The sequence below is a fragment of the Allocellulophaga tsushimaensis genome (assembly GCF_055383085.1).
The window spans coordinates 1,672,471-1,903,156 of sequence record NZ_AP039451.1 but is presented as its reverse complement, the minus strand read 5'-3'; the positions used below and the strand labels follow the sequence as shown (position 1 = coordinate 1,903,156).

The 230,686-nt window shown below is 33.8% G+C and carries 160 protein-coding genes and 2 tRNA genes (2 of these 162 running past the window's edge); 81 read left to right on the top strand and 81 right to left on the bottom strand.

From position 1 onward, the window contains the following. The 3 genes from ACZ451_RS08090 to ACZ451_RS08080 form a co-directional block, all read left to right on the top strand. Nucleotides 1-698, top strand: the 3' portion of a protein-coding gene (locus tag ACZ451_RS08090; RefSeq protein ID WP_464216612.1) for a M56 family metallopeptidase. It extends 1,687 nt beyond the left edge of the window; the window shows 698 of its 2,385 coding nt (coding positions 1,688-2,385); the start codon falls outside the window, past its left edge; its stop codon occupies nucleotides 696-698. Nucleotides 699-1,183: 485 nt separating this feature from the next. Then, complete coding sequence (locus ACZ451_RS08085) at nucleotides 1,184-2,311, top strand: hypothetical protein (protein WP_464216611.1); 1,128 nt, start codon at nucleotides 1,184-1,186, stop codon at nucleotides 2,309-2,311. Nucleotides 2,312-2,643: 332 nt separating this feature from the next. After that, nucleotides 2,644-3,747 carry a DUF4407 domain-containing protein gene (locus tag ACZ451_RS08080; protein WP_464216610.1) on the top strand — a complete coding sequence of 368 codons (1,104 nt, stop codon included), beginning with the start codon at nucleotides 2,644-2,646 and terminating at the stop codon, nucleotides 3,745-3,747. Between the two features lie 377 nt (nucleotides 3,748-4,124). On the opposite strand, the gene ACZ451_RS08075 is transcribed toward ACZ451_RS08080, so the two are convergent. From ACZ451_RS08075 to ACZ451_RS07995, 17 genes are all read right to left on the bottom strand, one after another. After that, complete coding sequence (locus ACZ451_RS08075) at nucleotides 4,125-4,685, bottom strand: hypothetical protein (RefSeq protein ID WP_464216609.1); 561 nt, start codon at nucleotides 4,683-4,685, stop codon at nucleotides 4,125-4,127. Beyond that, nucleotides 4,672-5,133, bottom strand: a complete 462-nt coding sequence (locus ACZ451_RS08070; RefSeq protein WP_464216608.1) for an HAD domain-containing protein — start codon at nucleotides 5,131-5,133, stop codon at nucleotides 4,672-4,674. The genes ACZ451_RS08075 and ACZ451_RS08070 overlap by 14 nt, the downstream gene beginning before the upstream one ends. Before the next feature lie 131 nt (nucleotides 5,134-5,264). Continuing rightward, nucleotides 5,265-6,266, bottom strand: coding sequence for a metal-dependent hydrolase (locus tag ACZ451_RS08065; protein WP_464216607.1), 1,002 nt, complete (start codon nucleotides 6,264-6,266; stop codon nucleotides 5,265-5,267). A 115-nt stretch (nucleotides 6,267-6,381) separates the two neighbouring features. Further along, complete coding sequence (locus ACZ451_RS08060) at nucleotides 6,382-8,154, bottom strand: MutS-related protein (RefSeq protein ID WP_464216606.1); 1,773 nt, start codon at nucleotides 8,152-8,154, stop codon at nucleotides 6,382-6,384. Between the two features lie 52 nt (nucleotides 8,155-8,206). Further along, on the bottom strand, nucleotides 8,207-8,686 hold the full coding sequence (locus ACZ451_RS08055; RefSeq protein WP_464216605.1) for a DinB family protein: 480 nt from the start codon (nucleotides 8,684-8,686) through the stop codon (nucleotides 8,207-8,209). Continuing rightward, a complete protein-coding gene (locus ACZ451_RS08050) occupies nucleotides 8,686-9,051 on the bottom strand; it encodes an MmcQ/YjbR family DNA-binding protein (RefSeq protein ID WP_464216604.1) in 366 nt (121 codons plus the stop codon). The genes ACZ451_RS08055 and ACZ451_RS08050 overlap by 1 nt, the downstream gene beginning before the upstream one ends. A 100-nt stretch (nucleotides 9,052-9,151) precedes the next feature. After that, nucleotides 9,152-9,478, bottom strand: coding sequence for a Dabb family protein (locus ACZ451_RS08045; protein ID WP_464216603.1), 327 nt, complete (start codon nucleotides 9,476-9,478; stop codon nucleotides 9,152-9,154). After that, on the bottom strand, nucleotides 9,465-10,109 hold the full coding sequence (locus ACZ451_RS08040) for a DUF4230 domain-containing protein (protein ID WP_464216602.1): 645 nt from the start codon (nucleotides 10,107-10,109) through the stop codon (nucleotides 9,465-9,467). Before ACZ451_RS08040 ends, ACZ451_RS08045 begins: the two co-directional genes overlap by 14 nt. A gap of 2 nt (nucleotides 10,110-10,111) precedes the next feature. Continuing rightward, nucleotides 10,112-10,864 carry a cyclase family protein gene (locus tag ACZ451_RS08035; protein ID WP_464216912.1) on the bottom strand — a complete coding sequence of 251 codons (753 nt, stop codon included), beginning with the start codon at nucleotides 10,862-10,864 and terminating at the stop codon, nucleotides 10,112-10,114. A 54-nt stretch (nucleotides 10,865-10,918) separates the two neighbouring features. Then, nucleotides 10,919-11,179, bottom strand: coding sequence for a GIY-YIG nuclease family protein (locus ACZ451_RS08030; RefSeq protein ID WP_464216601.1), 261 nt, complete (start codon nucleotides 11,177-11,179; stop codon nucleotides 10,919-10,921). 66 nt (nucleotides 11,180-11,245) lie between these two features. Continuing rightward, the gene (hemW, locus tag ACZ451_RS08025) at nucleotides 11,246-12,406 is read right to left on the bottom strand and encodes a radical SAM family heme chaperone HemW (protein WP_464216600.1); all 1,161 of its coding nucleotides are present in this window, start codon (nucleotides 12,404-12,406) and stop codon (nucleotides 11,246-11,248) included. Between the two features lie 19 nt (nucleotides 12,407-12,425). Further along, a complete protein-coding gene (gene ruvC, locus ACZ451_RS08020; protein ID WP_464216599.1) occupies nucleotides 12,426-13,028 on the bottom strand; it encodes a crossover junction endodeoxyribonuclease RuvC in 603 nt (200 codons plus the stop codon). A gap of 11 nt (nucleotides 13,029-13,039) precedes the next feature. Continuing rightward, nucleotides 13,040-13,441 (bottom strand): hypothetical protein, encoded by a 402-nt coding sequence (locus tag ACZ451_RS08015; protein WP_464216598.1) that lies wholly within the window; start codon nucleotides 13,439-13,441, stop codon nucleotides 13,040-13,042. Nucleotides 13,442-13,620: 179 nt separating this feature from the next. Further along, on the bottom strand, nucleotides 13,621-14,499 hold the full coding sequence (locus tag ACZ451_RS08010) for an energy transducer TonB (RefSeq protein WP_464216597.1): 879 nt from the start codon (nucleotides 14,497-14,499) through the stop codon (nucleotides 13,621-13,623). Nucleotides 14,500-14,615: 116 nt separating this feature from the next. Then, nucleotides 14,616-15,755 carry a tetratricopeptide repeat protein gene (locus tag ACZ451_RS08005; protein WP_464216596.1) on the bottom strand — a complete coding sequence of 380 codons (1,140 nt, stop codon included), beginning with the start codon at nucleotides 15,753-15,755 and terminating at the stop codon, nucleotides 14,616-14,618. 38 nt (nucleotides 15,756-15,793) lie between these two features. Next, complete coding sequence (locus tag ACZ451_RS08000) at nucleotides 15,794-17,794, bottom strand: TonB family protein (protein WP_464216595.1); 2,001 nt, start codon at nucleotides 17,792-17,794, stop codon at nucleotides 15,794-15,796. Nucleotides 17,795-17,810: 16 nt separating this feature from the next. Then, nucleotides 17,811-18,170: a BlaI/MecI/CopY family transcriptional regulator gene (locus ACZ451_RS07995; protein ID WP_464216594.1), complete on the bottom strand. Its 360-nt coding sequence runs from the start codon at nucleotides 18,168-18,170 to the stop codon at nucleotides 17,811-17,813. 131 nt (nucleotides 18,171-18,301) lie between these two features. Here ACZ451_RS07995 and ACZ451_RS07990 point away from each other — a divergent pair, with 131 nt between their 5' ends. After that, a complete protein-coding gene (locus ACZ451_RS07990) occupies nucleotides 18,302-18,817 on the top strand; it encodes a DUF456 domain-containing protein (protein ID WP_464216593.1) in 516 nt (171 codons plus the stop codon). A 14-nt stretch (nucleotides 18,818-18,831) separates the two neighbouring features. Here ACZ451_RS07990 and ACZ451_RS07985 read toward each other — a convergent pair whose 3' ends face one another. After that, on the bottom strand, nucleotides 18,832-22,536 hold the full coding sequence (locus tag ACZ451_RS07985; RefSeq protein WP_464216592.1) for a metallophosphoesterase: 3,705 nt from the start codon (nucleotides 22,534-22,536) through the stop codon (nucleotides 18,832-18,834). Between the two features lie 57 nt (nucleotides 22,537-22,593). Here ACZ451_RS07985 and ACZ451_RS07980 point away from each other — a divergent pair, with 57 nt between their 5' ends. The 3 genes from ACZ451_RS07980 to ACZ451_RS07970 are packed head-to-tail and all read left to right on the top strand — an operon-like array spanning nucleotide 22,594 to nucleotide 25,376. Then, a complete protein-coding gene (locus ACZ451_RS07980) occupies nucleotides 22,594-23,784 on the top strand; it encodes a Pycsar system effector family protein (protein WP_464216591.1) in 1,191 nt (396 codons plus the stop codon). Nucleotides 23,785-23,799: 15 nt separating this feature from the next. Continuing rightward, entirely contained in the window at nucleotides 23,800-24,624 is an 825-nt protein-coding gene (locus tag ACZ451_RS07975; RefSeq protein ID WP_464216590.1) for a ThuA domain-containing protein, read from the top strand. Between the two features lie 11 nt (nucleotides 24,625-24,635). After that, entirely contained in the window at nucleotides 24,636-25,376 is a 741-nt protein-coding gene (locus ACZ451_RS07970) for a ThuA domain-containing protein (protein ID WP_464216589.1), read from the top strand. A 7-nt stretch (nucleotides 25,377-25,383) separates the two neighbouring features. Here ACZ451_RS07970 and ACZ451_RS07965 read toward each other — a convergent pair whose 3' ends face one another. Beyond that, nucleotides 25,384-27,741: a GAF domain-containing protein gene (locus tag ACZ451_RS07965; RefSeq protein ID WP_464216911.1), complete on the bottom strand. Its 2,358-nt coding sequence runs from the start codon at nucleotides 27,739-27,741 to the stop codon at nucleotides 25,384-25,386. 136 nt (nucleotides 27,742-27,877) lie between these two features. On the opposite strand from ACZ451_RS07965, the gene ACZ451_RS07960 reads away from it, so the two are divergent. The 7 genes from ACZ451_RS07960 (at nucleotide 27,878) to ACZ451_RS07930 (ending at nucleotide 36,166) form a co-directional block, all read left to right on the top strand. Continuing rightward, entirely contained in the window at nucleotides 27,878-28,774 is an 897-nt protein-coding gene (locus tag ACZ451_RS07960; protein ID WP_464216588.1) for a metallophosphoesterase family protein, read from the top strand. Nucleotides 28,775-29,088: 314 nt separating this feature from the next. Beyond that, the gene (locus tag ACZ451_RS07955; RefSeq protein WP_464216587.1) at nucleotides 29,089-31,113 is read left to right on the top strand and encodes a PKD domain-containing protein; all 2,025 of its coding nucleotides are present in this window, start codon (nucleotides 29,089-29,091) and stop codon (nucleotides 31,111-31,113) included. A 213-nt stretch (nucleotides 31,114-31,326) separates the two neighbouring features. Beyond that, entirely contained in the window at nucleotides 31,327-32,448 is a 1,122-nt protein-coding gene (locus tag ACZ451_RS07950) for a Zn-dependent alcohol dehydrogenase (protein WP_464216586.1), read from the top strand. 39 nt (nucleotides 32,449-32,487) lie between these two features. Next, nucleotides 32,488-33,312, top strand: a complete 825-nt coding sequence (locus tag ACZ451_RS07945; protein WP_464216585.1) for an alpha/beta hydrolase — start codon at nucleotides 32,488-32,490, stop codon at nucleotides 33,310-33,312. A gap of 99 nt (nucleotides 33,313-33,411) precedes the next feature. Continuing rightward, nucleotides 33,412-34,566 (top strand): cytochrome P450, encoded by a 1,155-nt coding sequence (locus ACZ451_RS07940; RefSeq protein ID WP_464216584.1) that lies wholly within the window; start codon nucleotides 33,412-33,414, stop codon nucleotides 34,564-34,566. A gap of 19 nt (nucleotides 34,567-34,585) precedes the next feature. Next, nucleotides 34,586-34,900, top strand: coding sequence for a 2Fe-2S iron-sulfur cluster-binding protein (locus tag ACZ451_RS07935; protein WP_464216583.1), 315 nt, complete (start codon nucleotides 34,586-34,588; stop codon nucleotides 34,898-34,900). Nucleotides 34,901-34,909: 9 nt separating this feature from the next. Beyond that, complete coding sequence (locus ACZ451_RS07930) at nucleotides 34,910-36,166, top strand: NAD(P)/FAD-dependent oxidoreductase (protein WP_464216582.1); 1,257 nt, start codon at nucleotides 34,910-34,912, stop codon at nucleotides 36,164-36,166. 1 nt (nucleotide 36,167) lies between these two features. Here the strand turns inward: ACZ451_RS07930 and ACZ451_RS07925 are convergent, their stop codons facing one another. Continuing rightward, nucleotides 36,168-37,064 (bottom strand): AraC family transcriptional regulator, encoded by an 897-nt coding sequence (locus ACZ451_RS07925; RefSeq protein ID WP_464216581.1) that lies wholly within the window; start codon nucleotides 37,062-37,064, stop codon nucleotides 36,168-36,170. A 95-nt stretch (nucleotides 37,065-37,159) separates the two neighbouring features. Here ACZ451_RS07925 and ACZ451_RS07920 point away from each other — a divergent pair, with 95 nt between their 5' ends. From ACZ451_RS07920 to arsM, 6 genes are all read left to right on the top strand, one after another. Further along, nucleotides 37,160-39,784, top strand: a complete 2,625-nt coding sequence (locus ACZ451_RS07920) for a glycoside hydrolase family 2 TIM barrel-domain containing protein (RefSeq protein WP_464216580.1) — start codon at nucleotides 37,160-37,162, stop codon at nucleotides 39,782-39,784. A 368-nt stretch (nucleotides 39,785-40,152) separates the two neighbouring features. After that, nucleotides 40,153-41,076 (top strand): hypothetical protein, encoded by a 924-nt coding sequence (locus tag ACZ451_RS07915; RefSeq protein ID WP_464216579.1) that lies wholly within the window; start codon nucleotides 40,153-40,155, stop codon nucleotides 41,074-41,076. A gap of 46 nt (nucleotides 41,077-41,122) precedes the next feature. Continuing rightward, nucleotides 41,123-42,238 (top strand): DUF6688 domain-containing protein, encoded by a 1,116-nt coding sequence (locus tag ACZ451_RS07910; RefSeq protein WP_464216578.1) that lies wholly within the window; start codon nucleotides 41,123-41,125, stop codon nucleotides 42,236-42,238. A 283-nt stretch (nucleotides 42,239-42,521) separates the two neighbouring features. Then, the gene (locus tag ACZ451_RS07905; protein WP_464216577.1) at nucleotides 42,522-43,142 is read left to right on the top strand and encodes a TIGR04282 family arsenosugar biosynthesis glycosyltransferase; all 621 of its coding nucleotides are present in this window, start codon (nucleotides 42,522-42,524) and stop codon (nucleotides 43,140-43,142) included. Beyond that, nucleotides 43,139-43,954, top strand: a complete 816-nt coding sequence (locus ACZ451_RS07900; protein WP_464216576.1) for a purine-nucleoside phosphorylase — start codon at nucleotides 43,139-43,141, stop codon at nucleotides 43,952-43,954. The genes ACZ451_RS07905 and ACZ451_RS07900 overlap by 4 nt, the downstream gene beginning before the upstream one ends. 10 nt (nucleotides 43,955-43,964) lie before the next feature. Next, entirely contained in the window at nucleotides 43,965-44,930 is a 966-nt protein-coding gene (gene arsM / locus ACZ451_RS07895; RefSeq protein WP_464216574.1) for an arsenosugar biosynthesis arsenite methyltransferase ArsM, read from the top strand. 625 nt (nucleotides 44,931-45,555) lie between these two features. On the opposite strand, the gene ACZ451_RS07890 is transcribed toward arsM, so the two are convergent. From ACZ451_RS07890 to ACZ451_RS07880, 3 genes are read right to left on the bottom strand one after another with little or no spacing between them, the layout of a single operon-like run. Beyond that, nucleotides 45,556-47,067, bottom strand: a complete 1,512-nt coding sequence (locus ACZ451_RS07890) for a hypothetical protein (protein ID WP_464216573.1) — start codon at nucleotides 47,065-47,067, stop codon at nucleotides 45,556-45,558. 16 nt (nucleotides 47,068-47,083) lie between these two features. Then, nucleotides 47,084-48,946, bottom strand: coding sequence for a RagB/SusD family nutrient uptake outer membrane protein (locus ACZ451_RS07885; RefSeq protein ID WP_464216572.1), 1,863 nt, complete (start codon nucleotides 48,944-48,946; stop codon nucleotides 47,084-47,086). Between the two features lie 10 nt (nucleotides 48,947-48,956). Continuing rightward, entirely contained in the window at nucleotides 48,957-52,133 is a 3,177-nt protein-coding gene (locus ACZ451_RS07880) for a SusC/RagA family TonB-linked outer membrane protein (RefSeq protein WP_464216571.1), read from the bottom strand. 557 nt (nucleotides 52,134-52,690) lie between these two features. Here ACZ451_RS07880 and ACZ451_RS07875 point away from each other — a divergent pair. Continuing rightward, nucleotides 52,691-52,912 carry a hypothetical protein gene (locus ACZ451_RS07875; protein WP_464216570.1) on the top strand — a complete coding sequence of 74 codons (222 nt, stop codon included), beginning with the start codon at nucleotides 52,691-52,693 and terminating at the stop codon, nucleotides 52,910-52,912. A 468-nt stretch (nucleotides 52,913-53,380) separates the two neighbouring features. Here ACZ451_RS07875 and ACZ451_RS07870 read toward each other — a convergent pair. Further along, nucleotides 53,381-53,460 (bottom strand) — tRNA-Leu (locus ACZ451_RS07870). Nucleotides 53,461-53,603: 143 nt separating this feature from the next. On the opposite strand from ACZ451_RS07870, the gene ACZ451_RS07865 reads away from it, so the two are divergent. From ACZ451_RS07865 to pth, 3 genes are all read left to right on the top strand, one after another. Further along, nucleotides 53,604-54,545 (top strand): ribose-phosphate pyrophosphokinase, encoded by a 942-nt coding sequence (locus tag ACZ451_RS07865; RefSeq protein ID WP_464216569.1) that lies wholly within the window; start codon nucleotides 53,604-53,606, stop codon nucleotides 54,543-54,545. A 24-nt stretch (nucleotides 54,546-54,569) separates the two neighbouring features. Beyond that, nucleotides 54,570-55,196 carry a 50S ribosomal protein L25/general stress protein Ctc gene (locus ACZ451_RS07860; protein ID WP_464216568.1) on the top strand — a complete coding sequence of 209 codons (627 nt, stop codon included), beginning with the start codon at nucleotides 54,570-54,572 and terminating at the stop codon, nucleotides 55,194-55,196. A 76-nt stretch (nucleotides 55,197-55,272) separates the two neighbouring features. Then, complete coding sequence (gene pth, locus ACZ451_RS07855) at nucleotides 55,273-55,902, top strand: aminoacyl-tRNA hydrolase (protein WP_464216567.1); 630 nt, start codon at nucleotides 55,273-55,275, stop codon at nucleotides 55,900-55,902. A gap of 17 nt (nucleotides 55,903-55,919) precedes the next feature. Here the strand turns inward: pth and ACZ451_RS07850 are convergent, their stop codons facing one another. Next, complete coding sequence (locus ACZ451_RS07850) at nucleotides 55,920-59,693, bottom strand: reprolysin-like metallopeptidase (RefSeq protein WP_464216566.1); 3,774 nt, start codon at nucleotides 59,691-59,693, stop codon at nucleotides 55,920-55,922. A 46-nt stretch (nucleotides 59,694-59,739) separates the two neighbouring features. Between ACZ451_RS07850 and ACZ451_RS07845 the strand changes: the two genes are divergently transcribed. From ACZ451_RS07845 to ACZ451_RS07750, 20 genes are all read left to right on the top strand, one after another. Further along, entirely contained in the window at nucleotides 59,740-60,666 is a 927-nt protein-coding gene (locus tag ACZ451_RS07845) for a bifunctional riboflavin kinase/FAD synthetase (protein ID WP_464216565.1), read from the top strand. Between the two features lie 60 nt (nucleotides 60,667-60,726). Next, nucleotides 60,727-61,998, top strand: coding sequence for a serine--tRNA ligase (serS, locus tag ACZ451_RS07840; protein ID WP_464216564.1), 1,272 nt, complete (start codon nucleotides 60,727-60,729; stop codon nucleotides 61,996-61,998). A gap of 378 nt (nucleotides 61,999-62,376) precedes the next feature. Continuing rightward, nucleotides 62,377-64,161, top strand: a complete 1,785-nt coding sequence (locus ACZ451_RS07835) for a tetratricopeptide repeat protein (RefSeq protein ID WP_464216563.1) — start codon at nucleotides 62,377-62,379, stop codon at nucleotides 64,159-64,161. Nucleotides 64,162-64,205: 44 nt separating this feature from the next. After that, complete coding sequence (locus ACZ451_RS07830; protein ID WP_464216562.1) at nucleotides 64,206-64,517, top strand: DUF4286 family protein; 312 nt, start codon at nucleotides 64,206-64,208, stop codon at nucleotides 64,515-64,517. A gap of 80 nt (nucleotides 64,518-64,597) precedes the next feature. Next, on the top strand, nucleotides 64,598-65,464 hold the full coding sequence (rsmA, locus tag ACZ451_RS07825; RefSeq protein ID WP_464216561.1) for a 16S rRNA (adenine(1518)-N(6)/adenine(1519)-N(6))-dimethyltransferase RsmA: 867 nt from the start codon (nucleotides 64,598-64,600) through the stop codon (nucleotides 65,462-65,464). Continuing rightward, nucleotides 65,451-66,809, top strand: a complete 1,359-nt coding sequence (mgtE, locus tag ACZ451_RS07820; protein ID WP_464216560.1) for a magnesium transporter — start codon at nucleotides 65,451-65,453, stop codon at nucleotides 66,807-66,809. Before rsmA ends, mgtE begins: the two co-directional genes overlap by 14 nt. A 141-nt stretch (nucleotides 66,810-66,950) precedes the next feature. After that, complete coding sequence (locus ACZ451_RS07815) at nucleotides 66,951-67,316, top strand: cupin domain-containing protein (protein ID WP_464216559.1); 366 nt, start codon at nucleotides 66,951-66,953, stop codon at nucleotides 67,314-67,316. A gap of 87 nt (nucleotides 67,317-67,403) precedes the next feature. Beyond that, a complete protein-coding gene (locus ACZ451_RS07810; protein ID WP_464216558.1) occupies nucleotides 67,404-68,042 on the top strand; it encodes an SMI1/KNR4 family protein in 639 nt (212 codons plus the stop codon). Between the two features lie 832 nt (nucleotides 68,043-68,874). Further along, nucleotides 68,875-69,273: a hypothetical protein gene (locus ACZ451_RS07805; RefSeq protein ID WP_464216557.1), complete on the top strand. Its 399-nt coding sequence runs from the start codon at nucleotides 68,875-68,877 to the stop codon at nucleotides 69,271-69,273. 37 nt (nucleotides 69,274-69,310) lie between these two features. Beyond that, the gene (locus ACZ451_RS07800; protein WP_464216556.1) at nucleotides 69,311-70,117 is read left to right on the top strand and encodes a hypothetical protein; all 807 of its coding nucleotides are present in this window, start codon (nucleotides 69,311-69,313) and stop codon (nucleotides 70,115-70,117) included. A 508-nt stretch (nucleotides 70,118-70,625) separates the two neighbouring features. After that, nucleotides 70,626-71,189: a sigma-70 family RNA polymerase sigma factor gene (locus ACZ451_RS07795; RefSeq protein WP_464216555.1), complete on the top strand. Its 564-nt coding sequence runs from the start codon at nucleotides 70,626-70,628 to the stop codon at nucleotides 71,187-71,189. A 19-nt stretch (nucleotides 71,190-71,208) separates the two neighbouring features. Beyond that, complete coding sequence (locus ACZ451_RS07790; protein WP_464216554.1) at nucleotides 71,209-72,021, top strand: TauD/TfdA family dioxygenase; 813 nt, start codon at nucleotides 71,209-71,211, stop codon at nucleotides 72,019-72,021. A gap of 518 nt (nucleotides 72,022-72,539) precedes the next feature. After that, nucleotides 72,540-73,946: a sigma-54-dependent transcriptional regulator gene (locus ACZ451_RS07785; RefSeq protein ID WP_464216553.1), complete on the top strand. Its 1,407-nt coding sequence runs from the start codon at nucleotides 72,540-72,542 to the stop codon at nucleotides 73,944-73,946. Between the two features lie 65 nt (nucleotides 73,947-74,011). Beyond that, a complete protein-coding gene (locus ACZ451_RS07780; RefSeq protein ID WP_464216552.1) occupies nucleotides 74,012-76,108 on the top strand; it encodes a tetratricopeptide repeat-containing sensor histidine kinase in 2,097 nt (698 codons plus the stop codon). A 36-nt stretch (nucleotides 76,109-76,144) separates the two neighbouring features. Continuing rightward, nucleotides 76,145-78,238 (top strand): histidine kinase dimerization/phosphoacceptor domain -containing protein, encoded by a 2,094-nt coding sequence (locus tag ACZ451_RS07775; protein ID WP_464216551.1) that lies wholly within the window; start codon nucleotides 76,145-76,147, stop codon nucleotides 78,236-78,238. Between the two features lie 31 nt (nucleotides 78,239-78,269). Continuing rightward, nucleotides 78,270-80,375 carry a histidine kinase dimerization/phosphoacceptor domain -containing protein gene (locus ACZ451_RS07770; protein ID WP_464216550.1) on the top strand — a complete coding sequence of 702 codons (2,106 nt, stop codon included), beginning with the start codon at nucleotides 78,270-78,272 and terminating at the stop codon, nucleotides 80,373-80,375. Nucleotides 80,376-80,513: 138 nt separating this feature from the next. Then, nucleotides 80,514-81,455: a 2-hydroxyacid dehydrogenase gene (locus ACZ451_RS07765; protein WP_464216549.1), complete on the top strand. Its 942-nt coding sequence runs from the start codon at nucleotides 80,514-80,516 to the stop codon at nucleotides 81,453-81,455. Nucleotides 81,456-81,622: 167 nt separating this feature from the next. After that, nucleotides 81,623-82,078 carry a DUF1801 domain-containing protein gene (locus ACZ451_RS07760; RefSeq protein ID WP_464216548.1) on the top strand — a complete coding sequence of 152 codons (456 nt, stop codon included), beginning with the start codon at nucleotides 81,623-81,625 and terminating at the stop codon, nucleotides 82,076-82,078. Nucleotides 82,079-82,109: 31 nt separating this feature from the next. Then, entirely contained in the window at nucleotides 82,110-82,496 is a 387-nt protein-coding gene (locus tag ACZ451_RS07755; RefSeq protein ID WP_464216547.1) for a VOC family protein, read from the top strand. 52 nt (nucleotides 82,497-82,548) lie between these two features. Beyond that, on the top strand, nucleotides 82,549-82,989 hold the full coding sequence (locus ACZ451_RS07750; RefSeq protein ID WP_464216546.1) for an NINE protein: 441 nt from the start codon (nucleotides 82,549-82,551) through the stop codon (nucleotides 82,987-82,989). Between the two features lie 59 nt (nucleotides 82,990-83,048). Here ACZ451_RS07750 and ACZ451_RS07745 read toward each other — a convergent pair whose 3' ends face one another. The 4 genes from ACZ451_RS07745 to ACZ451_RS07730 all read right to left on the bottom strand — a co-directional run bounded on the left by ACZ451_RS07745 (nucleotide 83,049) and on the right by ACZ451_RS07730 (nucleotide 87,265). Further along, nucleotides 83,049-84,857, bottom strand: a complete 1,809-nt coding sequence (locus tag ACZ451_RS07745) for a GNAT family N-acyltransferase (RefSeq protein WP_464216545.1) — start codon at nucleotides 84,855-84,857, stop codon at nucleotides 83,049-83,051. Between the two features lie 190 nt (nucleotides 84,858-85,047). Beyond that, nucleotides 85,048-86,298: an aspartate kinase gene (locus ACZ451_RS07740; protein WP_464216544.1), complete on the bottom strand. Its 1,251-nt coding sequence runs from the start codon at nucleotides 86,296-86,298 to the stop codon at nucleotides 85,048-85,050. A 136-nt stretch (nucleotides 86,299-86,434) separates the two neighbouring features. Beyond that, entirely contained in the window at nucleotides 86,435-86,773 is a 339-nt protein-coding gene (locus tag ACZ451_RS07735) for a n-acetylglutamate synthase (protein WP_464216543.1), read from the bottom strand. 12 nt (nucleotides 86,774-86,785) lie between these two features. Further along, the gene (locus tag ACZ451_RS07730) at nucleotides 86,786-87,265 is read right to left on the bottom strand and encodes an N-acetyltransferase family protein (protein WP_464216542.1); all 480 of its coding nucleotides are present in this window, start codon (nucleotides 87,263-87,265) and stop codon (nucleotides 86,786-86,788) included. A gap of 114 nt (nucleotides 87,266-87,379) precedes the next feature. Here ACZ451_RS07730 and fbp point away from each other — a divergent pair, with 114 nt between their 5' ends. Then, nucleotides 87,380-88,378 (top strand): class 1 fructose-bisphosphatase, encoded by a 999-nt coding sequence (gene fbp, locus ACZ451_RS07725; protein ID WP_464216541.1) that lies wholly within the window; start codon nucleotides 87,380-87,382, stop codon nucleotides 88,376-88,378. Nucleotides 88,379-88,390: 12 nt separating this feature from the next. Continuing rightward, the gene (locus ACZ451_RS07720; RefSeq protein ID WP_464216540.1) at nucleotides 88,391-88,993 is read left to right on the top strand and encodes a hypothetical protein; all 603 of its coding nucleotides are present in this window, start codon (nucleotides 88,391-88,393) and stop codon (nucleotides 88,991-88,993) included. Between the two features lie 117 nt (nucleotides 88,994-89,110). On the opposite strand, the gene ACZ451_RS07715 is transcribed toward ACZ451_RS07720, so the two are convergent. Then, entirely contained in the window at nucleotides 89,111-92,389 is a 3,279-nt protein-coding gene (locus ACZ451_RS07715; protein ID WP_464216539.1) for a VIT domain-containing protein, read from the bottom strand. Between the two features lie 276 nt (nucleotides 92,390-92,665). Beyond that, nucleotides 92,666-93,088 (bottom strand): tellurite resistance TerB family protein, encoded by a 423-nt coding sequence (locus ACZ451_RS07710; protein ID WP_464216910.1) that lies wholly within the window; start codon nucleotides 93,086-93,088, stop codon nucleotides 92,666-92,668. Nucleotides 93,089-93,345: 257 nt separating this feature from the next. On the opposite strand from ACZ451_RS07710, the gene ACZ451_RS07705 reads away from it, so the two are divergent. The 4 genes from ACZ451_RS07705 to ACZ451_RS07690 all read left to right on the top strand — a co-directional run bounded on the left by ACZ451_RS07705 (nucleotide 93,346) and on the right by ACZ451_RS07690 (nucleotide 100,434). Then, a complete protein-coding gene (locus ACZ451_RS07705; RefSeq protein WP_464216538.1) occupies nucleotides 93,346-94,488 on the top strand; it encodes an aminotransferase class V-fold PLP-dependent enzyme in 1,143 nt (380 codons plus the stop codon). Nucleotides 94,489-94,610: 122 nt separating this feature from the next. After that, the gene (mfd, locus tag ACZ451_RS07700) at nucleotides 94,611-97,955 is read left to right on the top strand and encodes a transcription-repair coupling factor (protein WP_464216537.1); all 3,345 of its coding nucleotides are present in this window, start codon (nucleotides 94,611-94,613) and stop codon (nucleotides 97,953-97,955) included. A 181-nt stretch (nucleotides 97,956-98,136) separates the two neighbouring features. Next, nucleotides 98,137-98,940, top strand: a complete 804-nt coding sequence (locus ACZ451_RS07695) for a helix-turn-helix domain-containing protein (RefSeq protein WP_464216536.1) — start codon at nucleotides 98,137-98,139, stop codon at nucleotides 98,938-98,940. Nucleotides 98,941-99,108: 168 nt separating this feature from the next. Continuing rightward, a complete protein-coding gene (locus ACZ451_RS07690) occupies nucleotides 99,109-100,434 on the top strand; it encodes a redoxin family protein (RefSeq protein ID WP_464216535.1) in 1,326 nt (441 codons plus the stop codon). A 64-nt stretch (nucleotides 100,435-100,498) separates the two neighbouring features. On the opposite strand, the gene ACZ451_RS07685 is transcribed toward ACZ451_RS07690, so the two are convergent. Beyond that, a complete protein-coding gene (locus ACZ451_RS07685) occupies nucleotides 100,499-101,158 on the bottom strand; it encodes an aspartate kinase (protein WP_464216534.1) in 660 nt (219 codons plus the stop codon). Nucleotides 101,159-101,246: 88 nt separating this feature from the next. Then, nucleotides 101,247-101,606 (bottom strand): YraN family protein, encoded by a 360-nt coding sequence (locus ACZ451_RS07680; protein WP_464216533.1) that lies wholly within the window; start codon nucleotides 101,604-101,606, stop codon nucleotides 101,247-101,249. 191 nt (nucleotides 101,607-101,797) lie between these two features. Between ACZ451_RS07680 and ACZ451_RS07675 the strand changes: the two genes are divergently transcribed. The 8 genes from ACZ451_RS07675 to ACZ451_RS07640 all read left to right on the top strand — a co-directional run bounded on the left by ACZ451_RS07675 (nucleotide 101,798) and on the right by ACZ451_RS07640 (nucleotide 113,474). Continuing rightward, nucleotides 101,798-103,279 (top strand): DUF1800 domain-containing protein, encoded by a 1,482-nt coding sequence (locus ACZ451_RS07675; RefSeq protein ID WP_464216532.1) that lies wholly within the window; start codon nucleotides 101,798-101,800, stop codon nucleotides 103,277-103,279. A 10-nt stretch (nucleotides 103,280-103,289) separates the two neighbouring features. Then, a complete protein-coding gene (locus ACZ451_RS07670; protein WP_464216531.1) occupies nucleotides 103,290-105,014 on the top strand; it encodes a DUF1501 domain-containing protein in 1,725 nt (574 codons plus the stop codon). Nucleotides 105,015-105,199: 185 nt separating this feature from the next. Next, on the top strand, nucleotides 105,200-107,269 hold the full coding sequence (metG, locus tag ACZ451_RS07665; RefSeq protein WP_464216530.1) for a methionine--tRNA ligase: 2,070 nt from the start codon (nucleotides 105,200-105,202) through the stop codon (nucleotides 107,267-107,269). A 4-nt stretch (nucleotides 107,270-107,273) separates the two neighbouring features. Then, nucleotides 107,274-108,755, top strand: coding sequence for a hypothetical protein (locus ACZ451_RS07660; RefSeq protein WP_464216529.1), 1,482 nt, complete (start codon nucleotides 107,274-107,276; stop codon nucleotides 108,753-108,755). Nucleotides 108,756-108,940: 185 nt separating this feature from the next. Further along, nucleotides 108,941-109,414, top strand: a complete 474-nt coding sequence (locus tag ACZ451_RS07655) for a lipocalin family protein (RefSeq protein WP_464216528.1) — start codon at nucleotides 108,941-108,943, stop codon at nucleotides 109,412-109,414. Between the two features lie 23 nt (nucleotides 109,415-109,437). After that, nucleotides 109,438-110,139 carry a YiaD family glycine zipper/OmpA-like lipoprotein gene (locus ACZ451_RS07650; RefSeq protein WP_464216527.1) on the top strand — a complete coding sequence of 234 codons (702 nt, stop codon included), beginning with the start codon at nucleotides 109,438-109,440 and terminating at the stop codon, nucleotides 110,137-110,139. A gap of 179 nt (nucleotides 110,140-110,318) precedes the next feature. After that, nucleotides 110,319-112,463: a Tex family protein gene (locus ACZ451_RS07645; RefSeq protein WP_464216526.1), complete on the top strand. Its 2,145-nt coding sequence runs from the start codon at nucleotides 110,319-110,321 to the stop codon at nucleotides 112,461-112,463. 108 nt (nucleotides 112,464-112,571) lie between these two features. Beyond that, nucleotides 112,572-113,474, top strand: coding sequence for a histone deacetylase family protein (locus ACZ451_RS07640; RefSeq protein WP_464216525.1), 903 nt, complete (start codon nucleotides 112,572-112,574; stop codon nucleotides 113,472-113,474). 819 nt (nucleotides 113,475-114,293) lie between these two features. On the opposite strand, the gene ACZ451_RS07635 is transcribed toward ACZ451_RS07640, so the two are convergent. The 4 genes from ACZ451_RS07635 to ACZ451_RS07620 all read right to left on the bottom strand — a co-directional run bounded on the left by ACZ451_RS07635 (nucleotide 114,294) and on the right by ACZ451_RS07620 (nucleotide 116,453). Then, complete coding sequence (locus ACZ451_RS07635) at nucleotides 114,294-114,626, bottom strand: single-stranded DNA-binding protein (RefSeq protein ID WP_464216524.1); 333 nt, start codon at nucleotides 114,624-114,626, stop codon at nucleotides 114,294-114,296. Between the two features lie 308 nt (nucleotides 114,627-114,934). Further along, nucleotides 114,935-115,357 carry a BLUF domain-containing protein gene (locus tag ACZ451_RS07630; protein WP_464216523.1) on the bottom strand — a complete coding sequence of 141 codons (423 nt, stop codon included), beginning with the start codon at nucleotides 115,355-115,357 and terminating at the stop codon, nucleotides 114,935-114,937. Nucleotides 115,358-115,468: 111 nt separating this feature from the next. After that, entirely contained in the window at nucleotides 115,469-115,882 is a 414-nt protein-coding gene (locus tag ACZ451_RS07625) for a hypothetical protein (protein WP_464216522.1), read from the bottom strand. Continuing rightward, the gene (locus ACZ451_RS07620; protein WP_464216521.1) at nucleotides 115,872-116,453 is read right to left on the bottom strand and encodes an RNA polymerase sigma factor; all 582 of its coding nucleotides are present in this window, start codon (nucleotides 116,451-116,453) and stop codon (nucleotides 115,872-115,874) included. Before ACZ451_RS07620 ends, ACZ451_RS07625 begins: the two co-directional genes overlap by 11 nt. Nucleotides 116,454-116,596: 143 nt before the next feature. Between ACZ451_RS07620 and ACZ451_RS07615 the strand changes: the two genes are divergently transcribed. The 4 genes from ACZ451_RS07615 (at nucleotide 116,597) to ACZ451_RS07600 (ending at nucleotide 119,073) form a co-directional block, all read left to right on the top strand. Next, on the top strand, nucleotides 116,597-116,941 hold the full coding sequence (locus tag ACZ451_RS07615) for a DUF6249 domain-containing protein (RefSeq protein ID WP_464216520.1): 345 nt from the start codon (nucleotides 116,597-116,599) through the stop codon (nucleotides 116,939-116,941). Between the two features lie 160 nt (nucleotides 116,942-117,101). Continuing rightward, nucleotides 117,102-117,677, top strand: coding sequence for a pentapeptide repeat-containing protein (locus ACZ451_RS07610; RefSeq protein ID WP_464216519.1), 576 nt, complete (start codon nucleotides 117,102-117,104; stop codon nucleotides 117,675-117,677). Nucleotides 117,678-117,680: 3 nt separating this feature from the next. Further along, on the top strand, nucleotides 117,681-118,031 hold the full coding sequence (locus ACZ451_RS07605; protein WP_464216518.1) for a hypothetical protein: 351 nt from the start codon (nucleotides 117,681-117,683) through the stop codon (nucleotides 118,029-118,031). A gap of 4 nt (nucleotides 118,032-118,035) precedes the next feature. Further along, nucleotides 118,036-119,073 (top strand): hypothetical protein, encoded by a 1,038-nt coding sequence (locus ACZ451_RS07600; protein WP_464216517.1) that lies wholly within the window; start codon nucleotides 118,036-118,038, stop codon nucleotides 119,071-119,073. 97 nt (nucleotides 119,074-119,170) lie between these two features. Here the strand turns inward: ACZ451_RS07600 and ACZ451_RS07595 are convergent, their stop codons facing one another. Next, nucleotides 119,171-119,632 (bottom strand): CBS domain-containing protein, encoded by a 462-nt coding sequence (locus tag ACZ451_RS07595; RefSeq protein ID WP_464216516.1) that lies wholly within the window; start codon nucleotides 119,630-119,632, stop codon nucleotides 119,171-119,173. A 218-nt stretch (nucleotides 119,633-119,850) separates the two neighbouring features. Between ACZ451_RS07595 and ACZ451_RS07590 the strand changes: the two genes are divergently transcribed. From ACZ451_RS07590 to ACZ451_RS07575, 4 genes are all read left to right on the top strand, one after another. Then, entirely contained in the window at nucleotides 119,851-122,148 is a 2,298-nt protein-coding gene (locus ACZ451_RS07590) for a M28 family peptidase (RefSeq protein WP_464216515.1), read from the top strand. Next, nucleotides 122,145-122,957 carry an NAD(P)-binding domain-containing protein gene (locus ACZ451_RS07585; RefSeq protein WP_464216514.1) on the top strand — a complete coding sequence of 271 codons (813 nt, stop codon included), beginning with the start codon at nucleotides 122,145-122,147 and terminating at the stop codon, nucleotides 122,955-122,957. The genes ACZ451_RS07590 and ACZ451_RS07585 overlap by 4 nt, the downstream gene beginning before the upstream one ends. A 109-nt stretch (nucleotides 122,958-123,066) precedes the next feature. Then, nucleotides 123,067-123,441, top strand: a complete 375-nt coding sequence (locus ACZ451_RS07580; protein WP_464216513.1) for a hypothetical protein — start codon at nucleotides 123,067-123,069, stop codon at nucleotides 123,439-123,441. Between the two features lie 161 nt (nucleotides 123,442-123,602). After that, a complete protein-coding gene (locus ACZ451_RS07575) occupies nucleotides 123,603-124,301 on the top strand; it encodes a hypothetical protein (protein WP_464216512.1) in 699 nt (232 codons plus the stop codon). A gap of 30 nt (nucleotides 124,302-124,331) precedes the next feature. Here the strand turns inward: ACZ451_RS07575 and ACZ451_RS07570 are convergent, their stop codons facing one another. From ACZ451_RS07570 to ACZ451_RS07515, 12 genes are all read right to left on the bottom strand, one after another. Further along, a complete protein-coding gene (locus ACZ451_RS07570; protein WP_464216510.1) occupies nucleotides 124,332-124,832 on the bottom strand; it encodes a nuclear transport factor 2 family protein in 501 nt (166 codons plus the stop codon). Next, nucleotides 124,825-125,322 (bottom strand): hypothetical protein, encoded by a 498-nt coding sequence (locus ACZ451_RS07565; RefSeq protein ID WP_464216509.1) that lies wholly within the window; start codon nucleotides 125,320-125,322, stop codon nucleotides 124,825-124,827. Before ACZ451_RS07565 ends, ACZ451_RS07570 begins: the two co-directional genes overlap by 8 nt. Before the next feature lie 61 nt (nucleotides 125,323-125,383). Next, nucleotides 125,384-126,358 (bottom strand): deoxyhypusine synthase family protein, encoded by a 975-nt coding sequence (locus ACZ451_RS07560; protein ID WP_464216508.1) that lies wholly within the window; start codon nucleotides 126,356-126,358, stop codon nucleotides 125,384-125,386. Between the two features lie 41 nt (nucleotides 126,359-126,399). Continuing rightward, entirely contained in the window at nucleotides 126,400-127,290 is an 891-nt protein-coding gene (gene speB, locus ACZ451_RS07555) for an agmatinase (RefSeq protein WP_464216507.1), read from the bottom strand. Continuing rightward, nucleotides 127,277-128,677, bottom strand: coding sequence for a type III PLP-dependent enzyme domain-containing protein (locus tag ACZ451_RS07550; RefSeq protein WP_464216506.1), 1,401 nt, complete (start codon nucleotides 128,675-128,677; stop codon nucleotides 127,277-127,279). The genes speB and ACZ451_RS07550 overlap by 14 nt, the downstream gene beginning before the upstream one ends. 368 nt (nucleotides 128,678-129,045) lie before the next feature. Continuing rightward, on the bottom strand, nucleotides 129,046-130,236 hold the full coding sequence (locus ACZ451_RS07545; protein ID WP_464216505.1) for a DUF6786 family protein: 1,191 nt from the start codon (nucleotides 130,234-130,236) through the stop codon (nucleotides 129,046-129,048). Nucleotides 130,237-130,581: 345 nt separating this feature from the next. Next, nucleotides 130,582-130,758 (bottom strand): hypothetical protein, encoded by a 177-nt coding sequence (locus ACZ451_RS07540; protein ID WP_464216504.1) that lies wholly within the window; start codon nucleotides 130,756-130,758, stop codon nucleotides 130,582-130,584. A gap of 214 nt (nucleotides 130,759-130,972) precedes the next feature. Beyond that, nucleotides 130,973-132,496 (bottom strand): ATP-binding response regulator, encoded by a 1,524-nt coding sequence (locus ACZ451_RS07535; RefSeq protein WP_464216503.1) that lies wholly within the window; start codon nucleotides 132,494-132,496, stop codon nucleotides 130,973-130,975. Then, nucleotides 132,489-132,989 carry a Rab family GTPase gene (locus ACZ451_RS07530; RefSeq protein ID WP_464216502.1) on the bottom strand — a complete coding sequence of 167 codons (501 nt, stop codon included), beginning with the start codon at nucleotides 132,987-132,989 and terminating at the stop codon, nucleotides 132,489-132,491. Before ACZ451_RS07530 ends, ACZ451_RS07535 begins: the two co-directional genes overlap by 8 nt. Continuing rightward, nucleotides 132,973-133,797, bottom strand: coding sequence for a roadblock/LC7 domain-containing protein (locus ACZ451_RS07525; RefSeq protein WP_464216501.1), 825 nt, complete (start codon nucleotides 133,795-133,797; stop codon nucleotides 132,973-132,975). Before ACZ451_RS07525 ends, ACZ451_RS07530 begins: the two co-directional genes overlap by 17 nt. A 24-nt stretch (nucleotides 133,798-133,821) precedes the next feature. After that, a complete protein-coding gene (locus ACZ451_RS07520) occupies nucleotides 133,822-134,181 on the bottom strand; it encodes a fructose 1,6-bisphosphatase (protein ID WP_464216500.1) in 360 nt (119 codons plus the stop codon). 84 nt (nucleotides 134,182-134,265) lie between these two features. Further along, nucleotides 134,266-134,727, bottom strand: coding sequence for an Lrp/AsnC family transcriptional regulator (locus tag ACZ451_RS07515; RefSeq protein ID WP_464216499.1), 462 nt, complete (start codon nucleotides 134,725-134,727; stop codon nucleotides 134,266-134,268). Nucleotides 134,728-134,896: 169 nt separating this feature from the next. On the opposite strand from ACZ451_RS07515, the gene ACZ451_RS07510 reads away from it, so the two are divergent. Further along, nucleotides 134,897-135,853, top strand: coding sequence for an NAD-dependent epimerase/dehydratase family protein (locus ACZ451_RS07510; RefSeq protein WP_464216498.1), 957 nt, complete (start codon nucleotides 134,897-134,899; stop codon nucleotides 135,851-135,853). Between the two features lie 11 nt (nucleotides 135,854-135,864). Next, on the top strand, nucleotides 135,865-137,052 hold the full coding sequence (kbl, locus tag ACZ451_RS07505; protein ID WP_464216497.1) for a glycine C-acetyltransferase: 1,188 nt from the start codon (nucleotides 135,865-135,867) through the stop codon (nucleotides 137,050-137,052). Nucleotides 137,053-137,123: 71 nt separating this feature from the next. On the opposite strand, the gene ACZ451_RS07500 is transcribed toward kbl, so the two are convergent. The 16 genes from ACZ451_RS07500 to ACZ451_RS07425 all read right to left on the bottom strand — a co-directional run bounded on the left by ACZ451_RS07500 (nucleotide 137,124) and on the right by ACZ451_RS07425 (nucleotide 158,959). After that, nucleotides 137,124-137,888, bottom strand: coding sequence for an SDR family NAD(P)-dependent oxidoreductase (locus ACZ451_RS07500; RefSeq protein ID WP_464216496.1), 765 nt, complete (start codon nucleotides 137,886-137,888; stop codon nucleotides 137,124-137,126). A gap of 32 nt (nucleotides 137,889-137,920) precedes the next feature. Continuing rightward, nucleotides 137,921-139,183, bottom strand: a complete 1,263-nt coding sequence (locus ACZ451_RS07495) for an MFS transporter (protein WP_464216495.1) — start codon at nucleotides 139,181-139,183, stop codon at nucleotides 137,921-137,923. Nucleotides 139,184-139,401: 218 nt separating this feature from the next. Continuing rightward, a complete protein-coding gene (locus ACZ451_RS07490; RefSeq protein WP_464216494.1) occupies nucleotides 139,402-140,109 on the bottom strand; it encodes a FadR/GntR family transcriptional regulator in 708 nt (235 codons plus the stop codon). 174 nt (nucleotides 140,110-140,283) lie between these two features. Next, nucleotides 140,284-141,270: a polysaccharide lyase family 7 protein gene (locus tag ACZ451_RS07485; RefSeq protein ID WP_464216493.1), complete on the bottom strand. Its 987-nt coding sequence runs from the start codon at nucleotides 141,268-141,270 to the stop codon at nucleotides 140,284-140,286. 31 nt (nucleotides 141,271-141,301) lie between these two features. Then, the gene (locus tag ACZ451_RS07480; protein ID WP_464216492.1) at nucleotides 141,302-142,213 is read right to left on the bottom strand and encodes a polysaccharide lyase family 7 protein; all 912 of its coding nucleotides are present in this window, start codon (nucleotides 142,211-142,213) and stop codon (nucleotides 141,302-141,304) included. Between the two features lie 15 nt (nucleotides 142,214-142,228). Continuing rightward, nucleotides 142,229-143,236: a PKD domain-containing protein gene (locus tag ACZ451_RS07475; RefSeq protein ID WP_464216491.1), complete on the bottom strand. Its 1,008-nt coding sequence runs from the start codon at nucleotides 143,234-143,236 to the stop codon at nucleotides 142,229-142,231. Nucleotides 143,237-143,255: 19 nt separating this feature from the next. Next, nucleotides 143,256-144,689, bottom strand: a complete 1,434-nt coding sequence (locus ACZ451_RS07470) for a RagB/SusD family nutrient uptake outer membrane protein (protein ID WP_464216490.1) — start codon at nucleotides 144,687-144,689, stop codon at nucleotides 143,256-143,258. Between the two features lie 19 nt (nucleotides 144,690-144,708). After that, nucleotides 144,709-147,831: a SusC/RagA family TonB-linked outer membrane protein gene (locus ACZ451_RS07465; protein WP_464216489.1), complete on the bottom strand. Its 3,123-nt coding sequence runs from the start codon at nucleotides 147,829-147,831 to the stop codon at nucleotides 144,709-144,711. A gap of 131 nt (nucleotides 147,832-147,962) precedes the next feature. Continuing rightward, the gene (locus tag ACZ451_RS07460; protein WP_464216488.1) at nucleotides 147,963-149,534 is read right to left on the bottom strand and encodes a PKD domain-containing protein; all 1,572 of its coding nucleotides are present in this window, start codon (nucleotides 149,532-149,534) and stop codon (nucleotides 147,963-147,965) included. A 183-nt stretch (nucleotides 149,535-149,717) separates the two neighbouring features. Beyond that, complete coding sequence (locus ACZ451_RS07455) at nucleotides 149,718-150,077, bottom strand: cupin domain-containing protein (protein WP_464216487.1); 360 nt, start codon at nucleotides 150,075-150,077, stop codon at nucleotides 149,718-149,720. A 6-nt stretch (nucleotides 150,078-150,083) separates the two neighbouring features. After that, on the bottom strand, nucleotides 150,084-152,363 hold the full coding sequence (locus ACZ451_RS07450) for an alginate lyase family protein (RefSeq protein ID WP_464216486.1): 2,280 nt from the start codon (nucleotides 152,361-152,363) through the stop codon (nucleotides 150,084-150,086). Nucleotides 152,364-152,439: 76 nt separating this feature from the next. Next, complete coding sequence (locus tag ACZ451_RS07445) at nucleotides 152,440-153,207, bottom strand: SDR family NAD(P)-dependent oxidoreductase (protein ID WP_464216485.1); 768 nt, start codon at nucleotides 153,205-153,207, stop codon at nucleotides 152,440-152,442. A gap of 21 nt (nucleotides 153,208-153,228) precedes the next feature. Further along, nucleotides 153,229-154,317: a polysaccharide lyase family 7 protein gene (locus ACZ451_RS07440; RefSeq protein ID WP_464216484.1), complete on the bottom strand. Its 1,089-nt coding sequence runs from the start codon at nucleotides 154,315-154,317 to the stop codon at nucleotides 153,229-153,231. A 9-nt stretch (nucleotides 154,318-154,326) separates the two neighbouring features. Continuing rightward, nucleotides 154,327-155,601, bottom strand: a complete 1,275-nt coding sequence (locus tag ACZ451_RS07435) for an Nramp family divalent metal transporter (RefSeq protein WP_464216483.1) — start codon at nucleotides 155,599-155,601, stop codon at nucleotides 154,327-154,329. 5 nt (nucleotides 155,602-155,606) lie between these two features. Then, nucleotides 155,607-156,629, bottom strand: coding sequence for a polysaccharide lyase family 7 protein (locus ACZ451_RS07430; protein WP_464216482.1), 1,023 nt, complete (start codon nucleotides 156,627-156,629; stop codon nucleotides 155,607-155,609). Nucleotides 156,630-156,640: 11 nt separating this feature from the next. Continuing rightward, nucleotides 156,641-158,959: a chondroitinase-B domain-containing protein gene (locus ACZ451_RS07425; RefSeq protein ID WP_464216481.1), complete on the bottom strand. Its 2,319-nt coding sequence runs from the start codon at nucleotides 158,957-158,959 to the stop codon at nucleotides 156,641-156,643. 308 nt (nucleotides 158,960-159,267) lie between these two features. On the opposite strand from ACZ451_RS07425, the gene ACZ451_RS07420 reads away from it, so the two are divergent. Then, complete coding sequence (locus tag ACZ451_RS07420; RefSeq protein WP_464216480.1) at nucleotides 159,268-160,164, top strand: LamG-like jellyroll fold domain-containing protein; 897 nt, start codon at nucleotides 159,268-159,270, stop codon at nucleotides 160,162-160,164. A 144-nt stretch (nucleotides 160,165-160,308) separates the two neighbouring features. Here the strand turns inward: ACZ451_RS07420 and ACZ451_RS07415 are convergent, their stop codons facing one another. Continuing rightward, entirely contained in the window at nucleotides 160,309-161,688 is a 1,380-nt protein-coding gene (locus ACZ451_RS07415; protein ID WP_464216479.1) for a sigma 54-interacting transcriptional regulator, read from the bottom strand. 180 nt (nucleotides 161,689-161,868) lie between these two features. Between ACZ451_RS07415 and ACZ451_RS07410 the strand changes: the two genes are divergently transcribed. The 8 genes from ACZ451_RS07410 to ACZ451_RS07375 all read left to right on the top strand — a co-directional run bounded on the left by ACZ451_RS07410 (nucleotide 161,869) and on the right by ACZ451_RS07375 (nucleotide 171,562). Next, complete coding sequence (locus ACZ451_RS07410) at nucleotides 161,869-162,999, top strand: enolase C-terminal domain-like protein (RefSeq protein ID WP_464216478.1); 1,131 nt, start codon at nucleotides 161,869-161,871, stop codon at nucleotides 162,997-162,999. A 36-nt stretch (nucleotides 163,000-163,035) separates the two neighbouring features. After that, on the top strand, nucleotides 163,036-163,797 hold the full coding sequence (locus ACZ451_RS07405; RefSeq protein ID WP_464216477.1) for a dioxygenase family protein: 762 nt from the start codon (nucleotides 163,036-163,038) through the stop codon (nucleotides 163,795-163,797). Between the two features lie 14 nt (nucleotides 163,798-163,811). Beyond that, nucleotides 163,812-164,687, top strand: coding sequence for an MBL fold metallo-hydrolase (locus ACZ451_RS07400; protein ID WP_464216476.1), 876 nt, complete (start codon nucleotides 163,812-163,814; stop codon nucleotides 164,685-164,687). Between the two features lie 40 nt (nucleotides 164,688-164,727). Continuing rightward, on the top strand, nucleotides 164,728-166,500 hold the full coding sequence (locus tag ACZ451_RS07395) for an FAD-dependent oxidoreductase (protein ID WP_464216475.1): 1,773 nt from the start codon (nucleotides 164,728-164,730) through the stop codon (nucleotides 166,498-166,500). A gap of 10 nt (nucleotides 166,501-166,510) precedes the next feature. Next, on the top strand, nucleotides 166,511-167,596 hold the full coding sequence (locus tag ACZ451_RS07390) for a maleylacetate reductase (protein WP_464216474.1): 1,086 nt from the start codon (nucleotides 166,511-166,513) through the stop codon (nucleotides 167,594-167,596). A gap of 76 nt (nucleotides 167,597-167,672) precedes the next feature. Further along, the gene (locus tag ACZ451_RS07385) at nucleotides 167,673-168,983 is read left to right on the top strand and encodes an OmpP1/FadL family transporter (RefSeq protein ID WP_464216473.1); all 1,311 of its coding nucleotides are present in this window, start codon (nucleotides 167,673-167,675) and stop codon (nucleotides 168,981-168,983) included. Nucleotides 168,984-168,986: 3 nt separating this feature from the next. Continuing rightward, nucleotides 168,987-170,357 (top strand): 3-oxoacid CoA-transferase, encoded by a 1,371-nt coding sequence (locus ACZ451_RS07380; RefSeq protein WP_464216472.1) that lies wholly within the window; start codon nucleotides 168,987-168,989, stop codon nucleotides 170,355-170,357. Nucleotides 170,358-170,362: 5 nt separating this feature from the next. Further along, entirely contained in the window at nucleotides 170,363-171,562 is a 1,200-nt protein-coding gene (locus ACZ451_RS07375; RefSeq protein ID WP_464216909.1) for an acetyl-CoA C-acyltransferase, read from the top strand. 267 nt (nucleotides 171,563-171,829) lie between these two features. Here ACZ451_RS07375 and ACZ451_RS07370 read toward each other — a convergent pair whose 3' ends face one another. The 11 genes from ACZ451_RS07370 to ACZ451_RS07320 form a co-directional block, all read right to left on the bottom strand. Beyond that, nucleotides 171,830-173,551, bottom strand: coding sequence for an OmpA family protein (locus ACZ451_RS07370; protein ID WP_464216471.1), 1,722 nt, complete (start codon nucleotides 173,549-173,551; stop codon nucleotides 171,830-171,832). Nucleotides 173,552-173,564: 13 nt separating this feature from the next. Next, the gene (locus ACZ451_RS07365; protein WP_464216468.1) at nucleotides 173,565-174,497 is read right to left on the bottom strand and encodes a PorP/SprF family type IX secretion system membrane protein; all 933 of its coding nucleotides are present in this window, start codon (nucleotides 174,495-174,497) and stop codon (nucleotides 173,565-173,567) included. A 20-nt stretch (nucleotides 174,498-174,517) separates the two neighbouring features. Beyond that, a complete protein-coding gene (locus ACZ451_RS07360; protein ID WP_464216470.1) occupies nucleotides 174,518-184,666 on the bottom strand; it encodes a T9SS type B sorting domain-containing protein in 10,149 nt (3,382 codons plus the stop codon). 702 nt (nucleotides 184,667-185,368) lie between these two features. Further along, the gene (locus tag ACZ451_RS07355; RefSeq protein WP_464216469.1) at nucleotides 185,369-187,090 is read right to left on the bottom strand and encodes an OmpA family protein; all 1,722 of its coding nucleotides are present in this window, start codon (nucleotides 187,088-187,090) and stop codon (nucleotides 185,369-185,371) included. A 12-nt stretch (nucleotides 187,091-187,102) separates the two neighbouring features. Next, complete coding sequence (locus tag ACZ451_RS07350; protein WP_464216468.1) at nucleotides 187,103-188,035, bottom strand: PorP/SprF family type IX secretion system membrane protein; 933 nt, start codon at nucleotides 188,033-188,035, stop codon at nucleotides 187,103-187,105. A gap of 20 nt (nucleotides 188,036-188,055) precedes the next feature. Continuing rightward, nucleotides 188,056-198,645 (bottom strand): gliding motility-associated C-terminal domain-containing protein, encoded by a 10,590-nt coding sequence (locus ACZ451_RS07345; RefSeq protein ID WP_464216467.1) that lies wholly within the window; start codon nucleotides 198,643-198,645, stop codon nucleotides 188,056-188,058. A 225-nt stretch (nucleotides 198,646-198,870) separates the two neighbouring features. Next, nucleotides 198,871-201,153 (bottom strand): LruC domain-containing protein, encoded by a 2,283-nt coding sequence (locus ACZ451_RS07340; protein ID WP_464216466.1) that lies wholly within the window; start codon nucleotides 201,151-201,153, stop codon nucleotides 198,871-198,873. Between the two features lie 31 nt (nucleotides 201,154-201,184). Beyond that, entirely contained in the window at nucleotides 201,185-201,637 is a 453-nt protein-coding gene (locus ACZ451_RS07335; protein ID WP_464216465.1) for a hypothetical protein, read from the bottom strand. A gap of 375 nt (nucleotides 201,638-202,012) precedes the next feature. After that, nucleotides 202,013-203,734 (bottom strand): LruC domain-containing protein, encoded by a 1,722-nt coding sequence (locus ACZ451_RS07330; protein ID WP_464216464.1) that lies wholly within the window; start codon nucleotides 203,732-203,734, stop codon nucleotides 202,013-202,015. 27 nt (nucleotides 203,735-203,761) lie between these two features. Then, nucleotides 203,762-204,214, bottom strand: coding sequence for a hypothetical protein (locus ACZ451_RS07325; RefSeq protein WP_464216463.1), 453 nt, complete (start codon nucleotides 204,212-204,214; stop codon nucleotides 203,762-203,764). 587 nt (nucleotides 204,215-204,801) lie between these two features. Further along, nucleotides 204,802-217,818: a T9SS type B sorting domain-containing protein gene (locus ACZ451_RS07320; RefSeq protein WP_464216462.1), complete on the bottom strand. Its 13,017-nt coding sequence runs from the start codon at nucleotides 217,816-217,818 to the stop codon at nucleotides 204,802-204,804. Between the two features lie 2,259 nt (nucleotides 217,819-220,077). Here ACZ451_RS07320 and ACZ451_RS07315 point away from each other — a divergent pair. Beyond that, nucleotides 220,078-225,312: an ATP-binding protein gene (locus tag ACZ451_RS07315; RefSeq protein WP_464216461.1), complete on the top strand. Its 5,235-nt coding sequence runs from the start codon at nucleotides 220,078-220,080 to the stop codon at nucleotides 225,310-225,312. 170 nt (nucleotides 225,313-225,482) lie between these two features. Here the strand turns inward: ACZ451_RS07315 and ACZ451_RS07310 are convergent. From ACZ451_RS07310 to rseP, 3 genes are all read right to left on the bottom strand, one after another. After that, a tRNA-Asn gene (locus ACZ451_RS07310) sits at nucleotides 225,483-225,556 on the bottom strand. A gap of 8 nt (nucleotides 225,557-225,564) precedes the next feature. Beyond that, nucleotides 225,565-225,849, bottom strand: coding sequence for a GIY-YIG nuclease family protein (locus tag ACZ451_RS07305; RefSeq protein WP_464216460.1), 285 nt, complete (start codon nucleotides 225,847-225,849; stop codon nucleotides 225,565-225,567). 151 nt (nucleotides 225,850-226,000) lie between these two features. Then, nucleotides 226,001-227,317, bottom strand: coding sequence for an RIP metalloprotease RseP (rseP, locus tag ACZ451_RS07300; protein ID WP_464216459.1), 1,317 nt, complete (start codon nucleotides 227,315-227,317; stop codon nucleotides 226,001-226,003). Between the two features lie 163 nt (nucleotides 227,318-227,480). Between rseP and ACZ451_RS07295 the strand changes: the two genes are divergently transcribed. From ACZ451_RS07295 to feoB, 3 genes are all read left to right on the top strand, one after another. After that, on the top strand, nucleotides 227,481-228,152 hold the full coding sequence (locus tag ACZ451_RS07295; protein WP_464216458.1) for an SCO family protein: 672 nt from the start codon (nucleotides 227,481-227,483) through the stop codon (nucleotides 228,150-228,152). A gap of 164 nt (nucleotides 228,153-228,316) precedes the next feature. Further along, nucleotides 228,317-228,562 (top strand): FeoA family protein, encoded by a 246-nt coding sequence (locus ACZ451_RS07290; protein WP_464216457.1) that lies wholly within the window; start codon nucleotides 228,317-228,319, stop codon nucleotides 228,560-228,562. Beyond that, nucleotides 228,559-230,686 carry the 5' portion of a ferrous iron transport protein B gene (gene feoB, locus ACZ451_RS07285; protein WP_464216456.1) on the top strand. Its footprint extends 110 nt past the window's final position, so only the first 2,128 of its 2,238 coding nucleotides appear in the window; it begins with the start codon at nucleotides 228,559-228,561; the stop codon falls past the right edge of the window. Before ACZ451_RS07290 ends, feoB begins: the two co-directional genes overlap by 4 nt.

The window sequence follows — 230,686 nt, the reverse complement described above, 5'->3', positions numbered from 1 at the left end:
GCATGTTTTTTAGATTGTCTAAAACAGATAAGAAAAAAACAAAACGACCTATATCTCCAAAACATCCATATGTATCTTTAATAAAAAATGGAAAAACTATCTATAAAAAAAGGAGTGAATTAACCGAAACGGACAAAGCCTCATTACCTCCTCCTCCTCCTCCTCCAGCTCAGGTAAAAGAGCAAATTATTGAAGAAGAGATAGAACTAATAGAGGAACAAGTTGAAATCGTAGAAAAGCAAGCTATAGAAATTGAAGAAGAAATAGAACTTATAGAAGAGCGAGCTGAACTACTGGAAGAACAAGCCCAAGCATTAAAAAAGCAGTCAGAAAATCTACAAAAAGAAGAAGTAAAAATTTTAAAGGAACAGACAAAAGAACTAGCAAAAGAGTCTGTTAAGATGAAGGTAAAAGCAAAAAAAATGGCTGAAAAATCTGCAAAAATGAAGTTGAAAGCAAAAGAATTGCAAAAAAATATGCGTCCACCAACTCCTCCGAAACCAATAGCCCCTCTAGATTATATCATAAATATGGCTAAAAAAGAATCTGTTTTTTATTTTGAGGGCAAAAAAATATCATCAGACAAAGCAATTGCTATTGTAAAGAAAAATAAGCATATTAATATAGATGCTAGGAGTACAGACAGAAATCCATATACCGTAAAACTTTCTGTTGAACCGATAATAATTGATAAGTAGGAAGCTACTAGAAAGATGTATCTAAAAACTATTAAATTAAGTGTTAGAGCCCTCATTAAGAGGGCTTTTTTATAACTCATTATTAGTAAAGTCCATTCTATTATTTTATCATAAATTGATGCACAAAAAATCTAATATATTGTAGCTAAAAATACTTCCTGTTTTATTTCTAGCACACTTAAAAGTAAGAATTTTACTATTCTTCATAATTGTATTTTATTTGATGATGAAGAGATGTTCATATACTGTAAATTACTTCAAGATTGTTTATAAAAAAGCATATTCCTAGATATTTTTATGTCAGATTTATGTAATTTAAGCTCTTCCATTGCATTCAACAAAAGCCAAAAATCATTTTTTTTATCGTTAAAATAAAGGGTAATACTCTGATTATAAGTCTATAAAAAAATTTAACATTTTATGCAGTAATGTACGCAAATACTCACGACTTAATTGTCAACTTATTAATTCTAAAAAAAAATATTATGAAAAAGATGATTAAATTTACGATGGTAATTGCATTACTATCTTTAACATTTGCTTCCTGTAGTAGGGAAGAAATTGATGAATCTGTTATCTCAACAGAAAGAGCTGCATTAACAGAAGATCTTGGTGAAAGAAGTTCTTTAACTACCGATTTTGAAGGAAAAGTTGTTTTTTCAAGAACAGAAGCAGCTAGAGGTGAAAACCCATTAGATCTTTCTGGAGATGTACCAACAAGCATCCGTGATTTACGTAGAGAGCAAATTACTGTATCTGGTGAATTAGCTAGATTTGTACGCAGCTTCCGCAGATTAATTAGAGCAGCTGAGCTTTCAGAAACTAACCCTAATAGATTACGCAGATTAGGATTCTTTGAATCTGAAATTGTAGAATTAAGAAGAATTAATAGCGAGTTCACTGAGCTAGAAAACTTTTTAGTAAACTTTAACCCTAATAACTTTACTGCAGTGCCTACTTCAATTGAAGAAGCAAGAGCAGCAGGAATCCGTATTTCTACTCAAGCAGAAAGATTAGGAGACTTAGAAACATTACTTACTAGATCTTTAACAAGAACTGGATTTTTAGATACTTTAAATAGTAGAGATCGTGCTGAATTACGTAGATTAAGAGATGTATTTGCTGCAATTGAAGCTGTTGTTGGTGTTGTAGTTGATCCAGACCCAACTCCAGATCCTGAGCCAACTCCTGATCCTGAGCCAACTCCAGATCCTACTCCTGACCCAGAACCAACTCCAGATCCAGGTGTTGATGGAGATCTTAGTGAAGCACAACAAGCATTTGTAAATCAATTTAGCATTCCTCAAGATGTATTAGATGAATTAATTGCAAGAAACTCTCTTGATCGTGTTATTGGTAGAGTACAGACACAACTTTCAAACCCAGGTAACATAGTTCCTTTAGGTAATGATTTATTTGAAGTGAACCTTACTGTTGATCAAGGAACTCGTATTACAAGAGTACAAAGAACAAGATCTCAATTAGAAAGTAACTTTGCATTTGGGTACTTATTAGAATCTCTTTTTGATACTAGATTCCAAACTCCAAATACAAATGAAACTTTTGCTCGTATGGGAAGAGAAGTATTTGCACAATTATTAGCTACGCTATAAATATTATAACTCTCAATAAGAGATCATAATTTTTGCCCTGTTATTCTAATAACAGGGCATTTTTTTGCGCAATAATCATATGGTATTTAGAATAACTTTTTAAACCTTAATCTAAATTCACATCTTACCTAAAATCTAAAGAGCAAAACACGGGCTAATAGCTGATAGTTACATATTCATCTCTTTTCTTCTCGTAAAAAACTACAAAACTACCACCTGTAATCATTAATAATGGTTAAAGCCTTATTTTTAATGACTTTTTTGTAACAAATCATCATAAATTACGTTCTAATAGTCTATATGAAATTCATCAATCAAAAAACTAACGTATCATGTTACAAAAATTCTTCATTTTATGCTCTGGAGCAGACACTGCAATCTTAAAAACATGCTCTCCTGGGGAGCGGAATAAATATGCTGGTATAGGCGCTACTGTTTTCTTTACTGCAGTTATGGCCTTCATTGCAAGTGCATATGCATTATATACTGTTTTCGATAATGTATATACTGCTACCTTCTTTGGACTTATCTGGGGTTTACTTATTTTTAATTTAGATCGTTTTATTGTCTCTACCATTAAAAAAAGAGATAGCTTTAAAAGTGAATTACTACAGGCTGCACCACGTATTGTGCTGGCAATCATAATTGCTATAGTAATTTCTAAACCTTTGGAAATGAAAATTTTTGAGAAGGAAATTAATCAGGTTTTGTTAACGCAAAAGAATGAACTTACTTTAGCTAACAAAGACCAAATTGCATTGCAATACACGCCTACTATTGAAAAATTAAATGAAGATATTGCGGCTTTAAAAACAGAAATAATAGACAAGGAAGCTGAAACCAATGCACTTTATGACACTTATATTTCCGAAGCAGAAGGTACAGCTGGCACTAAACTTTTAGGCAAAGGACCTGTTTACAAAGAAAAAAGAGAAAAACATGATGCTGCGCTTACAGAATTAAGATTATTAAAAGAAATAAATGCTAAAAAAATAGCGGGTGTAGAAACACAAATTACGGCTTTAGATAGTGAGTATAAAACAGCAGTTAATGGTTCGCAACCTATCATTGATGGTTTTGATGGTTTAATGGCCCGTATAAATGCCTTAAATGAATTGCCTTGGCTACCTTCTTTCTTTATATTCTTGCTTTTTTTAGCCATTGAAACTTCGCCTATTATTGCAAAATTATTAGCGCCTAAAGGCGCATACGATTATAAATTAGAAGAAGAAGAAAGTGTGCTAAAAACTTGGGTAACACAAAAAGTAAAACAAAGAGAACAACTTCTTGAAACAGATCAAAGTTTAAACCAGAAAATATATAATGAGATTGCAGAAGAAGAAGCTGTTTATGCACACAAAAAGAAAAAAGCAGAAGAGTTATTAAAATTACAAGCAGATGCTTTTCATGATTTGCAAGTTAAGGGGCTTAGTTGATATAAAAATATTTGTTTTAATTTTAGAAATGCATTTAGTCAAGGAACTGACTTAAATATTAGTGGACAATCAACATGTCCCAAGTGTGGCACATTAATGACACAAGTAACGCATAGGCTTAGACCTCCAAAACAAAATAATAGTAAAAAATGGGAAGTTACACGTTTTCTAATGGAAAATGGTTTTTTGTATGAACACGTTTATAAGTGTATAGCCAAATATATGAATCTAGCAAGGCAAGTCAGCCAGAACCAATCGATTTATTTGCATATTTCCATTTCTTATTTAATTTGTAAAAATTAGCGCCGCTTCAAAACGGAAATGATCTTTCAATAGTTGCCAAATATTGATCTGATTTCATATATAATGTTAGGTAGCTACAGTTTATTTTTTACAAATACTTGGTCTAATTCCATATACATTTTTAACGATTTTTCTCCTTCTGATTTGATATTGTCGTATAAAGAATTCGCGATTACTCTTATTGCATTTTTTTCGGTTTCATTCAAGTTGGGATATTTAAATTCTCCCTCATTCATATGATTGAGTATTTTATTTCGTTTAGATTTGAAAGTATCCAATGTGTCATTTTCCCGACATATTTGTAATAAGTGGCTTTCCCAATCTAAATATTCTTTCTTTTCATTTTTTCTTCTTTTGTTACAATCATTACATACTGGAACAATATTACCTGGATGATGTAAACCAAATTGAGTTCTATTAAACATTATTAAATGTTCAATTTGAAGCTTTGAATTTTTATCTCTACAATAAGCACATTCTCCGTTAAAAATCTCATCTCTTATTCTTTCCCATATTCTTTTAGACTTCCCAGAACCAGTATTAAAAGATTTTCCTAAATAATATTCTCCAATTTTTGTTAATAGAGCTCTTACTGCTGTGTTAGAAGAATCAGATACTGTATTATATATTGCCATTGATGATTATTTTTATTTTTTCAGTCGCTTCTTTTAATTTTTCCAAATTAAACCCCTTTGTTAATTCTGTCAAAATCAGACTCTCTTTTATTCCGCTTTCTAGTCCGTTTAATGATTTGTCATCATCGATAATCAAAAAGTCAGACACTTTAAATTCCGTTACAAATTTCATAATTTCCTCTTTTCGATTTCTACAATCAGTGTATTCTGGCAAAAATCCAACGATTTCTTTTTTTATTCCACGATTTTTGAAAATCAGATTGAATTCTATGAGATTTTTCACAGTCCGTCGAGTCGAACTCAACCAAATATCAAATTCAACAAGAGTGAGAAGTTGGTTTAAGTTTTCTACACAAGATTTATTAAATTCAGAATATCCATCCGAGTGAATTCGGTCGGCTTTCCAAGATGGATTTGTTATTAATACACCATCTAAATCTAATATCAAAAATTTCTTGTTTTTCAAATTGTAGTTAACTATAAAATTAAAGGACTTAACGTATTAGAAAACTTTACCACTTATCCAGAAAACATAGGAAATGCAAAAGCCTTTGCTAAAAAATATAAAGCATAGATAATTTAGTTTCCTAAAACCCTTCCCCAAAGTGCACCTAGTAGTTTTTCGGCATCTTCTCTATACTTGGGCGTTTCTGTAATACTAATAATGCCATTTTTTTCTTTTATTTCATAAGCAAAGGCAAATCGTTTTTCATTTGTTTCAAAACTCATTAATCCAAATCTAAGATCATTAAAAAAAAGTTGATCGTCTTTTTTACTGATGGTATACCAATGCTCCGCTATTGTTTTAAGTCGGTTTATTTTATCGTTGTCTTTTAGTTTTCCCAATAAATGATGATTTTTAGGATAACTCGTAAAAATAATTGGGTTAGAGTCAAAAAAAGAATAATTGGCTAATAAGTAATGATCTCCTGCATCTATATTTGCGGACCATAAAATAGAATTAAATGGTGCTGGCCTTGTATCTATTTCTTTATATGCAATTCCTTGCTCTTCTAGAGCGGTTACGAATTTTTGATAAGAGATTCCTTTTAAAACTAATGTAAGTAGCAAATAAGAAGTGCTTAACAATAAGCCTAAATTATTATAACGCCTTCGTTTTGCTGCTGTTCGTTTTTGAAACATGGCTAAGATTACAAAAACTAAAAATGGTAAAGTATATAGCGGATCTATTACAAATATATTTTGGAATGCTAAACGTGTTTTAAAAGGCCAAAAAAGCTGTGTACCCCATGTTGTAAAAGCATCTAAAACAGGATGTGTAAATAAGCCCCAGGAAAATAACCAAATCCATCCTTTAAGATCTGCTTCTTTTTTACGTTGTATTTTGTAGACAAGCCAGCCAAAAACTGGAGCAAATAAAATAGAAAAAAGAATAGAATGACTAAATCCTCTATGCCATTCTGTTGCCGTAATAGTATCTGTAAAATAACGTGCTAAAACATCTAAATCTGGTATTGTACCAGCAATAGCACCATAAAGCATGGCTTTATTCCCTACTTTTTTACCCAAAACAGCTTCGCCAACTGCTGCTCCTAAAACAATCTGTGTTAATGAATCCATAAGTCCCCAGCCCCCAAAGGGGGCATAATTTAAAATACAATTATTATTTCCAAATTAAACTTAATATTAGTATTATTTACTGACTACTTCATACTACATACTCAATACTATTCCCTTAATCTACAATTTCCATTTTCTTTAGTAAAAAAGAGGCATTCATATTCTGGCAAATTCCATCTTTAAACTTATAATCAAAATGCAATTCATCATCAATAATTTCTGCATCAAAATAATGATTTTGCACTTGTGGTAATTCATCTGCAACTTCGCATAAACTAAGATCATGTGTAGCAATAATACCTGTAGACTTAGACCTCACTAGTTTTTCAACAAATTTCCTGGAGCCTTTTGCTTTATCTGTACTATTAGTGCCTTTTAAAATTTCATCTAAAACAATAAAATAGCGATCGTTTTGAATTTCATCTACTACAAATTTCAAGCGTTTTAATTCTGAAAAGAAATACGATTCATCATCTGTAAGTGAATCTGTTGTTCGCATACTGGTAATGAGTTTTATGGGCGAGTAAGTTACTGAAGTTGCACAAAGTGGTAACCCTGTATTTGCCATTACGATTTGTAAGGAAACGGTTCTTAAAAAAGTACTTTTCCCCGCCATATTAGCGCCTGTAATAATAAAAAATTGTTCTTTACTTACTTTAAAATCATTTAAAACACTTTTCTTAGGGTCTAATAATGGATGACCAGCTCCTATAGATTCTAAAGTAATACCATCATCATTTAAAACAGGGTAGGTATATTTTGGATGATTAAAGGCAAAATTCCCTAAACTATTATAGGCATCAAAAAAAGCGATCGTTTCGAACCAATTAGCAACACTTGCTCCATTTTTTTCTATCCAACGTTCTATTTTATACGATTGTCTAATATCCCATAGCACAAAACCATTGGCGATAAAACCAAATAGCATATTGTTTCTTTGGTCTAAAGCACTTAAAATTTTTGAGAATTCTTTTAAAATTTCTGAGGTAGTAATACCATCTTTTACAACTTGTGCCCTCTTCTGTTTTAACAGTTCTGAGCTAAACTCAATATTTTCTATTTCTAAAATTAACTTTTGGTACTGATGAAAGGTACTTTGTATTCTACCGGTATCAGAAGACAGTTTCCCTATACTTTTTACATAAATACCAGTGATCCCTAGTCCGACTAAAAAAACTACTAACAAGGTCATAATAGAAAGTGGCACTATAAAAAACCCAATAATAGCTAGTAACGATATGATGGAAAATACAATGGGCAAATATTTCATTGGTCTAGGTAAAAAAGCCTTGTATTGCGCTAACCAATCTAGAATAGCAACATAATGTGTTTCTGTTTTTACTAAAGAGGCTACCGCTGAAAATTCTTGTCGCCATTCCGGAAGTGCTGCTAATTCTGCTATTGCTTTTTGCTTGGCATCAATATGGTCTATTTTGTTTTCCATAAATATGTTAGCTAGGGTTTCGCTTCCCTGTGGCAGTACTGTTCTATTTAAATATTGATAAAAAGAACCTTTTCCAAACAAATCGATATCCTGACTAAAAAAATGTAATGAGTCTTTAAATTCATCTCCATCTGGCAAGCCGTGGAAATCTCTTTTCAAAACAGCAATTTCTGTCTCATTTGCTTTTTTTAAAGCTATAATTTTATCTCTCCTATACTGTAAATTTGTGTGTCGGGAAACTAAAAATAAAAAACAGACAATAGTACCTAAAATCACTGCAATCATATATTGTGCATTGCCATATACTAGATATAAGCCAACTGCAGCTAAAACAAAAACCACAAGCCTTGCCATACTAGACGCAAATAATTGTTGTTTTACTTTACTTAATTGGGTATTGTATACCGTTAATTTATCAGTGTAAAAAGAGATAAGATCTTGCATTACATCCAAGCTAAAAAATTAAAAAAGCAAAGATATCATTGTTCTGCATATTCTAAGCCTTTTTTAAGATGGAATACAGTATCGCTATCTGACCTAAATGATACGTGTCATGCTGAACCATGCCAGTAAGCAGATCGTAATAATTATAATTTTTAGAGGGGACCTTCTTTTTTAAAAAATCATCAGAATACTTTTTAAGTTCCTCTAAAATTAAAGTCTGCGTACTTTTTAATTCTCTCAGTAAATTATCCCATTCTTCTGCTGTTTTAATTTCAATTTTAGTCCAATCAGCAGTGCTATTCATTTCTACGGCATATGTCTTATCTCCTTCTAGTTTTTTTAAGACAAAAATCCTCCAATTTATGATATGTTTTACTAGTACTGCTATAGATTTAGAAAAATATTTTGGAGTAGCATTCACATAAGTATATGTAATAGTTTCTAGTTTTTCTATAACAGAAATTCCATACCAAGGCTCACCATTAAAAGAATCTTGGATTGTTTTTTCTAATTCAATTATTCTCGTATTCATTATGAATTTGATAGTGCCTCTAAAGCAGCTTTCAATTTTTTAGTGAATTTAGAAACTACTAAATCATATGAATGATCTACTAATTCTAAAATTAATTTTGGTGGCAATTCTCCTAAGTATAGTGTATTCCAATGTACTTTACTCATATGATATCCTGGTATAATGACACCATCATATTCTTCTCTTAAACTTATTGCCCTTTCTGGATTGCATTTAAGGTTTACCTGAGAAGGCTGCCTTTCTAAAGCGCATAATGCAAACATTTTACCCATTACTTTAAATACTAAGGTATGTTCATCAAAAGGGAACTCTTCTGTAACTCCTTTTTTTAAAAGACAATAATCTCTAAATTCTTCTATGTTCATGGTTCTTAAATTTCAGATAATACCAAACGGGTTTTGGAAACTAATACCAGGCAAATTTTAAATAGCTAATACCTGACAGGTTTCAAAAACCAGTCAGGTGTTAATTTATACCAATAGAATCATACACAATTACCTTATTCCATAATTCTTTACATTCTTCTATAAATAATAAATGTGCTTCTTCTGTTTGATAGGCTTCTTGAGCGTCTGCAGACTCAAAGGTTACAATTAAAGAATAGGTAAACGAGCCATCTACCACATCTCTACTAGCTTTTGGTGCTTTACCTATAAAATTAGTTTCAGCGTATAACGAAGCATCTAAAAACTTTTGTAGTGATTTTTCAAATTGGCTACAATCTGCTTTGTTTTCAGGATTCTTAAGCCAAAAATAAACGGTGTGTGCAAAATTAGGATCAAATTTTTTCATCTGTATTTTTTTCAATAAGTTTTGTTTCTTTATTAGTTTGTAAATCAATAGCACTGTAATCTAATTTCCAACCTATAGTTTCCGCAATAGAGGTCACCATCTGTATGGCATCTAAAGCATCTCGCTTTGCGGTATCTATTAAACCACTTTGAGGAATTTTAGTTCTTATATGTTGTTTTGCTTCTTGATTTACTGCATTTAAATCATCTGGAGAAAAAGAATTAAACATTCCATTTTTAATATCATAGAATTCTAATTCTGGCTGAATTGACACGATTTCTGGTTGTGGGAAATGCGTAATAAAAATAGTTTTTTGTGCATCATCAGTGCGTAGGCTTACCTTTTTTAAATCATAACCTATAAATACTTTTGCATTAATTACGATAAGTGCTTTCTTTTTACTGCTTACCATACTTAAAAAACGTTCTTTGGTATTTTCGTACTTATAGATTTCAGCAAAATCTCCTTCAACAGAGATTAATTTGCATACACTTTTTATCTTTTCTAGTAACACATGAGATTGATGGGTGGTAAGCTCTTTTCGTTGTTTTTTACGAAAAAAAGAATACACCCAATAGGTAGTGATAGCGCCTAAAATTAATCCTAATATCGTATCTAAAATATCACCCATTTTTATTCTTTACTAATTGCATATAAAACTGGCCTGCTAGGGCTTGCATCATTCTCAAAAGGGGCTACTTGCAAGTTTAAAAAGTAGGTTCCGTCTTTTATGGTGTTTGCCACATAAATAAATTCTGTTATAGTAGCGTTTGTTCTTCTTTCTCCGTCAAAATTCCAAAAAGCTTTATGCGCTACTAAAGCGCCATCATCTTTTTCTTTATCTACAGAAGGTAAATCTATTAATAAATGTGTTATTCCTTTTTGCACTAAAAGTAATGCTGCATCTTTAGTTAAATAGGGAGGGTTTGTATTGGAATACTGTTTTGATTTTTTGTCTGAAAGGTTTGGAATTGTTCTGATCACAATAGCTTCTCTCTTTTTATTACCAATAGCATATTGTAATTGTTTTTTTGAAATGATAAAATCTTCTCCTAATTTTTCTGGAGCTATTGTAATGACCTCAGCTAAAAAGAAAAATTGTTTTAAATGCTGATTTACAGAATAAAACTCCTTTGTAATATGTCCAACACATTCTGTATGGGTACCATGTGCATGTGGGTTAAACCAAATATCATTAAAATTAGTTGAACTTCCTTCCGATACTTTTCCTATAAAATCACCTTCCGTATGCGGTGTTATTTTAGGTGCTTTTATATACCATGCATTTACATTTTTAGCATCCGCTGTTAGCGTCATTGAAATATCTAAAGGTTTTGATAAATCTATACTATAGTTTTTACTATTTTTTTTGATTGTTGCTTGCATTTCATTCATTCTGAATTTATTTCAGAATCTATATTAATTTATCTTCAAGATTTATTAAATCTGGATTATGTTTTTAATTAGATTCCATTTCCATTCTTTGTGCCAATTTTTAATTTGCTTTTCTCTCTTAAAAGCATTTTTAACATCTTCAAATTCTTCATAATAAACTAAGAATTTCATATGGTATTTTCTGGTAAAAGCAGCTCCTTTACCTATTTTATGAAGCTCAATTCTTTTCAAAATATCTTTTGTAGCTCCAATATATAATAAAGTTCTTGTTGAATTACTTAAAATATAAAAATAACCTTTTTGCATAGTTTATATTAAAAATACAACGAATTGTAACAAATACTACAATCTATTCAAACTTAGATACTGAAACTAGTTCAGTATAAATAAATCTGATGCGATACCGTCTGCTAAAAACTTTCCTTTTTTACTTGTTATCAATTTTTTGTCATCAATAAAAAGCAACTGCTCATCTCTATATTTTTCTGATTGTTTTAAGAGATAATCGTAATAATGAGTACCGAACTCTTCTTTGATTTTTTCTAAAGAAACGCCCCAAATAGTTCGTAAACCAGTCATTACATATTCATTATAGCGATCTGTTTTTGATAATTTTTCTATTTCAGAGGGTAATATTCCTTTTTCAATCGCTTTTATATACTTAGCATTGTTATTGATGTTCCAGCCTCTAGAAAGCCCGTTATAAGAATGCGCAGAAGGTCCAATTCCTATATATTTTTTGCCTAACCAATATGCGGTATTGTTTTTAGAAAAGAAACCAGGTTTTCCAAAATTAGAAATTTCGTAGCTATCAAAACCTGCTTTCTCTAGCGTTTCAGATAAAATATAAAAATGTTCTTGTGCCACTTCATCATCTACAGGTGTAATAAGTCCTTTTTTTATAAAAGTAGCTAAAGCTGTTTTGGGCTCTACAGTAAGCGCATAACTAGAAATATGCGGAATATTAAAAGATAAGGCTTTTTCTATATTTTGTTTCCAACGCTCATTACTCATATTAGGCATTCCATAAATAAGATCTATAGAAATATTACTAAAGAGGCGCGTTGCAATTTTTAAAGAAGTTATTGCTTCTTTAGCAGAATGCGCACGGTTCATTAACTTTAAATCTTCATCAAAAAAAGATTGAATTCCGATACTCAATCTATTGACCTTACTTTCTGCTAATTGTTTTATTTTTTCTTCAGATAAATCATCTGGATTTGCTTCTAAAGTTATTTCTGGATTGGGTATAACTTTATAATGTTTGTAAACAGTGGTTATAATTCGATTGATTTCTGCTGTGGTTAAAACAGATGGCGTACCTCCACCAAAATAAATGGTTTCTACAGCATTATTTTTATACTCCTCTTTCCGAAGCTGCAATTCTTTTTGCAAAGCCAAGATCATTGCTTCTTTCTTACCCATGGATGTAGAGAAGTGAAAATCACAATAGTGACAAGCCTGTTTGCAAAATGGAATGTGGATGTAAATTCCCCCTACACCCCCAAAGGGAGAATTTTTATTACTATTCATAATTAAGTATTACCAAAATCTAATTTTTCTTTTTTCTTAGGTTTATTTGTAATGTACTTTTAGCTCCCCCTTTGGGGGCAGGGGGACTATTCTGTTTCACAAAAGCATCCCAACCCGTATAACTTTTCCCTATTTCTACCCTTCCGCTATTATAAAAATGACAAACGGCAGCGGCTAATCCATCTGTACTATCCAAGTTTTTAGGCAGTGTTTTTAAGCCTAGCATGCTTTGCAACATTTTTGCTACTTGTTCTTTACTAGCATTACCATTACCCGTAATGGCCATTTTTATTTTTTTTGGAAGGTATTCTGTAATGGGTATTTCTCTAGAAAGTCCAGCAGCCATAGCAACCCCTTGTGCTCTTCCTAATTTTAACATCGACTGAACATTTTTTCCAAAAAACGGAGCCTCTATTGCTATTTCATCTGGGTTATAGGTATCTATAAGTTCTATGGTGCGTTCAAAAATGAGTTTTAGTTTTAGATAAGGGTCTGTATATTTGGTTAAAAGCAACTCATTCATTTGCACAAATTGCATTTTTTTATTGACCACTTTTATTAAGCCAAAACCCATAATAGTAGTTCCAGGATCTATACCTAAAATTATTTTTTCGTTTGCCAAAAGAACAGAGTTTATTGTGTATTTAATATAATAGGTATTCTAAATTTTGCGGTAACAGGCATTCCTCTTTTTAAAGCTGGTTTAACTTTTGGTAATACCGAAAGGCTTTGTGTAATAATGGCATCAAATTCTGGTATTTGATCTTTTAGAATTTGGTTATTTTCTATATCTAATACCCAAATTTCTCCTTCCTTATTCATTACAAAATCTACATAAATGGTATCATTTAAACTTTCTTTTAAAACAAACTCATACTCTTGCACTGTCATTTCAAAGTGTGTTAAAAGCGTTTCTTCAAAGCATTTTCGGTTGATTTCTTTTGAATTAGATTCATCACAATTATCAAAAAGGGGATATTGATCTATAGCATTAAAATCTATTTGCTGCATTTCTTCTTCCACTAATTTCCGCATCTTTTGTTCCTTAGTGGAAAAAAAATCACATGAAAAAAGCAATAAAAACAGACTAAAAAGATAGAAATATCGCATTACACTTAAATATGAGGGGAAATTACGATTTTTTGCTTTTATACTAATACATAAAGCCGAAGATTATACTTCAGCTTTAAAATAAAATAAGTTCTATATTTATATTACTCCTTAATTATTTTTTCTGTATCTAATTTAAAAGTAATAGGTACAGAAAAAGGAACTTTTACTACTTTACCCCTTTGTTTTCCTGGTTTCATTTTAGGTAATTTAGACAAGATCCGTTTTGCTTCTTCTTCCAGAATTTTGTGAGGACCACGCATCCTTATATTATCTATAGTTCCATCTTTTTGTACAATAAACATTGTATTAACCCTACCTTGGAATCCTTTTTTTTGAGCTTCTTCCGGATAACTAAAGTTTTTCCTAATATGCATTAATATTTTCTCCTGAAAACATGCTCTTTTATTAGTGGCTTCTTCACAACCTGGGAACACAGGAACATCTTCTATTATAGCAAAAGGGACATTCATATCCTTGTTATCTTCTGAAGTATCTACATCTTCAATTTCAGTTATTTCTGTTTTTGGTGGAAGTTTAAATACAATAGGCAAGCTGTAAGTAACTGGCAGTACTTTTCCTGTTTGTTTCCCTGGCTGCATTTTAGGCAACTTTGATAAAATACGCAATGCTTCGGCTTCTAATATTTTGTGAGAACCACGCATCCTTATATAATCAATAGTTCCATCTTTTTGCACAATAAACATTGCATATACCCTACCCTCAATATTTTCTTTTTTGGCTTTTTCAGGATATTTAAGATTTGTAGCAATATGCTCATCTATCTTTTCCTTAAAACATGCTATTTTATTAGTTACTGTTTCGCAACCTGGGAAAACAGGAACCTCTTCTATAACTGAAAACGGCAGAGGTGCATCATCATTTATACTCTCCTCAACTGCAATATCATCTATTATGATTTCTTCTTGAGAAAAAGCTAAGTTCGTTATTAAAAAAACAAGTGAAAGGGCAATTCTTTTCATTATTTAGTTTTTAAAGATTAGGAAAATATAACTATTTTAAAAATCAGATTATAAATATAAACGAAGAGTACTTTGCTAAAAAATTTATCAGATTAAAAATCATATTATATTTATTTCTAATTTTTCTGACTAAAATGTATTTCCTCCTTTAATTCTGAAATACGTTTTTTAGCAAAAGTTAAAAAATAATCTTCCTCTCTATTAAATTGGCTTAGCATATTTTCATAACACTTTAATTTCTGTTTTGGATCTTTATAATATTGATCCCCAACAATACAAACTTGATAAAAATTTATTATGTTCCCTTTATCTTCTTTTAGTGCTTTTTTGTAATATGTTAAAGCGCCTTTATAGTCTTTTTTTTGAGACGCTATATTTCCTAAGGTTCTGTACTCTTTATCGAGTATTACAATATTTTCAGAAATAGATTTTTTAATATAATAAGCAGCACTATCTAGTTCTTTATTCTTTAAATATACTTTGGCAAGATCATATAAAATTTTTGGATCTTGATTTAATGGATTCAACATTAACTTATAGGTGTTCTTAGCCTTTTCAAACTCCCAATTTTTAAAATAAGCATAAGCGAGCCTTTGGTAGATGTATGGTTTTTCTTCATTTAGAGCAATTAATTTTTTAAAGTAAGGGATTGCTTTTTCATACTGCCCATTATTAAATAGTGCTAAGGCTTTTAAATTTAATAATCCAGCATTATGATCGTCATAGCTTAGGCCAAGGTCTAAATATGCTAATGCTTCATTACTTTCTCGTTGTTCTACATAATACTTAGCTACTTTGTAAATACTTCTCAAATGTGTACTATCTGTTATTATTGCCTTTTTATATGTTTCTAAGGCAAGGTCTAAAGAATCCAAATCTGTGAATGCGTTTCCTAGATAATAGTAATATGCGGGATTATCAATGTTCTCTAATGTTAATCTTTTAAAAACTGCTAAAGCTTTTTGAGGTTTTTTAACTTTTAAATATAATTTCCCTAATTCATAATTAGCAACTTGTAAGGTGGTATTATTACGAATAAGGTACTCGTATTGAAGTATAGATTTACTATAATTACCATTGCTATTATAGGCTCTAGCAATTTGTAATTTAGCGTTTATGGAGTTAACTTTTGAATAATAATTAATGGCTTTGCTATAGTTCTCAATAGTATATAAGCTATCTGCAATAGCCAAAGCCGAAGACTGTGCTTCGGCTTTTGATAGAATTATAAATAGTATAAATGCTATTTTTTTCAAGCTCAACGTAAACTAGTTACACAATTTAATTTTTCTAATTACTCTTCTTCAATCTTCTTTTCTAAAGCCTTAATTTGCTTATCCAAATTTAGTATTATAGGATTTGTTTCGTCTACTTTTTCTAGCAATCGTTTCCTTTCATTCAGTAGTGCTATATATCTACTTGTAGGTGGGTAATATTCATTCTTTTCATTATGAAGTTTAAAAGTAATTGGAATTGAAAAAGACATATTAACCTTTTTACCTTTATGCTTACCTGGTTTCATCAAAGGTAGTTTTTCTATAATACGCCTTGCCTCTTCTTCTAATAGAGGGTTTGGACCTCTTAAACGCAGATTTCTTACTTCTCCATTTTGAGCAATACTAAACATTAAATTTACTCTACCTTCTATTCTTTTTTTCTGAGCCGCTTCAGGATAACGGAAATTTTTTCTAATATGAGCTTGTATTTTTTCTTTAAAACAAGCCCTTTTATCTTCAACATCTTCACAGCCAGGGAATATTGGAACCTCATCTATTACGGCAAATGGAATATCTAACCCATCCTGAACCGAGACTTGCTCTATATTAGTGTTTTTTAAGTTGTGGGGTTTTTCTAAAATCTTAGCTTCTTCATCAGCTTTAATTTTTTCTAAATAGGCTTTTTCTAAATCTCTTTGAGTTCTATGCGCTTCGTCTTTCTGCTTTTCCTGATCAGCATGTAATTTAAATGTAATCGGAATAGAATACGGCACATTAACTCTTTTACCTTTATGCTTACCTGGTTTCATTTTTGGTAAGCTTTTTATAATCCGATTGGCTTCTGATTCTAAGATTGAATCTGGTCCTCTTTGGCGGATATTCTTTATTTCTCCGTTTTTTGCAATCACAAACAATACAGTTACTCTCCCTTCAATTTTCTTTTCTTGCGCTACTTCTGGATAACGAAAGTTTTTCCTAATATGTTTTTTTACTTTTTCCTGAAAACAATTTCTTTTATCACCAGCATCTTCACAACCTGGAAATACAGGCACTTGATCTACTTTAGTGAATGGGATATCTTTTTCTTCTTGTAGTGTAGTTTTTTGTTTTTCAATTTGTTCTAAGGCTTTTGTTTCTTTATTTCTTTCTCCTCTTATATTTTTATTTAAATCTGTATTATTTGCATTTTGATTAAATTCTACTCCTACAGGTTTATTTGACTCTTCTTCAATAGCAGTATAAGCCAACATCGCAAATACTATTGGTAATAGTAATACGTATTTTAATTGATAGATTTTTTTTGATTTTGATTTTTGTAACATGACGATTCGTTTTTTGATTAATGATTTTGATGCAAATTGATTGATGAATGATATATCTTGAGTCTGAAAGACTTTTGCTAATAAAAATTGATACTGTTCCTTTTTGTTTGTTTTGGCTACCTCAGCATCCGCAATAAACTCATGCAGTTCTGAAATACGTTTTTGATATACATAAACCAATGGATTAAACCAACCTACAATGCGCATGAACTCAAAAAACAATAGGTCATAAGAATGCTTTTGCTTGATATGTATAAGTTCGTGTTGAATGATATTTTCATACTCATTTTCTAAAATTTTATCCCCTAAAAAAATCGATTTAAAAAAAGAAAAAGCTAAACTACTATCCTTAATAATAATACGAGTAAAATAGCTGAAGGAGCGCACATCTCCCTTTTGTCTTAATTTATATAATTGTAATAGTTTATAGCCAAAATATAGCAGTGCTAAAAACATTCCTCCAAATAAAATAATATACTCCCATGGCATTGAAAAACTAGTAGCTTTGACGTCTTCTAGCGTAATACCTTCTAAATTGTTTGTATTCCATAAAAATTCAGGATAATCATAAAAATCAGTTGAAACTTCTGTTTTTAGGGCTTCAATCTTTATCCATGGTAATAGCATAGATAATAGATATGTCCCTATTAAGTAACTTCTATTCCATTGAAAAAAAGTTTCTCGCTTTAAAAAAAAATCATAAATAAGTAAGAATACCAATTGAAAAGCAATGCATTCTAATATATATTGTAGCATTTATGTTTGTTTTTAATTATTCTTCTTTTTTAATATCATTTAAAATAGATTCTAATTCCGATAAGCTCATATCATTCTTTTTCATAAAAAAAGAAACCATACTTTTAAAAGAACCTTGGAAATAACCATCCACCAATTTAGTTATAGACTGATTGCTGTAATCTGCTTTTTTTAAAATTGGAAAATATAAATATCCTTTCCCCTCCTGTTCATGGGCTACAAAACCTTTACTCTCTAGAATACGGACAATGGTAGACACCGTATTATATGCTGGTTTTGGTTCTGGCAATTCTTTTATGATGGCTGCAACATTGCATTTTTCTAATTGCCATAATAACTGCATTACCTCTTCTTCTGCTTTTGTTAATTGTTTCATTCAACTAATTTTATAGTTCAAATATAACTAAAATTTTAGTTTAAACTAATTTTATAGTTTAAAAATTAATTTGAATCTTCTTTTCTGTAACAAAAACACCCTATCTTAGTCTTATAAGAAAAATACTGTAGATGGATATTGCTTTACTTTTACTAGGCTTACTTTTAATGTTTTTAGGCATTATTGGGAGCTTTTTACCTGTTTTGCCTGGACCTCCTATTAGTTGGCTTGGGCTTTTACTCCTTTTTTTAACCAAAGCTGTACCCAACGATTGGTGGTTTCTAGGTATTACGCTTGCAATTGCACTACTCGTTTTTGCTATAGATTATGTGATCCCAGCAATAGGAACTAAAAAATTTGGTGGTAGTAAAGCTGGAATGTTTGGAACAGTTGTTGGCTTATTAGTCGCTTTGTTTTTTCCTGTTTTAGGAATTTTTGGAATAATTATTTGGCCATTTTTAGGGGCTTTTGTTGGAGAAATATTGAATAATAAAGACCAAAAAACAGCCTTAAAAGCTGCTTTTGGTTCTCTAATTGGTTTTTTAACGGGTACTTTTTTAAAGTTCTTTACCACTATTGTATACCTAGGTTTATTCTTTTCTAAAGCATGGCAGTACAGAGAAGATTTGTTTTCGTTTTTTTATTAAATCCACCTTATAAATTAAAACCCAAAACCTACTCCAAAAGTAAAACGCGGACCATCCTCACTATTAAAAAGTGCTAAATTTATAGATAGTAAATCTGCACCATTTAAGAAAAAACCTCCTCCATAAGAGGTATGCCAAACACTAGAACTTACATTAGCTTGCCATACTCTACCATAATCAAAACCACCATAAATACCTAATGAGGTAGGCAAAATACTAGTTTTAAACCTTTTTAAACTATACCTAAGATCTGTATTTTGATAGAAGGATTTTTTACCTGTAAAACGCTGATTTCTAAAACCACGTAAACCATCTACTCCACCAATACTTGCCGCTTGGTAGAATTCAAAATCATCTCCTATATTAAAATGTGCTTTGGCTAAAGTAGCCAAAACCAAACGCCCATCTGAGCTAATTTTATAGTCAAAACCCAAACTAGGAATTACATATCCAAAATCGCCTTGTGTTGTTTCTCTTTTATACCCCAAATGTAATGCCGTAGACATCCCCAACGTAGGGAAAGCTTCATTATCCTTATTTTTATAGGTGTATTCTGCATCTACACCCACAAATTGCTGTTTTGTTTCTGCACCGTTTTGCTGAAAAAAGGTATTTATAAACCGATCTGTTGTTGCTTCTACTCCTACAGATTCAAAAGATACTCCAGCTCTAAATTTTGCTCCAAGTTCTCCCCTCCAAACTAAAGAGGGTGCTATTTTTATAGTTTCTAAACGTACTCTATTAAAATCTAAACCTAAATCATCATCCAAATTCTCTGTATCGTTACCAAATCCAAAGAAATTCATAGCAAAATTAGGACTTGTAAAACGGGTTGCGATTTCTAAATTCCAATTTTCAAAAACATGGGCAAATTCTCCTTTATAAGCAAGTTCAAAACCACTAGTAGCAAAATAAAAGGCTCCATTAATATGGTGTTGCTGTGTAAAGGGGTTTTGCCTAAAACCATTAAACGTATACGCATTAGCAAATCCTATTTTTAACCCATCATCTGGATTAAAACCTATTGTTGGTAAAAACTGATTTACACTCTTTTTTATTCGTAATGGAGCATAGGTATTTACACTATAATCATCTGTTAATTTTACTCTTGCTCCTTTAACATTTTTAAGGTTATTTTTTTTGCTTTTGTAATCATATAAGGTAATCCCGCTTCCTTTTTCAATATCATAGATATCATCATTGAGCCCTCCAATTAATCTTACTTTAATTTTATTCTTTTCCCCTTTTACCTCAAAAGTGTCATCATCATCTAAACCGTATACCCAAATTTCTTTAGTAGTATTGCTTGTAAATTTTTTAGAGAAAAAGTTTCTTTCTTTTTTCCCTTTCATGTTTCTAAAAACTGTTACTTGGGTTTCATTTTTATTGAGTTGCGATATCTCAAACCAATCATCCTTATCTGTACCAACTACGACAGCATATTTATTAAGTATTTCAAAATACTCTTGTGCAGTAGCATCAATCGTTTTTACTCTAGCTAATAATATTCTTTTAATTTCTGCAATGGTTTCATCTCTTACTTCTTCTGGAAAATTAAGAAAAGCATTATCAATAACTTCTTCTGTAATATTTTCTTGTATAATCTTAGCTTGTTCTAACCATTGTGCTCTTGTTGTTTTTGCCAAAATAATATTGTCTAACACATAGGTTTTTGGGGAAGAATTTAAGCCTTTAACACTTCTAATTTCTTCTTTAAAACCTTCCATTAAACGTAAGCCTGGTATGGCTCTACTTGCAAATGACATTAATAAACCATCTCCCATTATAGAAAAAGCCTGATCTCTATCTCTTGGCAGCGGTTTATAGACTACCTTTTTACTGTCTTTTTCTTTAAACTCTGCCCAACGCCATTGGTCTACATGCCTATCCCAATCACCAATTGCCATATCAAAAAGTCTTGCTCTTATATACATTTCAGCATCAACAGAGTATTTTTCATCCATCCGAAGTCTTTTCAGCATGTCATCTGTACTTTTTAACTCATTAGCATATCCAAAGCTTTTTAAATCTCCATGATTATCCCCCGCATGTTCTTCTATCATATACAATTCATCGCCATAATCACTATTATAACCTCCTAAACTATTTTGCTTAGGCACATAATACAGCACAGGATTGGTATGGTAAATACCTACTGCATCAGATAAATCTCCAATAGTAAAAGGAGCATAAGGGTGGCCACCGGTATAAAAATCTTGGAGTATATTTTTGGTAAATGTATCGTCTAAATCATCAATAATATAATTGTCTTGAAAAGCAATAGATTGCAAATACAAGCCTGCACTTTTCCGTAACGCTCGCATCACATACTCTTTTCCATTTTTATCTCTTAATCGCAATGATTTAGATTGATGTCCTCCCCCTTTTTTTACAGGTACTAATCCTCCAAATAATGTATCTAAAGTAACTGTAGGCGCAGCAACTTTTACTCCATAATACTTTCTATAGCGTTCTCCCCAAATGGTTTTAAAAAAATTTGTTTTGGTGATTTCTTCTTCTGTATAAATGGATGCTTTTACTTTTTTAGGGAAAACTGTGGTATAATTTTTCTTATTTTTTACTTGGTCTGAAGCCAACACCTCCGTTCCAAATAAAAACTGTTCTTTATCATCTTCATCAATACCAAAATACCTAACTTTAGAGGAACCATCTACATAAACCTCTAATACTGCATAACCCATTTTACCAGTAGAGAACTTGCTTCCATTAAGCAAACGCGTATATCCTTTTTTTGCTCCAGCACCACTCACAATTTGTGGTGTGTTTTTTTCTACAATGTATTGTAATGAATGCTCATGCCCAGATGCGAAAATGACATTTTTAGAAAACTGTGCTAAAGTAGTGAGCCTATTTACAAGTGTTGTGTATCTTTTATTGTTTAAATCTTCAGTAGAAGCTCCAGAAGTTTTACGCAATACGTTTACAAAACTTCCTAATATTGGCAAAGGTACTTTAGCATGCCCAATATAAAACTGTTCTTTAAATGAAGATTGCCCACCGTGTATGCCATAGGAGGTCATAGGGTGATGCATTGCAATAATGGTAGTTTTTCCTCTGTTGCCTTTAATTTCGTCTTCTAATTCTACAAAAAACTTTTCTCTGCTTTTTATCTCACAGTTATCATTCATCCCAGGGTGTTTATCCCAATCGGTTAAATACCACTCTGTATCAATAACTATCACAACAATTTCATCTGTAATAGTTATGGTTTTTATAGGGCAGCCATCTTCTGGAAAGAATACATTTTTACTATTTAATGCTTTTTGAATGTATTTTTGTTCTCGTTTTAAACCTTTTAAACCATTGTTATACCAATCGTGATTTCCTGGAATAAAAAAGGTATTGCCTTTAAAATTTTCTAAAGTATTTAGCTGTGCATCTATGTGATTGATAGCGTCGACTCTATCTGAACCCGAAGCAGATTTACTGGGTAAACCCTTCGGATATATATTATCACCTAAAAAAATTGCCGTACTATTCTTATCAGCTTTATTTAATATTGTTTTAAAGCTTTTTAATGCTGGGTTTAGCCCACCTTTTGGAGATAATCCTGCATCACCAATTAAATAAAATGTATGGGAAATTTCCTTAGTAGTTGCAATATCTATAGCTTTCGTTTTATCTATATACTTAGCTTTATAGGTAGCACAGCTGCTACATAGAAAAATAAAAAAGCTTATGAAATAATATTTTTTCATTCTGATGCTCTTAGTACTATTTTTTTGTAATTTGGAAAACTTAATAATAGTTCATCTATGTTAGATATTATAGCTAAAACAGAATCTTTTGCAACGAATCTTTTAACAAATTCGTTAGATACAAAATATTTATATCATAACTTACGTCATACCCAACGTGTAGTCAAAAGTACCAAAGAATTATTAGATTTCTATGCCTTGGATGACAAAGAAAATGAAATATTACTTTTAGCCGCATGGTTGCATGATACAGGTTATACCAAAGGTTCTCAAAACCATGAAGAAACAAGTACTCTCATTGCAGATGATTTTTTAAAAGAATTAGATTATGATTCCGCTGCCATAGAAAAAGTAAAATCTTTAATACTGGCCACAAAAAGGTATTATGAGCCAAAAAATTTGTCTGAAGAAATTATTAGAGATGCTGATTCGTCTCATTTTGGAAAAAAAAGTTATTCAGAAACTTGCGAACAACTTCGCAAAGAGCTAAAAAATTTAAACATTGCTAATTATTCTGCTAGAGAATGGATGAAACTTAATGTTGTAATGTTTAAAGAGGAACATCAATTTTATACAGATTACGCAAAAAATAATTGGCAAGCTGGCAAAGAAAAAAATTTAAAAAGACTTACTAAAAATTTAAATTTAGAAAAAGAGATTTCTAAAAAAGAAGCCATTAAAGCAAAATACAAAAATGAAAGCCCGGACAGAGGTATACAAACCTTATTTAGAGTTACATTAAGAAACCATTTAACTTTAAGTAATATTGCTGATACTAAGGCAAATATTTTACTTTCTGTAAATGCCATCATTATATCACTTGCACTTTCTAACTTAATTCCAAAATTAGATAATCCGTCTAATGATTATCTTATTTACCCAACTGTGATCTTTGTTTTCTTTAGCGTTATCTCTATGGTTTTGGCCGTTTTAGCAACAAGACCAAATGTTACTAGCGGTCAGTTTACTAAAGATGATGTGAAAAATAAAAAAGTAAACCTCTTATTTTTTGGAAATTTTCATAAAATGAGCCTTAGAGATTATGAATGGGCTATAGATGAACTTACAAAAGATAAGGAATACATTTATAGTAGTTTAACCAAAGATCTTTATTTTTTGGGTCTAGTTTTAAATAGGAAATACACTATTTTAAGATGGACCTATACTATTTTCATGATCGGCATGGTGGCTTCTGTAATCGCTTTTGCAATTGCATTTCGATTTTTTGGTCCAGATAGGGTTTTGTAAGAATAGTACAGATCAATGAAATTATTAAAACTATTTAATATAAAAGCTTATAACATTGCTAGCGCCACGATACTATGCTTTGTTCTTTCTAATTATTGTACAATACATGCCCAAATTAAACCTAAAGTTTTAATTTTTTCTAAAATGACAGGGTATGTGCATCCAACAACACCTGGTAAAGTAGCAAATTTTACAAAGCTCTTAGAACAACATAATTTTAGTGTTACTCATACAGATAGCACTTCTGTTTTCACAATTAACGCCTTAAAAGAATATGCTACGCTCATCTTTATAGATAATAGTGGTGATTTATTTACTGATCAACAACGAGCTGCTCTAGTAAAATATATAAATAATGGTGGGGGTTGGGTTGGCATCCATGCTACATCAACTGCTGAATTAGATTGGGAATGGTTTGATGGTTTAGTAGGAGCGCGTTTTAAAGGGCATCCTTGGTTCCAAAATGGAACTGTTACAATAAAAAACACAAAACATCCTATTGTTAAAAAATTACCTAAATCATGGCATCGCGAAGATGAATGGTATTATTGGACAAAACCTATAAAAAAAGTAACTGTACTTTTAGAAATTGGAGAAACGCGTTGGTATGGAGATGATATTATACAAGAACATAGATCTGGTATTATCCCTAAGAAACATATTCCTAAAAAGAACACTCCAGAAAGTGTTATTCCACCTCATCCCATAGCATGGTGTCATAAATACGATGGCGGAAGAGCATTTTATACTGCAATGTGCCATTTTGAAGAAACAATGATAGAACCCGAGATAGCGCAACTACTTTTAAATGCTATTAGATGGACAGCAAAACTAAAATAAGAACACTTTTTATGAAACCATTATACCTTACTTGTTTCATTGTTTTCTTTTGTTTATTTGTTACACAACCAATTGAAGCCAAAGTAAAAACAGCAACAAAAGTGCTTATTTTTACTAAAACGTATAAAGCATACAGGCATACTTCTATAGAAAAATCTGTAATTTCTTTAACCAAGCTATTACAGAAAAATAAAATTATTGCAGATACTACAGAAGATGCTACCTTATTTAATGCTGAAAACCTAAAGCAATACGATGCTGTTATTTTTATGAATACTGGTGGCGCCATTTTAAATGATGCTCAAAAAGTAGCTTTTGTAACTTATATTAATAATGGTGGTGGTTTTTTAGGAATGCATGCCGCTTCACATACTTTACGAGACTGGCCATGGTTTACTGGTTTGTTAGGCGCTGTATTAAAATATGATGAGGATCCATTACCAGGAACGCTAACGGTAGTCAACAAAAAACATTTAGCTACAAAGAAACTTCCAAAATCTTGGGTACGGACAGACCAATGGATGCAATTTATAAAGCCTCCAAAAAATGTAACTATTTTACTTAGTATTGATGGTACAGCTTTAGGCAAATACACTATGGAGAGCAGTAACTACCCTGTATCATGGTACCATGAATATGATGGAGGACGCTCCTTTTACACTACATTTGGGCATGACGATTATTACAACGAACCAGAATTTTCTAATCACATTCTAGGAGCTGTTAAGTGGGTTGCAGGATTAAAACGATAAATCTAAATTAATTCTTTAGCGCTTCCATTAAATCATCATAGGTATATGTTTTCTTTGTTTTATTTGCTTCAATGGTATACTGTATATCTGCTCTAATAGCTTTTAAACCTGCTACGCCTTGCAAACCTTGTAATTCTACAATCTCTACTTTACCCGTAAAGTATCCTTTAGATTTTAAAAATTTAATATAACGCAAATACTCTAATTCATCTTTTTTCTGAGAATACACAATCACCATTTTACCTGCTTGTGTAAGGCGCTCATTTGTACCTTTTATATAGGATTTGTCAATACGTTTTTTAATAATTTCATAGCGGGCATTGTAGGTTCCGTCTACATCAAAACGTTTTTCATCCATCCTAAACCGAATCGATAGAGAAGCATTGTGTACTAATATTAGTGATGCCACATCTAAAGGCACCATAAGTTTTGGTTTTAAAGAGTAATGCACATTTTCCATTTCACACATCACCTGTAATTGCCATAACCTTAAGTTATTTAAATAAATAGGATCATAATTTTTGGTCTCAGAAATACTATTGCCAACATACATATTGTGCTCTATTCCGTCTGTTTTATAACGTTCAAAATAGTGCGGAAACATTTCTTGGGCTTCTTCTTGTTTTTGATCAATAACAGCAACTAATTTCTTATTAATTTCCATGACACTCTCATCATAATTTTTTCTATGGTCATAATAAGAATTACTTTCTCCATCAATTAAATTTTCATAGGCCGTAATTGAAACCAACATGTTTTTGTCTTTCTTTAAATGTTTAAAAACAGGTTTTATTTCATGTTGCATAAAATCAGAAATAGTTTGCTCACTATTTGTGTGTAATGCTTCTTTTATAGATCCTATGTGGTTATTTATTCTAAATATCAGTTCTTCATAAAAAGGTAATTTATACTGTTCTAAGGCTTCTAATAATATCTTTTTTACTTCTGCAAGTTGAATTGATAAATCTCTTTGAATAGCAATGTTTCTAGATTTTGAAGAATCTTTGATATCTATTTGTCCATATAGTGGATGTACATCTTTAAAAGTAATTTCTTTAAATGATGTTTGTTTATCTTCTAATCCATTCTTAATAAACTTTTTTGCTTCATCTCTAAAACGCCAGTATACAGAGTTATGTATAGAAGTACATTCGTTTTGAATAACAGCATCTATTAAATTTTCTTCTTCAATTTTAGAACGTAAAACCGCAGATACAATATATGGCATTATATCTTCTAGCTTATGTGCATTAACACTATTCAGTGCATTTATTTTTGTAGATACTAATTCTAAAACACCTAACAGCTTACCATTATCAGCTATAGGCGCTAAAATAGCACTTTTTATGCCTTGTTCTTTTAAATTTTTATAGGGTGCTGTACCTCCAGATAAATCATAATATTTATCTACATTGGCAATAGCAAAATAATCGTTCTGATTTAAAAGCTTCTCATAAGAACCTTGGCATAATGCATCTTCACAAGATTCTTTTTCTCTTTTATTTAATATAAAACTTTGCATTCCTTTCCCCGGAACTTTTTCAAATTTATTTTCTTTTGGATCATAAGTAGCAAAGCCAACTTTGATATTTGGCAGATTAAAAAATGATTTAAATGTCTCTTGTAAATCATCCATAAAATTATCGTTACCCCTTTTATCACTTGCGATAAGATTAGATTTTATTTCAGAAATAGAATGTTCCGCAGTAACATCAAACAGATTAGAGATTACAAAACCCTTAGTAATAAAGCTATTTGGCGGTATTTTTTCTTTCCATAACGCTATATTATCAAAATTCTCTAATAATTCATCAAAATCTTCATTCGTAAGTTTTTTAGCGTGTTCTGTTGGCAAAATTTCCATAAAATCTGCATTATACAGAATTCTATAATGACGCATTACACCATTAGCATCTGGTATATCGTAGAAAAAAGGCCTTCTAAAATCGATAGGGAACCCATAATGAAAATTTAAAATAACGCTACATGCTGCCATATACATATGGTCTTCTGGCATATTACGCATTTCCGGAACAAAGCCTTCTTTATCTGTATTCTCAATTATTTTTTGAAAGCGTTTAGATTCATTAAAAGTAGTATTATTGTATGGTAATGATGCTACTTTAATTTCGTTATTGGTCAATACTTCAGAAAATACGTCATCTAAGATCACCTTAATAATATCCTGATACTTTTCTAATAATAAAGGATCTGAAAAACCTTCTCTAAGCTCAGGATAAGGTGCTTGTACTTCTAAAACATGCTTTGCTTTAGCAGCTAAATATGTATTGTCGCTTTTTGCCATATCATCATAGCGTTGCAACAATTTATTAAAACTAATTAAGTGTATGATGGGTGACTCCATTTGTTTGTTTGCTTCGGTTACCTTAATTACCTTAGTCTGTATTACTTGCTTAAAGTTACAAAAGTTATTGCATAATTTTTTTATAAATATTGTATCCATTCATTGCTTTTTTAGATATTTATAAAAAATTACATTTATGTCATCATATCATAGGCTATCCAGGGCATATAAAAATGCTAAAGTTATTTCTTTTGATGACACTTCTAAGTTTATTCTATTTAGTGATTGCCATAGAGGTGACAATAGTTTTGCTGATGATTTTGCAAATAATAGAAATATCTATTTCCACGCTTTACAACATTACTTTAGTAGAGGCTTTCAATATTGTGAATTAGGTGATGGTAATGAGTTGTGGGAAAATTTACATTTCGATTCTATTTTTAAGGCACATAAAAATGTTTTTATGCTATTGCGAGAATATCATTTGCAAAACAGATTGCATATGATATGGGGAAATCATGATATGCTATACAGGCAACAAAAATATGTAGACAAACATTTTGCCACCTATTTTGATCCTGTAGATGGTGTAGAAAAAGATTTTTTAAAAGAATTAACCTATAGCGAGGGTATTGTTTTAAAACACGCAAATACAAACCAAGAATTATTTTTAGCACACGGGCATCAGGCAGATTGGTGGAATTATAATTTTTGGAAATGGGGTAGATTTTTAGTTCGTGTTTTATGGAAACCATTACAAGTTTGGGGTATTGCAGATCCAACTAGCCCTGCTAAAAATTACACCGAATTAATTAAAGTAGAACGCCGTATTAAAAAATGGATTGTAACGCATCAAAAATGCATTACTATTGTAGGACATACACATAGGCCACGTTTCCCTAAACCTGGGGATATTCCATTTTTCAATGATGGGAGTTGCGTACATCCAAGAAGCATCACAGGAATAGAAATTGAACAGGGAACTATATCACTTATAAAATGGCATATAGCCACTTCTAAAGACGGTACATTAAAAGTAAATAGGGTTATTTTAGAAGGTCCACAAAAACTATCAAATTATAAATTATCATAAAAAGAGTTTGTTAAATCAATATCTGTTTCAAAATTTTGATCTACTTTAGAACATACTTACTTGTGTTAAGTAAGGTTATTTTTATTACAAATAGGATTCAAAAAAATTAGACTTCTTTAATTATTCAAAAAAATGATAAGAATTTTAAACCAAATTAATTTAAAATTTAAAATTTCTTCATTTAAAGTAAAAAATATGAGAAACGTTAATAAAATTAACAAATCACACATATGTTCTATTTAAAAAAACATTTGTTTTGGTATTTTACTCTAATAAGTTACATATTTGCTACACTAACTCAAAATCAATTTTTTATGAAAAGAATGACAATACGAAATGTAAGGTTTATGGCAGTTGCCGTAATCCTATCTTTATTTATGTTAAACTCATGTGATGAAGAAGATGAAGGGGGTGTTCCTGGCGATATTTCAGAAATAAATGGAGTAATATCTGTTAACCAAGATCTTGCTTTTACAGGAGAGTCTTTAACATACAATCTTAGTGCTGAAAATATATCTTCATACGCATGGACGTTCACAGGTGGAAGTCCAGAATCATCAGTAGAGGCTAATCCACTAGTTTCTTATGCTGCAGCTGGCACTTACGAAACTAGTGTAACAGTTGTAACAACAGATAATAGAGAATTTATAGGAAGAATTAATGTTAGAGTCTTTGATAGAACCGAAGCAGCATTTATGTCTGACACTACTACAGTTGAAGAAGGCGCTCAGGTAGTTTTTAGAAGTACAAGTTCTTCAAATGAAAACATATTTTGGACTTTTGAAGGTGGTTCACCTGCAACATCCAGAGAGCCTGAAGTAACAGTTACTTATAATACTCCGGGAACTTATGATGTTTCGCTTAGATCTACATTAAATGATCAACAAGCAACTACTACGGAAATTGATTTTATTGAAGTACTTCCCCTAGCAGTTCCTACATTTACAGCAAGTGCAACTTTAATAAGCCAGACAGAGTCTGTTACTTACACAAATACAACTCCAACAGCAGACGCAACTCTACTTTGGACCTTTACAGGTGGTGATATTAGTTCATCAACTGAAAATGAAGTTATTGTTACATACCCAGATTCAGGAGAATTTGATGTTACTTTGGAAGTAACTAAAAATGGTATTACTAGAACATTGGAACAAACAGATTTTGTAACAGTCGTTGATATTGCAATTTTAGAATCTGCTGAATCTACTCCAGATGGAACACAAGTTATATTAACTTATAATTTACCATTAAATGATCCTTCTGGGGAAACAATAACTGTAGCAGTAGATGGGGTAAATTCTCCTATAACATCTATAGCAGCTGATCCAACTGATGCATCAATAATTGTTCTTACTTTAGAAACTCCAATAGATTCTGATACAGCAACAATCACAGCAACGTATGCGAATCCAGTAATCACTACTGTAGACGGTGGTACAGTTCCTGCATTTACAGATCAAGCAGTTGTAAATAATTTTATCCCTCCAGTTATTCCTCAGCTTTTAACTGCAGAATCTTCTGTAGGAGGTAGTCAAATAATTTTAACATATGATCAGTTGTTAAATGATCCATCTGGAGAAACAATAACTGTTGCAGTAGATGGAATGGATACACCAGTAGCTTCAATAGCGCTTGATCCTAATGATGCTTCAATAATTATTATCACTTTAACAAATCGAATAAATTCAAGTACTCCAGTAATTACGGCAACTTATGCTAATCCTGGAATTACTAGTCAAGCTGGTGTAGCAGTACCTCCGTTCATGGGACAAGCTGTGAACAATAATTACATTCCTCCAGTAGACATATTCCTTCCAAGTGCTAATCCTACATTTGAAGATCCAAATGTTGTATGGGGAATATTCCAAGGTGGACAACCTGGTGGAATAACTCCAGGAACATCAGTTGCTAATGCAGCTCCTCTTGGAATGGGTAATCCAAGTAGTTTGGCATTAACAGTTACCACACCAGAACTAGCATCAGGTGAACGTAGATTTGAGATTTTTGCCCCAGGTGGTGGTAATCGCCCAACAATACCAGGCGGTGCTCAACTTATGATCAGCTTTGATTATAACGTACCAGCAGCTTGGACTGGTCTTGAAATGAATTACAGAATAGTTGGTGGTGGTAATGCATTCAATTTTTTCAGAGCGTTTATTGGTCCAAATCAATTAACTAGAGATGGAAATTGGCACACATTTACAGCAGTTATAGGTCCTGATGGAGGCGCACCTGCAGATTTTCCAGGGCGTTTACAATTCCAAATTAATACTTCAGCTGGAATAGATTCTCAAACAATTCAGTTTGATAATTTCCAGATATTACCCATATTACCTTAATTAAAATTAGATAATTAAAATAATTAAAATAAAGGCTGCAACATTTTGTTGCAGCCTTTTCTATGTTATTTGCATTTTATATTACTAAAGAAATTGTTTTAAAAATGTATAGTATTATTAATAAGCTCTTGAGAAAAAGTTAAAAAATAATATAATTTATTTATAAAAAAATCATTCAATATATTATATTGTCACACCAAACAAACGCAACATATGTTAGCAAAAGCAGCAATTACTGATGGTAAAGGAAATTTTACCATAGAAGACATTACAATACATACTCCTAGTAAAGATGAAGTTCTTGTAAAGATTATGGCTTCGGGTCTATGCCATACCGATCATGATTCTTTAACATGGGGAAGGCCTGTAATTTTAGGACATGAGGGAGCTGGTATCGTAGAAGAAGTAGGTCCAGAGGTTACTAGTGTTAAAAAAGGAGATAAAGTAATTTTAAACTGGGCTATACCCTGCGGAAGGTGCTTTCAATGTCAAGAACAAAATCAACACATTTGTGAAAACAACTCACCAGTAGTCGCTGGAGATGCATTACCAGATGGTGAGGTTTCTACAGGGCATGCCCATTTAGAAAGCACTATATGGAATGGAAAAGGAATAGAACGTTCTTTTAATATTGGAACACTTTCTACGCATACCGTTGTTAAAGAACAAGCTGTAGTAAAATACGAACATGCAATACCACATAGCTCCGCATCAATTATTGGTTGCGGTGTAATGACGGGTTATGGTTCTGCCGTAAATACTGCCAAAGTTACTGCCGGTTCTACAGTGGCTGTCATTGGAAATGGCGGCGTTGGATTAAATGTAATTCAAGGAGCACGCATTTCTGGTGCAAGAAAAATTATTGCCATAGATATCAATGAAAACCGTTTAGAAATGGCAAAGAAATTTGGAGCTACGCATACTGTTTTAGCTGACAGAAATGACAAAGGTTTAGTAGAAGCCACCAAAAAAGTAAAAGAAATTGCTGGAAATAACGGTACTGATTTTGCCTTTGAATGTACTGCTATCCCCGCATTAGGTGCTGCACCATTAGCTATGATTCGTAATGCAGGTACTGCGGTTCAAGTAAGTGGTATTGAAGAAGAAGTAACTATAGATATGCAATTATTTGAATGGGATAAAATTTACATCAATCCATTATACGGTAAATGTCGTCCACAAATTGATTTTCCTAAAATATTAGATCTATATGAAAAAGGAGATTTATTACTAGATGAAATGGTAACTACAACATATAAGTTTAATGATTTAGAGCAGGCTTTTAAAGACATGCTTTCGGGAAAAAATGCGAAAGGCGTCATTGTTTTTGAATAGGGTTTCTCCTTTTTAGTTTATTATTTAGCATCCAAAAAAATGGAAGAAAAAAAATCAAGATTCAGAACTACTGAGCTATCCGATTCAAAATTCGAATCAAATAATTTAAGATATATAACAGTTAAAAGTAAAAACTTAAATGGTAGAGGAGATATTTCGGTTTATGTACCAAAAACAGAACAACAAATTAAAGACTTACCTATTGTAGTTTTGCTTCATGGAGTTTACGGAAGTCATTGGATTTGGTCTCAAAAAACTGGTATTCACCTAAAAATGCAACAATGGATTGAAAATGGAGAAATAGAACCAATGCTCATTGCAATGCCATCTGATGGTTTATGGGGTGACGGAAGTGGCTATGTACCTCATACAACTCAAGATTTTGAAAAATGGATTGCATATACTGTTCCTAACGCTGTTAAAGAATTAATACCACAAGCAAGTGAAAATTCTAAACTCTTTATTGCAGGACTCTCTATGGGCGGATTTGGCGCCTTACGAATTGGTTTAAAACACCACAATAAATTCTCAGGTGTTTCTGGTTTGTCTTCTATAACTGTATTAGATGAAATGAAACTGTTTGTAGAAGAACCTCTTGCACTTTATAATCAAACAGAAAAGGAGAATGAATCTGTATACGCAACAGCTATGAAATACAAAGATAATTTACCACCTTTTAGGTTTGACTGCGGCTCAGAAGACCTATTGATTGAAGGAAATAGAACCCTACATAAAAAATTAAATGATGTGGGGATTTCTCATATTTACAAGGAAAACCCTGGAAAACACGAATGGATATATTGGGAAACATATATAAAAGAAACCATGTTGTTTTTTAATGAAATAGTAAAAAAATCAAATTAAAGTAAAGATATTATAGTTAAATAAATAGACAAAATAGTATAATTTATAATATAACAATCAACCTTACTTTGTATTAATTGTATTAACTTAGGAGTACTTATGAAAAATAGCGCATTACCAGACCCATTTAAAAAGGTAAGAGAAGAAAAAGGAATAGGTCATATGGATGACCAAAATGATCCTGTACAAATGGTTTTAGGTCATAAAGATGTTCGTAAATGTGCACACAACTTTAAAACATTTCAATCTGGAGCAAAACCTGGTCGTATTGTAATACCTTCAGAAGTGGCTATACGAGAAACTCGTCAGATTCCCTTTGAGTTAGATCCACCAGAGCATAAGGGCTTTAGAGATTTATTAGACCCCTGGTTTAAACGCCCTTTAGAAGAGAATTATCAAACACAATTAAAAGAACAAATAAGCACTTTAATTGATCGTGTTTTAGCTAAAGACTCTTTTGAAGTGATGGAAGACTTTGCATTGCGCTTACAATCTAACGCTTTAACGCTTCTTTTAAATACCCCTAAAGAGGAAGCTAAAGTTTGGATTGGTTGGGGTGGTCATGTCTTCCGTAGTGAAACTTCTGCGTTAGATGCTGACAAAGCCAATATCTTATATGATTATATCGATAAAGAAATAGATAAAGCAATTGCTAATCCAGGAAAAGATTTATACTCTGTTTTATTACATTCTGAAGTAGATGGCAAAAAGCTAACAAAAGAAGAAGTAAAAGGAGTGATGATTTTAACCTTTGCTGGAGGCAGAGACACTGTTATGAATGCCATAACCAATGCTATTGCTTATTTTTCTGAACATCCTGAAGCTTTAAAACAAATAAAAGAAAACCCAGAAATAACAGGTAATGCTGTAGAAGAACTTATCCGTTATTTTGCTCCACTAACCCAAATGGGTCGTGTAGCAACAGCAGATACACATGTTTGTGAACATGCCGTAAAAGCAGATACTAGAATTTCTTTATGCTGGGCCTCTGCAAATAGAGATGAGCGCGTTTTTGAAAATCCAAATGAAATTGTATTAGACCGTAAACTAAACCCTCATGTTAGTTTTGGTTTTGGAAAGCATAATTGTTTAGGAGCGACACACGCAAGACAGATTATGCAAATTTTATTGAATACTCTTTCAGAGAAAGTTGGTAGTATTGATCTGATTAAAGCAAAAGAAAATATAGAAGAATTGGGAGAATTTAAACGTAAAGTAGGTTATGATTCCTTAACCGTAAAATTTAACCGCTAACACATTAAAAAATTACATAATGGCAAAAATAACTTTTATAACCACAGAAAATGAAAGCATAACAGTTGAAGGTACTTCTGGTTCTGTAATGCAACTTGCAGTAGATAATGATATTGCTGGAATTGATGGCGATTGCGGAGGCGTATGCTCTTGTGCAACTTGCCATGTTCACGTAGCTGCTGAACATACTGAAAAGACTGGTGAAGCAAGTGAAATTGAAAAAGACATGCTAGAACTGGATGATTATGCAAATGAATATAGCCGATTATGCTGCCAAATAGAAATTAGTGATGCGCTAGACGGTGTTGTTTTGCAAGTAGCACAAAAAGACTAAAAAAGACTAATGACTGAAAATTTTTCAAAAGATAAAACTTGTGTTATTATTGGGGCAAGTCATGGAGGTGTAAATTTTGCATTCTCTTTACGAAAAGAAGGTTGGGAAGGAGATATTATACTCTATGATAAAGATCCTGTATTACCCTATCACCGCCCTCCCTTATCTAAAGCATATTTAACCAGTGATGATGCTATTGAAAAAAATCTTTTAAAATCTTCAGAAAGTTATGAGAAACAGAATATAACGCTAAAGCTTGGAGTTACCGTTACAGCCATCAATCGTATTGAAAAGACGATTACAATAGCTGAAAATAGCACTCAAGCCTACGATAAATTAGTAATTGCTTCTGGTGCTCGCCCTATTATCCCCCCAATAAAAGGAATTGATACTGCACATCATATATTTCCATTACGTACAGCTGGAGACGTTGAAAACATTCGTAAAGCAATAGAAGATAGCACACACAAACGTGTTGTTGTTATCGGTGGCGGTTATATTGGTTTAGAAACTGCCGCTTCGTTAAAAAAATTAGGCGCTTCAGTTACCGTCCTAGAGCGAGAAGAGCGTATTTTAGCTAGAGTTACAGCTCCAGAAATGTCAGCATTTTTTCAAAAAATACATGCTAAGAATAATGTTTCTGTATTAACAAATAAAAATGTAGTTTCAATTCATACCGCCAATGGACTAAATACGGTAAGCTGTTCTGATCATTCTAGTTATGAGGCAGATATCATTATTATTGGTGTTGGTATTCATGTTAATTCAGAACTAGCAAAAGAAGCCGGAATAGAAATTGAAAATGGTATTAAAGTAGATGAAACCGCTAGAACAAATGATGAAAACATCTACGCAATTGGTGATTGCACATTTCATTACAACCCACATTACAACCGTTATATAAGATTAGAATCTGTACAAAATGCAGTAGATCAAGCAAAAGTAGCTGCTTCTGCAATTTGTAATAAAAAACCTATTTACAATACAATTCCATGGTTTTGGTCAGACCAATATGATATTAAATTACAAATGGTAGGGCTATCAAATGGATACAACAAAGTATTAAGAAGAGATGAAGAAAGTGAACAAACTAAATTCTCTATTTGGTATTTTAAAGATGATACTTTATTAGCTGTAGATGCTATAAATAATGCTAAAGCATATGTTATAGGCACAAAATTTATAAAAGAAGGAAAGTTAATAGATCAATCTAAATTAATAGATTCCACTATAGATTTTAAACCTGTTCATTTACTGAAGGAGTAATTTATCTATTGCTCCCCTCAGACTTTCGGTAAGCAAATGGTGCAATTCCTACAATTTTTTTAAATTGTTTATTAAAATAAGGAACAGAATTATAACCACATTCAAAACTAATTTCTTTAATAGGAAAATCGGTATTTGCTAATAGCTTTTTAGCAAAGTCAACACGTACTTTATTTAAATAATTGGTAAAAGTATATTGTGTTTCATTTTTAAAATACCTACAAAAGGAAGATACCGTCATATTTGTCATTTTAGCACAAACATCAGCTGAAATATCTTCCTTATAATGCTCCATAATATACTCATGTATATTTAAAATACGACTGGATTTAAAATAAAAACTATCTTTAAAATATTCTTCAGATACTAATAATTCATAATCGGAGAGGTGGATTAAATCTAAAATTTTAATCAATTTTAATAATTGATCTATAGGTGATAGATTCGGTATTTGTTTTATTAATTCAATAATCTGTGTTTTATACTCACCTATAACTTTAATTCCTCTTTCTGCATTTCTAAATACTTTTCGTATTCCTTTTAATTCAGGAATATCAGCAAAATGAGACCCAAAAATATCTTTTTTAAACTGTAAGTATATGGATTCACAAAAAGCAGTTGAATCTTCCTCTAAATATTTTGGATCTGGAATCCAAGCATGTGGTAAGTATCCTCCCAACAACACCAAATCGTTTACTTCAAAATCTTCTCCGTGGTCACCTACCAAACGACGTCCGTTTCCACTTGTAATTAATAATAACTCAAACTCAGGATGATAATGCCAAGCTCCATTAAAATAAGGTTTATGATATACTCCTGTGTGAAAAGAAGAATCTTTAGTGTTTTCAATTTTTTCTAACGAAACCGCAATTTTATGATCTGTAGGTATTTGTTCCATAATATAAAAAGGGGTAATTTTATGCTAAAATAGTGTAATTTAAATCAATTTTAAGAACATACTTTTACAAGTATTCATTCCTAATTTACAGCATCATGAAATATTTATATCAACTATTCGGAATTTTATTATTGATTTCTTCGTGTTCTCAAGAACCAAAAATGGTTAGAAGCACTGAAGATTTTAATTATGATTGGAAATTTAATCTCGGAGATAGTGATACAGCACATGAAGTTGTTTTTGATGATTCTAGTTGGGAAACTTTAAATGTTCCTCATGATTGGAGTATAGAAAAAGGCTATCAAAAAGAAGGAGACGTAGCAAGTAGTACTGGTTTTGTTCCAGGAGGAATTGGTTGGTATAGAAAAGCGTTTGCTTTAAATGAAATAGATAAAGGAAAACAAATTAGTATTCTTTTTGATGGTGTTTACAATAATTCTACAGTATGGATTAACGGACATTTATTAGGCACACGCCCTAACGGCTATATTTCTTTTGTTTATAACCTTAGCAATTATTTAAAATACGATGGCTCACCAAATATTGTAGCGGTAAAAGTAGATCATTCTGCATATGTAGACTCTAGATGGTACACTGGCTCTGGAATATACAGAAATGTAAGATTAATAAAAAAAGACCCATTACATATTGCGCAATGGGGTGTACAGATTACAACACCAAAGGTTAGTAAAACATCGGCAGCTATTCAAATAAAAACACAATTAGAAGATAGTAATCCTGCTGACGGAAAAAAAATTACGATTCAATATTCAGTTTTAGATAGTAAAAAAGAAGTATTACTAACAGAAACTAAAAAAGTAACTCAATTAGTAGCTACTGCAACATTAACCTTAAACGACCCAAAATTATGGTCTATTGAGACTCCAAACCGTTATCAGTTAGAAGTAAAGGTATTTGAAAATGATAAACTTGTTGATAACAGCACTGAAACTTTTGGGATTAGAACTTTTAATTTTGATGCTAATACTGGTTTTTCTTTAAATGGAAAACAGATGAAAATTAAAGGCGTTAATCTTCATCATGATGCGGGTGCTGTAGGAGCAGCGGCACCAAAAGCTATTTGGGAATATCGCATGAAAAAATTAAAATCTATTGGTACAAATGCAGTTCGGTTTGCACATAACCCCCATGCCCCAGAGCTATTAGAAGTTTGTGATGAGATTGGGCTTTTAGTAATGAATGAAGCTTTTGATGAATGGTCTAATCCCAAAGGAAAAAGTAAAGTTTATTTGGGTGATAATGCTGCGTCTGGAGTATCTAAAAAAAATACAATCATAACAGATCCAAGTCAAACATCACAAGATAATAACTTAAAAAAACCAGCTATAGATCCATCTCTAGGCTATCCTGAAGTTTTTAATGAATGGGCAGAGCGCGATTTAAAAGATTTAATCCGAAGAGATTTTAACCATCCATCAGTATTTATGTGGAGTATAGGAAATGAAATAGAATGGACTTACCCACATTATTCTAAAACGTATAATGACGTTAATACAGATTCTGATGCGGGTAGTTATGAATACATCCCAATTTATGATGCTAAAAAAATTAAAACTGCTTTTGAAAAAAATATAGATGGTGTAGATCCATTAGTTGCCACGGCAAGAAAATTAGTAAAATGGGTGAAAGAAGAAGATACCACTAGACCTACTATCTGTGGTAGTGTTTTGCCATCTATAGGCATGGTTAGTGGCTACGGAAATGCCGTAGATGTATATGGTTTTAATTACAGGCAAGCAGATTATGATATTGCACATAAAACCTATCCAGATTTAAAGATTTTAGGCTCTGAGAACTGGGGAGATTATGGGGAATGGAAAAGTGTAAACGAGCGCGATTTTGTTGCTGGTGTTTTCTCTTGGACCGGATTTGCCTACCTAGGAGAAGCAGGACCATGGCCTAGAAAAGGCTTAAACATTTCGTTTTTTGACTATGCAGGTTTTAAAACTCCAAGAGGGCATTTTTACGAAACTTTATGGAAAAAAGCTCCTAAAGTATATGCTGTGACTACACCAGCAAGCACATCAGAATTTTCTTTTTCGGAAAAAGAAGGTTGGAAATTTAATATGCAATTAACGCCTCCTCCTGTTTGGAATAAGTTGCGTTTATGGGAATGGTACAAAGTAAACGAAAAATGGAATTATAAAGATAATGAAGCTATTGTTGTACAAACCTACACAAATTGCGAAGAGGCAGAGTTATTCTTAAACGGAAAGTCTTTAGGAAAACAACAATTAAAATCTGTTTTAGAAACAGATCATATTATAAAATGGCTCGTTCCTTATACTAAAGGAGAATTAAAAGTAGTAGGCTATAACAAAGGAATTAAAGCCGATGAGTACATTTTAAAATCTCAAGAAAAAATTTCTGAAATAAAAATGTCAGCTAATAAAAATACTATAAGTGCTGATGGTTACGATGTTTCAGTGATTACTATAAACCTTTTAGATCAAAATGGAACACTAGTTACGGATAAGGATACTAAAATTGCTTTCTCAATTACTGGTGAAGGAAAAAATATTGGAGTTGATAATGGCTGGGAAATGAATGTACAAGCCCATAAAAGCAATGAAATTATTACGCATAATGGAAAAGCAATCTTATTACTGCAATCTACTAAAAACAAAGGAGATATTACTGTAGAAGCAGCGTTAGAAGGTGCTAGTATTACAAATACAATAGCAGTGTCTTCCAATTAAAATAACCTGAATTTAGGTTTTAGAGAGTATTCTGTGCTTTAATATCCAGAAAACAATATGTTTTATTTACCTGAAAACAGTGATTACATAAGCCTCAAATCTTGACTATTTTTACAAAAAAATATGAAAGACAATGGTTTTATGATCAACTAAACGGATTATATAAAAGATGGTAAAAAGTGAGGTTCAATAATAATTAGGATTTCTCTTATTAAGAAACAAGTTTTTAAACTCTATTACTAAATTAATCAGTGAAATAAATATTCCTAGGATAAACTGCTTGTAGATAATAGCTATAATTATTACCGATGATTATATCATTTGAAGTTTAGTTTAATTTCCCTAATTTTTAAAAAAACATTAAACAAATGATCTTAAAAAAGATATTGTTAGTAGTTTTAACACTTAGCACAACAGTTTTGTTTTCTCAAAATAAATCTAATTTAAGAAGTCTATTGTTAGAAAGTATACATCCTTGCTATTCTAATTTACTTGAAGGATACGATGAAGGAGAAAAAACAAGCGTTTTTGATGGAAAAGTCAATATTGATGATACGGCCAACGGATATATAAGTGTTTCTGGAGAATACCCAACTTGTGGTTGTTATTGTTCTAATATTGCTGGAGGGTTTAAACAGGCAGATGGCAATTATACTATTTTAGTGAATGAAGAATGGGGATGTGAAACAAAGTCTGTTTTTCGTTCTAACAGAAACTTAGTTGATATCTTTCCTGAAGAATTTGGTATTTATGATTTTATTCCACAGCAATCCTTATCAAATTTTACATTAAACACTGAGGTTTTTAAATTAAAAGTTGAAATACCCAGAAAAGGAACAGATATAAAAGTGTCATTAGAACTCATCCCTTTTGGGATAAATAAAGCTTCAAAAAATATTTTAACAAATCAATATGAAGAGAACATATCTGAGAACAAATATATTTATGGCTTAAGAACAATTATTGAAAATATTAATAATGAAGATACTATTGGTTTTTTACTCAACAAGCAATTTGAAAAAATAAATACCATAGACTTAAAAATTATTGAAAAAGAAATTAAATTAAAAGACTCTTATAAATTTAATGATATTATTGAGGTTTCAGCAGAATTAAAGAAATTAAAAACCATCTATAATTTATATAAAACAATTAAATATCAGTACATTATATTAAGTTGGAATAGAACTAAAAGCAAATTTTACAGTAAAGAAAAAGTTGATGCTATTAACAAAGTTTCTTTTAAAGCTTTTATCTTAAATAGTCCATTTTGGACTGGTCCTAAATGCTAATAATTTCATTGCAATTAGATAACAATGATCAATTAAAATAATGGAAATGATTATATTCTTACTTTTAGGTCTCCCCTCTATTTTACTTGTACTAGATTTTGTGCGGTATTTAATTACAGGAAAAAGGCTTTACCACATTGTAATATATCGCATTATAGAGCTTGTAGCAATTATAGCTTTTCCTTTATGTTATCTAATAATAGTAGATGAAAAAACAAATAATTGTTGTAGTGATAGTGCCACTTTCTCTCCACAACATAAACTCACCATATATGCTCTAATTGGAATAGTAACGCTAGCTTATATTATTTCAACCTTTAAAAAAAATATTATTAGCCCTTTAGTAGAAACAACAATCAATTCTTTGTTACTAGGTGGCATTATTTTAAATATAAGTATCGCTATACAAGTTACACAACCGCTGTGGTTAATAGGAAACCTACCTATTATCTTATTATTTGTTTTTGAATTGATTAAAAATCAGAAAAAAATAGCAGCATATAGTTTGGCTTTTGACTATAATACTTTAAACCAAATAGAGCGATTTTCATGGGATTTATTAAACTCTAAATTAATTTATAAAATACCCATCTTATGCATTTTGTGCCTCCCTTTACTCATTATAGTATCCAGTTTTTTAATGCTTTTTGGTCAAAAACCTGATTCCATTATTAGGGTTTTTACAGACACATATAAGCATGGTTTTTCTCAATTAGACCACTTATGTGATAATGTACACTGTGGCGGCCATTTTCTGTGCTCTGTTGGGGCAAATGGACATAAGAAAATTGTAAAACCCCTTAGGTACGGAGAAAGAAGAGGGCATAAAATTATTTGTACTAGACAGCTTTTAATTTCTAATGCATTTGAAGAGCTTATAGAGGAAAAGCTACCTAAAACACATAAGCTCATCAGAAAAAACTACAATAAAGTAGGCAACCAAATACATCGTTATTATAGCATTTTTAATTTAAAAATTGTTTCAGACTTTATATATATCGTTATGAAACCTTTAGAATGGCTCTTCCTTATTACACTTTATACTTTTGATCAAAAGCCAGAAAATAGAATAGCCAGACAGTACCTAAATGCTTCCGAACGTAAACAAATAGATGCTGAATTTACAGTACATCATACTACCTCTATTTTATCTCAAAAATAATAGTCTATCTGTTTATCAGGTATATTTTAAAAACAGTTTTAAGATACTATAGATTTTCTAATACAGCATTTGGATTAAAACATATTCTAAAATCATTGTATTAAAAATTGTAATGCAAAAAATTAAAAATTACTACAAACATCAATTTTTAACAGATATAAGAGTATTCTATATATTTGCATCTTAAAAAAACTTTAAAAAAAGGCTTATAAAAGTAAGTTATCAACTTATAAAATGACAAATACTAAACAATTCATAAACTATAATTTTAAAACATTAGCATTTGAATTCTAAAAACCTTCTTCTCATTTTTACGAGAAACCCAGAACTAGGTAAATGTAAGACTAGACTAGCATCAAAAGTTGGTGATGGCATAGCCTTAGATATCTATAAGTTTTTACTAAACCATACCGTTACCATAACAGAAAATTTATCGGTTAAAAAGGAGGTTTACTATTCTGAACAAATCTGGCAAGATGATATTTGGGATAATACCATATATCAGAAAAAAATACAAGAAGGAAACGATTTAGGAGAGCGAATAGATAATGCATTTAAAAAAGGATTTGCCGCTGGTTTTGAAAAAATTATAGTAATTGGTAGTGATATGTTTGATTTGTCTGAAGCAGCTATAGAAAATGCATTTGAGCAACTTCATCATTCTGATGCGGTTGTAGGGCCTGCAGAAGATGGTGGCTATTACCTTTTAGGAATGAATGTTTATGAGCCAACTATCTTTAAAAATAAAGCATGGGGAACAGCAAGTGTGCTTAAAGACACTTTAAATGATTTAAAAAAGTATAACGTTGCACTTTTAGAAACTAAGAATGATATTGATTTATATGAAGATATAAAGGATATAGAAGCTTTTTCTCCTTTTTTAAAAAACATTGAAATAATATGACAAACAAACAGCTACAAGAATCTACAGATTATTTAATTAGCAAAGGTTTTGATGCTCCAGAAATAGGAATTGTTTTAGGAACTGGTTTAGGGAAATTAGCGCAAGAAATTGAAAACCCCATAGAAGCACATTACAATCATATTCCGTTTTTTCCTCTTGCTACTGTTGAATTTCATTCTGGAAAATTAATTTACGGTTCTTTTGAAGGCAAAAAAGTTGTAGTAATGCAAGGGCGCTTCCACATCTATGAAGGTTATGATTTAATGGATGTTACCTACCCTATTCGTGTAATGCACCAATTAGGAATTAAAAAATTATTTGTTTCTAATGCTGCTGGCGCTATTAATTTAGATTATAAAAAAGGGGATATCATGCTTATTGAAGATCATATAAACCTCCAGGGAGGATCTCCATTAGCCTTTAAAAATGTAAGTGAATTTGGGAGCAGGTTTACAGACATGAGCGAGCCATATGACCTTGATATGCGTCAAAAATTAATTACTATAGCCAAAAAAGAGAATATCTCTTTACAAAAAGGAGTTTATGCCTCTGTAGTTGGTCCTCAATTGGAAACCAAAGCAGAGTATAGAATGTTAAAAATTATAGGTGCAGATGCGGTAGGTATGAGTACTGTACCAGAAATTATTGTTGCCAATCACCTAGATTTGCCAGTGGTTGCCGTATCTGTTTTAACAGATGAATGTGACCCCGATCATCTAGAACCTGTAAATATTCAAGAAATTATAGAAATTGCGGGTACTACAGAACCAAAAATGGTAAAATTATTTAGAGAATTAATAAAACAGTTATAAAGAAAAAGTTATGAGTTATTTAGAAGCTACAAACGATTTATATAAAGAAGCGGCATTAACCCCCGATGTAGGATTGTGTTGTACAACCAATCCTGTTTGGCAATTTCCAGGGCTTTCTATCCCTACCATAATGCAAGAAATGAACTATGGTTGCGGAAGTACTGTTTCTGCGCAAGATTTGATAAACAACCCTAAAGTATTGTACGTAGGTGTTGGTGGTGGTATGGAATTACTTCAATTCTCTTACTTTTCTAGACAAAAAGGTGGTGTTACAGGAGTAGATGTTGTGGATGAAATGCTTGAAGCCTCAAAACAAAATTTTAAAATTGCAGAAGAAGAAAACGATTGGTTTAAAAGTGATTTTGTAAACCTAGTTAAAGGTGATGCTTTAAATCTTCCCGTTGAAGACAATAGTATTGATGTGGCTGCACAAAACTGTCTTTTTAATATCTTTAAAGCAGAAGATTTAAAAAAAGCAGTATCAGAAATGTACCGCGTTTTAAAACCGCATGGGCGTTTGGTAATGAGCGACCCAACTTGTGAGCAACCTATGAATGACGAGTTGCGAAATGATGACAGACTCAGAGCATTGTGTTTAAGTGGTAGTATTTCTATTGCTGATTATGTAAAAGCATTAACAGATGCTGGTTTTGGAACCATAGAAATTAGAGCTAGGAAATCGTACCGAGTACTCTCTCCCAACCATTACCCAACAGATGAATTAATCTTTATAGAATCAATAGAAATAGCAGCAATTAAAGATCCTATGCCAGAAGATGGGCCTTGTATTTTTACAGGAAAAACAGCCATATATTATGGCGATGAGGATTATTTTGATGATAAAAAAGGTCATGTATTAATGCAAAACCAACCTTTAGCTGTTTGCGATAAAACTGCTGCTGCGTTAGCAAAAGCAAATGATCAAATTCATATTAGTGAGAGTACTTGGCATTATAACGGTGGAGGTTGTTGTTAAAAATAGCACAAAAATTTAAGTATTTAGTTGCTAGAGCCTGTTGATTGATTATGATGGCTAAAAAGATTTAATACTCACTAGAGAATAGATACCTACATGTGTTTTAAAAATATTAAAAGGAGTTCTTTTTAAAAAGGTTACTAAAGATATAAATTTAAATGAAACAGATGGATGATGGTATACTTTAGCTAAGATTAACTACTATGGTGATTTAGATCGTTTAGCTGGATGTTTTTTAATAAAATGAAATACAGCACTTTAATTTAGTAAATGTCTTGTTTTTTTAAATAAAGAAACTTGAATTCTTAACTCAATTTTACATTAAATAACTATATTATTAAATCTTAATCATAACACTTTAAACCTTTAATTTAAAGTACGAGTAACATACACATTATTAAATTGTATCGTCTAGAATAAAATTTACTTGGTAAAGATATGACACCCCTTTGTTATAAACATCAAATCTAATTTTAACCCAGAACTATTATCTGCCAAATAAAAAATACACTTATTTTAAGCAATTAATAGCTGAAAAAAAATATTTTTCTCTACATAATTAAATATAAAAAGGGCTGTTTAAGTAAAAAATAAACAGCCCTTTTAAATTCAAAATGTATTTTTACTATTCTTCTATTCGCTCTATCACAAAATTATCTAAACGAATTAGTAAAGGATCAATACCTGCAGCTGTAATAATTTGGAATTGTATACGTCCAGAATAATCATCTGGAGTTACAGTTCCTCCATTAGCACCTAAAACTGGTATTGTAAATGTATGCCATTGACCATCTCTCATTAAAGCGTTTGGACCGATAAACTGTCTAAAGGCGTCAAATGGTTGACCAGATCCAGTTAATCTAATATTCATTTCAGCTCCAGTCCATTCAGGAGGGATATTATAATCGAACTGCATACTTAATCTAGTACCAGGACCAGCAGCAACAACCGAACCTGCTGGTGAGAATAGTTCAAAACGACTAGAAGCAGGACCAGGAGTTGTAATACCCATAGCAAAATCACTTTCATTGTCAGCATCTACAGATTCCACTATAAGCCCCGCAGGTACAGGAAAGGGTCCCCAAACAGATCCATCCTCAAAAGTAGGGTCTGTATTTACAATTAAATTAGGGCTAAATGGAACAACAACTAAATCAGTAAAAGAAGGCGCATCAGTAAGGTCCGATGATATTAAATTTACTCTAGTATAGGTTAATGAAGCCGTTTGTGTATTTTTAATGTTCTCTGCTGGTATAACGATAATATTAGAAGCGTTATTAGGATCTAACATTATTGAATTAATCACAGCAGGGGCACCATCAACTGATAATTCAAAGGCAGAAATATCATCTAATGATGCTGGATCTAAATCTCTAGAAAAGGCTACAGTCAATTCACCGTTTTCATTTTCAATAATTTCATTTTCTACAAGTACAGGAAGTGATGAAGGAACCACTGTAAATACCCTTGCTATAGTATCTTCAGAAAAAGGTGCATTAGTGAAAGCACGTAAGGTAACACCAAAAGTTCCTATTGAACCAAATCTAGTTATAACACTTTCTGCCTCTGTAGATGTTTCTATAACTACAGGTTCGCCTGATGATAAATTTACAAAAGTCCATTCAGCACTTTCTATTTCACTACTAATATTTGTAAAAATTACTTCTTGACCAGCTTCTATAATTAAATCCTCACCTGTTAATGGAATATTAACTACAAAATTAGCCACAACCTCAGGCAGGACATTAAAATTCATAGTATCAATTGCAACTGCCGCTGGATCTAAAGGATTATTAAAATTTGGAATCAATGTAACTTCTACTTCGCCTATTTGTTTAAAAATTGCTGAAAAAGATTCTCTTGTACTAGAAACATCATTACCACTCCCTAAAATATCAACTGTACTACCAGTAAAAGACCATGTTCTTCCACTTGCATCCAAAGAAATATCATTAAACGCAACAGTATCATTAATTCTTACACGAGTTACTTCGTCTCTTAAACCAAGGTTTAGACTATTAAGTGCACTAGCAATTCCCGAACCTGTATTTGGTTCTTCATACTCAAAAGTTGTACATGAAAACACTAGAGTTATCATTACAACTAATGTGAGGATATATTTATATATTATTTTCATAGTATTAAATTTAAAATTAGTTTCCTCCTAATGAAGGGTTTTGTATTACTTCTGCTGAAGGGATAGGATAAAAGAAGTCATCTTCAGTAAAATTCATAGTTCTATCATTAAAATCTCCTAAAGCATCTTCTATAGCCTCAGGCAGCATTTCAAAATTTTGCACGCCTACACTAACCTCTCCATATGTATAACCTGCTAATTCTGCAATTCTATCTACAGTCCCCCCTATGGAAGCTGGTCTTCTTCTAAGATCTTGCCAATTAATATCTCTACCCTCGCCTGCAAACTCAGCTGGGCGTTCTTTATTAAATAAATGACGTATTATGTTAGTTGCTGTTAAAGCTTGAGGCTCTATTAAAAGTCCTGGGGCATCTTCTTCTAAAGCCTCAATTATTTCCATAGACTCCATTTCTGTGGCATCAGGAAATGTATTCTTTATAATAGGTGGCACATCTACTCCAGCAAATAACCTTTCTAAAGTTACTAATCCTGATCTCTGTCTTACTTGATTTATATAAATTAATGCTTCTGCTACACCTGCATCACTTTCATCTCTTAAGACTGCTTCTGCGTACATTAGAAGCACATCTGCATAACGTATAACCCTTTCATTAATTCCTGAGTTAAATGTTTCTGCATCCCTATCAAAATTTGTAAACTTTTTAACTAAACCTCTAGCATTTACTCTAACTAAGTTTTGTGTAGGTCTTTGATAATATAAAGTACCATCACCTTCGTATACTAGAGAAGCTTCACTCCTTAGAGAATTTCTTCTTGTTGGCAACACATCAATAAATGCAGCATTAACATCATCAGTTTCTGCGATGTCGTAATCTTCTCCAAAAATAATTTGAGGATTCGTAAGATTTATGTTTAAAGTAGTATCGACAACTTCATTACGATATAGACTAGTGATGAAATGTGTAGCAAAGATATTACCTACACCTCCATTACCTCTATTCCAACTTCTACTTCTTAAAGTAGATTCATCAGGATTTCCTCCTTCACCATCACCAAAAGCTCCATCATCTATTATATTAGCAAAAAACTGAGCTTCAAAAATAGATTCAGAATTAAATTCTCCTGCTTCTGTAAAATTATCAGCAATATTTTCCACTAAACTATACTCACCAGAATTGATAACTTTTAAAAATTCAATTTTAGCATTTTCAAAATCTTCTTCATACAAGTATACTTTACCTAGCATGGCTGTTGCAGCACCCCATGTTACTCTTCCTTCTGAATTTTCAGCACTCCAATTTAATCTTCCTTCTAAATTGGTTTGTGCTATTGTAAAATCTTCAAAAATCTGCGCATATACTGTAGCCCTATCTGAAAGACCTAATCTTGACTCCTCCAAACCTGCAGCAGCTGTAGTAGGCAAAATTATACTTCCTTCATTATAAGATGTTGCTAACCAAAAGAAAGCCAAACCACGCAGAAAACGTGCTTCTCCTAAAATTTCTCTTTTTGCTGTCTCATCCATATCAATATCTGGAACGTTTTCTAAAACTTGGTTAGCTCTAAAAATTAATTGATAAGCATCTTCCCATATTGCCTGAATAGTTGGATTTGTTGCATCAACAAGAGCAAAATCTACTTGGATATTTGCAGCTTCTCTATTTACATTACCTACTTTACCAATTTCTGAACGTAATCCAAAATTAGTAACGGATGCCTCTCCCATATTTCCATTAAACTGTAAGGCACTATATACCGAAAAAATACCTGCTTCTGCATCTCGCTGATTTTGCCAAAAATTATCAGCATTTAAAGCGTTTCTATTTTCAACCTCTAAAAAATCTGTATCATCATCACTACAACTTAAAAGACTTATAATGAATGTGAATAACGTTATGTATATTATTTTTTGTTTCATAATTTAACTATTAAAATCCTATTTGTAAACCAATTCTACCAGAGCCTGTAATAGGTGTAAAACCTCTATCTAAACCTTTTGAAAACAAACCATCTCCACCAACTTCTGGATCAAAACCAGAATAATCTGTAATGGTAAGTAGGTTAGATGCCGCAATATATATTCTAAATTTAGAAAAACCTATCCTATCTAATGCATCTTTAGGAATATTATATCCTAATTGTATGTTTCTTAATCTAATATAGTCGCCGTCTTCCAAGAAAAAATCTGAAAAAGGTATTGATTCTCCCGTAAGTTGTCTCTGAATAGGAATATCTGAAGTTGTGTTAGATGGAGTAAAAGCAAACAATTGATCTCTATGGTTACTTGAATCAAAAGCTAAAGCTTTAGGTCCGTTATAAACTTTGCTTCCAAAAGATCCAAACCAACTCATGTTAAAGTCAAAATTTTTGTAAGATGTGTTAAAATTTAAACCTATTTCAAAATCTGGTGTATTGTTACCAGCAAACTGCCTGTCATTGGTTAAATCTATATCTCCATCTCCATTAGCATCTACAAATCTAAGATCTCCAACTTCTGCACCCTCAACAATTGAACCACCAAAATTTTCTTGATAAGCTTGTAACTCTTCATCAGTACGTATAATACCAGCTGTAGGCACTAGGAAAAAAGCACCTGCTTGGAAACCTTCTCTTGCAAAATTAACAGGATCATTTGGCAATCTGTTGTTACCTGGGGTAATTCTTTCTCCTGTAATTTGTGATGATGAACCAAATAACTCAGTCACTTCGTTTCTGTTTGTAGTAAATACACCATTAAGTCCCCATTTAAAATCTCCTTTACGATCTCTATAACCTGCAGAAATTTCAACACCTTTATTAGTAAGCTCACCCACGTTAGTCGCGATAGTAGCTGGATTTCCACCATTAGGAGGTAAAACCCCTGAAGAACTTGGTACTGGCAACAATAGTAACAAATTTTCTTTTTTTACATCATAATATTCTGCGGTAACTGTAAAGGCAGAATCAAACAATGATAAATCTACACCAAAATTGCTATTTACACTTGTTTCCCATTGCAAATTTTGATTAAATATTGCTGTTTGGTTAAGTCCGTTTACGACATTACCATTTGTTCCTAATGGAACATTAAGATTATTATTAATTAATCTTGATGTTCTAAAAGCACCAATATTTTGATTACCTACTTCACCATAACTGGCTCTTAGTTTAAAATCATTAATGAAAGACAAAGCCTCAGAATTTTTAAAGAAACCTTCTCTTGTTATTGACCAAGCTGCAGAAATTCCACCAAAAGTTTCAAATCTAAACTCTGGTTGAAAATTACTAGAACCGTCTCTACGAATATTAGCTCTTATTAAATATCTTCCATCAAAATCGTAACCTACAGAACCAAGTAAACTAAAAAGATTACTTGGAGCTACATTTCCTTGTACTGTAATGTTTTCAGCGTCTATTGCCTGATCAATTGTTGGTATAGGATCGTTAGATCTAAACTCTCTTACATCTGTTCTAGTCGTATTAAATGTACGCTGTTCTGCTGTAACACCCCCTAATAAAGATAGGTTATGTTTTCCAAATTTTTTCTTATAATCAAGAATACCCTCTAAGGTTCCTTGCTCAAACAAACTTGTCCTTTCTGTTAATTGAGAAATGGCTTGGATAGCTCTATTAGGGATAAGCTCACCTGTATCTTCATCTACAAAACGAAAACCAGGTCTAAAAAAAGTACTCTCACTATCATTTCTACTACCACTTAAATTTACTCTTGCATTTAAACCGTCTAAAATTTCGTATCTAAATTGCAACGCTATACTTGCCGTGTTAGAACGTCTTGTACTCGTTTCTTGTAATTTTCTAAGAATATTTCCTAAAATATTAAATTGGTCTCGACCACCTGTTACTGAATTACCATTTTCAATTCTATCTGGACCAGCTTCAGTAGCAGGAGAAGTTATAGCATCATATAGTATTGCCCATGGCTCTCTATTTGAAAAATCTCTACTTAAAAATACACTTGTAAATAATGAAAATTTCCCTTTTTTGAAGTTGTTATTCAAACGAATATTTGTACGTCTAAAATCACTATTTGCAAAAACACCATCTTGATTTATATGATCTAAAACTAAACTAAAATTAGCATTATCAGCTCCACCGGAAAGTCTAGCATTATAATTTCGGGTTAAAGCATTATTATTCACAACAAAACTTTGCCAATCTGTGTTATTATCTAAAGCATTTGGATTTGTTACAAATACACCAGTAGCTGCAAAAGACTGCCTGTTATTTTCAACAATCTGTCTATTTAATGCAATATACTCTGGAGTTGTTAACGTTGGTACACTAGATGTAATTCTATTAACTGAAGTAAATGTACTAAACTCTGCTCTTAAAGGACCAGACTTAGCTCTTTTGGTAGTAATAATAATAACACCATTACCAGCACGAACTCCATAAATTGCAGTTGTAGCTGCATCTTTTAAAACCTCAATAGATTCAACTTCATTAGGACTTATGCTAGGCGGTTCAGGAAAAGGTACTCCGTCTACTATATACAGTGGACCTAAAGCATTATCATTAGGATTAATTTGTCCCGCAAGCGGATCCAAATCAGCAGTACCTGTACTTGTTAATGAATTTGTCCCCCTAATCTGAACGTTTATACGAGCTCCTGGCGCACCACTAACAGCTTGTACATTCACCCCAGCTATTTGGCCTTGTAACGCTTCAGCAAAATTAGTTACCGACTGTCTTTCTAACACTTCTTGTTTTACAGAACTAATAGCTCCGGAAATTTCTCTTTTCCTTTGTGTTTGGTATCCTACAACTACAACTTCATCTAATTCACTAGCCGCTTCTACCAAAGTAGCATTAACAACTTTTTGTTCTGCCACTGCAATTTCTTTACTAGCAAAACCCACGTAAGTAAATACCAAAATATCAGTTGTTTTAGCATCTATAGTGTAGTTACCATCAAAATCTGACACCGCACCATTAGCAGTACCTTTAACAATTATTGTTACACCCGGCAGAGGATCTCCGTCCTCCGTGACCACTGTACCTGTAACTGGCGATGTTTGTGCTTGCACAAATCCAAATGACATGGTACAAAGCATTAATAAAATATAAGCACTCTGCTTGTATTTAAACTTTAAACTAATTTTCATAAATATTGATTTTGAGTTAGTCCAACAAATATTTGATTTAAAAGAACAATAACATGATACAAATGTTTTTTTTAATAGAACATATGTGTGAATTGTTAATTTTATTAACGTTTCCGTGGTTTCCTATCTAAAAAGACATAATTTAATATACGCTATCTCTTAGCAAAGTATAACGTTGGTTTGTGCTAAAACTACAATAAAAAAGTTTAAATACAACATAACAAAGAGCAAAATAAATTTATCTCTTTTTAGATTTTTTAACACATACAATTTGTAAGGAATACTAGTTCCTTACAAATTCATCTATAAACACAAAATGAGCCAGTAGCATTACTACACTTAACTTGATTTTCTTTCAAGATTTTATATTTAAAGTATAAATAATTTACGCATTTCAAAGATCAGTTTTCATTTCACAAGTTAAATTTGCTATTGTTTCTTTCAATATTGAAATTTCACTATGGCTTTAGGAAGAATATTAATGTTCTGTTCTGGCAAAATTTGAAAAATTAGCACTATCTTAAAATAGTGGAACTTGTCCTTAAATTATATATATTATGAAAAATATTTTTGCTATTCTAATTATGATTTCCTTTGTAAGTTGCTCTTCGCAAGATGAAAAGAGATCAGGTATTGACGATTTTTTAACTAATTTAAAAAATAGAGAAATAGACGATAAAATTATTATAAATAATAATTTGTATCAAAATCCCGAAGTACAATTAGATTCCGAAAAAATTGCATTTAGAGACAGCCTTTTTTCATCTAATTTATTTTAGAGACTTAATCGATAATTGTGATCAAAATATTGAAGTCCAGAGTTATGATACTCTTATAAAAGATAAAAGCATTAACATTTCCTATCAGATTGTAACAGATAACTCCTCAAACATCTTCTTTGTATTGTGCGATAAGAAAATCTTATTCCCTTTAAAAATGGAAGGAAATAAAATTAGAGGATATATGACATATACAAAGGGAAACAAGCATAAAAGACACTTCTTTAGTATGTAAGTATTGCTGTGATAATAGAAAGTAAAAGGAGTTGCCAAAGATTCTAAGGAACTTGTTAAGGCTAAAAGATTGTCAGGGTATAAATCCTCACTTTTTTATATGATTATAGCATATAATTTCAAATACAACTATGCTATATTTAAATGTTCTTATCAGTCAAAGTTGCACATTTTCGCCACCTATGTTTTACCCAACAACAAAGCCGACTCGTAAAAGTCGGCTTTTTATTTCCGTACTCGAGGTGGGAATCGAACCCACACTCCTAAGAACCGGATTTTGAATCCGGCGCGTCTACCAATTCCGCCACTCGAGCAATAAAAAAGCAAAATTATAAAATAAATATATCTTTTAACTAAAAAATTAAACATTTATACTTTAGCAAGAACATATAAATTTCTATTTTTGCACTCCAAATAATTTTCAAGATTTAAGAATCTAAAAAACAATACATTAACGATGTCATATCAATTGCCAAAACCTAAAATATTTGCTTGTACGCAAAGTGCAGTCTTAGCAGAAAAGATTGCTAAATCTTATGGCGTTGGTTTAGGCAAAGTAAGTTTTTCTAGATATAGCGATGGAGAGTTTCAACCTTCTTTTGAAGAATCGGTTAGAGGAAGACGTGTATTTATTATTGGCTCTACCAATCCTAGTTCTGAAAATTTAATGGAAATGTTATTGATGTTAGATGCCGCTAAACGTGCATCTGCTAGACATATAACAGCAGTAATGCCCTATTTTGGTTGGGCAAGGCAAGATAGAAAGGATAAACCTAGAGTTCCTATAGCAGCAAAACTTGTGGCTAAAACGTTAGAAGTTGCTGGAGCTACTAGAATTATTACAATGGATTTACACGCAGATCAAATACAAGGTTTTTTTGAAAAACCTGTTGATCATTTGTTTGCTTCTACTTTATTTTTACCTTATTTAAAAAGTTTAAATTTAGACAACTTAACCATAGCATCTCCAGATATGGGTGGTTCTAAAAGAGCTTACGCATACTCAAAAGCTTTAGAATGCGATGTTGTTATTTGCTACAAACAAAGAGCTAAAGCCAACGTAATATCACATATGGAACTTATTGGTGATGTTGAAGGAAAAAATGTAGTTTTAGTAGATGATATGGTAGATACCGCTGGAACATTAGCAAAAGCTGCTGATTTAATGATACAGAGGGGAGCTATAAGCGTTAGAGCTATAACCACACACGGTCTTTTATCTGGTGGAGCTTATGAGAAAATTCAAAATTCAAAATTATCAGAATTAATCATTACGGACTCTATTCCATCAAGAAAAGATAGTAAAAAAGTAAAAGTACTGAGTTGTGCAGATTTATTTGCAGATGTTATGAGCCGTGTGCATAACAATACATCTATTAGCTCAAAATTTTTAATGTAAATAATTAATATTTAAATATAAATAATGAAGTCAATTTCAATTACAGGATCTCAAAGAGAAAGCGTAGGCAAGAAAGCAACAAAAGCCTTACGTAATGCTGGAAAGGTTCCTTGCGTAATTTACGGAGGGGAAAAACCATTACACTTTTCAGCGGATGAATTAGCATTCAAAAAATTAGTGTATACTCCAAACGCGCACACTGTTGTGATTGATTTGGGAGATATAAAAGTAGATGCGGTTTTACAAGATATTCAATTTCACCCAGTAACTGACAAAATTTTACATATTGATTTTTATCAATTATTCAAGGACAAAGTGGTTACTATGGATATTCCGGTACAATTAGTAGGAAGCTCTCCTGGTGTAAGAAATGGTGGTCGTTTACTATTTAGAAAGCGCAAACTTGCTATAAAAGCTTTACCAGATAACTTACCTGATTTCTTTGATGTTGATATTTCAAAATTAAAAATTGGAGGAAAAGTACAAGTAGCATCTTTATTAAAAGATGAATATACTATCTTACACCCATATACTACTGTTGTTGTACAAGTTAAAGCTTCTCGTAATGCGGTTGAAGAAGACGATGAAGATGAAGTAGAAGGTGAAGAAGGTGCAGAAGCTGCTGCTCCTGAAGCTGCTGCTGCAGAGTAAAATGTTTAAAAATCATAAAAGCATCCCTTTACTACTATTGGGATGCTTTTTGTTTTTATAACTATATTACAATAATATGATATCTTTTATAAAATCAATATTTAAAACTAATAAGACCTATTTAGAGAAAACTGATACTATGAAAAAATTTTTAATTGTAGGCTTAGGTAATATAGGAGTTGAGTACGCAGAAACCAGGCATAATATTGGCTTTAAAATTCTTGATGCCTTTGCCAAAAAAGAAGATATCTCTTTTGAAACTGTAAAACTTGGTGCTATAACAAGCTTAAAATTAAAAGGAAGAAGTATTTTATTACTAAAACCATCAACCTACATGAATTTAAGTGGAAAAGCACTTAATTATTGGATGGAAAAAGAAAAAATTCCTTTAGATAATATTTTAGTAATTACTGATGATATTAATCTAGAGTTTGGAACCATTAGACTAAAAACAAAAGGAAGTAGTGGCGGACACAACGGACTAAAAGATATTCAAAACGTATTAAATACTACTAATTATAATAGGTTTAGATTTGGCGTAGGTGCTAATTTTGGAAAAGGAAGACAAGTAGATTACGTATTAGGAAAATGGAATAAAGAAGAAGAAATTGCACTAACTGAGCGTTTAGAAAAAGCAATAACGCTAATCAAATCTTTTGTTTTAGCTGGTGTTCCTACTACTATGAATACATTTAATGGCAATTAATAATATACAGCAGTATATTACCTCTTAATCACTTTATATTTTCGTTTTATATTTTCAATTTCCAGCTCTAAAATATATAAGCCAGATGAAATAGCACTTACATCCATTTCTAATTCTCTGTTAGGGCTAATATAGTTCTCTTGTATAATTAATTTACCATTTAAATTATAAATTCTAAGCATTGCATTAGGTTGGTTTGACCCTATAACTATATTTACAACATCACCCATTGGATTAGAGAAAACGATTGGGTCTGTTAGGACAGACAAAATATCTTCAAATACACCTTGACAAGCTAAACTTGTATTAACGCTAAGCGTATTTATACCTGCATTTAACTCTAAAGTAATAGTATTATCACTTGTTTGCATTTCAACACCATTAAGCGTAATAAAATAATTATCAGAACCACCTAATACTAAAGTTGCCTGATTTTCATCATCCAATACAGTTGTGCTTACCGTTAACATTTCTGGAGTCATTACTGCCACATCAAAACAAATTTGTTCAAAAACTATCGATCCGTCCATACCAATAATACAAATATTATAAGTCCCAACATCTAAATTATTTAAAGTGTAATTATCGGTAAAATTATCTATTACGTCAATGCCATTACCTGTAATTATAAGCTCATAATCCAAAACCCTAGTTGCATCTATTTGGATCACTCCATCTCCATTATCTGTACATGATTCTGTAGTTGTATTTACTGAAAAATCATCTCTTTTTAATCTAAAAATAGGACAACCAGTTGCATCTACTTCTTGGCCTACAGGAGTTCCTAAACAAAGGTCATCATCATCAAAAACACCATCTCGGTCTTCATCAGGATTAAAAGTACCTTCCCCACAAATTTCTATTAAAAAACTATTAAGTGTACCACCATCTCCTGCAAATTCATCATTTATTACAAGCATCCAATCTCCAAAAGAAGATTCTCCTTTAAAAACATCTAGATTTCCTAAAGGTTTTACAATACCGGATATCGCTGGATTATTACTACAAATAAAACTATCAGCATCTGCATCAAATGTTGCATTAATATTTGACGAATCGCCACACGAATTATCAACCAATACTACAGATGTACCTTCTGGAGAAATTAGTGTAATATTTAAATCTGAAACAAAAGTGTGAGAAATATCCAAAGTAACCTTCACTTCTTCAATAGGTAAGTCTTGTGTAAAAGCAATTGTAGAATTAATCATAGGTGACCCTCTAGGAGAAATTTCTTTGGGTAAATCTACCGCGGAAACAGTAATACAGTCAATAGCAGTCGTTGTGAAACTAGATGGACTAGAAAAGGTACCCTCTCCACAACTATTTTTAGGTCTTACTCGCCAAAAGTACGTTGTTTCAGGCATTAAGTCTGTTACATCATATGTATTCAGCACTACTGTTGCAGCTTCAATAGGAGAAGAAAAAGTATTCTCGGTAGCTATCTCAATATCATACATAGTACTAATTGCATCCGCATCCCACTGAAAGTTTTGAGATATTCCTACATTTATCATCTCATTTACAGGTGTCAATAAATTAATTGTACTAAAATTAGTATCAGATACGGTTATATCTAAAACCACTTCTTTTGTAATACCACTGGAGCCAGTTGCAATAATTGTAATAGGATATACACCATTAGCTATCACTCCAATATTTGAAAATGTAAGATCTAAAGCTGTATTATTTGTAGCAACTGTTGCTGGCGAAAACGAACTCGTTAGGCCTGCTGGTAAACCTGTTGCGGTTAAGCTTACTGTTTCAGCAAAACCTAAGTAAGACTCATATACAAATGGTACAAGTAAATTATTTGGTTTGCAGGCTGTATATTCTAAGTTCGGAAAGTTTAAAACAATTTCATTTGAATTAATAGTAAAGTTCCCTGTATTTACTGCAAAAAAGATATTATCATGAGCCTTCACCATTATTCTAGCCTCATTAGTTGCAGTACCAGGCAAAATAATCCTATGAGAACCATCATTTAGTACATTTTCAGCAAGAACTGTAGCAAATGATAATCCACCATCAAAAGAAATCATAATATCTACAAAGGCTTCATTGATAGGAAATTGGTTTGTTCCTGCTACATCCCAAGTAATTTCTTGAGAACTACCAGCACTATATACTTCATTTGCTGCTTGCGAAGTAACTCTAAATGAACCTCCATTATCAACTACACTTACTTTTACTAAATCAGAAGCCACTTGGCCTCCTCCTGCAGCATTATCCCTAACGGTAAGTGCAAAATTAAAATCTCGCTCTATAGTAGATACCGTTTCCCAAGCAGAATCTAAAGTAGGGTTTGTCTGCGTCAAATTTCCCAATAATACACTTGATAGTTTTGGAAAGTATCTTACAGGATCGGCACTCGGTTTTTGAGATCTAAAATTAGCTCCACTAATATTTTCCGGACCAAAATTATTAAAAGTTACTATCCCATCGTCTATCTGCTCCCAAGCATATGTTAAAGCATCTTCTACATCACTATCTGTGGCAGTAGCTTCAAGAAAAAAAGCAGTTCCTTGCGGTATTATATAATCTGGATTTGGCGTTATAATAGGCGGATTATTTAGCAATGGAATATCCTCTGCACAATTAGTAGTTGCTACATAATCAGTAATCTGTAGGATACTATTATAATGAAAATAATCATCTCCTTGTAAAGCAATATTATTTTCCCTAGCAATACCAGCATAGCCCATAATGGTAGTTCCACTACCTGGTTCTGCTTGCACTTGCGTGCCTTCAGGCTCAAAAGACCATGTATGGTTTGCCCCAAATTGGTGACCTATCTCATGTGCCACAAAATCCAAATCGAACTTATCACCTTCTGGAGTAACTCCAGATGTAAATCCACTTCCTTTCTGCGAATCTATACACACAGCACCTATAAAACCTGCATTACCATTATCACCATCATTATGTAATAAATGGCCAATATCATAATTTGCAGCTCCAATAATACTATTTATTGTATTTTGCGTTTGCGCATTTAAGTTACCATTATATGGATCTGTAGCCGCATTCGTATAGATAATCTGATCTGTAGTAGCAATTACTTCTAGTGTAACACCTAAATCTGTTTCAAAAACCTCATTTATTCTTGTAATAGTAGCATTAATTGCCGCTAATGCATCTGCAACAGTACCTCCATGAAATGCTGTGTATTCTCCTGTAGCTGATACTGCTAATCGGTATTTTTTTAATGTTTGGTTTGTAACTATGCTTGGTGTTATATCTATTTTTTTTGCAGTAATATTTTCTTTAGTTTCGCAAATAAATTCATTTTCAGAAGTATTATAATCTGCCCTTGAATACAAAAAGTATAGGTTACTTGTTTTAGATTTTTGCATAAAAAGAGCCTTATTCATGGAAGTGCCCAATACCATACTTTGTACCCCATTCTGCGATATACTAAATCGAATTTTCTTCTTGGGGTCTGCCAAGCCCACACCACTGTAAGACTTTATTTGCGGGTATTTAGCTTGCAATTCTGGTGAAAAAACAGATTTTTCAACTACTGAAAAGGGAATCATCGACCCAGTTTCATCAGGAAAATAAACTACGTTATTTGCTTTTACTACCCCCAAAGAAGTACTTAAACTTTTTGCAAGCATTTTTTCATCTAGAGTAAAAAACATTGCTTTTTCTATAGCGAATGCCTTCATAGCTTTAGAGGTATTACCACTTTTTACTTTAGTTTGCTTCCAATAATTAGTTTGTGAAAAACTAGAAAAACAAAGAAAAAATATGGTAATTGTAAAAACTAGACGTAATTTTACCTTCATTTACTTTTTTTATTTATAAAAATACACTTTTTATTATTTTATACTAGTGATAACCTTTAAAAGTATTTCCAAATTCGACAAATTACAGAATACTGTCATTACTATTGGCACTTTTGATGGTGTCCATATTGGTCATCAACAGTTGTTGAAAAGACTCACAAATGATGCCAAAGCATTAAATTTAAAAGCTACTGTGCTTACTTTTTTTCCGCACCCTAGAATGGTATTACAACAGGATGCTGATATTAAATTATTAAATACTATTGAAGAGAAAATTAAAATCCTTGAAAATACTGGTTTAGATTATTTAATGATTCATAAATTTTCAAAAGAATTTTCAAGACTCTCAGCTACTGAGTTTGTGGAAGAAATTTTGGTAAAAGGACTCCATAGTAAAAAAGTGATTATTGGTTACGATCATAGGTTTGGAAGAAACCGAAATGCAGATATTAATGATTTGGTAAAGTATGGAAAAAAATTAGATTTTGAAGTTGAAGAAATTTCAGCTCAAGAAATCAATGAAGTTTCTGTTAGCTCTACAAAAATTAGAAAAGCACTCGTTAATGGAGATATTAAAACTGCAAACAGTTATTTAGGTTATCATTATATGCTTACTGGAACAGTGGTTAAAGGTAAAGGCTTAGGGAGGCAATTAGATTTCCCAACGGCAAATATTACTATTGCTGAACATTATAAGCTAATCCCTGCAAATGGTGTTTATATTGTAAAAAGTATCATTCATAAGCAAACTGTTTACGGAATGATGAATATAGGCTTTAACCCTACTGTAAATGGAACAACACAAACCATTGAAGTTCATTTTTTTGATTTTAATGCTGATTTATATGATCAAAAAATTCAGATCGATATTTTAGATCGAATTCGAGATGAACAGAAATTTAACTCTATTGCAGCACTCAAAGAGCAATTGAAAAAAGATAAAGAAACTTCGCTTAAGTTAATTGACCAATAACACATTGTTTTTTTACTTCAGAAATAACTCTAAATTTGTTGCCTTAAATATTTAGACTTCATGTTACAGCTTACTGCTATTAAAGAAAATAAAGATACTATTATCAATGCGCTTAAAAAACGTAATATTGATGCAGCCTCACTCATATCAAATGTATTAGATATTGATGAAAAGCGCAAAGCAACGCAAACAAAACTAGACGTTACCTTAGCAGAATCAAATCGTTTGTCTAAAGAAATTGGCACACTATACAAAAATGGTAAAGCGCAAGAAGCTAATACCTTAAAAGAAAAAACAGCTGGTTTAAAAGAAATCTCTAAAACCCTTAATGATGATTTAAATACAACTGCTACTGAACTTCAAAATCTATTGTATCAGATTCCTAATGTACCGCATACTTCTGTACCTGCAGGGTCTAGCGAAGAGGATAATGAAGAAGTTTTTAAAGAGGGTGCTATTCCCAAACTTATGGATGGCGCTTTACCACATTGGGAACTTGCCAAAAAGTATGATATTATTGACTTTGAATTAGGGGTTAAAATTGCTGGAGCTGGTTTTCCAGTATATAAAGGCAAAGGTGCCCGTTTGCAACGCGCATTAATTTCTTATTTCTTAGACAAGAATGCAGCTGCTGGTTATACTGAAGTGCAAGTGCCGCATGTTGCCAACGAAGCATCTGGCTATGGCACAGGGCAATTACCAGATAAAGAAGGACAAATGTATTATATGCCTGCAGATGATCTTTATATGATTCCTACAGGAGAAGTTCCCGTAACTAATATTTTTAGAGATGTTATTGTTAATGAGAAAGAGTTCCCTATTACCTATACCACCCACACACCCTGTTTTAGAAGGGAAGCAGGGAGTTATGGCGCACATGTTAGAGGCTTAAATAGGCTGCACCAGTTTGATAAAGTAGAAATAGTACGTGTTGAACATCCAGAAAAATCATATGTTGCACTTGATGACATGGTAGAACATGTAAAAACAATACTTAGAGAATTAAAATTACCTTACCGTATTCTGCGCCTTTGTGGTGGCGATTTAGGGTTTACAGCTGCTTTAACATTTGATTTTGAAGTATTTTCTACCGCACAAGACCGTTGGTTAGAAATAAGTTCTGTTTCTAATTTTGAAACCTACCAAGCTAACCGATTAAAATTACGCTATAAGGATGCGAATGGAAAAAGTCAATTAGCGCATACTTTAAACGGTAGTTCTTTAGCCTTACCAAGAGTTTTAGCAGGTATTTTAGAGAACTATCAAACAGCAGATGGTATTAAAATACCTGAGGTTTTAATTCCTTATTGTGGTTTTGATAGGATTGATTAATTGAATAATGCTTGTTAGCAAAATCTTTCAACACATAAATTAATTTGGATTTTAAAACGAAAATAATTGTTTCTGTAATTTTAATAATAGTTACTCCTGTTTGGTTGAAATTAGGGAAGTTAAATGATCAGAATTTTATGAACAGACTTCATAAAGTAAATCCACAGTTAGCAAAAAAAATTTCATGGTTTTTCTCTAAAGAAAAGAGTTCATTTTCAAAATATTTAGTTGTGATTTATATAATTATAATCCTTCTAGCAATATGGATAGATTTTAGATAAGTAAAATCAATAAGAATAATTACTTTTTACACTTTTCTTAAGAGCTTAGATTCATCAGCTGTGCAACTTTCTATGTATATTTGGTAAAAAAGCAAGTTTGAAAATAATAATATCCTTTATTCTTCTTTGTTTAATGCAAACTACCTTTGCTCAGGATGATTTTCTAGCAAAGCAGTATTTAAATACGGGAGAATTTGAAAAAGCAGTTGTTTTTTACGAAAAGTTAGTAAAAAAAGCCCCCAGAAGGTCAGATTATGTAGAGGGTCTTGTAACTTGTTATCAGCAATTAGAACGCTATCTAGAGGCCGAAGAACTACTATTTAAACGATTAAAAAAACAACGCCCTCACCCCACTACACTCATAGAATTAGGGCATAATTACACCCTACAAAACAAAGAACAAGAAGCAAATGAGTATTATGAGCAAGCCATAGCAGTTGTTTCTAAAAGTCCAAATTTTGGCTATAGTATTGGCGAGCGTTTTCGCAAATACTCTTTATTAGACAATGCTGCAAAAGCATATAGTATAGCAATGGAATTAGATAGTCAGTACGATTTTAATTTTCAACTTGCAGAAATTTATGGAGAACAAGGTAAAATAGATGAAATGTATACCGCTTACTTAGATCTTGTAAGCGCCAGAAAATCTTCAAAACAAAATATCCTTAGAAGAATAGAAGCCTTTATCTCTGATGATCCAAATAATGAGAACAACATTAAACTAAAAAGAATTTTATTGCAAAATGCACAAAAAGACCCAAATGTACTTTGGAACGAGCTTTTAAGTTGGCTTTTTGTACAACAAAAACAATACAAAAGTGCTTTTAATCAAGAAAAAGCAGCATACAAAAGATCAGACCAAGTTTCATTAGCCAGAATAGAAGATTTAGGAAAAATAGCCTTAGCAAATAAAGATTTGGAAATTGCAACAACTATTTATCAATACATCATTAAAAACACTTATAACGATGTTTTTAAGCTAGATGCCCAATTACAACTTATTGAAATAGAATTACTTTCTACTGATAAAAATAAACTAAAGAACATTGAAGACAAGTTTAAAGAATTAGTAGAGACGCATGGTTATAAAAGTAATACTTTACAGCTGCAAATTGCTTATGCAAAGTTTCTAACCTTTGATTTAGAAAAACCAGAACCAGCAATTGAAATGTTAAAAAAGAGCCTTAAAATTCCTTTAAACACTAAAGGCAAGGCCTATTTAAAAATGACATTGGGTGATATTTTAGTATTCAACCAGAAATTTAATCAGGCACTAATATATTTCTCTCAAATTCAAAAAAGCTTAAAGAATGATATTTTAAGCCAAAATGCTCGCTATAAAGTAGCTCAAACTAGTTTCTACAAAGGCGATTTTGATTGGGCCTTAACACAACTAAAAGTATTGCGGAGTTCTACCTCTCAACTTATTGCAAACGATGCAATGCAATTGAGTTTACTAATTTCTGACAATTCCTTGGAAGACTCCACACAAACAGCACTAAAAAAATATGCAAAAGCAGATTTATTAGCTTATCAAAATAAAACAAAAGAGGCTATTACAATTCTAGATGATATTCTTGAAAATCATAAAGGTGAAAAAATTGAAGATGAAGCGCTTTTAAAACAAAGTGAATTGCTCATAAAACGTAAAGAATACACAAAAGCAGAGTATAATTATGAAAAAATAATAGCATTTTACGCTGATGGAATTCTTGCTGATGATGCATACTTTAATTTAGCGGAACTTTATAAAAATATCTTAAATAAGCCAGAGAAGGCCAAAGACAATTATGAAAGGATTATTTATAACTACCAAGACAGTTATTTTTTTCCTCAAGCAAGAAAAAAATATAGAGAACTCCGAGGTGATGTTATTAATTGATCTTAACAATAGACCTTTCTAAAATAAGAATTGAAACCAAAGCTATGTACATATATAATGTAACTACCAATATAGATGAGTCTGTTCATGAAAAATGGCTAATCTGGATGAAAGAAACTCATATCCCTGAAATGTTAGCCACAGGTAAATTTAGCGCAGCAAAAATGTGCAAAGTATTAGTAGAAGAAGAAATGGGTGGTTACACCTATTCTGTACAATATACAACGCCTAATAAAGAAACATTACAAAAGTATTATCAGGAAGATGCCACACGGTTACGTCAACAGGGTTTACAGCTTTTTGCAGATAAAATGCTTGCATTTAGAACAGAACTAGAAGTTATTAATGAGTATTAAAAAAATAGGAACACTATTAAAATAGCAATAAAAATACGCTCAATACCTTTTCCTGATAACTTCTTAAAGTTTGCAACCTGATGTCAAAAAAAGAATATCAACATAAAAAGAATAAAAAATTTAAGCAAAATTGGAAAGAAGAAACTCCAGTTAAAGCTAAAAAGCATTTAGGTCAGCATTTTTTAAAAGACGAAAAAATTGCACAAGATATCTCTAACACGCTAACTTTAAAAAATTATAGAAATGTAATTGAAATTGGCCCTGGTACAGGTGTACTCACCAAATACATACTACTGAAAGATTTAGATGTAGTTGCTATGGATTTAGATACAGAATCTATTCACTATTTAAATCATAATTTTCAATTAGAACACCCAAAACTAATAGGCAGAAAAGGGACTTTTAAAGTTTTAGAAGCTGATTTTCTAAAATATGATGTGCTTTCGCTTTTTAAAGACGAACAATTCGCAATTACTGGAAATTTCCCCTATAACATCTCTACACAAATTGTTTTTAAACTATTAGAAATAAAAGAATGGGTGCCAGAGTTTACTGGAATGTTCCAAAAAGAAGTAGCGCAGCGCATTTGCGAAAAAGAAGGTAGTAAAGCGTATGGCATACTATCTGTTTTAGTACAAGCGTATTATAAGGCAGAATATTTATTTACTGTACACCCACAAGTATTTAATCCACCACCTAAAGTGCAATCTGGAGTATTACGGCTAACCAGAAAAGAAAACACAAGCATAGCTTGTGACGAAAAAATGCTTTTTAAAGTTGTAAAAGCTGCTTTTAACCAACGTAGAAAAACAATACGCAACAGTTTAAAAACATTTAATCTTTCAGATAATCTTAAAGAAGATGCTATCTTTGGGCTTAGACCAGAGCAATTATCAGTTGCAGATTTCATTGGTCTAACCAAGAAAATAGAAGATGACACCATTTAAACTCTCAGATGAACTTATAGCTGAAATAGAACAGCTTATTGAGAACCAAAAGGACAAAACTTTGGCTAGCCTTTTGGAAGAAGTGCATTATGCAGATGTTGCTGAGATTATTAATGAGCTAAACAAAGACCAAGCTACCTATCTTATTAAACTTTTAGATAGTGATAAAACCTCTGACACACTTACAGAGTTAGATGAAGATGTTAGAGAACAAATTCTTAGTAATTTATCGGCAAAAGAAATTGCGCATGAGCTAGATGAACTAGATACAGATGATGCGGCAGATATTGTTGCCGAACTTCCTAAAGAAATTGTAAAAGAAGTAATTTCTGAGCTAGAAGATAAAGAACACGCAAAAGATATTGTAGAACTGCTGCGCTACGATGAAAACTCTGCTGGTGGTTTGATGGCAAAAGAGCTTGTAAAAGTAAACGAGAATTGGAATGTACTTACTTGTGTTAAAGAAATGCGCGCACAGGCAGAAAATGTTACACGTGTACATTCTATATATGTGGTAGATGATGATGAAAAATTAAAAGGACGTTTATCACTAAAAGATTTACTCACTACCTCTACAAAAACAGCTATTAAAGATGTTTATATTACTAAAGTAGATTTTGTTAATGTAAATGAAAAGCCAGAAGAGGTAGCTAAAATTATGTCTAAATACGATTTAGAAGCCATACCTGTTACCGATGAAATTGGTAGACTAGTTGGCCGTATTACGATAGATGATATTGTAGATGTTATAAAAGAAGAAGCAGAGAAAGATTATCAAATGGCTGCTGGTATCTCACAAGATGTAGAGGCAGATGATAGTATCTGGGAGCTTACTAGAGCACGCTTACCTTGGCTCATCTTAGGGCTTTTAGGAGGCTTAGGCGCCGCTGCTATTATGGGAAATTTTGAGACCTTGATAGAAGAACATGCTATACTTTTCTTTTTTACCCCTCTAATTGCAGCAATGGCAGGTAATGTTGGGGTACAATCTAGTGCTATTATAGTGCAAGGTTTAGCAAATGACGATTTAAAAGGTAGCATAGGCAACAGACTTATTAAAGAAATGCTTTTAGCACTTTTAAATGGTCTTATTCTTGCGCTTATACTTTTTCTAATTACTTGGGCATGGCAAGGACAAAATGGCTTTCTTACAGCCATAGCAGTTTCTCTCTCCCTAGTTGCGGTAATTATAGTAGCAGGTTTAATTGGTACATTTGTTCCTTTATTTTTAAATAAAAGAGGAATAGACCCCGCTATAGCAACGGGTCCTTTTATTACTACTAGTAATGATATTTTTGGACTTTTAATTTACTTCTTAATAGCTAAGTTAATTTTAGGCATTTAGGGCACTCCGCCAGAAAAAGGCGTCGGGCTTTCCGCGCTACGTGGTAGCTTGCTGCAATCCCTAGTGCAAAAAGTTAACATTTCTTTTAGCCAAAACCCTTTTCTATTTTCCCTACCTTTATGATTTAAAAATTCTATCAGCATGAAACCCATAAACCTAAAAGAAAAACACGCCGCATTTAGCAAACAATGGCATCCACACCAAATTGCAGTTGTAGACGATATGCAAGTAATTTTGGCTAAGATTCAGGGCGAATTTGTTTGGCATTCTCACGATAATGAAGATGAGCTTTTTCAAGTCTTAAAAGGCACATTACATATGAAGTTCAGAGATCGTATAGAAATTGTGAACGAGGGTGAAATTATAGTAGTACCCAAAGGTGTAGAGCATTGCCCCTCAACAGTAAACGGTGAAGAAGTACAACTTTTATTATTTGAAAAACTCAATACTGCGCATACAGGTAATGTACAGCACGAAATGACACAAACAGAGTACCCTAAGATCTAAAACACAAAATTATTGAATGGTTTTTAGAACAACTGTCTTTATAGATATACACATCAATACTTTTTCTTAGCTAAAAAATAAAAGGAGATGAAAGAAATTTGGGGGATTTTAAAAATTGAAATGGATAGGTTAAATGTTAATTTTAGTTCTAGATTTGGTCCTGCTGCAGCTTTTGCTGAAATCAAATCTTTAGAAAAACTTATTTGCAAAAAATTACCTCAAGATTTTATTGATTTATACCTAGAAAACAATGGTCAAAACCCAGAAACTTTCGGCTTTTTTGAGAATTACCGATTATTAACTATAGCAGAAATTATTTTGCATTGGAAGTTTATGAAAAATAAGCTAGATGATGGTTTTTTTGATAAGCATGAAGCAAGACTTATTGAACAGAAGAGGAGCTATCAGGAAAAACAAATAGATAAAATGCCATTAAAAGGTAGGCTAGATGAAGTATTCTCGGAAAAAGTGAAAGATAATATATGGAATACCTTGTGGATTCCTTTAGCCATAGATAATGGAGGTAATCTTATTTATATAGACTTAGATCCTACCAAAAAAGGACTATTTGGTCAATTAATTAAAGTATGGCACGACTCTTTTGAGAACCCCATAATTGCAAACTCTTTAAAAAACTGGTTTAAAATGATATTAGATGAAATAAATACAAAAAAAGTAATCTATTCATTAGAACTTGACAGCATAGCTCCAAATACTTGGCAATAGCATTCTTCTCATAAATTAAATACAGTTTAATTTGTAAAAAACTAAACATAGTGCTATACAAGTAATGCAATCTACAAAATGACACAAACGGAGTATCCTAAAATTTAAATCACATACCTATAATAACTTCAGATTTCTTATTTTTAAAAAATTTGAATCATTTTAATGGGTTATTGAAAAAGTATTAATTTAACATAAATTAATGTTTTTTTCTGTAATAGAATTACCTCCCACATTACATATTTCACCACACACAACATATATAACATGTTGTAAAACTACCGTATGTAGTATATTTTTTTGCTACAAAAAAAACATTTTAAATATAAGCATCTGTAAATCAGTAGTTTAATTTTAAAAAAGGTTTTGGCATGACTTTAGGTTGTTAATATGTGTTAATAATAAAAATAAAAGGACATGTTATATTTAATATTTAATTCACAATCTAGGGCTATCGTAAATTATGTACTCATTACATTTCTTTTTTCATCTATGTTTTACAATTTTTTATCACCACTGATGATAAAGTTTAATTTATTTCTTGCCATATTATTTTTATTATTAACAGTAATTACAACATTCAAATACAGCATATTTAAAGTATTATCCATGCAAACCTATGGAAATATTGAATTAAGCTTTGCAATAAGCCTAATTGCACTCCCTATCTTTTTCTTTAACTATCTAGAAATTTTTGATATCGCTTTTTGTGTCAGTTTGGGAGTAATTCTAATACTATTTAACATCATTACAGATAAAACCAATAAATACAATTATTCAATCTCATAAAATCAATCACCTAATATATATACATCTATAAAATTAAAACCTTATGGAAAAAATTATACAATTTGCTATGCAATATTTAATCGCTGCCGAAGCAAGTTTTACAAACTCAAACAGCAACAAAAGAAGTCTTTCATTACATCACTCTATGGAAGAGCATTGTTTACACACTAAAAAACTTACATCAAGCGGAGACATGCTTGTTTTTAATCATGATTTTTTTACACTAGAATGGAAATCAGATCACGGCTTAATAGCTAAAATAGTATTACATGAATATCAACATTTTGAAATTGTTAGATGGATTGAAACTATGGCTATAGAAGCTGGTATTAAAAAAGCATTCAATTTTGATAAATATGGATATTATTCAGCTAATAATGAATTAAAGCTTCTTAGTGACATATTGATTACACCTTCAAGGCATACAGAAATGTCTGCTTAAATTAAAAATAGAAGTTTATTAATTATAATAAAGCAAAATGGAAAACAAAACAATTAATATGGATGGTATGATGCATCTAGCTGCTCAATATTTAGCAAATGCAGGGAATAGCTTTTTGCAACACAGACCCATTGGAAGTAAAAATACTATGCATTTTTGCGAAGATGGAAGTTGTTTACAAACCACTCCTTTAAACTTGGCTGGTGACCAATTATGCTTAAATTATGATGACTTTTCTTTACAATGGAAAACGCAACATAGCGCCAATAAAAAAATATATTTAGATCATAAAACCCACAAAGACATTTTAAAATGGTTAAAAAGTACAGCAAAAGAATTAAACTTTGCAAATGAATATACTTTTAAACACAATCATAAAATGCCTTATGAAGAAATTACAGCTAATTTTGAATTCAAAATTATTGATAAGGATAGGCTACTCTTATTATCTAAATTTAGAATGCTAGTACAAGAAGTATTACAAGAAATTATTAAAAAGCATCAAATAAATGTAGATATCGCCATTTGGCCAAGTGACTTTAACACTTCAGCATTTTTTCTTTTGAATTCTAATATAGATATCACTCTAAGTTTTGGAATGACAATTCCTGAACCCCAGAAAAAAAATACTGAGCATTGTTTATTTATAACAGCATGGCATGGCATGGAAAATTTAGCTACCACAAATTTTCCAGATTTAAGTATCGGGAAATGGCATTCAGATAAAAATAGCAACAAAGCTATTGTACCTCTAACAAGCATAAATAAGCAGGATATGATAGATTTCTTTGAAGAAACTATTAACTTTTATAAAAACCAATATTACCCTTTAGAAGCAGTATAAAATTAAGTATGAAAAATAATTGAGTTTTGTTAGACTAATTCATGAATAGACAAGGGTGTTTACAATTATGTAACATCCTTGTTTTAGTTTAAATATATTGTTCTTGTTATAAATAAGGCAGAAATAACTTCACTTTTTTACCCATATCATTATGCTTCTTTTCCCATAAAAAACTAAAAGCATCAAACCATTTATGCTGTAAATAATAATCCATTTACAATTATTTATTTCAACAATAAGTCACAAATTACAATTACCCGTAGTCTTTACAAAAAAGCCAAAATAATGGATATTTTATTTTATCATACCACATATGGTATAATTCCTAAATACAGTATAATTCCTACAAATAAATTTTATGATAATTTAAATTAACTTATTGATTTTCAATTATTTATAATAAAAAAAGTATTTGGCACGATAATTACAATAAGGTTTACAAGAATTATTATAATTCAAAAAAAATAGACAACCGTACATCTAAATTAGAATATTAAAAATTATTGAAATGCAAAATGTAAACAACAGAACACTTAACCCCGATAACTGGATATCTCAATACTATAATTTCTTTTTAAGATATACCAGAAGCAGAGTTTCTAGTACTCATGATGCCGAAGAACTTATTCAAGAAACATTTTTATCAGCTTTAAAAGCAGCAGAAAAATTTCAAGGGAAAGCCTCAGAAAAAACATGGCTAATGTCTATTCTAAATCATAAAATTATAGATTATTACAGAAAAGGAAATACTGCAAATGGTATTGCAGAAAAATATATGATATCACATGAAGATTATCAAGAGTTGTATCATACAGAATCTGGAGAGCATTCTTTTTATAAGAAGGAATATAGTGATAAAGAAGGTTATACCGAATTAAAAAATAAGGTATTACTAAATTTAAAAAGATTACCACAGAAACAAGCAGAAGTTTTTAAAATGAAAGTTTTTAATGAATTTGAAACAGAAACCATTTGCGAAAAGTTAAACATCTCAAGAGATTATGCGTGGGTACTTATGTGTAGAGCAAAAAGAACCTTATCTATGTCTTTAAGTAACGAATTAGCATATTAATTAGGAAGAAACCAAGTATATGGATTTGTTTAAAAAATTAATTCAGAGAAAGCATACCAAGAAAACTCTGGTTACTAAAGAAATCAATCCATATTTTGGCACACAAATCTTTAACCTTACTGATATCAATAAAATTACCCAAGATCAGTTTAATGAAATTAAAAAAATTATTAAATTATCTTATATGGTTATTATTAAAGGTAAAAGAAAATGGACAGAACAAGAGCAAATTAATTTTACAACAAATTTACAGTCAGAAAAGGATTTAACACAAAATATAAATATCGATAAGCGCAATGTTATAATTAGTAAAGAAAATTACGCTGATGAATCTAACTTTTTGTGGCGCTCTGATGGAGCTCGAACAAAAAAACCTCCATACTTAAGTGTTTTTCAAATGACTGGAATTTCTGATCATAGTACAAAAACTTCTTTTATTTCACTTACTGAAATATATGCTAGTATTAATACTGAATTAAAGAAAGAATTAAAGCAATACCATATAAAGTATAGTAATGATGTATCTCACCCTATTATATGGAAACATCCTTACAGTGGTAAAAAAACATTATTTTTTGATTTCGGTTTTACTTCTATGGTCAATAATACATGTAACAAAGAACCTTTGTCACATAAAACTACAAATCAGATCTTATTTGGTTTAAACAAGCTTTTTTCTAATGAAACGTTTACGCATGTACATCAATGGGATACAGGAGATCTTGTTATTGTAGATAATTATGCTGTAGCACATAAATCTAAAATTTCTGCCCAAAACCCATTTCAATCTTCAGTATTACTTAAAACAGCAACTCAAGGCATCTATTTTTAAAAAATAATTCAACAAAAAATACTATTTAAAATGTATTTCTATCTAATTGCTATTTAGCTATTTTTAATTATGATTCCATTAAAAATATATAAATCCACTATTTTTTTGATAAAAAATTAATGTATGACACTTCAACATGCTCAAATTATAAAACGAATTTTTATATATTTTGTTTAACTTTTAAATATAAACAAAACTTTTTGTTTAACTTTTTGTAAAAAAATCGAATAAAAAATTGATTTTATTATAAAAAAACCTTATTTAGTCATCAAATAAAGACTTTCTTAATTTAAAAAATATTATTTTTACAGTATAAATTGCTATTACGATATTGATAATTTAATTAATATTTAATTTTATTATTTAATTCGTAAACTTAAACAAAAATAGAATGTTTTTATTTCTAAAAATTTTAGATCAAAAAAATTTACGGAATATTTCATTTCTATTATGATTTAGAACAGATATAAAGTGTTTTAAAAAGATTGTACTAGAAAATAACCACAAAAAAAATTATTTTGACACAGAAAAAAAAACAAATATTAGGCAAAGTTCTTATTGTAGAAGATGAATTTGTTATTGCTCAAGATTTAAGGCGTATTGTTACAAGTCTAGGCTATGTTGTTATGGGTATGGCAAAATCTGGTAAAGAAGCTATAGAAAAGATAGAAAATGAAGAGGTAGATATTGCCTTATTAGACATTAATATTTTAGGTGATCAAAATGGTATTGAACTAGCAAAAGTTATCCAAAAACGTTTTAATCTTCCACATTTATATATCACATCATATTCAGATACAAATACATTAAAAGAAATGAATACCACTGATCCTTGTGGTTATATTCTAAAACCTTTTGATGAAAGAGATCTTAGGGTAGCATTAGAGCTAGCGTTTACCAAAATGGATAAAGGTAGAACACCGCAAGAAACCTTTAAAAAAATCAATACTTTAAGTCAAGAATCTTCATTAATTTTAGGAGAAAGTCCTTCTATTAAAAAAGCATTAAAAAAAGTAAGTCAAGTTGGCTATACGGATGTAACTGTTCTTTTAAACGGAGAAACTGGCACAGGAAAAGAACTGTTTATGCAGGCTATTCATGAGGCATCTCCACGAAAAGCTAAAGCACTTGTTAAAATAAATTGCGCTGCATTGCCAAGTGAGTTAATTGAATCTGTTCTTTTTGGTCATGAAAAAGGAAGTTTTACTGGAGCAACAGAAAAAAGGATTGGAAAGTTTGAATTAGCGGATGGAGGCACTATATTTTTAGATGAAATTGGCGAGCTTCCTTTATCAAGTCAATCTAAATTACTGAGATGTTTACAAGAAAAAGAAATAGAAACTATTGGAGGGCAACAAACTAAAAAAATAGATGTCCGTATTATAGCAGCAACAAATAGAGATCTTGCAGAAGAAGTAGAAAAAGGAACTTTTAGAGCAGACTTATATTTTAGGTTAAATATTTTCCCCATTCGAATCCCTCCGCTGCGAGAGCGTGAAAACGATGTGGTAATACTTGCTAATCACTTTTTAAAAGTTACAACATCGCATATAAACAAGCCCATAGACTCTATTTCCAAGAAAACTTTAAATGATTTTTGCAACTACTCTTGGCCAGGAAATGTAAGAGAATTACAACATTGTATTGAGAGAGGAGTAATTTTATCAGAGGGTACACAGTTAAGTATTAATTTGGATTTGGATGCACACCCAAATCATAAAGAAGCGCAACATCAAACAGAATTTCAATTGAAATCGATGGAGGAAATTGAAAGAGAACAAATTATCAATACGCTCCAATATTGTAATGGTAAAATAAGAGGGAAAGGTGGTGCTGCCGAAATTTTAAAACTTCACCCAAATACATTGGATTTTAGAATTAAAAAATTAGGGATCACTAAAACAAAGAATTACAAAATGATGTAAATCCAGTTCATTTTTACTCATAGCCTTAACCCAATTTAAGGAAAATCATTATTAAGTCATTAAGAATGAAAGCTCTACTGTTTCTTATTTTTACATTTACACTTCAATATATTCTAATTGGGCAATCTCCTTCTAGTAGTTTAAAAAAAGTAAACCACATTAATATACTTCTGGAACAAGCAGTACATGAAGATAAAATTGATTTTTTAATTCAACTTAGCGAGCAATATTTACAAGGTGAAAATAAAGATTTAGATCATGCGCTACATTATGCAGAAGAGGCATTACAACTCAGTAAATTATACAAAAAACCTAAAAAAGCCATAGAAGCTGAGTACAAACTATATTTAGCAAAAATACTATCTGAAAATTTTGATGCTGCTATTGCCCATATAGAGCATATGCTGAAAGAATCTGAAAAAATAAATTATATCAATGGCCAAATAAAAAGTAATTATACTATGGGCTTAATTCTTGATAGCAAGAATAAAAAAGCTAAAGCAATACCATATTATGAAAAAGCGCATGTTTTAATTAATGGCAATAAAACAGCAGATCCTGAAGTAATTGATATTATGCTAGACATGAGTCAAGAATATGCATCTATGGGAGAAACTAGTGCTGCTTTTGAAATGCTTTTGGGGAATTATAAAATAATAGAAAATCCAAACATAACAGAAACTATAAAAGGAAAATTTTATTATTGCTTAGGTCAGGTTAATGCTATTAGCGCTAATTACAGAGACGCATTAGATTATTACACAAAAGCAGCCCAAATTTTTAAAGAAAATAAAAACACTAAGCTGGTATATACACTATACGAAATTGGTGAAATGAACAGAGCATTAGAAAAGTATGAACAAGCTAAAAACAGTTATTTAAAATCTTTAGAAATAGCGCATAGTACGCCAAGTGCATATGGCCCTATTAATAGAGGCTTAGCATTAACCTATTTAAAATCAGAAGATACAGAAAAAGCTAAGTTTTATTTAAAAAAATCATTAGTAGACCATACTAATAGAAATGACTTGTTAGAATTGGGTAAGTCTCATATGTATTTAGGCTTTATACATAAAAAAGAAAAAAATAGTGTAAATGCTGAAACACATATAAAAAAAGCAATAGCCTATATCTCTAAAAGTCTTAGCAATCATATAAAAAAAGGGAATACTCTTATGATTTCTGAATGCCATCTATATCTTTCAAAAATATATGATAACAAACAAGATTATCTTAAATATTACTCACATTATAAAAGCCATATCACCTATAGTGATAGTGTAAAAAACAATTTAACTTTAAGAGCAACGGAACGTTTTGAGCTTACGAAAAAATCTATAAAAAGAGATCTTGAAATTGCGCAACTTACCCATAAAAACGATATTAACAGTTATGAAGCTAAACAAGAAAACACCGTACAAGCTATACTATTTGTTACGGTATGTTTGGTATTCTTAATCTTAATGATTCTCATAAATCAATTTATACTTAAAAAGAAATCTTTAAGGGTTATTACTGAGAAAAATAAAGAAAATAAATTATTAATGCGAGAAGTGCACCATCGCGTAAAAAACAATCTTCAAATTATTCTTAGCCTTTTTAACGCCCAAAGAGAACGTTATAAAGGAGATAAAACCCTCGAAGATGCTTTGGTTGAAAGCCAAAATAAAATACAATCTATGGCTATTCTCCATAAAAATCTATACCAAGGAGAAAAATTCACTAAGGTTCCTGTAAATTCCTATTTACACGAATTAATTAACAATATCAGAGAATCATTTAAAAGTAAAAATAAAAAAATACATTTTGAGATAGATATTATTTCTCAAGAAATAAAAATAGGTCTTGCCATACCACTAGGGCTAATCCTAAATGAATTGATAACCAATTGCTACAAATATGCTTTTATTGATTACGAAAATCAAAAAAACATTATAAAAATTTCCTTTAAGCAAATTAAAGGCACTCAAAGATTTCGCCTCTTAATCCAAGATAATGGAAAAGGAATTCCTAATCATGCAAATATTAATAGTCAAGAGACATCTTCTTTTGGTTTACAGTTAGTAAATGGCTTAGTAGAACAATTAAATGGGAAAATAGAAATTATACAAGAAAAGGGCACCAAATTTGAAATTTACTTAGAGGAACCTATAGCTGCTTAAAAAGTAGCTAATCGTTTTTTGCACAAAAAGAATATAATGGAATGTAGCATAAAAAAAACTTTTTTTCTCTTATTTCTTTTTCACTATGCATTGTTGTACACACAAAATATTTCATCTATAGATGATCTAAAAAGTGTAATTAAAAACAGTAATGAAATAGAGAAAATAGATTTTTTCCTTTTATTAGGAGAAAAATATAGTGCTATACAAAATAGAAACTTAGATAGTGCTATGCATTATGCAAAACGCTCTTTAAAGCTTAGTCAAAAATATAAAAAGCATAAAAAAAGTATTATAGCTAAATATAAAATAGGCTACATAGCTTATTTAAACAAAAAATATGAAATTGCTACTACATATGCTCAAGAAGTTATAGCAGAATCTAAAAAAAACGCTTATAGCTTTACATTAAGTAAAGGGTATAATTTACTGGGAAACGCTCTTCTAGATCAAAAAGAATATACAGAAGGAATTTTCTATTTAAAAAAAGCATATGTTATAGCTAAAGAAGCGGATGAATCTAAAGAAACCATTATTGAAATGGCACTCTCTTTGTCTAATAAATATATGAGTATTGAATACTACGATGAAGCTATAAAAGTACTTAACGAAAATATAAAAATATTAAATCATCCATCAATATCATTAAATAATAAAGCACAATTTTACGACTACCTAGCTTATGTTAATGGAATAACGAATAGTAATAATAAAGCACTAAAAAATTATCAAAAATCTATCTTATTATTTCAACAAACTGGGTTCTTAAATAAACAATTAACTCCCTTAATAAATACAGGAAATATATATTTAGCTTTAAATAAGACAGAGAAAGCAAAAGAATATTTTCTAAAAGCTTTAGAACTTGCAGATACTAACCCTCAAAGTTGCACTTTCATCTATAGAGGCTTGGGAAATTGTTATCAAATATTAAACGAACCTAAAAAAGCATTAAACTATTTTAAAAAGGCTTTAGCATTAGATATAGCATCAGAAAACAGGTTTAGACAAGGCTTAACTTTACAACATATGGGTGTAATAAGTTTAAACCTTAAACGCTATGATAACACTAGAAATTATTTTAAAGAAGCAAAAAAACAATTTTATACAAGCATTGCTGAAAATAAAAAAAATAATATAAATACTAGTCAAACAGCAGAAGCTTATCTGCAATTAGCCACTATTGATTCTACCCTAGGAGATATAAAAAGTAGCATAAACAATTATAAATTACATATCAAATACAGGGATAAAGCAGAAGAAAGTATTACGTTAAAAATGGCAGAAAAATTAGACTTAGTGAAAGAATCTGCAGTAAAAAAATCTAAAATAGCAAAGCTAGAGCATAAAAATAAAATTCAGAAATACAAAGCACAGAAAAGGCAGAGTTTAAAAACAAAACTTTATACTGTTATAGGACTTCTTATCATATTTCTAGTAGTAGTTTACAATCAGTTTTCTTTAAATAATAAGACGGCAAAAATCATAGAGGCAAAAAATAAAAAAAACACTTTGTTAATGCAAGAAATACATCATAGAGTAAAAAATAATTTACAAATGATTCTGAGTTTACTAAGTGCGCAACAAGAGAACAGTAATGGTAATAAATTATTAGAAGAAGTTTTAAAAGGAAGTAAAAGTAAAATACAATCTATGGCAATTATACATAGAAACTTATACCACGGCAATCGATTTTTAAAAGTAAATGCTGGTATTTACATTCCTGAGTTGATAGGCAACATAAAACAATCATTTGAAAAAATTGATAATAAAATACATTTTGAAATGGATTTAGACCCAAAAGAAATAAGGATGGGGTTGGCTGTTCCTTTAGGTCTTATTTTAAATGAGTTGGTAACTAATTGTTACAAATATGCTTTTACACCTCCACTAGATATTAAAGAAGAAGTAAAAATTAATTTTAATAAAATTGAAGGAACCAACACTTTTTATCTATATGTAGAAGATAATGGAAAAGGCTTACCTAGTAATTTTAATCTAAACAACAAATCATCTTTTGGTCTACAATTAGTTCATGGACTAGTAGCTCAATTAAATGGAAGAATAGAGATTATCCAGAACAAAGGAACTCAATTTAAAATATATTTAGAAGAACCGATAGCAGCATAATATAAAACATGCTTAAATTTATAATTGGGAAATGAAATTTTTAAAAAAAATATGCTGTAGTTGTTTTTTGTTCTGCTCTATTCTTAGTGCCCAAAACCTTACACCTATAGATAGCCTACATCGTTTAATAAAAAAAAACGAGTCAAAAAATAATATTGATCACTTCTTAACGCTTAGTAAAATTTATTTCCAAGATAAAAATTATAATATCGATTCTTCTTTTTATTATGCACAAAAAGCGATAAACCTAAGCAAACAATATAACAAACCAAAAAAGGAAATTGACGCGCTATTTCGTTTAGCTATGGCAGAAATTAACCAAGAAAAATTAGATATTGCCATGGAGCATATGGAGCAAGTACTGGCTAATTCTAAAAAATTATCGTATGGAAATGGTTTGCAAAAAGGCAACCATGGTATTGGCAGAGTATACTCCTGGAGAGAAGAAGAATTTAAAAGTTTACTTTATTTTAATAGAGCATATGAATTGGCTAAAAAATATGAAGAAGATAAAAATATCATCTTAGCATTAATAACAGCTATAAGTTCAGTAGGAAACGATGGAATAGGTGATTATAATTCTGCATCAAAAATTATAGTTGAAGGCTTCAAGTATATCGATGACCCTTCTGTATCCTTAAATAAAAAATCACAATTTTACCTTTCGGTAGGTCTTAATAATTATGATATTAAAGAATATGATAAGGCTAGTGAATATTTTAAAAAAGCTTTTCAATTTGCAGAAAAAGACAATAATGCCATAGACATGTTTTTTGCTTTAATTAATACCGCAACACTTTACGCAACACATCATAAAGACTACGAAAAAGCAATTGCATATGATTTAAGGGCCTTAGAAATCTTGAAGAAAAACCCAGCAGGAAGTTATAATTATGATGGCGAATGCCATACAGATTTAGGCTTTTTTTATTACAAGATAGGGGATCATAAAAATGCCATTTATTACTTAGAAAAAGCTATAGAAACCTATAAGATGGAACCTTTTTCTTATGACTATGGAAAAACACTTTATTATCTTGGTTTAGTTTACAACAGTGATAACAAAGTGTACAAAGCAAATAGGTATTTTAATAAAGCTTCTCAAAAATTTATTGAAAATATTAATTATAATAAAAAAAGCAACAAGAATAATATACTCATAAGTAATGCATACCAAAGTTTAGCAATAATTGACTCTATACAAGGTAATTTTAAAGAAAGTTTAAAACACTACAAGTTATATTCTGCATATGAAAACAAAATTAACGAGGACACAAATTTAAAAATAAGCGAACGCTTGGAGTTTGTAAAAAAAAGTGCAAAAAAAAATGAAGAAATCAGCAAACTTAGCAATGAAAATAATACACAACGTTTTAAAGCTAAACAACAACAATATATACAAGCAGGTCTAATTTTAGGACTCTTTATTGTGATTTCTTTTTTAGCGGTAGTTCTCAATCAATTTAGAATAAAAAAGAAAGCCCTAGCAATTATCAATGAAAAAAATGAAGATAATAAACTGTTAATGCGTGAAATACATCATCGCGTAAAAAATAACCTTCAAATTATTTTAAGTCTTTTAAATATGCAACTAGACACGAATAAGGATAATTCTGAAATAGGAAAAATATTAATAGAAAGTCAGAACAGAATCCAATCTATGGCACTTATTCACCAAGACTTATACCAGGGTAATGATTTTGTAAAAGTTCCTGTAGACACTTACTTAAAAAAACTGCTCAAAAATATTAGTACAAGTTATGAGAAAAGTATCAAAAACACACAGTTCGAGATTGATATTGACCCTGTAGAAATACCTATGTCATTAGGTGTTCCCTTAGGCCTTATTGTTAATGAATTAATTACCAATTGTTACAAATACGCTTTCGTTAACCCTGAAAATCAGAAAAATATTATTAAAATTACCTTTAAGCAAATTGAAGGTTCTAAAAAATTTCGCCTTCTAATAGAAGATAATGGGCATGGGATTTCTGAAAACTTTAATATAGATAACGCCACTTCTTTTGGCTTACAATTAGTACATGGATTAGTGGCACAGTTAAACGGGAAAATAGAAATTTTTAGTACACATGGTACGGCATTTGAAATTTATATAGAAGAACCAATTGCTGCTTAACAAAATATTTCTTAACTCCTTGCTCCAAAACATAAAGTGTTTATTAGGATATGACATGCTACTACATTTAAGCATATTGAAATAATATTAGAATTATATTTTTAAAGAAAATGTAACTTTGTATGAAGTAAACATATTATGAAAATACTGCATTTAGATACCAATCATCCTTTAATTATTGAAGAATTCAAGAATATGGGGTGGAAAAATGATGAAGATTACACCTCCTCTAAAAAAGAAATTGAAGCTAAAATTCATTTATACGACGGAATTATTATTAGAAGTAGATTTACAATTGATGCGGAATTTTTAGATAAAGCTATTCAGTTAAAATTTATTGGCAGATTAGGGGCTGGACTAGAAAATATAGATGTTGCCTATGCCAAATTAAAAGGCATTTTCTTAGCTGCTGCACCAGAAGGAAATAGAAATGCTGTAGGAGAACATACCCTTGGAATGGTATTAAGTCTTTTTAATAAGCTAAATAAAGCAGATAAAGAGGTTAAAAATGGTAAATGGGACAGAGAAGGGAACCGCGGAGTAGAATTAGATGGTAAAACAGTAGGGATTATTGGTTATGGCAATATGGGTAAGGCATTTGCTAAAAAACTACGTGGTTTTGATGTAGATATTATTTGTTATGATATTAAAGGAGGTGTAGGTGATGAAAATGCTAGACAAGTGGGCATTTTAGAATTCAAACAAAAAACAGAAGTGCTTAGTTTGCATACGCCACAAACTCCAGAAACGATTGGAATGATAGATGAAGCATTTATAGATAGTTTTCAAAAAAATATTTGGGTTTTTAATACGGCAAGAGGCAAATGTATTGTGACTAAAGATTTAGTGAACGCTATAAAATCTGGAAAAGTATTAGGTGCTGGTTTAGATGTTTTAGAATATGAGAAAACTTCTTTTGAAAATATGTTTACGGATAGTGCGTTTCCTGAAGCTTTTAACTATCTAATTAATTCAGATAAAGTACTCTTAACACCACATATTGGTGGCTGGACAGTTGAAAGTAAAATAAAATTAGCACAAACAGTGGTAGATAAAATAAAAGCTAAAAATAGTCAGTAGTCAGTAGTCAGTAGTCAGTAGTCAGTAGTCAGTAGTCAAAATATATTATCTCAATAACTTACTCCTAATTAAAAAACACTTTAGTTAACAATTATTAAGATGCAATAGCTTCCTATTTTTTTAAGTAAATACTTTGTATTTTTAATAAATTTATAAATAGCATAAAGATGACATCTAATGCAAAAACTCCAGAAGCATATATAAAAGAGCTGCCAAGTGAAAGGCAAGAAGCTGTTTTAAAATTACAACAAACTATAATTAAAAACCTGCCTAAAGGTTTTGAATCTGGTATAGGATATGGCATGTTGGCCTTTAGTGTTCCTAAAAGTATTTATCCTGATGGTTATCATTGTAACACAGAATTAAACTTACCCTTCATAAATTTAGCCTCACAAAAAAACTTTATTGCATTATATCATATGGGTTTGTATGCAAAAAAAGAATTACTAGATTGGTTTATTGCAGAATATCCCAAACATTCTAAATATAAATTAGATATGGGAAAAAGTTGTGTTCGTTTTAAAAAAATTGAAGCCATCCCTTATCAACTTATTGGAGAGCTTTGCACAAAAATGACTCCAAAAGAATGGATTAGTATTTATGAAAATGCTATAAAAAAATAATACTGTAAAAATTTTATATACGTATCTTAATATGAAAAATAGAGTTACCGGATTAGGAGGCTTCTTCTTTAAAACAGATGATCCAGATGCCACAAAAGAATGGTATAAAAACCATTTAGGTTTAAATACAGATCGATATGGCTGTACTTTTTGGTGGAAAGATAAAGAAGGTAATGATTGTTCTACGCAGTGGAGCCCTATGAACAAAGACACCCAATATTTTAAACCTAGCACTTCTTCATTTATGATGAATTTTAGAGTAGAAAATTTGGTGGAGTTATTAGCTGTTTTAAAACAAGAAGGAGTTACCGTTGTTGGTGATATTGAGGAATATGAATATGGAAAGTTTGGATGGATTCTAGACCCAGAAGGGAACAAAATAGAACTTTGGGAACCTATTGACAAAGCATTTCTTTGATCTAAAAATTATGTTTATTTTTAACCCATACAACAACTAAATAACAAACAAAATGTCAGACGAGAACAAAGATTTAGGAGACAAAGCAGAAGATGCTTTAAAAAATGCCAAAGAGCAAGCAAAAGAGTTTGCTGAAGAAATTAAGGAAGAAACTAAAGATTTCGCTAACGAAGCAAAAGAAACTGCAAAAGAATTTACCGATGGTTTAAATGAAGCTGTTGGAGGAGAAGAGAACAAAAAAATGTTAGCTGGAATTCTAGCTATTGTTTTTGGCTCCTTAGGAGTTCATAAATTCATTTTAGGTTATCAAAAAGAGGGCATTATTTTATTAGTTATAACAATTATCGGATGGGCTACTATGTGTTTTGTTATAGGATGGTTTGCAGTTATGGCTACTTTTGCAATAGGAATTATAGAAGGCATTATTTATTTAACAAAATCTGACGAAGAATTTTACAATACCTACCAAGTTGGTCAAAAACCATGGTTCTAAAAAATACTTTTTTATAGAAAAATAGAGAACCCTAAACATAAGTTTGGGGTTTCTTTTTTTTAACTATTAGAATCATTGGCTAATTTACGCTCTAATTCTGCCTGAAATTCTTCCATAACAGGTTTAACAGTACTTTCTGGTAAGTCAGAAATTTTAATATACATTAAACCATCTACCGAGTTATTAAAAAGTGGATCTACATTAAAAGCAACAACTTTTGCATTTTGTTTAATGTATTTTTTAATGAGTACAGGCAATCGTAAACTACCAGGTTCTACCTCATCAATAATTTTATCGAACTTATTTAAATCTGCCTGAGTTTCATCAAAAACAAACTCTTTATCAGCATCTTTTAGTTTTACTTTAAACTCTTTTTTTGGCCTAATATATTGTGCTACATAAGGATCCCAATAATTAGATTTCATAAACTCTATCATTAAAGATTTAGAGAAATTAGAAAACTGATTGCTTATACTAACCCCTCCAATTAAATATTTATGATCTGGAAATCGTAATGTAGTATGTACTATTCCTTTCCATAATAGAAATAAAGGCATTGGTTTTTGCTGATATTCCTTAACAATATAGGCTCTACCCATTTCTATAGATTCTTTCATCATAGCATACAACTCTGGCTCTACTCTAAACAAATCTTGTATGTAAAAACCATCTATACCGTATTTTTCAAAGATTTGCGCTCCTACCCCCATTCTATAAGCACCTACAATAGCTTTATGTGTATTATCCCAAAGAAATAAATGATGGTAGTAATCATCAAACTGATCTAAATCTATCGCATTATTAGTGCCTTCTCCTATTTCTCTAAAAGTAACTTCACGCTGTCTTCCGATCTCCTTTAAAATAAAAGGCATATCTTTTTTAATCGCTAGAAAAACCTCATAATTTTTACTTTCTAAGAGTCTACAATTTTTTTCTCTAAGTTTTGCAATTTCCTCATCCATAACCTCAGCCGGTATTGCCGATGCAATTTTTCTTGGAGCTTTAGGAATCTTTAAAGTAGATGGAAGCTGATCTATTAAACGTTCTTTTTTATACGGATTAGATAATATATAGGTCTTTTTTCGTAATAATTCCGTAAAATCCTCTAAGGTTTCCTGTTCTTTCTGAATGCTCACCGGAATTGGTTTTCCTATTCTAACCTTTATATGCCTGTTTCTTTGTGTAGTAACTTCCGAAGGTAATTTTGCCGTTCTAAACACATCACTAATTTTTGATAAACGATAAAACAAGCGGCTATTTTTAGCATGAAAGTATATAGGAACTACAGGAACTTGTGCTTTTCTAATAAGTTTAAGCGCAGCTTCTTCCCAAGGTTTATCTACAATTAATTTACCATCTTTATAGGTTGATACTTCTCCCGCAGGAAAAATACCTAGTGGATGACCATCTCTAATATGCCCAATAGCATTTTTAAACCCCGCTATACTACTTTTTACATCCTTATGATTTTCAAAAGGATTTACCGGCATAATATAAGGAGCCATTGGTTTTATTCTATGTAATAAAAAATTGGCTATAATTTTAAAATCAGAACGTTGCGCTAGCATTAGCTTTAACAACAAAATACCATCTACACCACCTAATGGGTGATTAGAAATGGTAATGTATGCCCCGTCTTTAGGAAGTCGCTTAAAATCTTCCTCAGGTATTTCAAAATTTATCTCATAGTATTGAAGTATTGCATCTAAAAACGCTGAACCTTCTAAGTGTTTATGCTGATCGTAAAAAGAGTTAATACTAGATATTTTAGTTACTTTCATCAGGATCCATCCTATAAAAGTCCCTAAAACTCCATATTTATGAAGGTTTATTGCTTTTGCTACCTCTTTTGCGGTTACTAAACCCATATTTCCAAAATGCTTACGTAATTGCTAATATAGAAAAAGACCTATTCATTTTAACTTTTTTTATACGATAATCGAGATTTAAATACTCCAGAGCTTACCTTAAATTCAAATTGTTTTTTCAACAAAAAGACTTTGTGAGCTATCACAAGGTTATTTACTTATTATGCTATTGGTAAATATGTAATTATTTTTACTTCACTACTAATTGTACTGTTTTATTGCTCCGTTGTTCTAATAAAATTTCCTTGCCTTTTTGCAATCCTGTAATAGCATCATTATCAAAATGTCGGATAGTATATAAAGCTACATCTTCGTAATGTGTAATTTTAAATTTCCCTTTTAAAACTTCTAATAATTCGGGTAATCTACCCAATTTATTATCTACACAAACAGAAAAACTAATGGCTGAATTTTGTATTAAATCAACTTTCATTTTATAATCGTGAAGTAATTTAAAAAGTGCACTAATACTATCTTCAACAATAAATGAAAAGTCTAAGGAAGAAAGTCGCATTAAAACTTGGTTTTTCTTTACAATAAAACAAGGCACTTTTGGTTCTATTCCATTTCCTTTGCCTACGGTGGTACCCTTATCTTTAGGGTTAATAAATGATTTTACATGTAAAGGAATTTCTTTACGCTGTAAAGGTTGCAAGGTTTTAGGGTGTATTACAGAGGCACCATAAAAAGCAAGTTCTATAGCTTCTCTGTATGATATTTGATTTAATAGTTGTGCGTTTTCAAAATACCTTGGGTCTGCATTTAAAACCCCAGGAACATCTTTCCATATCGTTACTGCGCTTGCATTTAAACAATAAGCTAAAATTGCAGCAGAATAATCAGAACCTTCTCTACCTAAAGTAGTGGTAAAATTATGGTCATCACTTCCTAAAAAACCTTGAGTTATATTCAACTCATTTTTATCAATGCCATTCTGTATTTCTAATTGTGTATGTTCCCAATTTACAGTAGCATCTCTGTAATTACCATCGGTTTTAATAAAATCTCTAACATCTAACCAGGTATTTTTAATGCCTATTTCGTTTAAATAAGCACTTAGGATAGTAGTAGAAATTAATTCTCCATAACCAATAACTTGGTCATAAATAAAATTATATTTAGGTGATTTATTCCATGACATAAATCCTTTTACCTCATCAAATAATGACTTTACCTTTTCAAAAATTGGATGCTTATCATTCTCAAATAAATCTAATAAAATATCATTATGGTATTTTACAACTTCTTGTATGGTTGCAGTAAGCGTATTTTTATCTGCAACATAACTATCAATTACGGCTTCCATGGCATTGGTTGTTTTCCCCATTGCAGATACTACTAACAAGGTATTATCATAACCTACCTCTTGTAACACGCGTACTACATTTTTTACGCCATCAGCATTTTTTACTGATGCTCCACCAAATTTAAAAATTCTCATTACTCTATATTATTTATGTTCCTTAGCAGGAAAATTTACTCGATAATCGAGATTTAAATATTCCGAGGCTTGCCTCGATATTTTTAAGTTTTCCTTACAAATAACCTCATGGGATTACCCAGAGCTAGTTTATTTTTTATATTTCTTCTAAAATGGACGCTCCACTCATTTCTGTGCCACAGGTCCACTGCCATGTTTCATGCAATCTTATTTTACCATTATTCATTATTTCTGGAATTGATGTACAGATACCAGTCATTAAAGCACCTTCTGTATTCACTTGGTGATATCTCATATCTATAGCTCCATTTTCAGCAACCAAACCTATTAAGTGACCTTTTTGTATTTTTCCTCCTTTATAAACAGCGCTTAAAATAGGGCCCTCTTGCTTGTAATGAAAAATCGTCTCTTCTGATGTTTCTCCATGGTCAGCGTTTAGTACTGGTCTAAATTTCTTATTGTTGTAATTTATCATCCCTACAAGAAATTAATTATTTGCCATAAAATTTTGGATCGCTTTTTCATCTAAGTGTACCACATCCCAATCTCTCATTACATTTGCACCTTTACTTTCATAAAACGTAATAGCAGGATCGTTCCAATCTAAAACTTCCCAACAAATACGTTTTACGCCTAATTTGCTGCCATATTTTACTACTTCAGTTAACAAAGCGGTTCCTAAACCACTACCCCGCATCGTTTCAGTAACAATTAAGTCTTCTAAATGAATTACAGGGCCTTTCCAAGTAGAATACCGTGGGTATATTAATGCCATACCTATAATTTGCCCATGAGACACGCCTACAAAACAATGAAATAATTTTTTTGCTCCAAAACCATCTGTTATTAAATCGTTTACGGTTACTTCAACTGCGTCATCTTCTTTTTCAAATACCGCTAACTCTCTAATGAGTTCTAGCACTTGAGTCATATCTTCTGCCTTAGCTTCTCTAATTGTATAATTCATAATTGTTACAAATATAACACTAAGTTATAAATACAAGAAACTAATAAATTGTTATGATGAAAACATTTCACAAAATACACGATATTTGTGCTCTCTTTAACTAACCTCTCAACAATGAGTAGAAAAAATAAAACCCTTGGCGAATTTATTATAGAAAATCAAAGTTCTTTTAAATATTCCTCAGGTGAGCTCTCTAGACTTTTAAACGGATTACGATTAGCGGCTAAAGTAGTGAACCATGAGGTAAACAAAGCAGGCTTAGTAGATATTCTTGGAGAATTTGGAGACACTAATATACAGGGTGAAAACCAACAAAAATTAGATGTTCTTGCAAACGAAAAGTTTATACAAACGCTCACAAAACGAGAAATTGTTTGTGGTATTGCTTCAGAAGAAGAGGACAGTTTTATTAGTATTAATAGTTTTGATGAGCAACATCAAAATAAATATATTGTATTAATAGATCCTTTAGACGGTTCTTCTAATATAGATGTTAATGTATCTGTGGGTACTATTTTTTCTATTTACAGAAGAGTAACGCCTGTTGGTACCCCAGTTACCTTAGAAGATTTTTTACAACCGGGTATCAAGCAAATAGCAGCTGGTTATATTATTTATGGTACAAGTACAATGTTAGTTTATACCACTGGTGACGGTGTAAATGGTTTTACCTTAAACCCTGCGCTTGGTACATTTTACCTATCGCATCCAGACATGAAATTTCCTGAAACTGGAAAAATATATTCCATAAATGAGGGGAATTATACACACTTTCCACAAGGGGTAAAAAATTATATTAAATATTGCCAAACAGAAGAAGGAGACAGGCCTTATACTTCTAGATATATAGGTTCTTTAGTATCAGATTTTCATAGAAATATGATTAAAGGCGGTATTTATATGTATCCTAAAAGCAGTGTGGCTTCTGAGGGAAAATTACGTTTGTTGTACGAATGTAACCCAATGGCCTATATTGCAGAACAAGCTAATGGTAAGGCTAGTGATGGTAAAAACCGTATTATGGAAATTAAACCTACAGAATTACATCAGCGTGTACCGTTTTTCTGCGGAAGTACAAAAATGGTAGAAAAAGCAGAGGAGTTTATGAAATAAAAATAGTATCCTATGAAATTCATCCTTTTAGTATATGTTATAATATTATCTTCAGCAGGATACAGTCAGGCAAATATTGAATGGTCTTCTGATTCTAAATTAACCATACACCATTTTCTGTCGCCCCAAACAGAAATCAACAAAGCATTAAAATCGTATTCTTTTTATTCGGGATCAAATATAAATTTTAGCTTTCAAATGAGTAAAGTAGAATTTATGTTTACAAAAAACTTTAATAATAAAGTAAAAACCATATTTAACATGGATTCAGCCGCTATTATAGCTACAGATTCTACCATGGCAAAACAGCTTGTAAACTATGGCCAATATAACTTTGATCTTACTGAGCTCTATACTCGTAAATTTAGAAAAGAAATGCATGAGCAAAAAGGAGCTTTCTCTAATATTAACTTTTTTAAACCCATTTTTGATAAATTACAAGCACAATTAAATGCTGAAAATGCAAGAGTATCTAAACTTACCCAAATTGGCAGAGATGAAACCCTTTTAAAAGTAGAACATCAAAAAGTACTTATGCAAATAGAAGAACTCGCTAGTTTTTGCTTTGAATGTAAACCACCTAAAAAGGAAAAAAGAAAGACTTCTAAATTTTAAAACTAAAAAAGGAGCTTAATTAGCTCCTTTTTATTTATTTCTAAAATCTATTTTCTTAATTCTTCAATAAATAACTATAATATTCAAAATAGACAAGTGTAATTAGTATTAAATAGTTTAAAAACTCAATTTAGCTATTATTTCTGTATCATCTTTTTTTGTGAGTCTAATAATTTTAATTTCTTTAGATTCTTTTTCAGATCCATAATTTTTATACATAGTAACTTTCATAAAAGTAGGGTTCCCCTCCTTTTGATAGCGATCACCATAATATTTAACTTTTATAAAATAATTTCCTTTAATAGCTTTATTTAAAATAAATTCTTCTGGACCAAAGCCTTGAGTCATATCTGGTGACATTTCACCTCCAATTTCGGTTTTAGAATGACTATAATAACACTCTTCTAAATTAGGGTCTATAATATGTAAATCAATATCAGTATCATTATGATTCCAATCTATAACTACTCTAATATCAAAATATATTTCATCTAGTATTTTCTTATCTATTTTACTTAAATCTAAATCTTCTTTATAATTTTGAATAAGATACTTAATTTCATTTTGAGCAATTAGTGTAAGCCCTTTAAAAATACGTCTATTACTATTTTTATAAATATCTCCTGTAATAATACTATTGTATAGTTCTAATGCTTTTTGGCATTTACCTACGTTTTGATATGCTAATGCTAAATCTCTATAAGATTGTGCATCTTCTGACCTTAACTCAAGTATTCTTTTAAAAACAAATAACGCTAAATTACCTTGATGATTAGCTTGTAATTGATATGCAAATACCTTTAATAATTCATAATTATCAAAATCTGTTTCGGCTATATTAGACAGTATTCTAAATGAATATATAAAATCGTTATATGTTTCTTTAAAGTAATTAGAAACATCAATATAATAAGCTGGTGTTTTTATATACGCCTTACGCTGTTTTAAATAGAACTGATATGCTTTTTCTTTATTTTTTATTTTTCTTAGGGCATCCATATAATCTGTATGGACTAAACGCTCATTAACAATTAATTCACCTGTATATTTCTTATATTTTGGAATTTCAATATCTTGTTCTGTAAGTTGTACAGCTGTTGTTTCTAAATTATTCCCAGCTATATAAGTGATTGGGAGCGTATAGCTTACAGCAACATTTTTCCCTCTTTGCTTGCCTGGTATCATTTTTGGCAACAAGTTAAGCACTCTTTTTGCTTCTCTTTCTAATTGATTATGAGATGTTCTCACCCTTACATGAGTTATGTTACCTTCTGAACTTATAGTAAACATTGTAAAAATCCTATGACGACCAGAAGACAAGCCTAAATTATTTATAAGCTCTAAATTAAAATGATCAGAAATATGACGATTTAATTTATTTAAAAAACATTCTTTTTTTTCTTGATTATTACCCTCACAACCTAGAAATGCTGGAGGAGTTTCTATAATTGAAAAAGGGATGCTACCATCATCTCCTCCTAATGCATCCATATCGGATTCTTCTATGAATTCAGCACTTACTTCTACCACATCATCATTTACATCAACTATTGCAGAAGGAACACTAAAAGCATGTCTAGGTACATCTCTTACTACTTCTGTTTCATTAACATTCGGTATCATTATTCTATCCAATTGAGAATTTTGGCGCGTTGTTATAACTTCACTTGATAGTCCAACACTATCATTAATTTCGCCAGAAGGTGTAGCATCTATAGAGAAACGCATTATCTCATTATCAACATTTTTTTTAGAGTCTATCATTGTCAACATTTTAGTATACTCTTCCAATAACTCTTCTGGAGGAGTTATTTTATACCGTATATAATCCCTAACATCCTCTAAAACAATTAACGAGGTATAATCAGTAACTAAACTATAATCAATACCTAATTGAGTTATTTGCACTTTATTTTCTTTAGAGAAGATTTCTAAATCATCCAATTTTTTTTGTGCCCAAATTCTTTTAATGTTATTATTAGATGCACCAGAAGCATTTACTGTTATCGTTAATGTATTTAATATTTCATCTTTATAGCCAAAATCTAACAACACTTTATCTCCATCATTAACATTCTTTCCTGATATGGAAAAATCATTTGATATGCTAGTGAGTCCCTGCGGATAAATCTCCATGTTTTTTGATTCTGATCTAAAACCAAGAAATTTATACGATTCAAACTTTAAACTAGAGAAACCTTCTAGCCCTGACTTAATATTTAAATTTATATATGCCCCATTTGACGATTCTGCCAAATGATTTAAGGTAACGTGATTTGACTTCGTTATACTATTAATTATAAAAATGGGCTTTTCTTTATTTAAGCCTGTACTACTGAGAGAGGCAATTCCATCAGAGAATAATAGTTTCACATCTGCATCATTATTCTCATTAGTTAAAATATCATAAGCAGTTCCACCATCATATATTGTTTGTGCTATTTTATTTTTTATAGCATTCCAATTACCTCCAATAACTTTAAATTTTTCGTTAGAAATAATTGTGTTACTAAAAGAAATAAAAGATACATTTACATTTTTTAAATACTTAAAGTATTCATCTAGCAAACGAAATTCTTTTTCTAAATTTCTTTCTTTCATCGATAGAGAAGCATCCCAAAAAATTGAAACTTTTTCAGGTTTTTTTCTCACTCTTTTTTCAGCAGATATTGTCTTATAAGCATAAAAATAATTATCACCTGTAAGTACTTTTTCAGTGTTTATTGGCACTGGTATTTTAATCAATATACTTTTATTAGGAACATAATTTTTCTTTAAAACACTAGTTTTATAATTTTCATTCCAATTAGAAAAATCTAAACCCGAAATTTCTCCTTTTTCAATGACTGGCTTACTTCTTTGATTAAAAACTACCATATCCAATTTAAAAACGTCAAGTTTGTTTTTAAAATTTAAAGGCAAATTATAATATAGATCATCATTATTTAAAATCAATTCTTGTTCATAAGCCAAAAGCACTCTTTTGTATCCATTAGCGGGTATAGGGTAAATTCTAGCTTTATAATTGTTTCCTGTTCCTTTTTCTAGCAAAGCAGGATCTACACCCCTTCTAACAACTTGTTCAAAAGCAATTCTACCAAGTTCTTTATCAACAACTACGGCTTCTCTTAATTTTCCATTTACATCCAGAGCAAAACGTGATACGTTATGCCCTTCTCCAAGAGGAAATGACAATTCTCCTTCTAAAATTTGATTAGTAGGGTTATAAAAGAGCATATCGTAAGTTGTAGTAGCTATATTACCAACTACATCAACTTTTATTTCTAATGAAGACAGCCCTATTTCTTTTCCTGACGACTTTAAAGATGGAGGGGTTTGCGCATAAACATTCCCTATAATTAATAACATTAAAATAATAAAGTACTTTTTTTCCATGAGAAGTAAATGGTTTTAGAATAATGTATAGATGATAAGTACTATTAACAATTTTTATACCAATTTAAATCCCTCTATTTTATGATGTAGAATTGTTTTATGTATTGTGGTTCTTTTTTTTGTGTAAAATAAGTGCTAGATTTTAAACCAAAAGATTAATCTTAATATCATTTAAAATTATAATAGTACTACATATTAATTAATCTCTTTTAATTATTAAAAACTAAAAAAGGAGCTTAATTAGCTCCTTTTTATTTATTTCTAACATCTATTTTCTTAATTATTCAATAAATAACTATAATCTTCAAAATCTATTTTACCACTAAATATGGCTACTGATTTTGAAATCACCTGATCTGCTTTTTCATCTGAAAAACCTAATCCAATAGCGTATTTTTTTAATAATATCATTTCTTGCGCATCAATAACATGGTCAACAAAAATTATTTTAAAAAGATCAAATAAACGTTCTAATCTTTTCTCTGCGCTTGTTGGCGGATCAATAGGATATTTATTTTCTTTTTTCATTACTTCTACATATTCTGCATCTGTAATATTTAATTTCTGAGCAAAACGATCTAATAATTGTTTTTCCTCTGGGCTTACATCTCCATCTACAGCAGCTAAAGAAGCTATTGTTGCAAAATGTGCTAAATTTCTTCTATGCTCACCACTGGTATATAAATCTTTAAAAGACATTTGTTTCATTTTTATTTGCCGCAAATATAATTTTTTTAAAGATCATATTTTTCAGTATTTAAAAATATTTTCAAGCATTTTCTATCAGAAGAACTCATACTTTCAAATAACTAGAAAAATAGATCAACCATATTAAAAAATCTGATCTATTTTTCATAACTATTGTTAATCTTCTATTTCTAATAGAAAACATTTTGCTGTAATTCTTTAACTTCACAGCATTAATTAAATGGCTTCTTAAAAAGAGAAATTATAACATGTTATCACATCAAAAAGAATTATTTAGCTTACCCGATCATATTACCTATTTAAACGGAGCCTATATGGCTCCCCAATTAAAAAGTGTAGAACAGGTTGGTATAGAAAACCTAAAACGAAAAGGATTACCCTATGAGATAGGTCCTGAAGATTTTTTTACCAAACAAAAAATATTAAAACAGCGTTTTGCCAAACTTATTGATGCGGAAGATTATCAAAATACAGCAATAATACCTTCTGTTTCTTACGGAATTTCTACTGTTGCCCATAATATTAGGTTAAATGCTGGTGATGAGATTATTTTAGTGGAAGAACAGTTTCCTAGTAATGTATACCCTTGGCAGCAAATTGCTGAAAAATATAAGGCTAAAATAACTATCGTAGCTCCGCCTAAAACATTAGAAAATAGAGGAAAATTATGGAATCAAGCTATATTAAACGCCATAAATACTAAAACAGCTGTAGTTGCAATGGCGCATGTACATTGGGCAGATGGCACTCTTTTTAACTTAAAAGAAATTCGTAAAAAAACAAATGAAGTAAATGCACTTTTAGTAATTGATGGTACGCAAAGTGTGGGAGCACTCCCCTTCTCCGTTAAAGAAATACAACCAGACGCCTTAATTTGTGGAGGTTACAAGTGGTTAATGGGACCTTATTCTTTAGGAATGGCTTATTATAGTGATACATTCAATGACGGAATACCTTTAGAACACAATTGGATGAACCGCAGCAATAGTGAAGATTTTAGTCAGTTAACCAAATACCCAGAAACCTACCAGCCTAAAGCAGGCCGTTACTCCGTTGGAGAATCTAGTAATTTTGTACTTACTCCTATGCTGATTAAAGCGATAGATCAATTGCTCATATGGCAACCAAAGCAAATTCAAGAGTATTGTGCAGCCATATCTAAAGATGCTATAAGACAATTACGAGCTAAAGGTTGTTTTATAGAAGATGAAAATTATAGTGCAATGCATCTATTTGGTATTTATTTAAATGGAGCGTATGAGTTGGAAGTTATTAAAGAAAAACTGATCCAAGAAAATATTTATGTCTCATATCGCGGTGGTGCTATTAGAGTATCTCCGCATGTCTACAATACTTCGGCAGATTTTGAGAAACTACTATCTTGTTTTTAGGGATAATTTCATATAAGAAATGGTATAACAACCTATATTTGCAGAAATTTTAAGCTTTGGGGTTCAATAAAATTAAAGCACTTTTTACTCAGTCTCTGCAAAAGCAGAAACTAGGAGAAGTTATGCCTCATCATCTGCATTTAAAAGGTTTAGTAGGTTCTTCCTTATCTTTTGTTTTAGCAGAACTATTTAAAAGCACAGAAAGCCCATTCCTTTTAGTTTTTAATGATAAAGAAGAAGCTGCCTATCATTTAAATGATTTAGAACTGCTTGTTGGTGAAAAAGAGGTGCTTTTTTACCCAGGTAGTTATAGAAGACCATACCAAATAGAAGAGACAGACAATGCCAATGTGCTACTCCGTGCAGAAGTTTTAAACAGAATAAATTCAAGAAAAAAACCTGCTATCATAGTTACCTATCCTGACGCTTTATTTGAAAAAGTAGTTACCCGAAAAGAACTAGACAAAAACACTTTAAAAATAAAGTTAGAAGATTCTTTATCCTTAGACTTTTTAAATGAAGTGCTTTTTGAGTATCAATTTAAACGCGTAGATTTTGTAACAGAACCTGGAGAATTTTCTGTGCGTGGCGGTATTGTTGATGTATTCTCTTTTTCGCATGACGAGCCCTACCGTTTAGAGTTTTTCGGTGATGAAGTAGATAGTATTAGAACTTTTGATGTGGAAACACAACTCTCAAAAGAAAAAGTCACAAAAATTACAATTGTCCCTAATGTAGAGAATAAACTTTTAAATGAAACTAGAGAGAGTTTTCTAAAATATATTGCTCCTAATACCATTGTTTTTAGTAACGATTTAGAAACACTTTTTGCTCGTTTAAATTCTTTTTTTGAAAAAGCAAAAGAAGCCTTTTCAAAATTAGCTACGGATGTAAAACATGTGGAACCAGCAGCGCTTTTTGCAGATGCTACTTTATTAAAAACCCAACTAGAAGCTTTTAAATTAATTACTAGTAGCACTGGAGAGGCAAAGCAAAAAGAGACACAGATTACATTTACTACCAGACCCCAACCCTCTTTTAATAAAAAGTTTGATTTACTAATAGAAAACCTCAACCAAAATCATGAGGAAGGCTACACCAACTATATTTTCTGTGCTACAGACCAGCAAGCACAACGTTTTCATGATATTTTTGATGAAGTTGCTTCGACTACCCTCAGCAACCAAAATGGAAGTGCTAGCACTGAGCGCAGCCAAAGTGTACACTACAAAACAGTAGTTTTTCCATTACACAAAGGTTTTATTCATGATGATTTAAAACTAGTATGCTATACCGATCATCAGATTTTTGAGCGCTACCATAAATTTCAACTTAAAAATGGTTACGCTAAAAAACAGGCCATTACGTTAAAAGAATTAAATAGATTAGAAATTGGCGATTATGTTACCCATATAGACCATGGTGTTGGAAAATTTGGTGGACTTCAAAAAATAGATGTCAACGGAAAAAAGCAAGAAGCAATAAAATTAGCATACGGAGAGCGAGATGTTTTGTATGTCAGCATTCACTCCCTACATAAAATATCTAAATTTAATGGAAAAGACGGTGCTCCACCAAAAATATACAAATTAGGTTCTGGGGCTTGGAAAAAAGTAAAAGACAAAGCAAAATCTAGAGTTAAGAAAATTGCTTTTAACCTTATTAAAATATATGCAAAAAGAAGGCTAGAAAAAGGCTTTCAGTACGAACCCGACGGGTATTTACAGCATGAGTTAGAAGCTTCTTTTATCTATGAAGATACTCCAGACCAAAGTACCGCCACAGCAGATATTAAAAGAGATATGGAAAGCGAGCGTCCTATGGACAGGCTTATTTGTGGAGATGTAGGCTTTGGAAAAACAGAAGTAGCCATAAGAGCTGCCTTTAAAGCTGTAGCAAATAACAAACAAGTTGCTATTTTAGTTCCTACCACCATATTAGCGTTTCAGCATGCTAGAACCTTTACAGAACGTTTAAAAGATATGCCAGTAACGGTAGATTATTTAAACCGATTTAGAACAGCTAAGGAGAAAAAAGAAACTTTAGAAAAATTAGCAGCAGGGACAGTTGATATTATTATTGGAACGCATCAATTGGTAAATAAAAAGGTACAGTTTAAAGATCTTGGTTTACTGATTGTAGACGAAGAGCAAAAATTTGGCGTGGCCGTAAAAGACAAACTAAAATCTATTAAAGAAAATATAGATGTATTAACCTTAACCGCAACTCCAATTCCCAGAACTTTACAATTTAGCTTAATGGCCGCTAGAGATTTATCGGTTATTAAAACTCCACCACCAAACCGGTATCCTATAGAAAGTCAGGTAATTCGGTTTTCTGAAGAAACCATACGAGATGCTGTTAGCTATGAGATTCAACGTGGCGGACAGGTATTTTTTATTCATAACCGTATTGAAAATATTAAAGAAGTAGCTGGGATGTTACAGCGTTTAGTTCCGGATGCTAAAATTGGTATTGGCCATGGGCAAATGGAAGGTAAAAAACTAGAAACGCTGATGCTATCCTTTATAAATGGTGAGTTTGATGTTTTGGTTTCTACCACCATTGTAGAAAGTGGTTTAGACGTTACCAATGCCAATACTATTTTTATTAATAATGCCAATAATTTTGGATTGAGTGATCTACACCAAATGCGGGGAAGAGTGGGTAGAAGTAATAAAAAAGCATTCTGTTATTTTATTACACCGCCACATGATGTAATGACTACAGATGCCAGAAAACGCATCCAGGCCTTAGAACAATTTACAGAATTAGGGAGTGGTTTTAATATTGCCATGAAAGATCTAGAAATCCGTGGCGCTGGTGATATTTTAGGAGGCGAGCAAAGTGGCTTTATCAATGAAATAGGTTTTGATACCTATCAGAAAATATTAGCAGAAGCGATTGAAGAATTAAAAGAAAATGAGTTTAAAGATTTATATGAAGAAGTAGAAGGCAAAGTTGAAAAAATCTTCGTAAAAGAAACACAAATAGATTCTGATTTTGAGCTATTATTCCCAGATGATTATATCAATAATATTACAGAAAGGCTTAATCTGTATACAGCACTTAACCAGATAAAAGAAGAAGAGAAACTTAAAGTTTTTGAAAAGCAATTAATAGATCGGTTTGGAGAGTTACCACCTGAGGTGGAAGATTTATTAAATTCGGTCCGTATTAAATGGATTGCAAATGCAATAGGTTTAGAAAAAATTGTCATGAAACAAGGTAAAATGATAGGTTATTTTATTGCGGACCAACAATCAGATTTTTACCAAAGCAGTACGTTTACAAATATTCTACAATTTGTACAAAGCAATACCAAGCACTGTAAAATAAAAGAAAAACAAACACGTAGCGGATTGCGTTTGCTACTGGTTTTTGAGAATATAAAAAGTCCTGATAGTGCATACTTAGCCTTACAAGCTTTTAATTCTATTATTCCAAAAAAGGAAACAATCGTATAAAACTACTTTTTTAAATACCCTTTTACATTACTTTTTATAAAACAAATAATTCAGTAAAACTCCATAAATTACTGTGTTATATAAATATGTCGTGCTAATGTCGGGTCAAATTTTAGAAAGTTCGTTGGTTTGGTTTTATCTTGAACGTAATATTGCTGAAGAACTTTAAAAAATCACAATGATGAAACAACCAGCATTAGGTCATAAGATCACTGAATTACGAAAACAAAAAGGCTTTACACAAGAAGAACTTGTAGAACGTTGTAATATAAATGTAAGAACACTACAACGCATAGAGAGTGGAGAAGTATCACCAAGAAGTTATACGATTAAAACAATTCTATCTGCGCTAGATCATGATTTTGAAGAACTCTATACAAAAAATGACGAGGGTACAAATGAATTATTTGTAGCATCGCAAACAGCATATAAATCTATTTCATTTTTACTTAGCTTGGCTGGTATTTCGGGGATAATATATCTACTTACAGGACCTTTTGAAGGTATTGCAGATTATTACAGGTATAGTAATGATAGGTTATTCTTTGGCATTACAGCACATTTTTTTATTAAAATAATTGCATATTTAGGATATGCTTGTCTTCTTTATGGCTTTTTAATTTTAGGCAAATTGCTCAAAAATTATTTAATGAAAATAGCATCTGTACTACTCATATTTACCTTATTTATTTTTTATGTATACGACATTAGCACTTTATTCTTTGATACTAATTTCCCTATTGAAGCTATCTTAATAGCGGTATCTATAGGCTCAGGAACGCTGGGTATTCTATTTGGTATCGCTATTCTTAAATCTGCAAAAAAAATAGGAACTATAGCCTATATAGCTGGGAGTTTTGAAATTGCTACTGCGTTTTGTTTCCTAACAGTAGTCTTAACACCTGTTGGGCTTTTTATACAATTTATAGCAGTATTATTAGAAATTGTATTACTATTTAAAATAAGGCAAATGCTAAAAGTATAAATCGCTTAAATAATTTTAATATATAAGTAAATTACCACAAGGTAAGACCGTGAGATATTAGATTGAAAAATAATGCGGGTTAGAAGTCTCAGAGCAATTACATATCTATTATTGAGGAAATACAATTAGAAATATTATTTTTGGTCTGATTATTGACTTATACTTTTTATGAAACTATTTTCTTTTTTAGTAGTGGTAGTAACCACAATCACGCTTAACGCACAAAAAACAATTTCTGGAACTTTTTCTCCAGCAAAAGATTACAAATGGGTTATTGCCTATCAATTAAAACCAGGAACACAAGTTTATGTTGTAGACAGTGCCGTTAAAGATGGGGAATTTACCTTAAACCTTCCTGAAAATGCTACTCCAGGAAATTATAGAATAGTATATGCTGTACCACAAGAAGAATATAATTTTGATATCATTTATAACGGAAAAGAGTCTATTCAATTAAATTTTGATACAGATGATGGCCTTTCTTTTGTAGCTTCAGAAGAAAATATAATTTTTAACGACTATTTTAATGTTATAAATACAGCAGAACAAGCGCTTATTAACTTCTATGCTAAACAAAAAACAGATCGTTCTGAATTTACTAGGCTAGTAGAAAAAATAGAAGAAATTCAACTTTCATACGCTAAAAAATCTGAAGGACTTTTGGTAAATCATTTTATCACTTCTAACAAAACATATACGCCTAAGCAATATGAAACGGTGCAGGACTATATTAAAAATAGAAAAGAAGCTTATTTTAATGCTATTGATTTAAAAGATCCTGTACTACAAAGTTCAGCTTTTTTAACCAGTAAAATATCAAATTATGCATTTACGGCACTTCCTCTTGAAGAAATGAGTGCGGAAGATACCGAAAAAGAAGTGATCAAAAACATTGCTATTGTAGCTAAGCAACTTACAACAACAGAAGAATCTTTTAAACTTAATATTTACAACGATTTATGGAACAATGCTGTAGCCATAGGTTACAATACAGTTTCAGATTTCATTTACGATAATTATTTATATGATTTAATTGTAAAAACCAATAATGACGATTTAAAAAATACCATTGAAACGCATAATAGATTGCGAGTAGGAGCCACAGCTCCAGAAATTGTATGGAAAAAAGATGACGATTTAAAAAAGTTGAGCGATTTAACAGGTGCAGAAAATTATGTGCTTGTTTTTTGGAGTAGTACTTGTGGGCATTGCTTAAGAGAATTACCAGAATTACACAAAAAACTCAAAAAAGAAACAAGCATAAAAGTAGTTGCTGTTGGCCTTGAGGATGATGCAGAAAACTGGGAGTTCGAAGCTGGGAAGCTAGAAAACTTTGAACATGCTATTTCTTTAGGCAGATGGCAGAGCGAGTATGCTAAATTATACGATATCCATGCTACCCCAACCTATTTTGTATTAAATAAGAATAAAGAAATTATTGCTAAACCAGATTCCGATAGAGCTGTGATTATTTTTCTAAATGAGCTTAAGTAAGTAACCTCAGGGCAAGCATTAGATCATTTACTATTATAGGATCTAGTAAAATAAACAAAAACTACTACAGCGTTTTTAAATCTTTTATGGTTTTAAAAGCAATATCTACCTGAGCATCATCTACTAAAATGGTAAATTCATTAGTTGTAGAAATCACCTCATATAATACGATACCTTCCCATGCCAATCTTTGAAATATAAAGTAATAAAGCCCTGGGACAGAAACATTTTCTGATGGTAATTTTACCGTAATAGAAGACAGCTCTTCTGCCTTTTGGGTACATATTTGTGTTTCAAATAAAGATTCTACAACTTTATCTAAACTATTACTTACCACAATATTAAGCTCATTTACACCTCTAGAAGAAGTATAAAACACATCTTTATCTTTATTTACTTCTTTTAACAAAGCACCTTGATTGTCTAATATAGAATCTGATAATAAAAAGGTAAAGTCTGTTAAAGAAGAACGCACTGTAATTTCCCCAATATTCTTGAGCACTTTAATAATTTTATGCGTTGCCCTAAATTCTAAATCATCAGACAGTCTTTTTAATGCCATTACAATGGCACCGTTTCTAACATCTTTTCCTAGTTCTGATTCTATTTCGGGTTTTACAATTCTAGAAAGCGATGTTAAATTAATAATTCCTTGGGCTAAAGCACTCTGAAGGAATGGTTTTTTCTTAATGTACTGTTCTACTACAGAAGAAATTGTTTTCATTACAAAAATTTGGTTAGCTGCAAAAATAACAATTTGTTATAAATAAAACAAATTGTGAACAATAAAAGTCTACTAATTTTATAGTGTATTAAAAATGATAAAAAGCATCTTCTAAATGTGTTATTTCTATTTTATTTGCTTTCTTTAAAATAGTAATGATATCAAAACGTACCTCAACATCTAAGTCATTATCTAGTACATAATAATCTGCCGCAGATAATAATAATTGTATCTTTTTTTGAGTCACCGTATCTTCAATATGCTCAATAAAGTTAGTAGTTCTAGATTTTACCTCAACAATAGCCAAAGTATCTGCCTTTTTAGCAATAATATCAATTTCAGCCTTTAAATAACGGTAGTTTTTATAACAAATCTGATAGCCCTTTTTCTGCAAAAAATCTACTGCTATTTGTTCCCCTTCTTTCCCAAATTCGTTATGTTTTCCCATCTATAAAGTAACAATTTTTATGCATTTCATCGAAAAAATGAGGTTTTAAACGTCTAAAATACCAACAGCTACGTATTTTTTAAGTAGAATATGTGAGGTATTCATCAAGCATATCGCACTAAAATACAGATTATTACGTTTTAATAATCACGAACATAATTAAACTTTAGAACAAAACGACCTCAAACACTATGGAATATTTCATTAATTGTAATGAAGCGCCTATAGCTCCTCTTAACATGGCTCTTTCTAAAGACCAAGCTGAGCATTTATATAGAAGGCTTGGGTTTAGTGCATCTGTAGCCACTATTGATAGTGTAAATCTTCAAAATTCTAGTACAATTGTAGATCAATTAATAGATGAGGCATTAAATTTAGCTCCAATACCTGCACCGGAATGGGCTACTTGGACACGAGCAGAATATCCAGAGGATGGCGACCTTAGGCGTCCTATTGTTAGAGCACAAATAGAAGAAATGCAAGGAGCATTGGCAAACTCTTTTTTTGAAAATAATCTCAGAGACCGCCTTAGCTTTTTTTGGAGCAACCATTTTGTTACTGAACTAAGAGTTTATGATGCACCTCCATTTTTGTACGAATATATAAATTGCCTGCAACGTAATGCTTTAGGTAATTTCAAAACTTTTCTTAGTGAAATTGGTTTAACAAGTGCTATGTTGTACTATTTAGATGGCGCATTTAACAATAACAATAGTCCAAACGAGAATTATGCTCGTGAAATTTATGAGCTTTTTTGTTTAGGAGAAGGTAATGAATATACAGAAGATGATATTGTAGAAACTGCAAAAGCTTTAACGGGTTATGTAGAAAGAGGTGAAGTACAATGGACTCCTGTAACTTTTAGAGCAGACAGGCACGATACTGGCGAAAAAACAATTTTAGGGCAAACAGGTAACTGGGGTTATGATGATGTAATAAGAATTCTTTTTGAGCAAAGACCCAATGAAATTTCTACTTTTATTTGCACCAAATTATATGAATTTTTTGTGCATCCAGATACTAGTGATGCTCCTGGTAATGCAGAAACCATAATAAGTGAAATGGCACAAACCTTTAGAACTAATGATTTTGAAATTGCCCCAGTACTACGGCAGTTATTTAAAAGTCAACATTTTTTTAATGAATATGCTATGGGTGTTATTATTAAAAGCCCTTTTGATGTTTTTGTAAACCTTATTAAAGAAACTAGTTTTACGATCAATGAAAGTATTGTTTCTGGAGTTGTAGAATCTTCTAGATTAGTAGGTCAAGAATTATTTAATCCCATAGATGTAGCGGGTTGGCAAAGAGATAGAACTTGGATTAACACCAACTTTCTTATTGGCAGATGGTTAACCGCAGAAATGACAATAGAACTCTTTTGGAGAAATGACCCTGAAGAATTTAGAAACTTTGGTATTGCAGCAACAGGTGCTCAAGGAACAACTATAGGTGACCCTAATGTAGTTGCGGCACGCATTATAAATAAAATATTACCTAAAGGCTTATTAGCAGATCAAATAGATACGGCTATTCAAATATTTAGAGAACCTTTTGAAGATACAAATGCCTATGAAGATGGTACATGGAGTATGCTTCGTGATGGAGCGGAACAACAAGTTTACCTTTTATTAAAACACCTGGTTAGACAACCAGAATTTCAATTAAAATAAACCTAGTATTATGTGCGATACTCACGACACACCTCATAAAGGAATAGAACACGAAGGGCATGACCAAGAGCATAAAAAATGGAGTAGACGTTCCTTTATACAAGCATTAGGAATAGCGGGTTCTGGCACTATGATGTTAGGGAGTAATTTTGTTTCCGCATCCGCCCCATCACCATTAACGATGGCATTAGCAAACGCAGAAACAGAAAATATCTTAATATTAATTCGCTTATCTGGGGGTAATGATGGTCTAAGCACCGTAATTCCTCTAGAACAATTTGATGATTATGTTTCCGTACGTCCTAATATTCATATCCCAGAAAGTAAAATAGTAAAATTAACTGATGAGTTTGGTATTCCAAGCTATATGAAATCTTTAGAGAAATTATGGGATAATGACCAATTTAAAGCGGTACATGGAGTAGGGTATGAAAATCAGAGGTTATCCCATTTTACGGGTTCAGATATTTTTGCAAATACCGATATCAATACAACTGGTTTTTCTGGCTTAGATACTGGTTGGATGGGCAGACATTTTGAAGAGTGTTATCCAGATTATTTAACTGAAGCTGGCCGGCCAGAAGCCCCTGCAGCCATACAAATAGGTAATTTTGGAAGTTTGGTTTTTGAAGGCGAAGAAACCAATTATGCTTTTGTCACTAATAATATAGACCAATTAGAAAATATTGCTGATACAGGATCGCAATACGGTTTAACAGAAACGTTATTTGATGATTGTATGTACGGCGATCAGTTGCGTTTTTTACGTGGGGTAACCAATACTACATTAGAATATGCTGGTAAAATATATGATGCAGCACAAAGAGGACAAAATGATGTTAATTACCAAGACAATAATTTTGCCAGACAGCTAAAAATAATAGCTAGATTGATAAAAGGAAATTTAGGTACCAAAGTATATATGATTTCTATGGGTGGTTTTGACACACATGGCAATCAGCCTTTAGCACATGAGCGTTTAATGACTAATTTATCCATAGCAGTAACTAATTTTTATGATGATCTTGCCGTGCCAGCTACAGGACTAGAAGAAAAAGTTTTAAGTATGACTTTTTCTGAATTTGGAAGGCGTATTTTTGAAAATGGCTCTAATGGAACAGATCATGGAAAAGCTGCGCCTACCCTATTTTTTGGATCTGGTTTAAATGGAAGTGCAAGTGCTTTTGTTGGAGAACATCCCCCTTTAATGGAAGATAATGAGAATAACAGAGGAAATCTAGACATGACTACAGACTTCCGAGATTTGTATGGAACTGTTTTAGCAGAATGGTTGTGTGTAGCACCAGACAAAGTACGGCAACATTTAAATTATAATTACACTCCAATCAACTTAGGCTTTCAATGCTCTGGTGACAGTACTGTTTTCCAAGATTTGCCAGTAAGCGATGGTGACCCTACACCTAATACACCAGAAGATCCAGAAGCTATAGCTCCTACCCCAGAATTATTAGATGCTTTAGTTCATAAGCCCTTTTATCCAACCAATAAAACACCACATATTTATTTAGAAATGCCTTTTGCTGCCCATGTAGACATCCAATTGTACAATATTTTAGGGCAAAACTTAGGAACTGTTTTTAATGAAATGATGTTACAAGGATCTACAGAAATAAATATTAGAGAACGTCTCAACACCTATTTAGCCACTGGAAAATATATCTATAGTATAAGAGTACAAGACCGTAAAATGAGTAAATCAATTATGATTTCCTAAAAGCTCCCCACTTACTATCTACATAGAGACCTTCTTATAGTGAATACACTAGTCACTAAACAAGAAGGTCTTGCTTTATAGTTAAAATTCAAAAAATCCTTATACCTCTTGCTTCCTCTTTTTTGGATTTTTGTAATGATCTCTATTCAAAATCTGTATTTTTGTCGGCAAATCTAAATCATATCATGTCGCAGCATAGCAAAACCCCTTCTAGATATACCATAACAGCAGCATTACCTTACACAAACGGACCTATACATATTGGCCATTTAGCAGGTGTTTACGTTCCTGCAGATATCTACAGCAGGTATTTACGTTTAACAGGAAAAGATGTAGCTTTTATTTGTGGAAGTGATGAGCATGGTGTAGCCATTTCAATGAAAGCAAAAAAAGAAGGCATTACACCTAAAGATGTTATAGATAAATACCATACCATTATTAAAAAATCTTTTACTGATTTTGGAATTACTTTCGATAATTATTCTAGAACTTCAGCAGCAATACATCATGAAACAGCCTCAGATTTTTTTAAAACACTACATGCTAATGGCGAATTTATAGAAGAAACTACAGCGCAATTATACGATGCAGAAGCAGACCAATTTTTGGCAGACAGGTTTGTAACAGGTACCTGCCCAAAATGCGGAAATGAAGAAGCTTATGGTGATCAGTGCGAAAATTGTGGCTCTACATTAAATGCTACCGATTTAATCAACCCAAAATCTACTGTTTCTGGTGCTGTACCAACTTTGAAAGAAACAAAACATTGGTTTTTACCCTTAGATAGGCATGAAGATTTCTTAAAAGAATGGATCTTAGAAGGGCATAAAAAAGATTGGAAACCAAATGTATATGGCCAATGTAAATCTTGGATAGATGATGGGTTAAAACCAAGAGCCGTAACCAGAGATTTAGACTGGGGCATCCCTGTACCCGTTGAAGGAGGAGAAGGCAAAGTGCTCTATGTTTGGTTTGATGCACCGATAGGTTATATTTCCTCAACTAAAGAATGGGCCGCTAGAGAAGGAAAAGATTGGGAGCCGTATTGGAAAGATGAAAATACTAAAATGGTGCATTTTATTGGTAAAGATAATATTGTTTTTCACTGTATTATTTTCCCCGCTATTTTAAAAGCACATGGCAATTATATTTTACCTGAAAATGTGCCTGCTAATGAGTTTTTAAACCTAGAAGGCAATAAGCTTTCTACCTCTAAAAACTGGGCGGTTTGGTTGCATGAGTATTTAGAAGAATTTCCAGATATGCAAGATGTATTGCGTTATACACTTACTGCCAATGCACCAGAAACTAAGGATAATGACTTTACTTGGAAAGATTTTCAGGCAAGAAACAATAATGAATTGGTTGCTATTTTTGGAAACTTCATCAACCGTGTAGTAGTACTCACCAATAAATATTACGCAGGAAAAGTTCCTACTCCTGGAAATTTATCTGAAGTGGATAAGGCTACATTAGAAGAGGTAAAAAAATATCCAGAAATTATTTCAAATTCCATAGAGCGGTACCGTTTTAGAGAAGCAGGGCAAGAAGTAATGAATTTAGCTAGATTAGGAAATAAATACCTAGCAGACGAAGAACCTTGGAAGGTCATTAAACAAGATGAAGAGCGTGTAAAAACAATTATGTTTGTTGCATTACAGATAGCTGCTGCATTGGCAGTAGTAAGCGAACCTTTTTTACCATTTACAGCCGTTAAACTAAAAAATATGCTGAATAGCAATAATACAAACAGCTGGAATGATGTTAGCAAAAAAGAAGTACTATTAACTGCGGAGCATCAAATAAATAAGGGAGAATTACTCTTCTCTAAAATAGAAGATAACACCATACAAGTGCAATTAGATAAACTAGAAGCCACAAAAAAAGCAAACGAAAACGCCAATAAAGAAGTAATACCACAAAAAGATACTATTACTTTTGATGATTTTTCTAAACTAGATATGCGCGTTGGAACAATTATTGAAGCTTCTAAAATGCCTAAAGCTAAAAAGTTATTGGTTTTAAAAGTAGATACTGGTTTAGACATTAGAACTATTGTTTCTGGTATTTCAGAGAGTTTTACACCCGATGAGATTATTGGTAAACGAGTAACAGTTTTAGTGAACTTAGCGCCGAGAAAACTAAGAGGTGTAGAAAGCGAAGGCATGATATTGATGACCGAAGATACCAACGGAAAATTAGTTTTTGTAAATCCAGATTCGGATGGAGTTGGTAATGGAGAAACTATAAATTAAAATTATGAAAAAAGCTATTTCTACATTTTTATTTATTCTTTTTAGTATAATCACTACTTTAAATAGTCAGACTCCTCTTTCTTCTTTTAATATTAAATTAAAATTTCCAAACAGTATTAAACCTTTGGTTGTTGTAGATTCTGAAAAAAACACCCATTTTCTCTACACTTCAGAGGATCAAATTACTCATGTAATTCATAATGTAAAAACTGGAACTCATTCTAAAAAGATATATGCTACCCCTACAAATGTTTTTCCAAGATTGCATGGATATAGTATTACCAAAGACGATCATATTAATTTATTCTTTTCAAATAATAGTAATGATGGTATCCTTTTAGTAACAATCAACGATAAAAATGAAAAAATTGATGCAAATCAATTCTCATTAAAATTTGAAAATAGAGAGAAATTTCTTGAAGCTATTAATTACAACCATCAGTTTCATATGTTAACGTATATAAAGGGAACTTCAATTATAAAAAGATATATTTTTACCAAAGATGGAAGCATATCTACAGTTTATGATATGAAAAAAGAATCTTTTTACAACTCTCATAACAAATTAGTTTCACTATCAAATATTATAACGGCTAATAAAGACTGTTCCATTATACAAGAAAACAACCCTAATTCTATTGAGATTTCATCCAAAAAATTAAAGATATATCCAAGAGAAAATGAATTATTAATTTCATTAAATCATAGATTATCAGGGACAAGAATCATTAGATTAAACTTAGAAAACAATACCTATGAATCTGAATTTCATAAAGCATCATATAAAGATGATAGTATAAAAAAAAGTAATTCATTTATCTTAGAAAATAAATTATATCAGCTATCTGTATCCAAAGACACGCTAATATTTACAATGGATGATCTTTTGGCTAATAAACGAATAAAAACCTTATCTTTTGGCAAAAAAGATGATATTGCATTTAAAAATGGTCCACTCTATGAGCAGGGAGACGTACTTAATCCAATTTCATTAAAAGAATCATCAAACAATAGAAAAATTATTCCAAAAACTCAAGAATTCCTAAGAAAATTATCAAATTCAGAAGTAGGCCTCATAACATACAATAAAGAAAACATTATAGATATTACAATTGGTGGAATCAAAAAACTTAACAATACAGGGTCATCAACATTTTCTACTACAACAATAAATGAAACAAATGGAATCACAATAATGTCTCATACTGTTAAGCCTATTGAAAATAGTTTTTACTCATATGTAAATAGTAGATCTGTGTTTTTTAAAAGCCTGTTAAACAAAAAAACGCTAAAACACATTGACGGAGATTCTCCTAACTTAATTAATAATGTATTTGATAAAATTTCAATGCGATCTAGATACTTAAAAAATTCAGTTTTGAAGAAAAAATTAGCTATTGAAACTATTTTTAAAATGGATGACTTTTTTGTTTACGGATATTACAACAGAAAAGATAAAATCTATCATTTAACTAAGTTTAAATAAGTATAGAATCAATATTTATTAAAAATTAAATTCTGTAAGCATTTAAAATAATTCTGTAACAAATAAACTTCTTAGTTCATATACCTTTGCATACAACAACAGGAAAATGACTCAACTATATTTTGTTCATCTTCTTAAAGTCTATAATTAACAAACATTCGTATATAGCATATAAAACAAAAACTATGAAACAATTAGTAGTACTCCTATTTTCTATTTTTCTATTTTCTTGCGGAACCTCTAAAACAGTTAGAACTTCCAAAAAAGTAATTAAAGGAAATTGGATTTTAAATCAGGTTACGTATGATGAGCCTGGAACCTATAAGATAAGTCTTTTAAACGATGCTAGTAAAGAATGTTTTGAAGGCAGTACTTGGCAATTTATTCCAAATAACAACACAGGAATCTATGCCATAAACAATGATAACTGTACTAGTACAGGCGATCGGCATTTTATTTTTACCATTCAAGAAATTGATGAAAACACAGGACTTTACGATTTTCTTTTAAAACCAACAGATGCAAAAAAGAAAAGTCAGACCAATACTGGTTTTAGATTAAATCTTACGCAGTTAAGCGAAACAAGTATGGTATGGAAACAAGTTGTAAATGTAGATGGAAAACCATTTACAATTAATATGATTTTCTCAAAACAATAAAAACAATTCTATATTTTAGATCTATGAAAACAAATAAAATAATAACGATAGCAGTAGCATTTCTAGTGATCATTAGTTTTACCAATTGTAAAGCGGTACAAAATGCAAATAACAAACAAAAAGGAGCTGTCATTGGTGCAACCGGTGGTGCTATTTTAGGTGCTATTTTAGGAAATAACATCGGCAAAGGTGGTAATGGCGAATTAGGAGCTGTTATCGGTGGAGTTGTTGGTGGTGGAGCAGGTATTCTTATTGGAAACAAAATGGATAAACAAGCTCAAAAAATAGAAGAAGAAATACCTGGAGCACAGGTAGAGCGTGTAGATGATGGTATTGTTATTACTTTTGATGAAAATAGCGGTGTGTATTTTGATACGAATAAATATTCTATCAACGCTGCATCACAAAATTCTTTAAACAAATTAGTGGGTATATTTAAAGAATATACAGATACGAATATTTTAGTTGTTGGGCATACAGACAGTGCTGGTTCGGATGAGTATAATATGACTTTATCTAAAAATAGAGCCAATGCCGTTACTAATTATTTTACTTCTAAAGGCTTAGGTGCTTATAGATTTACCACCCAATGGTTTGGAGAAAATCAACCAACGAATGACAATAGTACTGCTGCGGGTAGAGCAAAAAACCGAAGAGTAAATGTTGCCATAGTACCTAATGAAAAAATGATACAAGAAGCAAAACAACAATCTGGTGAAAACTAAAAAACAAGCTGCTGGGAAGCCCTCGAGATATTCGTAAGGAAATCACTTAAAAATATCAAGGCAAGTCTTGGAACATTTAAATCTCGATTACCACGTAAAATTTTAGCTTTCAAATTGGATTAAATCAATTGAGTATAATATATTAGAGACCTTATAAATTATTTTATAAGGTCTTTTTTATGATACAATATATACAACTACACACACAGCTTCCCGAAAAAAGCATCCAAAACACTGTGGAGCTTTTAAATGAGGATTGTACAATACCCTTTATCTCTAGATACCGAAAAGAGCGAACAGGAAATTTAGATGAAGTACAAATAGGAGCTATTGTAAAATTTAAAGAGCAATTTGAAGTGCTTGAAAAACGTAAAATTGCTATTTATAAGGCTATTGACGAACAAGGGCTATTAACAGAAGAAATAAAAAAGAAGATTGAGGCTTCCCCCAATTTAATTGCCTTAGAAGATTTATATCTCCCCTTTAAAAAGAAACGAAAAACAAAGGCAGAAGCTGCACGTAAAAATGGTTTAGAACCTTTAGCAAAAATTATTATGGCGCAAAATGCTGAGGAGATCGATTATATAGCTTCTCAGTATATAAATGATGTTATTGTTAATGAAGATGATGCTTTAGAAGGTGCACGCTATATTATTGCCGAATGGATTAATGAACGTTTAGATATTAGAAACCAAATTAGACAGCAACTAGAACACTTTGCCCAACTCATCACTAAAGTAGTCAATACTAAAAAAGATGATACTTCGGTTTCACTCAGTACAAGTGAAAAAGCACAGAAATTCCGTGATTATTTTGATTGGCACGAGCCTCTAAACCGATGTCCTTCTCACCGTTTATTAGCAATCCTTAGAGCCGAAAATGAGGGTTACATACGAGTTAAAATAGAAATTGATAACGAAATTGCACTAGAAAAAATAGAAAGAAGAATTATAAAATCTCATAATTCTTGTTCAGAACAAATACAATTAGCAGCACAAGATGCCTATAAACGCATGCTTCTTCCCTCGCTTTCTAATGAGATATTAAAAACGGCAAAAGAAAAAGCTGATACTGCAGCTATAGAAGTGTTTTCTAAAAACCTAAAACAATTATTATTAGGTGCCCCTTTAGGTGAAAAAAGAATTCTTGCTATTGATCCTGGCTTTAGAACAGGTTGTAAAATTGTATGTTTAGGAGCGCAAGGAGAACTACAACATAACGAAACTATTTATCCGCACGCACCACAAAATAAAAGTACAGAAGCCATTAAAAAAATAAGCTCTTTAGTAGATGCTTATAAAATTGAAGCCATTGCTATTGGAAATGGAACTGCATCAAGAGAAACAGAACAACTTATAAAACGCATTCAATTTAAAAGACAAATAGAAGTGTTTGTAGTTAGTGAAGCTGGAGCATCTATTTATTCTGCTTCAAAAATAGCACGTGATGAATTTCCTAATTATGATGTTACTGTTAGAGGAGCTGTATCTATAGGAAGGCGATTGGCAGACCCTTTGGCCGAATTGGTAAAAATAGATGCAAAATCTATTGGTGTAGGGCAATACCAACACGATGTTGATCAAACAAAACTTAAAACATCATTAGATACTGTTGTAGAAAGTTGTGTAAATTCAGTAGGCGTAAATGTGAATACAGCAAGTATCCCTTTGTTGAGCTATGTTTCTGGAATTGGCCCTAAATTGGCCGAAAATATGGTAGCCTATCGTAATGAGAATGGTCCTTTCTTAGATCGTAAAACCATTAAAAAAGTACCTCGTTTAGGTGGAAAAGCCTATGAACAAGCTGCTGCATTCTTGCGAATTAAAAAAGCTAAAAACCCTTTAGATGATTCTGCGGTACATCCAGAGAGTTATGCAATTGTACAAAAAATGGCAAAAGACAAAGGTGTTTCTTTATCTGAACTTATTGGTAATAAAAGCATCCTAAAAGAGATAGATTTAAAGCATTACTGTACAGATACTATTGGTCTACCAACCCTACAAGATATTCGTAAAGAATTAGAAAAACCAGGTTTAGATACCCGTGAAAAGGCTAAAGTTTTTACTTTTAATCAGCATATAAAAACTATAACTGATCTACATGAAGGGCAACTTTTACCTGGAATTGTAAATAACATAACCAATTTTGGATGTTTTGTAGATATAGGAATCAAAGAAAGTGGCCTTATTCATATTTCTAACTTATCTGATTCTTTTGTAAAAGATGTAAATGCACATGTAAGCTTACAAGAACAAATTATTGTAAAAGTTTTAGAAGTTGATGTGGCTCGAAAAAGAATTCAGTTGAAATTGCATCAGGGCTAACAATTCATTTTTAGCTTTTAACTCTGCACAAGATAAATTTCATTAAGAACATAAATAGGTCTCGATGGAATACCTATACCTTCAAACAAAATCATTTAAATTTGCTTCATGCTAAAAATAGCCTACCATCCTATTTACAAACATCCATTACCAGAAGGGCATCGTTTCCCAATGTTGAAATATGATTTGTTACCCAAACAACTTTTATATGAAGGTACCTGTAAAGAAGTGAATTTTTTTGAACCAGAAATTCCTAATGACAAATATATCTTAGCAGTTCATGATCCAGAGTATTTTTATGATTTGCTTAATATGATGATTCCGCACAAAGCAGCTCGTAAAATAGGATTCCCACTTTCTGAGGATTTAGTAGAACGCGAACGGATTATTGCAGATGGCACTATGAAAGCTTCTGCCTTTGCTCTTGAAAATGGAATTGCAATGAATATTGCTGGCGGAACACATCATGCCTATACCAATCGTGGAGAAGCATTTTGTATGTTAAACGATCAGGCGATTGGAGCACGTTATCTCCAAACAAAAGGATTAGCCAAAAAAATATTAATTATAGATTTAGATGTGCATCAAGGAAATGGTACTGCAGAAATTTTTAAAAACGACAGCTCTGTTTTTACTTTTTCAATGCATGGAGCCAGTAATTATCCATTTAAAAAGGAAGTATCTGATTTAGATATTGCCCTTGAAAAAAATACAAATGATGACACCTATTTATCCATTTTAAATAAAACATTACAAAAGCTGATTGAGCGCGAAAAGCCAGATTTTATTTTTTATCTAGCAGGAGTAGATGTTATTAAAACAGATAAATTAGGTACTTTATGTTTAAGCATTGAGGGTTGTAAAAAACGTGATGAAATTGTTTTAGACACCTGTTACAAATTAGAAATCCCTATGCAATGTAGTATGGGTGGCGGCTACTCTCCAGAAATAAAAACGATTGTAAATGCACATGCAAATACCTTTAGAGTAGCACAACAAATTTTCTTCTAATTGATGTTTTTTTTGTTTTAAAAACTTCTCATTTACTACAATATACAGATCAAAAATTATTGTTTTACCATATTCCACTTAATTTTAAACCAACTGGTAAGTTTGTTATTTTTATCAAAAAAAGAAGTAAAACTTATATTCTAAAATATGTTATCGATAAAGTGTAGACCAAAAAATATAAACTAAACAAACTAATTAGTCTATTTTATATATAACAAGAAATTTGCATACATTTTCTTTTTTACTTTTAATATATACCAACAATTAACCTGATTATTAAATTTTCAACTACTAGTTTAACTAGCACATTAACATCATATATTATGGAATTTAAAAAATGCTAGGGGCTTTAATTAGTTTCTCTATATCTATAATTTTAATAGAATTATTTTTTGTATCTATGATATCTTCCTCTTTAAAATCATGCAATACTCTTATTAAAGATTAAACAGAACTGCCAACTAAGTTGCTATGATCTCTTCTTGAAATTTTAAATTCTTTAAAAAAAAGTCTTCCTTAGAAATAGCTATATCATAAAAATTAAAAAATTATTTAAACGAAATATAGAAATCGCAAAGCATTCTTTTACATTATGATTTGCCAATACTTAATAATGTGAAAGCCGAAATTCTTAAAAAGAATTTTTCATAGCATAAGTTGATTTTGGTATGCTGATGAATCATGCAGCAAAAACAAAAAAATGATTCTTTCCAATCTAAAAATTGACAAAAGGCAAGATTAAAATTAGAAAGAATCATTTTAGGATCATATGCATTAACAAATAATACCAGTTCAAAATGGTGAAACTACAATGCACTATTATTTACCAAGCATTAATACTTCATTACAGCGCACTTCTGTAATATATCTTTTTTCACCTTCTTTAGTTTCATACGTGCGGTGCATTAATTTACCTTCTATAGCAACTTGCTTGCCCTTTACCAGATAATTCTCTATCAATTCTGCTGTTTTTCCCCAAGCTACAATATTATGCCATTGGGTATCTTCAACTTTTTCGCCGTTTGCATTTTTATAGTTTTCACTGGTAGCAATTGAAAATTTAGCAAGCTTTGCGCCTCCATCTAAACTTATAATTTCTGGATCGTTTCCTAAATGACCAATTAGTTGTACTTTGTTTTTAAGAGCATTCATATATAAAGTTTTTATCACCTCAACTTCATTGTTAAGACATTGCAAACATAGAATTGCTTTAAAATTAAATTCGGTTCGGAAATAGTTGCTTTCGTTTACAAACGTTTGTAGTCGTTTGCAAATGAATATAGATGCCATTTATTAGGATAAAGGCTTATACCTAGATTTGTTTGAGGTATCTTATGAAGAATTTTGTGTTTGTAGTTAATCTATTATGCATACGTAACGTCTTGCGTGTAGAGACAACAGGCAAATAAGCTTCCGAAAAAAAGGAGATTGGTTTTATATTATAGCAGAATACTTTAACGCTAATATTCTAGAATTTCGCTGACACTTTTAAATAAAACAAGGCTAGAATCACTTGCTTTTAAAAACATATTACTTTCATCGAACAACTTTTGAATTTGTGCCATTTTATGAAGCTTGTTATACTTTTCTTCTCCTAAATCTTGAAAAGCCATATCCCATTTTTTAAAAATACGCGTTTTGATATCTTCAGATAAAAGCAATTTAACGTTTGAGTGTCTTTCATCTTCCTCAATTCTGCCATATAAATCAGATATGGTTTCTTTATCACCTTCAATTAATTGGAGAAATACATTGTTATGATATAGTAGACATCCCGTAATATTATTTTCTGCATTAAAGTCTCTGGCTCTACTTAACATTTTATAAATAAGCGCTTTATGAAACGCTTCTTGAGCTACCGAGCGGTAGATAATGGAATACATATAAGAATTTAATTTGCTTGTACTTAATTAATCAAACTCAAATATAAAAAAAATCTTATATACTGAATCGATTATTTTTAAAGGTAAAAAATTCTATAACCTAAAAACCCATTACATTTCTAATCGTTTATTAAACTGATTTTTTAGAATAGATATTTGCACAAATAGCATTATTCCAAATAACAAAATGGTATAAAAAGTAACTTTTGATGGGTTAAAACCTGATACTAATTCTTTTATTTTATCTCCTGAAAACAAACTTAAATCTACACTACTTAATAAATTATAACTCCCAGAAGGCTCACTTAAAACTATTGCGGATACAATTACCGCAATTACACTACAGATCAAAATCCAAATTTTATTTGCTATTAATGGTTGATATCGTATTGTTTTTGTAGTTGAGAGTGCTTCAATTTTAGCCATAATAGAAGCTGTAAAATCAACAGATGGCGTTTCTAACTCCATAGTATTCATTACCTTCTCCGTTAATTTATCTACTGTTTTTTCTATATTATCTTCCATAACTATTTATAATATCTGATTCTAAATGCTGTTTTAATATGGTCGCTAATTTTTTTCTGCTTCTAAATAGCTTCACCTTAATAGTATTGGCATTAGAATTTACAATTTCGGCAATTTCTTGTAAAGAGTGCTCTTTAAAATAATATAAAGTAAGTAAAAAACTATCTTCACTAGGTAATTTTGCTATACACATTTTAATAGCCTCATTGCGCTCTTTAATTTCCATTTTATCTAATGCAGTATCTACTGTTTTTACTTGTTGCGTTGTAAACTCATCAATACTCACTGTATTTTGTTTTCTCTTATTCTTCTTTATATTATCTAAACACGTATTGTAAGCTATTCTATATACCCAAGTAGAAAATTTTGAATCACCTTTAAATTTTGGCAAATACTTATATATTTTAATAAAGGTATCCTGAGCCACTTCTTCTGCTTCTTCCCTATTTTTGGTCATGCGTAATGCCAAAGTAAAAACTAAATCTTTATAACGTTCTACCAATACAGAAAACAAATTAGAATTGCCTTCTATAATTTTATTAATGTAATATTGGTCGTTGTTAGTGGTCATTTGTTGTTTTGACGACTGTTTGTACTTTTAGGTTACAACAAAAGGAAAAATATTTTTTTTTAAATCTTGTAACCCCAACTTAAATCATGTCGTCTTAAGCTACGTAAATCAATTTTAAATTAATCAATTAAAAACAAACAGTTATGGAATTTGAAGCAGTTTTAATTCTTATCGTCATTTTCGGATCATTCTTTGGAATAGCCTATTTATACTTTTCTACAAGAAATAAGGAACGACTTGCCTTAATAGAGAAAGGCGCAGATGCTACTATTTTTGTAAAAGGGAGAACACATACCGCTCCTATTTGGAAAGTACTTATTTTAAACATTGCACTATTATTAATGGGTATTGGTGGGGGAACATTAATAGCTTTAATTTTTGAGTCTTTTGGCGTTAATGACGAAGCCATTTACCCAGGTTGTATTTTCTTAACCGCTGGGATCAGTTTATTTGCAGGTTTTACGCTAACAAAAAAGTTAGACCAATAAAAACCAAATTATAATCTAAAAAAGGAGCTATACAGACTTTGTATAGCTCCTTTTATTTTATTACAACATTTATTTAGGTACTTTTAATAATTAAATCCCCATTTACAGGGAGCTTATACAAAGCATTGTATAATATATTTACACAGTATAATTATTAAAAATGAATATTCCTTTTATTACAGACCAAACTTATTCAGGACAAGACTATACTAAAACACGCCTACCCAAAGCAGAATATGATCATTGCACCTTTCGTAATTGTATTTTCACTGATGCAGATATTACAAATACTTCTTTTATTGAGTGTCAGTTTATCGTTTGTGATTTAAGTAATGCCAAGCTAAAAGAAAGCACCATTTCTGCTACCAATTTTAAAGATTGTAAACTTATGGGAATACAATTTCAGGATTGCAATTCGTTTCTACTCTCATTTTCTTTTGATCATTGCACCTTAAACTTTTCTTCTTTTTATCAATTAAAGCTAAGAAATAGCATTTTTGATACTTGTAAAATGATTCAGGCAGATTTTACTGAGGCAGATTTAACGGCTAGCTCCTTTCAAAATTGTAACTTAGAGCAGGCCGTTTTTGAACATTCTATACTAGAAAAAACAGATTTTAGAACGGCATATAATTTTAATATAAACCCTGAAGTAAATCGACTTAAAAAAGCAAAGTTTTCTCAACATCATTTAGGGAATCTTTTAAAACAGTACAATCTTGATATAACAGCATAAATTATGGAAAAAACATGCCCTGAATGTGATGAAAAAATTATAGGTAGAGTAGATAAAAAATTCTGTTCTGACTATTGCCGTAATGCTTACAATAACAAATTAAATAAAGACAGTAAAAACCTCATCCGAAATATTAATAATCGTCTAAGAAAAAATCATAGAATTTTAGAAAGCTTTACACTTACAGACGGAAAAACCAAAACAAAGCGCAATAGATTATTAGACAAAGGTTTTGACTTTGATTACTTTACAAATTTATATACCACTCAAAAAGGTACTGTTTACTATTTTGTATATGATTTGGGTTATTTACCTCTAGATAATGATTTTTATATGATTGTAAAACGTGACTAGATACATGAAAAACCGCATTTTTACACTCTTATTTTTTATATCTGTTTTAGTTAGTGGACAACAATACAGGGACTCTACCTATACAAAAGACATTAATTTGGACGGTATTTTAGATACGATACAGTTCTATAAAGACTATGGTTCTGGTTATAGCACCATAGATTATAAAATTATAAATGGTAAGAACAAAGCTATTTATAACATAACTAATGAAGGTTCTTATGGCGACACAAAAAATATTACCATTATTCCTCCAGAACTACTTAGGCCAGAAAACAAATTATTTTTAGAGTACTTTAAAAAAAAGATGTTTTATAAAAAAAGAGAAAAACCAGATGCTTGCTTACATTGGATTTTATCGGCTACTTATAATGAACACATTCTAGAGGATGATGTTTATTTTGATAAAATCTTATCTCCTAAAACAAAATGGTTGCATAAACAGATTGAAGCTCCCTACTCCTATCATGTAGACATCAGCGGAGATTCTTTACTAAAATTAACAGATGAGTTTACAATAGCTCAAAACCCAAATGTGTATACTAAAGATGTAAAAGGATTCCTTAGTTTTTATGGCAATACTATACGTAGTGGAGAACTTCTGACTTATGCTGAACCTATTAAAGAATTGCAATTTGTAACCGAAAACAAAACGTACAAGATATATAAAACAAAACATGCCATTTTAGCTAAAAAAGGCAATTCATACAAATGGATTTTTATTAATGATTATGCAATAACCGGAGGACCAGGAAAATTAAGATGGCCTTCTGTTGGAGAAATATTTTTAACAGATAAGCATCTTATTTTTAAACATGATGCAACACCTGACCCAGAATACAATAGCTATGTAATTAATATTGAAACTGGGGTTTTAGGAAAGCTACATATCGATTTTGGTTATTTAGATGAGAATGATACCTTAGAAAACAGGGAGTTTACTTTTAAAAAGGATACCATACAGATTGGCACAGAAAAAATACACTTAAAGTACCCATTAAAAAGACTAAAAGCTACTTTAGAAAACTATGAAAATAAATAGTAGAATACTATTTGTATAAATATTAGATACTAGAAACAAAAAATCCTCTCTTTAAGGAAAGGATTTCAATTTATTTTAAAACTTAAGAAGCATATTTTTACCAATTCTGTCCGCTTAATTTTAATGCGGCAACTACAATATCTTTTCGGCTAATTTGACCTACTAACAGCCCCTGTTTTAATACTGGAAGTCTACGTCTGTTATTTTTTATAAAAGTACCTGCTGCATCAAAAATACTAATGTCATGCGGAATAGTTTCAACATTTTTAGTCATATAACTGTCTACACTTTTATCCAAAATAGGCTGATTAAAGTACCTGCTTTCAGAAATGGTTTTCATACAATCTGCTTCAGAGATAATACCTACTAAAAAACCATTATCATCTAAGACCGGCCCTCCTGAAATATTGTGTTTTGTAAACAATTCCATTACTTCTAATATAGACTGATCTGGTGTAAATGTTACTAATTTTTCAGTCATGTAATCTTGAACTAGAATAGGGGCATCAAATTCCTTTTTTGTAGTCTTTCGCGCACCTTGAAAACTCTTGATTCCCATAGTATTTATTTTTAGGTTGACATTAAATATACTAAATTTTTATATAATCTCTATCAATAACACTTAAAAAACAAAGAAAAATATACTAAAAATGCTTTTTTAATGCACATAATTTAATAATACATCATTCAGTTTTTAGCAAATGTCGCCTCTCTTTTGAAACTTACCTATAATTTATTTATTAGCATTGTTTTCTAAAAATTCTATAACTTTAAAGCATGAAAAACCGGACTTCTGTTCTCCTCATTTTTATTATACTACTTTCTATTTATTGGGCTTTTAAAGCCGCAATGCCTTCTTATAAGGCTGATAGCGGTACCTTAAAAACCACATTTTCTACCGATAAAGCCCTAGTACATGTAAAAAACATTTCAAAAAGACCCCACAGTATTGGCTTTCCTGCACACAAAAAAGTACGTTCTTATATTGTAGCTGAGTTAGAAAAATTGGGTTTAGAAACCACTATACAACAAGGTTATACAGCAGGCAACTGGGCAAACTTGGCCAAAGCCACAAATATTCTGACAAGAATAAAAGGAAGTGAATCTGGAAAAGCATTACTATTATTATCCCATTATGATAGCAATCCACATTCTTCTTTAGGTGCTAGTGATGCCGGTAGTGGAGTTGCAACGATATTAGAAGGCATAAGAGCCTTTTTAGCCGAAAATAAAACGCCAAAGAACGACATTATAATTCTTTTTTCTGATGGAGAAGAGCTTGGCTTAAATGGTGCTGATCTTTTTGTAAACCAACACCCATGGGCTAATGATGTAGGTTTAGTTTTAAATTTCGAAGCCCGTGGTAGTGGTGGCCCATCTTATATGCTTATTGAAACCAATAGAGGTAACGGACGCTTAATTGAGGAATTTACCAAGGCAAATCCACTATATCCTGTTTCTAATTCATTAGCCTATAGCATTTATAAAATGCTTCCTAATGACACTGATTTAACGGTATTTAGAGAAGATAATGACATTAATGGGTTTAATTTTGCTTTTATAGACGATCATTTTGACTATCACACATCAAAAGATACGTATGCCCGTTTAGATAAAAAATCTCTGGCACATCAAGGCAGTTATCTAATGCCTTTGTTGCACCATTTTAGCACTATTAATTTAAATTCTTTAGTTAGCTTAAATGATTCTAATTATTTTAATATGCCATTTTTTGGTCTATTATCTTATCCATATGAATGGATTTGGCCTATGTTTGGCTTTGCTGCATTAAGTTTTTTAGTACTTCTTATTTATGGTTTTAAAAAAAGAAGATTGAGTGGTATTGCAATATCTAAAGGCTTTTTACCTATGCTCATTAGCTTAGTTATTAATGCACTTGTTGGCTATTACAGTTGGGAAATTCTAAAAAGCATATATCCACATTATAAAGACATTTTACATGGTTTTACGTATAATGGATATACGTACATAACCGCTTTTACCTTATTTGCCTTAGCTGTTTGTTTCTATACCTATCATAAATTTAAAGCTATTAAAATAGCAAACTTATTAGTAGCACCAATATTCATATGGTTGATCATATGTGGAGCTCTAGTTATATATTTACCTGGTGCAAGTTTTTTTATTATTCCAATTTATGCAGTATTAGTTGCCTTTTTAGTCCTTATAAATCAGGAAAAACCTAACCCATTTTTACTAGTGTTCTTAACCATCCCTGCTTTATGGATGTTTAGCCCTTTTGTTAAAATGTTCCCTGTTGGTTTGGGTCTAAAAATGTTAGTTAGTGCTACCCTTCTAGTAACACTCATTTTCTTTTTGCTACTTCCTGTTTTTGGCTTTTTTAGACATCAAAAAAGATTAGGCAGATTAAGTTTATTCCTCTTCTTTGTTGCACTAATTTCTGCTCATATAAACTCTGGTTTTTCTGAAGAAAAAGCAAAACCAACTAGTCTTCTCTATGTTCTTAATGCTAATACAGATAAAACAGAATGGGCCACATACGAACATTCTATTTCTGATTGGACTAGCTTATTTATTGGAGAAGATAAACAGAAAGCAGATTCTTTATCAAAAATTACTATTAGTAGTAAGTACAGGTCTAACTTTACCTATACCACTAATGCTCCTCAAAAAGAAATTCCTATTTTTAAAATAGACACTTCTAAAGATACGATCGTCGGTGCTGATCGTTTTTTAACCCTATGCATTACCCCACAACGAAATGTAAACAGATTAGATATCTTCACTAATAAAATTGATATTAAAAAGGCTACCGCAAATAAGGTTTCTTTATCTAGCTATTTTTTAGCCAATAGAAATAAAAAGAATAAAGCTAAAAGCAAACTCCTTACACATTATATTACTGATAATGCATATACCGAATTAGAATTGGTTTTCCCTAAGTATAAAAAGTTAGAACTCACTATTTACGAATCTTCAAATGATTTATTAGAGAATCCATTATTTACAATCCCAAAACGCCCAAAAAATAATATTGCTATGCCATTTATTTTAAATGATGCTATTTTAGTCACTAAAACGATTTACTTTTGAGTAAAACAATTGCTATTATGGGCTGTGGGTGGCTTGGCTTTCCATTAGCAAAATCTTTTATTAAAGAAGGATATACTGTGCATGGAAGTACTACTTCTGAAGAAAAATTAATTACTTTAAGAAATGAAGGCATCCTACCCTTTAAAATTTCATTATCAGAAGATAAAATAAATGGACCTATTGCTGATTTCCTATCTACAGTAGATACGCTTATTATTAATGTACCTCCTAAATTAAGGGGCAAACATGCAGAAAATTATGTAACTAAAATGCAATTGTTACATAAAGAAATAAAACAAGCTGAGGTTTCTAATGTAATTTTTGTGAGTAGCACTTCTGTTTATGGTTTAGCAGAAGGTATTGTTACTGAACAAACAAAACCAGAACCCGTTACAGCATCTGGCAAACAACTTTTAACTTCGGAAAACCTGTTTTTTAAGGACCCAAAATTAAAAACGAGCATTATTAGATTTGGCGGACTTATAAATGATGCCAGACATCCTGTTGTAATGCTTTCTAAAAAAGAAGAAATTAGCAATGGAAATTTCCCTGTTAATTTAATTCACTTAGATGATTGTATCCGTATTCTTATATATGTTACAAGCAAACAATGGTGGCGAGAAATCATAAATGCTGTATATCCATATCATCCTTCAAAAAGTGAGTATTATAGTAAAGAAGCGATGAAAAAAGGTCTAAAAACACCTATTTTTATTGAAAACAAAACTAAAAATGGCAAAATAATTAACGCTGATTACCTTATAAATGTTAAAAACTTTGCATTTCAAACTTCAATTATAATGCCCTAGACAACAAAAATATGTTATTTCACAACAAAATGGGAAAGCTGGTGTTAATTAGGCATCCATACCACGACTTAACTCGTAATTTTATCACATAATTTAAAAGTCGATTGTAATGGATAATTCAAATTTAAAAACAAGAGTTTACAGAGAAATTAAAGAACTTATTAGTTCCAGCAGTCCCAATCGAGAAAATAAAAATTTTAAAAACCTACACGTAGCTATTTTAAAAAAATACTACAACGCAACTGATGTATCAATAGATTATCATAGAAATAGAGTAACAATGAATATTGTACTTGATGATAGTTTGTATGACCCTAAAAAAGTGAATGCAAACATCCCTACGATGCATACTAATTTTGTATTTAAAAATTTAATAGAATATTTAAAATCTTGTATAGATATTAATATGAAAAATATTGCTTTCTACGCGAGCCTTTTAAATTCATATAAAAAGGAAATTGTATTAGAAGAATGCATCGCCTAAATTATAAAATATACAAAACAGATAAAAGACACTCTAACAGGTGTCTTTTTTGTTTTTTAAAGACTTTTTACAGGCTTTAATCCTTTTAAGGTTTTCCTTAACACCCTAGTAAAAATAATTTTTATAGTTTAGCCATTAACTAAATCAAATAAATTATAAAAATGAAAAAAATAGTATTTGCTCTTGTTTGTTGCATTGGTTTTATTGGAACAGCACAAACAGACTTAAAAAAGCATTATGAAGCTTTTTACAAAGAGATGAGTGCGCAAGGTGATGTAAATGGTGTTATTAATGCACTGACTCATTTAAATGTATTATCGCCATCTAAAGGGAGAAAGGATACTTTAGCATATATTTATGCAAACAACAATCAGCATTTACAGGCACTGAATACTATTGGTATTGAAAAAAGCGAATCAGATTCTGATCTAGCTGTTCAAGTAAAAGCTATTTCATTAAAAGCATTAAACGAACCGAAACGTGCTTTAGAACAATTTGAAATTCTTTTTAAAAGAAATCCTAATGCATACTTAGCGTATGAATTAGCTGATTTAAAAATATTAACTGGAGATACAGCAGGAGCTTCGGAAAGTGTAGCGTTTGGCCTTAGTAATGTTAAAGATGATATGAAACGTGCGTTTTACGAACGCCAATCTCCCTATGAAACTTCTTTAAAAGCTGCTTTTTTACATTTAAAAGGTTTAATTGCTTATAATTTAGACAAAAGCAAAATAGATGTTGCTTTAGGTCTTATTGATGAAGCATTAAAAATAGATCCTAAATTTAATTTAGCTAGTTTAACAAAACAGGCTTTAGAAGGTAGAAAAAACCCGCCCGCAGAAGCTGAAGTAAAGCAATAAAAGTTAAAATAATCATCTTTTAAAGATAGTTTATTCTTGCATTTTTAATTTTTGCAACAATAAACTGTCTTTTTCTTTTTTTAATGCTACTAGCTCCGTAACATTTTCATTAGGCACAGCAATGGATAATACATAATGTGCTATTTTCCACTCTCCCTTTATCTTTTTTAATACACCAGAACCTCTACACAGCTTCATTTGCGTATCTAAAAGCTCATCAAACCAAGCAAAGTCTTTTGTTTCATTTACATAAACATTACGCTCTACAGCAGTAAAACTCCATGCTTTGCCTTTATCAAAATAAGGTTTAGAAAAATCTTTAAACTCTTGATTTTGCCAATTTTCAGTAGCATCTGTTCCTATAAAGACACCGTCTTTTGTCATTAAACTAAAATAGGTTTCAAAATCGGCTGTAGCAGCAGCTTTGTGCCAATTATCTAAAACCTTAGAAATTTCTTTTTTAGAGGTATCTGACTGTCCAAAAGTTAAGGACATAAATAATAAACTCGCTAGTAATAGTATTTTATTCATCTTGTAACAATTCTGTATCTAATACGCTTTTTACTATTAAAGAAAACTGATTATTATACGCGTTATATGCTTTTACCATCTCTAATACAGCGTCTTTTACTTCTAAATCATATTTCATATGCGATTTTACCTGTAATACATATGTTTGAAAAACTTTCTGCCTACTTTTTACTGCTGGAGTATTAAAAATTTCTGGATAGGTAGATTTTGATAGTAATTTTTGTTTTTCAATTAAATCTTCAATAGTCACACTCAAATCTTGCTTATTCTCTACTTTATAAATGGCATTAAAAGCAGTATTTAATGCGTTATATTCTGTCCACCCTCTTAAAATAGTTTTTGCCTCTTCGTTTGGTGTTGCTCGTTTTGGTAATTTCCCTAATTCTACTAGAGCTTCTTGTGGAGTTTCTGCCTTATTCTCCTCTATTTTCTCTTCTCCACATGAACTTAAAAAAATACATAGTAAGATGATACAAAATATGTTCTTCATATTGCTAAAATACAATTTTTAAAATCTCTTCATATTAAAGAATTATCAAAATTGAGTTTCACTAATAATCTAATAAATAAGCAAAAATTAATGGTGCTACAATAGTGGCATCGCTTTCTATAATAAATTTAGGGGTGTTTATATCTAATTTCCCCCAAGTAATTTTTTCATTGGGTACTGCTCCAGAATAAGACCCATAACTGGTTGTACTATCACTTATTTGGCAGAAATAACTCCAAAATGGAGTATCTGTTCGTTCCATATCTTGGGATAACATGGGTACTACACAAATGGGGAAATCACCAGCTATACCACCACCAATTTGGAAGAAACCAATTCCATTTTGTGAATTATCTGTATACCAGTCTGCTAAAAACGTCATGTATTCTATTCCAGATTTCATAGTACTTGCTTTTAACTCCCCTTTTAAAACATAAGATGCAAAAATATTTCCCATAGTACTATCCTCCCAACCTGGGCATATAATAGGTAAGTTTTTCTCAGCAGCAGCATACATCCAAGAATCTTTTAGGTCTATTTCGTAATACTCCTCTAAAACACCAGAAAGTAATAATTTGTACATATACTCATGCGGTAAATAGCGCTCTCCTTTTGCCTCTGCATCTTTCCAGATTTTCACAATATGCTCTTGTATTCTTCTAAAAGCTTCTTCTTCAGGAATACAGGTATCGGTAACACGGTTTAAACCTTTCTCTAGTAAATTCCACTCATCTTGAGGCGTTAAATCTCTATAATTTGGTACTCTTTTATAATATGAGTGTGCTACCAAATTCATAATATCTTCTTCTAAATTGGCTCCAGTACAAGAAATAATATGTACTTTATCTTTACGGATAACCTCAGCAAATATCTTTCCTAACTCTGCTGTACTCATAGCACCTGCTAAAGAAACTAACATTTTAGCTCCTGTATTGAGTTGTTCTTCATAACCTTTTGCTGCATCAACTAAAGCCGCAGCATTAAAATGTAAATAGTATTTTTCTATAAAATTAGAGATTGCTCCTTTAGTCTTCATCTATGTTACACTTTAAAATATTTGTAATTATTCATTTTCTCCTATATAAATGTACTATTGTAAGCATCTTCTACAGCTTCTCCCATAAATTTATAACTCAACATTTTATAGTACAATTTAGCCGCTAAGAAATTTGATGATTTATCATCTTTTTTGGGACAAAGCTCTACAATATCAAAGCCTACCACATTCTTTTCTTTAAAAACTTGTTTTAAAAAGTCTAAGGTTTCATACCATAATAAGCCTCCAGGTTCTGGAGTTCCAGTAGAGGGCATTATACTTGGATCTAAGGCATCTAAATCTAAAGTTATAAATACATTTTCTGTCATTAAATCAATTGCCTTGTCTGGCCAATAATCATCAGTCATCATATCATGGGCAAAGAACACTTTTTCTTTGTCCATAAAGGTTTTTTCTATGGCATCCATACTACGGATACCTACTTGTATAAGATTGGTGTTTTTACTTGCCTCATGTACTGCACATGCATGGTTGTAAGGAGTGCCGCCATACGAAGCTCTTAAATCTGCATGGGCATCAATATGTAAAACAGTTAAGTTATTAAAACACTCATTAAAAGCACGAATAGATCCTATTGATATAGAATGCTCTCCACCAAAAAGGGTAACAAATTTATTTCTTTTAATATGTTCTTTAGTGATTTTATGAACAGCAACTAGCATAGCCTCTGGAGTACTATTCTCTGTTACAGGATCTGCTAAATAAACACCATGCTTGTATACTTCTGTAGCGGTTTCAATATCATAAAGTTCCATGTTTTCTGATGCTTCTAAAAATGCCTCTGGCCCTTTATCGGCACCTTTACCCCATGTACTTGTGCCATCATAAGGAACGGGAATTAAAATTACTTTTGCAGTTTCCAATTGCGCATACATGTCTGGTATTCCTGCGTAATTGTTAGTTGTTTTCATACCCTAAAATTTTTAGTAAATCTTCTGCTTTTTGTTCTTCGTTAAATACTGTAGTTGTAATATTACCTTCTTGGTCTTTATCTATTAAAATATGTTTTGGATGCGGAATTAAACAGTGTTGCAATCCTCCATAACCTCCTATACTTTCTTGGTATGCTCCTGTATTAAAAAAACCAATATATAAAGGCTTATTCTTTTTATATTTTGGCAAATAAATAGCATTCATATGCTGTTCGCTATTATAATAATCATCGCTATCACATGTTAAACCACCCAATAAAACACGTTCGTATTCATCTTGCCAACGGTTAATGGGCAGCATAACAAATCGTTTATTTATGGCCCAAGTATCTGGTAATGTGGTTATAAAAGAAGAATCTATCATATTCCATTTTTCTCTGTCATTTTGTTGCTTCTGATATAAAATTTCATAGATAGCGCCACCACTTTCGCCTACTGTAAAACTGCCAAATTCCGTAAAAATATGTGGAACCTCAACTTGAGCTTCTTTACAAGTGATATTAATCTGATTAATGATTTCATCTATAATATATTGATAATCATAATCAAAAACCAAACTGTTTTTTATAGGGAAGCCTCCTCCAATGTTAAGACTATCTAAAGAGGGGCATCTTTTTTTAAGTTTTACATAAACTTTTAGGCATTTTACCAATTCGTTCCAATAATATGCATTGTCTTTTATACCTGTATTAATAAAAAAGTGAAGCATTTTAAGTTTTACCTTATCATTATTAGCAATCTGATTTTCATAAAAAGGCACTATATTTTTATATCCTATTCCCAAGCGAGAGGTATAGAAGGCAAACTTTGGCTCTTCTTCGGATGCAATCCTAATCCCAACATTATAGTCTTCTTTTATAACATTTGACAGCAATTCTATTTCTTCATAATTATCTATAATAGGAATGCAATTTTGATGTCCTTCATTTATTAAACGCCCAATATTTTCTACATACTGCGTTCTTTTAAATCCATTACAGATGACATATGTATCATCTTTTATTTTCCCTTCTTTTTTAAATTTCTCTACTATATTAATATCAAAAGCAGAAGAGGTTTCTAGATGTACTTGATTTTTTAAAACCTCATTTAATACAGGTTTAAAATGAGCGCTTTTTGTACAATAGCAATAGTGATACGCACCTTTATAGTCATACTTATGTATAGCATTTGCAAACCATTTTTTAGCGCTATTAATATTAGCAGAAATTTTAGGTAAATAGGTGAATTTTAATGGACTGCCATACTCCGCTATCAATTCTTTAAGCGGAATATCATGAAATTTTAAATTTTCCCCGTCAAGTGTAAATTCTTCTTGTGGAAAATGATAGGTCTGGTCTATAAGGTCTATGTATTTTGTATTCATTAAAAATGATTGTTCTTGATTAAAAACTCTTTTAAACGACAAAAAATTATAACGATTAAACCCTTATTTGACGTTTTGTAGTCGGTATAAAATGATGATGGTGCTGGCCTAGCACAGTTGCAGTATTAACAGAAGTTAGCTTTAAAATTTGGTTACTTATCTGATAAGTTGCTATTAGATTTGACTTCCTAATTTCTAATACCCCAAACGTAGAAACATTGTTCATGATGTTCAGCTAGATGCTATGTTGAGAAATAAATGTATACTTTCTATTTCTAATAACAAATGAAAACAAAAAAAATCAATTTTTTAAAAAAACGGCAAATTTTATTTTTAACCTGAATAATAATTTAAAAATCAGCATAAGTTTACTGTAGCGTATTTTTTATTTTTAAGATTTCTATATTAAAAAGTTGTTTTACAATATTATTTAATTGCTTTTCATCTCCTTGAAAATGATAGGTATTTTGTGTGTGCGATGTTGATGCCCCATTTACAAGTGCTTGTGCACTACCTGCACTTTCTAACTCAAAAAATGATGAAGTTCCAGTATTTGCACTGTTATTATAGGAGTTTACTACATCGCCTCCAAAAAGTGGACTGTTTTCTGTTTCTGTTGTACTTAAAAAATTACTATTAGGTGCATATGAAAATGTAATTACTGTTAATACTTTATTTTTTGCATTATAATTACCTAGTATTGGTTGCGCGTGCGCAGCTGTTATACCCATTTTACTTCTGTAAATCCCATCTGTTTTAAAATAAACAATACCATTAGCCGCCTTTAATCTATCGTCTCCCAATACATTTAAATACTTTTTAACTAACAAAGGAGATTCTTCTGTTTCTTGATATGGAAAAAAAGCGGTTGATGCATTATTTCCTTTAAACATGCCAAGTACCCAAGGGGCAATAAGCCCTTCTTCTACTTTCCAATCAGCTCCTATATTTTTTATGGTATTGATAGATTGAAAACCAACTGTTTTAATACCTTCAGGAATCATAAGATGTAGTTGCGCTATAATTTGTGGCTTTGTAAATAAATTTATTTCTCTATCTATTTGTACTTTAAATTCTTTTCCTATATTATTTTTAACAGTTACTTCTTTTTGAAATAATATATTATCTTCTGATTGTTTTACAAGCTTATATTGTTCTGTATCGATAGCTTTTGGAACATACCAATTCTCGCTTTTAATTGGTTTACCATTATAAAAAAGACTGTACTTACTTCCTATTGGACCTAACCACAAGCGGTCTTCTCCTCCATAGGAGTTTCCACCTTCTTTAATTTTATTTTCGGCTATAAAATTGTAATCTAAATAACCTAAACTAAGACCATTTAAATTAGCTGTAGTACTTGTTAAAACCCTTGCTTGCATGGTTGGGCCTACTAAAATTTTTGAGTCATGATAAGATAATACAATTACTTGATGCGTTTTGGCAACAAAAGCAACATCATAACCAAAAGTTCCTTTCTTATACCGCTCTTTTGGAGAACAACTACAAATCAAAAAAATAATACCGATAAAGATTTTACAAAAACGTAGTAGTGGCATCTGACTTAAGTTTCTATCATATAGATCAATAAATATAATACTTTATAAAACAAAAAATCCAGCCTACTTTCGTAAACTGAATTTTGTTGGGGGGAAGAGATTTTCATCTCCGTATAGGCATTGAAAATGCTATTAATAAATGCAACTGCCCAAGTTGCTTTTTAAATAGAAAACGGTTAGTGTTCTTATTTAAAAATTTTAAATTCTTTAGGTAAGGAACATTCAATAATTTTACATGAATGTTCCTTTTTAGGGGAATAGATCACACAACTTTTAACCAAAACTAAACCTTGTCTTTCCCCCTAACCAACCACCACAAAATCAATCAAAAATCGTATTGGTATATTATTTTAGAAAAAATAGGTAAACGGTTAAACCTAATGCTCCTATTAAACTTGAAAACAATAAAATATAAACTACTATTTCCTTAATTCTCAAGTAATTTTTAATATCAACTTCATCCATAATTGTGCTATTCATAGTATCGTCTTTCTCAAATATATGTTCTTGCTTTTCTAACATTAGTATTACTTCTAATCAAATGTATAGCCTAGCTTACAATTCAAAGAATCTAGATACTGTGAAATTTTATTTTAGATAAAATGTATTTTTTTACCGATGAAATACATAATTTGACATAAAAATGCTTATTCTTCTTTTTTTAGGAAAAATTTAAAAATAAACTATGCCGTTATTTTTTAATTAAATGTGTAGATATGATTTGTTTTTTAGAAAACTATTTTAAGTATTTAAAAATTGTTTTTAACAAATCTTGACCTTCAAATGGTTTCGTAATAATTGCATTCATACCTGCCTTCTTATACTTTATAATGTTTTCTTTATAAACGTCAGCAGTTATGCCTACAATAGGCGTTTTTTTAACTTCTTTAATTGGTAATTCGCGGATTATTCTGGTCACCTCATGCCCTTTAATATCAGGTAAATTTATATCCATTAAAACCATATCATATGCATTCGTTGTAATTTCATTAATAGCTGCTTCTCCACTACTAATTAAATCAACATAAAAGCATTTGGTGTCTAACAGAAATTTAAGTAGCACCGTTTGCATGGTTTCATCGTGTTCTACTAAAAGCAACTTAGACTTTTCGGTTATATTATTTGGTATCTTAAATTTCCCACTATCCATTTTGTCTACTTTTATTTTTTCAGGATGTAGTGGGTATTTTAAGTTTAAATCAAAATAAAATAAAGAACCTTTTCCTTCTGTAGATTTTAAATGCACTTTAGTTCCCATAATTTCCAAAAGCCCTTTCACAATAGAAAGCCCTAAACCAGATCCAGGGCTTTTGTTTTCTAATTTTAATTGCATAAAACTCTCAAAAATACTTTCTGAATCTTCTTTAGGGATGCCAATTCCAGTATCATAAATTTCAAATCGCAAATTAATTTTATTTGCCCTTTTTTGGTTTAATTTTACTTTTAAACTAACAGATCCTGTCTTAATAAATTTAAAAGCATTGTCTAACAGATTTGTTAGTATTTGAAAAAGTCTTAGTCTATCACCTTCAACAATTTCTGGAATTTTTTTATCTATTTCTACACTAAAATCTACTGCTTTTTGTTTTGCTCTAGAAGTATATTTAAACTGTAACAGTTCAAATAATTTATAGATATTAAAAAAGGTATTTCTTAGTTGTAATTTTCCTGAACTAATGATCCCTATACTTAAAATATCCTCTAACATTAATTTTAAATTTGTATTAGAAGCTCTAATAAAATCTAAATATTGAATTTGTTCACGTGATAATTCTGTATGACTTAATAAATTAGTCATAGATATGATACCAGTAACTGGGTTTCGTAACTCATGACTAAAATTTTGAATAAACTCGTTCTTAAACCGCTCTCTTTCTTCTAACTCTATATTTTTTAACACCACTAATTCAGCATCAATAATAGACTCATTCTTAGCTTGTGCAATAGCTTGGTACAAATTATAATGCTCAGTAAGATCGTGTATCATAATAAGAACACCGGTTGTCTCTTTTTGTACTTCAACATCTGTAATTAGTACTTTTTCAGAGTCTGATAATTGGATACAATTAAAAATAATAGTTTCTTCAGAAGAATCTACCACAGCTGGGATAGTAGCAAAAAAAGGATGAAAGCTTTCTAAAGTAGTTCCTATTTCTAATTTAAAAAGAGTTTCATCAGTATCAATAAGCACGCCTTTGTAATCAGCTAAAATAAACTGTGTGTTTTTACTAATATATTTTTCTCTTAGCTTTTTAAACATCAGCGTGTAATAGTTTAGCTAAGTCTAAGAATAATTCGTTTACCATACCTCCAGTTTTAGCACTAGAGAGGTAGTTGTATGCTATGTTTTTATCTTTTAAAAGGCTTTTTAATTCTTTTTCAACTACTAAATCCAGCTTATTTCCTATCACTAAACGTGGTATTCCTGGCAGCATTGTTTCTACATCATTTATATCTTTATCTATATTTTGAAAAGTTGACGGTCTGGATACATCAAAAACATAAATAACACCATGCGTACCTAACAAGTAGGCTTTTCTAATTTTAGATAAATCATCAGTACCTTCTAAATCCCATAAAATAAGAGAAACAGTATCTTCTACTGAAATTTCTACTACTTTTTTTGTGATATGAACTCCTATTGAAACTTTATAATTGTCTGAAAAACTATCTTCAACAAATCTTTTTATCAAAGATGTCTTTCCAACACCAAAGTGACCTAGAATAATAATTTTTTTAGATACTTGTATCACTAAATGTATGTGCTAATTCTTCTTTTATCATGGTAACATCAGAAAGGTTATCCTCTTCCATTTTCATGAAATTCTCATAAAAAGTAAAGATCATATCTTGAATTTTATTTTTTGATTTCATTTCATAATTACCAGACAAAACCACAGCAATATAATATTTTGCAAAACTTTGTAGGTGTATATGATATAATTCATACTCTATAAGTTCAAGGTTTTGGTTTTTTTGCCCAAAAGCATCTTCAACAAAACTTTTAATAGCGGTAAGCATACCCGAAACCATCTCTTCATCTACTGTTTCTGCCTCTGAGTAGCTCGCTGTTAGGATACCAGACTCTTTTTCTATTAAAAGTACTTGTTCAATTTTTGTAGCTGCTAATTCACTTAAGATCAACTCTTCTTCTTTAACCCCACCAAACCACGATTTAAATTTTCTTTTCCAAGTTTTTGCAGAAAAACTAGAAGAAACTTGTTTGTTAATTCGATCTGACAACATTTTTATTTCTTGCGAAATATACTTTTTAATCATTTTACCTAAAACTGGGTATAAGGCGTCTACTACATCATCTTTGTGATTCTCTATTTCTTCCTTTAAGGTTTTAGTAATCACTGGCCCTAAATTTTTAGGAATACTTTCTGCAAATTCATCAAGTTCTTTTGCAATAATAGGGTTTATTTTAGGAGAAAGTTTTTCACTGTTATTTATAGTTTGCTCTAACTGTTGTATTCTCTCTGTTATCTTCTGAGCATATTCACGATCATCTGTGAAAAGAATGTCTTTTAAAATTTCAAGTTTGTCTTTTTCGTTCATCTTTCAAAAGATTTCAAAAAAAGTTTACTTATTACCAATCTGTTCCCCTAAATTTACCAACAGCTTACCTAATAATTTTTTATCAACTTTTTCAGTTTCTAAAGTATCTATTTTATCTTCAAGTTTCTCTTCTAAATCTGTAATCCTAATATTTACATCTGTAGCAACATCATCTATTGCTTTTTCTAATTCAGATCTAGTCTCTTCAATCAGTTCTTCTAAAACTTTTTTCTTATCAAGAATTTCCTTTTTTAACTGTTCAAACTCAGAATCATAAGCTTGGATATTTTCACCAAAAATTAAATTTTTGATCACTTCAATCTTAGATGCTGCTTCGTTATCGTTTTTATTTAAATCTATTACAGCTTTCTGATTTTTAGACATCACTTTATTTATTATAATTTATACCTAACAAAGATAAGAAATTTAAGATGATTTTAACATTTATGTTTTTTGATGGATTATGTACTAAAAATCGTAAGCAGTTGTGTTTATAATTTCTTTTAAAACAAAGTAGCTTTCTAACACTCCAATATTTTCTATTTTAGATAATTTAGAGCGCACAAAATCATGATATGCATCGAGGCTTTCTAAATGTATTTTTAGGAAAAAATCTACTTTCCCGGCCATATGATAACATTCTTGTACTTCTTTTAATGCTCTTATTTGCTCATCAAACTTATCTATAAACCCTTCGTTATGATACCGCAAGGACACCATACAAACAGCAGTTACGGGTCGTTTTATCTGTTTTTTGTTTATTAAGGCTACATATTTTTCTATAAAACCTGCTTTTTCTAAACGTCTTATACGCTCATAGACTGGCGAAGCAGTGATATGCACTAATGCTGCAATTTCCTTTGTTGTTTTCTTTGCATCTTTCTGTAAAATTCTAAGAATTTGTACATCTATATCATCGAGTTTTTCCATTACAGATAAAATTACTTTTAGTCAAATATAATTTATTCTTAAAAAGAATATTAAACCTTTAAAATTCAAATTAAAAGATAAAATTACTTAATTATTCTATTATTACAGTTAAAACATCTCTCTTATTGATAATTTCTATAATTTTATATCATAGTAATTTAAAGAAATTATGAGTGTAAAAATATTAATTACGGGAGCTTCTGGACAGCTTGGTTCTGTTATTGCAACAGCACTAAAAAATAAGTATGGCACTAATAACGTTATTCTTTCTGATCTTATTGCGAATGCTAATGCTGATGGTATTTTTGAACAACTTGACGCTACTGACAAGGATGCAATGGAAGCTATTGTTAAAAAGTATCAGATTACTCAAATATACCATCTGGCAGCAATATTATCTGCTAAAGGAGAAAGCAAGCCACTAAAAACTTGGGATATTAATTTAAAAAGCTTCTTTAATGTTTTAGAAATTGCAAAAGAGCAGCATTTAGATAAAGTATTTTTTCCTAGCTCTATTGCTGTTTTTGGCAATGATGTTCCAAAAATAAAGACCCCTCAAAATGCAGTTTCTAATGCTACTACTGTTTATGGCATGAGCAAAACTGCTGGTGAGAACTGGGCAAATTATTATTTTACAAAATACGGCTTAGATGTTCGTTCTTTAAGATATCCTGGCATTATAAGTCACCAATCTTTACCTGGGGGCGGAACTACAGACTATGCTGTAGACATTTATCACAAAGCAGCAAAAGAGGAAATATACACTTGTTATTTACAAAAAGATGCTACATTGCCCATGATTTATATTGATGATGCTGTGAGGGCAACCCTAGAATTAATGGAAGCTCCTAAAGAAAATATTACTATAAGAACTTCTTATAATCTGCAGGGCATCAGTTTTAATCCTGAAGAAATTGTAACTTCCATACGCAAGTGGTATCCAGATTTTAAAGTGAATTACACACCAGATTTTAGGCAAAAAATAGCAGAAAGCTGGCCTTTTTCTTTAGATGACGTTGCCGCTCAAAAAGATTGGGGCTGGCAACCAAGATATGATTTAGAAACGATTTCTAATGAAATGTTGAGTGCTTTAAAAAAAAACTATAATAGACAATTACAATATTAAGAAACAAAAAAATGTACACAAACATAAAAAATGAGCTCCAAAAAGAGCTTGACACCATAGAACAAGCCGGACTTTATAAAAAAGAACGTATTATTACTACGCGCCAAGGAGCAGAAATAATGACGACACAAGGTAAAGAAGTACTTAATTTTTGTGCGAATAACTATCTTGGCCTTTCCTCCCATCCAGATGTTATACAAGCTGGGGTAAATGCCATACATAGTCATGGTTTTGGTTTATCTTCTGTACGTTTTATATGTGGTACACAAGACATCCATAAAGAATTAGAGGAGAAAACTGCTGCCTTTTTAGGAACAGAAGATTGTATTTTATATGCCGCAGCTTTTGATGCCAATGGTGGTGTTTTTGAACCTTTATTAACTGCTGAGGATGCTATTATTTCTGACGAGTTAAACCATGCTAGTATTATTGACGGGATTCGTTTGTGTAAAGCACAACGGTTCCGCTACAAGCATAATACTATGGAAGATTTAGAAGCGCAACTAAAAAAAGCTAGTAACGCCAGAAGAACCTTAATTGTAACCGATGGCGTATTTTCTATGGATGGTACTATTGCGCAATTAGACAAAATATGTGATTTAGCAGATAAATATGGTGCCATGGTAATGATTGATGAATGCCATGCAACGGGTTTTATAGGTGAAAATGGAAGAGGTACGCATGAGTATAGAGATGTTCTAAATCGTGTAGATATTATTACTGGAACTTATGGGAAAGCATTGGGTGGTGCTTCTGGTGGTTTTACTGCTGCAAAAAAAGAAATTGTAGCCTTACTACGCCAAAAATCCAGGCCTTATTTATTTTCTAATACGCTTGCACCAGCTATTGCTGGTGCCTCTATTGCCGTTTTAGATAAATTGAGTGCAGATAATAGCCTTATTAAAAAAGTACAAGCTAATACCAAGCGCTTTAGAAGCACTATGACCAAAGCTGGTTTTGATATTATTCCGGGAGAGCACCCAATTGTTCCTGTAATGCTATACGATGCTAAAATAGCGCAAGAATTTGCTGCCAAATTATTAGATGAAGGTATTTATGTGATTGCCTTCTTTTATCCAGTAGTACCAAAAGAAAAAGCTAGAATTAGAGTACAGCTTTCAGCAGCTCATGAAAATGAGCATATTGATAAAGCTACTGCTGCTTTTATAAAAGTTGGAAAGCAATTAGGGGTGATATAAACTAGAAAGCTATTCACTAAAGGGTATTTCTTTAGTGAATAGCTTTTAATAAACGAATTGATGTTTAAACATTAAATCCCTAATGCTTGCCCACCACCTATTTGAATTGTTTCTGCGGTAATAAAAGAAGCGTCTTTACTTGCTAAAAAAGCAATTACTCCTGCTACATCTTCTGGTTGCCCCAATCTTCCTAGCATGATATTATTAGCCCAAGAAGCAAAAACTTCTGGTTTCGTCGCTTTTATTTGAGCATGAAAAGGAGTGTCTATAGTACCCGGAGATACTGCATTAACTCGAATCCCATATTCTGCTAAATCTTTAGCTAATGCTCTAGTTATAGCATGTACGCCAGCTTTAGATGTACCATAGATTCCTGCTCCAGGTCCACCAGCTGTCCACCCAGCATTTGAGGTATAGTTAATTATAGTTGGATGTTCCCCTTTTTTAAGGAAAGGTATTGCGGTTCTAGAAGCAAAAAATACAGAATCCAGATTTAAAGCCATTACATTTCTATAAAATTCAGTTGTCATCTCTTCAAATCGAGATCGACCCCCTAATCCTCCAGCATTATTTACTAAAACATCTATTTTACCATATTTTTCACCAATCTTATTGATATTTGAAATTACTGCAGCTTCATCAGTAACATCAAAACCTACATACTCAGCTGTTATCCCTTCTGCTGTAAGTTCTTCTATTCTCTTTGCACCTTCATTATCTTGTAAGCCATTTAAGACTACTGTATATCCATCTGCTCCTAGTCTTTTTGCAACTTCAAAACCGATACCACCAGTTGCTCCAGTGACTATAGCTACTTTTCCATTTGATTTACTCATTTTTATTATAGTTTATTTTGTTTGTTATTATTTTATTTTTCTATAGGCTTAATTTCTTTTATTAAGAATACAATTGCTAGTATTGATAAGGGTGCTAAAACAGCCAGGATAATAAATGCTGGATTGTAAGAGTCTTTTGTTATTATCGGTATTAACCAATTCATTATAATTACAGAGACTGCTCCAATACTTCCTGCTAAACCAGCTAGAGTACCAGTTGATTTTGAACTTAATAAATCACTAGGTAATGTTTGGATACTGCTAATTGAAAATTGAAAACCAAACAAGACAAGAAATACAAATGATACAAATTTTTCTGGAGTATCTGCAAAAAATATCGCTCCTAGAATAGATAAAAATATAATGATACTACCTATGGTTATTGTTTTCTTTCTTGTTTTATCAACTCCATTGTTTTTAATAATTGCTTTGGCATAAAAGCCACTAACAATACTACCCAACATGGCACCTACATAAGGAAACCATGCATAGTAACCTATTTCTTTTACATTAAAACCATAGGCCTTATTTAAATAAATTGGCATCCAAAAAACAAATAACCACCATATTGGTTCTATAAAAAAACGTGCTGTAATTACACCCCATGATTCTTTAAAGGATAATATTTCTAATACACTTAAGCCTTTTTCTTTAGTATCTTTTTCCTCTGAATTTACAACATCAGATGTTATATGGGCTTTTTCTTTTTCTGTTATCCAAGGATGTAATTCTGGCTTATTTTTATTTATTAGCAACCAAGGAATAATCCATAAAAAGCCTAAAACACCAATTATTATAAAAGTTAATTTCCATCCATAAGCTCCAAATAATTCTGAGATAGTTGGTGCAGCTATAATAGAACCTATTGCCGCTCCTGCATTGAAAATACCTTGTGCTAATGCTCGTTCTTTTATAGGAAACCATTCTGCATTACTTTTTACAGCTCCTGGCCAATTACCTGCTTCTGCAACTCCTAACAAACCTCTAAATGCACCTAGAGAAGCTAATCCTTTCGCAAAAAAATGTAATACGGATGCTAAGGACCAAAAGAATATAGATAATACAAAACCAATTTTGGTACCTACTTTATCATATACTTTACCAGAAATAAACTTACCCGCAGCATACGTAATCGTAAAGATATTTATGATCCAAGAATAATCTTTTTCGGTCATCCCTAAATCATCCTTCATTGCTGGCCACATAATACCTAAAGCAGCTCTATCTATATAATTGATTATAGTCGCTAAACAAATTAACCCTATAATCCACCATCTTAATCCTTTTAATTTCATTCTTTCTATTTTAAAAAATTTTAAGAGCATATAGAAAGTTAGTTTTAGAACTTTTCCACATCCTAAAACAAAACTTTAAATGGAACCTGCTTAGTAGTATGTCCGTGATATTGGTTTAGATCAAAACAGAAATTACTATGGTTATTGTCAAGTTTTACTTCTCTTATTTTATATAACCTAAAAACAAAATTGAATCTTTTGTTTTCGGCATCCTATACTTAGTTGTTTGAGTGATAGCAATATTGATACAAAACACTAAAATGAACTTTCATCATTTCTTTAGCTAATTTTGGGTTTTGATCTTTTATTGCATTAAATATATTTTCATGTTCCTCAATCCCCTTAAAAGATTGGTCTTTATCACATACATGATATTTTTCGAAATTTGTAATAATTTCAGGTGTTATAATTAACATAAAGGTATTTAAAGAACTATTTTTACTGGCTTTAGCAATTGCTAAATGAAATAACAAATCTTCTTCTACCGCATCTTCTTTGTTCAATACTTTATTTTTATACGCATGTAAAGCATTTTTTAAAATTTTCAAATCTTCCTCAGTACGCCGTAAAGCTGCTAATCTTACTGTTTTAAGCTCAAGAAGTATTCTAGTTTCTACTAGCGATTTAAAATTAGGCTCTTCAAGATTTAAAATATCATCCATCATACCACTCATAGCAACGCGACCTATATTTGCGATGAAAGTACCACTCTGTGGTTTAGAATTTAAGATACCATAAAATTCAAGTTTTTGAATGGCCTCACGGATATTGCTACGACTTACATTAAATTTATCTGATAGCATGCGCTCAGATGGCAATTTATCTCCAGGCTCTAAATTTTTAAATGCAATTAAATCTCTTAGTTTAGAAATTATTGTTTTCTGTATCTCTTGCTTTTCAGTCTTTGTAAGTATTTCTATTTTCATGCTTTATTTTTAATTCACTAAACTGGTTAACCAGATTGGTTTGCTAAATTTATAAAAATAACTTTAACATTTACAATATAACTATAGGGAAACCATAAAAATGATCATTAACAAAGACTAATAGCTGTTAATATAGTCAACAATTATTGTCTAAAATCTACTAATTCAAACTAATTACGGATGCTCTACTACTAAATCGTAATACTTTACTCTAGCAAATGCACCTTCATCTACGGTTTGCAGATAATTTCCTGCTTTAAAATAATTTTCAAAAACATTCCATCGTTCTATATCATTACTGTCATATGTTATCGTTTCATTGTTATTTAATGTCACTTGCATTTTTCCATCCGAGACGTTTACTTCTAAAGTAAATTTGTCAAATCCAACTTCTTGTGCAAAATTAAAACCATCATCATCTGTCCATGCGCTCGTTCTTAAAATATCTGTTTCATTTACATTGGCATCTTTTAAGACTTTTGTTTTTACTCTAACCTTACCATTTTGCCAGTATATTTTTAGCATTGGTGGCGCATTATTATCGTCTTCTCCTATTAAATCTCGCTGCGCATTGGTTAATCTACCATGTATTTGCATAATAATAGTTCTATGATACTTATTATTAGCATCTCTAGAAATAGCATCCATAGCTAGCGTACCTTTAAGCTTACCGCCCTCTTTAAATGTCCAATTGGTATTATTACTCCCGGGCACCATTTGTTCTCTTAACTCAGTTCTAGACCTTGAAGAGTTTGCAGTGGTAACCCCAGGATAGGTATAAAATACTAGAGAACCATCCGTAGAATCATTGTACATAAAAGGCTTTAATGTTTCATTAGAAGCATAATTTTTAATTGCTGGTGGTTTTATTTCTAAAGGCTTTCCTTTATTATTCGCTATAGGCAATGTTACTTTCCAATGACTTAAATCGATATTAGGTAACATATGAGACTGATCGTTTTCCGTACCTGATTCTTCGTCCTGAGTTTCTTCTTGAGTTTCTTCACTCTGAGCCTCTTCTTCTTGGTTGTCTTCTGGCGTTACACTTTCTTCTCCAGTTGTCCATACACGTGGATTAGCTTCTTCTGTTTTATTAGTACTACAAGAGCAGAAAAACAAAAGTCCACATAAAATAAACGTTTGGATAGATATACTTTTCATGTTATATTTTTTAATTTCTATCATATAAATATTAATGGGATACCTCAAGATCATACAGTTTAACCTTTGCAAAAGATCCTTTATCTCTTGATTGAAAATAGTTCCCTACTTTAAAATAATTTTCGAATATGCCCCATCTTCTTATACTAGCATCATCATAAACAAAAAATTCATTTTTATTTAAGGATACAACCATTTTACCATCACTAACCTTTACTTCTAAAGTAAATTTTCTAAAACCAACTTCTTCTTCAAAATTTCTCCCTTTATCATCAGTCCATGCTTCTTCATGCAGAATTCCTTCACGATCAACACCTTTAAATTTTAAAACTTTTGTTTTTACTCTAATCTTACCATTTTGCCAATATATTTTTAGTATTGGTGGTGCATTGTTATCTTTTTGCCCAATAAGATCTCGCTGTTCGTTTGTTAAACGTCCGTGTATTTGAGCAATAATCACTTTATGATATTTTCCGTCTGCTTTACGAGAAACTTCATCCATAGCCATTTTTGCTTTTAGTATTCCACCTTGGACAAAAGTCCAATTTACATTATTATTACCTGGTTCCATTTGCTCTCTAAGCTCGGATCGGGAATACTTGGTATTTGCTGTAGTAGCATTTGTTGGATAAGCATGAAAAACTATGGCTCCAGAAGTAGAATCATTATACATAAAGGGTTTTAAAACCTCATTGGTAGCATAATCTAGTATTTCTGGAGGAGATACACTTATAGCACCTCCTTTACCTTTACCTTCAGGGATCGTTACTTTCCAATGGGTTAAATCAACCTTTGGCAGTCTGTATTTTTTCTTTTTCTTTTTACTCTTACTTTTTTTTTGCTTTTTTGCTACAGGTTCCAAATTTGTATTTGACTCCTGTGCTAGAGCAAAACTTGTATTGAACATTAGAAAACTAAAAAGTAAAACTGCCAAAAACTTCATTATCTTCATCTAAAATTATTGATTTACTGCAGTAATAATAACGGCATCTGCTCTAATTTCTTCATCTCCGCTAGCGTAACCATATCTTGCAAAATCTGCTGGGTCTTCTGGTCCAGAATTACCAATACCTCTTATAAAGAGCGCAACGCTATCATTAGATCCAGAATTAAAAATGAACACAAAACTGCGATACTCAGAACTATTAGGATTATCTACTGCCTCTACTAATAAATTATTATTAGGATCTTCAATTTGAGCAATTGAATTATAGCCAAAACCATCTTGTGGAATTAAAGCTGTATCTGTAAAATAAGCGGGTACATAGCCATCTATATAACCTTCTCCTGATAAAACTCTAACTTCAAACTGACTAGGTAAATTTCCTGGTCGGTCAGATTCAAAAAGCAAAGGAATTTCTATCCTATAATCTGCATTTGGTACAACTTCAAATTCTTGATATGCATGATCTGGCTCTGCATTATCTAATTTGAGCACATCAGAACCGTTACCACTACTAGATTCTCCTTGCTCCCCAACACTTCTGTTAATCCAACCTGAACAGGTACAATCAGAACCTGAAGATTTAGGAGATCTATCAAAATCTGCATTTAATAAAACCGGATCAGGAACCGCTGGCGCTTCAGGCTCAATAAGTTCTATAGTTTCCGAATAAGTATCCGTTTGGTTTAATGAATCTGTAACCATTAATGTAACCGTAAAAGAACCTTCGCCTGCGTAGGTATGTGCAGGTTCTAACGCTGTAGAAGTAGTGCCATCGCCTAAATCCCACATAAAACTTACTGCATTGTCTGATTCATTTGCAAAAAGAACATTTGTAAAGGTTTCTACTTCTACTCCATTCGTAAAAGTAAAGAATGCAGTAGGTGGTGTCTCATCAGCAATGGAATTTGCTTCTGGCAAATCATCAATAAAATCGCAAGAGATGCCTATCATAGTACAAACAAAAAGTATAGCTATACTCTTTTTTGGTCGTATTCTGCTTTTTAAAATTAGTTTTCTCATAACCTTATCTATTATTTTTTTAATACCCTGGGTTTTGTGTTAATACTCCTCGACTAATTGCAATTTCTGGGCCAGGAATTGGCAACAGTAATTCTGTAGCTTGAAAATCATGACCGTTTGCTGCCGAGAATGCAGATAAAACTTCTTGTGCCACTCCAAAACGTTTTAAATCAAGAAAACGATGATTTTCAAAAGCCAATTCTACACGCCTTTCATCCATCAGCATTTGCTTTGTTATTGTGCTAACTGGATCTGTAATACCTGCTCTAGCTCTCACAGCTTGAAACGATTCCAATGCTGCCGGAGCACTTGTTTCTTGGCCTCCAGCCATAATAGCCTCTACATGTAGTAATAATACATCAGCATAACGGGTTACAATCCAATCATTACCTGCAATTCTAGGATTTGCAGGCGCAGAAGTAATTCCTACATTTTCATCAACAAAGGGCAAAAATTTTACGGTTTGAAATAAGCCAGGATTTCCTGGATCTTCTCTAAAAGAAAATTGCCCTCTATTCCCTCCAAATGCTTCAAAGGCTGCTACAAGTTCTGCTGTAGCATAATTAGACCCTGTACCACGACCAACAGCATCTAAAAACTCTGCTGAAAAACCCTGACTATCATCTACATTACCATCATCAAAACCAATACTAAAGATCGTTTCGTTATTGCTCTCATTATAAAATATATCCAAGAAATTATCTTCAAGACTATAATCATTACTATCAATGACATCTTCTAACAAACGTTGCGCATCTAAATAGTTTGTACCTAAAGTCATATACACTTTAGCAAGAAAGGTTTGTGCCGCAGCTTTTGAAGCTCTAGACCTAGAGCTGTTATCTAAATCACTAGCTACAGCAAATTGCAAATCCTCGAGTATTAAATCATAAATTTGACTTTCTTCAACTCTGGTAAACCCTATTTCTGTTTCTGCTGGGGCAATTGTTCTATCTACTAGAGGAACAGCTCCATAATAACGTACCAAATTAAAATAGGCATAGGCTCTTAAAAAACGAGCTTCTGCTTCAAACCGATTTGCATTCTGAGGAGATGCATTTTGCAAGTTCTCCAATACGGTATTCGCTGTAAAAATAATTCTATACATACTACGGTAATAGGTAACTACTGCAGCAGTTTGCGGAAGTACTGTAAAGGTTTCAAAATCAAAGCCTTGAGGAGATCCACTTTTTGTTCTTGCATTATCGCTTAAAATTTCTCCCATTTGATACTCTATTTGAATACCTAAAAAAGGATTATTAAAACCACCGTCACCTTCTAAAGGATTACTCCCTTGCAATGCATTATAAATATTTATGATTCCAGCAGTGATTTCGTCATCATCATTAAAAAATGTATCAACCGTACCCACTGAAGTTGGTACAGGATCTAAGTCACATGACCCAATAAAAAAGGTCAAAAACAGTGCAGAAAATATTTTTATTTGTTTCATAAGTTTTGTTTTTGATCTATTAAAATTCAACATTTAATCCTAGTGTTATTGTTCTATTTATTGGCGTTCCACCTCTTTGATAACCAAAGGTCAAAGGACCTTGGGGTAAATTTCGGTTATGTTCTGGATTCCAACCTGTATAATCATCTGCAGTAATAAACAGAAGATTTTGCCCTGTAAGGTACAATCTAAGACTCGTTAGGTTAAATTGATTTGTAACCTTATTAGGGAAATTATAGCCTAAACTTACTGTACGCAAAGCTAGATAGCCCGCATTTTGCACCAGCTGACTCGTAAATATTCGCGGTACTAAAAACTGTTGATCTGGCGTACTGGCTCTATCAAAATCAACGCTATTACTATTGAAAAAATCAAAAACATACTGATCCCCTAAGTTATAGGTTTTAGCACCATGACTCCCTTGAATTAAAAAACTAAAATCGATATCTCCATATTTAAAATCGTTAGAAAAACTCCAGATTAAATCTGGATACGGATCCCCCAAAATGGTTTTATCATCATCATCTATTAAACCATCACCATTTAAATCTTTAGCATAAGCAAATTGCGTTCTATTTCCTATTTGTCTAAACGGATCGCGTAAATTTTCGAATGGAATATCTCTATCAAACACATAACCATAAAAAGAGGAAATAGGTTGCCCTACTTGATTAATCCATTCTACTAGTCTACTACCATCTCCTGTGTTTACAATTTGACCATTTGAATCTCCAAATTCAGTCAATGTATTTTTATTGAATGAACCTATTACAGTTGCTCCCCATCTAAACTTTTCGGTGTTAATAAATCGTGTTCTCAATTCAAATTCTACTCCTTCATTTACAACTTCACCCTGATTTACTAAAGCTTGCGTAAAACCTGTAGGCGCATTTACTGGTTGATTCAATAACAATTTATCACTAGTTCTTTTATAATAGTCTAAAGAACCAGAAACCACATTATTAAAAAGACCAAAATCTACACCTGGGTTAATTTCTATAGAACGTTCCCATTGTAAATCTGGATTTGCAATATTTAATGGATTAAAACCACTTGTTATGGTACCGTCAATAACAGCACTAGAAGGCTCTAATAATGCTTGAGATGCATAATTATCTATAAAAAATTCTCCTGTTCTAATACTATTGGTACCTGTAACTCCATAACTAAAACGAAATTTTAATTGATTTACCACATCACTGTTTTTTAAGAAATCTTCATTAGAAACTACCCATCCAGCGGATACTGCAGGAAAGGTTCCGTATTTTACAGCAGTACCAAAAGTAGAAAAGCCATCTGTTCTAAAGCTAGCATTAAATAAATATTTTTCATCATATGAATAAATAACTCTACTCAAGAAAGAGTTTAACCTATTATCACCATCAAAAGCAGTTGCTTGATTAATTATAGATCCTCCACCTACATTAGGAATGATATCAGAAGTAAATCCGCTAGTTTCTAGGAGTGAAGCTTCAATAAACCTTTTTTCAAACGAAGCTCCTGCTATAGCATTGATATCATGTTTCCCAATACTTTTATTATAACTAAAAATATTGTCCGAAATTAAAGCCCATCTACTACGAGTATCATAAGAAGCATTAGCCCCAGCAGCACCGTTTCTTGATTCATTAATTCCTTCAAAATTAGTTCTTATCCTATTTTCATAAGTAGCAGAAAATGATGTTCTAAAACTAAGATCTTTAGTAAGCTTATAGTCTACAAAAAATCTACTATAAAAATTGTATCGATCCTCAAAACGTTCACGTTCTAACAATTTTGCCAATGGATTAATATTACTGGTATTACTAACATCTACACCACTTCCTACAGGAATCCCTTGAAAATTTCCTGCAGCATCAAAAATACTGGTTGCACCAGCAGGGTATTGAAAATCATCAAACATTCTTTGCAATACATAGTCTCCTATTTGTGCATCTGCATATCTACCTCCGTCTCTAATACGATTTACAAAATTGATATTGGTCTCATCTAAACGAGCTGGCACCCATGAAGGTTGACGCACTACATCATAAAGACCAGTAGCACTAAATCGCCTTCTGTTTGAAAAAGAAGGTGAAAAACTTACACCTATCTTTAATTTATCAGTAAGTTTTGTATCAAGTTTAGCTTGTGCTTGGTATCTTTCAAAACTATCTGTTAACAGCACCCCATCATCTGAGACATAGCCTAAACTAATACTGTATTTTGTTTTTTTGGTACCTCCTCTTACACTGAGATTATGACTGGTAATTACACCTCCATTTAATACAACATCTTGCCAATCATTCTCAGCATTGATCAATTGTCTAAACTGACTCCCTAGGGAAAGTCCGCCTGTTATCGCTATTTCTCGTTGCAACTCACCCTCAAAATCTATATCATAGGCATCACTACGTCTTCCTTCCTTAAAGCCTGTAAAAGTATTATAGGTAAACTTAGCTTTTCCTTCTTTTCCTTGTTTAGTAGTAATCTGGATAACACCATTTGCACCTCTTGAACCAAAAATAGCAGCAGATGCGGCATCTTTTAACACTTCAAAAGATTCTACAGTATTCATATCAAGATTAGTTAAAAAATCTCTATCAACAACGGCACCATCAATTACTACTAACGGCCCACTATCAGAGGTTATGGATCCAACACCACGAATACGAATCGTTGGCGCCCCTCCAGCTTCACCCTCAGTATTGAGGATATTTACACCAGAAACCTGGCCAATTAGCGCCTCATCAACACGTGATACTGCTATTTGATCTAAATCTTCGTTCACTACTTTTGAAATAGCTCCCGTAAGTAAAGATTTCTTTTGAGTTCCATAACCAATTACAACAACCTCATCTAATTGACTTGCATCTTCTTGCATGGTAACATTAACGGTTAGTTTACCATCTACAATAACGGTTTGCGTTGCATATCCAATGTATGAGAATTGTAACACTTGCCCATCAGATACTGTAATTGTATATTTTCCATCAAAGTCTGTTTGAGTTCCTTTTGTAGTGCTCACTACAATAACATTTGCGCCTGGAATAGGAACGCCATTAGCATCGGAAACAGTACCGGTAACCGTTATGCCTTGCGCTATTAACTGTATATTTATCAGCATAATAGCAATCAGTAATATGTTCTTTTTTATATTCATGAGTTTTGAGTTAATTTCGATATTTCAGGTTCTAATTACAAGCACTAAAACAAAGTGCTTGTTGAAAAAGATTACGGTTTTTATAAACCTAACAATCCTTAGACTGTTAGGTTTATATTTATATGTACAACTTAATTTAAGCTTGGTGTTTCAATTAGGATATCTGTTATAAATACTTCATTGCTTCCTGTTACTGTGTTAGTAGGAACAAAATATAGAATAACAAACTCTTGGTTTACTGAGGTTAATATCCCTCCCGTACTTACGCTCTCGTCTACTCTGTTCTGAGGAAAATTAAAGGTTGTTCCTGCGATAAAACTAAATGAAATCTGCTGCCATTCATTAATTCCATTTGATGTAACTGGAACAGTGGCTAAAGCTATAGATGCTAAATCTGTTTCATCAGCAGGTTGGTCTGATAAGATATAAAAAGTACCTTCTACATCACCAATAGGGGTAGTTTCTGATTTAATAAAGGCAGAAATACTATATAGGACTCCAGTTTCTACTTCGAAAGGCTGGTAAGCTCTCTCTCCAGAACTATCCATTTTATAAGACCTATTAGAAGTACCTCCTGCAGACATTGCATCTGTACCGGATGAACTTGCTTTATCTGTTGTTCCACTACCGCCATTATTCATAGGATCAGAAACCCATACCTCTAAAGCATCATTCCTCCAGAAATTAAAAGGCGTATTTGTCATGTCGTTAAACGTATTATCTGGATCTATTGTCCAAGCATCAACAAGATCGTTGTCATTTTGTTGCGCAGTTGGGTATGTTTCCATATTCCCGTTAATTAAAGCCGCTGCAAAAGTTGCTTGTAATCCTGGATCAGCAGTTACAGAAACACTTTGTGTTGTAGTTGAAGAGGTTTCGCCCAACACATCATCAAAGTTAATGGTTAAGGCTACTTGATACGTACCCGCAGCAGCATACGTATAACTAGGACTAGCCATGGTTGATGTACCAGCGCCATCTCCAAAATCCCAAGCATATGAAGTGATATTCCCATCATTAGCCATAGAAGCATCTGTAAAATCAACAGCTAAATTAGTAGCAGTAAAACTAAAGTCAGCTACTGGAGCAACTGGTCTAGGAGTTACTGTAATTTCTTCGGTAACCATATCTGTATCTTCTGTTGCACTTGTTACTATTAACGAAACGGTATAAGTACCGCCATTTGCGTAGCTATATGAAGGGTTTTCTTCTGTTGATGTTCCGCTACCATCTCCAAAATCCCAATCATAAGAAACAGCATTCATGGACGTATTGGTAAAAGCAACATCTAAGAAATCAATAGCACTTGTAAAGGACGCTAATGGATTAATCATTTCTCTTGCCACAGTAACTTCTTGCGTTACAACAGCTTCTTGACCAGCATCTCCTTGTACAGTTAACGTAATCGTATAAGTACCATCTACCTCATACGTATAGCTTGGTGCAAATTCAATTGAAGTATCTTCATCTGTTCCATCCACTCCAAAATCCCAAGCATAAGCTCTACCATTAGTAGAAGTGTTGGTTGTTGATACTTCTAAAAACATAGAAGAAGTTCCGAAATTTCCTGTAAGCGGAGCTGGATCATTCTGGCTTTGATCTGCACGCAGTCCTTCTTCTTCATTATCACAAGAAAATACAAGAAAGCCTAATAGCAACACCCAGAAAGAAATTCTACTATTACGTAATAATTTGTTTTTCATAATTAAGGTTCTTTGTTAACGTTTAGTTTTTGGTTTACCAAATTGGTTTACCAGATTGGATTACCAAATATATGTTATATAAGAGTTAAAAAAAAATGATTTCTCCAATTATATGTTAAAATTTTAGGATCTTACCACTTTTGTTTAGCCTTTATTTGAAACAAGTAAACAGTTAAAGGTTTTTTAAGATTTAGGCTCCATAAAATCTTCGCGTATAGGGCTAAAAACATCAATAAGCACTCCGCTTTTTTTACACACTGCTCCGTGCAATACGTGTGGTGGGATGTAAACAGTATCACCTTCTTTTACCATTTTTGTTTGTTCACCAATAGAAAATTCAAATTCTCCACTTTCGATATAAGTAACTTGAGAATGATAATGCTCATGTTTATACCCAATACCACCTTCATCAAAGTGTACTTTTACTAGCATAATGTTATCATCATAGCCCATAATTTTTCGCTTTACCCCTTCTCCTACAACTTCCCATTCTAAATCTTGGTCTAAAATAAATTCTTTACTTGCTCCAAATGTTTTTTCCATAATATGTTATTCTTTATTAGTTATTTCTTTTTGTATATAAGGTCCTTTCCAAGTTATTGTGTTTTCATTAACCTTTAATGTATGTTCTTTATCTTCAGTTGCATCTTGATTTGAAATAATGAACAGTTTTATGGCTCCCTTATTATTCTCAAATTGTATCGCTGTGTAGTCTATAGCATCATAAACTACTTTTATGTTCTTAATAGTACTGTAGGCGTTTGTAGCTAATTCAGAAACTGGACTATAGGTTCCATGTGATTCAATTATAGATGCAAAAACAGTATTTTTAGTATTATTTTTTCTAATGATTAGTGATGGTTCATTACGGAGGTTATACTCTGGATCATTGGCTCCAATGCTACCCAAAATTAACTCATCACCACTAGCGGTAACTGCCGAATAGGTATAAAAAGTATTATGTAATAACCAGCTGAATTTTATAAGGTCTCCATTTGATACTGCTGAAGCTTCTTTGTATAAATGTTGGTATCCATTTTTCTCTCCCAATACCATAAGCGATTTAAGCTTTGAATATTCAAAACTGGTTGCTATAATTTGCCCTAAATAATAAAAAGGTAAATCATACTGATTAGCTTCTGTTGCATGTACTTTAAGGATATCTAATAGGTATGGTTTTGAAAGATCATCATCTTTAAGGAGTACCATAGTTCTATGGATCTGAGTGCCAGGATATGCATTATTCTCTTTTGCACTAGCTACCTGAAAACTAGGGTTTTCTACATTAAAAATATATGATTCTGAATGGTGCTTACTCCCTATACCATATTTTCCTTGAAAGTGAGAAGTTTGGTTTTGTACTAAAGTATTATGAGCGATAGTTTGTTTTGCCCAAGTCTTATTTTCTTTTAAGTAATTGCCTCCTCCTTTTTGTTCAATGTTTACATAGCGAGACATTCCATAATCTTGGATCACTTCTTCTCCGTTTTCAAATAAAGCAAAAGATAGTTTGTCATAATGTCCATGACTTAAACCATGTGCTGTATATTTAAATACGAGCTCAAGCCCATCACTTCTTAAAATTCCAACACCACCTTCATCACCTTTAGCACCATCAGATAATTCAATAGATTTTTTAACAAAAGGTTTTGCTTTCCCTTCTTTTATCCCTAGGGCAACAGCTAAACCAGAGTCATCTAGTGTTACTTTTCCTTGTTTTTGAGCAATGCTTAATAGTTCAGGGTTATTGCCCCCAAAATGATATCCAATATTTACCGCAGAAATTAAAGAATTATTATAGTATGACATTCCTTTTTGAGCATCGTTCAATAAAAAGAAATCCCCGTCAGCATCTGACAAATTCAACAATGCATTTACCCCATTTAAAAGCACCTTATCTTTATATTCTAATACCTTTAATTCTGGTTTTGCATTTTGTAGGGCTTGCGCAAATATTAAAAAAGGATACATCGCATAACGCTGATAGTAGGGTCCTTCCGTATAATAACCATCTGGTGAAAAAGGTTCATCTAGATTCGCAAAAAAACCTTTTTTCCCATCTTCATTAATAAATCCGCCATCATTATCTTTTAAACTTTTATCAATGTCAATATCTTTTAATCCATATAATGCTCTTTGCAATAAGCTATCATCCTGCATTACCAAAGCAATCATACCAACCCCTACATTACCCCAAGTACTATGATTGTGTACGCGGTTAAAAAATTGTGGATTATCTTTTGAAATATGGTCTGCAAAGGGTCTAAACAAATCTGTTTCTAAGGTTTTACGCTCTTCTTCGGTTAAGTAATCATAAATACAATCATAGGCCTGGCTTGTATAGACCAACCAATTAGAATCATTTAAGCACTGCCAAAATAATTTACCTCTTGCATAGGAACGTGGTTTAGGGTGTATGGGCAAAGTTGGATATAACTTTGCATATGTAAACAACATATCCTTTACATATTTAGCATATGCTTCATTATCTAAAATTTGATAAAGCACACCTGCTTTTTGCATTAAGCTATAATTCTTTTTATGTACTGAATGCGTATACCCTCCAGAATAATCTTTAGGAATTGGAACATCAAAACCTTTTTTTATTTCACTGTCTACTTCCTCTTTTACTTCCGCTAAAGTGCTATCAAAAATGGGTATATTCCCTAAATTAGCGCGAATTTCTTCAACACCCTTTTTAGTTAAAATTAAGCTTGGGTGCTGCGCATTAGTCGTTTCATTTCTTTTAGTAGAAGATTTCTTAGCACAAGAAATCAAAAGAATTGATGAAAGAAAAATACTGAAAAAAAACGAACTTAAATATTTCATTTTAAAAAGTATAAAATTGGTTTACCAAATTGGTTTACCAAATATATAGATATTTTTTGAAACTGCTATCCATTCTCTACATATTATAAACACCACCATTTATATCTAGTGTAGCACCGGTTATAAAGCCATCATATTCTGACGCCAAATATAGCACCGCTCTAGCCACATCTGCTGCGTTACCCGCCCTTCCAATTGGAATACCAGCTGTTGTTGCATCAGCAGATTCCTTTGTTGTATGTGTATCATGGAATAAAGTGCCCAGAATAAGGCCAGGAGCAACTGCGTTTACTCTAACTCCTTGAGGTCCCAATTCTGAAGATAAAGCACGTGTAAAGGTTAAAATAGCACCTTTACTGGTAGCATACGCTAATGAACCTGAATGACCGCCTTTACGCCCTGCAAGAGAGGCCAAATTAACAATACTGCTATTTTTATTTTTTACCAGATAAGGAGATGCGGCTCTTGTTACAAATAGCATAGAGGTAAGATTAATATCCATCACTTTGTTCCAGAAATCAGTTTCTATTTCGTTTAAACTTTTACGCGCAACAAGTGAACCTGCATTATTAATTAGTATATCTAATCCGCCAAATTCCGCTATGGTTTTTTGAATAAGTTCATTTGCATCATCTTCATTTGTTAGGTCTCCAGGTATTGCCACAGCTTTTTGCCCTTTATTTTTGGCATATTCAATTAATTGTTTCGCCGTATCAGCACTAGAAAAATAATGAATAGCAGTATGTGCGCCGCTATCGATAAAATGCCTAGTGATTGAAGCTCCAATACCCTGAGCACCAGCAGTTATTAATACCCTTTTACCAGTTAATTTATTATTTTGCATCTTGTTATTCAATTAATTGTCTTAATCATTTTTGGTAAAATAGTCTTTGTTAGACACTGAAGCGGCACTTACCTGTATATTTGCCTTTTTAAACCAAACTTCAGCATAATTTCTGTCTTTATATTGTTTTTGAATATCTCCACCATGAGTTTCAGCACCGGAACACCAATTCTTATTTACTTCAGGAGACTTTCCATTGGTTTGATTATATGAGCCTAGCTTAAAAAAACAACCTTCTCCTGCATAGGCATTCACTCGTTCTATTCCATCTTGACCAATTGGCACAAACAATTCTTGCGTTTGTTTAGGTATATCTTCACTCTTTGTATATTCTGATTCAATTAAGTTTTTTGAAAATGATTTGGTTTCATGTCCTGCACTAGTAAATCTTAAGTTCATAATCCCATTCTTAACTTCAATTTCATAACTAAAATCTTCCCCTATTGCAATACCATCTTTAGGTTCTTCAGGATATGTATTTTCTTTTTTACCAACAACAGAAAAATCATAACCCCAAACCGCTGTAGAATAATCCCATCTTCCAGAGTTGTCGTCACCGGCCGTATTAATTTCATAATGCCAAAAAACAGAACCTTTTGTATGACCAGGAAATTTCTTGTAAAATATTTTTAATGGTTCGTTTTCATGACCGTCAGCACTGTGTATTTGACCAATAACTACAGAGTATGAAGCAGCTACACGAGCATCTCCAGTAGCTGATACATTCATTACTTTAAGTGTAGCTGATAATTTATCATCTGCTGTAGCTGGGTACCATTTTTTTACTTGCGCTAATTCGGTTCTACAATTATTTGAAGTCCCATGGGTATCGCCTGCATTAGGTGCTTTAAAAACAACCCAATTTGTTTTATCTTCATTTTCGGTATAAAAAAAATCTTTATGCTCAAAGTTATTTGCATGTCCTGCATTGGAACCATCTCCTAAAATTAAATTCCAATCATTAAAAAAAGGAATAATATCACTTGCATAAACAGTTTTTTGTACTTCTTTTTTATCAGACTTTTTAGTAGTATTAAAACAGCTATTTAGCGTTAGCACAGTGCCAATACCAATACATAATAATCCTAATATAATCGTTTTTCTATTCATTTTTAGCTTCTAAAAATAATTGAACAAGGCGATAATTCCGTTATACGAAATCACTAAGGAAAAGAACAAGGCAGCATACATTCCAATATAAACACCAAGATTGGTCTTATATGCTTTCATCACTTTTTTATTGCTTAACATCAGTATAATTCCGAGTATTACGGCTGGCAACACAAATACATTAAATACTTGTGATAGAATTTGAATCTCTATAGGGTTTGCTCCAAAAGCTGGCCCAATTAAGGCCACTAAACAGGCTACCGCTGTTATAATTCTAAACTGACGCGAATTTGTATCAATTGTTCCTGATTGATAATCAGCAACCAATAATGGCGCTATCAATAAACAAGGAAAAATAGATGACAACCCAGCGCTTAATGCTCCAAAAAAGAAAATAGTAACTGCCCATTTTCCAGCAACTGGTTCTAAGGTATTTGCCATATCCAAGACATGAGTAACTTCTTTTCCTTGGTAAAACAATGCGCCAGCAGCTACAGCCATTATAGTACCACTAATTATGAATATTAAAATGGCAGCTGTGATGGAATCTTTTTTTTGTTGGTTTAAGTTTTTAGTCGTCCATCCTTTTCCTTTTACAAATAGCGGACGAGATAAAAAAGTTGCTGCAGCCATGGTAGTCCCAACAAAAGCTGCAACTAACATCTTACCGCCAGTGACGTTAGGAATCGTAGGGATTAAACCTTTAACGATATCTATAGAAAGTGGTTGCACAAAAAATAATGAAAGTAAAAATGAAAAACCCATCAGGGTTACAAATACAATAAGAATCTTTTCGAAAAACGTATACTTACCAACGAGCATTAACAGGTAGAATGTGATGATAATTATAATAGCTATTCCTAAAACAGTTTCATATTTATACGCACTTAATCCATCAAAATTAATTACTAATATTTCAAAAATAATATTAGCTGAAATTCCTAAAATACCCATTAGTGAATTCCATTGACCAAATGTAATTCCTATAATTATTAATATCGCTAATAGTTTGCCATATTTTAAATGCTTTTTAAATCCGTAAAGTGCCGTTTCACCAGTAATTAATGCGTAATTACCATACGCAAACATTAAAACACCAGAAAACAAACAACTCAATAAAAGCACCCATAGTAACTGCATATTGAATTTACTACCCGCTACAATCATTGAGGTTACACTACCCGTACCAATCGTATAACCAATAGCAAAAATTCCAGGGCCAAAGCCTAAGATTAGCGCAATAATTTTTTTAAGTAATGATTTGTTAGCGCTAGATTCTGACATCGTATTTACTCTTTATTAGGCATTACTCCATCGCCTACGGTCGCCTCTTTAAACCAAACCTCTGCATAGCTTCCATTGGCATATTGTTTGGCGATGTCACCACCATAAACTTCAGATTTTGTACTCTTAGGGTTCGCCTGATTATAGGCACCTTGTTTAAAATAATTTAGTTCTCCAGCGTAAGCAATTTCACGTTCAACGCCACCACCTTTTTTACTATTTGCATACACTTTTAAAACTTGTTCTGGGATGTCTTCTTTTATTGCAAATTCTGATTGAATTAAACTCTTTGTAAAACGAACTGTTTTATGATTTTTACTAGTAAACGTTAAATACATAATACCCTTGTAAACGTTTACTTCGTAACTAAATTCTTCATCTAATGCTATACCATCTTCTGGTTCTTTGGGATATTCGGTTGGGCTTGAACCAACATCCGCAAAATTATAACCCCAAACAGCAGTGGAATAATCAAACCGTCCAACATTATCACCTTTTGTATTGATTTCGTAATTCCAAAATACAGAACCTTTTGTATGACCTGGAAATTTTTTATAGTAGATTTTTAAGGGCTCATTTTCATGACCTTCATCACTATGAATTTGCCCAACAACAACACAATATGAAGACCTAGCGCTTGCGTCTCCAGTGGTTGATACATGCTGTACTTTTAGTGTTCCTGTAAGTCTACCTCCTTCTTCGGGAATCCAATGTCTTTTTTCACCTAATTCGGTTCGGGTATTACTCGAGGTTTTTGATGTTATACCAGCATTGGGCGTTTTATATACTACCCAATTGGTTTTACCATCATTTTCAACATAAAAGAAGTCTTTTTTTTCAAAACCAACTAAATCTTGGGAACTCGTACCATCTCCGCATAATATTTTCCATTGCTCCATAAATGGGATAACATCACTAGGATAAATAACACTTTCAGCTACTTCATTTTGAGGCTTGGTTTTTTGCTCTTTACAACTTACCAATAGCAATAGCAACCCAAATAATACTGCTGCAGTTATTGTTTTCATTTTTCTGATTCTTAATAAAATAATTTAAGTGGCAAATTCTCTTGTACTACTAACTCTCCTGAATTTTGTAGTTTATTATTAGAATGAAAATTATTTTTAGCCCCCCACAAACGCGCTACCATTTTCACTTTGTTATTCATAAAAGTATTATTGGTAAGATCAACATTAATAATACCATAGGTATTTATTAAAATACCGTTTTCCTCCTTGGCACTACAATTACTAAAAGTACTATTGCTTACCAATAAATTTCCTCCCACAGTAGATTCATCATAACCACCTCTGTAATAGTTAATGGTATTTTTAGAAATATTTTGAAACTGACAGTTTTCAATAAATACATTTTCAGCATTATAATCTCCTTTATCATCGTTTTCTGCTGCTAATTCAATTCCATTTTTGCAGTTTTTAATTTGTGTTGATTTGAATTTAATATACTGTGCAAAAGAAAATTTATAGCCTTTAAGTACATAATCAAAATCAGCAATTTCACTATTTACAACCGCTACATTATAATGACTAGACATATTGCTTTTTAAACTTGCAAAAGCATATTGCGTTTTATTTCCTTTGAGAGAAATACGCTCTAGTAGAAGTTCTCCTTTGGGGTTCATTTCAAAGGTAGGAGTTTCCGCAGTTCCTGTATATTGTATCGTTGCTGTTTTATTGGCGTCTGCAGATGAGATTGTTAGTTTTTTAGTGATTTTTAACGAATTTTCTAATACATATTGATCAGCAGTTAAATGTATGGTATCGCCGCTATTGGCTTCGGCAACAGCAGCAATCAATTCATTAGAAGTAGCTACAGCATGCGTTTTAGGGCTATTCTCTGTTCCTGCTTTAATATCATACCAATTTGGACCATATTTAGAAACATCCATCAAATTTGGAGTATTTGCTGGTATACTCGTTATTGCTCCTACAGTATTGTTTTTTGCTCTTGAACTACCAAACACATCTTTTGTGATGAGATCAAACTCAAAACCATTATATAATTTATCAGAAGAAAAATCACCTTCGGGAGCAAAAAGATGATCCTCTAGAGTAGCAAGTGAAAATTCTTTTAGCGCTAGTCCGTTCATCTGTTTAAAAGAAACGTTTTGATTATGGATCACATTACTTTTAAATTGTATTCCGTCTAAAGAATCATGGGCTACTATTGGTAGTGCATCTCCTTTTTCATTATAGATTAAATTATTGGCTACAATAGTTCGCTTAGGTCTTTCTGAACGAATTTCAGATGCAGGTAATACATCAGCCTCGTCTATATTAGACCCCACACCAAATTGTAAAGGCGAGGTACAATTAATCCAAGAATTATGAGCAACAACAACATCTGTTACTTGAATGTATCGATTAAGAGGCGATTTTGGAATACCGTTCATTACAGCAAGAGGACTTCTAAAAACTTGCCCTTTTAAGTTATAAAAATAGTTGTTAGTTACCCAATGCCCCGTACCTATTAAACGAATACCACCTATTTGTTTAGAATTGTCATCTCCAATAAAATAATTACCATCAATAGTGCAATAGTTTCCATGTCTTGTTACTAGTGAGCCTTCACTTTTATAAAAAACATTATTTCTGAATTCATTAAAATTTGTTTTACTTGAAATAATCTCAACTTCTCCATTACAATGGTCAAAGAAATTATTTTCCACTACCGTATAACTGGGTGAAATAGAGGTGTAACTATTCCCTATTTGTATAGTCTCAGCGCTAGGTCCACCTTTAGGAGGTCTTGGTCCAAAATAGTTATTTGTAATTTTATGATGATTTTTTATGTTTTTGTTTCCTTCTAAATCAACTCGGACCGTTGGTCCTCTATTTGCTTTTCCAGCGATATAACATTGATCTAATTCATTATAACGCCCTTTTAACTGAACCCAAAGATCTGTGAGATTTCTTTGCGGTTTATTAAAATCTGTAATCACACAGTTTTTTACTTTAGAATTATTAGCAACAGTATCCTTATTAATTGCAAATTCTATTACGGCATTAGAGGGTGATGCACCAGCAGTGAAATACAAACCGTTAACAACCAGATATTCTCCACCCAATTTTAAATCAGATTTTCCTGTAATAATTACCTCACCAAGAGTTTCAGCTTCCAGTATAATAGGCTGATCTTTTTTACCATATCCTATAAAGCGTATTTGCACATCATTCCAATTTCCATTGGCCATCACAATTTTATCACCTGGTTTTGCTTGTGCTATTGCATTGTTTAATTCTGAATTATCTTTTACCAATACCCCTTTATTACTTCCATTTTCACTACAAGAAAACAATAATAGAATTGAACAAATTAGGGCTAAACTATTTTTCATCATTCGATATTTTAATTAGGTAAGGGTATTTAGTTTATTTTTTGAAGTGTAATCAATATTAAGCAATTGAAATCTTCATTTCACATTATTCATACAATAATTGGTTAACCAGTTTGGTTTACCAAATATATGTATATTTATAAGATATTCAAAAGTTTAGGCATTAATCCTTAAAATAATCTTCAACTCTCCAATAAATTTAAAAAATAAAACGTGTTACTGCTTATAATAAAGTGATTGTTATTTCTAATTAAAAAGTAATAATATGCATATCTTTATCGAATCAATTCTATCTAAGAGTATTTATTATGAAATATTATTTCCTGTCCATAGCACTAATCATATTCACTTTTTCCTGTAAAGAAAAAGAACCTAAAAAAATAGCTGAAGAAGCTAAAACTACCCCTTCTCAGTTAAAAGAAGCACTTACCTTATACGCTTCTTTTGATGATGGTGTAAATGCAGATTTTGCTTTGGGAGATATCAATTTATATACCGTTACTTCTCGTAAGAGTCCAGACTCTACAAAAGTTGGTTTACATAAAAAAGGAATGCGTATTGCTAAAGAAAAAGGGCGCTATGGTAACGCCTTACAATATACAGAAGATAGCAGGGGAAGTATTTTTTATAAAAGTGCTAAAAATATCGCCTATAGCAGTACCGATTGGTCTGGGGCAGTTTCTTTTTGGTTAAGCTTAGATCCTGCAACAGATCTAGATCCTGGTTATTGTGATCCTATACAAATTACCGATGTAAGTTATAATGACGCTGCCATATGGGTAGATTTTACCAAAGAAAACCCCAGAGATTTTAGATTAGGCGTTATTGGAGATAGAGCCGTTTGGAATCCAAATCCAGAAGGGCCAGATAATGAAAACCCTATTTTTATTAAACAATTAAAGCCTGTTGTTAAAAACCCTCCTTTTGCAAAAGGAAAATGGACGCATATTTTAATCAATTACAAAAACTTAAACACTAAAAACGGACAAGCATCTTTGTATATGGATGGTGAATTAAAAGGAACCCGAGCTGCCATTACAAATCCTTTTACGTGGGAATTAGAAAAGTCTAATATTTATTTAGGCTTGGGCTATATTGGTCTTATGGATGATTTATCTATTTTTAATAAGGCACTTACTTCGGAAGAAATAGAAGAACTGTATAATTTAGAAAATGGTGTGCAAGATCTATTCAAGGTTAATTAGAATCATGCTATTTTCTAATTGATATTTATGAAGTCTTTAGTGAAAAAATCTATTGCATGATTATCATTTTAATGTATAATTTTAAACTAAACCTCAACATAAAATAGTTCTCAGCGTAACTTAAAAATAAGTCTTATCATATTATTATAAATTATCCGTATCTATTTCCAAACGTTTGATGGTACTAAAGAGCGTTTTATCTTTCATATCTAGTAAACGGGCGGCACCATTTGGACCACTAATACGACCATTGGTATACCTTAAAGCTTTAAGAATACTTTGTCTCTGCGCATTTTCCCATGTTAAAATCTGTCCATTTATAGCGTCATCATATTGAGGCAACCAAGAACCTTTCTCTAATATTGGCTCTTGACCTATCATTACAGCACGCTCCATAATACTTTGGAGTTCTAATATATTCCCAATAAAATGATACTCTGATAAAGATTTTAAAGCTTCTTCCGATATTCCAGAAAATTGCTTCCCATATTTTTCATTAAACTGCTTAAGAAAGAAATGAGCCAATGTAGGAATGTCCTCTTTTCTATCTCGCAGGGCGATACTGTAAATTTTAAATACACTTATTTTTTCATAAAGGTCTTTATGAAATGCACCAGACATGGTAAGCTCCTGTAGGTCTACATTAGTACTGGTAATAATACGAACATGCTTATGGCTTTTGTCTGTTTCACTTTTTTCTAAAAACGAAAGCAACTTTTCTTGAGTATGCCATGCCATTTTATCTATTCTATGAATAAGTATGGTTCCTGTATTGGCCATTTGTAAAAGTCCGGCCAATTGTGGGTCTTGGGTATAGGTTTTATCTCTAGGAGGATCAAAAAGCATATGCTCTATAACATCAGCAGAAGTAGAAAGGCAATCCAAATGAATAAACGATTGTTCTTTTCGCTCACTAAACAAATGTATATAATTGGCAATAGATATTCTACCAGTACCCATTTCACCTTGTATCAGCACAGGCTCCTCTAAAGGCGCAACCATCTCCATATCTAAAAGCGTTTTAGAATAATAGGCTTCGCTAATACCATTTTTCCGAAAAATAGATTGCTGATCCGATTTTGATTTTAGATAGGCATTTTCAGCTTCTGCACGAACACGCATTACCGTAATTTCATCTAATGCATCTCGCAACTTTTTTTCCTTAGTTACACGATGGGTAATATCACTTACTGTAGCAAAATTATACGGAATATCGTCAATAATAACATACTTTACATGTACTTGTACAGGTAAAATACTGCCATCTGCTTTTCGGTGTGCCGAATCAAAAGTAGATTCATGTTTTTCTTCTATGTATTTCCAATGCTGTTTCCATAAAGATTTCAACATATTAGGATCGATATCAAAAATAGTCTTTGTTTCTATGATTTCTTTTTTAAAGCCAAGCTGTAATATCGCCGTTTTATTAGCAAAACAAATTTCACCTAGTTCATTAATCCAATATAAGGCATTGGGAGATTCTTGCAAGCTATATTTCTCAAGATGAGCCGTTTTTTCAGTCATGAATTTTCTTATATATGCGAAATATATAAATAAATCCTTTATATTTCCTATAAAAAAGAAATTATTTATGCTTTTTCTTGCATATTAGAATTTTAATTAAAATATTTGAGAATATTCTTAAAATTGAGAATATGATAATTTTAGTTACCAAATATTGTATTATTTCTTATATATAAGAAAATGATAGCGAAAATCACAAAAATAACAACTGAAATATTTAGATTACCCGCGCTTCGTCCGCATGAGCATTCTGGGTTAACTATGACAGATCGCACCTTTCTTTTGGTACGCATCCAATCAGAAACCAATGTTGAGGGTATTGGAGAACTGGTAACACCAGGAGGACCCTGGTGGACAGGAGATACTATATTAGGTGCTAAGCACCTCATTGATCATCATTTAAAGCCCGTATTACTTGGCAAAGCCTGCAATAACATTAAAGAGTTGCTTGCTTTAATGGATACTGTTGCCTACGGAAATACGCCCTCCAAAGCAGCAATTGAAATGGCTTTATTAGATTTAAATGGAAAACTTCAAAATTGCCCTGTTTATAAACTATTAGGAAATTCACAAAATAATCATATCCCCATTACTTGGGCTTTAAGTAGTAAAAATGTTGCCGATGAAATAGCAGAAGCAATTCAAAAACTAGATGAAGGTTTTTGTTCGCGCTTTAAAATTAAAATGGGTTTTCTAGATCCAAAAACTGATGTTGAGCGTGTTCGGAAAATAGCAACTTCACTCCCAAAAGAGGTTCGTTTACAAGTTGATATCAATGGTTCTTGGGATTATAAAACTGCTGTAAAATTTTTACCTCAGCTTGTAGATAATGGTATTGCTGCTATTGAACAACCTCTACATAGAGATCATATTGAAGGATTACACAATTTAGCAAAAACAATAGAAGCACCAATTATTTTGGATGAGAGTGCCTGTTCTATCCGAGATATCGATCACATACTACACTATAATAGTCCTTTTACAATATCGCTAAAACTTCTGAAATCAGGAGGGATACATAAATGCCAAGACATTATTAAAAAAGGAAAGAACAGCAATTTATCTTTTTATGGTGGGAGTTTTCTAGAATCTTCAATAGGCGCTGCGGCCAACATTCATTTTGCCACGGCTACTGCCCAACTCTCTGATGGAGGAGAATGGGTAGGATCTCAGTTGCTAGCGGATGAAATTGTAACGGAAACCATTAACTATAGCAATGGTAACATCTTGCTTCCTGACGGCCCTGGCTTAGGAATACAAATCGATGAAGACAAACTTCAATACTATAGTACATCAATAGAGAGTAAATAATCTTAAAGAATTTATTAACACAAAAATTTCAGAAATATGGAAACAAAAAAAGTAAAGAATCGTGCAGATGAACTAGTGTCAGCTATTGTAGATGCTATAAGGGGAATCATTAAAGACAAAGATGTTACCTATGAAGAGTATCGAGCTGCTGTGGGGCTGCTCAATGGTTTCAATGGTGCTAAACCTTATGAAGTTAATTTATGTTGCGATATGTTTTTTGAACAAACCGTTTTAGATCAAGTTGGAACACATTTGGATGGTTCACGTCCTATTCTTAAAGGTCCTTACTTTTTAGAAGGAGCTCCAGAAATTACGGATCAAATTAAAACAGTACCTGGCGAAGGAGAACCTTTTAAAATTCGTGCACGTTTTGAAGATAGTGATGGAAATCCTTTAGAAGGGGTGCTAGTTGATATCTGGCATGCAAATCCAGAAGGAAATTATAGTGGTCATTTTAGTGACTTTCCTATGGAATACTTTAGAGGAAAAGTAAGAACGGATGCTAATGGAAGTTTTGAAGTAAAAACTACAAAACCAAAGGAATATCCAATACCAATGGACGGCCCAACAGGAAAGATTCTTAGAGCTATGGAGAAACAAGAATGGAGGCCAGCACACATTCACTTCATATGCGAAAAAGAAGGTTTTCACACCCATATTTCGCAAGCATATTTTGATGATCATAACTTCCTTAATGAAGATGTAGTAGATGGTGTACGCCCAGATGTTATTCACAAAGTGAAAGATGAAGGCGAATTTCAGGCAATTGATGTAAAAATTGTATTGAATAAAAAATAGTAAAAAAGAAAGTAATGAGCAACAGTGTAGCAACATATAATTTTAAACTTCAATCGTATACCTGTACTATTATTCAGGACTTTGATCAGCCTTGGACAGCAAAAGAACTCTTTGCTAATATTCCAGAAGAGGAATTACCAAATGTTTTGGAAAAATATAAGGCCTCAAACGATATTAGACGCTGTGGAAATATATTAGTATTGCAAACTGCTAGTTCAAATATTTTGGTAGATACCGGCATTAAAGGAGGTCATCTACTAGATGGTTTGCAAAGCATCGGCTTAAGTCCTGATGCCATTGACACCTTAATTTTAACGCATGGAGATATGGATCATGTGGGTGAATTAACTGCATTTACCAAAGCAACAATATACCTGCCCAAAAAGATGCATACATTATGGACAGAGAATGCACATATGATGGTAGATGAACTTGTGCGCTTATTTCATGGAAAAATGCCGCAAAATAAGGTGATGGCGATGGAAGCACAACGTCTAGAGTTTGCAAATAATATACTTCCTAATTTAGAACCACGCTTAACGCTTATTGCAGATGGAGAAACATTTTTAGAGCATTTCCAATTTATTGCATCCGCAGGACATCGTAGTGACCACCATGCTTTAAAAATTACAGAAAACGGAGAAACGCTACTTCATACTGTAGATACTTTTAGACTACCCTTTCAACTTAAAAAACCATATTACTCATGTGTTTTTGACACATACAAAGGTTTAGTAAAAATAGCTATTCCTGAGATGGCAAGAATGGCCATAGCAACAAACGCTATAGTTTTAGGGGCACATATTCCATTTCCTGGATTGTGCACATTAAAAGAAACAGATGATGGTTTTGAAATGAAAGCACTCGTATCAGAGAAAATATCAGATTAATTTATAAGAGATTCAAAATAAATACTAAAAACTTAAGGTAATGATAGAAACAGACGTATTAATTGTAGGAACAGGACCCGCAGGAGCTACTGCTTCATTAGCCCTTGCAACATATGGGATTAACACAATGACCATTAATAAATACCCGTGGACGGCAAAATTACCACGTGCACATATTACAAATCAGCGCACCATGGAAATTTTACGCGATTTTGGTTTAGAAGAAAAATCAAAGCAAGTTTCCATTCCACAAGAGTTTATGGCAAATAATGTTTATTGTACAAGCCTTGCCGGAGAAGAATTTGGACGAATACATGCTTGGGGAAATCATCCCATCAGAAAGGCAGAATATGAGTTGTCTAGCCCTACAAAATATTGTGATTTGCAGCAACCGCTGATGGAGCCCTTGTTGATGAACGAAGCAATGCGTCGCGGTGGAAAAGTGCGTTTCAATACCGAGTTTTTAAGTATGGAACAGCATGAAGATTATGTAATTGCTACATTAAAAGATCGCTTAAAAGACGAAACCTATACCGTAAAATGCAAATACCTTATAGGTGCTGATGGTGGAAACTCTACCGTTGCTGAGCAAGCAGAACTAAAAATGGAAGGAAAAATGGGTGTTTCGGGTTCTATGAACATTCTTTTTGAAGCTGATCTTACAAAATATGTTAAATACAGACCTAGTGTATTGTATTGGATTCTACAACCAGGTTCAGACATCGGAGGCGTTGGTATGGGGGTTATTCGCTTAATCGAACGTTGGAACAAATGGCTGGTCGTTTGGGGCTACGATATTACGCAAGGAAAACCCAACTACACCGATGATGAAATTATCGATATTCTTCGCAAGCTTATTGGTGATGATACATTAGATATAAAAGTGGAAGCTCATTCTTACTGGACCGTGAATGATATGTATGCTACACAAGCACAAAACAAAAGGGTTTTCTGTGTAGGAGACGCTATTCACCGTCATCCACCTACCAATGGCTTAGGGTCTAATGTATCTATGCAAGATTCGTACAATCTAGCCTGGAAGCTGGCCATGGTTTTAAAAGGACAAGCTGCTCCCACTTTATTAGAATCTTTTGAGCAAGAAAGATTGCCTGTTGCCAAGCAAACAGTAAAGCGTGCCAATCAGAGTATTGCCGATTTCGGAAGAATGTTCGGTGCCCTTGATCTCATGGGAGCAAAAGGACCACAAGACATGCGCGATCGTATTGAAGGCAGAAAAGACAACACTGAAAAAGGAAAACAAAAACGCAAAGCATTAAACGATGCCATTAGGTACACCAACTACATTTATAATGCCCATGGTATTGAGATGAATCAGCGCTATCATTCCAATGCTATTGTTGCAGAAGGGCAGAAAGAACCTGAATTTACCAGAGATGCGGAGCTTTATTATGAAGCAACAACCTGGCCTGGTGCAAAAATACCACATGTTTGGCTTAGAGAAATTGGTAATACAGAAAATGTAATTTCTACTCTTGATTTAATTGGGAAAGGATCTTTTACTATCATCACAGGTATTGGCGGTGACGCTTGGATCAAAGCTGCTCAAGCACTTACAGAAGCAACATCAATACCCGTTGCAACCTATAGCATAGGACCTGGTCAAGATTTTGAAGATATCTTTGGAGATTGGATCATGATTAGAGAAATAGAAGAAGAAGGTTGCCTATTGGTACGGCCAGACGGTCATATAGCATTGCGCAAACACAGCATGGTTAAGAATCCAACAGAAGTGCTTTTTGAAGCTATGGAAGCTATTACGAGTAAAACCATCAAAGCAACCGAAAAAGCTTAATCTAATTTGTATGATTCCATTAGATTTTACCTATCAAAGTCTGCCATATAATATCCAATTTGGTGCGGGAAAACGCAAGAGTATCAAAGATATTGTTGCCCCACATTACAAACGGGCATTGGTTCTGTGCACCAGTCATCAAGTTGAATTGGCTACTGAGATTAAAGGGTATTTAGAAGAATTTTCGGTAGGAATATTGGATACTGCAGTGATGCACGTTCCGCAAGATGTTATTGATTCGGCAATTATTTTTGCCGAATCAAAACAAGCAGATGTACTCGTAGCTGTAGGAGGTGGTTCTACTATTGGATTGGCTAAAGGCATTGCACTTCAAACGCATTTGCCTATTGTAGCGATTCCAACTACCTATGCTGGTTCTGAAATGACACAAATATGGGGCATTACACAAAATGGAGTAAAAAAAACAGGGAGAGATCCAATAGTAAAGCCAAAACATGTGATCTATGATCCAGAGCTTACGATGACTTTACCACTACATTTTGCAGGAACCAGTGGTATGAATGCTATGGCGCATGCTGTGGAGGCGCTTTACGCAGAAAATGCAAATCCAATTACACTACTCCTAGCTAAGGAAAGTATTACTGCATTGGCCAAAGGATTACCAAAAATTTTTGAGAACGAAAAAGATATTGCTGCCCGTACTCAAGTACTCTATGGTTGTTATCTTTCTGGTACAGTACTGGGGATGTCTAGTATGGCATTGCATCATAAGCTTTGCCACACTTTAGGCGGAACATTTAACCTACCACATGCCGCAACACACACTATTATTTTGCCGTATGCAACAGCTTACAATGCTCCCTATACCAAAGACGCTATGATTTTACTCGCCGAGGCATTGGGCGTAGAAAAAGAACAGGTAGCACAAAGAATAGCAGAACTCAATACTATAATTAAGGCAGAAACTAGTCTAGAAGCTTTGGGACTTAAGGAAGAAGATATTGAGACAGCAGCAGAATTGGCTGTTAAGAATCCTTACTTTAATCCAGCTCCTGTAGACAAAAAAGGTATTAAAGCATTACTAGAAAAAGCTTTTAAAGGGGAAAAGCCGGGTTCAATTATATTCAAGAATTAAAATAGCAATAACAACTATCCGCATAGCCAATTAATTCATTTATACATGGTGATGGGAACTCTAAACTATAACGATTATGAAAATTCAAAAACTTTTCGGTTTGCTAATGTTCACAGCAACAGCAGCCTTTGCACAACATGGAAATATTCTAAATGGTGCTGGTCCAATTAATTTATCAATGGGTGGTGCCGCTACAGGAAATCCAAGCGATATTATGGGAGCCATTTACTGGAATCCAGCGGGCTTATCAACCTTTGACCAGACTGAAGTTGTACTAACAGGAACAGCAATATTTAGCACTTCAGAACTTGCTAGCACAGTACCCAATCCTGCTAGTCCAGGTACTTTTATTAGTGGAAATACCGCAAGTAATAGCGGTACAACCGTAGTACCTTCATTGGCAATTTTATACAAACCCAATAACGAAAAATGGCGATTTGCATTCAGCGCGCTAGGAGTTTCTGGATTTTTAACAGAATATCCAGAAGATAATACCAACCCCATTCTATTTGCTCCACCAGCAGGTGTAGGGCCTACTATTACTGAAGAATATGCCCTCTTACAACTCGGTTTTACAGCTGTTTATAGTGTATCAGATCGTGTCGCTGTTGGGATTACACCAAATATTAACCTAGCTACCATAGGAGGAACCCCGTTTTTGGCAGTACCGCCAGACAGGGATGTCAACGGTTCTGGTTTTTTTCCAGGTGTACAAGATGGTAATGCTATTGGATTTGGAGCACAAGTAGGTGTTTTTTATAATGCCCCATCAGGTTTTAGCCTTGGATTAAGCTATAAAAGTCCTCAAATTTTTAACGATTTTGAATTAGAAACCATACCCTCATTACAAGGCGCAGCAATCCGTAATGAAACACTTAATGTAGATCATCCTGCTATTTATTCTATAGGCAGTGGTTTTACTAATGCAAAATGGAAATTTGCACTTGACCTTCGTTATATTGACTTTGAAAATACTGATGGACTAGGCACTACAGGCTATGCCGCTGATGGTAGGCAGCTTGGTTTTGGTTGGGGTAATGTATTTGCACTCGCCACTGGAGTTCAATATAGCATAAACGATCGTCTTCCAATACGTTTTGGATATTCATATGGTAATTCTCCTATTGAAGAAGAAGATGTAATCTTTACCGTTCCAGCACCCTCAACCATAGAACATGCTATTAATTTTGGATTAGGGTACTCTTTTTCAAATCATTTACAAGCTAACATTGCATATCATCGAGGTTTTAGCAACCGCATTGAAGGACCACTTACTTTAGCCAGTGGAGTTGTTCCTGGAGGTAGCGTGGGAACCGAACTTGCAACAGACTTTTTAAGCATTGGTTTAAACTATAAATTCATTAAAAAAGGAAATACACAAAAGTAAGGTATGAAAAAAGTAAAAGTTGTCTCTAAAGAACAAGCCGCCAATTTAGTTAATGATGGTGATGTATTACTCGCCGGAGGATTTGGAATGACAGGGCATCCAGTATATATTCTAGAAGCATTGGCCAAAACCAATACAAGGAATATAACATATATTGGTAATAATGTTGGAGAACATAACTTAGGCGGAGGTCGTCTATTACTCAACGGACAGCTAAAAAAAATCATAGGTTCTTACTTTACCAGTAATAAAGATGCAGTGCATTGGGCCATGAATAATAAGGTAGAGCACCAATTAATTCCGCAAGGCACCCTAGCAGAGGCATTGCGTGCTGGAGGCGCAGGAATAGGAGGTTTTTATACTCCAACTGGGGTAAATACGCAATTTTCAGAAAATAGTAATACCCAGATATTAAAGGGAGTAGAGCAAGTTTTTGTAGAAGGCATTCGTGGCAATATTGCTTTTATTAGAGCCGATCGTGCAGATACTGCTGGGAATTTAACCTATAGCAGAACTGATCAAAATTTTAACAAAGCTATGGCAACCGCCGCTGATATTGTTATTGCAGAAGTGAATGAAATTGTACCCTTGGGAACATTACTTCCAGAACATATTCATACTCCTTCCATATTTGTAGATTATGTAGTAGAAGCACCGATTCAAGAAGCCGATTTAGGAACTTCGGTATCCGTAGCAAGGTCTCAAAATACAGACCCTATTCGTATGGCTATTGCTAAAAGAGCGTATAGTGAATTTAAAAAAGGTACCGTTGTAAATTTAGGAATTGGTATTCCTACACTAATTGCAAGCTTAATACAACCAGAAGATGAGTTGCTTATGCATACCGAAAACGGAATGATGGGAGTCGGACCAGCACCACCAGATGGCGGCGGTGCTATGGATTACCCTGTAAATGCTGGGAAAATTCCAGTCACAGCTATTCCTGGAAGTAGTTATTTTGATAGTACTGATTCTTTTGTAATGATACGAGGCGGACATATTGATGTGGCCGTAATGGGCGGAATGCAAGTAGATGAAGAAGGAAATCTTGCCAATTGGACTGTTCCAGGAAAACCGTTACTAGGAGTTGGCGGGGCAATGGATTTAGCAGCAGGTGCTAAAAAATTGATTGTCACCATGACCCATACCAATAGAAAAGGAACATCAAAAGTAGTTAAAGCCTGTACCCTACCTCTTACAGCAACACATGCTGTAGATATCTTAATTACAGATTTGGCTGTTTTCGAGTTTAAAGACAAGCAGATGTTTTTAATTGAGCTAATGCCCAATACTACACTAGAAGAGGTTAAAAAGAATACATCTGCCCATTTTATAAATCAATTAAAGAATCCGTTACACAAAATAGCTCACTAATGAAAATACAAAATGCCTATGTAGTAGATATTTTAAGAACCCCTATTGGTAAATATGGTGGAGCGCTCAGTACTATACGTCCTGATGATTTAGCGGCTCAAGTAATTATAGAACTCATAAAGCGTAATCCAAATTTTGATTTTAACGAAATAGAAGATGTTATCTTTGGGGCAGCCAACCAAGCAGGAGAAGACAATCGTAATGTTGCCCGAATGGCATTATTGATGGCAGGGCTTCCTGAAAAAATAGGTGGCGTTACCGTTAATAGATTGTGTGCTTCAGGTCTTCAATCTATTATGGATGCTTCCCGTGCTATTATGCTTGGTGATGGTAATTCATACATAGCTGGTGGAGTAGAAAGTATGAGTCGCGCTCCTTTTGTGCTAGGAAAAGCTGAAAATGCTTTTAGTAGAAATATGGAGCTGCAAGATACTTCTATGGGATGGCGTTTTATTAACCCTAAATTAGCAGAACTATACCATCCTTATCCAATGGGAGAAACAGCAGAACATGTAGCAGAGCAGTGGAAAATTTCGCGTAAACTTCAGGATACTTTTGCTCGCAACAGTCAGTTAAAATATCAAAAAGCACATGAAACAGGAAGGTTTACAGAAGAGCTTATATCAGTAAACGTACCAGGCCCCAAGAAGAAAATAAGCGTATTTTCAGAAGACGAACATCCTAGACTCAGTAGCCTTGAGGTATTAGGAAACTTAAAAACTGTATTCAAAAAAAATGGAACAGTCACAGCTGGTAACGCATCTGGCATTAATGATGGCAGTGCTTGTAGCTTAATAGTGAATGAAGCAACCTTAAAAAAATACAATCTAAAACCCATGGCAAGGGTAGTCTCTATGGCTATAGCTGGTGTAGCTCCTGCTGTTATGGGAATTGGTCCGGTACCTGCTACAGAAAAGGCATTAAAACGTGCAGGGTTAAAAATCAATCAAATCGACTTAATTGAACTGAATGAGGCTTTTGCATCCCAATCGCTTGCTTGTATTGATGAATTGGGCGTAAACCCAGAAATTGTTAATGTAAATGGAGGTGCAATAGCATTGGGACACCCCTTGGGTTGTAGTGGTACACGTATTACAGCTACCTTACTTCACGAATTACAAAAACGTTCAAATGCCAAATACGGTTTAGCAACTATGTGTGTAGGAGTTGGGCAAGGTGCAGCAGTTATTTTTGAAAAGGTATAAATGAATTTGTTTACGATTCATTTTATCATAAATTTTGATAAAAAATAAGATGCTTTGTTCTAAATCCTTTTACTCCAGACATTTTGATCATGGCTATAAATCATAGAAAATTATTTTATATCAAGCTCGAATTATCTCAGTCCAAAAAATAAAAAAGAGGCTGTCTACATATTAGACAACCTCTACCTCCTAGCTTTTTTTTCATTATTGCTTAATTAAGAAATAAATCTTGCCCTTCACTTGGAGAAATTTTAGCCCATAGACTCATTAAAAGCGTAGGTTAAATTCAACTTTTCTATTCAATGCATGTTCTTTTTTAGAACAATGGCTGCTGTTTGTACATTTATTTTTAATATGAGATTCTCCAAAGCCTTTTGAGCTTATCTGTTCTATAGCAATACCTTCTTTCAATAAATAGTCTACTACGTGTTTTGTTCTTTTTTCAGAGAGCTTTTGGTTGTATTGACTGCTTCCTCTAGAATCTGTATAGCCATTTACTTCAATAATCAATTGCGTATTGTCTTTAAGCAATTGTACTAGCTTTTCTAATTTGCTTGTCTCCTGTGTTTTTAGCGTATGGCTATCAAAATCAAAATATACTGGAGAAAGTTGATCATTAAGTTCCTCCAAAGAAGGTAGTTCTACTGCAGGAAGTTCTTCTTCAACTGGTGTAACAGCTGCTATACTTTCTTCTTCCTCTTCCTCTTCCACTACTTCTTGTTCTTCTTTTACTGTCTTTCTAAACATATAAATATCATCAGAGCCTTGACCTCCCTTACGGTTTGATGAAAAATAGCCTTCATTCGCAAGATTGTTATAGATCAATGAAAAATCGTCTTCTGAACTATTAATAGGCGCTCCTAAATTTTTTGCTGTAGCATTTGGTTTTTCTAAATCCATTTCAAAAATATCCAAGCCTCCTAGTCCAGGATGCCCATCTGAGGCAAAATAAAGCTGGTTTGTGCCTGATACAAATGGAAAGGTTTCCCGTGATTCTGTATTAATTTTACTGCCTAAATTTCTTGGCTCGCTATACTGACCATTGGATAAAATATCCACCACATAAAGATCTGACTCCCCATAACCTCCTGGCATATCTGAAGTAAAGTACAATTGCTTCTCATCACTGCTCAAACAAGGGTGCGCAACTGAATACAAATCATTATTAAAAGGTAAGGCTACCGCCTCTGTCCATTTCCCTTCTTTAAATGTTGCCTTGAAAACTTTTAATCGGCTATAACCATCCTTATCCCGCTTAAATTTCCCTTTCTTGGAGTTGTTTCGTGTAAAATACATGGTGTTCCCATCTTTTGTAAAGGCTGCAGAACTTTCATGTGTCTTTCTATTGATCTTTTTATTGAACTTCCTCACCAAACTTTGTGCTGATGAATCTACCTGATACAAATCTAAAAAAGGTTCTTTATTCCATGTATGGGATAGTTTTACAAACATGCCTCTCTTTCTGGCTGATGAAAATACTAGCTTCTCCTTATAAAAGGTAGGGGCAAAATCGGAGTGCTCTGTATTATAAGGCAACTTATCTATTGTATAATTCCCTGTATTCGATAAAATATTTTTTAAATAATCGGTATCTTCTTCATAGTGCTTCAATCTGATGTCATCAGCAGATATGGCCTTTAATTTATTCATCCATAGATTAGAATCTTCATACCTATCCGCAGATTTTAAAGCTTGCGCATATTTATAAACATAATAGGTATCCTTATCCATCCCTTCTACTTCCATCAATTTAGCATACCACTCACAGGCTGCTGTATAATTGGCATTCTTATAATACGAATCACCAATATTACCATAAATCTCTTGGCTTGTATAGCCCTTCTTTATAAGCTTTTGATACATGTCTACGGCCTCTACATAGGCAAGATCTTCATACAACGAATTGGCTCTTTTGGTGCCGCTTTGTGCCAAACATAGGCTGGAGAAAATAAGTAAGCAGCAAAGTATATTTCTAGTGTAATGTAACATAATAGTATTTTTTTTAGAAAAAGCGTGGGGTCACCACTCGTTTGTAGTTTGTTAAAAAATCAAATCGTAAAAAGAGTTCAAAAGATCCGTCATTAAAAGTGGTAGCGCCTAAATCGGTAATCTCAGAATCATAAGATACTCCAAGCATAATCTGATCGGTTACCTGAAAACCCATCAATGCACTTACTGCTGCACTCCAACGATAGGCTATGCCTAAAGAAAAGGTTTCTTGAAACAGAAAATTAGCCGAAACATCTACTTGTAACGGTGCCCCTGAAACAGATTTTACCAAGCCCGCTGGCTTAAACTTTAAATTGGGGTTTAGATCAAAAACATAACCTGTGATCAAATAGTAATTCAAACGCTCTTGGGTTACAAAACTTGATGAGCCATCATTATTTTCAAAATGTTCTGTCTCTAGCAAATTTGGAACGGAAAGACCTGTATAAAATCGATCTGAATAGTAATAAAGCCCTACACCAAAATTGGGGGAAAAACGATTATCAATATTCGGTGGACTTCCCGTAACTCCAGGTGAAAAATTTTGAAGCCTGCTAAAGTCTAGATTAAAAAATTGTCCGCCTGCTTTTAATCCAAATGATAGCTTCCCTTGATCGGAAACCGGAATTGTATACGAGGCTACTGCATCAAAGTAGGTTTCTTGTACTGTACCATTCCCTATTTCATCATTTAAAACAGATACACCAAGACCTATCCGTTTAGAAACTGGACTGTGGGCACTAAATGTGCTACTAACTGGGGCGCCGTCTAAACCTACCCATTGGGCTCGGTGTAAACCAGAGAGACTCAAAACATCTCGAGAACCAGTATATGCAGGATTAATAATTATGGTATTATACATGTATTGCGTATACTGCGCATCTTGCTGGGCAAAAGCCTGAAAGTAACTTATGATACCTAATAAGGCTATTATGATTTTTCTCATGATTTTTCTTTTTGTCTTTTTTATTGATTTACGTACAGGTAGCCATTTACTGTTCTTACTCTATCACCATCGTTATATCGAATGATATAGTAGTAAATACCAGAAGGCAACTGTTCTTGTTTAGAGATCGTACTTCGGCCTTCTGAAATACCTGTAAACGAACGGTCTTCATTATTATAGCCACTGACTTCATACACCTGTACACCCCATCGATTGAAGATTTGTACCGTGTTTTCTGGATATAAATCAATGCCTTGAATCACAAAATTGGTCATTCCAATAGTTGAATCTATCATGTCATTTGCAATTTGAATATCACAACTTGATCCTGCTGCTGGAGTTCCTCCAATTGAATCACAAGTATCTAATGCATTTGTATTATCCAATTGCTCTTGACCATCACTAATACCATCACCGTCCGTATCAATTGTATAAGGATTTGTTCCCAAGGTAAATTCTTCGCCATTGGCTATGCCATCTCCGTCACAATCTGCTGCGCTCCAAATAGCATTATTGCTATCAAAATCGGTATAATCCCCATTCTGTATTGGATCACAAGGACTGTTTGGATCAGTACCATCCTGTATTTCCTGATCATCCAATATACCATCACCATCACTGTCACCTGGGTTGTTATAAGGATCGGTACCATTTAATCCTTCCTCTCCATTGCTTACCCCATCACCATCACAGTCTGCAGCTTCCCAGATGGGGTTACTGCTATCATAACCCGTATAACCTGCTACTTGTACGGGATCACAAGGACTATTGGGATCGGTACCATTATTGTTTTCTTGATCGTCAGAAATACCATCACCATCGCTATCCGTGTTACCGTCGTAAGGATCTGTACCATTAGTATCTTCATCACCGTTGTTAATACCATCGCCATCACAGTCGGCAGCTTGCCAGATCGTATTTGTGCTATCATAACCGGTATAACCTGCTGTTTGTACTGGGTCACATGGACTATTTGGGTCGGTACCATCATTATTTTCTTGATCATCAGAAACACCATCACCATCGCTATCCGTATTTCCGCCATAAGGATCAGTACCATTAGTATCTTCATCACCATTGCTCACCCCATCACCATCACAGTCTGCAGCTTGCCAGATTGGATTACTCGTATCACTACCAGTATAACCTGCTGATTGCATAGGATCACAAGGACTATTTGGATCAGTACCATCATTGTTTTCTTGATCGTCAGAAACACCATCACCATCGCTATCCATATTTCCGCCATAAGGATCAGTACCATTAGTATCTTCATCACCATTACTAACCCCATCACCATCACAGTCTGCGGCCTGCCAGATGGCATTTGTGCTATCATAACCGGTATAACCTGCAGCTTGCATAGGATCACATGGACTATTTGGATCAGTACCATCATTATTTTCTTGATCGTCAGAAACACCATCACCATCACTATCCGTATTACCGCCATAAGGGTCCGTACCATTAGTATCTTCATCACCATTACTCACCCCATCGCCATCACAGTCTGCGGCTTGCCAGATTGGATTACTCGTATCACTACCAGTATAACCAGCAGCTTGTACTGGGTCACAAGGACTATTTGGGTCGGTACCATCATTGTTTTCTTGATCGTCAGAAACACCATCACCATCGCTATCCGTATTTCCGCCGTAAGGATCGGTACCATTAGTATCTTCATCACCATTCGTCACCCCATCACCATCACAGTCTGCGGCCTGCCAGATGGCATTTGTGCTATCATAACCGGTATAACCAGCAGCTTGCATAGGATCACATGGACTATTTGGGTCGGTACCATCATTGTTTTCTTGATCGTCAGAAACACCATCACCATCGCTATCCGTATTTCCGCCGTAAGGATCCGTACCATTAGTATCTTCATCACCATTACTAACCCCATCACCATCACAGTCTGCGGCTTGCCATGTAGCATTTGTGCTATCATAACCAGTATAGCCTGCAGCTTGTACGGGATCACAGGGACTATTTGGATCAGTACCATCATTATTTTCTTGATCGTCAGAAACACCATCACCATCGCTATCGGTATTTCCGCCATAAGGATCCGTACCATTAGTATCTTCATCGCCATTCGTCACCCCATCTCCATCACAGTCTGCGGCCTGCCAGATGGCATTTGTGCTATCATAACCGTTATAACCTGCAGTTTGCATAGGATCACATGGACTATTTGGGTCGGTACCATCATTGTTTTCTTGATCATCAGAAACACCATCACCATCGCTATCCGTATTTCCGCCATAAGGATCAGTACCATTAGTATCTTCATCACCATTGTTTACCCCATCACCATCACAGTCGGCTGCTTGCCAGATTGGATTACTCGTATCACTACCAGTATAACCAGCAGCTTGCATAGGATCACAAGGATCGAGTCCGTCAGTACCATCGTTGGTTTCGTTGTCATTTGTAATACCGTCACCATCACTATCAATAGTGCCTTCATATGGGTCTGTTCCGTTGGTAAATTCATCACCATTGCTTACCCCATCACCATCACAGTCTGCGGCTTGCCAGATCACATTTGTACTATCATAACCGGTATAACCTGCTGCTTGCATAGGATCACAGGGATCATTTGCTCCTGTACCGTCAGCTACCTCCATATCATCCAAGATACCATCGCCATCACTATCGATATTTCCTCCGTAAGGATCGGTACCATTGGTTAACTCATCATCATTACTCACCCCATCGCCATCACAGTCTGCTGCTTGCCATGTAGGATTTGTACTATCATAACCTGTGTAGCCTGCTGCTTGTACAGGGTCACATGGATCATTTAAATCTGTATTGTCTCCTGTTGTACTTGGATCACCATCAGGACCAGAGGCTTCAAGCTCATCACTGAGTCCGTCACCGTCCGTATCTGTAGTTGCATATGGGTCTGTACCATTGGTAAATTCATTACCATTGCTTACGCCATCTCCATCACAGTCTGCGGCTTGCCATATAGCATTTGTGCTATCATAACCGGTATAACCTGCAGTTTGTACTGGATCACAGGGGTCATTTGCTCCTGTACCATCATTATTTTCTTGGTCATCAGAAACGCCATCTCCATCGGTATCTGCGTTTGCATAAGGGTCTGTACCATTGGTAAATTCATCACCATTACTCACGCCATCACCATCACAGTCGGCCGCCTGCCATATAGCATTTGTATTATCATAGCCTGTATAGTTAGCTGCCTGAACTGGATCGCATGGATCGTTACCATCAGTACCATCGTTGGTTTCTTGGTCGTCAGAAACGCCATCTCCATCTGTATCTGTGCTTGTATATGGATCAGTACCATTGGTAAATTCATCGCCATTGCTTACTCCATCTCCATCGCAGTCTGCTGCTGCCCAGATCGCATTTGTGCTATCATAACCCGTATAGCCTGCTGTTTGTATTGGATCACAGGGATCATTACTGTCTGTGTTATCGGCTGTTGTACTTGGATCACCATCTGCACCAGCTGCTTCTAGCTCATCACTTAAACCATCACCGTCCGTATCTGTGCTTGCATATGGATCTGTACCATTGGTAAATTCATCGCCATTGCTTACTCCATCTCCATCACAGTCTGCTGTTTGCCATGTAGCATTTGTACTATCATAACCCGTATAACCTGCTGCTTGTACTGGATCACAGGGATCATTTAAATCTGTATTATCCGCTGTCGTAGACGGATCACCATCTGCACCAGCTGCTTCCAATTCATCACTTAGGCCATCACCGTCGGTATCTGTCGTTGCATAAGGATCTGTTCCGTTGGTAAATTCATCACCATTACTCACGCCATCACCATCACAGTCGGCTGACTGCCATGTAGCATTTGTGCTATCATAACCAGTATAGCCTGCGGCTTGTACTGGATCACAGGGATCATTACTGTCTGTGTTATCGGCTGTTGTAGACGGATCACCATCTGCACCGGCTGCTTCCAATTCATCACTTAAACCATCACCGTCCGTATCTGTGCTTGTATAAGGATCAGTTCCATTGGTAAATTCATCGCCATTGCTTACGCCATCTCCATCACAGTCTGCAGCTTGCCATGTAGCATTTGTACTATCATAGCCGGTATAACCTGCTGTTTGTATTGGATCACAGGGATCAAGTCCGTCTGTATTATCACCTGTTGTACTTGGATCACCATCTGCACCAGCTGCTTCTAGCTCATCACTTAAGCCATCACCGTCCGTATCTGTGGTGGCATATGGATCAGTTCCATTGGTAAATTCATCACCATTGCTTACGCCATCACCGTCACAGTCTGCAGCTTGCCATGTAGCATTTGTACTATCATAACCTGTATAACCTGCAGCTTGTACTGGATCACATGGATCGTTTAAATCGGTATTGTCTCCTGTTGTTGATGGATCGCCATCTGCACCAGCTGCTTCCAATTCATCACTTAAACCATCGCCGTCCGTATCTGTCGTTGCATAAGGATCCGTGCCATTGGTAAATTCATCGCCATTAGTAACGCCATCACCGTCACAGTCTGCGGCTTGCCATGTAGCATTTGTACTATCATAGCCGGTATAACCTGCTGCCTGTACGGGATCACAGGGATCGTTTAAATCAGTATTATCGCCTGTTGTACTTGGATCACCATCAGGACCAGCTGCCTCAAGCTCATCACTTAAACCATCACCGTCCGTATCTGTGGTCGCATAAGGATCTGTACCATTGGTAAATTCATCACCATTGCTTACGCCATCTCCATCACAGTCTGCGGCTTGCCATATAGCATTTGTGCTATCATAACCCGTATAACCTGCAGCTTGTACTGGATCACAGGGATCATTTGCTCCTGTACCATCGTTTGTTTCTTTATCATTGGATATTCCGTCTCCGTCATCATCGCCCGAATCTTGATACGGATCGGTACCATTAGTATCTTCATCACCATTGCTTGCACCGTCATTATCACAGTCTGCTGCTGCCCAAATTGCATTTGTAGCATCATAGCCTGTATAGCCTGCTGCCTGTACGGGATCACAAGGATCGTTCAAATCGGTGCCGTTTACATGTTCGTCTAAATCTAAAATACCATCACCGTCCGTATCCACGGTACAAGCGTTGCTTTCCGTAGTATTGTCCAATGAACTGATATCGGTCTGGCCCGCTCCCGCTGCATCTGGTATTCCTGTTGTAGCATTTACGCTACCCGTTAATTCCCCGTTTGTATCAATAGCCGCTACGGTAAAGCCTCCATTACCTTCCAAGGCATCAAAACAACCATCGCCATCGGCGTCCAGATCGAGACTGTTTATGGTGCCGTCACCATCAGTGTCCTGACATCCTGAGAAAGTGAAATCATCTAATATGATCCCTGAATTAAAGCCACCTACGGTATAGCGTATGGTAATACGAACCGTATTGGAGGTAGATACCCCTGTATAGCTATACCTATTCCAATCCACTGTATAAACAGGTTGGCCCGCTACCTGTCCGTTGTTTATAGACGTTCCAACGGCACTGATTGTTGCCACTACATTGCCGTCTACTAAGATCTCGGCAGCCCTTTCTCCAGTATATGCTGTATACTGAAGGGAGAAGCTATAACTAGATCCCGTCTGTCCTACATCTATAGTGGTCTCTATCGTCCCCGGAGATGTACCTGCAAGATCTATGGATTGTTCCCCATCGGCCGCGTTCACGAAGTCACGTAGGATATCAATATTCCCTGCAATCACATTCCAACCCGTAATAGTATTAACCTCGGAAACGAAGTCTACTTCGCCATCGCTGTCTCCAGCAAATGGGAGTGGTCCTGTATAACCATCTATACTCGGGTCTTCAAAGGAACCGTCGGTAAAGGAAATACCACATTCTTCGGTATCCAAGATACCATCGTTATCATCATCCAAATCAGCATCGTTGAACACCCCGTCACTATCGGTATCGCCTGAATTGTTATAAGGATCGGTACCATTGGTCAACTCATCGCCATTGTTTGCGCCGTCATTATCACAGTCCGCCGCTTGCCAGATGGCATTTGTATTATCATAGCCTGTATAACCTGCTGCCTGTACGGGATCACATGGATCATTTAAATCTGTATTATCTCCTGTTGTACTTGGATCGCCATCGGCACCTGCTGCCTCTAGCTCATCACTTAATCCATCACCATCCGTATCTGTGCTCGCATATGGATCTGTACCGTTGGTAAATTCATCACCATTGCTTACTCCATCTCCATCACAGTCTGCCGCCTGCCAGATCGCATTTGTGTTATCATAGCCGGTATAGCCTGCTGCTTGTACTGGATCACATGGACTATTTGGATCGGTACCATCATTATTTTCTTGATCGTCAGAAACACCATCACCATCGCTATCCGTATTTTCATAAGGGTCTGTACCATTGGTAAATTCGTCGCCATTGCTCACGCCGTCACCGTCACAGTCTGCTGCTTGCCAGATGGCATTTGTGTTATCATAGCCTGTATAACCCGCTGCTTGTACGGGATCACAAGGATCATTTAAATCGGTATTGTCTCCTGTTGTGGAAGGATCGCCATCGGCACCTGCTGCCTCTAGCTCATCACTGAGTCCATCACCATCCGTATCTGTGGTCGCATATGGGTCTGTACCGTTGGTAAATTCATTTCCGTTTGTTACCCCATCACCATCACAGTCTGCGGCTTGCCATGTAGCATTTGTGCTATCGTAGCCGGTATAACCTGCTGCTTGTACGGGATCACATGGATCGAGTCCGTCTGTACCATCTGTAGTTTCTTTATCGTTGGATATTCCGTCTCCGTCATCATCGCCCGAATCTTGATAGGGATCAGTACCATTAGTATCTTCATCACCATTGCTTGCACCGTCATTATCACAGTCTGCAGCTGCCCAAATGGCATTTGTGCTATCATAACCTGTATAGCCTGCTGCTTGTACGGGATCACAAGGATCATTTAAGTCGGTGCTGTTCACATGTTCGTCTAAATCTACAATACCATCACCGTCTGTATCTACGGTACAGGCGCTGCCTTCAGTGGTATTGTCTTTTGCACTGATATCTGCTTGACCTGCTCCTGCTGCATCAGGTATTCCCGTCGTGGCATTTACGCTTCCCGTTAATTCTCCGTTGGTGTCGATATCGGCTACCGTAAAGACACCATCACCTTCCAGGGCATCAAAACAACCATCACCGTCGGAATCAAGGTCGAGGGAGTTTATAGTCCCGTCACTATCGGTGTCCAGGCAGCCTGAAAAATTGAAATCGTCCAAAAATATCCCAGAGTTAGCCGTTCCTACAGTTTGTCGTATCGTGATACGAACCGTATTTGAAGTGGATACCCCAGTATACGTATATGTATTCCAAACAACTGTAAAAGTGGTTTGGCCCGCCCCATTTCCGTTAGTTGTAGTCATTGCAGTAGCACTGACCGTTCCCACGACATTGCCGTCCACTGAAACTTCGGCAGCTCTTACATCAGTAAATGATGCATACTGAAATGAAAAGCTATAGTTTGATCCGGCCTGTCCAACATCTATAGTGGCCTCTATTGTAGCAGGAGATGAGCCAGCCAAGTCTATGGATTGTTGCCCTTCGGCCGCGTTGACGAAGTCCCGTAGTAAATCGATATCGCCCGCGATCACGTTCCAACCGCTAATAGTGCTAAACCCGGAAACGAAGTCCGTTTCGCCATCGCCCCCAGTGGAAAAAGGAAGTGGTCCTGAGTAGCCGTCTATATTAGGATCTTCAAAAGAACCGTTGATAACGGAAATACCACATTCTTCGGTATCCAAGATACCATCGTTGTCATCATCCAAATCATCGTCGTTAAACACTCCGTCATTATCTAAATCGCCTGGATTGTTATAGGGATCGGTACCATTGGTAAACTCATCGCCATTGTTCGCTCCGTCATTATCACAGTCTGCTGCTTGCCAGATGGCATTTGTATTATCATAGCCTGTATAACCTGCTGCCTGTACGGGATCACATGGATCATTTAAATCTGTATTATCTCCTGTTGTACTTGGATCGCCATCGGCACCTGCTGCCTCTAGCTCATCACTTAATCCATCACCATCCGTATCTGTGCTCGCATATGGATCTGTACCGTTGGTAAATTCATCACCATTGCTTACTCCATCTCCATCACAGTCTGCCGCCTGCCAGATCGCATTTGTGTTATCATAGCCGGTATAGCCTGCTGCTTGTACTGGATCACATGGACTATTTGGATCGGTACCATCATTATTTTCTTGATCGTCAGAAACACCATCACCATCGCTATCCGTATTTTCATAAGGGTCTGTACCATTGGTAAATTCGTCGCCATTGCTCACGCCGTCACCGTCACAGTCTGCTGCTTGCCAGATGGCATTTGTGTTATCATAGCCTGTATAACCCGCTGCTTGTACGGGATCACAAGGATCGTTTAAATCTGTACCATTTGTATATTCACCTACATCAGCAACACCATCTCCATCGGTATCTGTGGTACAGGCAGCACTTTGTACTGTATTGTCTTTTGAACTAACGTCTGCCTGTCCCGTACCGGCAGCGTTTGGAATACCAGTAGTAGTATTTACCGCCCCCAATAGCACTCCATTGGTATCGATATCTGCTATGGTAAAACCACCGGCACCTTCCAAGGCGTCGGGGCAACCATCGTTATCCGAATCTAAATCATGAATATCAAGAATACCATCGCCATCAAAATCTACCATTCCAAAAGCGATTGCAAAAGCATCATTATCGGATCTTCGTTTTACAATATCTACTTGTAAAGATGTAAATGGACCGTTAATTCTAAAAGTTCCATTGGCCGAATTACCATTTGAAATGGTAGCTAGATCTGAATCACCAATACGGTTTTGGCCCACTACCTGAGTATCCGGACCGCCTTCAAGCAATGTAACGGTTAAAGGGCTACCGTCTTGATCATAAAAATCGAGATAGGCAGCATCTAAATTAGCTAGTCCCATATACACAAAGGGTTGTGCACCACCATCAAAAGTTACATTAAAACTACCTATTGTGCCTGGAGCTCCGCTACCAGAACCTATTAATTCACCAATACCCAAAAGGTTTCCATCTATTACGGTTGTATAGTCAAACCATGTTTCACTGCCAAGACCCGTAGATGGTCCAGCAAAGTTTACCGAACCCGTAAGTGTAAATGTTTCACCCGTGAATTCCTCGACACTATCTAAAATACCATCGTTGTCATCATCTAAATCTACTACATCTACCAAATCATCATCATCGGAATTGGTACAAGCATTCACAAAATTGTTTTGTGAATGGTTGACTCCTTGACCACCAGCTGCTATCGTAGGGATACCGTTTCCATCTACTCCTCCTGTTAAACGATCTGCCGATAACTGATTTGCCTCAAACAATGCATCACCTTCCCTGGCATCAGGGCAACCATCGCCATCACTATCTAGGTCTAAACGATTTACAATCCCATCTAAATCTGTATCCGCATAACTGGCATTTAGGTTTAATACCGATCTATTATCGGAACCTGAAGGGTTTCTAAAGGTTATTACGATAGATGTTATTCCATCAAAGAAAATATCCCAATCATCATCACCACTTAGAAAAGAAGTATTCAAATTGGTCGCTGTTGATGAATTTACTGTGAAGTCCGATGTTCCTCTATCATCAATACGATAGGCTCCGGAAGTAATGGAAAATTCCCAATCATCACTAACCCCTGTATCACCTCCTATTATTTTATCCTCATTTATCGCAAGACTTATCGGCGCACTGAATGTTAATTGTAACGTAATCTCACCCACCTGACGCGCCAATGCTAGATCACCTGTATTATTACCAAGTATATCCTCCGCAAAAGCACTTGTATTGGATCCCTGGACATCAAGTACATCCAAATTAAAAGTTACTCCAGGGTATATCCCTGCATCTGTGGTGAGCTGCCTTCCTGTAAATAGATTTCCAACCACTGGATTGGCTATGGCCACACCGCTAAAATCAAGATTGACCAAATTAGATTCATCCGTATCTAAAATACCATCGTTGTCATCATCTAAATCCGTTATATCCGGCATACTGTCATTATCGTTATCCTGAGCCTGTAAGGCAGATATATTAAAAAACATAACTATGAACAGTATTCCATAGAGGTAATGTGCTATTTTTTTGTTGGTGATCTTCATATTATAAAATATTTAACATGTATTATACTACAAATATGGTTTTATATGATTACCAATAAAATATAATGTTGTGTAACAAAGTAATTATGTAGTGATAAGTTATATAATTGTAGTATAATACTTACTATTACGATTAATACTATTGTTTATAGTGTACCATGGAGATAGCGGTATCTGATGGAAGAACTGTTCAATCTTTTGATTGCTTCTATTAATAGGTAGTGGATACAACACCTCACATCAACTGTGACTATTTGGAGTGTCTTGGTCCATAACTAATGCATATTGTGCTAAGGCAACTATTTCTAAATCTTTATATACTAGGAAATTTTGAACTCTATGAAACCACAATTTCTGTATACTGCTTAGAGTAGTTCTTACACCAATGGTTTTGTGGATTTCTGCCTTCTTCTTTTGTTCTAGTTGTCGATTTTTATTTTGTCGCTATGAAGGAGGAGGAGGTTATTGAGATTGGGCATATTTGGTTTAAGCGAAGGCTTCTCATAGGTTAAATTAGGAAAGGAAAAACTATAGAAAGAAGTTCTAAAATGATATCAAAGTACCTATTTAGGACTTTTTATTAAATTACATTATGGCATATTGATTGTCCATAAGTTTATCAAAAAAGTATTTCTTAGCGGGCACATTTTTTAAGTACAAACACTTTCAATAGGTATTCTGCTTAGGCTATAGTGCCATCTTTTACCATTGTACATTGAATTCGACTCTACGGTTTAAAGCATGTTCATTTTTTGAACAATGGCTGCTATCGGCACACTCATTTTGTATTTGAGATTCTCCTAAACCCACTGATTTTATACGTTCTTGACCGATTCCTTCTTTTACTAGATAAGCCACTACCTGTGCTGTTCTTTGTTTGGAAAGTTTTAGATTGTATTGCTGGCTTCCTCTAGAATCGGTATGTCCTTGAACCGCTACGACCATATTGCTATGCTTCTTAAGCATTTGCACCAAGGTTTCTAATTTGCTTGTCTCCTGTGTTTTTAGCTGATGGCTATCGAAATCAAAATACACCGAAGAAAGTTGGTCATTAAGTTCCTCCAAAGAAGGTAGTTCTACTACAGGAAGTTCTTCTTCAACTGGTGTAACAGCTGCTATACTTTCTTCCTCTTCCTCTTCTTCCACTATTTCTTGTTCTTCTTTTACTGTCTTTCTAAACATATAAATATCATCAGAGCCTTGACCTCCCTTACGGTTTGATGAAAAATAGCCTTCATTCGCAAGATTGTTATAGATCAATGAAAAATCGTCTTCTGAACTATTAATAGGCGCTCCTAAATTTTTTGCTGTAGCATTTGGTTTTTCTAAATCCATTTCAAAAATATCCAAACCTCCTAGTCCAGGGTGCCCATCTGAAGCAAAATAAAGCTGGTTCGATGCTGATACAAATGGAAAGGTTTCCCGTGATTCTGTATTAATTTTACTGCCTAAATTTCTTGGCTCGCTATACTGACCATTAGATAAAATATCCACCACATAAAGATCTGACTCTCCATAGCCTCCTGGCATATCTGAAGTAAAGTACAGTTGCTTCTCATCACTGCTCAAACAAGGGTGGGCAACTGAATACAAATCATTATTAAAGGGCAAGGCTACTGCTTCTGTCCATTTCCCTTCTTTAAATGTTGCCTTGAAAACTTTTAATCGGCTATAACCATCCTTATCCCGCTTAAATTTCCCTTTCTTGGAGTTGTTTCGTGTAAAATACATCGTGTTCCCATCTTTTGTAAAGCTTGCAGAACTTTCATGTGTCTTTCTATTGATCTTTTTATTGAACTTCCTCACCAAACTTTGTGCTGATGAATCTACCTGATACAAATCTAAAAAAGGTTCTTTATTCCATGTATGGGATAGTTTTACAAACATACCTCTCTTTCTGGCTGATGAAAATACTAGCTTCTCCTTATAAAAGGTAGGGGCAAAATCGGAGTGCTCTGTATTATAAGGCAACTTATCTATTGTATAATTCCCTGTATTCGATAAAATATTTTTTAAATAATCGGTATCTTCTTCATAGTGCTTCAATCTGATGTCATCAGCAGATATGGCCTTTAATTTATTCATCCATAGGTTAGAATCTTCATACCTATCCGCAGATTTTAAAGCCTGAGCATATTTATAGACATAGTAGGTATCCTTATCCATCCCTTCTACTTCCATCAATTTAGCATACCACTCACAGGCTGCTGTATAATTGGCATTCTTATAATACGAATCACCAATATTACCATAAATCTCTTGGCTTGTATAGCCCTTCTTTATAAGCTTTTGATACATATCTACGGCCTCTACATAGGCAAGATCTTCATACAACGAATTGGCTCTTTTGGTGCCGCTTTGTGCCAAACATAGGCTGGAGAAAATAAGTAAGCAGCAAAGTATATTTCTAGTGTAATGTAACATAATAGTATTTTTTTAGAAAAAGCGTGGGGTCACCACTCGTTTGTAGTTTGTTAAAAAATCAAATCGTAAAAAGAGTTCAAAAGATCCGTCATTAAAAGTGGTAGCGCCTAAATCGGTAATCTCAGAATCATAGGATACTCCAAGCATAATCTGATCGGTTACCTGAAAACCCATCAATGCACTTACTGCTGCACTCCAACGATAGGCTATGCCTAAAGAAAAGGTTTCTTGAAACAGAAAATTAGCCGAAACATCTACTTGTAACGGTGCCCCTGAAACAGATTTTACCAAGCCCGCTGGCTTAAACTTTAAATTGGGGTTTAGATCAAAAACATAACCTGTGATCAAATAGTAATTCAAACGCTCTTGGGTTACAAAACTTGATGAGCCATCATTGTTTTCAAAATGTTCTGTCTCTAGCAAATTTGGAACGGAAAGACCTGTATAAAATCGATCTGAATAGTAATAAAGCCCTACACCAAAATTGGGGGAAAAACGATTATCAATATTCGGTGGGCTTCCCGTAACTCCAGGTGAAAAATTTTGAAGCCTGCTAAAGTCTAGATTAAAAAATTGTCCGCCTGCTTTTAATCCAAATGATAGCTTCCCTTGATCGGAAACCGGAATTGTATACGAGGCTACTGCATCAAAGTAGGTTTCTTGTACTGTACCATTTCCTATTTCATCATTTAAAACAGATACGCCAAGACCTATCCGTTTAGAAACTGGACTGTGGGCACTAAATGTGCTACTAACTGGAGCGCCGTCTAAACCTACCCATTGGGCTCGGTGTAAACCAGAGAGACTCAAAACATCTCGAGAACCAGTATATGCAGGATTAATAATTATGGTATTATACATGTATTGCGTATACTGCGCATCTTGCTGGGCAAAAGCCTGAAAGTAACTTATGATACCTAATAAGGCTATTATGATTTTTCTCATGATTTTTCTTTTTGTCTTTTTTATTGATTTACGTACAGGTAGCCATTTACTGTTCTTACTCTATCGCCATCCTTGTATCGAATGATATAGTAGTAAATACCAGAAGGCAAACGTTCTTGTTTAGAGATCGTACTTCGGCCTTCTGAAATACCTGTAAACGAACGGTCTTCATTATTGTAGCCAATGATTTCATACACCTGTACACCCCATCGATTGAAGATTTGTACCGTGTTTTCTGGATATAAATCAATGCCTTCAATCACAAAATTGGTCATTCCAATAGTTGAATCTATCATGTCATTTACAACCTGAATTCCACAACTTGATCCTGCTGCTGGAGTTCCTCCAATTGAATCACAAGTATCTAATGCATTTGTATTATCCAATTGTTCTTGACCATCACTAATACCATCACCGTCCGTATCAATTGCATAAGGATTTGTTCCCAAGGTAAATTCTTCGCCATTGGCAATGCCATCTCCGTCACAATCTGCTACGCTCCAAATAGCGTTATTGCTATCAAAATCGGTATAGTCAGCGTCTTTTGCTGGGTCACAAGGGCTATTAGGGTCGGTACCATCCTGTATTTCCTGATCATCCGATATGCCATCACCATCACTGTCACCTGGGTTGTTATAAGGATCGGTACCATTTAATCCTTCCTCTCCATTGCTTACCCCATCACCATCACAGTCGGCAGCTTCCCAGATGGGGTTACTACTATCATAACCCGTATAATCTGCAGCTTGTACGGGATCACAAGGATCATTAACATCAGTTGCATCGTTGGTTTCTTGATCATCAGAAATACCATCACCATCACTATCCGTATTACCGCCATAAGGGTCTGTACCATTGGTAAATTCATCACCATTACTAAGCCCATCGCCATCACAGTCTGCAGCTTGCCAGATTGCATTTGTGCTATCATAACTGATATAACCTGCTGTTTGTACTGGGTCACATGGACTATTTGGATCAGTACCATTATTATTTTCTTGATCATCAGAAACACCATCGCCATCGCTATCCGTATTTCCGCCATAAGGATCGGTACCATTGGTAAATTCATTACCGTTGCTCACTCCATCACCGTCACAGTCTGCAGCTTGCCAGATCACATTTGTGCTTTCATAGCCGGTATAACCTGCTGCTTGACTTGGATCACAGGGATCATTCTCTTCAGTATTATCACCTGTTCTGCTTGGATCGCCATCGGGACCTGCAGTTTCTAGTTCATCACTTAAACCATCACCATCGGTATCTGTCGTTGCATAAGGATCCGTGCCATTACTAAATTCATTACCATTGCTTACCCCATCATTATCACAGTCTGCAGTTTGCCATGTAGCATTTGTGCTATCATAACCGGTATAACCTGCTGCTTGTACGGGATCACATGGATCATTTAAATCTGTATTGTCTCCTGTTGTACTTGGATCACCATCTGCACCGGCTGCTTCCAATTCATCACTTAAACCATCACCGTCCGTATCTGTAGTGGCATAAGGATCGGTTCCATTGGTAAATTCATTTCCGTTTGTTACCCCATCACCGTCACAGTCCGCTACTTGCCAGATCGCATTGCTGCTATCATAACCGGTATAGCCTGCGGCTTGTACGGGATCACAAGGGTCGTTTGCATCCGTATTATCCGCTGTCGTAGACGGATCACCATCTGCACCGGTTGCTTCCAATTCATCACTTAAGCCATCTCCGTCCGTATCTGTGGTGGCATATGGATCCGTACCATTGGTAAATTCATCGCCATTGCTTACCCCATCACCATCACAGTCTGCTGCTTGCCAGATCGCATTGCTGCTATCATAACCCGTATAGCCTGCTGTTTGTACGGGATCACAGGGATCGTTTAAATCGGTATTGTCTCCTGTTGTACTTGGATCACCATCTGCACCAGCTGCTTCTAGCTCATCACTTAAACCATCACCGTCTGTATCTGTGGTGGCATATGGATCTGTACCATTGGTAAATTCATCACCATTGCTTACCCCATCACCGTCACAGTCTGCAGCTTGCCATGTAGCATTTGTGCTATCATAACCGGTATAGCCTGCTGTTTGTACTGGATCACAGGGATCAAGTCCGTCTGTATTATCGCCTGTTGTACTTGGATCGCCGTCTGCACCTGCTGCCTCAAGTTCATCACTTAAGCCATCACCGTCGGTATCTGTGCTTGCATAAGGATCAGTTCCATTGGTAAATTCATCACCATTACTCACGCCATCTCCATCACAGTCGGCTGCTTGCCATGTAGCATTTGTGCTATCATAACCGGTATAGCCTGCTGCTTGTACTGGATCACAGGGATCAAGTCCGTCTGTATTATCTCCTGTTGTACTTGGATCGCCATCTGCACCAGCTGCTTCTAGCTCATCACTTAAGCCATCACCGTCTGTATCTGTAGTGGCATAAGGATCTGTACCATTGGTAAATTCATCACCATTGCTTACCCCATCACCATCACAGTCGGCTGCTTGCCATGTAGGATTTGTGTTATCATAGCCTGTATAGCCTGCTGTTTGTACTGGATCACATGGATCGTTTAAATCGGTATTATCGCCTGTTGTACTTGGATCACCATCTGCACCAGCTGCTTCTAGCTCATCACTTAAGCCATCACCGTCTGTATCTGTGGTGGCATAAGGATCTGTACCATTGGTAAATTCAGAACCATTACTCACGCCATCAGCATCACAGTCCGCTGCTTGCCAGATCGCATTGCTGCTATCATAACCCGTATAGCCTACTGTTTGTAAGGGATCACATGGATTGTTTAAATCGGTATTATCGCCTATTGTGCTTGGATCACCATCTGCACCGGCTGCTTCCAATTCATCACTTAAACCATCGCCATCCGTATCTGTAGTTGCATAAGGATCAGTTCCATTGGTATCTTCATCGCCATTACTCACGCCATCACCATCACAGTCTGCTGTTTGCCATGTAGCATTTGTGCTATCATAACCAGTATAACCTGCAGCTTGTACGGGATCACAGGGATCAAGTCCGTCTGTACCATCGTTGGTTTCGTTGTCGTTTGTAATACCGTCACCATCACTGTCAATAGTGCCTTCATATGGGTCTGTTCCGTTGGTAAATTCATCACCATTGCTCACCCCATCACCATCACAGTCTGCGGCTTGCCAGATTGCATTGCTGCTATCATAACCAGTATAACCAACAGCTTGTACTGGATCACAGGGATCATTTTCGTCTGTACCATCAGCTACCTCCATATCATCCAAGATACCATCGCCATCACTGTCGATATTCCCTCCGTAAGGATCGGTACCATTAGTCAACTCATCCTCGTTACTCACGCCATCTCCATCACAGTCTGCGGCTTGCCATATAGCATTTGTACTATCATAGCCGGTATAACCTGCTGCTTGTACGGGATCACATGGATCATTTAAATCTGTATTGTCTCCTGTTGTACTTGGATCGCCATCTGCACCAGCTGCTTCTAGTTCATCACTTAAACCATCACCATCCGTATCTGTCGTTGCATAAGGATCAGTTCCATTGGTAAATTCATTTCCGTTTGTTACCTCATCACCGTCACAGTCCGCTACTTGCCAGATTGCATTGCTGCTATCATAACCCGTATAGCCTGCAGCTTGTACTGGATCACAGGGATCGTTTAAATCGGTATTGTCTCCAGTTGTGGAAGGATCACCATCTGCACCGGCTGCTTCTAGCTCATCACTTAAGCCATCTCCGTCCGTATCTGTAGTTGCATAAGGGTCTGTACCATTGGTAAATTCATCACCATTGCTTACCCCATCTCCATCACAATCTGCGGCTTGCCATGTAGCATTTGTACTATCATAACTCGTATAACCTGCTGCTTGTACTGGATCACAGGGATCGTTTAAATCAGTATTATCGCCTGTTGTACTTGGATCGCCATCTGCACCGGCGGCTTCCAGTTCATCACTTAAACCATCGCCATCCGTATCTGTCGTTGCATAAGGATCAGTTCCATTGGTAAATTCATCGCCATTGGTAACACCATCAGCATCACAGTCTGCGGCTTGCCAGATCGCATTTGTGCTATCATAACCCGTATAGCCTGCGGCTTGTACTGGATCACAGGGATCAAGTCCGTCTGTATTATCGCCTGTTGTACTTGGATCACCGTCTGCACCGGCTGCTTCCAATTCATCACTTAAACCATCACCGTCCGTATCTGTCGTTGCATAAGGATCAGTTCCATTGGTAAATTCATCGCCATTAGTAACGTCATCAGCATCACAGTCTGCGGCTTGCCATGTAGCATTTGTGCTATCATAACCGGTATAGCCTGCTGTTTGTAATGGATCACAGGGATCATTTAAATCTGTATTGTCTCCTGTTGTACTTGGATCGCCATCGGCACCGGCTGCTTCCAATTCATCACTTAAACCATCTCCGTCCGTATCTGTGCTTGCATATGGATCTGTACCATTGGTAAATTCAGAACCATTGCTTACACCATCTCCATCACAGTCGGCTGCTTGCCATGTAGCATTGCTGCTATCATAACCCGTATAGCCTGCGGCTTGTACTGGATCACAGGGATCGTTTGCATCCGTATTATCGCCTGTTGTACTTGGATCACCATCTGCACCAGCTGCTTCCAATTCATCACTTAAGCCATCGCCGTCCGTATCTGTGCTTGCATAAGGATCTGTTCCGTTGGTAAATTCATCACCATTAGTAACGCCATCTCCATCACAGTCGGCTGACTGCCATGTAGCATTTATACTATCATAACCCGTATAGCCTGCAGCTTGTACGGGATCACAGGGATCGTTTAAATCGGTATTATCGCCTGTTGTGCTTGGATCACCATCTGCACCAGCGGCTTCCAATTCATCACTTAAACCATCTCCGTCCGTATCTGTAGTTCCATAAGGGTCTGTACCATTGGTAAATTCATCACCATTGCTTACCCCATCACCATCACAGTCTGCAGCTTGCCATGTAGCATTTGTGCTATCATAACCTGTGTAGCCTGCAGCTTGTACGGGATCACATGGATCGTTTAAATCGGTATTGTCTCCTGTTGTTGATGGATCGCCGTCTGCACCAGCTGCCTCAAGCTCATCACTTAAACCATCACCATCCATATCTGTAGTCGCATATGGATCTGTACCATTGGTAAATTCATCGCCATTGCTTACCCCATCACCATCACAGTCTGCGGCTTGCCAGATTGTATTTGTGCTATCATAGCCAGTATAACCTGCTGTTTGTACGGGATCACAGGGATCGTTTGCATCCGTATTATCGCCTGTTGTGCTTGGATCACCATCTGCACCGGCTGCTTCCAATTCATCACTTAAACCATCGCCGTCCTTATCTGTAGTTGCATAAGGATCAGTTCCATTGGTATCTTCATCGCCATTGCTTACTCCATCACCATCACAGTCTGCTGCTTGCCAGATCGCATTGCTGCTATCATAACCAGTATAACCTGCTGCTTGTACGGGATAACATGGATCAAGTCCGTCTGTATTGTCTCCTGTTGTGGATGGATCACCATCGGCACCTGCTGCTTCCAATTCATCACTTAAACCATCTCCGTCGGTATCTGTAGTTGCATAAGGATCTGTTCCGTTGGTAAATTCAGAACCATTGCTTACCCCATCACCATCACAGTCTCCAGCTTGCCAAATTGCATTGCTGCTATCATAACCCGTATAGCCTGCGGATTGTACTGGATCACAGGGATCGTTTAAATCAGTATTATCGCCTGTTGTACTTGGATCACCATCTGCACCAGCTGCCTCAAGTTCATCACTGAGACCGTCACCATCAGTATCTGTGGTGGCATAAGGATCGGTGCCATTGCTATCTTCATTACCATTGGTAACACCATCAGCATCACAGTCCGCAGCAGCCCAAATGGTATTGCTCGCATCGTAACCTGTATAGCCTGCGGCTTGTACGGGATCACATGGATCATTCCCGTCTGTATTGTCTCCTGTTGTACTTGGATCCCCATCTGCGCCGGCTGCTTCCAATTCATCACTGAGTCCGTCACCATCGGTATCTGTCGTTGCATAAGGATCTGTACCATTGGTGAATTCATCGCCATTGCTTACGCCATCACCGTCACAGTCTCCAGCTTGCCAAATTGCATTGCTGCTATCATAACCAGTATAACCTGCTGTTTGTATTGGATCACAGGGATCATTACTGTCTGTGTTATCGGCTGTTGTAGACGGATCACCATCTGCACCGGCTGCTTCAAATTCATCACTTAAACCATCACCGTCCGTATCTGTCGTTGCATAAGGATCCGTACCATTTGTAAATTCATCACCATTGCTTACCCCATCACCATCACAGTCTGCAGCTTGCCATGTAGCATTTGTACTATCATAACCGGTATAACCTGCTGCTTGTACGGGATCACATGGATCGTTTAAATCAGTATTATCGCCTGTTGTACTTGGATCGCCATCTGCACCGGCTGCTTCTAGCTCATCACTTAAGCCATCACCGTCTGTATCTGTAGTTGCATAAGGGTCTGTGCCATTGCTATCTTCATTACCATTGGTAACCCCATCAGCATCACAATCCGCAGCAGCCCAAATGGTATTGCTTGCATCGTAACCTGTATAGCCTGCGGCTTGTACTGGATCACAGGGATCATTTAAATCTGTATTATCGCCTGTTGTACTTGGATCACCATCGGCACCGGATGCCTCAAGTTCATCACTTAGGCCATCACCGTCGGTATCTGTAGTTGCATAAGGATCGGTACCGTTTGTAAATTCATCACCATTGCTTACACCATCTCCATCACAATCTGCAGCTTGCCATGTAGCATTTGTGCTATCATAACCGGTATAACCTGCTACTTGTACAGGATCACAGGGATCGTTTAAATCGGTATTGTCTCCTGTTGTACTTGGATCGCCATCGGCACCTGCGGCTTCGAGTTCATCGCTGAGTCCGTCACCGTCCGTATCCGTTGTCGCATAAGGATCGGTACCGTTGGTGAATTCGTCACCGTTGTTCACACCGTCACCATCACAGTCGGCAGCTGCCCAAATGGCATTTGTGCTATCATAACCGGCATAACCCCCTGCTTGTACTGGATCACAAGGATCGTTTAAATCTGTTCCATTGAATATTTCTAGATCATCTGGAATTCCGTCGCCATCGGTATCTATATTGTTGTATGGGTTTGTCCCAAAATTAGCTTCAGAACCATTAATTACACCATCTCCATCGCAATCGGCTGCCCGCCAGATATTATTACTAACATTATAGCCTGTATAATTAGAAGCTTGGGCTGGATCACAAGGGTCGTTAAGATTTGTTCCTGTATGAAATTCAAAATCATCTGGAACTCCATCTCCGTCCGTGTCTATGTTACGGTAAGGATCTGTTCCATTAAATCGCTCCGTTCCATTGTTTACCCCATCACCGTCGCAGTCCGCAAGACGCCAAGTGTTATTCGTATCATCATAGCCCGTATAACCAACAGCTTGTGCCGGATCACAAGGATCCGAACCATCGGTATTATCCGCTGTCGTAGACGGATCACCATCTGCTCCCGCGGCTTCCAGTTCGTCGCTGAGTCCGTCACCATCGGTATCTGTTGTACTGTAAGGATCGGTACCATTGCTATCTTCATTACCATTGGTAACCCCATCGTTGTCGCAGTCCGCTGCCTGCCAGATGGCATTGCTACCCACATAACCGGCATAACCAGCTGCCTGAATCGGGTCACAGGGATCGAGTCCGTCTGTACCATCTGAAGTTTCTTTATCATTGGATATTCCGTCTCCATCATCATCGCCCGAATCCTGATACGGATCGGTACCATTAGTATTTTCATCGCCATTGCTTGCACCGTCGCCATCACAGTCCGCCGCTGCCCAAATGGCATTTGTGCCATCGTAGCCTGTATAGCCTGCTGCTTGTACAGGATCACAGGGGTCATTACCGTCCGTCCCATTATGTATTTCTAAATCATCGGAAAGCCCATCACCGTCTGTATCTGCAATAGCATACGGGTCGGTACTATTGGTCGCCTCATCTCCATTGCTTACTCCATCGTTGTCACAGTCCGCTGCCGCCCATGTAGCATTGCCAGCATCATAGCCGGTATAGCCTGCGGATTGCACCGGATCACAAGGCAAGAAACGATCGGTGCTATTGAATATTTCTAGATCATCTGGAATTCCGTCGCCATCGGTATCTATATTGCTGTATGGGTTTGTTCCAAAATTAGCTTCCGAACCATTAATTACACCATCGCCATCGCAATCGGCTGCCCGCCAGGTATTATTACTAGCATTATAGCCTGTATAATTAGAAGCTTGGGCTGGATCACAAGGGTCGTTAAGATTTGTTCCTGTATGAAATTCAAAATCATCTGGAACTCCATCTCCGTCCGTGTCTATGTTCCTGTAAGGCTCGGTACCATTAAATTGCTCCGTTCCATTGTTTACCCCGTCACCGTCGCAGTCCGCAAGACGCCAAGTGTTATTCGTATTATCATAGCCGGTATAACCTACCGCCTGTACAGGATCACAAGGGTCATTAAGATCGGTGCTAGTGAATACTTCCATATCATCTGGAATTCCGTCGCCATCGGTATCTATATTGCTGTATGGGTTTGTTCCAAAATTAGCTTCCGAACCATTGATTACCCCATCTCCATCGCAATCAGCTAACCGCCAGATATTATTACTAACATTATAGCCTGTATAATTAGAAGCTTGGGCTGGATCACAGGGGTCATTACCATCCGTGCCATTATGTATTTCCAAATCATCGGAAAGCCCATCACCGTCTGTATCTGCAATAGCATACGGGTCGGTACTATTGGTCGCTTCATCTCCATTGCTTACTCCATCGTTGTCACAGTCCGCTGCCGCCCATGTGGCATTGCCAGCATCATAGCCGGTATAGCCTGCGGATTGCACCGGATCACAAGGCAAGAAACGATCGGTGCTATTGAATACTTCCATATCATCTGGAATTCCGTCGCCATCGGTATCTATATTGCTATATGGGTTTGTTCCAAAATTAGCTTCCGAACCATTGATTACACCATCTCCATCACAATCAGCTAACCGCCAGATATTATTACTAACATTATAGCCTGTATAATTAGAAGCTTGGGCTGGACTACATGGGTCCAAACGATTGGTTCCGTTAGCTACCTCCAGATCATCATTAATTCCATCCCCATCGGTATCTATGTTACGGTAAGGATCTGTTCCATTAAATCGCTCCGTTCCATTATTTACCCCATCACCGTCGCAGTCCGCAAAACGCCAAGTATTATTCGTATCATCATAGCCGGTATAACCTACCGCCTGTACTGGATCACAAGGGTCATTAAGATCTGTTCCATTGAATATTTCTAGATCATCTGAAATTCCGTCGCCATCGGTATCTATATTGCTGTATGGGTTTGTCCCAAAATTAGCTTCCGAACCATTAATTACACCATCTCCATCACAATCAGCTAACCGCCAGGTATTATTACTAACATTATAGCCTGTATAATTAGAAGCCTGGACAGGATCGCAAGGCAAAAAGGGATCTGTACCTGTGGCTATTTCTTTCTGATCACTTAATCCATCTCCATCAGTATCTGTACAGGCATTTACTCCCGAATTTTGAGAAAAGTTAACCGATTGACCAGCTCCTGCTAAAGTAGGACGGCCAGAACCATCTACAGCACTTATTAATCGACCACTGGCATTTACCTGAGATGCTAAAAACAAGCTTCCTCCTTCTCTAGCATCTGGACAACCATCGTTGTCACTATCTATGTCTAAACTATTAATCATTCCATCGTTGTCTGTATCTAAAGGAATATGTGCACGAAATGTCATGCCAAATCCATCTCCACTATTACTAGACCCTGGATGGTCTATACTACGGAAAGTAACTTGTTGAATAGGTCCTCCTGTGGGCGAGGTAATTAAGATAGAACCATAACCATCGCGGGGTGGGCTGTTGAAGTCAGAAGGGACTGCATCGAAAAATCGACGACTCGATTGGTCATGGATAAATTGTGTTCCTCCACTCAACTTTGTTTCTGTATGGCCACTTCCTAAAAACTGTAAAATGGTATTATCCATACTTCCAATATTCATGGTAAGTTCATAAACGGGTCTATCAAAAGTTAATACATAATTAATAAAAGCTGTATTAGAATTAGCTGTATTTACATTGGGAAAAAAAGCATCTTGAGGTACTGCAGTCTGAGGCGTGTAGACATTATGATTCAAATTCATTTGGCCAGTTCTATAATCGAATATAGACGCCCCTCCTACTGCATTTATTGTAAGAGTACCTGTTGCATCTCCTAGTATGATTCCTGTTGTACTAGCACTGGTGGAATTAAATGGGTCTGTTGTAGCACTTGCTAAATTCACATACTGGTATATATTGCCATTTTCATCTGTGTCTAAAATACCATCGTTATCATCGTCCAGGTCGGTATCATCTGCCAAGGCATCACCATCCGAATTCTGAGCATACACTGCTGTTGGAATACTAAAAAGCATACCTATGAACAGTAAGCCATAGAGGTAGGTTGCTATCTTTCTCTTGTTAAGATTCATTATATTATATTTTAACATGTATTTTACTACGAATATGGTTTTATATATTTACACTTAAAACATATTGTTGTGTAGTATCTCATTCTTGTGGTATTAAACCATATAATTGTAGTGGTAAATTCTTACAATTTAAAATACTTTTGAGTATTTTAATATATATAAAAACCCTCGATGAACGTATCACCGAGGGTTTCTTCATGAAAAAAATTTATGTACTTACGCTTATTATTCTTGCTCTAACAAGCTTTCGTTTCTATTGCTTGGAACATCCTCATACCAATTGGTATTTTGTGTGCCACCCGAAGTAGCCCAATTGTTAAAGAAAAGGTAGGCTTGGTTTACTGCCGTTGTTTCTAAAGGTCTCGTAAAACGCTTAGGCGTAATAATTGCCCATGGTAATCCTGTTTCACTTTGGTAGTCGCCATCTGCATCTTGGTTGTTGCCCGTTACTGTTGGCGTACTATTCCCGAGTGCCGTTGGTCCAAAGCCTGGCAGGTGTACCTCGTTAGCTCGTACTCCGTCTATTACCATAAAAGGATCAAAAGGTGCCGTACCGATACTTGCTAATGGCGTTCTGAATTGGATACTCACCGTATAGCTTTCACCATTGTTCACCTCTGAATTGTCAAATATTGGAATCACTGCTTCTGTTTGATCGGCTTCAATACTTGGACCTATCATAAGAAATACATCTTCTGTTAATCTTGCTCCATTTACTGTCAAGATATCAGCCGATGCAACTTCTGGCAAACGCAATACAAATGCATTCATAAAACTACCACCTTCAGCAATCTTATCTATGATAAGGTTTAATTCTACCACCTGGTTCTGTGCATTAGTCACCGTCTGCATACGGAAATCTACCGTAAGATCGTTAAAGTCATAATCGCCCATAAAAGGCCATAAATCTTCAAAAGCTACCGATGCCCAGTCCGTTGTATTTGGAAAAGTACTACTAAATGCACGGTTAGCATCGCCGGGAAATTCATCAATCGTATCATCCACACCATCGTTGTCACTGTCGTTGCCCGCAGCAAGATCTAGATCCAATCTGTCCTGTGTACCATCGTTGTCCGAATCGCAGTTTTCTTTGGCATAGAAAGAATAGGCGATAAAATCGCTCCCTAAGTCATTGCCGGTAATCGTCAGATTTGTTACCAAGGTATTTGACACCCCTTTGATTAAAAGCGTATTATCGTCTATACTGGTATCCACTCGTGCTATTCCAGCTATGGCATCATAGCCCATATTGGTCTGGAATGAAGGGGCAAATATCCCATTGGGCTGCCCCCCATTTACCTGTACGGTATAACCCGCTGTAGCCGGTTGACCGTTGGTTACAGGATCGATATCAATAATATGGAATGCTATTTCATTAGCAGGTACACCTGGAGAGAAAGTTACACTATACGTAACATCTCCACTTGCTGCATAACGTTGCTCGGCACCATTAATGTTTTGATTATATGCAATTTGACCATCGTTAAAGAAGAAAGACGTTGCTTGTGCTGCACCGGCCATCGTAAAGTCCGCAGTAGCAGCTGTGGTACCATTCCAAGCGCCATCTTCGTTTTGCGAAAAGAAACCGTTACAGGTTTCATTAAGGTCTGAAATTCCATCATTATCATCGTCTTGATCGCAGACATCGTCTATGCCGTCCGAGTCCGAATCCACTCCCGAGGCATAGGGACAGGCGCATGTAGTGATGCTATTGTCCTGTGAATCTACCACACCTTCAGCTGCATCAAAACATCCATCGTTGTCACTGTCCAGATCCAAACTGTTGATGATGCCATCGTTATCCGTATCAGTAAAAAGGGCATTTAAGTTTAATACCGATCTATTATTGATATTTGGAACGTTTTTGAAGGTAATCACTATAGAAGTTATTCCTTCGAAGAAAATATCCCAATCATCATCACCCCCTAGAAAAGAAGTATTCAAATTGGTCGCTGTTGATGAATTTACTGTGAAGTCCGATGTTCCTCTATCATCAATACGATAGGCTCCGGAAGTAATGGAAAATTCCCAATCATCACTAACCCCTGTATCACCTCCTATTATTTTATCCTCATTTATCGCAAGACTTATCGGCGCACTGAATGTTAATTGTAACGTAATCTCACCCACCTGACGCGCCAATGCTAGATCACCTGTATTATTACCAAGTATATCCTCCGCAAAAGCACTTGTATTGGATCCCTGGACATCAAGTACATCCAAATTAAAAGTTACTCCAGGGTATATCCCTGCATCTGTGGTGAGCTGCCTTCCTGTAAATAAATTTCCAACCACAGGGTTGGCTATGGCCACACCGCTAAAATCAAGATTGACCAAATTAGATTCATCCGTATCTAAAATACCGTCATTGTCATCATCTAAATCCGTAATATCTGGGGTACCATCATTATCGTTATCCTGAGCCTGTAGTGCGGGCATACTGAAAAGCATCCCCAGAAATAACAGAAAAAAGATTCTGTTTGTTCTATTTTTATTTGTTATGTTCATAGTTGATATTTTTATCTTTTATTATTCTATTTTATTGATTATAACTTGCCATACCATTTACAATGCTTACTTGATGGTAACTTGTACCACTTTCTGCAATACGCATAAGCGTTAAGTTGTCAAGGGTGTATGGGATAGACAACTCTACAGCATAGTTTCCTTGAATGATTGCACCCGTGTTTAAAGCGGCTTCTATCGCTTCTGGCTCACTACCATTACTATCAAAAACTTTGTATAATACCACGCCATCGCTTGCATCATTTATATTTAGGGATACCTTGCGAAAGGTTTCAAATTCAAAGCCATCTGGTATATCCAATTCTCCTATAGGCGTGATGCTTGGATCTAAAGTTGGCGTTTCTATTGCGTCTACAATATCTTCCTGATCTGCAAACTCGTTTTTAACGCAGCTAGTTCCTAGCAACGTTACGGCTGCGATTCCTAAAAAGGACACTCGCTTTACATAATTCATCTTGTTTATCATATTAAGTAGGTTTAAATTTTTAGATTTGAAGACCACAAATTAAGTAGTATTTTTCTTGTTAAATAAATATTTGTTGTGTATACCCTTATTTTGTATGTCTAAAGCTTTGTTTTATATTAATTGTTGTAAACACTCTTGTTTTACAGCTTCAAATTTATGAGAAAAACCAAATAATACTTGCCGTTTCACGGGTGCCTACCGTTAAGCTTCGGTGAAATGACATTCTATGGCTATTAATGGAAAAAGACCAATTTGTATTTTTTCCAAAGTGTATCTATTGATTGTTACTTCTTATTTAATATCTCATTGTAAAAACCCCCAATGAACTTGTCATTGAGGGTTTCTTCATGAAAAAAATTTATGTACTTACGCTTATTATTCTTGCTCTAACAAGCTTTCGTTTCTATTGCTTGGAACATCCTCATACCAATTGGTATTTTGTGTGCCACCCGAAGTAGCCCAATTGTTAAAGAAAAGGTAGGCTTGGTTTACTGCCGTTGTTTCTAAAGGTCTCGTAAAACGCTTAGGCGTAATAATTGCCCATGGTAATCCTGTTTCACTTTGGTAGTCGCCATCTGCATCTTGGTTGTTGCCCGTTACTGTTGGCGTACTATTCCCGAGTGCCGTTGGTCCAAAGCCTGGCAGGTGTACCTCGTTAGCTCGTACTCCGTCTATTACCATAAAAGGATCAAAAGGTGCCGTACCGATACTTGCTAATGGCGTTCTGAATTGGATACTCACCGTATAGCTTTCACCATTGTTCACCTCTGAATTGTCAAATATTGGAATCACTGCTTCTGTTTGATCGGCTTCAATACTTGGACCTATCATAAGAAATACATCTTCTGTTAATCTTGCTCCATTTACTGTCAAGATATCAGCCGATGCAACTTCTGGCAAACGCAATACAAATGCATTCATAAAACTACCACCTTCAGCAATCTTATCTATGATAAGGTTTAATTCTACCACCTGGTTCTGTGCATTAGTCACCGTCTGCATACGGAAATCTACCGTAAGATCGTTAAAGTCATAATCGCCCATAAAAGGCCATAAATCTTCAAAAGCTACCGATGCCCAGTCCGTTGTATTTGGAAAAGTACTACTAAATGCACGGTTGGTATCATTAGGGAATTCATCACTATCATTAGGAACTCCATCATTATCGTCATCATTATTAGTACAGCTATTCACCGCAGCATCCAATACTGAACCTATGGCTTGCCCTCCGTTGGCCACTACAGGAACACCGTTAGCATCAACTGCGCCCAAAAGCGCTCCATTTGCGTCTAAATCAGCAGTTCCAAAAGTTCCTCCTCCCTCACGGGCATCAAAACAACCATCGCCATCACTATCTAAATCTAAGCTATTGATAGTACCATCATTATCGGTATCTCTACAACCTGAAAAACTAAAATCATCTAACATTATTCCAGAGTTAGAGGTACCTACGGTTTGTCGTATTCTAATACGAACTGTATTTGAGGTAGATACTCCGCTATAGGTATACGTTTTCCAAACAACTGTAAAAGTACGTTGACCCACCCCATCTCCGTTAAGCGTACGTGTTGCTGTGTCACTAACCGTTGCTACTACATTGCCGTCTATTGAAACTTCGGCAGCTCTTACATCACTAAATGCGGCGTACTGAAAGGAGAAGCTGTAGTTAAACCCGGTCTGCCCAACATCTATAGTGGTCTCAATCGTTGCGGGAGCTGTTCCTGCTAAATCTATAGATTGATTACCATCTGCTGCGTTCACAAAGTCGCGCATTAAATCGATATTCCCAGCAATTACGTTCCAGCCGTTGATTGAGGTATACCCCGTAACGAAATCCATTTCGCCATCGGCTCCGGCCGAAAATGGGAGTGGTCCCGAGTAGCCTTCTATATTAGGATCTTCAAAGGAACCGTTGACAAAAGACATATCACATTCATCTATATCCAAAATACCATCGTTATCATTATCTAAATCCACACTATCTACCACACCATCATTATCTATATCCTGTGCTTGTAAGCTAGGTAAGGAAAATAACATTCCAAGGAGCATAAGTCCAAGGATATGTTTTGTTCTATTTTTAATTGTTATGTTCATCGTTGTTATTTTTATCTCTTAATTATTTTATTGATTATAGCTTGCACTACCATTTACAATGCTTACTTGATGGTAACTTGTACCACTTTCTGCAATACGCATTAGCGTTAAGTTGTCAAGGGTGTATGGGATAGACAACTCTACAGCATAGTTTCCTTGAATGATTGCACCAGTGTTTAAAGCGGCTTCTACCGCTTCTGGCTCACTACCATTACTATCAAAAACTTTGTATAATACCATACCATCGCTTGCATCATTGATATTTAGGGATACCTTGCGAAAGGTTTCAAATTCAAAACCATCTGGTATATCCAATTCTCCTATAGCTGTGATGCTTGGATCTAAAGTTGGTGTATCGATTGCGTCTACAATATCTTCCTGATCTGCAAACTCGTTTTTAACACAGCTAGTTCCTAGCAACGTTAATGCTGCGATTCCTAAAAAGGATACTCGCTTTACATAATTCATCTTGTTTATCATATTAAGTAGGTTTTAATTTTAAGATTTGAAGACTACAAATTAAGTAGTGTTTTTCCTGTTAAATAAATATTTGTTGTATACTTCCCTATTTTGTATGTCTAAAGCTTTATTTTGGATTATTTGTTGTAAACACTCTTGTTTTACAGCTTCAAATGTATCAGAAAAACCAAATAATACTTGCCGTTTCACGGATGCCTACCGTTAAGCTTCGTTGAAATGACATTCTGTGGCTATTAATGGAAAAACTAATTTGTATTTCTTCCTTAAAGCCCTTAATCATATGCTATTTCTTCTTTTATGGATTCCCTCTGCTTATACTTTTAAATCTGTTGGGCATTTAAAAGTCATTCACCTATTGCTGTTTTTAATGCATAAAGCGGATTTAAATAAGTGAAGCAGAAAATAAAAAAATAAAAAACGCTGAAAAAGTAACTTCTTCAGCGTTTTTTATTTTTACAACCTTATCTAGTTAAACCTATTATTATAAAATAATCTTATCTATACTCCTTGTGCATGTAGGAATTTTAATGGTCCAAAAATGCTAGTTCTATTTCTATAACAAGATTTTGTTTTAAATATACAAGAGCTTACCTGTATAAGGTAAAATGGCCTACAAATTCGCGTTGATCACCACTTTCATCAATAGTCATGATATACCAATAATCGCCCATTGGTAAGGTTTTTAATTGATAGTCTCCTGACCAACCTAGGTCTGTTGCACCCATAAGGTATAAACTGCGTCCAAAACGGTCAAAAATTTTGATCCGAATGCTTGGATAGGATTCTTTGTTCCTCACATCCCAAGTATCATTAATACCATCTCCGTCTGGCGTAAAAAAGTCTGGAATCTCAACATCTATAAATTCTGCATCAATACTTTGTACCAATTCGCATCCATTAGCATCTACTACACGAACTACATAGTTTCCTGTTTGCATAATTCTATAGCTATTTCTTTCTCCTTGAGAAACCTCATCTACATAATAAGTATATGGTGGAGCACCATCTTGAACTTCAATCTTAATTTCATTGAATTCTTCGGTTAACTCCATTTGTAAGGGATCAAAAGCTTCAACATTAAAATTTATCCGTTGCAAACAACCATTTTCATGCAATAGGGCTATGTAATGTGGTCCTGGCACTAAGCTTCCAAAATTTGGACTTTCTTGCATTTGTGTTATCGCTATGGTATCTAAGCCATACAGCACTTGGTCAGAAATGCTAGGATCATCTAACAGTACATCTACATACGCCTGGGGTACTGTTCCTGTACATTCATAGCGAGGTGTAACTGTAGCATTTAGTGTAACACCAGATGCTACTTCTATATTTACGGTAATTTCACAATTGTTAGCATCTCTAACATAAATGGTATGTCTGCCAGCAGCAAGTCCATTAAATCTGGTTCTTCCTGCTATAAAATCTCCGTCTGTATTTGCGTCTATTGCTGCACGGTATGGTGCTGTACCACCATTAATGGTCAATTCTGCAATAGCATCAGCGCTTTCAAAACAAGTTTCATCAGTAACCATAGCACTAGCTTCAAATATTTGTGGTTCTAAGAGGGTATACTCCAAAAGTTCAAAACAACCCAAACGATCTTGTGCAATAATGGTATAAGTACCTGCTGCTAATCCTGTAAAAATACCGCTGTCTTCAAAGCGTGATAATTGTGGGGAAATTGCATATTGATATCCACCGTTACCACCACTAAGACTTAGCGCAATACGCCCGTCTCTGGCGCCATTACAACTCAAATTTGTTACCGTATCTTGTATAACAAGTGGGGTAGGTTGTGTAATGCTTACTGATTGTGTCTCTGGGCCGCAATCTCCACTAATTACTGCTACAACGTATTGGCCTGCTGGTAGGTTTGTAAAAACATTGTTTGTTTGATACGCAACTATTGGCTGACTAAGGGCTGCATCTGCAAAAAGACCATATCGGTAATCTCCAAGGCCTCCTGAAGCATTGACCCGAATAATAGCATTGCTTTCGTTAAAACATATATTAACAGCTTCACTAAGATCTAAGCTCATATTCAGCTGCGGTATTGGTCTAATAACTACCTCAGCAGATAGCTCAGATTCGCATTGTTGTGCATCACGAACACTAAACTGATAACTGCCTACTCCTATTGGACCAGGGTAATCTGCGTTAGGGAAAGTCACTGTCCCCGTTGGCATAGTAATCCAAGTAGTTGTCTGTGGATTATAATATTCATAGGGACCTGAACCACCGTTTGCTGTAAGTTCTAATATAGCAGAACTATTGCATCCTAAGGCTTGACTTTGTACCAAGGTAGCCGTTACAGCTTCTGGATTTTGTAGTTCAACGATTGGGCTTTCTGAAATACACCCAAGTTGATCTTCTACTTCAATAACATAAAAACCAGCCCTTAACCCTACAAATAGCGGATTGTTTTGATATAATCTTGTTTGTACTATATCGGTTCTTGTTGCATCTGTATATTGTATTAATCGATACCTATGTTCTGGGTTTGTGGGTTGCATTCTGGGTCTTATATTCGCTGTAAGTGTACCATCTGTTCCTCCGTTACATAAAGGATTGCTTCCCGTTGCTGTTAGAATTATAGGATCTGGAGCAGCTAAACTCAATTGTGATGCAATATATTCTGTACAGTTGGCACTATCTGTAATCTCAACATCATACAAACCTGCTCCTAATTGTGTAAAGCTATTAGAAATAACATTGCTTACTTGGCTCACATCACCAGTAACTGTATTGGTTAACACAATGTTATAAGGGCTTATACCTCCATTTGGTATCACCGTAATACTCCCATCTTCGTTCTCGCAATTTACATCACTGCTTTTGTCTACTTGTGCCGTTATTGGAGCTTGAGGCCCATTAATAGTTATAATAGTTGTTTTGGAGCAATTGGGCGTGTTTTGCTGTATCACTTCTATAATAAATGTTCCACTCCTCAGTGTAATATCTGGCGTAGCATTGCTATCTGGGTTGGTACCATTTTTATAAAGCAGATCGTCTGTACGATCTAAAGTGGTTCCGTTAGTGTCATAAATGGTCCAATTAAATGGTCCTGTATAACTAATATCTTGTAGCCTTATTTGAATGGCACCCGTTTCTGTTCCAAAACAACTTACATCACTATTTTTAATAATAGCTATATTAAAAGTGTTGGGTTCTAATACTTCATGTGCTATAGTAATTGTACATCCATTGACACGGTTACGCACTTCAAAAAGATAGTTTCCAATTGCTAGATTGTTAAAATCTGGGCTATTTTGGTAGCTTCCTCCCGGAAGTATACGATACTCATAATTTCCTGGTTGTGTTGTAGAACTTGAAAAAACACCTGTTGCTACTATAGAAATATCCTCTCCTACTGTACAGCTTCTTGGCGTATTTACATTTACAGAAGCATTTAAAAGCCTATCAAAAGCACTAATAGTAGCTGTTGTAGTTCCATAACATCCTTGATTATCGTACACGGTAATAGTATAAGAGCCTCCTGTTGGGTTGGTTTCTACATATTGCGCATTTGCTCCATCTTGCACCACTATATCATCTGCTGTAGTAGCAGTACCTTGATTGTTGGTGAATACGTAGCGCGAATAGATACCACTACCTCCTGTAATTGCTCCAGTAGCTACTGTAATACTTGCTGTAGTTTGTGTACAGTCAAAATTGTTTACTACTGGTGTTGGTACTGTTATTACTGTAGGCTCCGTAATTATAATATTACTGATTGTTGTTTGGCAACTGTTGTTTCCTGTTGCTGTAACTGCGTAGTTTCCTGGTGGTAGGTCTTCAAAACTTTGTGTAGCGGTATTAAATGTTCCTGCTACTGGGCTAATGGTATAGCTTAGCGGTAATAAACCGTTATCATTTGCTGTAAGTATAATACGTCCATCATTTGCTGCATGGCAACTTGAGGCTTCATGATTTTCACTAAAAATAGGTTGTTGAAGTACTGGAACATCTATACTATATAATGTATTACATTCTGGAGTACTGGTACCATCGTCATATATGGTAACTCTATAGTATCCAGTTATTGTAGCACCGTTCCAACGCAAAGGCAGCATTGTTATAGGTGTTCTAGGGCTATCTACCACTCCAGGACCATCAACCTCAAAGCTATAATTACCCGATCCGTTTGTGATATTTAATAAAAGTTCGGCATTGGGTGAAGCACTACAATCTAATAATTTATCTACAACTACGGTTGCTGCCAAAGCTGGGTGCACTGTAATATTCTGAGTATCCGTACAACCATTACTATCTAAAATACTTAAAGCGTAGGTGCCTGGAGCTACATTATTAAAGATGCCCCCATTGTTTTCAAAAGAGCTTCCACCATCTAAAGAGTACCGTATTGTGGTACCTGGTGATGTAGCGGTTACGGTAACCGTAGCTGCTCCATTACAATGGTCAATAGCTACATCTTGTATGCTTGGATCTGGGGTTAAACTAAGGAATATACTTCCTAAGGCTAACGGACATCCATATTGATCTTCCATGCTTACCACATAATTCCCTTCTGGGGAGTTAGGTGCAATATCTATAGGGTTTTGTGTTGTTTGTACAAGAGCTGTAAAACCAGCTGGCCCTGTTACCGAATAACGATAAGTACCACTACCTCCTTGTGGGTTTACAACACGAATACGCCCTGGTTGGGTACAAGAAATATTTTGTATTAACTGCAAACTACCACTAAGTGCATCCGCTTCTTGTACCCTAGTATTTTCACTTCCAGAAACACATAAGTCAGTACCCGAAGCTTCTACTTCGGTAACCACAATATAGTATTCTCCTGGTGTAAGACCATTTACTGTAATGGTATTGGCAAAAGGGATATTTCCACCGCTAGATTGTACCATAGCGCCTGTAATAAGGTTAAAAAATTCCCAACGCATATTGGGCGTAGTAGTAGCATCTGTATCTGTTATACTAAATTGTATTTCTCCATTATTAGCCCCAAAACAGGACGGTGTTACTGTGGCCTCTATTTCTAATGGATTTACGGTAATGTCATTTACATTTACACTACTTTGGCGCACACATCCTGTGGAATCGCGAACGTAAAATACGTAGGTTCTGCCCGGGATAAGGCCTGTCCATACCTGATTTCCTGGTGTGGGTACAGTCCAAGCTGCCGTAGTTGGATCAAAAACTGCTGGATTAGTAGAAAATGCGTATTCATAATCGGGAACTCCTTGTGTACCCTGAACGGTAACCTGTAGTTCTGCACAATTAATGACTACCGTTGAAATAGTAATATCCAAATCGTCTAATGGGTAAGGGATAATATAAGGTGGCAATTGGGTAATACATACCGTATTGTTTGTACCATCTACCGTTCGTAAAGCTGGGTAAACTGTAGTACCAGAGACATAACCTCTTAACTCATCGCTTACTCCAATAGTACTATTATCGCCTGTCCATGTTGTACCACCATCGGCACTAAATTCTATAGTACCAAGCGTTGTTGGATAATTCTCGAATCGGAAGCCAAAATCTGTAGGCGTGCTACTGGCACAAGCTGAAGGTAAAATTGGAGCAATAGTTGCTGTTAGCTCATCTGGCGCCACCAAAGTAATAGGAGTGCGTTGCTCTGAACAACCATCAGCATCAGTTATCGTAATCGTATAATTACCTGCTTGTAAGTTGTTAAACTCAAAAGATGCGTTAAAAATATTATTTACTGTTTGATTGGCTGCTCCAGCATTATCTAAATCTAGTAAAGCTAAAGTATATGGTGCTTTTCCAGAACTGATTGCCAACTGAATGCTTCCATTATCTCCAAAACATACAGGGTTTGTTTCCGTAGCCGTAAATGCTAAAGGTGTTGGTGCTGCTATGCTTACCGTTTCCTGATACTCACAGTAGGGTGCTGCTCCGTTATTATCTCTTATATAAACATCATAAGTACCTGCATTGGCTGCGGCAATACTTAAGGTGTTTTGTGTTCCAAAGCTTCCTGTTGGGTCTACTCCTGCACCTACAAAAGCATAGCTATAATTCCCTACACCTCCTGATGCCGTAACAGTAATATTCCCATCATTGCAACTGGTAACGTCGGCTGCATTAACCTGAGCTACTAACTGCGGATTAATCTGGATACTTTGTGAGGCACTTTCACAACCATAGCCATCACGAACTTTTATCGTATAATTTCCATCAGTAAGGTTTGTAAAAGTATATGTTGTTGCTGTTGCTGGGCTGGGGCTTATCCAAGAACCTGCATTTAATTGAAATTGGAACCCTCCATTTCCGGGCAGGGAACTAACCGCAATCTGAATACTGGCATTATTTCCACCATCATAGCAATCTGTAGCTGTTACTGTAAAACTAGGTATTACTGGTGCGGTTACAGATACCGTATTTGATAGTTGTGTACAATTTTGAGCATCTAAAACACGAATGCTATAATCGCCTACGGGAATATTAGTAAAAGTGCTACTGTTCTGATAAGGATGTACTATCATTCCTAAGGCATCCTCTACGCGATACTGATAGCCAGAATTTCCGCCAGTTGCTGTAGCTACAAGTGTTGCTCCAGTATTGGCACAAGTTAAAGGCTGGTCTATTACAGTGGTTACATTTAAAGGGCTAGGCTCTTGTATGTCCTGAGTTAGCATTACTACGCAATTACCGGTTAAGGCATCTCGTACCTCAATAGATGCCATACCAGGAGCAAGCCCATTGATGACTACAGGGGAAGTTAACTGAGGCGTAGAAAAGGTATTCCCATTTACGGCATATTCAAAACCATGTATGGTATTAAAATTTTCTACGCTAAAGCTTACTTGTCCGTCATTTGCCCCATTACAGGAAACATTCTTGAAATCGGTAATCTGTGCAGTGAACGGTTTTACATCTATATTTATAGGTAAAGTTACTGTTCTTGCGCATTGCTCCGCATACTGCCGCGCCCCTAACTTATCTAAGGCAATATCATTCCCTCCACTCCCCATAGCTATGGCTTTAATTAAAATATCAACCGTAGTGTTGGCTCCTGGATTTAGCAAGGGTAGCGTATAATTATTCCAATCATCTGCACCGCTATTCTTTGGAACCATAGGGCTTATGGTACTAGTGATGACTGTTCCCGAAGGGTCTACTAATTCTACTAGTATTTGAGCATCTGCACCGGAAACCCCTTGTCTTAATAGATTAAATACCGAGAAGGAAACCTCAATATCGCGATTAGGCACTACGGTAAGGTTACGCCTTGCATAGAGTACTGTATTTCCTCCTGAAGTGTCTAAGTTTAAGGCTAAGAAACGACCATTGACTGTATTATCGGCATCATTTGGAATTCTCCAATTGGTAAAAAGACTTACAATAGTATTTGTTACCGTATATTCTCCATCGGAGATGCTTGGATTAGAATCGTTACAAACAGCCGTAGTACCATCTTGCGGTTCAAAACAATACACCGCAGCATCTATTTCTGCAATAGCCATATCTGCTCCAACACCAAAATCTTCATAAAACAATTGGTTTCCTACCGCTCCTGTTACATCTAGATAATCAACTGTTATGGTATAGTTTCCATTCGGTACATTATCAAAAACCGGATTATCCGCAGGGGTATTTGGAGTTCCATTTAAAGCATAGGTATAAGTAAAATCTGTACTATTATTATTTTGTATTTGTATGGTAGCATCTCCTTCACAATTTTCTGTTATTTGTGGCTGCACGCTGGGGGCAGGCTGTGACGTAGGTACCGTTAATGGAAAATTTACGGTACATCCTAGAGCGTCTTCTAAAATAAGCGTATAGTTTCCAGGGTTTAGAAAAGTTGTGGTTGTATTGCTAAATGAAACACCTCCATCAAAGCTAAAAACGTAAGGTGCTGTACCTCCGCGTACATTAGCAAATTGTACCTCTGCACCCATTGTAGGGTTACATTCTAAAGCGCTAATAATACCTACTGAAGCAGTTAAAACTTCAGGTTGTGTAATAGTGTAGGGCTGTTGCACAATACATCCTAAAGCATCTCTAACCCAAAGCTGATAGGTTCCATGCCCAAGGTTGGCAAAACTAGGACTGTTCTGTACTGTTGTTCCTCCATCAATACTATATTCAAAAGGTGAAAATCCGCCAGTATTCCCAAAATCTAAGGTACTATTGTTATTGCCATAACATGCAATTGGGGTATTTGTAGGGTTAACTGCTAAAGTTGTTTCTTCGATCGTAATATCATTAGAAAATGCAACACATCCGTTGGTATCTCTTACAACAAAACCATATGTACCTGCTTCTCCTGTATTAAAGCTAAAGATTGGATTGCTCTGATAAGCTGTTACAGGAATTGAAGTTGTATCTGAATAAAGATTTATTCCATCCTTACTCCAAATAGCATAATTATACATTGAGGAGCCATTTTTTGCTTGTACTACGATACGACCTTCTCTACAACTTATAGGTAAGTATACCAAAGCATCAAGTGCTAGTTTTTCTGTTACTGGATTATCTATGGTATGGACTGACACACAATTTTCTGGCGTTCTAACCACCACAAAATAGTTACCCACTGCCAATAGATAATCTTTAAGATTGCTGGTATTATTTGCCAAAGTTTCTATAAGGCTTCCTCCCGGATGACCGTTATAGTAATCTAGATCTGTACTATTAGGTGCTGGTGTACCATCATTGCTACGCAGTTCATAGGTATAGGAAGAAAAGCCTGTACTAGCTTCTATTTCTATAGGTAATTGTCCATCACAATTTCTTGTGCCTTCTGCAAGGTTCACTAAAAAGTCTGTGCTTGTTATGGCAATATCTTGTGAGCTAAATAGGCAAGCGCCTTGGATTGGATTACCTGCAGCGTCTAATTGTATCATTTCTACTCTGTACGTACCTGCAGTAGTAATTTCAAAATCTGGTCCTTCTCCACTTCCAAAATCAAAGAGGGTTGTAGTAGTATCAGCATCTATTAAACGATATCCATAGTTTCCAGTAGGTGGAGTTAATTGAATAGCTCCAGGCATTCCACAAAAAATATTTTGTGTTGTTATGTTATTATCCAAGTTATTCTGAAAAACATCAAAATAAAAGCGTCTGAAACAGCTATTGGACAAAACAGCTGAGATGCGGTAGCTTCCTGCACGATCTATGGTAAATGTATTTGATGTAGATAAAGTCTGCCAGCTACAAGTAGCATTGGTATTAGGGCAATCTGAATTTACTTCATTACAACTCCCCTCATCTAATAATTCCCAACTAATGCTCTGTGCTCCGTTAAAAATTTCTGGAAGTGTAATCTCATCGCCACTTCCGCAGAGGAATAGCCTTAAGAAATCAGATCCATCATTTCCACAGACTACTATTTCTCCATTAAGGTTATTTAAGGGGTCTGCATCTGAATTTCGTTCCTCAAAGAGTTCATTAACAGGATTGTTGATTTCCGAACAAGGAGCGCAGGCATTTATGGGGCTTGCTTCGGTCACATCTGAGTTGGTGCCACTATAGCCATCCGATCCTGAAACAGTACCATCGGTATTGATTCCATTACCGTCTACCACACCATCATCATTAGCATCTGTAAAACCCGCTTCTAAAACATCAGGGCAACCGTCGTTATCGGAATCTAAATCTAAATAGTTTGGAGTACCGTCATTGTCCGTATCGGCAAAACAGGCATTTAAGTTTAATATGGATCTATTATCGGTACCTATAGGGTTTCTATAGGTTATTACGATAGATGTTATTCCATCGAAGAAAATATCCCAATCATTATCACCACCTAGAAAAGAAGTATCCAAATTGGTCGCTGTTGATGAATTTACCGTGAAGTCCGATGTTCCTCTATCATCAATACGATAGGCTCCAGAAGTAATGGAAAATTCCCAATCATCACTAACCCCCGTATCACCTGGTATTACTTTATCTTCATTTATCACAAGGCTTATCGGCGCACTGAATGTTAGTTGTACGGTAATCTCACCGCCACCACGCGCCAATGCGAGATCACCTGTATTATTACCAAGGATATCCTCCGCAAAAACACCCGTATTTGTCCCCTGGACATCAAGTACGTCCAAATTAAAAGTAACTCCAGGGTATATCGATGCATCCGTGGTAAGTTGTCTTCCTGTAAATAAATTTCCAACCACTGGATTGGCTAAGGCCACACCGCTAAAATCAAGATTGGTCAAATTGCATTCATCAGTATCCAAAATACCATCATTGTCATCATCTAAATCTACAATATCTGGAACCCCATCATTATCCGTATCTGTACAGGCATCTGTTAATGCATCTTGTGAGTAGTTTGTAGTTTGCCCTCCATTAGCGAGTGTAGGTACCCCATTGGCATCTACACTTCCTATTAAAGCATCGTTCTGAACTTGAGAAGCATTGAAGAGCGCTCCTCCTTCTCTAGCATCAGGGCAACCATCACCATCAGAATCTAAATCTAAATAGTTTGGAGTACCGTCATTGTCCGTATCGGCAAAACAGGCATTTAAGTTTAATATGGATCTATTATCGGTACCTATAGGGTTTCTATAGGTTATTACGATAGATGTTATTCCATCGAAGAAAATATCCCAATCATTATCACCACCTAGAAAAGAAGTATTCAAATTGGTCGCTGTTGATGAATTTACCGTGAAGTCCGATGTTCCTCTATCATCAATACGATAGGCTCCAGAAGTAATGGAAAATTCCCAATCATCACTAACCCCCGTATCACCTGGTATTACTTTATCTTCATTTATCACAAGGCTTATCGGCGCACTGAATGTTAGTTGTACGGTAATCTCACCGCCACCACGCGCCAATGCGAGATCACCTGTATTATTACCAAGGATATCCTCCGCAAAAACACCCGTATTTGTCCCCTGGACATCAAGTACGTCCAAATTAAAAGTAACTCCAGGGTATATCGATGCATCCGTGGTAAGTTGTCTTCCTGTAAATAAATTTCCAACCACTGGATTGGCTAAGGCCACACCGCTAAAATCAAGATTGGTCAAATTGCATTCATCAGTATCCAAAATACCATCATTGTCATTATCTAGGTCTACACTATTGGGAATGCCATCATTATCCGTATCTGTACAGGTGTCGATTGTAGCATTCTGAGCAGCATTTAGGGTTTGCCCACCGTTTACCAGTAGGGGGATTCCATTGGTATCTACCCCTCCCGTTATCCGGTCTCCAGACAATTGATTGGCAGCGAGCTGAGCACCACCTTCCCTGGCATCAGGGCAACCATCACCATCAGAATCCAGATCAAGACTGTTTATGGTACCGTCACCATCCGTATCACAAGGAGCTTTGGCATAAAATGAATAGGCGATAAAATCGCTACCCAAACCATTGCCGGTAATCGTCATACTCGTTACCAAGGTGTTTGATGCCCCTTTGATCAAGAAAATATTATTGTCTGTACTAGTATCTACTGTAGCGACACCACTAGTAGTGTCATAGTTCATTATGTTCAATGAAGAAGCAACAAAAAGATCATTGGGCTGGCCCCCATTTACCTGTACGGTGTAACCCGCTGTAGCTGGGTGACTATTCGTTACAGGATCGACATCAATGACATGAAATGCTATTTCATTAGCGGGTACACCTGGAGAGAAAGTTACACTATACGTAACAGCTCCATTTGCTGCATAACGTTGCTCGGCACCATTACTATTTTGATTATATGAAATTTGACCATCGTTAAAAAAGAAAGTCGTTGTTTGTGTTGCACCAGCCATCGTAAAGTTTGCTGTAGAGGCTGTGGCTCCATTCCAAGCGCCATCTTCGTTCTGCGAAAAGAAACCGTTACAGGTTTCATTAAGGTCTAATATACCATCGTTATCATCGTCTTGGTCTACACTATTGGGAATGCCATCGTTATCCGTATCTATACAGGCAATGATTGTAGCATTCTGAGCAGTATTTAGGGTTTGCCCACCGTTTACCACTAGGGGGATTCCATTGGTATCTACCCCTCCCGTTATCCGGTCTGCGGACAATTGATTCTCAGCGAGCTGAGCACCACCTTCCCTGGCATCAGGGCAACCATCATCATCAGAATCCAGATCAAGACTGTTTATGGTACCGTCACCATCAGAGTCCAGGCAGCCTGAAAAAATGAAATCATCTAACATGATCCCTGAATTAGAAGAACCAACAGTATGCCGTATGGTAATACGAACCGTATTTGAAGTGGATACCCCACTATATTTATACGTTTTCCAAACAACTGTAAAAGTAGGTTGACCCACCCCGTTTCCATTAGTTGTGCGTGTTGCAGTATCACTGACCGTTCCTACCACATTACCGTCTATTGAAACTTCCGCGGCCCTTAGGCCATTAAATGCGGCATACTGAAACGAAAAGCTATAATTAGCTCCTATCTCACCAACATTTATGACGGTCTCTATGGTTCCTGGAGCTGTTCCTGCCAGATCTATGGATTGTTCCCCATCGGCAGCGTTCACAAAGTCACGTAGGAGATCAACATTTCCTGCAATCACATTCCAACCATTGATTGTAGTATACCCAGTAACAAAGTCCATTTCGCCATCGCCGCCATCGGAAAAAGGAAGTGGTCCTGTATAGCCATCTATGCTTGGGGCTTCAAAGGAACCGTTAATAAAGGAAATTCTGCATTCCTCAGTATCTAAGATACCGTCGTTATCATCATCTAGGTCTACACTATCTAGAATGCCATCGTTATCCGTATCTGTACAGGTAACGATTGTAGCATTCTGAGCAGCATTTAGGGTTTGCCCACCATTTACCACTAGGGGGATTCCATTGGTATCTACCCCTCCCGTTATACGGTCTGCGGACAATTGATTCGCAGCGAGCTGAGCACCACCTTCTATGGCATCAGGGCAACCATCACCATCAGAATCCAGATCAAGACTGTTTATGGTACCGTCACCATCGGAGTCCAGACAACCTGAAAAAGTAAAATCATCCAACATGATTCCGGAATTATTTGGGCCTATAGTATGTCGTATTCTGATACGAACCGTATTCGAAGTAGATACCCCGCTAAAGGTATATGTGTTCCAAGAAACTGTAAAAGTTGGTTGACCAGCCCCTTGCCCATTAAAGATAGCCCCACCAGTGGCACTAACTGTTCCTACCACATTACCATCCACTGAAACCTCCGCAGCCCTTTGGCCATTGAATGCAGCGTACTGAAACGAGAAGCTATAGTTGGCTCCTGCTTGTCCAACATCTATAGTAGTTTCGATAGTTCCGGGAGATGAACCTGACAGATCTAGGGATTGGTGTCCGTGTGCGGCATTTACGAAATCACGTTGAAGATCAACATCCCCTGCAATCACGTTCCAACCGTTGATCGTGGTATACCCAGTAACGAAGTCCGTTTCACCATCGCCCCCTTCAGAAAAAGGGAGTGGCCCTGTATAGCCATCTACATTGGGGTCTTCAAAGGAGCCATTAATAAAAGAAATATAACATTCGTCGGTATCCAAGATACCATCGTTATCATCATCAAGGTCTACATTATTTGGAATGCCATCGTTATCCGTATCCTGAGCTTGTACTGCTAGCGGAGCGCTAAAAAATAGTCCAAGGAACAACAAGTAGGTAATTTGTCTTGAAATCTTCTTCTTTGTGAAATTCATGATCATTCTTTTTTCTTTTTAGTTTTATCACATTTTTGATGGCTGCCCTCTTACTATTGCCATAGCTGATACTGCCTTTTATAAATGTTTGGTTATGATACTTGATACCATTACCTAACAGCTAATGCTACATTTTATATGCATGTGGTATCAAGATTTTATATAGGTTTTCCCTCAATCTGTATGTAAAGCCCTTATGCCTCTTAAATATGAGCTTAGTGCTTCTAATGTATTCTTGAACAAGAGCTTATCTTTCTATACAATTAATACATCCCAAAGAAAATAGCGCGAAACCCATAGTGGACAACGCCTTATATAATTCACCATTTAACCATAACTGAATAGGTTTTAATTTTAAACCAATAGCTACAAATTAAGTAGTATTTTACGTGTTAAATAAATAATTGTTGTGTAATAACAATTTTTGTATGTGGGAAAGCTTCATTTCAGCTATTTTGAAGTGTTATGCTTTTATTTTAGGCATATTTTGTAATCTATGTCCTGAGTTATATGGCTTTTTAATGTTAGAACGCATCAGGATCTTAATCAAAAAAAGTGTATTTACTCGATCATCAAGATTTAAATGCTCTAACGCTTGCGTTTAAGTCAATGCGGATTCTACCTCTTAACGCCTCTTGGGCTTGCCCTGAGCTTATTTACTTTTAGTTGTACCAAGTTTAAGAAGAATTAGTATTGCTTAGAATAGATGAAAAAAATACTGATAAATACCTCTAGAAATCACTATAGGATTAACAGTTATATGAATATTTGAAAAATTTATAATGAAGTATATTTACTACAATATTAAAAAACTCAAAAGTATAAACCATGGCTTATATTTTCAATAAGAGGTATAAAATTTATTCTAAATTTAAGCGCTTTTATGGTTCTAAAATACGAGAAGGGATTGAAGTGCAAAAAAGTACGATATAGCAATTATTATAATATATTAAAGAACTATTTTAGGTTAAATTTTGATTAACGGTTCTATTTTATCCCTAAACATCAAAATAGGATTGACAGCATTTTGTTCTAAATACACAATGTGCTTAGAAAAGCTTTCAACACAAATATTAAAACATATCTAAAATAGAAAATACACTTTATTATAGTATTTAATATTATTAAGCAATTTGCGCATTTGTATAAAATACTTGTAAGCTTGAGGTCTAAAAAAATAGACCCAAAAGGTATTGAACCCCAGAGGAGGCTCTTAGATCTGAAAAAGGGAATTGAACAAAAAGTCAAGATTTTTTAATTAGTATCTTGCTAAGAAAGCAACATAAATTCTAACCTACACTATTGATTTAAATGTATCTTTTTTTTAATAACTTTTAGAAGTATTATCTTACTAAAAACGTTATTTATAAGAAGATATGAGGGAATGTAAAAAACAAAATCTCTCATTATTGCAGTAACTGGATATTTTAGACACGGAAAAGGCGTTCATATTTCTACAAATCAAGTAGCCAAAAACCTAGGTGCCGATTTTACTTTAGAGAAACCCATAAATATCTCTAGCATATTAAAGCTAATCAAAAAACTGAAATAACGATGATATACAGCATGATATTATTACTACATACTTCCTCTAGAGACAAGGATATATGAGGGCATTTATTAAATAGCCAGCGCCTCTATGGTTTATGAGTTTTCTAAAAATATAGAGGATAGTGACTAGAATGTACATAGCAAAAGTTTCAATTATTACAATAATAAGTTTCACCTAGTCCGCGCTTATCTAGCTCATGATGCCAATGATCGTATCCTACAGTATAATAGAATGTATTCTCTGCTGAAATACAACTTAACTTGCCCAACACCTGCAATACAAATTTGAATACTTCTATAAATTAGTTACAAATAACAGCTCTACATTTTTAAAGATCCAGAAAAACTGAGGTACTGTTTTCTATACTCTTCAATCAGTTGTTTATAAGAAATAACTATTAATTGTTAGAGAGCAGAAAAGTTCATAACTAGGGTATTATCCAAAATAACCGATCTAACCACCTCAGAATATCAACATATCAATGCTTAAAAAAATATCAACAATATTAAAATTACTATCACTTAAATACTATATAAATTTGTAGTATTAGTATTATTTATAATTGCCTAAAAAGTTTACATTTTATTAGTATATTTGAATTTCTACCAAAGAAAAAATTCTTCCCCCACTGATATTTAAGAGATTTACTTTTAAGATACCAAAAAAAAAGGTTTCTTAATTTTTATACAATTAACGCAAGAATATAAATGAGCTCTAAGTACCATCATTATCATTCTAAACTCAAAGATATTTTTTTAGAATTACCTAATTTTTCCTTTTTCCATAGTCCTTCAGGAAGGTTTAGAGATAATCCGAAAATGGTTGGAAGAAAGCGAATTAGAAAAAAGTTATATGGAATATTGACTAATTCGGAGACAAAAACTGGATCTTATATTATCACGGGATTCAGAGGAGTGGGTAAGACGAGTTTAGTAAATCAAGTAATTAATGAATTACAACCAAAAAGTCAGGTATTTAGGCAGGCCATTGTTATCATAATAGCTTGGATAACCATTCATTTGATTAATATTAGTATTGAAACGAATCTTAATGAGTTTAAATGGTGGATTTTAGTCTTATTGTTTTTGTTCTATTATGCCAACGCTATTTTAGACTTTTTCTCTGCAATACCGAATAGACTTTTTTTTAATCAACGTGATAGGAACAATAAAAGTAGAAGTTCTAAATATAAAGGGAGTTCTATGTATTTTTTTTATAAGAGTATAAAAGGATTTATCACAAAGTTATTGAACATACCCATTTTACATTTGGACTATTATAAAAAATCAAATGCACAAAGAGCTTTTCAAACTTTTATTTATGCATTAAGCATTGAATTTTTCATATACCCCAATTTACTAACTGTTTGGTTTGAAGAAATAAGTGCTTGCTTATTTTTGTTCCTATTTTGCTCAATAATTTTAGTTTCAGAACTTTTGAGATTTGTTTATGATATTCTTTACATAAAAAACGGAGTAAGAAGAAAGGGGAAAGTATTACGATTTGCTAGAGAGAAGCAATTTAAGTTTTTAAAGCAAAAAATAAATCATAGTCAAAAAATTTTCGTCAGATTAAGTTTTCCTCAAGATGCCCTGAACTCAAAAGACATTCTTAAGTCTTTGGTTAGAAACATGTATAAACAATATACAGTATATTCTGGATTTAACAGATGGACTTCTAGAGTGTTTATTTCTATCATCTTAATTTTTCTTTTTTCAATTTCCTACAATAATACTTCTATATCTAGAAGTTTAAGTAGTGTAAAAAAAAGATCCTATATTCAAAACTTTTTTCCAAGTCAAGGAGTAGATATACCTCATGATGAAATAAAAGAAATATTCAATGATACAAGTCTTGTTGACCCCATTCAGGTGTATGAAGCAAAACTTAACCCTTTGATTTCTCTAAAGGGAGATTTTGCTAAAAACCTAAGGGATTTTACCCTAATAGTTGATTATTATATGTATCTAGCATATACAAGGATATATGCATTTTTACCCCTAGATAATATTAAAATCAATGGGGCTTATTTAATACCTAATTATCCTGATCTTTTCTTTTTTTTCTTTTTGTTCATATTTCTCCTTCTTCTTAACTCACTAATTCGATTTGGTTCCGCTTTTGGATTAATGAGCAATTATCATGTAAAGAGATTACTTAGAGATTTAAATGAAAAATGTTTGGCTGAAATACAGTTAGAAAAAGGAATGGAAGGTAGTTTGGGATACTCAAAAAAATGGTTCACTGGAGGCTTTCTATTTAGACGCGCAAGAAACTTAAACTATCCTATTGCAGGGGTTAGGGATATAGAGCATGATCTTATACACATTTTTGATGAGTTGGATAGAATTCCAACAATTTTTGCGCCACCTGAATTTATTTTTGTTTTTGATGAATTGGATAAGGTAGAACCCCATAATTCGGATATTGAAAAAGAAGAGTATACAATATTGGAATCTGAAAAAGTTCGAAAAAGAAGGGAACTAGTGTCCGATATCATGGCGAGTATGAAGATATTTTTCACAACAGCCAAAGCAAAATTTATTTTTATAGCTGGTCGTGAAATGTATGATGCATCATTAGCAGATTCATCTGATCGAGAGTCGTATTTGGGAAGCATATTCCATGATATAGTATATGTAAGCAGCCTCTACAAAGATCCTTATGATGATCATTCAAGTATCATTAGAAAGAAACCAATTGATATTACATATCTCACAGAAAAATATGTTTGTAGCAAATTAATTCCTGAGAATGCTTTTCATAAGCATACCTTAGAAGGCTATTCAGAATATTTGCATAACTTATATAATTCTGAAAATAGAACTCCAGTAAAAGGCATAAAAAAGATCTTAGAAAATATAGATCGCTATCCAAATAAACTCTTATATAAATCTGGTAGGGAAATTTCCGATTTTTTAGACGACGATGTAAAGGCTTATCAAATTAAAAAAATTGTCAATACTGTTTCTGTATTCATTAATTACATCGCTTTTAGAAGTAAAGGAAGTCCTATGAATATGATTAAACTTTTTGAAGATTTTGTTGAAGAGTTTACATATAGGCAACAAGATGTTTTTTTTGAAAAAGATAACCTAATGGTTGGTGAAAATACAAAGAGTTATTATTTGACATTTGACTTCCAAGCTCAATACCGAATATCTCTAGTATCAGGTATATTTCGTCCATATGTTATTGATAATGGTTTGCATCTTAAGAATTTAAGTGATAAAATTTTAGTCTCTACCAGTTATTTACTGGATCATGTTTATAAATTTCATGAATTTGGTTTTTCATGGAAGAATTTAGAACTATTACCAGAAATTATTGATGTAAATCGTGCTCCTCTTTTAAGAAAACATATCGAAAACATTGTAGCATTCTTATCTGATTCAAGTATTAAAAAGGTTGACAATGGATTTGTTGGATTTAAGTTTCATAGAAAGGTTATTGAAGAAATAAACGTGCTTTCAAAAAGATCCGACAATGAATCAGCAAATTTTAATTTCACACTTGACGAGTCAAATACCATTAAAAAACATTACTCTCATAGGCTAAAAAAACTAACGGAAAAGCATAATCTGGCCTCCAATAGCAATTCAGAATTAGTAAATAGCAAAATGTTTTTAGAATTAATTATTGGAGACCTTCATTTTTTTGATAAAGAGTATGATGAAGCAATATTACATTACGCCGATGCGGTTCAAGGTCTTAGATTTCTTTCCATTGATAATTTGACTTTATATCAAACTTATATATACACTAATGCAATATTAAAAGAAGCTCTTGTTTTTGAGCGGATAAACACCTATGAACCTTCTCTTACTAGATACTCGGAGCTTGTAGAAATTATTAGAAAAAATGCTATCAGACTTAAAGAAATTGGAGAATCGGATAGTTTTAGAAGACGATTAAAAAAGCCTTATAGTCAAGAAGCAATAGATTTTCTGGATAGCGATAAAAAAGATCGTTCTCGCTTTCATTATACAAAATCTATGTATGAAAATTTTTCAATAATGTTGCTGCCAATTTTGGCAAAATTAGTGGCTATTGAAAAAATAGGGAAACAAGGAATCACAATAAAAGATTCCAAGCGAGCAGATCGCGATTTTCACTCTATTTTGAATTATTTGAAAAAGGACGAGAAATTTTTACTAAAAGTGGAATATCATCTGCAAAAGGGAGATATTCTGTATTACAAAAATGGATTGTTGTATAAAGATTATAGCATTGCTAACAAATCTACCCAAAATTATGGGTATGACCCTTCCTATGAAACTCCTAAAGATTATAACGCTCCATTTAGTGCCTATAAGGAATACTATCTCGGAATTTCATTACTAGTACACAAAATGAATAATAGTTTTTTGCAAGGAATGATAAAAGATTCAAGTTTAGATAATCCGGAGACTGGTAGTGAAAAAATAGATACCTATTCCATAGAATTTTATGAAGGATTTAAGCAAATAATTGAGGAACAATTAAGCAATCATAATACTAAATTTGAAAAAGAAATAATTTGGAGGCTTATTGATTTTCTGAAATTTGAAAAGGGAAATTATAGTTTGTTGAACGTTTCTTACACCATGTGGAATTTATTAGCAAGATTACTTTCTGCCATAGGAGATTGTTTGCTAATTATGTGTCCAGAGCCATCTTTAAAATATTTTAATGAAAAAAAAGAAATAAACATCTTTCAGGAAGACTTGTACAAAGATTTAACAGGGACCATTAACTTTTCAAGAACAGAGCTTTCCCTACTGTACTATTCCAGTTCAAGAATATGTTACGAAAGGGCAAATGAAATAAGAAGCAGTTCTTTTCAAAAGAAAAAAATATTGTATGTCTTTAAAGCATATTTGAGGTATTTTGATTCGCTAGATTATACCCTAAAAATTCAAGGCATAACAGACGAATTAACACGTCAAATTGTGAAATATGCTAATAAAAACAGAGATTTTATTATTTTTCCAGAATATTCCAAAAACAAAGATTTAAACACTGGAGCCCAAATTAATGAGAAAATATTTGAAAAAACAGCGACTGATAGATCTTCTAATAACCTAAAAAAATATTATAGATTTTCATATAACACGGAAGTGAAAATGTCCATTTTACACTGGTACGATTTAGAAATGTCAAATTTTAGTGAATGTGTTTTTTCAAAATCAAAGACTTCTGACTTTTTTGAGATGCTAAATAAAATTCCGATAAACTCCTATAGTTCTGTTAATGACCAAATGGTTCGAATTTTTGAATTACGATTTAAGAGTAGATTAAATAGAAAAATCTTACTAGATAGAGCTATTGATTTCTACACAGAAAAACAGGCTTTTAAAGATAAGTTTAAACTTCTTTGGAAAACTAAGTTTGGAGAAGATTTTGATAAAATGTTTGAAGATGATGATCTGTTCGAAAATTTTTGTCCAAAGGATAAATTCTGTAATTATCAAAGTGAGCATGCTGATGAATTTCAATTTTTAATCAGGGATAGTATTTTTTGTGAGTTACGAATTATAAGAAGTTTAAAAATTAATGGAGTATCATATATTAAAGGTTATGGTTATTTAGGTGCTGCATATATGTCTTTGGGTTGGTGGGTAGAATTATGGAATCATTATTATCCAAGACATGACATATCCTATGATCAGGAAAACCATGAACTTATGAAGTTAATAGGGAGTCATGAATTGCACTATATAGATGATCCTGAATATGCATACCAACATGCCTTGTCTAATTATTACAAATGTATCAATATGCATAGTGAAGGGTCAACATATAAATCAGTACTTTCTAATATGTATTTTACAGAAGGGGATTTTCATGACGATAATCAACATTTCTGTTCTACTATTGAAAGATGGTTGATTAATAATAAAAAAGTCAGAAGAAGAATTAAGTTTTTAAAAGTAAAAATTAAGGCAAATACTGTTTTTTAGTAAATTGGAATCTTCAATTTTGTTGAACACAATAACTAGCCTTGAGCACTAAAAATTCTATTATTAAAACAAATAAAAAAGCATCATTTTTTGTTAAAAGTAAAAAAACAAGAAATGTGTTTAAACAAAAAAGCTCCAGAGTTAAATATCTCTGAAGCTTTCTATTTATGCTCCCCCTCTTGGGCTCGAACCAAGGACCCTCTGATTAACAGTCAGATGCTCTAACCAGCTGAGCTAAGGAGGAGTGTATTTTTATAATATACTCTTTAATTTTATAATCATTTCAGGATACTTTTTTAAATTTTCAATGTATACCTTACTTTTCATTTTCTTGATATGAGATTCTATTTTTCTCGCTTGACTTCTATTTTCGAAATCAAAACTTAAATATAATTCCCAATCATTGGTTTGTGATGTAAAAGCGTTTTTGTAAAAACCGCTATTATGTTCACTTATTCTTTTATCTAATTCTAAAGTTTCTCCAACATAATACTTTTGAAGTCTTTTTGAAAAAAGAATATAAACCTGATTAACCATTATTTTAATGAACTTTCCCTCTAACCTCCCGATAGCTATCGGGATGAGCTAAGGAGGAGTGTATTTTTATCGCCTAAGCGGGTGCAAATATATATGTTTATTTCAAAATCTACAAAGAAAAAAAAGCAGTTTTTTTACTATTCCTATTTTTTTATAAAAAGCGCTTAATAATATTCCAAATATCATTTCCAAACACTACTGCCATTAAGCCCATAACAATAACAAAACCAACTATTTGTCCTCTTTCTAATACTTTTTCGCTTGGCGCTCTGCCAGAGATCATTTCATACAGTAAAAACATCACATGCCCACCATCTAATGCAGGTATGGGGAGTAAGTTTACAAAAGCCAACCATACAGAGAACATAGCGGTAAAGCCCCAAAAGAAACCCCAGTCAAAAGACTTTGGCATCAGCTCTACAATACCTATGGGTCCTTTTATAGATTTATAGGCTTCTGTTTTTGGTTTGGCTAGAATTTTAAATTGCTTAATTTGTTTGGTTAACACTTTAATGGTTTCGTTAAAACCAGCTGGTATTGCCCCCAAAAAACTATAATGATCTGTAACTCTAATATCTTCTCTCATAGGACCTACCCCTATTTTAGACTCATCAGATGTTTTTACCTGAATTCGTTGCGAAATTCCATCTCTTTTAATAGCGATAGCTACTTCTTCATTTTTATGTTTTTGTATTTCAGTTGTAAACTCATTCCAATAGGTAATTTTAATATCATTAACCGCTACGATTTCGTCTCCTGACATTAAGCCTGCTTTTTTAGCGCCACCATTTGGCAGTATCGTATCTACAATAGCTAATAACCTATAGTCTAAAAAACGTTTCCCCTTAGCGCCTAAAACATCTTTGATACCTTCGTCTGGAATAGGAAATGTAATTTGTTTTCCATCTCTATCTACCGTAATACTATCTCCAAGAAGAATATCTATCTGCGCATCATCAAATTTCTTGGTTTTTTTACCATCTATGGCTAAAATTTTATCTCCTGTACGCAATCCTATTTTTTCTCCTATAGAATCTACTTGTATCCCATATTTAATGCTATTTGCAGGGATATAGGTATCGCCATTAATAGCAAATAAGCCAATATAAATAAACCATGCCAAGAAAAAGTTTACGGTTACGCCACCTAACATAATAATAAGGCGTTGCCAAGCGGGTTTACTTCTAAACTCCCAAGGCTTAGGCTCTTCTTTCATTTGCTCGGTATCCATACTTTCGTCTATCATACCCGCAATTTTTACGTAACCTCCTAAGGGCAACCATCCTATGCCGTATTCTGTTTCTCCCACTTTTTTCTTGAAAAGCGAAAACTTCCAATCAAAAAATAAATAGAACTTTTCTACTTTACATTTAAAATATTTTGCAGGAAAAAAGTGGCCCATTTCATGTAAAATAACCAATATAGATATGATCAGAATAAAAGTAAGTATCTGTGTTAACAGTTCCATTTAAATGTATTTTTTAACGTATAAGACGCCAAAAGTACGTTATTAGAAGGTTTAAAAAAAGTATCCCTTAATCTGCATTATTTTTTTAAGATTTTTTTAGCAGCAGTTTTGATAAAAATATTGATAGGTATACCAAGCTAATGTACCTTTGTAAAAAAATACTATGCGCGCTTTTTTTGCAAAGTTTAAGCTTTTTGGACTGGTATTATTAGGGCTATCTGCTGTAATTATCTATTTGTTTTATAATGCTTTGCAGCCTAAAAAAATACTTCCTATTCTACAACCCGCAGACTTTAATCCGGAATTGGTAGACGAATCTTTACTCCATGTAAAGAAATACCATACTATTGCAGATTTTAAACTGACCAACCAAAACGGGCAAACCATTACGCAAAAAGAATATGAGAATAAGATTTATATTGCCGATTTCTTTTTTACCACCTGCCCAAGTATTTGCCCTGTAATGACTAAAAATATGGCAAGCATACAAACAAAAATTCTAAACGATGATGATGTGCTATTACTTTCGCATTCGGTTACTCCAGCTATAGATTCTGTAGCCCAACTTAAAAAATATGCTTTAGAAAAAGGGGTACTAGACCACAAATGGAATTTAGTAACAGGTGATAAAAAGCAAATTTATGAGCTGGCCAGAAAATCGTATTTAGCGGTAAAAACAGATGGTGATGGGGGCCTTTTTGATATGATCCATACCGAAAACTTTATGCTTATTGATAAAGAAAGGAGAATTAGAGGTACCTATGATGGGACAAAAACGGAAGAAATTGAAAAATTATTAGAAGATTTAGCCATTCTAAAAGCTTCTTACAATTAATTTTAGTTTTTTAGTTTTCCTTTCTCAAATTACAAAGGCCTAGACCTAGCTTTACATGCTTTACAGTACACCTTTATAAAAAATTATATTTATGATATAATAAACAGCATATCTAAAACAAATCTCTTACTTTTGCACTTAATTATAATGAATCTAAATAACAATTGACAACTACTGTAGCGCATCTTAAAAGAGGGCAAAAAGGTATTATAAAAGAGTTTACAGGTCCTATTTTACCTATTAAACTTTTAGAAATGGGTTGCTTGCCTGGCAATGAAGTAGAATTAGTACAAATTGCACCTTTAAAAGATCCGATATACATAAATGTAAACGGTTCTCATATTGCTATAAGACGTTCCATGGCGCTTTTAATTGAATTAGAAATTACCGAAGACCGTACGATCCTATGAGCAAGCAACTTAATGTAGCCCTTATTGGAAACCCAAATACTGGAAAAACTTCGGTTTTTAATCTCCTCACTGGACTTAATCAAAAAGTAGGGAATTACCCCGGGATTACTGTTGAAAAAAAACAAGGTATTTGCAAATTAGCACGTGGCGTAAAAGCGCACATTATAGACTTACCTGGTACCTATAGCCTAAATACCACTTCATTAGATGAAAGTGTTGCGGTAGAATTACTCCTTAATAAAAATGATAAAGATTTTCCTGATGTTGCGGTTGTAATTGCTGATGTAGAAAATTTAAAACGAAATTTACTTTTATTTACGCAAATAAAAGATTTAAAAATACCTACCATTCTTGTTATTAATATGGCAGATAGAATGGATAGAAAAGGTATTTCTATTGATATTCCTTTGTTAGAGGAAAAGTTAGCTACTAAAATTGCGGTAGTAAGTACCCGCAAAAATACTGGTATAGATACCCTTAAAGCCTTAATTGCTGACTATAAAAGTCTTTCTATTACACCAAATATTGATACTACTGTTATTTCTCCAGAATATTTTGAAAGGCTAAAAAATACCTTCCCTAAAGAAGATTTATACAAATTATGGCTTGTTATTACACAAGACGTAAATTTTATGCCAATTGAAAAAAAGCGTTTTAAAGATACTTTTGATACAAAGTCTAAAGCCGAATTAAAACGTTTGCAGCAGCGAGAAACCATTCTTAGATATCAGTTTATAAATAATACCTTAAAACAGGCTCAAAAAATAGATATTAACGCTGCTAAGGGCTTGCGTGCTAGCTTAGATAAGATTCTTACACACAAAGTATTTGGCTACGTTATTTTCTTTTTAATCTTATTGATCATTTTTCAGGCTATATATGATTGGAGCAGCTACCCAATGGATTTTATTGACGAGTCTTTTGCCGCTATGAGCCAATGGGTAAAAGATACACTCCCAGCGGGTGTATTTACAGATTTATTAGCAGAAGGCATTCTTGCCGGTATTGGCGGTATTGTTATTTTTATTCCTCAAATTGCTTTTTTATTCCTTTTTATCGCCCTTTTAGAAGAAACTGGGTATATGAGTAGGGTTGTTTTTTTAATGGATAGGCTTATGCGTCCTTTTGGACTAAGTGGTAAGAGTGTGGTACCACTAATTTCTGGAACTGCTTGTGCTATTCCTGCTGTAATGGCTACACGTACCATAGAAAACTGGAAAGAAAGACTCATTACTATTTTAGTTACGCCCTTTACCACCTGTTCTGCTCGTTTGCCTGTATATCTTATTATCATTGGTTTAGTAATCCCTAAAGGAACTTTTTTAGGACTTGGCTATCAGGCATTAACTTTAATGCTTTTGTATTTGCTTGGTTTTGGAGCTGCTATTTTTTCTGCAATGGTACTGCATAAAATATTAAAAATTAAAAGCAAGTCTTTCTTTGTTATAGAAATGCCTAACTATAAATTACCCTTACTTAAAAATGTAGCTTATACGGTTTTAGAAAAAACAAAGAGTTTTGTTTTTGGAGCAGGGAAAATTATTCTTGCCATCTCCATTATCCTTTGGTTTTTAGGCTCTAACGGCTATTCAGATGATTTTAAAAATGCCGAGCAAATTATTTCCAATAAAATAGAAACAGAGGGACTATCAGGTTTTAATAAAAATAGTATTGCTACAGCATTAGCAGACTATAAAAAGGCACTTACCGATAGTGTTGCTAAAAAAGCATATGCAATTGATGTTTTAGCCATACAAGATTCTTTAAACATAAGGGAAACACTGCTTTTTGAGCAAGCGAAAAATCAGGAAATTTCTGGTTTTAAATTAGAAAACTCGTATATGGGCTATATGGGAAAAGCCATAACACCTATTGTAGAACCCTTAGGCTACGATTGGAAAATTGGGATTGCCGTATTAACTTCTTTTGCTGCTCGTGAAGTTTTTGTGGGTACATTGGCTACTATTTACAGCGTTGGAAGCGATGACGAGGAAACAGAAACCATTACCAATAGAATGGCAGCAGAAATACACCCAAAAACTAAAAAACCTATTTTTAACTTAGCTTCTGGTATTTCTTTACTTTTATTTTATGCCTTTGCAATGCAATGTATGAGTACACTTG

Coding starts and splice junctions, on each gene's coding strand:
- ACZ451_RS08085 (WP_464216611.1), top strand. CDS start 1,184: ATGAAAAAGATGATTAAATTTACGATGGTAATTGCATTACTATCTTTA.
- ACZ451_RS08080 (WP_464216610.1), top strand. CDS start 2,644: ATGTTACAAAAATTCTTCATTTTATGCTCTGGAGCAGACACTGCAATC.
- ACZ451_RS08075 (WP_464216609.1), bottom strand. CDS start 4,685: ATGGCAATATATAATACAGTATCTGATTCTTCTAACACAGCAGTAAGA.
- ACZ451_RS08065 (WP_464216607.1), bottom strand. CDS start 6,266: ATGGATTCATTAACACAGATTGTTTTAGGAGCAGCAGTTGGCGAAGCT.
- ACZ451_RS08060 (WP_464216606.1), bottom strand. CDS start 8,154: ATGCAAGATCTTATCTCTTTTTACACTGATAAATTAACGGTATACAAT.
- ACZ451_RS08055 (WP_464216605.1), bottom strand. CDS start 8,686: ATGAATACGAGAATAATTGAATTAGAAAAAACAATCCAAGATTCTTTT.
- ACZ451_RS08050 (WP_464216604.1), bottom strand. CDS start 9,051: ATGAACATAGAAGAATTTAGAGATTATTGTCTTTTAAAAAAAGGAGTT.
- ACZ451_RS08045 (WP_464216603.1), bottom strand. CDS start 9,478: ATGAAAAAATTTGATCCTAATTTTGCACACACCGTTTATTTTTGGCTT.
- ACZ451_RS08040 (WP_464216602.1), bottom strand. CDS start 10,109: ATGGGTGATATTTTAGATACGATATTAGGATTAATTTTAGGCGCTATC.
- ACZ451_RS08035 (WP_464216912.1), bottom strand. CDS start 10,864: ATGCAAGCAACAATCAAAAAAAATAGTAAAAACTATAGTATAGATTTA.
- ACZ451_RS08030 (WP_464216601.1), bottom strand. CDS start 11,179: ATGCAAAAAGGTTATTTTTATATTTTAAGTAATTCAACAAGAACTTTA.
- hemW (WP_464216600.1), bottom strand. CDS start 12,406: ATGAATAGTAATAAAAATTCTCCCTTTGGGGGTGTAGGGGGAATTTAC.
- ACZ451_RS08015 (WP_464216598.1), bottom strand. CDS start 13,441: ATGCGGAAATTAGTGGAAGAAGAAATGCAGCAAATAGATTTTAATGCT.
- ACZ451_RS08010 (WP_464216597.1), bottom strand. CDS start 14,499: ATGAAAAGAATTGCCCTTTCACTTGTTTTTTTAATAACGAACTTAGCT.
- ACZ451_RS08000 (WP_464216595.1), bottom strand. CDS start 17,794: ATGCTACAATATATATTAGAATGCATTGCTTTTCAATTGGTATTCTTA.
- ACZ451_RS07995 (WP_464216594.1), bottom strand. CDS start 18,170: ATGAAACAATTAACAAAAGCAGAAGAAGAGGTAATGCAGTTATTATGG.
- ACZ451_RS07990 (WP_464216593.1), top strand. CDS start 18,302: ATGGATATTGCTTTACTTTTACTAGGCTTACTTTTAATGTTTTTAGGC.
- ACZ451_RS07985 (WP_464216592.1), bottom strand. CDS start 22,536: ATGAAAAAATATTATTTCATAAGCTTTTTTATTTTTCTATGTAGCAGC.
- ACZ451_RS07980 (WP_464216591.1), top strand. CDS start 22,594: ATGTTAGATATTATAGCTAAAACAGAATCTTTTGCAACGAATCTTTTA.
- ACZ451_RS07975 (WP_464216590.1), top strand. CDS start 23,800: ATGAAATTATTAAAACTATTTAATATAAAAGCTTATAACATTGCTAGC.
- ACZ451_RS07970 (WP_464216589.1), top strand. CDS start 24,636: ATGAAACCATTATACCTTACTTGTTTCATTGTTTTCTTTTGTTTATTT.
- ACZ451_RS07965 (WP_464216911.1), bottom strand. CDS start 27,741: ATGGAGTCACCCATCATACACTTAATTAGTTTTAATAAATTGTTGCAA.
- ACZ451_RS07960 (WP_464216588.1), top strand. CDS start 27,878: ATGTCATCATATCATAGGCTATCCAGGGCATATAAAAATGCTAAAGTT.
- ACZ451_RS07955 (WP_464216587.1), top strand. CDS start 29,089: ATGAAAAGAATGACAATACGAAATGTAAGGTTTATGGCAGTTGCCGTA.
- ACZ451_RS07950 (WP_464216586.1), top strand. CDS start 31,327: ATGTTAGCAAAAGCAGCAATTACTGATGGTAAAGGAAATTTTACCATA.
- ACZ451_RS07945 (WP_464216585.1), top strand. CDS start 32,488: ATGGAAGAAAAAAAATCAAGATTCAGAACTACTGAGCTATCCGATTCA.
- ACZ451_RS07940 (WP_464216584.1), top strand. CDS start 33,412: ATGAAAAATAGCGCATTACCAGACCCATTTAAAAAGGTAAGAGAAGAA.
- ACZ451_RS07935 (WP_464216583.1), top strand. CDS start 34,586: ATGGCAAAAATAACTTTTATAACCACAGAAAATGAAAGCATAACAGTT.
- ACZ451_RS07930 (WP_464216582.1), top strand. CDS start 34,910: ATGACTGAAAATTTTTCAAAAGATAAAACTTGTGTTATTATTGGGGCA.
- ACZ451_RS07925 (WP_464216581.1), bottom strand. CDS start 37,064: ATGGAACAAATACCTACAGATCATAAAATTGCGGTTTCGTTAGAAAAA.
- ACZ451_RS07920 (WP_464216580.1), top strand. CDS start 37,160: ATGAAATATTTATATCAACTATTCGGAATTTTATTATTGATTTCTTCG.
- ACZ451_RS07915 (WP_464216579.1), top strand. CDS start 40,153: ATGATCTTAAAAAAGATATTGTTAGTAGTTTTAACACTTAGCACAACA.
- ACZ451_RS07910 (WP_464216578.1), top strand. CDS start 41,123: ATGATTATATTCTTACTTTTAGGTCTCCCCTCTATTTTACTTGTACTA.
- ACZ451_RS07900 (WP_464216576.1), top strand. CDS start 43,139: ATGACAAACAAACAGCTACAAGAATCTACAGATTATTTAATTAGCAAA.
- arsM (WP_464216574.1), top strand. CDS start 43,965: ATGAGTTATTTAGAAGCTACAAACGATTTATATAAAGAAGCGGCATTA.
- ACZ451_RS07890 (WP_464216573.1), bottom strand. CDS start 47,067: ATGAAAATAATATATAAATATATCCTCACATTAGTTGTAATGATAACT.
- ACZ451_RS07885 (WP_464216572.1), bottom strand. CDS start 48,946: ATGAAACAAAAAATAATATACATAACGTTATTCACATTCATTATAAGT.
- ACZ451_RS07880 (WP_464216571.1), bottom strand. CDS start 52,133: ATGAAAATTAGTTTAAAGTTTAAATACAAGCAGAGTGCTTATATTTTA.
- ACZ451_RS07875 (WP_464216570.1), top strand. CDS start 52,691: ATGAAAAATATTTTTGCTATTCTAATTATGATTTCCTTTGTAAGTTGC.
- ACZ451_RS07865 (WP_464216569.1), top strand. CDS start 53,604: ATGTCATATCAATTGCCAAAACCTAAAATATTTGCTTGTACGCAAAGT.
- ACZ451_RS07860 (WP_464216568.1), top strand. CDS start 54,570: ATGAAGTCAATTTCAATTACAGGATCTCAAAGAGAAAGCGTAGGCAAG.
- pth (WP_464216567.1), top strand. CDS start 55,273: ATGATATCTTTTATAAAATCAATATTTAAAACTAATAAGACCTATTTA.
- ACZ451_RS07850 (WP_464216566.1), bottom strand. CDS start 59,693: ATGAAGGTAAAATTACGTCTAGTTTTTACAATTACCATATTTTTTCTT.
- serS (WP_464216564.1), top strand. CDS start 60,727: ATGTTACAGCTTACTGCTATTAAAGAAAATAAAGATACTATTATCAAT.
- ACZ451_RS07830 (WP_464216562.1), top strand. CDS start 64,206: ATGTACATATATAATGTAACTACCAATATAGATGAGTCTGTTCATGAA.
- rsmA (WP_464216561.1), top strand. CDS start 64,598: ATGTCAAAAAAAGAATATCAACATAAAAAGAATAAAAAATTTAAGCAA.
- mgtE (WP_464216560.1), top strand. CDS start 65,451: ATGACACCATTTAAACTCTCAGATGAACTTATAGCTGAAATAGAACAG.
- ACZ451_RS07815 (WP_464216559.1), top strand. CDS start 66,951: ATGAAACCCATAAACCTAAAAGAAAAACACGCCGCATTTAGCAAACAA.
- ACZ451_RS07810 (WP_464216558.1), top strand. CDS start 67,404: ATGAAAGAAATTTGGGGGATTTTAAAAATTGAAATGGATAGGTTAAAT.
- ACZ451_RS07805 (WP_464216557.1), top strand. CDS start 68,875: ATGGAAAAAATTATACAATTTGCTATGCAATATTTAATCGCTGCCGAA.
- ACZ451_RS07800 (WP_464216556.1), top strand. CDS start 69,311: ATGGAAAACAAAACAATTAATATGGATGGTATGATGCATCTAGCTGCT.
- ACZ451_RS07795 (WP_464216555.1), top strand. CDS start 70,626: ATGCAAAATGTAAACAACAGAACACTTAACCCCGATAACTGGATATCT.
- ACZ451_RS07790 (WP_464216554.1), top strand. CDS start 71,209: ATGGATTTGTTTAAAAAATTAATTCAGAGAAAGCATACCAAGAAAACT.
- ACZ451_RS07780 (WP_464216552.1), top strand. CDS start 74,012: ATGAAAGCTCTACTGTTTCTTATTTTTACATTTACACTTCAATATATT.
- ACZ451_RS07775 (WP_464216551.1), top strand. CDS start 76,145: ATGGAATGTAGCATAAAAAAAACTTTTTTTCTCTTATTTCTTTTTCAC.
- ACZ451_RS07770 (WP_464216550.1), top strand. CDS start 78,270: ATGAAATTTTTAAAAAAAATATGCTGTAGTTGTTTTTTGTTCTGCTCT.
- ACZ451_RS07765 (WP_464216549.1), top strand. CDS start 80,514: ATGAAAATACTGCATTTAGATACCAATCATCCTTTAATTATTGAAGAA.
- ACZ451_RS07760 (WP_464216548.1), top strand. CDS start 81,623: ATGACATCTAATGCAAAAACTCCAGAAGCATATATAAAAGAGCTGCCA.
- ACZ451_RS07755 (WP_464216547.1), top strand. CDS start 82,110: ATGAAAAATAGAGTTACCGGATTAGGAGGCTTCTTCTTTAAAACAGAT.
- ACZ451_RS07750 (WP_464216546.1), top strand. CDS start 82,549: ATGTCAGACGAGAACAAAGATTTAGGAGACAAAGCAGAAGATGCTTTA.
- ACZ451_RS07745 (WP_464216545.1), bottom strand. CDS start 84,857: ATGGGTTTAGTAACCGCAAAAGAGGTAGCAAAAGCAATAAACCTTCAT.
- ACZ451_RS07740 (WP_464216544.1), bottom strand. CDS start 86,298: ATGAGAATTTTTAAATTTGGTGGAGCATCAGTAAAAAATGCTGATGGC.
- ACZ451_RS07735 (WP_464216543.1), bottom strand. CDS start 86,773: ATGATAAATTACAACAATAAGAAATTTAGACCAGTACTAAACGCTGAC.
- ACZ451_RS07730 (WP_464216542.1), bottom strand. CDS start 87,265: ATGAATTATACAATTAGAGAAGCTAAGGCAGAAGATATGACTCAAGTG.
- fbp (WP_464216541.1), top strand. CDS start 87,380: ATGAGTAGAAAAAATAAAACCCTTGGCGAATTTATTATAGAAAATCAA.
- ACZ451_RS07720 (WP_464216540.1), top strand. CDS start 88,391: ATGAAATTCATCCTTTTAGTATATGTTATAATATTATCTTCAGCAGGA.
- ACZ451_RS07715 (WP_464216539.1), bottom strand. CDS start 92,389: ATGGAAAAAAAGTACTTTATTATTTTAATGTTATTAATTATAGGGAAT.
- ACZ451_RS07710 (WP_464216910.1), bottom strand. CDS start 93,088: ATGTCTTTTAAAGATTTATATACCAGTGGTGAGCATAGAAGAAATTTA.
- ACZ451_RS07705 (WP_464216538.1), top strand. CDS start 93,346: ATGTTATCACATCAAAAAGAATTATTTAGCTTACCCGATCATATTACC.
- mfd (WP_464216537.1), top strand. CDS start 94,611: ATGCCTCATCATCTGCATTTAAAAGGTTTAGTAGGTTCTTCCTTATCT.
- ACZ451_RS07695 (WP_464216536.1), top strand. CDS start 98,137: ATGAAACAACCAGCATTAGGTCATAAGATCACTGAATTACGAAAACAA.
- ACZ451_RS07690 (WP_464216535.1), top strand. CDS start 99,109: ATGAAACTATTTTCTTTTTTAGTAGTGGTAGTAACCACAATCACGCTT.
- ACZ451_RS07685 (WP_464216534.1), bottom strand. CDS start 101,158: ATGAAAACAATTTCTTCTGTAGTAGAACAGTACATTAAGAAAAAACCA.
- ACZ451_RS07680 (WP_464216533.1), bottom strand. CDS start 101,606: ATGGGAAAACATAACGAATTTGGGAAAGAAGGGGAACAAATAGCAGTA.
- ACZ451_RS07675 (WP_464216532.1), top strand. CDS start 101,798: ATGGAATATTTCATTAATTGTAATGAAGCGCCTATAGCTCCTCTTAAC.
- ACZ451_RS07670 (WP_464216531.1), top strand. CDS start 103,290: ATGTGCGATACTCACGACACACCTCATAAAGGAATAGAACACGAAGGG.
- metG (WP_464216530.1), top strand. CDS start 105,200: ATGTCGCAGCATAGCAAAACCCCTTCTAGATATACCATAACAGCAGCA.
- ACZ451_RS07660 (WP_464216529.1), top strand. CDS start 107,274: ATGAAAAAAGCTATTTCTACATTTTTATTTATTCTTTTTAGTATAATC.
- ACZ451_RS07655 (WP_464216528.1), top strand. CDS start 108,941: ATGAAACAATTAGTAGTACTCCTATTTTCTATTTTTCTATTTTCTTGC.
- ACZ451_RS07650 (WP_464216527.1), top strand. CDS start 109,438: ATGAAAACAAATAAAATAATAACGATAGCAGTAGCATTTCTAGTGATC.
- ACZ451_RS07645 (WP_464216526.1), top strand. CDS start 110,319: ATGATACAATATATACAACTACACACACAGCTTCCCGAAAAAAGCATC.
- ACZ451_RS07640 (WP_464216525.1), top strand. CDS start 112,572: ATGCTAAAAATAGCCTACCATCCTATTTACAAACATCCATTACCAGAA.
- ACZ451_RS07635 (WP_464216524.1), bottom strand. CDS start 114,626: ATGAATGCTCTTAAAAACAAAGTACAACTAATTGGTCATTTAGGAAAC.
- ACZ451_RS07630 (WP_464216523.1), bottom strand. CDS start 115,357: ATGTATTCCATTATCTACCGCTCGGTAGCTCAAGAAGCGTTTCATAAA.
- ACZ451_RS07625 (WP_464216522.1), bottom strand. CDS start 115,882: ATGGAAGATAATATAGAAAAAACAGTAGATAAATTAACGGAGAAGGTA.
- ACZ451_RS07620 (WP_464216521.1), bottom strand. CDS start 116,453: ATGACCACTAACAACGACCAATATTACATTAATAAAATTATAGAAGGC.
- ACZ451_RS07615 (WP_464216520.1), top strand. CDS start 116,597: ATGGAATTTGAAGCAGTTTTAATTCTTATCGTCATTTTCGGATCATTC.
- ACZ451_RS07610 (WP_464216519.1), top strand. CDS start 117,102: ATGAATATTCCTTTTATTACAGACCAAACTTATTCAGGACAAGACTAT.
- ACZ451_RS07605 (WP_464216518.1), top strand. CDS start 117,681: ATGGAAAAAACATGCCCTGAATGTGATGAAAAAATTATAGGTAGAGTA.
- ACZ451_RS07600 (WP_464216517.1), top strand. CDS start 118,036: ATGAAAAACCGCATTTTTACACTCTTATTTTTTATATCTGTTTTAGTT.
- ACZ451_RS07595 (WP_464216516.1), bottom strand. CDS start 119,632: ATGGGAATCAAGAGTTTTCAAGGTGCGCGAAAGACTACAAAAAAGGAA.
- ACZ451_RS07590 (WP_464216515.1), top strand. CDS start 119,851: ATGAAAAACCGGACTTCTGTTCTCCTCATTTTTATTATACTACTTTCT.
- ACZ451_RS07580 (WP_464216513.1), top strand. CDS start 123,067: ATGGATAATTCAAATTTAAAAACAAGAGTTTACAGAGAAATTAAAGAA.
- ACZ451_RS07575 (WP_464216512.1), top strand. CDS start 123,603: ATGAAAAAAATAGTATTTGCTCTTGTTTGTTGCATTGGTTTTATTGGA.
- ACZ451_RS07570 (WP_464216510.1), bottom strand. CDS start 124,832: ATGAATAAAATACTATTACTAGCGAGTTTATTATTTATGTCCTTAACT.
- ACZ451_RS07565 (WP_464216509.1), bottom strand. CDS start 125,322: ATGAAGAACATATTTTGTATCATCTTACTATGTATTTTTTTAAGTTCA.
- ACZ451_RS07560 (WP_464216508.1), bottom strand. CDS start 126,358: ATGAAGACTAAAGGAGCAATCTCTAATTTTATAGAAAAATACTATTTA.
- speB (WP_464216507.1), bottom strand. CDS start 127,290: ATGAAAACAACTAACAATTACGCAGGAATACCAGACATGTATGCGCAA.
- ACZ451_RS07550 (WP_464216506.1), bottom strand. CDS start 128,677: ATGAATACAAAATACATAGACCTTATAGACCAGACCTATCATTTTCCA.
- ACZ451_RS07545 (WP_464216505.1), bottom strand. CDS start 130,236: ATGCCACTACTACGTTTTTGTAAAATCTTTATCGGTATTATTTTTTTG.
- ACZ451_RS07540 (WP_464216504.1), bottom strand. CDS start 130,758: ATGTTAGAAAAGCAAGAACATATATTTGAGAAAGACGATACTATGAAT.
- ACZ451_RS07535 (WP_464216503.1), bottom strand. CDS start 132,496: ATGTTTAAAAAGCTAAGAGAAAAATATATTAGTAAAAACACACAGTTT.
- ACZ451_RS07525 (WP_464216501.1), bottom strand. CDS start 133,797: ATGAACGAAAAAGACAAACTTGAAATTTTAAAAGACATTCTTTTCACA.
- ACZ451_RS07520 (WP_464216500.1), bottom strand. CDS start 134,181: ATGTCTAAAAATCAGAAAGCTGTAATAGATTTAAATAAAAACGATAAC.
- ACZ451_RS07515 (WP_464216499.1), bottom strand. CDS start 134,727: ATGGAAAAACTCGATGATATAGATGTACAAATTCTTAGAATTTTACAG.
- ACZ451_RS07510 (WP_464216498.1), top strand. CDS start 134,897: ATGAGTGTAAAAATATTAATTACGGGAGCTTCTGGACAGCTTGGTTCT.
- kbl (WP_464216497.1), top strand. CDS start 135,865: ATGTACACAAACATAAAAAATGAGCTCCAAAAAGAGCTTGACACCATA.
- ACZ451_RS07500 (WP_464216496.1), bottom strand. CDS start 137,888: ATGAGTAAATCAAATGGAAAAGTAGCTATAGTCACTGGAGCAACTGGT.
- ACZ451_RS07495 (WP_464216495.1), bottom strand. CDS start 139,183: ATGAAATTAAAAGGATTAAGATGGTGGATTATAGGGTTAATTTGTTTA.
- ACZ451_RS07490 (WP_464216494.1), bottom strand. CDS start 140,109: ATGAAAATAGAAATACTTACAAAGACTGAAAAGCAAGAGATACAGAAA.
- ACZ451_RS07485 (WP_464216493.1), bottom strand. CDS start 141,270: ATGAAAAGTATATCTATCCAAACGTTTATTTTATGTGGACTTTTGTTT.
- ACZ451_RS07480 (WP_464216492.1), bottom strand. CDS start 142,213: ATGAAGTTTTTGGCAGTTTTACTTTTTAGTTTTCTAATGTTCAATACA.
- ACZ451_RS07475 (WP_464216491.1), bottom strand. CDS start 143,236: ATGAGAAAACTAATTTTAAAAAGCAGAATACGACCAAAAAAGAGTATA.
- ACZ451_RS07470 (WP_464216490.1), bottom strand. CDS start 144,689: ATGAAACAAATAAAAATATTTTCTGCACTGTTTTTGACCTTTTTTATT.
- ACZ451_RS07465 (WP_464216489.1), bottom strand. CDS start 147,831: ATGAATATAAAAAAGAACATATTACTGATTGCTATTATGCTGATAAAT.
- ACZ451_RS07460 (WP_464216488.1), bottom strand. CDS start 149,534: ATGAAAAACAAATTATTACGTAATAGTAGAATTTCTTTCTGGGTGTTG.
- ACZ451_RS07455 (WP_464216487.1), bottom strand. CDS start 150,077: ATGGAAAAAACATTTGGAGCAAGTAAAGAATTTATTTTAGACCAAGAT.
- ACZ451_RS07450 (WP_464216486.1), bottom strand. CDS start 152,363: ATGAAATATTTAAGTTCGTTTTTTTTCAGTATTTTTCTTTCATCAATT.
- ACZ451_RS07445 (WP_464216485.1), bottom strand. CDS start 153,207: ATGCAAAATAATAAATTAACTGGTAAAAGGGTATTAATAACTGCTGGT.
- ACZ451_RS07440 (WP_464216484.1), bottom strand. CDS start 154,317: ATGAATAGAAAAACGATTATATTAGGATTATTATGTATTGGTATTGGC.
- ACZ451_RS07435 (WP_464216483.1), bottom strand. CDS start 155,601: ATGTCAGAATCTAGCGCTAACAAATCATTACTTAAAAAAATTATTGCG.
- ACZ451_RS07430 (WP_464216482.1), bottom strand. CDS start 156,629: ATGAAAACAATAACTGCAGCAGTATTATTTGGGTTGCTATTGCTATTG.
- ACZ451_RS07425 (WP_464216481.1), bottom strand. CDS start 158,959: ATGAAAAATAGTTTAGCCCTAATTTGTTCAATTCTATTATTGTTTTCT.
- ACZ451_RS07420 (WP_464216480.1), top strand. CDS start 159,268: ATGAAATATTATTTCCTGTCCATAGCACTAATCATATTCACTTTTTCC.
- ACZ451_RS07415 (WP_464216479.1), bottom strand. CDS start 161,688: ATGACTGAAAAAACGGCTCATCTTGAGAAATATAGCTTGCAAGAATCT.
- ACZ451_RS07410 (WP_464216478.1), top strand. CDS start 161,869: ATGATAGCGAAAATCACAAAAATAACAACTGAAATATTTAGATTACCC.
- ACZ451_RS07405 (WP_464216477.1), top strand. CDS start 163,036: ATGGAAACAAAAAAAGTAAAGAATCGTGCAGATGAACTAGTGTCAGCT.
- ACZ451_RS07400 (WP_464216476.1), top strand. CDS start 163,812: ATGAGCAACAGTGTAGCAACATATAATTTTAAACTTCAATCGTATACC.
- ACZ451_RS07395 (WP_464216475.1), top strand. CDS start 164,728: ATGATAGAAACAGACGTATTAATTGTAGGAACAGGACCCGCAGGAGCT.
- ACZ451_RS07390 (WP_464216474.1), top strand. CDS start 166,511: ATGATTCCATTAGATTTTACCTATCAAAGTCTGCCATATAATATCCAA.
- ACZ451_RS07385 (WP_464216473.1), top strand. CDS start 167,673: ATGAAAATTCAAAAACTTTTCGGTTTGCTAATGTTCACAGCAACAGCA.
- ACZ451_RS07380 (WP_464216472.1), top strand. CDS start 168,987: ATGAAAAAAGTAAAAGTTGTCTCTAAAGAACAAGCCGCCAATTTAGTT.
- ACZ451_RS07370 (WP_464216471.1), bottom strand. CDS start 173,551: ATGTTACATTACACTAGAAATATACTTTGCTGCTTACTTATTTTCTCC.
- ACZ451_RS07365 (WP_464216468.1), bottom strand. CDS start 174,497: ATGAGAAAAATCATAATAGCCTTATTAGGTATCATAAGTTACTTTCAG.
- ACZ451_RS07360 (WP_464216470.1), bottom strand. CDS start 184,666: ATGAAGATCACCAACAAAAAAATAGCACATTACCTCTATGGAATACTG.
- ACZ451_RS07355 (WP_464216469.1), bottom strand. CDS start 187,090: ATGTTACATTACACTAGAAATATACTTTGCTGCTTACTTATTTTCTCC.
- ACZ451_RS07350 (WP_464216468.1), bottom strand. CDS start 188,035: ATGAGAAAAATCATAATAGCCTTATTAGGTATCATAAGTTACTTTCAG.
- ACZ451_RS07345 (WP_464216467.1), bottom strand. CDS start 198,645: ATGAATCTTAACAAGAGAAAGATAGCAACCTACCTCTATGGCTTACTG.
- ACZ451_RS07340 (WP_464216466.1), bottom strand. CDS start 201,153: ATGAACATAACAAATAAAAATAGAACAAACAGAATCTTTTTTCTGTTA.
- ACZ451_RS07335 (WP_464216465.1), bottom strand. CDS start 201,637: ATGATAAACAAGATGAATTATGTAAAGCGAGTGTCCTTTTTAGGAATC.
- ACZ451_RS07330 (WP_464216464.1), bottom strand. CDS start 203,734: ATGAACATAACAATTAAAAATAGAACAAAACATATCCTTGGACTTATG.
- ACZ451_RS07325 (WP_464216463.1), bottom strand. CDS start 204,214: ATGATAAACAAGATGAATTATGTAAAGCGAGTATCCTTTTTAGGAATC.
- ACZ451_RS07320 (WP_464216462.1), bottom strand. CDS start 217,818: ATGAATTTCACAAAGAAGAAGATTTCAAGACAAATTACCTACTTGTTG.
- ACZ451_RS07315 (WP_464216461.1), top strand. CDS start 220,078: ATGAGCTCTAAGTACCATCATTATCATTCTAAACTCAAAGATATTTTT.
- ACZ451_RS07305 (WP_464216460.1), bottom strand. CDS start 225,849: ATGGTTAATCAGGTTTATATTCTTTTTTCAAAAAGACTTCAAAAGTAT.
- rseP (WP_464216459.1), bottom strand. CDS start 227,317: ATGGAACTGTTAACACAGATACTTACTTTTATTCTGATCATATCTATA.
- ACZ451_RS07295 (WP_464216458.1), top strand. CDS start 227,481: ATGCGCGCTTTTTTTGCAAAGTTTAAGCTTTTTGGACTGGTATTATTA.